The organism is Symbiopectobacterium sp. (genome assembly GCF_047692315.1).
Classification (GTDB): domain Bacteria; phylum Pseudomonadota; class Gammaproteobacteria; order Enterobacterales; family Enterobacteriaceae; genus Symbiopectobacterium.
Genome location: NZ_JBLLJS010000023.1, coordinates 115,344 through 346,029, shown reverse-complemented (window position 1 = coordinate 346,029; position 230,686 = coordinate 115,344). Strand labels below are relative to the sequence as shown.

Sequence of the window (230,686 nt, the reverse complement as noted above, 5' to 3'; positions counted from 1 at the left end):
CTGATGCTGTGTCATATTTCGTTCTCAACGGGCAGAACCAACGTATTAAATGGCAGCGCACATTTAGCACTGTTTGCTGCCTATTTGATGACAATCATGCTGTGATCCTACGGGAAAGCCCTAATTTTGCTTCAGGGCTGCCCCCATTTTGATGTAAGTCTTAACACTTCCCACTTAACAGGCGTATCCTACACTTCACTTATCGACGACGGGCTCCCAGCCCGCCATTTTTTTGTCCTTTTTTGGTCTGACATAAGATGAAAACGCATGGAGTTAGCGGGGTTACGCCCTTTAGTGCGCTGATCGCCGCCTGTTGGCGCGAAAAATATACCTCACAACGTTTGGTTCACGACATTATCGCGGGCATCACCGTAGGGATTATCGCCATTCCATTGGCAATGGCGTTGGCGATTGCTAGTGGTGTTCCGCCACAGTACGGGCTTTACACCTCCGCCATTGCCGGGATTGTCATCGCCGTAACCGGCGGGTCGCGCTATAGCGTCTCCGGCCCAACGGCGGCCTTCGTGGTTATTCTTTATCCGGTTTCGCAACAATTTGGCCTCTCTGGTTTATTGGTGGCTACGCTGCTCTCCGGTGTGTTCCTGGTCTTGATGGGCGTCTGTCGCTTCGGTCGCCTGATCGAATATATTCCGCTTTCGGTCACCCTTGGCTTTACCTCCGGTATCGGCATCACCATTGCCACCATGCAGATTAAAGATCTGTTCGGTCTGCACCTGACCACCGTACCGGAACACTATATCGAGAAGGTAATAGCGCTGGCACAAGCGTTGCCAACGGTGACGCTGGCAGACACGCTGATCGGCCTGACTACGCTGGCAGCGCTGATTCTGTGGCCCAAATTGGGTATCCGTCTGCCAGGGCATTTGCCCGCATTGCTGGCGGGCGTTGCTGTTATGGGCATTATGTCTCTGATGGGGCACGATGTCGCCACCATCGGTTCTCGCTTTAGCTATATGTTAGCTGATGGCACGCAGGGACAGGGCATTCCGCCCATTCTGCCGCAGTGGGTGCTGCCCTGGAATGTCTCAGCTCCCGGTGAACCTAGCATGACGCTCAACTGGGCAAGCATTTCCGCCCTGCTCCCTGCAGCGTTTTCCATGGCAATGCTCGGTGCTATCGAATCACTGCTGTGCGCCGTAGTGTTAGATGGCATGACCGGCAAAAAGCACAACTCCAACGCAGAATTGATGGGACAAGGTTTTGGCAATCTGGTGGCCCCGTTCTTCGGCGGCATCACGGCGACTGCGGCAATCGCGCGCTCCGCAGCCAACGTGCGCGCCGGAGCAACCTCGCCTGTCTCGGCTGTAGTGCATGCGCTTTTAGTGCTACTGGCGCTTTTGGTACTGGCTCCCTGGCTCTCTTATCTGCCGCTGGCAGCCATGGCGGCCTTGTTGCTGATCGTTGCCTGGAACATGAGTGAAGCCCATAAAGTGGTGGATTTGCTGCGTCATGGCCCCAAAGACGACATCATTGTCATGATGCTTTGCATGTCGCTGACGGTACTGTTCGATATGGTAATTGCGATTACGGTGGGGATTGTTTTGGCATCACTGCTGTTTATGCGCCGCATTGCCCAAATGACCCGGCTGAGCGAATTGCCTGAAACCTCATCGCCTGAACGGTTGGTACTGCGGGTTAACGGTCCGCTGTTTTTCGCGGCGGCGGAGCGCATCTTCAACGATATCTTGCAGCGTAGTGAGAACTACCAGGCCATCATTTTGCAATGGGATGCGGTGCCGATTCTGGATGCAGGCGGTCTGAATGCCTTCTTGCGCTTCAGCGATGCGCTACCTGCTGACAAGCAGCTATTGGTCACCGATATCCCGTTCCAGCCGCTGAAAACGCTGGCGCGAGCCAATGTACATCCCATCGCGGGACGTCGCACGTTTTATCCAACCCTGGCTCAGGCACTGGAAGCAACACATTCTATTAATTAATCTGCCCGGTCACAGGGCCGCTCTGCGGCCTAGACCGGTGTAATCTGGACGCTCAGGCACTCATTGCGCTGCGTCACCGTCGCCGAAGCCGCGCAGGCTTCCCGGATTGTCACCAACTGTGGCGGGGTCAGTGGATACGGCAGCACAATATTTAGCGCCGTCAGTTTTTGCTGCTGCGCCAACGCGATAAGCCGCGTCAGGTTGGTTTCATCGTTGACCTGCGTGGAAAGTACCTGCATTGCCAGCATTTTCATTTGCTCTTGCGGTGCGACCTGACGCGCCGAGGCAGATTTTGTCACCATGCCTATAATAGGCAACACGCCATACATGGCATCAATAAAACGCCAGCGTTTATTACACAGCGCTGCCAAATACTCAGCGTAATCAATACTCAACGTCTCATCGGAACGTTATTGCCCATGTCCTTCTCTCCTGTTCGCCAGTAGGTTCATCGCGTTACTTGTACGTCAATCACCTTTCATCAAGCGTCGATAATACATCTGCCCTGTTTTACCAGGCTCACGGATTACCTTTCTATATTGTCACGAGCGTGCGTTTTTTGACAGCGCGAGCACGTTATCAAGTTCACGATATTGCAATGAAATCCGCTATCTGCGCGTTATACCCTTTTACGCTTCATTGCTGGCGCCGTCATTGTGTGGGCGCTATGCTAACGCAAGACGAAAAACGGTTTGCCACAGGGCAGACTGACGACATTGCAACAATAACTACGGTGACTATGCACAAGATTGGCCTTTGTGGAAGATGACCCTGAAGTGGGCAAATTGATTGCGGCTTATCTGGGAAAACATGACATTGATGTTCATCTGGAGCCGCGCGGCGATAAAGCGCTCGACTTTATCGCGCAGCAAAACCCCGATCTGGTATTGTTGGATGTGATGCTGCCCGGCAAGGATGGCATGACCATCTGTCGCGAGTTGCGCCTCTTGTACAGCGGCCCGATTGTTCTGTTAACCTCTCTTTTGATAGTGACATGAACCACATCCTGGCGCTGGAGATGGGTGCCGATGATTACATCCTGAAAACCACGCCACCGGCAGTGCTGCTTGCCCGTTTGCGGCTGCATTTGCGCCAATATTCAGCGCAACCTGCCGCACAGACAGCGACCGAAGCGCCGACGGTGCAGACACAGGTTCAGGTACATAAAACGCTGCATTTCGGGTTACTGTGTATCGATCCGGTTAACCGCGAAGTGACGCTGGCGGAAGAGAACATTGTACTGTCCACTGCCGATTTCGATTTGCTGTGGCAGTTGGCCACCCATGCCGGGCACACCATGGATCGCGATCTGCTGCTAAAGAATCTATGACGGCATGGATCGCAGCATTGACGTGGCCATTTCCCGTCTGCGTAAAAAGCTGCATGACAATGCGCTGGAACCCTTCCGCATCAAGACGGTTCGCAACAAAGGTTATCTTTTCGCCCCGAACGCCTGGGAGAGCACAACGCCATGAGAAAGCTGTTTGTGCAGTTTTTTCTCTTGCTATTTGCCAGCTTCGTGGTGATGACGCTGCTGGTTGGGTGGGTGTACAAGATGACCGCGGAGCGCGCTGGCAGGCAATCGATGAACGATCTGATGAAGAGTTCGCTCTATCTGATCCGCAACGAATTGCGTACCATCCCACCGCGCGAGTGGCATAAAACCATCAACGAGATGGATTTGCATCTGTCATTCAAACTGAACATTGAGCCACTGAGCAAATACCGCTTGTCGCCTAAGGCGCAGCAGCGATTGAATCAGGGCGAAATTGTCGCAATAGAAGATCAATACACCTTTATCCAACGCATTCCCCGCTCTCACTATGTGCTTTCGGTCGGACCAATCCCTTATCTGTTTTTCTTGCATGAAATGCGGCTGTGGGATTTGTTGTTTGTGATGTTGATTGGCCTTTCTCTGGCACTGCCGGTGTTCTTGTGGATGCGACCGCACTGGTAGGCAATGCTGAAGCTGGAAAATGCCGCACAGCGACTGGGTGAAGGACACCTTGAAGAACGCCTGCGCTACGATAACACCTCAAGCATGGTACGACTCGGCATCTCATTTAACCAAATGGCCGATAATCTGAACCAGCTTATCGTCAGTAAAAAAAGGCTGATTGACAACATCGCCCATGAATTGCGCACGCCGCTGGTGCGCCTGCGTTATCGCCTGGCCATGAGTGATAACCTAAGCGAAGATGAACAGACGGCGCTCAACCGAGATATAGGGCAACTGGAAGCCCTCATCGACGAGTTGCTGACTTATGCGCGTCTCGATCGCCCTCAGGTGTCGCTTCATCTTACGCACATTGATTTTGCTGCCTGGCTGCAAAACAAGGTTGAGGAGTGGAGCATGTTGCACGCGGACAAGGCGTTTGGATTATCGATTCCCCCCGGCACGGATATCGGCTATCTCGATATGCGTCTGATGGAACGGGTGCTGGATAATCTGGTCAATAACGCGCTGCGCTTTTGCCGCGAACGCATCACCGTCAGCGTTTCCCGTGAGGGGGCAATGGCCTGCCTTCAGGTCGATGACGATGGCCCCGGTATCGCCCCGGAAGACAGGGAAAATGTCTTTGAACCCTTTATCCGCCTGGAAGCAGGATTGGAAAATAGCAGCGGTGGCTGCGGGCTGGGCCTCGCGATTGTTTATGCGATTGTGCAAGCGTATGACGGCACCATCGTGGTAGAAAGCAATGAATGGGGTGGCGCGCGTTTTCGCTTCTGCTGGCCGATTAAAACTGAAATACCTACCCGTCCTGCACTCACACCCTGATGGGTGTACATTGCGTTACACACCGATACCAATGACTCACAGACCCCCAATGGGCTTTTTCTTATGCTTCTTTCACCGGGCCACTTCAAGGTCCAACATGTGAACGGAATAATGAGGAATTGATGATGAAAAAAGTATTAGTGTTGATCGCAGGTGCGGCTCTGGGTCTCTCCTCTGTCGCGTTTGCAGCGAACACCACCGCAGCACCGGTAACCACACCTGCTGCACACGCTCAGGAACATGCCAAAAAGACTGTGAAAAAAGCCGCTAAAAAGCCGGCTCCGACCGCAGCGTAAGGCCAGCGCAGCACAGTTCCTTGTCTCAAGTACCCTGTTCCGGCGGGGACTTGTTAGCCAACAAAACGTAAACAGTTCCCGTCTTTAAAAGGGATTGGCTCCTCGCAGGGATCTCGAGTCTGACACCCGGTTCGCTGGGTGTTTTTTATGGCAGGCATTCCAACTGCTGCCCTTCGAGAAGCCGCCGTATGCCCAAATGCGCACGGCATGTAATGGGGTGCCCGATGATGTTTCATCGCTACTCATTTGAAATCGCATTTTCCCTGGTACTAGTGTGCGGGTTTATCACGCTGTTGTTCTTTTTATGACGGACACATTATCGATTCATGGTAGCGCCGCTACCGGCATAGCGGGCAAACCTGCCTATAGTTAGTGGGCAATGTAAAAGAGATATTTTTTCCGCAAGGTAATTATATTAATGCGTAGACTGGCTTGGTTGTTCTGTTTATTGTCGTTACCGGTTGCCTGTTCCTGGGCTGAGAAATTGCCCTCCCAGGCAGAACGCCAGCAAACGCTGTTTTTCAATCATGACGATCGCGATCCGGTCCCCACGCCCAGCGCATGGCTCTGGCAGGTGATAGGTCAATTGGAAACCGCCAGCGGCAATTTGTGTACCGCAACGCTGATTTCGCCGCATCTGGCATTAACCGCAGGCCACTGCGTGCTCATCCCGCCGTCAGGAAAACCCGATAAACCGGTTGCGCTGCGTTTTATTGCGGTAAACGGTGAATGGCAATATGAGACGTATGCCATTGAGGCAGTAACCAATAACACGCTGCGCAATAAATTACAGCCCGATGGCGAGGGTTGGATCGTGCCGGCGGCGCCGCCGCTGGATTACGCCCTGATTCGGCTGCGTGATACGCCACCAGGCATCACGCCGTTAACCACATGGAGTGGCACACAGGCGGAACTGAATGCCGCGCTGGCGCAGCAACAAGCCAAGGTCACGCAGGCAGGCTATCCTGAAGACCATCAGGAAGCGCTCTATCGCCATCAGGATTGCGTCATTACCGGTTGGGCTGCGTCCGCCATATTGTCTCACCAGTGCGACACCTTACCCGGAGATAGCGGCTCCCCGTTGATGCTTAAAACGCTTCAGGGTTGGCAGTTGATTGGCATTCAGAGCTCTGCGCCGGATGCCAGCGATCGCGATCGCGCGGATAATCGTGCCGTTGCCATAACCGCAATTCAGCGGCAACTAAAGGCACTGGCACGGTATGCGATGAAAAACGCTGCTGATTCAGAGTAATTTATCGCCAAACGCGGCGTAAACCCAAACGCCGCGCATACAAGCGCTAGCCAGGCGATCGGTTTCATGTAAAATCGCTTTACTACGCCCTTCTCCTTTTCATCAGATAAAGCCAACTCGGTACTTCTCCGGTTTTTTATCCTGTGAAATATCATGAATAGCGGTGCCTAATGACAGGTTTGTCCCCTATTGAATAGTCTAAGATGAGGTGTTCTTATAGCGCAAAAATGGAGTCATCAATGCTAAGACAGTTGAATCATGATGAGGAGCAGCGGATGCATGCGCTGGATAGGTTATTGTTTCACCTGGACACCTCTCAAGATAATGTGCTTAGCCAAATCACTACGCTGACCAGCAAGATATTGAATATGCCCAGCGCGTTAATCACCGTCAGTGATACCCATTCATTGCACATCAAAGCCAAACATAATTTCGTTCTCAACGAGATGCGCAAAGTCGGCGCACTCGATCAGTACACCATGCAAACCAACGAACTGTTAGTGTGTAATGATGCCTCGCAGGATGAGCGCTTTAAGAGTAGCCCTTATGTCAGCGGAGAGCCTCATATTCGGTTTTATGCGGGTATCCCATTGATCACCAAAACCGGTTATGCCATTGGTACCCTGAACGTTGTCGACTATGTTGCGCGTTCGTTTTTTTACCGAGACAGCGTGCGCAAAAAAATGCGGACGTACCGTTTCCGTTCCGCCCGCTTTTGCTTTATCACAATGTGTAGAAGATGCTTACAACACAATTTGCTCCATAGCTTGCAACACCCGTTTATCCGAAATGGGATAAGGTGTACCCAACTGCTGGGCAAAATAACTGACGCGTAGTTCTTCAATCATCCAGCGGATGTTTTTCACATTCTCATCATCGCGCTGCGCTTCAGGCACCTTGTGCCACCACTGCTGCCAGGCTTGTTGCACCTGTTCTACCTTCAGCATCTGTGCCCTGTCTCGGTGAACATCCTGCGCCAATTTTTCCAGCCGACGTTCAATCGCCTGCAAATAACGCAGCACATCCGGCAAGCGCTGCCAGCCGACCTCCGTGACGAAGCCGCGATACACCAGACCACTCAGTTGCGCCTTGATATCGCTTAACGCCAACACCATCGCCATATCGACCCGACCTTTAAGGCGTTTGTTGATAGCAAAAACCGCAGTCAGGATCTGCTCCACCTGTTTCGCGATATCCACGACAGTTTCATTGAGATCGGCGCGCACCTTTTCGTGCAACTGCTGGAACGCGGCTTCGTCCCATACCACCCCGCCCGCCTGTGCCACTAACTTATCAACGCCGCAGGCGATGCAGTCATCGATGAGATCCAACACTTTGCTATATGGGTTAAAGTAGAGTCCCAACTTTGCTTTATTCGACAACTTTTCACGCAGATACTTGATGGGCGACAGGATATTGAGCAATAGCAGACGGCGCAAGCCGTGGCGCATCGCATGCAGTTGCTGCTCAGGGGTATCAAAGACCCGGATCGCTACGCTCTCCTTTTCATCCACCAGCGACGGATAGGCTTTCACCGAGTAACCACCGCGTTTCTGCTCATAGCGTTCCGGCAGTGTGCCGAAGCTCCAGATATGCAGCCCTTGCTGTTCTAGCCCGTCATCCGCTACGGCGGAGAGCGTCTGCTGCACTTTCTCCTTAAGCTGCGTTTTCAGCGCTGCCAGGTCTTTACCTTCGCGTAAAGTATGATTTTTCTCATCCACCACGCGAAATGTCATTTTCAGATGATCGGACACCTGTTCCCATTGCCACTCTTCGCGCGGCACAGTCACACCGGTCATCAAGCACAATTCACGCTCCAGCGATTCCAGCAGTCCGCGTTCCAGCGGCGTAGCACGTCCGAGAAAAGCTTGTGCGTAGTTAGGCGCTGGCACGAAATTACGTCGCAGCGGTTTGGGAAACGATTTGATCAACGCAATAATCAAATCCTCACGCAGACCTGGAATCTGCCATTCAAACCCCTCTTCACGCACCTGGTTGAGGATCGGCAGTGGAATATGTATCGTTACTCCATCCGCATCAGCACCGGGTTCGAACTGGTAGGATAAACGTAGTTTGATGGCACCCTGATGCCAAAAATTGGGGTAATCCAGCGCACTGACTTTCTCCGCCCCATCCTTGATCAACATGCTCTTTTCGAAGTTGAGCAAGTCGGCATCCTCGCGGCTGGCAGTCTTCCACCACTTATCGAAATGACGGGCAGAAATCACCTCGTGCGGGAGGCGCTGATCGTAAAAGGCAAACAGTGTTTCATCATCCACCAGAATGTCGCGCCGCCGTGATTTGTTCTCAAGATCTTCCACCTCCGCCAGAAGTTTCAAGTTACTGCGGAAGAAGGCATGCCGCGTCTGCCAATCGCCTTCTACCAGCGCATGGTGGATAAACAGTTCACGCGCCAGCACCGGATCGATCTGGCTGTAGTTGACCTTACGTGCCGCCACAATCGGCAAGCCGAACAGCGTGACTTTTTCCTGCGCCATCACCACACCCTGCGCTTTTTCCCAGTGCGGTTCGCTATAACTGCGTTTGATCAGGTGCTGTGCGACGGGCTCAATCCATTCCGGCTCAATGCGAGCCGCCATGCGCCCCCACAAGCGGCTGGTTTCTACCAATTCGGCTACCATCACCCATTTGGGCGGCTTTTTGAACAGTGCTGAACCGGGGAACAGCGCAAAACGCGCATTACGCGCGCCGGTAAACTCTTGCTTCTCTACGTCTTTCTGGCCGATATGGGAAAGCATACCGGTCAACAAGGCGCTGTGTACGCTGAGATAGTCTGCCGGTTCACTGTTGACCGGTATGCCCAACGTTTTCACCACCTGGCGCAGTTGGGTGTAAATATCCTGCCACTCACGCACGCGCAGGTAGCTTAAGTAGTCGCTGCGGCACTGTTTGCGGAACTGACTGGAAGAAAGCGCCTGTTGCTGTTCACGCAGGTAGTCCCACAGGTTCACCAGCGTGAGGAAATCAGAGGACGTATCGGCAAAGCGGCGGTGCTTTTCATCGGATGCCTGCTTTTTGTCTAACGGGCGCTCCCGTGGATCCTGAATCGACAGTGCCGCAGTAATCACCATCACTTCACGCACGCAGCGCGTCTTGCTGGCTTCCAACACCATGTGCGCCAGACGCGGATCAATGGGCAACTGCGCCAGTTGTCGTCCTGAGAGCGTCAACCGATAGTGACCATTCTCCGTCGTATGTATCGCGCCCAACTCTTCCAACAGGCGTACGCCATCCTGAATGTTGCGGTTATCCGGCGCTTCGACAAACGGAAACGCTGCAATATCGCCGAGCCCAAGCGACGTCATTTGCAAAATGACCGAGGCAAGGTTGGTGCGCAAGATTTCCGGATCGGTAAATTCCGGGCGCGACAAAAAGTCAGCTTCCGAATAGAGCCGAATACAGACCCCGGCCGCCACGCGTCCACAGCGCCCTTTACGCTGATTGGCCGATGCCTGTGAAATGGCTTCGATGGGCAAGCGCTGAACCTTGGTGCGATAGCTGTAGCGACTGATACGCGCCGTTCCCGGGTCAATCACATAGCGAATACCTGGCACGGTGAGTGAGGTTTCCGCCACGTTTGTCGCCAGCACAATGCGCCGCCCGGCGTGGGACTGGAAAACGCGGTTCTGTTCCTGATTGGATAAGCGTGCGTAGAGCGGCACCACTTCCGTATGAGGCAAGTCCAGTTTGTTGAGCGCATCGGCAGTGTCACGAATTTCCCGTTCGCCGCTCATAAACACCAGAATATCCCCCGGCCCTTCACGACTGAGCTCATCAACAGCATCGAAAATCGCCTGTAGCTGATCGCGGTCGCTGTCATCCGCCTCTTCGACCACGGAACGATAACGCACCTCCACCGGATAAGTGCGTCCAGATACTTCCACAATGAGGGCATTACCGAAGTGACGCGAAAAACGCTCGGGATCAATGGTTGCAGAGGTGATGATCACCTTGAGATCGGGACGTTTCGGCAACAGCTGGCGTAGATAGCCGAGAATGAAATCGATATTCAGGCTACGTTCATGCGCCTCATCGATAATGATGGTGTCATATTGCATCAACAACCGATCTTGCTGAATCTCAGCCAGCAAGATGCCGTCAGTCATCAGCTTCACCAGTGAGGTTTCCCCCACCTGATCGTTAAAGCGCACTTTATAGCCGACACAGCCGCCCAACAGCGTGTCCAATTCGGCGGCGATACGATTGGCCACTGCGCGCGCGGCCAGACGGCGCGGCTGCGTGTGACCAATCATCCCCTTGATACCTCTGCCCAGTTCCAGACAGATTTTCGGCAACTGGGTAGTTTTACCGGAGCCGGTTTCACCGGCAACGATCACCACCTGATGATCGCGCACCGCGCGCAAAATCTCGTCTCGTTTCTGGCTGACTGGCAGCGCTTGCGGATAGCTGATGGCCGGGCAACTGGCCCGGCGTAGCGCAACGCGCGCTTGTGCCGCAGCGATGTCCACGCCGAGCTCCTGAGCAATAGCCGCTTGTGCCTGTGGGTTACGCACTTTCGCCGCCCCCTGTAAACGGCGCTGCAAGCGCAACTTATCGCGCAACATGAGTTCATCTAACTGAGATGACAATGCTGTAAGGGGTGATGTCACAATCCTGTTCCTCAAACGTATTGCGTCTGCACGGCAGTACAAACGCTACGCAGGCTGTCTCTGCGCCTGCGTCTTATCATCCGGCGGGCATGTTATCACATGCCAGCGCCTCTGTTATCACCACGCCCTTTTTCTCTTGTTCAATAAAATCGAACAATGCCCTCGAAATATTGCACTTTCAACCTGTTGGTACACTGCATAAGATGCTAGTCATCCGGGGGAAACAACTAAATGCACCTCATCCAAGACGAGAAAAGGAATGACACAATGAGCAACGTATTAGTTCTGAAATCCAGCATTCTGGCGGGGTATTCCCAGTCAAACCAACTGTCGGATCACTTCGTCGCCGAGTGGAAAGCAGCGCACCCTAACGATACCCTGATCGTGCGTGATCTCGCTGCCAACCCCGTTCCGGTGCTGGATGGTGAACTGGTTGGTGCACTGCGTCCTTCCGATGAGCCGCTGACACCGCGTCAGCAAGAAGCGCTGGCACTGTCTGACACACTGATTGCCGAATTGCAGGCGCATGACGTGGTGGTACTGGCTGCACCGATGTACAACTTTAATATCCCAACCCAGTTGAAGAACTACTTTGACCTGGTTGCCCGTGCCGGTGTGACTTTCCGCTACACCGAACAGGGCCCGGAAGGTCTGGTGAAAGGCAAACGCGCTATCGTACTGAGCAGCCGTGGCGGCATTCATAAAGGCACGCCATCTGACCTGCTGAAACCATACCTGCGTCTGTTCCTGGGCTTTATCGGTATTACCAACGTGGAATTTGTGTTCGCGGAAGGGTACGGCTACGGCCCGGATGTTGCCCAGAAAGCCACCGAAACGGCAAAAGCACAGCTCACTTCGCTGGCTGCGGCATAACACCCGTTGCACGTCCCTGATGGCGCAAGCGCCATCAGGTCACAGATTCATCATTACTACCCTGTCTCAATATTGTGTGTTTTGGCTAGCCACTGCGCGTCTTTCGACGCGCTTTTTTTGTTATCAGCGCCCTTGTGCCGCCGCTGCCGCTGGACTGAAGACCGTTTCCGAGCACGCCTGCTCACGGGTTGTGGTTTCAACCCGGCTTTCACTCACCGCATCTGCTGCGGCATTATTGCCTGACTCCAGCAATTGCGTCACCTCTTTATCGGCACGAATTGTGATGTCGTGTTCCACCCTGACGTTCAATGTTGATGGTGATCGGTGCCGTCGGCGCAGCCACCTCGATACGTGGCACACAACCTGCCAGCAACAACGTCAGCAGGCTCGCTGCCGCGTAATTCACGGTGACAGAACGACGTAGCACGCACGCCCTGGGTATAAACATGGATTTATTATCGTTCATTGGCTCGTTGCTCTAGTGTGTCCTGCACAGTGCCGCCAAAGCGCAGGCTTTGCCAAAGCTGGCTCAGATCCTGCCAGTGGCGGTAGTTAAGTATGACCGGTTTCTGCAGTTCTTGCCTTCAATATGCGCCAGCAGCGCCATTTCACCTTGCGGCGTCATGTCCACGGAAGCATAGGCACGGCTGATTTCCAGATAACGCAGCCAGTTTCACCACGGCGCCTTGCGCCATGTTACTTTGCGCCAGTTCATCGGCCAGTTGTTGGTCAAGACGCAGTGTGAGCGACTTGTCATTGCGAAGCTGCCCGCGCGTAATCATTTTCTGCGGATCAGTGAAATCCAGCGGCAAGGTGCCACTCATTTTCCCAGACAGGGCAAACTGCTTTATTTTGAGCGCGGTCACCAGTTCACTGAGGTCAACCCCGGCAACGGTAAACAATACCGGATCGCACAGTGGCCAACGCAGCGCAGAGAGGCTCACTTTGTCGCCCAATACGCCCATCTCCACCTGCGACAAGATCAGTGGACTGGTATTGTCAAAAATCGTCGCAAAAACGGTGAATATTACTGGATCAAATCGAGCACCACGCCGTTGAAAAAAGGCGATCAGCTTACGGGTTACATGTCTGTGCGTATTGCCGCCACGCCAGCGGAAATCGCTCAGGCAGAAGCGCTGTATGACAAAGTCAATCGCGACAAACTGACACGCCAAACCTTTTTTCAAGGCCTGTTGGTCTATCGCGGCTTCTGGGGATGGTTAAACCTGACAAAAACCTTGCCGCTGCGCTGGCGTATTCGCATCTGCTTTCTGGTGTGCGGTCTGTTGCCGCTGTCGCTAACTGGCGTGGCTCTGCAGGCAACGCCCCTTTGTGGTTGGGGCTGCTGGCGGCATGCTCCATCGCCGGCTGCGAGTTGCTGGTTCGTCAGGTGGCTGCCCCGCTCGCGCGTATTTTGCAACAGGCGATGCGTGCCGCCGCAGGCCAGGCGGACTCCATGGAACAACTGGACCGCGTCGACGAGATAGGCATGCTGATGCGCGCGGTAAACCAATCCAGTATGAACTTTCGCACCTTCTTCGACGACGTCAACAGTAATCTGCAACAGCTCAATGCCGTCTGCCGCGATATCGCGCAGGGGAATCATACGCTGTCACAGTGTTGTGAAGATACCGGGGACAACCTGCAACAAACGGCCGCGTCCGTTGAACAACTCACGGCCACCATTAAAAGCAATGCGGATGCCTCATTGCAAGCGTCTCATTTCACACAGGATGTCAATCTGGCGGTAAACAGCGGCGAGGTTGCCGTTGGTCAGGTTTCTGCGACAATGGCGGCGATCACGCAATCCAGTGAGCGTATTACCGATATTATTCGCGTGCTCGATGACCTCGCTTTTCAGACCAATATTCTGGCACTGAACGCCGCCGTTGAAGCCGCACATGCAGGAGAACAGGGGCGAAGTTTTGCCGTGGTGGCCGGTGAAGTGCGCTCTCTGGCACAAAAGAGCGCCGCTTCTGCGCGCGATATCGCCACCATTATTGATGAAACGCTCGCCACGATCCGTTCAGGTGAACATCAGGTCACGCATACGCAGAAATCCATGGGTAACATCTTGCAGCAGGTGCAGCGCGTCACCAATTTGATGCAAGAGATAAGCCTGGCTACGCAGGAGCAATCGCAAGGACTCAATCAGATCAACAACGCCGTGACAAAGATCGATGAACTGACTCATCAAAACACGGTATTAGCCAGCCAGTCGCACAGCGCAACCGACCAGCCCGAACGACAAATCGCGGATATGGCCTGTGCCGTTTCCGTGTTCAATGCACCGCGTTAACCTTTATCATCAGGGCCGGTTCGGAACACTGTCCGACCTTTTTCTATCATGAAAATCTTTGCCTTCCCCCCTTCAAAATTCCAGACGTCACCTATAATAATTAGGGGCGTTTTTTGCTATTAGCAACGCGCTACCGTTATCACAAAAAAATTAATTAGCCACCTCACTATTTTCGGCTTTTGTCGTTAATACGTCTGAGGGGGCTATTTGCATTGTCGTTATCATTCGAACCTTTATCGCTGTAGTATTGGCATTAACGAAAAGGACTGGAAAATGCGAAAGAACTTTCCTGTAAGCGACATTCAGTATTCATTAGATGAAAAAGCCAAATTAATGTCGGTCACTACACCGACCGGGCATATTACCTACGCCAATACCGACTTTATTAATGCCAGCGGTTATACATTCGAGGAAATTCTCCATCAACCACACAATATTGTGCGGCATCCCGATATGCCACCACTGGCATTCGCCGATATGTAGCGCACACTGAAGGCGGGAAAACTCTGGACGGCGGTGGTTAAAAACCGGCGTAAAAACGGGGATTATTATTGGGTCAAAGCCAGCTCTACGCCGCTGATGAAAGACGGCGAACTGGCAGGATTCATGTCTGTTCGCACGCCAGTCGGGCAGCAGGATATTCAACAGGCTACCGCGCTTTATCATGAAATGAACGAGGGAAAACTTAAATATCGAAGCCTTTACCAAGGCGTGTTGATATTTACCGGGCCGCTCAAATTCCTGAGCATCGGTAAAATAATCCCTTTACGCTGGCGTATTCATAGCTACCTTTTGATGTTGTTTCTTTTTACACTGGCGGCGTTATCTGCCGCAACGCCCATTACGCCGCCGCTCGCGTTCTTCATGCTGTCATTCTTTTTCGCCACGTTGGTTGCCAGTGAAATGTTAGTGCGGCACATTGCTGCTCCGTTAGAGAAGATCCTCTGTCAGGCGATCAACTCCGCATCGGGTCAGGCGGACAACCATTTTCAATTGAATCGTGTCGATGAGATTGGCATGTTGCTGCGTGCCGTAAACCAGTCAGGCATGAATTTTCGCACCTTTGTGGATGACGTAAACGGACAACTGACAGAAGTCCGCAGCGCCTGCGGTGCCATCGCGCATGACAACCTGACGTTAAGCCAGCGCTGTGAAGATACGGCGCAAAGCCTGCAAAATACGGCCGCGTCCATGGAGCAGTTGACCGCCACAGTCAAAAATAACGCCACGGCGTCACATATGGCATCGCAGTGTGCCATGGATGCTAACAGCGCAGGGAAAAGCGGTTCAGCAGGTGGCCACCACCATGGACACCATGACGCAGTCCAGTCAGGCGATTAATGAGATCATCAATGTATTGGACAACCTTGCATTTCAGACCAATATTCTGGCGCTGAACGCTGCCGTGGAAGCCGCACATGCGGGCGATCAAGGAAGAAGTTTCGCCGTCGTTGCTGGGGAAGTGCGCACGCTGGCGCAGCGCAGTGCCACCGCCGAAGGACATCGCGGGCATCATTGACACCACCATCGACAACATCAGTCGCAGCGATAAGCTGGTGCATCACACCAGTGATTCCATGGACAACATTCTCACTCAGGTACAGCAGGTCACGCAGTTGGTGGGGCAAATAAGCCTGGCCACACAGGAGCAATCTATCGGACTCAATCAGATTACTGATGCGGTCAATAATATCGACGAGTTAACGCGCCAAAACACGCTGTTGGCCACCCACTCCAGCTCCGCCATTGATTGCCTGGAAAAACAGATCTCCACCATGGCAGATGCGGTTTCCGTGTTCAGCATCGCTCGCAGATAATAACCTGATTTTTCTGTGCTTTCTTTTTCAACAAACCACCGCGATGCGTGCGTTGGTGGTTTGTCTCGTCCTGATTTTCTTGCTAACGTAGCGGAAGTATTTTTGCGGAGAGACGCGTGATGAAAATCGCTATTTACAGCACCAAGCAGTACGACCGTAAATTTTTAGAAAAAGCGAACCAGCAGTTTGGTTACGAACTCGAATTTTTTGATTTTATGTTGAGCGCGCAAACAGCAAAAACGGCGGTAGGTAGCCAGGCAGTTTGTATTTTTGTTAACGATGACGGCGGCCGCGAGGTGCTTACCGAGCTGGCACAGTTGGGCGTACAAACGCTCGCACTGCGCTGCGCCGGGTTCAATAACGTGGATTTGGATGCTGCCAAAGAGCTAGGCATCAACGTTGTACGTGTACCCGCCTATTCACCGGAAGCCGTTGCCGAACACGCTGTCGGGCTGATGCTTTGCCTAAACCGCCGTATTCATCGCGCCTACCAACGCACCCGTGATGCCAACTTCTCTCTGGAAGGGCTGATTGGATTCAATATGCATCAACGTACCACCGGAATTATTGGCACTGGGAAAATAGGCATTGCGACGATGCGCATCCTGAAAGGGTTCGGCATGAAACTGTTGGCTTTCGATCCCTACCCTAATCCTCAAGCGTTGGAACTGGGCGCGCAGTACGTTGACCTGCACACGCTGTATGCACAGGCGGATGTCATTTCGCCGCACTGCCCACTGACACCGGAAAATCATCATCTGCTCAACGCCGATGCATTTTCACAGATGAAAGATGGTGTGATGATCGTCAATACCAGCCGTGGCGCTTTGATCGATTCACAAGCCGCGATTGACGCCTTAAAACAGCAAAAGATCGGCGCGCTCGGGATGGATGTGTATGAAAACGAACGCGACCTGTTCTTTGTGGATAAATCCAACGACGTGATTTTGGATGACGTTTTCCGCCGTTTATCCGCCTGCCACAATGTGTTGTTTACGGGTCATCAGGCCTTTTTGACCGAAGAAGCATTGCTCAGTATTTCTCAAACCACCCTGAGCAACATCAAGCAGCTTGCGCAAGGTGAGCCTTGCCCGAACCAGTTGGGCGTATAGCATTAACCGGCGGGCGATGTAGACTCACCCCGCCGGACACATGCCATTAAGCAAGGATGATTCATCGCAACGTTTACCGTTTACCAACTGGCAAGTGCCAATATTGCTGCCGTTCAATTGCCGCGACATCGCCATGGTGCCTCCGGCTAGCGTGCAATTGACCTCAGCCGGCGAGCTGCTTTTCAGCAATAGCGCGGTCTCATCCCGACTTATCGCATTGGCCCCGCTTTCCACTACCGAATTACGGTTACTGCTGCATGCGGTCATCAGCATGGCGCCGATACCGACCAATAGCCATTGATACCCTTTCATTCATTGGCTCCATTACTCATTTTATTCTCATTACGTTATGGTCTCCGTGTTGATACCGCCTGTATTGCTCGGTACATTACGCCACTCGCACTATTGTTTTTCTGCTCCACGGGCGGAATGTTGATGTGATTATTTTGCGATACTCGTCACAAAAAAACTTGCATTATGTGACGGAAGTCATATTATAGTCAGCAACAAGGCAAGAACAGATATCGCCAACGTCACACGGAGTCAAAAATGAAAATTCGCGCTTTCTTTAAAGACATCCTCGATTCCTATATCAAATTATTCGAAAATGCCCCGAAAGGCGGTTTTTTCTAAGCTTTAACTCTTTGTGAAAAAAGCTGCCTCGGCAGCTTTTTTTGTGCCTTAATGCCTTCTCTCGGCAAACAATCCCCTAGCATTTATGCTACACCGTGTCCCCGCAATATTGTTTCATCACGCCCGCGCAGACGACAGACAAGCACGAGAGTCAGTGCGCTGATTTTGGTTCCACTCTCTTTTTGAGACTTTCGGATTTTTGATCTTGGCCCAACGCAGCAAGACCAAATACTTCAGTTTAGTCTGGCACGGTTTTCCAAAAGAAGATCAGGTTTGCCAGAATACTTACCCCCCATTTAACCCTTTAATTGACTGGTGTGAGAATTTCACTACAATCAAACTTCTTTAATTATATTTTTAACCACTTCACCTACTGAAAATAGTTCAGAATACTGAGAAACGCATTTAACGATATCTTCCTTTTTTAATTTTTCAGGCGGCATTTCACACCAAAAATCCCTGGCCTTGACAGCAATGAATGCAACCAGAAATCTATCCATAGTGATATTCTCATCATAGGCACAATTAAATGACATAAAGATATTATTTAGCATCTTATCATCTACCTCAGCATTGCGAATATTTAAAGCTATACTCCAATGCAGCACTGGGTGGGATTTACGTCTGTAACCGAGGGAACTTGCATAAACTTCCCATGAATTGAAGATGTGATTTATTTTTTCACGCGGTGAACTCAAAGAAACATTTTCCCAATCAGAATCCGTTAATTTTTTATCCAGAAAAAATTTTGTAGGGAATGTAGTTATATTTCTTGCATTTTCACATTGAAAAACATGTGAGTTTTTTAAACTTTGCATTAATTATTTTACGACACCTTTCTCAAATTTTTTTCTTACCGTATTACAAATGATCATCTTTCGGCAATTCCTTTCAATTTCACCGCAGCATCCTCTCCCCAGAAGATTATTGATATCCTCAAAACATGGCAAGTGCACACTCATTATTTTAAAAGTTAGCCTGAAAGCTCCATAACTCTTTGAATCAAGGTAAAATGCGACTTTTTGTTTTATTTCCACAGGGAGGTTGCATATGTTTTTTATGCCATGATAAATGCGATTATCATTTTCTGAGATGCGTTGGAAATTGTTATCGGTTTCATTAGGTGTATTTCTATCAAGGGTCAACAAGTTTTTTATCATTTAAGGTCTCCTGTTTAATAACACTGACGAAAAAACCGTTTTACTCACACACTCGAATGACTTCAAAGAGATTAAATTCGACAACACATTAATCACGCACGTTAACATCAATCCTATAAACAATCATTTATATCATTATCCTTTTGGTAATAATATTGGCCTGTGCGTAAAATTATACGGACATCCAGATTATCACTGTTGATACTGTTAGCACTCATCTATTTACTGAGATAATAAATGTGTTCAATAATATTGCCTTAACTGTTAAGTTTACAACAGGTAAAATTTAAGAATTGTACTGAAACTGTTTGCTATACGCAGTGCTGCTGTCCTCTTTCTCATATCGAAACACCTTAGCAGAGCCAATAGCCCTCAAAGAGTTTTATCCGTTATCGCACGATGGGTTACGCGAGTTATTATTTAAAATAAAATCATTACCAACTTGTCAGGCAGTCAATGTACAGAAGTGCTCAACATGAAAAAAATTAAAATGAAAAAGAAAGTCAAAACGCCGTTCCATTGAAACATTATTGTTATTTGTAAGTATTTTAGTGCTATTTCAACTAAGTTAACACCCGATTATTAAAAGTAATCAATGTGATTCAACATTATAACTTTCTCTCTGTGATGATATACATAAGATATCTATAATCAGATGATTAATTAATATTAAAATGGAGTTTCAATGCAGGTTAATTCAATAATAAATGTCCCGATAGGGAATGTAGATATATGCAACACTAAGCAAGACACTAAATCCAATGAGACTTTAGAACAGATCTCTACTTTCTCTAATACCCAGGAAAATTACACTGTCAAACAATCACCTTCTGGCTCATCTGATTCGCAGCGTTCATCGCTTACTGCTATACGTGAATTCTTTTTCCGGCCATCATCAACGTCGCAGCAAAAAGTCACGCAGGATGAGTTAACTGTCATGGAGGAAGGAAAATCATTGATGCTAGAAAGCAATAAGTTAATGCAACAAACTCAGCGCGGCAGTAATCATGCATTTGCAGCGACATCCTCGTGTGGATGGAAAACGATATTTGGGTTAGGGTTGCTTGCCGGAACCAGTCTAACTGGTGGGATTTGGTTGTGGTCACGACAACAAAACAGTGTAATTTCAGGTGATGCTTGTCCAATAAACGATCTTTCGCCTTTCAGTACGTTTTCAACACCATTAGCGCATATGACACCCTCGACAACCGAAAGTATGCTGCTTACACCTGAGACAACACTACCTTCGCCTAAAATTGAACAACCCAAAAGGAAGTCAGCAAGGGGAGACTTTTTTAAACAAACAAAAGTGTGTGACAGTTCAGAAACACGTTATAAAGATTGCCATTTTAGAAATTATGCTGAAAATAATTATTATCGAAGTTGCTTTCTTTACTCAGAAGAAAAACCTTGCGAAAGACCAGAGGATTTTAATAAATCCGTTACGCGAGTGGTCTAGCCCCAAAAAAATATAAACACCAAAGCGCTTAAAACCAGGCAGGATGTGAAAAATGCACAACAAGATAGTTGTATACAAAATAACGTTCTATGCATACCCTATCCTTTAGAAGAGAACCCGGATACTTACATTCAAAAATGTTATCATTATAAAATCAGAACTGGGTGTTTGATAACATTAAACGACCATGAAACAGAATAATACCTCAAGATATTTTTTAATATCTTGCCGTTATTTAGGCTATCTACGTCGCCACCATTAATGCTTGTTGTCACATAGCCATTCGAACGGGGTTTATCATCATGATCTCCGTTCGACCAGGCGCGATCATATCTAGTCCCATCACTCCCTATTCCAGCTTACCGACAAGCAGGGCGTTACGTTACTGTCCCCATACTCCTACACAAAAATGGGTTACTCTCTTCCATCAACGGAACAATTATGGAACTCGACAGTAAAACGATCTGGCATTTGTCGTCGTAATCCGTACCATACGCGCCATACTTATGCATACTGGTTGCTTTCTGCAGGAACGAGCCCCTCGTTTATCGCTAACCAAACGGGGCATGAAAACATACAAATGGTGTATAAACTCTACGGCAAACGGATAGAAGGCCTGAATGCGGATCAGGTCGGAATGCTGAATAAACAGCTTTCCCTGTGAATCAATTTGCCCTTGTGGTGCCCATTAGGGTATGGCAATGAATTTAAATACAATAAAATCATTAAGTTAACCAAAAACAGCAGTACAACCTCAATAAATTGCAAAAACGTTTACGTCGCAACGTGGGTGAAGCGATCGCCGATTTCAATATGATTGAAGAGGGTGATCGGATTATGGTCTGTCTCTCCGGTGGTAAAGACAGTTACACGCTGTTGGAGATACTGCGTAATCTGCAACAGAGCGCGCCCGTGAATTTTTCGCTGGTGGCGGTAAACCTCGATCAGAAACAACCGGGGTTCCCGGAGCATATCTTGCCACAGTACCTCGATGGTCTGGGGATCGAATACAAGATTGTCGAAGAGAATACCTACGGCATTGTTAAGGAAAAAATCCCTGAGGGGAAAACCACCCGTTCTCTGTGTTCGCGCCTGCGGCGCGGCATTCTCTATCGCACCGCCACCGAGTTGGGAGCAACCAAAATCGCGCTAGGTCACCACCGCGATGATATTCTGCAAACGTTGTTTCTGAACATGTTTTACGGCGGCAAGCTAAAAGGGATGCCACCGAAGCTGATGAGCGACGATGGTAAACACGTGGTGATTCGCCCACTGGCTTACTGCCTAAAAAAGATATCGAACGCTTTGCCGAGGCGCGTGCCTTCCCCATTATCCCTTGCAATTTATGCGGCTCGCAGCCTAACCTGCAACGTCAGGTCATCGAAGACATGCTGCGCGATTGGGATAAACGTTACCCCGGGCTCATTGAGACCATGTTCAGCGCTATGCAAAACGTTGTTCCTTCTCATCTGGCAGATCATCAGCTTTTTGATTTCAAGGGAATACACCATGGTAGTGAGGTGATTGACGGTGGGGATTTGGCTTTTGATCGCGAAACGTTGCCGCTGCAACCCGTAGGCTGGCAGCAAGAAGACGATACCATTACCGAACCAGAGCGCCTCAACGTTATCGAAATCAAGTAATTCAAGGGCACTGCGGTGCCCGCCTGAAGCTCAGGCAAAAAAATGCCGACATAAACGTCGGCATGGTGTGAATCAATTGTGCTATGCAGTAATTCAAAAAAGGAAGTAAGACAATATGGAGCGCAACGCCCATCACTTGACGTTGCATTCACCTGCGAGAGTGATAGTGCCGCACCTGCACGGGTGAAATGTTGATATTTCTCAATATATTCAATTTTTTTTGAAGACTCACAACATTATGTGATAGTGAACGCAGTAAGGCGTTCAAAAATATCATAGCCATTTACTGCGTTTTAACCACAGGGCAACCCCCCCCCCCCACCAAGGCGAGCAACATAAAGCAGAAGCTGATAAAACCCGTGGATGAAATGCCGCCTGGGATCCCGCCCAAATTGACGCCAAACAGTCCGGTTAAAAACGTCGTGGGCAAAAAAATCATGGCCAATACCGAAATGGTGTAGGTGCGGCGGTTCAGCGCCTCCGTCATCTGTGACGTAATTTCATCGGCCAGCACCGTGGTGCGTGTGATGCTGGCATCCAGGTCGTCCAATCCGCGCCCAAGACGCTCAGCAATTTCCTGCATCCGCCGGCGATCGTCATCCCCTATCCAGGCCAGTCGTTCGCCAGAAAGTCGGGAAAAGACATCGCGCTGGGGTGTCATGTAGCGCCGTAACACAATCAGTTGCTTACGAATCAAAGCCAACGCACCGCGCGCGGGAATTTTCTGCTCAAGCAGATCGTCTTCAAGATCGATGATTTTTTCATGCAGATCATCGATAAACTCGCTGGTTTGATCCGTCAGCGCTTCCGCTACGAAAACCTGCCAGCTACCGCTGTCGGTTGGGCCATTACCTTCCCGCAAATCTGTTAGCACATCATTGATGGCAGCAATTTTACGGCGACGCGTTGATATAATCAGCGTATCTGTGATAAACACCCGCACGGCCACCAGTTGATCGGGGCGCGAATCGGCATTCAGATTGATACTGCGCAGGGTGATGAGTGTCCCCTCTCCCAGGCGGGTTACGCGCGGACGGGCACTGTCTCCAGCAAGCAAATTGCGAATGCCATCCGGCAACAGTGGTGTGGTATTCAGCCAGCGTGCACTGCCGGGCAAGCTGTAATCAAGGTGCAGCCAGCAAGGGGTTGTACTATCCACTATCCCGTCAGCCGAGATAGGTTTAATTCCCCCCTTACCGTCCAACTGACAGGCATGAACCGCCTCTGAATCCTGCAAGACTTTTCCTTTAAACGGCTTCACGTTTTTCTCTCCTACGGCCATTCCGTTATGCCAGCACGATAACGGTGACAACATAACGGTTTTATAACAGCTAAAGCCTAGTGATAATTAGATTTTTCGCAAATTCAATCAGTAACAAAATCGATTCCAACGCTGAGCTTTCCCTCATCTATTCGAATAGCACATTTTTGACACTCATCACTACCTGTTTGCCAAAACCCGCTACAGTGTAAATGAGCTCTTGTTTCCACATCAGATGATGAACAGGAGGTGATATGTATAAGACCGTGCTCGTTCCCATCGATATATCTGAAAACGAATTAACGCAACGCGTTGTTGCGCACGTAGAAGCGTTGGCGAAGCTGCATGACACCTACTGCACTTTCTCACAGTGATCCCTTCATTCCCTTATTACACCACTCTGGGTGTTACCTATCCTGCCGGGCTGCCCGATATAGAGGAGATGAAACGCAACACCAGCGCGGCGTTTACCGAGGTCATCAAACGTTTTAACCTGCCAGACGACAGGGTTGTGCCACACACCATGACCGGCACGCCCAAGGAGCAGATCCTGAAGCTTGCCAATTCGATTGATGCTGACCTCATCATCATAGGCTCCCACCGTCCCAGTGCCACAACCTTTTTACTGGGCTCTAACGCGGCCCGCCGTGGTGCGACACGCCACTTGCTCGGTGCTGAAGGTCTGAACAACGTTGTGGTGCTCTCTTTGCTGCGCGGTGCTGAATTCAAAGACAACTACGGCGTTGCCATTGCTGCTGGTCCGCTGCAGGGCCTGACTGCCGCGCCGTGGTGGTTCTGGACGAACAAGACAATGTGCTGCACAGCGAGCTGGTGAATGAAATCACCACCGAGCCCGATTATGATGCTGCGCTGGCTGTTCTGAAATAAGCCTCTGCGGATAAGTAAAAACGGCTGCCTCGGCAGCCGTTTTTACTGGGTTATTCATCCGCATCATCTGCGGACTTTTGCTGACTCAGGCCATATTCACGCAATTTATTGGCAATGGCGGTATGAGAGACACCCAGACGTTTTGCCAGTTTGCGCGTGCTCGGGTAAGCCTGATAAAGACGCGTGAGCACCGAGCGTTCAAAACGCTTACTGATGTCATCCAGCGAACCTCCGAGCAAATCATCGTTCTGCACGGCGTCGAGAGTAAACGAGGGAAGATCGATATCCTGCATGCGCAGTTCGCGCCCTTCCAACTGCGTTAACGCACGATAGATGGTGTTTTTCAACTGACGCACATTGCCCGGCCAGCCATACTGCGGAAGCAGATGATAAAGTTCAGGCGCGATGCGCGGTCTGGCTATACCCTGCTCACCAGCAAAACGCGCCACGAATAACTCGGTGAGCGCCATGATATCTGCCGGACGTTCGCGCAGCGGCGGCAGAGTGAGCATCAACACGTTAAGGCGGTAATAGAGATCTTCACGAAACTCTCCGCGCTGCACCAGATCCAGCAGGTTTTTCTGCGTCGCGCAAATCACCCGCACATCCACATGCACCTCGTACTCTTCCCCTACGCGGCGGAATGTGCCGTCATTAAGGAAGCGCAGCAATTTGGTTTGCATTTGCGGCGACATTTCGCCCACCTGATCCAGCAGCACTAAGCCGCCGTTAGCCTGCTCAAAGAAGCCTTTTTTGCCTTCCAGCGCATTCGGGTAAGCCCCCGGCGCATGGCCATACAGTTCGCTTTCCATCACATCGTCAGGGAGGGAAGCACAATTGAGCGCCAGGAAAGGCTTTTTGCCACGTGAACTCCGCAGATGACAGGCATGGGCCAGCATATCTTTACCGGTGCCGGTATCACCGACAATCAGCAACGGTGCATCCAGCATCGCCAACTTTTTGCCTTGTTCAACCACCTGACGCATTTTGGGACTGATCGCGACGATGTGGTTAAATTCATTTTCATCGTTGACCACCAGGTCTTGTAGCTGACGCCCCATGTGCACGGCCGATTTCAGCATTACCAGCGCGCCGGCGATAACGCTTTCACCCGCCTCACTCTCCAGATGCATCGGCGTGATTTCCAACAAGAAATCTTGCCCGCGGATCACCACGCGCTCCGCCTCCAGCTTGCGTTCATCGCGTTCCAGCCAACGAGTGAAGTTGTAATTAGGTATCAACTGGCCGATGGTGACATCACCGATGCTGTCAGCCGTTTGCTCAAACAAGGCCAACATCGCCGGATTGAACAGTTCAATATTACCTTTTAGATCGAGCGAGAAAACCGGCTCTGGCATCGACTCCAGGACAGCGTTCATCGCGCGGTGCTCTCGCTCTGAAGGCATGAACGCCACAGTGTGCACATCGCGCACACTTTCGATACGCCGAATCTCCGCCATCAGCACACGAAAATCATCAAATCCCAGCGTGGCAAAATTCAGGTAAATCCGTCCGGCGGGGTCAATTTCAATGCCCCGCAAATCAATAGCTCGCGAGGCCAGCAAATCCAACAGCTCGCGCGTTAGGCCAATTCGATCTTCACAAAAGACTTCCAGACGCATTAACAGCTACCTTCTTCCAGGAGAATGGATACCACGGGCATCATACCGCGTCCCACCCCACGGATGAAGACACCTGTCAGCAAAAGTTGACAGGTGGCAACATCTTTTTTTCCAGTGGGTGGCATTTCAGGCCAAAAGGCGGTTTACTGCTGCGTCGGCGGGGATTTTTTTGTACTAGCGTCTTGATCTGTCCGACTAACTCACGCCTGAAATCCCCGAGCTTCGGTTTATCGTCCAGCCAGGGCAAGGGCCAGCAGAGTTCCATGGCTTTAATGCCGAGCCGCGCGGTCAGCAAACCGGCACCAATCCCCTGTGCTGCACGGGCTGAGAGCCGCACAGCGAGATCCTGCGACATCCAGTCCATACCGATTTCACGCACCATTTCTGACGCAACGGCGAAAGCGATATTCAACAGCACCAACTTGAACAAGCGAATGCGACTAAAATAGCCCAGTTCAATGCCGTAAAGCGCGGCAATCCGATCGATGAGACGCAAATTACGCCAGGCGATAAAGGCCATATCCACCAAAGCCAGCGGGCTCACCGCAATCATCAGCGTCGATTCGGCAGCCGATCGGCTGATCTCCCGACGCACTCGGTTATCCAGCACCGGTTGTACCAGACTGGCATAGAGTGCCAGCACCTCTTTGTCATTGTGAGTTTCATGCAGCGAGGCCCGCCAGCGCTGGAGGACGGGATGTCCGTCATCCAATCCCGCCTGCTGAGCCAATTTTTCACAAAAATCGCGCCCCTGCCCGACGCCATGGCTGCCATGCAGCTCACGGGCTTTATCGCGCTCTTGCGCGCGGGCACGCAAACGGTACAAGCGTCGCCATTCCGCAATCAGGGAGCCCGCATCAGCCACCACAATCATGCCACCCGCTGCTAATCCCCCCAGTGTGATCCACTGTTGCTCCAGCCAGGCCGTATGAACAGATTGGATACCCTGCGCAATCGCGCTGGCGCCGAATAAAGCGATCCCAGCAATCACCAGCTTGCGCCACAGGCTGCGGCGCGGCCGTAATGCCGCCTCCGCCTCGCCCTCACTGCTCAGAGCCTCTTCCTGCACCGTCGGAGAAAAGTGGCGCGATGCTTCATCATCAAACGCAACCGTGCTGCGTAATGTGGGTGGCGTTGCTGAGGGTGCGTCATCATCAAAAGTGATACGCGGCTTTAGCGGTTCACTCATCGCAATTTGTCCCCCAATAAAAACTCCATGACACTGTCCAGGCGAATATGCGGCAGTGGTGTATCTACGTTCATCGCTTGCGGTCGAAAGGCTCCAAAATGGAAACCCTGCTGCTGCCAGAAAGCCGCTCCGGGCAAAAGCGCGGGCACTTCGCCGGGATAAAGTGTCAGCGCCGCCCTCGCCAGATCGTCTTTATCTTTGCGTAACGCCAGTTCGGCTTTTTCCTGCCATTGCGCTTGTTGCGCCTCAGCCTGCTCAACGCGGCGCGCTATCTGCTTTTTCTCCGCCAGCGCACGCGCCGACGTGGAACGCACTTCTACCAGTGTGTCCTCCATTTCCTGGATCATCAAGCGCACCAGTTTCTGTGGGTCTTCCGCTTTGTCCAGTAACGAATTGATGTTCGCATTCACGATATCGGCAAAACGAGAAAAAATACCCATTTTAGTGTCCTCTTGGTCATATCACAGCGCACATGCACTGGTTGGTAGTGTTGCTTCGTCCTGGTCAACGCAACGAACCTTATCGTTCATTATTGCTATTACAAGATACATGCCAACTTTGCCAATATTATATCTATCTGTAATTACTTAATATTATTTTTTTTGACAAAACGCACTCATCAGCTAAATTAGCAAAATACACCAACAGTTAGCGAAATTAACCGCAACAAAGAGCGATGGATAATGGATAGATAAAGGCCAAGAGAATTTGCTGGGTGAAGCCAACAGTTTCGTCGAAATGCTCGAGCAGGTGTCACAATTGGCGCAGTTGACCAAGCCGGTACTGGTGTTAGGCGAACGCGGTACCGGTAAGGAGTTGATTGCCAGCCGCTTGCACTATCTTTCACCACGTTGGCAAGGCCCGTTTATCTCCCTTAACTGCGCAGCACTCAATGAAAATCTGCTCGATTCCGAGCTGTTTGGTCATGAAGCCAGGGCCTTTACCGGCGCGCAGCGCCGCCATCTTGGGACGTTTTGAACGCGCTGACGGTGGCACACTGTTTCTCGATGAACTGGCAACGGCACCGATGCTGGCGCAGGAAAAACTGCTGCTCGTGATCGAATATGGCGTTTTGGAGCGTGCGGGAGGAAGTCAACCGCTCCAGGTAGATGTACGTCTAGTGTGTGCGACCTAATGAAGATCTTCCCGCACTCGCTGCCGCCGGCAAGTTTCGCGCCGATCTGCTGGACAGGCTGGCTTTCGATGTGGTGCAACTTCCGCCGTTGCGCCAGCGCCAGCAAGACATCATGTTGCTGGCAGAACACTTCGCGATCCAGATGTGCCGGGAATTGCAGTTACCACTGTTCACTGGGTTTTCTCCGTGTGCGCGTGACACGCTGTTAAATTATGCCTGGCCAGGCAACGTGCGTAAGCTGAAAAACGTGGTTGAACGCTCGGTCTATCGGCACGGTGCGACAGCCGAACCACTGGATGCCATCATTATTAATCCGTTTCAACGAACGGTTGAAATGTCAGTCTCCGCAACGACCGAGGACTCTGCACTACCGCATCTGCCGTTGGCGTTGCGTGAGTGGCAACAGACACAAGAAAAAGCGCTTATCGAGCAGGCATTGTCTCAAGCGTGTTTTAACCAGCGTAAAGCGGCAACGCTACTGGGGGTTAACCTACCATCAGTTGCGGGGACTGTTAAAAAAACACGATATCACCAGCGGCGAGGCTTAAACCGCAGGCAAAAAAAAGCCAGCAAACGCTGGCTAAAATAATACTGGAAGCAATGTGAGCAATGTCGTGCTCCCCTTCCGCGCTTACGAGAAGCCGTCTGGAATGCGAAATAAATGATAATAGTTATCAGTATCAGTTGTAAAGTACTTTGTTGATAATTTTCTCATTTCCGTAATAACGGTAGGGTTCTTCTCTATTTCTGATACTTTTCGACAAACTGCTGCCAGCTTGATATCAGCGCATCAAACTGTTTGTCCTGCTGCGTGTCACTGAAGGTGAGTTGCGAATACCACTGGGTCAGTTTATCCACCACAACATTCGGATCTTCAGTACTTGCACTTATCGCCATAACCTGCTCGGTTTCCACCTGCGCGCGGTAGTTACCTTGTTTATACGACTCAACATTCGCCAGCGCCTCTTCAATGCGAGGGGCATCTTTCAACGATCTGGCGAGCGTCAATTTTATATTCAGCGTACGTTTGATGCTGTTATCCCGAGCCGTAAGCTGGCGTTCCATATAGTTATCAATATCGGCGCGAACCTGCGCCTGATGCTCTTCAGGGATGTAGTGACTGTTGATGAAATCAAGCTTCTCACGCATCAGTGCAATACCCGCTGCCTGAGTGCTGTCGGTCGAACTCTCAAGTGGGATGGTAACTGCATCATAAAGTGCATCTGCTAATGCTCGAGTCGATTCACGGGTAGCGTTCGGCGCCAGAGCAAAAAAATTACGAAAATCCGTCAATGAAACGTCAGAGCCTATTGTGCTGTACAGCGGATGCGTCACACCGGGTGCCCTGCGCTCTAATTCATCAAGATAAGTATTCCTCATCTCCAACATCTGTTTTTTAGCCGCTTCCTGCTCTTCAGGACTCGGCGGCGTCGCATTGGCAAAATCTTCCTTGAGGCGGGCCAATGCTTCAGGCGAAATGGTCAAATCTACCGAGGCTAACGCTTCCAGGGCTTTTTCCCGCCCCACCAAGGCAGCGGCAGGTTCATAAGTCTTAGGCGTAGTATCATATGTCGCCGTTGATGGTAAGGCAGTCAGTCTGATAGGATGAAATTACACTCACACGCTTTTCTCCCTGTATTTTTGCGTTTTTATGGCATATTCAGAGGTATCCTTTTGTATAACGGCAGCGAGCGCTCATTCCTTAGGGGAAAAGTAACATTGGTTATCATTTTGTAAGGTAATGCTCTTTCTCGCAACAGCAAGGACGCCTGATTTGGCATTCAGAGATGCATTTCTTCGAATTTGGCGGAAAATACAGCAGGTAAGCATCTACGGATTGGGGAGCTTTAGCAGAGTGCGGTACACTCTTATAATGACAACTCTGATTTTCAGCCAACTAAAGCGCATCGAATGTCTGGATACACCTCCTGCCTGATAAAAATAGGCGCGCTGTTTTCCGCCTGCCTGATAGGGTCTGCTTTCGCGGCAGTCCCCAATAATGCGCAACGGGAAGATATCCGCCACAGCGGTTTCGTGTACTGCGTCAACGGCGTAGTGAATACCTTCAACCCGCAAATGGCGCGCAGCGGCGTGATCATCGATACGCTGGCGGCACAGCTCTACGATCGACTGCTGGATGTGGATCCCTACACCTATCGATTAATGCCCGAACTGGCGCAGCGCTGGGAAGTCCTGGATAACGGCGCCACCTACCGTTTCTATCTGCGTCATGATGTGCCGTTTCAAACGACCGACTGGTTTACGCCCACCCGCATGTTAAATGCCGATGATGTGGTATTCAGCCTGCAACGTATGCTGGATAAGTCCCATCCGTATCATGATGTAAACGGCGGCGAATATCCCTATTTTGCCAGTTTGCAATTTGTCGATGTGGTGCAAAGCATCCGCAAGCTCAGCAACTATTCTCTGGAAATTCGTCTCAACAGCCCGGATGCCTCTTTTTTGTGGCATTTGGCGACCCACTACGCGCCAGTGCTTTCCGCCGAGTACGCCCAGCAGTTGATCAAACAGGACCAGAAAGAACGGTTAAACCGAGAACCGGTCGGTACTGGGCCTTATCGCCTGGAAGAGTATCGCAGCGGGCAATTCCTGCGTCTGATGCGCAATGATCGCTACTGGCGTGGAAAACCGCGTATGCAGCAGGTGGTGGTGGATTTGGGCGCAGGCGGCACCGGGCGTCTTTCCAAATTGCTGACCGGAGAGTGTGACGTACTGGTGTACCCTGCCGCCAATCAGTTACCCATTTTGCGCAATGATCCACGTCTACGGCTCTCGCTGCGTCCCGGCATGAATATCGCCTATCTGGCATTCAACGTGCGCAAGCCGCCGCTGGATGACATGCGCATTCGCCGGGCCATCGCGCTTGCAATCAATAACGATCGTTTGATGCAGTCCATTTATTACGGTACGGCTGAAACTGCGGCGTCCCTGCTACCCCGCGCTTCATGGGCCTATGACAACGAATCGCGCATCACCGAATATAATCCGGAGGAAGCACGTCGCTTGCTGTCAGACCTGGGGGCAACAGACCTTAATCTGAAATTGTGGGTGCCTGTGGCATCGCAATCCTACAACCCCAGTCCGTTAAAGACCGCTGAGCTGATTCAGGCCGATTTGGCGCAAGTGGGCGTTAAAGTGACGATCGTTCCCGTCGAAGGACGTTTTCAGGAAGCGCGCCTGATGGAAATGAGCCATGACCTGACACTCTCCGGCTGGACCACCGACAGTAACGACCCCGACAGTTTTTTCCGCCCACTGCTCAGCTGTGCCGCGATTCGCTCACAAACCAATTACACGCATTGGTGCGATCCTACGTTTGACAGTGTGTTACAAAGCGCGCTCACTTCACAACAGTTGGCAAAACGTATTGAATACTATCATCAGGCCCAGCAGATATTGGCACAACAGTTACCGGTACTGCCGCTGGCCTCTTCCCTGCGGATGCTGGCTTACCGCTATGATATGAAAGGGCTGATATTAAGCCCATTCGGCAATGCCTCTTTCGCCGGGGTGTATCGCGAATTTGGTGAAACACCTGCGCCTGAAGGGCCGCCGCTGGTGGGTAAAGAAGGAGAGCCGCAATGATCATTTTTACCCTGCGCCGTCTGTTGCTGTTGTTGATAACCCTGCTGCTGCTAACGCTGGTTGGATTTAGCCTCTGTTATTACACTCCCAACGCCCCGTTGGGAGGCGCTACGCTGTTAGACGCCTATGGCTTTTTTATGCGCAGCCTGATGCGTGGGGATCTGGGTATTTCATCCATTAACGGCGAGTCGATCAGTGGGCAGCTGAAAGACGTGCTTCCAGCCACCATCGAGTTGTGCGTGCTGGCCTTCACGCTCTCTTTGCTGATCGGCATTCCCCTCGGCGTCACAGCAGGGGTGATGCGCCATAAAACCCCCGATATCATCATCAGCGCCATCGCCTTGGTGGGCTTCTCTCTTCCGGTATTTTGGCTGGCACTGCTGCTGACGCTGCTGTTCTCCCTTCAACTCGGCTGGTTGCCGGTTTCCGGGCGTTTCGATCTGCTCTACCAGGTTGAACCTGTAACCGGCTTTGCGCTGATTGACGCCTGGCTGTCAGACTCCCCCTACCGGGATGAAATGCTGATAAGCGCCGCACGCCATCTGATTTTGCCCATTATTGTTCTCGCGGTCGGCCCCACCATGGAGGTCATTCGCTTGATGCGCATCAGCACCACCGATGTGTTCAGTAAGAATTACGTTAAAGCAGCAGCCACGCGCGGTCTGTCACGTCTGACCATCATCCACCGCCATGTGTTACGCAATGCGCTTCCTCCTATCGCACCGCAGCTGGGGCTTCAGTTTTCCACTATGTTGACGCTGGCTATCATTACTGAAGTGGTGTTCAGTTGGCCTGGTTTGGGGCGCTGGCTGGTGGATGCCATTCGTCAACAGGACTACACCGCTATCTCAGCCGGTGTCATGGTGGTAGGCGCAATGGTCATTGCCGTCAATGTGCTGTCCGACATCTGGGGCGCAATGGCGAATTCACTGAAACATAAGGAATGGTATTCCCTTCGGTAAATGACCCTATAAAATAAAATGATTATAAATCAATAAACTAAATACACTGATGGCGACTTCGATCTAAGAATCGAAGTCGCCATCAGCAAAGAGCAGCAACGACCATCGGCGCAATACCTTTTAGTCACATAATATGGGTACAACGCATTACCGCTGTCGGCATCTATTTTCACTTAATATGCGAATGACAAATTCCCGCACTCTAGATCACTTTATATTTTATCTTCTTTCCTTTCAGTATCAGCAGACTACAACGATAACGCCTTTTATTTGATATTAGTTTTTTTCCTTCATAGGTGAAGATAGTGACGTGAGTTCACCTGAAGAGAAAAAATCATGTTGCCCATCAATTGCAGTAATCACTCGCATTCAGTGTTGCAGGCAGACTCGACGCCTAAAGTGTGTCGTGCACATTCAGATAGTGCTTCTCAAGCTGCGACGGCACCACTAGATAACAACCAGTATTATGCTATCTGGTCAGCATGGGAAAATGCGGTTCCTCAAGGCGGAAACGAGCAAAGGGACATTGCGGTAGCAAAAATGCAAGATTGTTTGGCAAGGAATGCCTATTATCTTGACTTATCAAACCTGAATCTCAGTTCGTTACCCAATATTCTCCCTGAACAGGTTACGGAGCTCAATCTGTGCAAAAACCAGCTTAGTGTCTTACTCTTGCAGCTTCCAGAAAATCTTCAGCGACTACATGCACTCAACAATAATTTAACATCATTACCAGAGACGCTTCCCACCAATCTTTTATTGCTATCACTTTATAATAATAAACTGGAGTCACTGCCAGAAAATTTACCAACCAACTTGTGCAAACTTTATCTCAGCAAAAATTTCTTGAAGAAATTCCCCGAACACTTGCCCGAATCCATTACCATGCTTGATATCAGCGATAATCAGATGGAGGGGGATATTGGTAATCTACCCGATTCCCTTGACCATCTGAAATTAAACAATAACAAATTAGCAAATTTTCCTGACAGTCTGCCAAATTCTATTCATTGGTGTGACTTAAGCTATAATCAGCTACAAACACTTCCCGAACATGTTTTTAGCATAACCAAGAATACAGAAATTAGTGTGATTGGTAACCCACTGTCAGAATCTACTTTCCTGAAATTACGTAACATTAACAAAGACCCAAATTACCAAGGGCCAAAATTTATCTATTCCGAAGCATCATATAAAGATATCTGAGCGATTTCCCTTAATCTGAAGCCTCGTTCTCCCCGTAATAAACCACGGGGAGTTATCCTTTAAACGTCAACCACAGAAAATTTTTATATAAGAGGCAGAAAAATATAGCTGACAGAAACCGATTGCTCATTTAAGAGCAGGAAAGATAAAGACACGCCGCCACGAGCCAAAAAAGCAATGACTTTAATGTGGCAGATCCCAGGTTTGGGCCGGCACCCCCGAGCAGTTTTCAAGCTTTAGCAGATTATCAATGTCCGCTGCCGCCAAACACCTTTTGTTTTGAGATTCTTAACGTATGTAGGTCCCCCTGCTAGCGCATCCCATCGCTGGCTCGGGTCTGTAATATCACAGGGCTTCAGAGAGGGTTTATTACCCTCGTCGGCAAGACATCTGTCTTTACTGAGTTCAATAAATTTAAAATCCAGGCGGACGGGCTCCACCCCAGGAGCGCCGGGACAGGTCAGCAAGGCCGACATCCCATTGGCATTTTCCGCCACACAATTACGGCCTCTGGCAATACTGACAAAGCCGTTCACCGTGTTACTGTTTACCGCAATGACATGCGCCTCTGAAATATCCTGTTCGCTAATTGCTCCCGGCTCAGCCGCGACCAATGAAGTAGAACTGGTCATCATGGACAGAAGGATGACCAACAGGCTGCAATTCTTTGCATTTTTCATGTTTGTCCTTAGTATTGTTACGGTGAATGGCAATTTCCTTACGTCGGATGGAAATACGACAAGTATAAAAACCTCACTAAAGAGAGTCTTTTGATACCCGTGCTGGATGAAATCGCGTCCAGTGGTGCATCAAAACGTTGTACGACACCTCGCTCTTCAAGCTTATATAATCACAGACAGTTCATGAACCCAACAATCCCCTCGTGTTTAAGCGCCGTGGCTCGTCTCCTTCGCAAATCCACGGATGAAATTGCTGATGGCGCTCCCTTGCTTGCGACAACGATATAGAAGGATAATCACCTATGCTTAGCTGTGCAGGTTTATTCTCCCAGCGGTAGCAGTAAAAGAAAGTAACACCACCGGAGACGGAAAGCTTGACATCAAGCCCGTGTGAATCAGAGAGAACCTCCACGTCATTTCGACGTTTTCTGAGTGATGTTCTGAGTTTGGTATCCGAAAGCAATGTGTACATAAAAGGCATAAATGAGAGACATACTCACCAAACTACCACACAGCATTTTGAAGCACTTTTTAAACCTAAGGTAATGATATGATTGCTTTAAACACATCAAAGCAAGTCGTCTTGAAGAAAGCCCAAGCGGAAAAATATGCCTTTCGATAACGTTTACAGTGAAAAACGCCTGCCCAGCCGCGTGCGTGACATCTGGCAATTTTTCCATCGCGATACGCTGGCGATGATTGGGCTGTACGACTTTTTGATACTGCTGTTTCTGTGCCTGTTCGGCTCAGCCATCGCCCCTTATGCCGTCGATCAGCAATTTTTGGGCTATCAGCTGTTACCCCCATCATGGTCACACTACGGTGAAGTCTCTTTCTTTTTGGGCACTGACGATTTGGGGCGCGATCTGTTGAGCCGATTGTTAACCGGCACCGCGACCACCGTCGGCTCCGCGCTAATCGTCACCTACGCGGCCGCCTTTTGCGGCATCGTACTGGGTACGCTGGCCGGGGTGACCCACGGCCTACGCTCCGCATTTCTGAACCATGTTCTCGATACCTTACTGTCAATACCCTCCTTGCTGCTGGCTATTGTCGTTATCGCCTTTATCGGCCCGGATTTGGTGCATGCCATGCTGGCCGTGTGGCTGGCGCTGTTACCACGCATGGTGCGTACCCTCTACACCGCCGTACACGATGAAATGGATAAGGAATATGTGATCGCCGCCCGGTTAGACGGCGCATCAACCCGCTATATCATTTGGTACGTGGTGCTGCCCAACATCGGCCCCGTGCTGGTGTCCGAGTTTACCCGCGCGCTCTCCATTGCCATTCTGGATATCTCCGCACTGGGCTTTCTTGATCTGGGGGCACAAATGCCGACGCCCGAATGGGGCGCGATGTTGGGGAATTCTCTGGAGCTGGTTTATACCGCCCCCTGGACGGTGATGTTGCCGGGTGCAGCCATTACCCTCAGCGTACTGATTGTGAATCTGTTAGGCGATGGCATCCGCCGTTCCCTGCTGTCACAAATGGATTAATGGCGGAGACGAACCATGGCACTACTTGATATTCGTAATCTGACCATTGAATTCCTCACGTCTGACGGCCCGGTCAAAGCCGTCGATCGCGTCAGCATTACCCTGACTGAAGGGGAGATTCGCGGTCTGGTCGGCGAATCGGGCTCGGGTAAAAGTTTGATAGCCAAAGCCATCTGCGGTGTGACCAAGGATAACTGGCGCGTTACTGCCGATCGTTTTCGCTTTGACGATATCGATCTGCTGCAACTCTCGCCCCGCGCCCGACGTAAGTTGGTGGGCCACAACGTTTCCATGATTTTTCAGGAGCCGCAATCCTGTCTCGATCCGTCAGAGCGCATTGGCAAACAATTGATGCTGGCTATTCCAGGCTGGACGTACAACAAAGGCCGCTGGTGGCAACGTTTCCAGTGGCGAAAACGCCGCGCTATTGAGTTGTTGCACCGGGTGGGTATCAAAGATCACAAAGATATTATGGGCAGTTACCCTTACGAATTGACGGAGGGTGAGTGCCAGAAGGTCATGATTGCTATCGCATTGGCGAACCAACCGCGGCTGTTGATCGCCGATGAACCCACGAATGCCATGGAATCTACCACGCAGGCACAGATCTTCCGGCTGCTATCACGGCTGAATCAGAACAACAACACCACCATTTTGTTGATCAGCCATGACCTGCAAACCATGAGCAAATGGGCCGATCGCATCAACGTGCTCTACTGTGGACAAACAGTGGAAAGCGCACCGAGCGACGATTTGATTACCGCACCGCATCATCCTTACACGCAAGCGTTGATCCGCGCCATGCCGGATTTCGGGCGTTCATTACCGCATAAGAGCCGGCTGAACACGCTACCGGGTGCTATTCCTTCTCTTGAATATCTGCCGGTTGGATGCCGTTTAGGTCCACGCTGTCCCTATTCGCAGAAAAAATGTATGCAGACACCGCTGCTGGTTTCGACTAAAAACCATTGGTTTGCCTGCCATTTCCCGCTCAATACGGAGGAGCAATGATGGATGACATCCTGCTCGAAGCGCGCAACCTGACCAAAACGTTCCGCTACCGTACCGGGTTGTTTCACCGCCAGCATGTCGAAGCGGTGAAATCCGTGAGTTTCACGCTGCGCGAACGGCAGACGCTGGCAATCATCGGTGAGAATGGCTCGGGCAAATCAACGTTGGCGAAAATGCTGGCGGGTGTGATACCGCCGACATCGGGCGAACTGTTGATTGGCGGGCATCCCTTAAACTACGGTGATTATTGCTACCGTTGCCAGCAGATCCGCATGATTTTTCAGGATGCGGGCAATGCACTTAACCCACGCCAACGCATCGGCCAGTTGCTCGATATGCCGCTGCGATTGAATACTGTACTCAATGGGCATGAGCGGGAAAAGATGATCAACCAGACGCTACAGCAAGTGGGCCTGCGTCCCGATCACGCCTACTACTATCCCCAGGCGCTGGCCCCCGGCCAAAAACAGCGTGTAGGGCTGGCTCGCGCTCTGATTCTGCAACCTAAGGTGATCGTGGCAGATGAAGCGCTGGCGTCATTGGATATGTCGATGCTCTCGCAAATCATCAATTTGATGCTGGAACTTCAGGAGGAACAGGGGATCTCCTATATTTATGTCACCCAACATTTGGGCATGATGAAACACATCAGCGATCAGATATTGGTGATGCATGAAGGTGAGGTGGTAGAGCGCGGCAGCACCGCCGACGTGCTGGCAGCGCCGCTGCACGATTTAACCAAACGCCTGATTGCCAGTCACTTTGGCGAAGCGCTCAGTGCCGATGCCTGGCGCCGTGACGGCGTGCAGTTTTAGCCGGATTTGCCAACGCGATATCGCGGAAAACATGCGGGCGATACTGCTCGAAGTACCCCACTGGGGGCAGCCATGCTAGAATCGCCCGGTTTACTCACTCCGAACGTCACGATTGACGCATTCTGTGCGGGCGTTCGCAGCAACTATAATCACAAGGATTACTGCTATGGGTTTTCTAACCGGTAAGCGCATTTTGGTAACGGGTGTTGCCAGTAACCGCTCAATTGCATTCGGTATCGCACAGGAGATGCAACGTGAAGGCGCTGAACTGGCGTTTACGTACCAGAACGACAAGCTGAAATCGCGTGTTGAAGACTTCGCTAAAGAACTGGGTTCCAGCATCGTACTGCCGTGTGATGTTGCCGAAGATGCCAGCATTGAAGCCCTGTTTGCCGAACTGGCTAACGTATGGCCGACCTTTGACGGTTTTGTCCACTCCATCGCTTTCGCCCCTGGCGATCAGCTGGATGGCGACTACGTTAACGCCGTAACCCGCGACGGATTCCGCGTTGCTCACGATATCAGTTCGTACAGCTTCGTTGCCATGGCGAAAGCCTGCCGCGCTATGCTGAATCCGAACTCTGCGCTGGTAACACTTTCCTATCTGGGTGCCGAGCGCGCGATCCCGAACTACAACGTGATGGGTCTGGCCAAAGCCTCTCTGGAAGCCAATGTTCGTTACATGGCTAACGCCATGGGCGCTCAGGGCGTGCGTGTTAACGCCATTTCCGCGGGCCCCATCCGCACGCTGGCTGCGTCGGGTATCAAAAACTTCAAGAAAATGCTCTCTCACTGCGAAGCCGTTACACCTATCCGCCGTGTAGTGACCATTGAAGATGTGGGCAACACCGCTGCATTCCTGTGCTCCAATCTGGCAGCCGGTATCTCCGGTGAAGTGCTGCACGTGGACGGTGGCTTCAACATTGCCGCCATGAACGAGCTGGAACTGGATTAATCTCCAACCTGCAGAGCAAAAACCACCGACATCCGGTGGTTTTTTTTCGCCTCGATCAGTCAGCGTTTTCCGCCAGCCACGTCTGGGCGCAAACAAAGAAATTTTGCGCCAGTGCGGTGACCCTGCCAAGCGGAGCCACCACCAACGCGGCCTAGCGCTGCATCGGTGGCAATGCGATGGGACGAAAGAGAAGCGCTGGCGTCATTTCTGGCAGCAGGCTCCCCTGCGGCACGATAGCGCATCCCAACCCCATAAATACGCTTTGCAGCAACTGCATCACCGAGGCACTTTCCACTTTTACCCAGGGTGTTACGCCCGATTCACGAAAGTGACCATCGATATAACGCCGGAAATAGCGGCTGGGTTCCGCCAGACACAGCGGCACATCGACCAAGTCCGTCAATGCCAGCGGCGTGTCCCCCACGACCTGAGGGAATGCTTGCGGGTGGTAAACCAGCGAGACATCGCTACGTGGCAAAGGGGCAGCCTGAAAAGCCAGCTCTTTGAGCGTGGCAAGCTCAAAAAAACCGAGACCGATATCGACCGTATGGGCATTCAGCGCTTCCAGAAGTTGAGCGGCGCTGAACAACGAGACCTGATAGTCGAGCTGAGGATAAATATCATTGATCGCGGCCAGGCCAGCACGCGCTCCCCCTCAGCAGTAAATCCTTCGAAGTTATTGCCACGGTTGATCAGCGCCAGATCGAGTTCACGTTCCAGGTTTTTAAGTCGCATCGAGAGCGTCGGCTGACTGACAAAGCTGGCCTCCGCCGCCGCGCGCCCAAAAATGACGTTATTTTTCAAGATTACACAGGTATATCAGCTGTTTAACGTCGATAATATCATTTCCTGTCTGCCGTAGCCTCTCGGGGCGTTCTTCCCTCACTGAATTGACAGTGAAACCAATTTATCCGCGCGCTGCAAGTCATATGCATGCAAGTATTTATAAAATGTGAAATATACCAAAGAGATACAAAGCAATAGACTTTTGCAATCGCTCCATAGCCACAGTCGATTAGACGTCGATCGCCATCACACCTAGACTGGCCGCACATCGCAAATATTTAATATAAAATTTACATAGAATAAACATTCAACACCTGCGGACGCCATTATGAAATTTAAACCCGCCATCAAGCCCTACCAGAGTGCAGCAGGCGGTTGGGGCTCTTTAGAAGCCACAACCCGTTTTGTGCTCGACAGCAAACAAGCGCTGAAAAATATCCGAAACTTGCTCCGCGTCAATAAATCGAAAGGATTTGACTGTCCCGGTTGCGCCTGGGGCGACGATAACAGCAGCACATTCAGTTTTTGCGAAAACGGGGCCAAGGCAGTGAGTTGGGAAGCCACGCGTAAAGCCATCGATCCGGCTTTCTTTGCCGCCCACAGCGTGAGTCGTCTGCGTCAGCAGAGCGACTATTTTCTCGAGTATCAAGGGCGGTTAACCCATCCAATGCGCTATGACCGCGCCAGCGATCGCTATGTACCGATTGACTGGCAGGATGTCTTTGCACTCATCGCTCGGCATCTCCATGCGCTGGAAAATCCCAATCAGCTAGAGCTATACACGTCAGGACGCGCCAGCAACGAAGCCTCTTACCTGTATCAGCTTTTTGGCCGCCTGTTTGGGACCAATAATTTTCCCGACTGCTCCAATATGTGTCACGAAGCCAGCGGTACCTGCTTGAAGCAAAGCATCGGGGTGGGCAAAGGCACCATTCGCCTTGACGATTTTGAACACGCCGATGCGATTTTCGTGTTTGGGCAAAATCCCGGCACCAATCATCCCCGAATGCTCCACAGCTTGCGCCACGCCGCCGATCGCGGTGCGCACATCGTGTCATTCAATACGCTGCGTGAGCACGGCCTGGAGCGTTTTTCCAACCCGCAAAACCCGCTGGAACTCCTCACGCCCTTGTCGGGCACCATTAGCGAAACTTACCTGCAACCGCACCTAGGGGGGGATATGGCGGCGGTACGCGGTATGGTCAAAGCCTTACTGGAGACGCATCGCCAGCGCCTGGCACAAGAGCAATCGGGCCTGTTCAACAGCGAGTTTATCGCTAGCCACACCGCCAATGTTGAGGCGTACCTGGCGGTGGTGGATGCCACCACATGGACAGAGATCGAACAGCAATCCGGTTTAAGCGAAGCGCAATTACGTGCCGTGGCAGATATCTATCAGCGCTCACCGCGCGTGATTTGCACCTGGGCCATGGGGGTAACACAGCACAAACACTCCGTTGCCACGGTGCGGGAGATAGTTAATCTGTAACTGCTGTTCGGCCAGTTAGGCAAGCCGGGCGCGGGGTTGTGCCCGGTGCGCGGCCACAGCAATGTGCAGGGTAACCGCACCATGGGGATCTATGAGAAACCGAGCAAGGCGTTTCTCGACAACCTCGGGGCGCACTTTGGTTTCACTCCACCGCGCGAGCCCGGTCATAATACCGTGGAAGCGCTGGAAGCCATGCTACACGATGAGGTTCGCGTATTGATCGCATTAGGCGGCAACCTTGCAGCGGCGGCGCCCGACTCTCCTCGCACCGAAGCGGCGTTGCAGCGCTGTCAGCTTACTGTGCACATCAGCACCAAGCTTAACCGCAGCCACCTGATCACCGGTGAACAAGACGCGCTGATCCTGCCGACGTTGGGATGCACCGAGCGTGATATCCAAACCAGCGGCCCTCAGTTTGTCACTGTGGAAGACTCCTTTAGCATGCTGAGGGCGTGGGCTATCCGCTTTCTGAGCAACAGCGCTCTGAGACCGCTATCGTCGCCGGCATTGCTGATGCGACGCTGGGTAGCCAGCGTGTGGATTGGCTCGCGCTCGCTGGCGATTATTCGATTATCCGCGATCACATCGCCGCCATCCTGCCCGGCTTTAACGATTTCAACGCGCGTTGCAACAGCCAGGCGGGTTCTATCTGGGCAATGCGGCGGCTGAATTACGCTTCAATACCCCGAATCAGAAAGCGAACTTCAGTGCTGCCAGACTGCCGGAAACCCTGTTCCCGCAACTCGGCGCACAGCAGGCACCGTTTACCCTGCAAACCCTGCGCTCTCACGATCAATACAACACCACCATTTATGGCCTGGATGACCGCTATCGCGGCGTCTACGGGCAACGCGAGGTGCTGTTTATCAATCCGCAGGATATCGCCGCTCTCGGGTTTTCCGAAGGAGACAATGTGGATATCGAGACGCTGTGGCACGATGGTATCACCCGCAAAGTGAGCGGGTTTCGCCTGGTAAGCTACAATATTCCTCGTGGCAATCTCGCCGCCTATTACCCGGAAACCAATCCGCTGGTGCCGCTCTCAAGCTTTGGCGATGAAACCCACACACCGACGTCGAAATCAGTCCCCGTGGCCATTACTCGCAGCCCACTCGATACGCAAGCGCCACGGCGTATCGCGTAGCTCACTGGCGTCTCGGAACAAACCGGGACGCCAGCTAAATGATACCGTTACGCTACCTATTGGCGGTTATTCCCAAAACGCGAAAGATTGCCCGCTTTGATATACATCACTCTTGCCGCCAGCGCGGGTTTCGCGTAAAACTATCTGCCATTCATTAGCGCCGTCAATAACCGCATCTGGACATCTCTTTTACTCATTATGTTTCAAGATAATCCGCTGCTTGCCCAGCTAAAACAGCAACTTCACTCTCAAACTCCTCGTGCAGAAGGCGTGGTGAAAGGCACAGATAAAGGGTTCGGCTTTTTGGAAGTCGACGCACAAAAAAGCTACTTTATTCCGCCGCCGCACATGAAGAAAGTGATGCATGGCGATCGCATTGTGGCGACCTTGTATACCGATAAAGACCGCGAAATCGCAGAGCCAGAATCACTGATTGAACCTTTTTTAACACGCTTCGTTGGCCGCGTGCAGAAAAAAGACGATCGCTTTGCCATCCTGCTAGACCACCCCTTGTTGAAAGAGGCGATCCCCTGCCGAACCGGGCGTGAGGTGAATCATTCGTTTCAGGATGGCGATTGGGCCGTAGCGGAAATGCGTCGCCATCCTCTCAAGGGCGATCGCAGCTTTCATGCAGAATTAACGCAGTATATTACAACCGGTGACGATCCGTTGGTGCCGTGGTGGGTGACGTTGTCACGTCACAACCTTGAGCGTACCGCACCAGAAATGGACAGTGAACTCACGCTCAAGGACGGCAGCCTGACGCGCGAAGATTTGACCGACCTGACGTTTGTCACTATCGACAGTGCCAGCACCGAAGACATGGACGATGCGCTGTATGCTAAAGATAACGGCGACGGCACGTTGGAACTCGCGATCGCGATTGCCGATCCGACCGCCTATGTGGAAGCAGACAGCACTCTGGATAACGTAGCGCGTCAACGTGCGTTTACCAACTACCTGCCCGGCTTTAATATCCCAATGTTGCCGCGTGTGCTTTCCGATGACATTTGCTCCCTGCGCGCACAGGAGCGTCGTCCGGCATTGGTATGCCGCGTCACGGTCGCTGCCGACGGTACGTTGGGCGATGATGTGCAGTTTTTCGCCGCTTGGGTAGAATCCAAAGCGAAGCTGGTCTACGACAACGTTTCTGACTGGCTGGAGCAGCAGGGAGACTGGCAGCCGGAAAGCGAAGCCATTGCTGAGCAGCTCCGTTTGCTGCACCGCATCGGTCAGGCCCGCAGTGCCTGGCGTGCAACCCACGCGCTGGTGTTTAAAGATCGTCCCGATTATCGTTTCCTGTTTGGCGACAAAGGTGATGTGTTGGATATCGTGGTAGAACAACGCCGCATCGCCAATCGCATTGTTGAAGAAACGATGATTACCGCCAATATCTGCGCCGCGCGCATTCTTAAAGAGAAGCTGGGCTTCGGCATTTACAACGTGCATAACGGTTTCGAGCCAGCACAAGTGGAACAGGCGGTCAACGTGCTGAGTAACAACGGCATTGAAGCTGATGCCGCCGCTCTGCTGACGCTGGACGGTTTCTGCAAACTGCGCCGTGAGTTGGATGCCCAACCTACGTCATTTTTGGACAGTCGCATTCGCCGTTTCCAAACCTTTGCTGAAGTCTCGACCACGCCCGGGCCACATTTCGGTTTAGGATTGGAGGCGTATGCCACCTGGACATCGCCCATCCGTAAGTTCGGTGACATGATCAACCATCGCCTGTTGAAAGCGGTTATTTGCCAACAAGCCGCCGAGAAACCACAGGATGACATCGCGCAGCAAATGGCGGAGCGCCGTCGTTTGAACCGAATGGCAGAACGTGACGTCGGCGACTGGTTGTATGCGCGTTTCCTCAAACCAAAAGCCGGGACCGACACGCGCTTCCATGCTGAGATCATCGATGTGACGCGTGGTGGTCTGCGCGTGCGTTTGTTTGATAACGGCGCGGTTGCCTTTATTCCGGCCTCCTTTATTCACGCCGTGCGCGATGAACTCGTGGGCAGTCAGGAAACGAGCACGGTTACTGTTAAAGGTGAAGTGGTATACCGTCAAAGCGATACGCTGGACGTGGTGTTAACCGAGGTTCGCATGGAAACTCGCAGCATTATTGCCAAACCCGCCGCATAACATGCCTTTGTCGCCAGCCTCCCGGCTGGCGACGTTGTTTTCCCCGCTGACGTTCCGCTTTTCTCCCTCTGCATTCGTCAAAACTGAATTTAATTTACAAAAATTCAGTTTTGCTCACATTTTCTCATCAGTACCTGCCGCGCATCACGCTGAAATACACTATGTTTTTAAGGGTGACGCCATTTGCCATGGCGTCACCCCATGAAAGCCAGCAAAACTCTCACCCCCTTTAGTTGGGTAACGAAGGAGCCGTTGTCATGAATAATGTCAAGAGCATAGTGATCTGGCTGTTGGTCGGCCATCGCCTTCGCTATGCTGACCCTGAGCCGTGGAGAACACGTTAATGCCGTGTGGTTGGTCATTGCTGCCGTATCCTGCTATAGCATTGCCTATCGCTTTTACAGTCTGTTTATTGCCAAAAAAGTGTTTGAACTGGATGATCGCCGCGTAACGCCACAATGACGGGTTGGACTATGTCCTCACCAACAAGTGGGTGCTGTTTGGTCACCATTTTGCCGCTATCGCAGGCGCTGGTCCGTTAGTTGGTCCGATTCTGGCCGCGCAGATGGGGTTCCTGCCGGGCACCATCTGGATTCTGGTCGGGGTGATGTTCGCCGGTTCGGTACAGGATTTTCTGGTACTGTTTATCTCGACGCACCGTGATGGCCGTTCGCTGGGGGAAATGGCAAAGCAAGAGCTAGGCACCTTTGCCGGTGTGATGATCATCATCCCCTCCGCTCCGCGTTGGCGCTGGTGGTGGTCAAGGCATTGGCACACAGCCCCTGGGGCGTCTTTACCATCGCAGCAACCATTCCTATTGCGTTGTTCATGGGCGTCTACATGCGATTCTTGCACCCCGGAAAGATTGCAGAAGTGTCAATCATTGGTTTTGTGCTGATGATGATGGCTATCGTGTACGGCGGTGACATTTCCGTCCACCCTTACTGGGGGCCTTTCTTTACCCTGCAAGGCACGACGCTAACCTGGGCACTGGTTATCTACGGTTTTATTGCTTCGGTGCTGCCGGTGTGGCTGCTGCTGGCCCCGCGTGATCATCTCTCCACCTTTCTGAAAATCGGTGTGATCGTCGGTTTGGCAGTGGGTATTGTGTTTGCCATGCCGGAACTGAAAATGCCGTCGGTATCGCGCTTTATTGACGGCAGCGGCCCGGTATTCTCCAGCAGCCTGTTCCCCTTCCTGTTTATCACCATTGCTTGTGGTGCCATCTCCGGTTTCCATGCTTTGGTATCCAGCGGAACCACACCGAAACTGGTTGAGCGCGAAAGTCACATTCGCATGATTGGTTATGGTGCGATGCTGATGGAATCCTTTGTGGCTATCATGGCGCTGATTTGTGCATCGGTCATCAATCCATCGCGCGGGCCGGGGCCAAAACCGGCACCGATATACATCCCTGTTGCCAATCCGTTGGTGACGACACCGTCGATCAGCAGAGCCGTGCGTGCGCCCAGATGCTCTATTTCCGGCAGCAAATCCAAGCCAACGTTGGTTGCCAACCCAATCACGATAACGTTGCTTATCGTCCCAAGCCCCGGTCGCTGGCGCAGAGGTATCCACAGCAGCAGAACTAATGCCCCCATCAGGATAATGATGGTGCCAACGCTCAGGGGCAAATGTTGTGCCAAACCAAGGTGAAACACATCCCACGGGTCCACCCCTAAATTGCCACGAATCATCATGGCGATTGCCACACCGTACAGCACTAACCCCACATACAGTAACCCAAGCCGATACGCCATAATGTACTCCACCCCACCACAAGTCCTTCGTCACCAACAGGGTGACGTCATCAAGGAAGTTATGCTACCTTGACGCAAAATGGACTTTATTTTAAGGTCCAGTTTATCGAAAGTGGCTTTTTCAATCCTTCAGGAGTCCAGGATGGCTGCACGACGAATCGGCTCTGCCTCATTACAGCGGCTGCTAGGCAACTGGCAGCATCCCGCATCGCGTATTCCTGCCTATCCGCACCCGTACACCGATGGTCGTTGACGAAACGATGTCGGAACTGTGGTACGACGAGCCACCACCACCGCTGGCCGCCTTTGATGACAGAGGACAAGTGATCATCCTCGGTGCAGGGCCGCGCTTTGGTATCGAAGGGGCTTTTGAACGCTTTCTGCGCGTCCCTTTTACCCTGCCCGCACATCAAATTGAAGACGCATTATTACGCATCAGGCCGGTATGGGACCGCATTGCAGCCCACCGCGTCAGTTATCCGCGCGGCGGGTTGATTTAGCGCTATTGGCCGTAATAGGCGTTCTTGCCATGCTTGCGCAGGTAGTGCTTATCCAGCAGTTCCTGCTGCATGGGACCGACATCCGGCGTCAACTGGCAGGTAAAGATGCCCATGTAGGCGATCTCTTCCAGCACAACCGCGTTGTGCACGGCGGTATCTGCGTCTTTTCCCCAGGCAAAAGGCCCGTGCGCATTGACCAGCACGGCAGGGATATCCAATGGAGAAAGCTGGCGCTCATGAAAGGTTTCTACAATCACATTCCCCGTTTCCCACTCATAGCGGCCATTGATCTCCGCTTCCGTCATCAGGCGGGTACAAGGAATTGCGCCATAAAAGTAATCGGAATGGGTGGTTCCCCAGGCTGGTAAGTCTTTGCCCGCCTGCGCCCAAATCGTGGCATGGCGTGAGTGAGTGTGAACGATGCCACCTACCTGTTCAAATGCGAGATACAGTACGCGATGTGTATCTGAATCCGATGATGGCTTCTTGTTACCTTCAACCACACGTCCCGTTTCCAGCTCAACCACCACCATATCCTCAGCGGTCATCACCGGATAAGCCACACCGGGGGGTTTAATCACCATCAGACCCTGTTGACGATCGATTGCACTGACATTTCCCCAGGTAAAGGTCACCAGGTGGTGCGTTGGCAGCGCCGAATTCGCCTCCAGCACCTGCTGTTTGAGTTCTTCTAACATCATTCGCCCCCTTTCATCCGATAGGATATTGTCGGGGAGGCGGGGGATGGCACCTATGGGCTAACTTGCTAAAGACCCAGCAGTGTTCTGCTACGCATCGTCATTTATGACAGCATTGTCATTTACGCGACCGCGAAGGTAACGGCGGACATAACCCATGCTGAGCAATTAGGATTTTTCCACCTGTCGAGAGCACTCCCGAAGATTATACTGAGAGACAGAGAGATGACCGATAAGGTCAGATTAAATAGTGCAAATATCGTGTAATGCGATATTTTCCTGCCATGGCGGGCGAAAACATCAGGAGATCAGCATGGTTATGACAAAAGGTTTCGTCGTTACTGCCGTCGCCGTCGCGTTGGTAATGGCACTCAGTGGCTGTTCCAACATGTCCAAGCGCGATCGTAATACCGCCATTGGCGCTGGGTGCAGGCGCAGTTGGTGGGGCAATTCTAACCGGAGGCGGCACGCTGGGCGGCGCAGCAATCGGCGGTATTATCGGGTACCAGGTCGATTAATATTTCGAGATAGCAGGGGTTTCCCTGCTGTCTTATCTCACGCGTTAACCGCCAGCCAGCTTAACTTTTAATCCCTTCGCTTCCAGCAGCTGTTTTAACTGGTCCCGTTTATCGCCCTGAATCTCAATAGTGCCCTCTTTCACAGCACCACCGCAGCCGCATTTTTTTTCAGCTCTGCGGCGAGCCCGGCATCATCCAGATCGAGGCCAGTGATAATGCACACGCCTTTTCCTTTACGCCCACTGGTTTGCCGCTGAATGCGCACCACACTGTCGCCTTTCGGACGCTGTACGGGAGCCGCCTCCTCCTTGATCCGTCCGGCGTAACCGGCTGTTACCCTCACTCATGCGTGCCCCCTGCCCGCAAGGAATGTCGAATTTCCGCCAGCGTTTGCGCCGGATCGGCAGATTGGGTGATCGGACGCCCAATCACCATATAATCAACGCCGGCCGCCTGAGCTTGTTGCGGCGTCATGATGCGACGCTGATCGCCAGACGCGCTGCCCGCCGGGCGAATCCCCGGTGTTACCAGCTTAAACGCCGTGCCACACACTTGTTTCAGGCGTTGTGCTTCCTGCGCAGAACAGACCACGCCATCCAACCCACAATCACGCGTAAGCACCGCAAGGCGTTCGGCCTGCTGTGCCGGAGTCGCCGTGATGCCTAAAGCCAACAGATCGTCGGCTTCCATGCTGGTCAATACGGTAACGGCAATCAGCAGCGGCGCATCGGCACCGAAAGGCTCGAGTGCGGCTTTCGCGGCCTCCATCATACGTCGACCACCGCTGGCATGGACGTTGACCATCCAAACCCCTAATTCTGCGGCGGCGGCTACCGCATGCGCGGCCGTGTTGGGAATATCATGAAACTTGAGATCCAGAAAAACATCAAAACCGCGCTGGTGCAATGCGTTGACAAATTGCGGACCAAACAGGGTAAACATCTCTTTGCCCACTTTCAGGCGACAATCCTGAGGGTTAATGCGATCGACAAATGCCAGTGCGAGGTTCTGGTCAGAGTAATCCAACGCGACAACGATTGGCAAAGTAACGGCATGCGGTTGGGTAATGTGTTCGCTCATGTGGCCCTCTGTTTTGCTCTGCGATGGAATCCGTGTTGCGAGATTGGTCAGCGTATGAAAATTTTCCCGCCGCATTTTACCCTCCTCACCCGCGAAAGCCCAGCAGCCTGTTGGACATTGCTGTATTTAACGCGGAGTCTCTGTCGGGTCTGTAATCAAAAATATATATGTTGTAACTAAATAGCATGCCATAAAAATATGCATCAGATTATTGTCCATCCAGACCACGGATCGGTTTAATGCTGGCCCAGGAACGGCATGACGGGCAGTGCCAGTAAAGGGATTGCGAGGTGAACCCACACTTCTGGCAACTGTAGCGCGGTTTAGTGCGTATCTGTTCTCCCACCATATCGCGCAACACCAGCAGGCTCTCTTTCGCCCGACCATCTTCTGCCTCGCTCAAGTGGAAGTCCATCAGCCGATGAAATACGCGCATCGTCGGGTGACGCTGTAACTGGCGGTTGATATAAACTTGCGCCACCTCAGCCCCTTCTTTGCGCTCAAGGATATCCGCCAGCATCAGATCGGCGCTGGCGCCGGTATTCTCTTCAACACAGCGTTTGAGAAAATCTTCCCACGCATCCGAGGCAGGCAAGTGCTGGTAACAGGTTTCCAGCATCGGCAACGTTTCACTGACAAAAGCTTTATCTTGCTCAAGCACCTGCTGGAGCACCTCCACCGCTGGTGCATAACGCTCCCGAGCAATATGAATGCGCCCCATCATAATCGACGCCCGCGCGCACGCTTTATCCATCGCCGCCCCTTTTTTGAGCAACGTCAGAGCCTTATCCAGATCGTCGCTGCTCATTGCTCGCAGCGCCAACTCACAATAGAAATGGGCAATTTCAGTATTCAACTGCGGTTGACCAAGCTTGACCAGTTTTTCCGCGATATCGATAGCCTTTTGCCATTCGCTCGTCGCTTGGTAGATCTGCAACAGTTGTTGCAGCGCGCTGCGGCGAAAATCTTCTTCATCCACCAATTGAGTAAATATCTCTTCCGCACGGTCATACAGCCCCGCAGCCATATAGTCACGACCCAGTTGCTGCACCACCAATAGTCGCTGTTCAAACGACAGCGAGGCGCTTTCCGTCAGTGCCTGATGAATGCGAATGGCGCGATCGACCTCGCCGCGAGAGCGAAACAGGTTACCGAGCGTCAGGTGTGCTTCGAAGGTATTACTCTCGTCCTTAATCATGTCAAGGAACAGCTCAACCGCCTTATCATGCTGATTATAAAGAAAAAAGTTTACGCCAGTGACATACTCGCGTGACAAGCGGTTGGCTTCCTGATCCTTGTCCTGCTGCGCGCTTCTGCGACCCATGTACCACCCGTATGCGGCGGCCACCGGCAACAACAGAAACAGCAGTTCTAACATAGGAGCGGATCCTTAGTGGGAAACAGAGGGCACAGAGGGGGTGGTCTCGCTCTCTGTCACGGATTGTTGCTGCTCCAGGCGTTTGATTTTACGCTGCGCACGGCCCAGCATGATGCGCAATCGCAGGTAAAATAAACCGCAAATCACCCACCCCAGAACAAACCCCACCGCAAACAGCGTCGCGAGTAGCATGGAAACGCGATATTCTCCCTGCGCCAGCAGATAGTTGAAGGTGACAACCTGCTCGTTATGCGTCCCCAACGTAATCGAAATGATAAATATCGCCAGTACCAATAAGAAGATCAGCAAGTATTTCACGTTCTCGTTCCTGTGATATCGCCTTAACCTAATGATTATGCCAAATGTTGGCGCTAAACCCCATAAAATTATCCATTATAGCCCGATAAAGGAAGCAGCTAACTGACGTGGCATCAGGCGAAAGTAACTGCGCACGATTATTTTGCAGAGTCAGACAGCAAAAAGCGGTGATCGATGAAATGAGATTCAGGCAGCAGCAATTTAAGGTATGGCAACAGCGCATGGCGGGTTTCAGCAGGGGGCATAAAATGACCACTGGCATTGCTCCAAAACGCCAACCGCTGTTGAACGAGTTTTAGCACGCCGGCCAAATGCACTTTGGTCGCATTCGCAAAAGAGGAGTGCCCCTTAAGAGGTCCCGTGCTTATCGGTGCTTCCGCACAGGCCAGCGCTGCGCACTGGATTTTATACGGCGCATTGAAAGGGATAATGAAAATATACTAGCCGTCAATGCGGGAGACGACACCCTCAATCGCACTCACCATCCTGTATTCTTCCACCCCACTTTTCCAGCGTGAGAATTTCTATTGGATCGTATTGTAATTGAAGCGTTTTGCCTTTAACAATCTCGTGCTGAGATGCAAGAGTTACTTTTAGCCTCAGGTGCAAACTTTCCAGCGCTTCTTGTGATGTTGTTCCATCATGGGCAATCACCTGATGTGGCATTACCCGCACGCCTATCTTCAAACGCCGTTTGGACAACCGCAGCGTATGCGCGACCTCTGATTTACCGTGATATTGAAAAACGCATCATGGGAGTGGTCCTTTGTGCTCATCAGCTTTGTCATCACCATCACCTTGCGTTTCCTGAGGTAACAGCGTCAATGGGCCGCACCAGCGCTGCGCCAGCGTACAGGCCAACACCACCAACACCCAGCTTATCAGGGTCGCGGCGATCAAATCCTGCGGCCAGTGCATGCCTAACACCAGACGGCTACCCATCACTCCTGATGCCCACACCATCAACACGACGACGGTTTTATAGTGCCGACGCGCCCACAGTAGCCCTACCGCCAACAGCGCCCCGGTTGCAGCAAACAAGGTATGCCCTGACGGGAAGGCAAATCCCGTTTCAAATTGCCAATGGGCGCGCAGCCATTCAGGAATTTGTTGTTGCGCGTTCAACTGCTCAGCAACCAGACGTGCGCGTTCGGGACGGGGCAGAGAATAAAAATAGCGCTCATCAACCTGATACTCTTTTTCCAGCCAGACCACAAAGGGGCGAGACTCTTGGAGCCGCTCTTTGATGAATGACTTCATGCCCTGACCAATAAGCACGGTAAGTGCCATGATCGCCAGCACGCCCAAGGCTGGTTTAAAACGAAAGCGCAAGCACCACAGAAACCAGATAGCCAACAGAGCGCTGGTCAATATCCCCCAGGGACGCGTCACCGTTTCTGTTACCCAAAACAACCCGCGCAGCCAAACCCCCTGTATTTCGGGATGCCATTGCCAACCACTCAGCCATACGACAATCGGCAATAACAACAGAATTCCTGCACCGAGTGCGGTACGTTTGGCAATGTCGTACATAGCTTCCCCTGTTTCCACTTTTCCTCAACAAATACAGATACGCGCCGCTGACGATGTTGGTATAATTCACAAATTTTTCATAAACTTATCATGAAATCCCCACCACTTTGTCAATGGAACGTAAACTAGTCCATCGTTATGTCAGTATCTGTACTGGTGTACACGTCTCAGTCAGCGCTTCGCGGTACAAAACCATCAGGAAACCACTGAATGCCATCTTCGACTTATGCTAGGTTTTGCTCAATGGTGGTGTTTTTACTGGTTAATTGCGTTATCCGGCAGTAGGATATGCGCAATCTTTTTGTGTTGGAGATGTAAAATGCAGCTTAAACGGGTGGCCGAAGCAAAATTACCCACCCCCTGGGGCGATTTCCTCATGGTAGGATTTGAAGAGTTAGCCACAGGACACGATCACCTCGCGCTGGTTTTCGGTGATATCTCCGGTCCAGCACCAGTTTTAGCTCGTGTCCATTCCGAATGTTTAACCGGTGATGCACTGTTCAGCTTACGCTGCGATTGCGGTTTCCAACTGGAAGCGGCATTGGGCCATATTGCGGAAGAAGGCCGTGGTGTGCTGCTCTATCACCGACAGGAAGGGCGTAACATTGGCTTGCTGAACAAAATTCGCGCCTATGCGTTGCAAGACCTGGGTGCAGATACCGTGGAAGCGAATCATCAGCTTGGGTTTACGGCGGATGAGCGCGACTTTACCCTATGTGCGGATATGTTCAAACTGTTGGGTGTGAACGAGGTGCGTTTACTGACCAACAACCCGCAAAAGGTGAAAATCCTCAACGACACGGGCATCAACATCGTTGAACGTGTGCCGTTGGTCGTGGGTCGCAATCCTAAAAATGAGCGCTATCTGGCCACAAAAGCCGCCAAAATGGGGCATATGCTGGATCTCCCCCCACGTTAATCTTTGTGTATAGCAACGCGCTATACCAACAGATAGACCATGTTGCTATCGGGGCCAGCAGGCCCCGATATTTTTCGTGTCTCCGCTCAGTATCAGCCTTGCCAGCTGGTCCTTACAGCATGTTGCGAATCACATAATGCAAGATGCCACCGTGCTGGTAGTAGGTTAACTCATTGCGGTATCGTAAATCGCCATGACGTTTTGCGAGGGAATATGCCGGGTGTAGCCCCCCTTCTGTTCCCGGTACCATCTCATTACGGATCTGCACATTGCAAAGGTGCCACGCATCATCACCTCATGATTACCCCGCCGAGAACCGTAGGAGTTAAAATCCTCCAGGTTCACCCCGTGATCGAGCAGATAACGACCCGCCGGACTCTCTTTTTTGATGCTACCCGCGGGAGAGATGTCGTCGGTGGTTACCGAATCCCCCAACAACGCAAGAATACGTGCCCCTTGAATATCCTGTATCGGGTCAGGCTCTTTCCCCATGGTGGTGAAAAAAGGAGTCTCACGAATGTAGGTTGAATCCTGCGGCCACACATAGGTCGGATTATCCCCCACGGCTATCGCCTGCCACTCAGGGGTACCTTCAAAAACCTCAGCATACTCTTTATGGAACATCTCAACGCTGACGTGCTGCACCGCATCAGCAACCTCTTTCGCGGATGGCCAGATATCTTTCAAAAAGACCGGTTCACCCTCGTGTCCTACACCAAGTGGGTCACGGGTCAAATCTAGCGTCATGTTACCCGCCAGCGCATAGGCCACCACCAGCGGATGGATGCGTCCCTCAAAATTTCGGTTACCTGAGAGTACCGCCCCGACGGTCAAATCTCCGGCTTTAATGGCCTGTTCAATCGCTTCCGGCAACGGCCCTGAGTTGCCAATACAGGTGGTACATCCATAGCCCACCAGTTGAAAGCCCAGCGTATCGAGATAAGGCGTTAACCCTGCTTTGGCGAAGTAATCGGGTACAACTTTGGAACCGGGCGCCAGCGAGGTTTTGACCCAAGGTTTATGCCGCAGGCCACGTTCGACAGCATTTTTTGCCAACAATCCGGCTGCCATCAACACGCTAGGGTTGGAAGTATTGGTACACGAGGTGATAGCAGCAATCACTACCGCCCCCTGACGTAACGAGAAGGTTTCATCCGCGATTGTCACGTCAATAGCTTCCGCTCGATCCTTGCCACTGCTCACGTCCAGTTCGCGACTGGCATTGAATGCATCGGGCACCTGAGCCAATGCAACACGATCCTGAGGGCGTTTTGGCCCAGCCAGACTGGTTTCCACTGTTCCCATATCCAGCGCCAACTGACTGGTAAAACGTGGTTCATCCCCCGGATAGCGCCACAACCCTTGTTCCTTACAGTAAGCTTCTACCAGCGCTATCTGTTCTTCGCTGCGGTTGGTCAGCCGTAAATAAGCCAGAGTGACATCGTCGATAGGGAAAAAGCCGCAGGTGGCACCATATTCCGGTGCCATATTGGCGATAGTCGCTCTGTCAGCCAATGCCAGATTGTCCAGGCCGTCGCCGTAAAACTCAACAAACTTCCCAACAATGCAGTGCTTGCGCAGCATTTGCGTTACGGTAAGCACCAGGTCAGTCGCGGTGATCCCCTCCCCCCAGTTTTCCGCTGAGCTTGAAGCCCACTACATCCGGCAGCAGCATCGATACTGGCTGGCCGAGCATGGCGGCTTCCGCTTCAATACCGCCGACACCCCAGCCAAGCACCCCGAGTCCGTTGATCATGGTGGTGTGAGAATCGGTGCCGACCAGCGTATCAGGATAGGCAATAGTTTTACCGTCTTCGGTTTCACACCACACAGCGTTAGCCAGATACTCCAGATTGACCTGATGACAGATACCCGTACCGGGCGGCACTACGCGAAAGTGGCGAAATGCTTTTGCCACCAGCGCAAAAACTGGTAGCGCTCATGGTTACGCGTCATTTCCAGCCGCGTGTTATCCACCAGCGCCTGCGAATGACCAAAATGGTCAACCGTCACTGAGTGGTCTATCACCAGATCAACCGGTAAGAGCGGATTGACCCGCTTTACCTCGCCGCCCAGACGGTGTACCGCATTGCGCATCGCCGCCAAATCCACTACCGCAGGTACGCCGGTAAAATCCTGCATCAGCACCCGTGCGGGACGGTATGCAATTTCACGATCCGAATGGCCGTGTTCTAACCAGGCGGACACCGCCTCAAGATCCGCCTGCTGCACCGTCTCACCATCGAGATGGCGCAACAGGTTTTCGAGTAGCATGGCCAGAGATTTCGGTAATTTTTTTAACGAGCCTAATGATTTTTCAGCCAGCGACAGGCTGTAGTAGTGATAAGTCTGTTGCCGGATATTGAGCCTATCCAGATATGCATTGTGTAGCGCCTGTGACATGCTGCCTCCAAATGGCTTGACAGGTTATCGGTGTTATCGCGCCGTCATGACACCGGGGAAAGAAATATCCCGCTGCTTCATGCGGTCTTGTTTAAAGATAACACAAACAAAAAATAACGTTTTAATAACAAAGCCATTATTCGGCTATCAATGCCATCACCGTAATAAATCGGACGTCTCGGACACATTTGGGGTGAAAGTGGGTACAAAAGTGTAAAAACAGCGTTTAGTTATTGTCAGGAATATGAATTTTTTATATCAGGATCTAATTGCGAGTTATCGCACACCTTGTTGAATTGATTTCGTGCACGATAGGGGGTGGTTAGGGCGTTTGAAACACACCACGGCCTAGCGCATTAATTTGTGGAAAGGGTCTTCCGCTCTCCATGTCCTAATCTAATGATACGAAGGAGCTGTTCATGAAGTTGTACTATACAGCAGGAAGTTGTTCACTTTTTCCCCATATTGTTTTACGCGAGGCCGGGCAAGATTTCACGTTGGAGAGTGTTGACCTTAAAAAGAAAAAAACGGCCAGCGGTAAAGATTTTATGGCAATCAATCCGAAAGGAATGGTGCCGGTACTCCAGTTGGATGATGGTACAGTGCTCATGGAAGGCGTCGCCATCGCGCAGTATATTGCGGATAAAGTGCCTGAATCCAACCTGATTGCACCGATAGGCACCATGGCGCGTTATCACTGCGTCGAGGTGGCTCAACTATATTTCAGCCGAACTGCACAAAACGTTTACCCCCATCTTCCGCCCCGGAACCCCGGAAACCTATAAGGAATTGCTGCAGGAATACCTTCAGGTGCGTTTTCGCTATATCAACATCGTTCTGAGTGAACAAAACTATCTGGTGGGTAATCGTTTTTCTGTCGCTGATGCTTATCTGTTTACCGTGATGCGTTGGGCGCAGTCGTTAAAGCTCGATATGTTCCGCTATCCGGCACTGGCGGCTTCTTATCTCGACCACATTGCAGAGCGCCCCGACGTATTGACGGCGTTAAAGGTTGAACGATTGAAAGGGTAATTCGACATTGCGGCACCTCAAGGTGCCGCATAACACCTGATCAGCCGAGACGCTCGGCCTGAAAATGATGGCGCGGATTGGCAATGCCATCCTGTGCAGCAACCAATTGCAGTTCGTATTCATCCATCTCTTTAGTCACCAGCATCACTTCATACACCGCCGCTGTGGTGTGCTCCAGCGCTTTATCTAATGCAACGCCCTTGAGCAGATTCACCAGTAACAGACTGCTGGTCAAATCACCCACGCCAACAGGCTGACGCTCAAACTCCACCAGAGGACGGCTGATATGCCAGGCATCAGTAGGCGTGACCAGCAACATTTCAAAACTGTCGGCACGGCGTGCTGCACGGCTGAGATGCTTGACCAATACAATCTTCGGTCCGCGTTCACAGAGCTGACGCGCCGCTGCAACGGCTTCATCCACATTGTATACCGTCAGTCCAGCCAACAATTCCAGTTCCGGCAAATTAGGTGCAATCACGTCAGCAGCCAGCAGCGACTGGTTGCAGTGGAAACCCGAAACACCAGGTGCAACAAAACAACCTTTCTCCGGTGTGCCCATCACCGGATCGCAAAAATAGATCGCCTGCGGATTTGCAGCCTTGACCTGACGGACAATGTCCAGAATGCTGGCACCCTGCTCAGGGGAACCGATATAGCCGCTCAGCACCGCATCGCAGCGCGCAAGTCTGTCAATGTTTGCGATGCCCTTCACGATGTCCGTCAGGTGACTGGCGTCCATCACACTGCCGGTCCACTGACCATATTGGGTATGGTTGGAGAATTGCACCGTATTGAGCGGCCAAACGTTTGCGCCCATCCGCCGCATCGGAAACTCTGCGGCGCTGTTCCCTGCATGTCCAAAAACCACATGGGACTGAATAGAAAGAATGTTTTTCATTTACCTACAACCTGACCTTGCTTGTCACTTGCCTGAGAGTACCACCAAGAATAAAGGGAGAATTCGCTCCCTTGTCCATGCTGTTTTCTTATGCTGCCCAACAAATCAGGCAGTAGTGTTTCTTGCCACGACGCAACAATGAGTAACGACCAAACAGACGATCGCTATCCGCGAAGAGATACTCAGGGTTGGATTGTTTTTCGCCGTTAATGGTCACTGCGTTCGACGCAATCATAGTACGTGCCTGGCCGCGCGAAGGGACCAGTTCCGCCGTTACCAACGCCTGCTGCAAGTCAGCCTCGCGGTCGAGCTCAATTACCGGCATGCCATCCTGTGCCAATTGGGCAAAGTCGTTTTCTGTCAGGTCATTCAGCACACCAGAGAACAGGCTCTGGGTAATGCGCTGTGCCGCTTGCAGACCTTCTTCGCCGTGGACCATACGCGTGACTTCTTCTGCCAGCACGTATTGCGCACGCGGGGCTTTTCCGCTGTTTTTGTCCTCTTCTTCCAGGGCATTAATCTCTTCAATGCTGAGGAAAGTAAAGAACTTCAGGAAGCGGTAGACATCAGCATCAGCAGTGTTGATCCAGAACTGGTAGAACTTGTATGGGCTGGTTTTCTTGGCATCCAACCAGACTGCGCCGCCTTCGGTTTTACCAAATTTGGTGCCATCTGATTTGGTGATCAACGGAACGGTCAAACCAAACACGGTATTCTGATGCAGACGACGTGTCAGATCGATACCGGAGGTAATATTGCCCCATTGGTCGGAGCCGCCGATCTGCAACGCAACGCCATACTGCTTGTTCAACGCTGTAAAGTCATAGCCTTGCAACAGGTTGTAAGAAAACTCAGTAAAAGAAATGCCCACATCATCGCGATTCAAGCGCTGTTTTACCGCTTCACGGTTAATCATCTGGTTAACAGAAAAGTGCTTACCAATATCGCGCAGGAAGGTCAGCACGTTCATGCCGCCGAACCAGTCATAGTTATTCGCCATGACAGCGCTGTTGTCCCCGCTGTTGAAATCCAGGAACGGCGACACCTGATTGCGGATCTTCTCAACCCATTCACCGACGGTTTCGCTGGTATTAAGTTTGCGTTCTGTCGCCTTAAAGCTAGGGTCACCAATCAGGCCGGTTGCACCACCGACCAGCGCGACGGGCTTATGCCCCACGAGTTGGAAGCGGCGCAGGCACAGCAGCGGCACCAGATGCCCCAAGTGCAAGCTGTCAGCGGTCGGGTCGAAGCCGCAATACAGTGCAATTGGCCCTTGCGCCAGCCGCTCTGCCAACGCGCTCTCGTCCGTTACCTGAGCAATCAGGCCCCGCTCTTGCAATTGTTGAATCAGATTACCACTCGCCATCAATAGCTCCATTTTCTTAAAATAAACGGTGTTGAAAGACAGTATTCCGAGGGAAATAACGCAACGCCATAGAATAAAGCGCTCCCGACGGGAGCGCCAGCATTTAAAGGGGATATTTGCTACAATTCTCCGCACTTAAGGTGCCAGACGATCAATTTGCCAGCCATCGTCGTTACGCTGATAAATAAAGCGGTCATGTAATCGATGTGCTCCCCCCTGCCAAAACTCAATGGCATCGATAGTCACACGATATCCGCCCCAGAAACTCGGTAACGGCACTTCGCCCTTCAGGAACTTTTGCTTTAGTTCTAAAAAGTTGCTTTCCAGCACGCCACGGGCAGAAATTCGACTCGATTGCTGCGAAACCCAGGCACCAATCTGACTCTCTTTCGGGCGGCTGTAAAAATATTTCAGCACCTCAAGCGTCGGTAAGCGCTCGGCATGCCCCGTCACAATCGCCTGGCGATCCAGACTGTGCCAGGGAAACAGTAAACTGATTCGCGCATTGAGCGCCAGATGCTGCGCCTTGCGACTACCGAGATTGGTGTAAAACACCATGCCTTTGTCATCAACATGCTTTAGCAACACAATGCGCTGATAAGGTTGCCCCTGCTCATCGACGGTGGCAACGCACATGGCTGTAGGATCGGACATACGCGCTTCACAAGCCTGTTTTAACCACTTATCAAACAGATCGAGAGGATTGGCCGTTAACTCATTACGGCGCAAACCGCCGCGAGTATATTCACGTCTGACGTCCGCAATTTCATCTTCGGTGGGAAATGCGGCGGAGGGAGAAGAAGTGTTGTCCTGTGTCATAACATCCTGCTGTGGTGTGTCGGGACGAAAATCATCATTCCATTCTGCGCCCACAGCGGGAAAATCTCAATGTAACACGGCGTGTTAAGGCTGATTCTGCAGAAGACAATCGTCCGCAATGATGTGCCCACTGCGCTCGATAAATGCGCGGTCTCCCTTGCTCCAGAACGTATAGCGGCTGTTACTGTATTTCGCGCCTGATGCAGAAACAACCTGCGGAAGCTGCAGACGCTCTCCATCCAGCAAGAAATGAACTTCCTCGGGTTGGATATCCTGCTTAAGCGTTACGGTGAGCGGCAGGGTGCCACACTGATAATGCAACGTTTTTACCGGAGTTTGTCGGTTGAAACCGCTGCAACTAGACAGCACCATAAATCCCAGCAGCATAGCGGCGCGACCAGATAGCGTTATTTTCATTTTCCCGTTGTTACCTGTGTAAAAATTATCGCCACATGACCGCGACTACGCACGTCGAGTAGCCCATAATGACAGTGTAACAACGGGTTTAACAACGACATCTCAGCAAAATCCGATTAGTCGTTCAGAACAGGAAAAATCGCCCCCAATATCGTCGTCTTGCTGGCGCCCGTCACCAACGGCAGGTTGCCGGGCAGGCCAGACAGCGTGCGCGCCGCGAGCCAGGCGAAAGCAAGCGCCTCCATGTCATCGCCACTCACACCACACTCATCGGTGGTGTTGACTTCAATTCCGGGCATCAGTGCGGAAAGACGTGCCATAAGCAACGGGTTTCGCACCCCACCGCCGCACACCAGCACGCGTTCACAACCTCCGGTCAGCAGCACCTGATCGGCAATGCTGACAGCGGTTAACTCTGCCAGTGTGGCCTGCACATCCTGAGGGGCAATCGCGCCATATCCGGCAAGATGTTTTTCCAACCAGCTAAAATTGAAGTACTCGCGTCCGGTACTTTTAGGCGCGTGTAAAGAGAAATAGGGATCGGCCAGCATGCGGCGCAGCAAGGAGACATTAACCTGTCCGGTTGCTGCCCACTGTGCATCTTTATCGTAAGGTTGCCCCTGACACACATCCAGAATCGCTTGCTTTAATGCCAAGGGCATTGGGTGACAATAGCTCGCCTGCTGCGCTACGGTATTGTCATCAATCACCGCTAAGACCATATCGACACCATCCAGACTGGTGCCTGACATCACTCCGATATATCTGCCTGATTTCATAACGATATACTTCCCTACACTGCACTGGACACGCACACAAAAAAGGCGCATATACGTAGCTGCACTTGTTTACAAAATAACATGGCACGAGGGCAAACCACTCAGGTATTCTTCATTTTGTGGCAGATTCGATGTTTCATTCTCGGAATGCATTTTTATTTTAAGGAAAAAACGGCCGTTTTTTCCTATAAAATGAACATATGCGTCAATAGGGTCAGAGAAAAGAGAAAATAGTGGCAACAGGGAACTTTGGCCATTATTTATTATCAATATGTACCCTATTCTATCATCGGGAGCCGCGTAGAACAGCTAATCTGGCGTTTTCTCGCACCAGTTTGATAAGCATGACCACGTCGGCCTACAGTAACGGAAGTTCGACACATTGTTATTACAGGAGTCTTATATATGATGAAGCGTTTTCTTGTGATTACTTTAGCCGGTATTACCTTGGCGGGCTGTGCCAATACCAGTTCGCTTTCCGGTGACGTTTATCGCGCCTCTGAAGCCAAACAGGTTCGCACTGTAACTTATGGCACCATCGTTTCATTACGCCCCGTCCAGATTCAGGCTGGCGATGAGAATGGCACCATGGGCGCTATTGGCGGTGCAGTTTTGGGTGGATTCTTGGGTAACACCATCGGGGGCGGCACAGGTCGTTCACTGGCAACCGCTGCCGGTGCGGTAGCGGGTGGCGTAGCCGGTCAGAGTGCACAAGGTGCGATGAACCGTGTTCAGGGCGTTGAGTTGGAAATCCGTCGTGATGATGGCACCACCATCATGGTTGTACAGCGTCAGGGCAATACCCGTTTCAGCGTGGGCCAGCGTGTAGCGATGTCCAGCAACGGCCAAAATGTGACAGTGGCACCGCGATAAGTATTTCCTCAAATTTTCTGTTATCACCACCGGCTCGGTGGTGATAACCCGCATTGTTGCTTTGGTCAAAACGTTACTTTGATCAACCTTTCATTCGATCACAAAGCTGTTTTGATAACAGATACATTTCGCACAAAAAATAACATTGCGAAAACCACGTTCAGGACAACAAGTCACTTTTACGAAAAATAGCGCATTGATCAAAAAAAACGCAAAAAGTATATCACCCGCTCAGGCCAAAGTCACATCAACCTTTCTCAGTAAAAATGCGATCTTCACGACATCAACACTTTCCCAGAGAATATCTCTCAGGTAGAAAATCACGTTATGGTGTCATGTTCGAATGCAGACCGTTATTCAATATGGCTTGATGAACATTTATTCTATCCAAATATTATTCATGTCTGCTGACGCATCAATGATGGTGTTCATGGTTTTCATGTAATGCGAGAATGTTTTTTTCCAGACGCGCAATAAGCCCCGTGAGCGCATTGACTTCCTGCGCCGAAATACCGAGTAGTATCTCGCCACGCGTCTGGCTAATCACATCATCCACTGCCTGGATGATCGGCTCTGCGGCATCGGTCAACGCAATGCGTTTCGCACGACGATCGTGTGCGCAGATGCTCCGCGTAATCAGGCCCTTCTCTTCCAACTGATCTAACGTTCGTACCAGGGACGGCTGCTCGATGCCAATTGGCTTTGGCCAATTGAATCTGCGACTGCCCCAGTGGCAGCTGGTATATTATGCAATGTAACCCAATGGGTTTGGGTTAATTCCAGCGGTTTCAGGCGAAAATCAATTAATGACCGCCACACACGAACCAATCTGGCTAAATCAGATCCTAACGGCAATTCCATAACATCTCCTTATTATTAGCGTACTAAGTTATATCCCTGGATTGCAATCAACTCTGATTTTAAAAAAAATGAAAAGGCACCTTGTATATTAATTTTTTCCATAAATGGCGGCTGCCGTAATGCTGTTATACCAAAACAATTCACTTTGAGGAAATTTCCCCCAAGGCGTTAGCAGGCAGGAGAGTTGTTCTCTCTGCTTATGCAACATAGGTTATTAGTGCCATAGGCGCACTAATCATCGTCAAATAATGAGGGCTGATCCCACTCGCTATTGAGTGTAGCTTTTTCCGTACGTAACATCCGTTTTTCGCGTTGCCGGCATAGTCTCAGCACATCCTGTTTTTGTGCATCACTCATCTGCCCCCCCAGGAGAAACGCTCGCTGCGGCTGCGAAAACACCCCCCGACAGTAGCCGCGCGCATCTGCTTCGCATACGCCACGACAAGGGTTTGGAACAGTAAAAAGCTCAAGTTGCTCAGGCACTGCGCCTCCTCTTCCCATCACATTTATTGAAGCGTCATCTGATAGCAATGGCAAGCTTTAGGTGCAGAGCAGTACTCGGCGTAGGCTGATACTGAGTATTATATATTGTAGCGCCGAAGATTTCTCTAGCGACACTATTTATTTGGCCTGTCATTAATATACCGCAATGTAATGGCGTAAATGTGATTTTAAGCAACAGAGTTCACCCGCAGTGTACCTTTCACATCAAGGGTTTGAACTCGATCGGCTTACGACGGTATACTTTGTAACGAGCCATTAAGCTGCCGCCCGTGATGGCGGTCAACCACTGTAGTCAATCGAGGATATTATGCGCTTACTTCATACCATGCTGCGTGTTGGTGATTTACAACGCTCAATCGATTTTTATACCAAGGTACTGGGGATGCGTTTGTTGCGGACCAGTGAGAATACTGAATATAAATACACGCTCGCTTTCGTTGGTTATACCGAAGAGAGCGAGGGGGGCCGTCATTGAACTGACGTACAACTGGAGTGTTGATAAATACGATCTGGATAATGCCTATGGGCATATCGCTCTGGCGGTTGAGGACGTTGCCGCAACCTGCGAGCGTATTCGTCAGGCGGGCGAAAAAGTGACGCGTGAGGCGGGGCCGGTGAAAGGTGGCACGACAGTGATTGCCTTTATCGAAGATCCTGATGGTTACAAGATTGAGCTGATTGAAAAAGCGCAATCCGGTAACGGACTCGGCAACTGATTGCCCTATCCCCTCTGCGGCGGCATCTCTCCGCCGCCTTTTGTTCCCCTTGTGTGAATTGCATTCGTTTTTATCCCCTCCCGATAGCAGAAGGCGTCAGGCTTACTGCATTGATGTCGGGAATTTGCCATAATGCGCTCTGCATTTGGTAAATGATTAAAGAGAACATGGCTGATAAAAATAACCTGAACGCGCTGAGTGGCCGTTTCCGTGGGTTTTACCCGGTTGTTATTGACGTTGAAACCGCAGGATTCAACGCAAAAACTGACGCGCTGCTGGAAATTGCCGCCATAACAATGAAAATGGATGATGGCGGTTGGTTGCAGCCAGATGAGACCTTGCATTTCCACGTTGCCCCTTTTGAAGGTGCGCTGCTTGATCCGGCTGCGCTGGCGTTTACCGGCATTGATCCCCACAACCCGCTACGCGGCGCCGTGTCCGAATACGAGGCATTGCACGAAATTTTTAAAATGGTGCGCAAAGGGATTAAAGACAAAGGGTGCAATCGCGGGATTATCGTCGCCCACAACGCCAATTTTGATCACGGCTTTCTGATGGCAGCGGCGGAACGTTGCGGACTCAAGCGTAACCCGTTCCACCCATTTGCCACCTTCGACACTGCCGCACTGAGCGGATTGGTACTGGGGCAAACCGTTTTAGCGAAGGCTTGCATGACGGCCGGAATCGCCTTTGATTCTGCTCAGGCGCACTCAGCGCTCTATGATACCCAGCAAACAACAGCGCTGTTCTGCGAGCTGGTTAATCGTTGGAAACGATTGGGTGGTTGGCCATTGCCGATGGAAGATCAAACGGCCTGAGTTTTCCTGCCTGGCGCAGAAACGCGCTTTCGCCCCAAAAAAAGAGGGGGATCCGTGTGTCAGCTCCCCCACCTTCACTTCCAGATAAAGGCGGTAGCAAGCCGCTAGCACGTACAACTTACTGTGCGCTTTCTCCATCCTGCTGTTCACGGTATTTATCAGCGGTCTCTTTAATCAACTGCTGCAACTCGCCACGTTGATACATTTCAATGACGATATCGCACCCACCGATCAGCTCGCCGTCAACCCACAGTTGAGGGAAGGTCGGCCAGTTGGCATATTTTGGTAGTTCGGCACGAATATCCGGGTTTTGTAAAATGTCTACATAGGCAAAGCGTTCACCGCACGCCGACAGCGCTTGTACAGCCTGAGCAGAGAAGCCGCAGCTTGGCAGCTTCGGAGAACCTTTCATATACAGCAGAATCGGGTTTTCAGTAATCTGGCGCTGAATTTTTTCAATCGTTGTTGTCGTCATGCTTTTGCTTCCTCAAACGGTGTTTCTGTGAGCCATCGCTACCCATGTCGGGGGGACTGCACGGCATCATAATGTAACGGTGTACCATCGCGCGATGGTCGCGTATGTGCTTTGCGATTCAATAGATTCCAGAACGCATGTACCGTTGCTTCATTGTAACGAGACGAGCCGTGACAAAAAAACGCTATTTTTTGTAGGGTTTCTTGGCTATCTCCGTTCACCCTAAGCACTCGGTGAAATATGCCGCAATAAATGATGAGATTTACAGCGGAAAAACAATTATTAACGTTTTCTCATGATTCTGTTAAGAGAAAAGATGATTTCCTACTTTTTTATCATGCCGTTTTCGTGAATACTGTGTGAATTTAGCGAGTTAAGGATTGTATTCGGTCTCTTTTATCATGCGCGTATTTATTACTCTGATCTTTGTTTTCTTCAGCCATCTTTTTCTTAATGTTGCCCAGGCGGCCCCGCACACCAATGCGGAGAAAAAAGCCAACGCTAGCAGCACAGATGACAAACACCTGAAAAAAACGCAGACTGCCAAAACCGCTAAAAAGCCACAAACGCCCCCTGAACCACCGAAGAAAAAGACCGCGCCAGTAAAAGAGAAAGCCAAAGAGCAGCCAGAAAAAAAGGCCGTAGAAAAGCGGGCCATCGACAAGAAAACCAAAATAGCGCCAAACACCAAGCCCACCAAAATCTCAGGGCATAAAAAAGTCGCTGACGAGGAAGAACCGAAGGCCGTCTCATCGAAAACCGCATCATCCCGCACCCACAGCGCAACACCCGCAAAATTGGTGAAGGGACTGAAAAAAGGGGCTGATGCCCATTCGCAAAAAACCGCCGCATTAAAGCCCGGTGCGAAGAAATCAGGCAAAGAACTTATGCTAAGTGAAGCGAATAAGCGGCGTTACCAGCATGCGAAAATGGCGGCAATGAACAAGTTGATGAGCCAGATAGGCAAGCCTTATCAGTGGGGAGGTACCTCTCCCTACACCGGGTTTGATTGCAGCGGTCTGGTCTATTATGCCTATAAAGACGTCGTGAAGATCCCTATCCCGCGTACGGCAAATGAAATGTATCATCTACGCGTACGCGATGCTGCGCCGATCAATAAAGGAGAACTGGAGATTGGCGATTTGGTATTCTTTCGTATCAATGGGCGCGGCACGGCTGACCATGTCGGGGTCTATCTGGGCAATGGTAAATTCATTCAGTCACCGCGCACCGGTGCAAATATCAAGATCAGTAAGTTGAGCGAAGACTACTGGCAGGAACACTATATCGGAGCGCGCCGTGTGGTGACGCCACAAACGATTCGCTAACTCTGATCTCAATACGTTGAGACATTTAACACGGTGAGAATAAAGACCAGTGCAACGATTACGTAGCCTGGTCTTTATTTTTTAATTGCGATCAGTTCAAAACGGCAACAAAACTAAATACCATGATCATGACTAACGCCCCAGCGGTGGTCAGTAATGACATTTTCAAATCAGTATTCATTCTATCTCCTTGAAACACAGAAACGCGTAAAAATCGCTGCCGCACTGGATGCCAAATGCTGCTTTGCACGCCAATAACCACAGCACAATGACGCAAGGAAAGTATTGTTACACATTTTGTAGGGAAAATCTCCGATCCCCGCTGCACTAATTATATCAATTATCCCTTTCACTTTCGCGCCAAATCAGCCAAAATTCGCAGTTTACCGTGCGCTGCGTCGGTGTCCGAACACGTCATCTTCTATGGGATCAGTGCGTCCCCTGTAAGTACAAAGTAAGTCGGCAGTCTCCTTCTGATATCCCGTTTATGCCATCAGAATCAGAAAGAGAACATTACGCAAAAGCAAACGATTAACAAACTATTTACTGCCGTAACAAGTAGGTTCAGGAGTCATTTTTAGATGGCAACGATCAAAGATGTGGCAAAGCGTGCTGGCGTTTCAACAACAACCGTCTCTCACGTCATCAATAAAACACGTTTCGTCGCCGAAGAGACCAAAACTGCCGTACGGGAAGCCATCAAGGAATTGCACTACTCCCCGAGCGCAATGGCACGGAGCCTAAAGGTCAATCACACCAAATCCATCGGGCTGCTCGCCACCTCCAGCGAAGCGCCCTACTTCGCTGAAATAATTGAAGCGGTTGAAAACAGTTGTTACGCCAAAGGCTATACCCTGATTCTGTGCAACTCGCATAATAATCTGGAAAAACAACGTGCCTATCTTTCCATGCTGGTGCAAAAACGGGTCGACGGCTTGCTGGTGATGTGTGCGGAGTATCCGCCTGCACTATTGAGTATGCTGGAGGATTATCGCAGCATTCCCATGGTGGTTATGGATTGGGGGCAGGCGCATAGCGATTTCACCGATACCGTTATTGATAACGCCTTTGAAGGGGGGGTATCTGGCTGGGCGTTACCTGATTGAGCGTGGTCATCGTGATATTGGTGCGATCCCCGGTATTCAGGAGCGCAACACGGGTAGTGGCCGTTATCTCGGTTTTCTCAAAGCCTTGCAGGAAGCTGATATTACAGCTCGTGATGAGTGGATTGTACAGGGCGATTTCGAGCCGGAGTCCGGTTATAAAGCCATGCATCAGATTTTGGCGCAAAAGCAGCGACCGACCGCCGTTTTCTGCGGCGGTGACATCATGGCCATGGGCGCCATCTGCGCCGCCGATGAGTTAGGGTTACGTGTACTGCAGGATATTTCCGTGATTGGCTATGACAATGTACGCCACGCACGGTATTTCACACCGGCCTTAACCACCATCCATCAGCCCAAAGAGCGTTTAGGCCACCATGCTGCTCGACCGCATCACCAGCAAACGTGAAGACGCGCAGATGATTGAGGTTCATCCGACGCTTAGTGCGATCGTTTAGACTGCTTTTTTCGGCGCATCTTACGCGCAGGGTTGGAGAAAAAGACCCCTCATCACCTCAAAGATATCCTGCATATTATCGCCACGCGCTTGATTAACCTGCAATCCCGCAAGCGGGCCTGGATTGTCGGCGAAGAACATTACGATCTGGGCAACGATCTCTTTAGCCTGATGCTCGATACATATATTGCAATACATATATTGCAATATTCCTGTGGCTACTGGAAAGAAGCCACTATGCTTGAGCAGGCGCAACAGGCCAAATTGCGCATGATATGCGAAAAGCTTCAGCTCCAGCCGGGTATGACGCTGTTGGATATTGGTTGCAGCCGGGGCGGGCTGGCCGCCTATGCGGCACGCCATTATGGTATATCCGTGTACGGTGTTACGATTTCGCGCGAACAGCCGAAACTGGCTCAGGAACGTTGTCGCGATCTCAACGTTACCATCCAATTGCAGGATTATCGCGACCTGAATCGGCATTTCGATCGAATTGTCTCTGTCGGCATGTTTGAGCACGTCGGGCCGAAAAATTATGATACGTACTTTCGCGTGGTGAGCCAGAACATTAAACTCGGCGGGCTGTTTCTGCTGCATACCATTGGGGCGAATAAAACCGATTCGCAGGTTGACCCCTGGATTAACAAATATATCTTCCCCAACGGCTGTTTGCCCTCCGCACGCCATATTGCTACGCGCAGTGAACCCTATTTAGTGATGGAGGATTGGCGCTGATTACGACAAGACATTGATGGCCTGGCACGATCGCTTTGTTGCCAATTGGCCACAACTCGCGGGCCGCTATCCGCCGCGTTTTAATCGTATGTTCCGTTACTACCTGAATGCCTGCGCCGGAGCGTTTCGCGCGCGTAACATTCAATTGTGGCAGGTGCTGTTTAGCCCTCAGGGCATTGAAGGCGGCGTGCGTGTAGCGCGCTGATAACGTTCTATCCTGTTAACGCCGTACACATAATAGTGTGCGGCGTTGTTCTTATCGCGTAATCAGACCCGGTTTCAGGCGCTCTGAGCAGCGTTTGCTGCTACGGTTTCCTGTGCCTGACGCTGCGCCAGCACACGCTCAACAGTGTCAATCACCGCCTGTGTTTGCGGATCGATCTCAATATTGACCCGGTGCCCTAACCGCTTTTGCCCAAGCGTGGTACGTTGCAACGTTTCAGGGATCAAATGCACACAGAAACGACTGCGCGTCACTTCACCCACCGTAAGACTGATACCGTCAATACCAATAAACCCTTTGTGCAGCACATATTTCATCTGCGATTCGTCGGCCAGACGAAACCAGATTTGATGATTATTTTCTGACGTAAGGATTTTAACGACTCCTGCCGTACACATAATGTGCCCAGACATAACGTGCCCGCCGATCTCATCGCCGTATTTCGCGGCACGCTCAATATTCACCAGACCGCCCGGGGTAATGTCGCTGAGATTGGTTAGACGCAGTGTTTCTTTCGTCAAATCAAAACTGACTCGATCGCCATCAATAGCCGTCACTGTCAGGCAACAACCGTTATTGGCGATCGAGGCACCGGTCATCAGACCGGTCAGTAATTCGGGAGGAAGTTTTACCACATGCGTGCGGAAGTTCGTTTTTTCATCGATGGACACCACCGGCGCGGTGCCTTGAACAATACCGGTAAACATACGCCTGCCTCTTAATAAACCAGTGAAATAACTGAATTCTACTGTGTCAGTCACTTCCCCGACGTTACCGTGGCAAGCCGCCAGAGAATGAAGACCAACAAATCATTTTGCAGTTTGCCTCATAACTACAGGAAAACCAAACCGTATTCCCACCTTTTGGCCCATGCCAGACAAGATAAGGCAATGTAAGCTCTCCATTGACATAATATCTTACGAAGAAGTTGGTTTACTTATGGCAAGCCGCTACACTAGACACAACGCTGTCATCGATTGATTTTCTGTCACAGGTGGATGGTTAATATAGCCATTCATGCTCATTATCTCGCTTGCGGTTGTTTAATTTCATCCACCCCAATCCCCTGCTGGAAATGCAATGCGCCGCCTGGTGGCGGTGCTGTATGACAGATAGCGGGGTGGTATCTCCATCAGTTTTCCGTTTTAACAATTCAAGGAAGGTGTTTGCGTGCAGAAGTATTTGTCAGAGGCGCGGAGTCTGTTAACGCTCGCGGTTCCTGTCATTATTGCGCAGGTTTCCCAAACGTCCATGGGTGTCGTGGATACCGTGATTGCGGGTGTCTATAGCGCAACCGATATGGCAGCCGTTGCAGTCGGTACGTCTGTGTGGCTACCGGTCATCCTGTTCGGACACGGTCTATTAATGGCGCTTACGCCGGTGGTGGCTCAGCTCAACGGCTCCGGTCGACGCCCGCGTATCGCCCATCAGGTTCAGCAAGCGTTTATTTTGGCGGCGATCGTTGCCGTAATAACCATGGTGGTGCTGTACAACGGCAAGCATGTCATTGCCATGATGCACACCGATTCACCCGAGTTGGCAAATGTCGCTATCGGTTATTTGCACGTAATGTTGCTGGGAGTGCCAGGCTATCTTTTCTATCAGGTGCTGCGCTGCCAATGTGAAGGGTTATCCAAAACCAAGCCAGGTATGGTGATTGGTTTCATTGGTGTGGTGATCAATATTCCGCTGAACTACATCTTTATCTACGGCAAATTTGGCATGCCCGAACTGGGCGGCGTGGGCTGCGGCGTCGCGACGGCCTCGACCTACTGGATCATGATGCTGATGATGGCATGTTACAGTATGCGTGCACGCTGGTTGCGGGATATCAAGTGGCAGCGTTGGCAGATTGATTTCCCGGCGATGCGCCGTCTGTTTTCTCTCGGGTTGCCCATTGCGCTCGCCCTGCTGTTTGAAGTATCACTGTTCGCCATCGTCGCTCTGCTGATCCTGCCGCTCGGCGTGATTGACGTTGCCGGGCACCAGATAGCACTGAATTTCAGTTCATTGATGTTTGTGCTGCCGTTGTCTATCGGCATTGCCTCGACGATCCGCGTTGGCCATCGTCTGGGGGAAGGTTCTGTGGAAGATGCGCGTATTGCGGCGTATACCGGCATCACGACCGGCGTCATGCTGGCCTGTTGTACCGCGATTTTCACTGCATTGCTGCGTGAACAAATCGCCCTGCTGTATAACAAAAACCCGGAAGTGGTCGCCATGGCAGCGCAGTTGATGCTGCTGGCAGCGGTTTATCAGATTTCAGACGCGGTGCAGGCTATCGGGAACGGCGTGTTGCGTGGCTATAAGGACACGCGTTCCATTTTTTACATTACCTTCGTCTCCTACTGGATGCTCGGCTTGCCAAGCGGTTATCTGTTGGCCATGACTGATTATCTGGTACCGAGGATGGGGCCAGCCGGTTTCTGGTACGGTTTTATCATCGGACTCACTGCTGCTGCGATCATGATGGTACTGCGTATCCGTTATTTACAACGCCAGCCGCCAGGCGATATCCTGGCTCGCGCCGCGCGCTAACCATGCTTTCACCCAGCGCAGGTGGTCAATACGCCACCCGTGCTTGGGTGAAAAAAACACAAAGTGAATACAAGCTCAGTAGTCGTGCGGTTCAACACCATAAATTTTGCATTTGCGACTTGCCAGCATCAGGCTCGCTCGCTACTATGCGCCCCGCACGGCAGCACAGGATTCCCTCGCGGCTTTGCGATAAATTTCTCACAATGCGTTCTTAGCTCAGTTGGTTAGAGCACCACCTTGACATGGTGGGGGTCGATGGTTCGAGTCCATTAGAACGCACCATTTCTTTTTCTATAGTCCACAACTCGCTGAAATCTCTGTAAATCGCTGTATATTCTTTCCCGCAACCCCAACTGATCCCTGCTTAAATTCGCTACATTTACGTTTATTCTCCATTCCACTCAGGGCTGACAATTAGGGCCGACTGGTTGCCAATTTCAGTGTAAAAGCATACTGCCAGATCGCATTACCCAGATGTAGCCATGCCTGCGTCTCGCTGATTGCTGCTGTTACCACCTTGTGGTAATGCTTGTGTTGAAGGTTCATGGATAGAGGTAAGCGAAAGATGACAACACAGGGCAGCAGCTTCGATACCATCATTAACAGGGCAAATTCTCCCTCAATCAAATGGGGGCGGTATCAAAGGGCAGACATAATTTCATTCGGTACAGCGGACATGGATTTTCAGTCCCCTCCATGCGTTCGGGATGCACTAATACAAAAAGCGGAAACAGGTCTCTACGCGTACGAGTACAAGACGGATGATTACTATCAGGCGATTACCGACTGGTTCAGTAATCACTACAATTGGCCGGTAAAAAAGGAATGGCTAACCAACTGTCCAGGTATGTGGGCAATGCTCGCGCTATGCCTCCGGGCATATACTGAGCCTGGCGACAGCATCCTGATACATGCTCCGCATTTCCACCCCGTCATCAGCGTCATTGAAGGTGCCGATCGAAAAGTTGTTACGCACGTGCTGTCATACGATGGGGTCAAATACAACTTTGACCCGCATGGCTTCGAAGACATCATCGTCAGGGAAAACATTAAACTCTTTTTTCTGGTTAATCCTCATAACCCTACGGGCCTGATGTTTACCCGCTCGGAACTGTCCGTTATCGCAGACATCTGTGAGCGGTACGGTATCATCGTAGTCTCAGATGAAATTAACAGTTATCTCACTTACGATGGCGCATTATTTGTCCCCTATGGCAGTGTGTCCCCCGCGAGTAGCCGTCATTCTGTCACCCTCACCTCTCCCTCAAAAGCCTTCAACCTACAGGGTCTGACTTACGCCATCGGCATCATCCCCGACAAGATAAAGTGGGCGCAATTGGAGAAAGTGCGCATCGGCATGGATTTAGATTTCGCGACGAATATCTTTAGTATTTCGGCAACTGAAGCCGCTTATCGGCATGGAAAAAAATGGCTTACGCACCTCAACAGCTATCTTCAGGGAAATCTGGATTTCATGGAGGACTATTTAAAGGCTAACTTGCCGCAGATACAACTCATCAGACCGGGCGGCGGTTACATAGCATGGCTGGATTTTAGGGCTTTTCATCTCACGCCAGAAGCACTCAGGGACGTTATCCTCGAAAAGGCCAAAATAGGCATGACATGGGGGAAACATTTGGTCCGGAGGGTGAAGGGTTTGAGCGCCTCAATTTTGCCTGCCCACGAGAAACATTGCAAAAAGGGCTTGAGCGTATGAAGATTGCATTTCATGACGTATAAGGATATTAACTCGTTCGCAAGGAATCCCCGTTTATGCGCTATCTCTCACTCTCTTATGGTTTTCATTTTGACCGGATGTCAGGCATTTAACACCTTTAACAAATATGCCAACCTGCGTCTTTATGAGGTCTATAGAATTGATGGCGTCTCTGCCTGTGATTACAAACCCAAGTTCAACGAATGCACGGATGACAAACGAACATTCAATCTAAAAATTTCGGACGATAAAAGCAAAGTCGCGTTAGTCACGCAAAATAAATATGCTTACTTCGGCTTCACGCGTGACGATTATCAAAGGCAAACACAGCCGCTGCGCGATTTCTTGCTATGGTATGGGCACAACAGCTAGACGCTAAAGACCAAAAAATAACGATGCTACGTAAGCAGGGAAATGTTGTTGGCACACTGTTTGAAAATACAGAAGTTGAATACCAATTTGATTACCTGCGCTCCCGTTCCGAGGTCCAGTTGCTGGTGATTAAACCTCATGAAAAAGCCAGCGCATACGCCATGACAGTCGAAGAGGTCAGGAATCTGTTATCGGTGCTGGATGCGTGGTATGCAGGCACATTTACCGGACAACAGTTGACTCATTAGAACAATATTGCCGGATAATGCATGCATTATCCGGCAATAACATCAGAATTGTTGGAATCGTGAATCGAAGGCCTTGCAGTTCTTTATCGCAAGATCGGTGACAGGTCTACGATCATAGAATCCTTTATCTGTCTTGAAAATCTCATAGACCGCCAGGTGGCGAGGCGAATAGGGGCTGACTAAAACACCGGTGACATAATAGTAATTCCCGATAACCGGCTTAAAGGTAATGGTATGCGCAGAGCCATTCGCCGCGATCATTCTCACCGCGATGTTCCCTTTGGCACTGACCCAAAATTCGTGCTTCATCGGAGATGACTCCGGGATTTCAGGAAAACCCAGCTCTTTATTGTTCAGCTTGGTCTGAAAACCTATAGCGTTATTGGTGTAGCCATTGTCAGGTGCATCCAGATTAATGCACTCATTAGTGTTCGGATAAACGCGAATATAATCAAGATTGCGGTTATCAAAAGTCATTCCGACACGATCGCTTCCCTGATAATCCTCCAACTTATGGCGATAAGTCGCAACAGAACATCCGCTCAGCACCCCACAGAACATCCCTATCCACATCAATCTAATAAGCATCGTTTTCCCTATATGTGAGACGAAAAAAACACAACATATTGATAAGATACATGAATATTATTCTGGAATACAATCATCTCGTTCCAACTCGGCGGCACGATACTCATTGTTGACGGACGTGTCCATTGGCAAAGACAAGTAAACACCTAAGCGACAGAGACTGATGAAGTAAACCAGAACGTCCCCGCCTCAATCATAACCATATTGTCTTAAATTCGATGAATATTGTCCTCACCCCATAATTTACGCCATCTTAATTGGCGGATAATTCCCGTGAGGTGGATCGTTCAGCCAATTTGGCGCCGTACCTTCCCCATCGCTCTTAACTTCTATCAGTGGTAAAATTTCATTCGTATGACTATCAACAGTTTCTGGCATCAGGCTCGGGCATTTTTCCTGATTTATGCCTGCCTGTATCTCGGGAGCGGCATCGCTGCTTTACTTCCCATCAGCATTCCGGGAAGTATCATTGGCATGCTGATTCTGTTCCTGCTGCTCTCCACGCAACTCATTCCAGCGCAGTGGGTTAAACCAGGATGTCATCTCCTGATTCGCTACATGGCTCTGCTTTTTGTGCCGATTGGCGTCGGCGTTATGCAATATACCGAACTGTTACGCACGCAATTCGCGCCGGTAGTGATCTCCTGCACAGTCAGTACATTGATCGTGTTGGTGACGGTAAGCGGGTGTTAGCATCTTGTTCATGGGCGAGTCTCATCCCGGCAGTCCACCAAAACGGAGAAAGGAGCAGATCATGTGGCATGATATCTGGTGGTCGTTGCCCTTGACGTTACTGGTGTATTTTATGGTGCGCCGAGTGGCGCAACGGCTGAATACGCCGCTGTTTAACCCGCTGCTGATCTCCATGCTGGTGCTTATTGCTTTCCTGCTGGTCAGTCATATCTCTTACGCGCATTACTTTAACGGCTGTCAGGCGCTAAACAGCCTGCTGCAACCCGCCGTGGTGGCGCTGGCGAATGCCGGACTTGGCGTTATTCACGGTCTGGCAGGCCCCTTGGGTGGATTGTGCGATGCCCCGCACGGTGCGCTCTGTGGCAGCCTGCTCCCGTTTGGGTTGACGCTGAATACCGATCCGGCGTTGCTGGCACGTTTTGATGAATTACGCGGTTGGTTTGCCAGTGCGCTCGGCGTTTCTCCGGCACAGGCTTTTGATGCACTTCGCGACTGGGGCCATCAGGCGGGATTAGGCTCGCTATGCGTGCTCGGGGTGCCACAAGATGCATTGGAATCAGCGGCCTTGGCTGCCAGCAGCTCATCATCCATGAAAGCCAATCCGGTGCGATTAACCTACGATCAATTATTTAGGATGTTGCAGCAAGCGTGGAAAGAGCCCGATCGCAGCAACGCAGACTAAACACGATAGCTGGATTTTACCTTGGCAAGCGCTATTTTGCTTGCCTCTGGTCTTGAAACGGAGAATGGTACTTTTTAAAGTGAAACACGTTTATTGAGGAATTACATACAGTTTACAGTGCATCGTAGCTATAACATATTCTTTGGACTGGATAAAATCAAAATAAACGTTTTTTTAATTATAGAAAACTCTCGTCATCCCTGCCATGTAATGATATGTATATCACGCAATAAGTTTATTTTAGGATTATAACTACAACCAATGCTTTTTACTTTAAATACATTAACCTATTCATATTTCCCATTCACAAACCCCTGCAAAACCGCAGTATAAAACACCATAAAAATACAAAGCACCACGAACAAAAAACCACAAAATAAAAAATATGCAGCATATAGATAACTCATTTACGTTAAAAAAGGATAGGTTACGCAAATATAAACGATATTGGTATTAAAAAACATTTTTGACAATGTCATAATTATATAAAATCGCGGCAACTGATGCTTCTATCACTTTTTATATTTTCATATCGATACGGAATGACGCATCAGTCAGACAATAACGCCTCATCCAAAACCGAGTTGAGGAAAAACGAATCGAATAAGCAGCCAGTTCTATTTATAGAGAGGCAAAATATTAATCGATGATGAATCGTTAGCGTCACATTGTAAAACCTGGAAGTATTGTCGTTATATGTATAAGCATACATTCTTTTGTAAATACTGCGCGTGCTGATCATTATAACGACATGAATATCAGCACTGTTGTATTTATTCCCCTTTTCACCAGGTCTTAGGGAAAGATGAATGCATTTCCAATATATTTGTTTAATTGTTAGGATTTTAAAATGAAAAAGTCATTGTTCGCATTAGCACCGGTGGGTCTTTTGCTTCTGGTACTCATCACCATTACTGGCAGCGTGGTAGCGACCTCTTGCGATATCAATCTGAGCACCACGTCACTCGATCTCGGAAACGTCGCACAAACAGCATTTACTACAGCGCTTGAGCCTGTTACTGCCAGCAAGCGCGAATTTGCGCTTACGTTGAGCAACTGTGGTACGCCAGAAGCAAGCCAGGTTGCGCAGGTACAAGTTAGCGGTAGGGCAGAACAATATCTTCAACAACGATTCAGCACGTAACACCAGTGTGATGCTTAATGAATCCGGCAGTCAGACAAGTTATATCGCCAACAATCAGTTGCTGACTATCGCCACTGCTGATGGCACCTCCCCAGATCCGAGCGACTTTAACGGCCAACGATTGAATTTACAAGCTGGACTGGCGTCAACGACCACCGATGCTAATGTTGATCTTGGAGGCGTAACTGCACCGATCCTTTTCAGCTTTATCACCAATTAATTTCGGTTGGGCGGCGCTGCCGCCCCACTTTTTTAGACAAGGACAAGCACATGCAACTCATATCATTTGTTATGGCTCTGCTGCTCTCTTTGTTTATATTGCCCACCACATCGCAGGCTGACGGGTTTGGCATTAATGCATCGCGCCTTATTTACCCGCAGGGTGCTGAAAGTATCAGCGTTTCAGTTCGTAATACGACAACATCATAGCCTTTTCTGGTTCAAGCCAGAGTCAGCCGTGCTCAGGCCAGCTATCAAGCAGCACCGTTCATCGTCAGGCCTCCTATATTTCGTCTCGAGCCAGAAAGCGTTAATCAATTACGTATCTCTGCCCAAAACATTAACGCGCCGACAGATCGCGAATCTCTCTTTTACCTTCATGCCAGTTCCGTACCGGCATCAAGTACGCCATCTGAACAAAATGCAGTAGGCAAAGTACATGGAGCGACTCAATTTGGCGTCGGCTCCATTATTAAGCTGTTTTATCACCCAAGCGGATTGCCGTCTACATCCGCTGCGGCACAAGAAAATCTTCAATTTTCCCGTGCGGATGGAGGCATAAAAGCGGAAAACGCCTCGCCGTATTTTATCAGCTTTGCCAGCCTTCAGGTTGGTGGACAAAATATTCGCCTGGACACGCCTGATAAACTGACAATCGCACCTTTTTCTCATCACGTATTTAAAACCAGTACGACCCGAGGGGATGTTCGTTGGCAAACAATCAACGATGAAGGGGCGGTCAATGCGTTCACCCAAACATTGCCTTAGCGCATTTATCACTGGCGGCGTAGTCAGCACACTGTGTCTTATCACTGTGCCAGCACAGGCTGTCACTATCAACTTCTCTGCCACGCTGATTGAAAGCACCTGAGCGCTCAGCCTGGAAAAAACCACGCTGGATCTGGGAACACTCCAACAAGTGCAATTGCCCCCTCATCACTGCTGGCAGCACAACCATTCGTTCTGAGCGTGCGGGATTGCAATGCAGGCGGTAACAGCCAGCTTCCCGTGGTGAATATCACCGGAACAGGAGTAACACAGGACGGGAAATGGCTGTTTCGCAGCCCTGTGTCGACGGCCAGCAATGTGGGCGTCATGTTGGTCAAAACCAATGTCCCCCCTCCTACAGTGATACTGAGGTTAAAAATGGTGATGACATTCCCCTGGCAAATCGTGGGGAAACGCCTGTCGATCAAGATATTACGTTCTATGCCGGATTAACCTGCGGTGTAACAGAGTGCGGAAATGTTACCCCCTGCACATTAACGGCTCCAATCCTGTTCCAACTTGCCTATCGCTGAGGGAAACATGGCACGATCTACGCTGAGGTTATTACTTTTCTGGGTCACAGGTAGTTTATTGTCGGGAATGCTCCCAGCTTACGCGGTGATACCAACAGAAGGCGGCATCCGTTTGAATCAAACACGCGTAAATCTGGAAACACAACCCTCCATGCTGGCGCCAATGAGCACGCTCACCTTTACTGTTTCAGGATCGCCATTGAGCGCGGAATGGCAAACCATTACCGATTACGGTAGATTATCCACACAGTGCAAACAACAGATCGCGCAAGGGGAGTCATGATCTCCGTATCCGCTTTGCGCGGCGCTAACCCTGCTGGTAGGGCTATTGCCGCGCACGCCGATAATCAAGAACCGCAGGGCATTACCTTCTATAGTGCTGCGTGTGATTTACATGGCAAGCGACAAGCAAGGTGTAGCACTCACGGCCTACAATAAAACACCGCGTCCTTACCTGATGCAATCTCGCCCGGTGATGTGGATAACGCCTCGACAGGCAACACTATCGTGCCGTTTATCGTTACGCCGCCCTTATCCCGCCTTGAATCTAACGGCAACCTGACACTGCGCATTCGCCGCAACGGTCACCCCCTGCCGGACGATCGCGAGTCGGTGTTTTTTATTTCGATGAAAGCCATTCCATCACAGCCAGCGGCAACGCCGCAGGACAACACGGCAAAGGTGATCCTTACGATCACCAACAACTTAAAGGTGTTCTATCGCCCTGAAGGATTGAAAAAACAAGCTGTCGCCGAGATGGCACCCAAACTGCGTTTTCAGCGAGAGGGAAACCGGCTGATTGCCGACAACCCTACGCCCTATTGGCTGACTTTTTCCCGACTAAAGGTAGGCTCCCATGCGCTCAGCAAAGCCCAACTACGGCTGATGGTTCCGCCTTTCGGTAAGCAATCTTATACCTTGCCGGCCAACGTCACGGGAAAAAATGTGGTCTGGCAGTTAATTGACGAAGACGGGTGGAATACGGAGGCCGAACAACGCGCCTTGTAGTGCATACGCCCATACGCTGCTGAAAGGTAGCTAACCCTTTGTTACTTAAGAGTCGTCAACAATGCAAAAACAATATATTGACGCCGTACCCGTTGCTCCTCTGGTTAGGGTGTGTTTATTGGCGACAGGCAACGTGTGGGCACAGGATTACTTCGATCCAGGCCCGCTCTCACTGGGCGGCGCGCAGTTAACCACCACCGATCTTAGCGTGTTCGAAAAGGCCGGCAATATTCCTCCCGGTACCTATATGGTTAACGTCTTCGTCAACCAGTTGGATCAAGGGCAACATACACTTGTCTTCAGCGCGAATGCGCAGGGTAAAGTAGAACCTGAACTCACGCCCGCTTATTGCATGAGCTAGGCATCAATACGCAAGCCTTGCCCGCCTTCGCGCGTTTGCCCGTTGAAAAGCCGGTGGAGAACCTTGCAGCCCTGATTCCAGAATCATACGTTCGCTTTTATTTTAATCAGTTACGCTTAGATCTCAGCATCCCACAGATTGCTCTGCGCCCAAACATCCGCGGCGCAGTCGATCCTGCACTGTGGGACCACGGCATTCCGGCTTTTTTACTGAATTACACCGTTAACGGCGGACGCAACTGGCAAGATGCGCAGTACGGTATGGAAAAACAGACGCAGACCAATCTGTTCGCCAACCTGCGTGCAGGTATCAATCTCGACGCCTGGCGGCTACGCAGCACCATGACATATATACGTAACAGCATCAGCCAAAATGGAGACGAGAGACAAAACAACCAAGATACGCAGTTCACTAATACTTACCTACAAAGGGATATTGCGCCCTGGCGTGCTGAAATATTGTTGGGTGAAAGCACCACCGGTAATGACGTGCTCAATAGTGTGCCCTTCAGAGGCGTCAAACTTAACTCCAGCGATGATATGTTGCCTATCAGCCAGCGCGGTTTTGCGCCGGTTATCAGCGGCATTGCGCAAACCAACGCCCGTGTCACCGTGAGCCAGAACGGCAACGTGGTCTACCAAACCTTCGTGCCACCGGGACCGTTTCGCATCAGCGACCTGTTCCAAACCGGTCAAGCGGGCGATCTCACCGTTACCATCGCAGAAGCAGATGGCATGGTTCGAACTCAAACGGTGACAGCGACCTCCCTTCCGGTGATGCGTCGTCCGGGCAGCCTGAAATATGAAGTGACCGCGGGGCGCTACAACGGCGGCATCACCGTCAACTCTCAGGAGGCGACGTTTGTTTCTGGCACGGCGATTTACGGTCTACCGCAGGATATCACGCTGTACGGCGGCGGCCTGTTTGCCAATGACTACCTATCGATGGTGGCAGGTTCGGGCATCTCGTTAGGCGCATGGGGAGCGTTTTCTGCTGATGTCACCACATCAAGCACCAAATTGCCACATCAGGATGACCGCAAGCATGGCGCTTCATATCGGGTTCGCTATGCGAAAAGCGTACAGGAAACCGGCACGACGCTCGATCTGGCGGCTTACCGTTACTCTACCGAGCACTATTACAACTTTACCGATTTCAACAGTCTGGGACACCGGCTCAGCTATGGTCAGGTTCCCTGGGCGCTGACACGTCAACGCTCCAGTTTTGAGATCCGTGTCAGCCAGCAGGTTGGAAGCAATGGCTCATTTTACCTCTCCGGTGTACGCACCGACTACTGGGGCAATGAGAATGTGATGAATACGCTCTCTGCCGGTTATAACGGCAACTATCGCGGTGTCAGCTATGGCCTGGCCTACAGCATCGACAGGATTAAAAGCAACAATAGCTGGCCGGAAAACCGTCAGTTTTCACTAAATGTGCAAGTACCGATGAGTTTGTTCAGTTCGTCCGCCTCGTTGAATCGTCTCTGTGCCTGCTACCAAATGACGCACGACAACCATGGTCGCGTACAACAGCAGGAGGGTCTCAGCGGCAGCATTCTGGACGATCGTCTGAGCTACAGCGTCATGCAAGGGTGGCAAACGATCAAAACAGCAGCACCAGCACGTTAAACACCAGTTATCAAGGCAGCAGAGGCAATGCCACCCTGGGTTATAGCTACAGTCGTAACAACCAATCCCTCAATCTGGGGGGGCAGTAGTTCAGTGGTTGCCCATCCCGAGGGCGTGACGCTGGGCCAGATGATAGGTAGCTCTGCGGCACTGGTCAGTGCCCCCGGCGCAGGCGGCGTCAGCATTATGCAAGGCAACGTGCAAACCGACAGCCGAGGCTACGCACTGGTGCCCTATCTGTCGAACTACCAACGCAACAGTATCGATCTTAATCCGGCAACATTGCCGGACGATGCCTATATCACCCAATCCAGCCTGAATGTTTACCCCACCAAAGGGGCCGTGGTGTTAGCAAACTTCGCCATCCGTATCGGTTATCAGGCGTTGATCACGTTGCAGTTGCCCACTGGCAGCGTGCCCTTCGGCGCACTCACCGCGGTAGAAGGCGCGCAACACGATGAAATCAATACCGGCATTGTCGGCGATGACGGACAGGTTTATATGAGCGGTTTGCCGGAACGCGGCACGCTCAACGTCAACTGGGGACGAGAGAAACAGCAACAGTGCCGGGCAAGCTTTGATCTGAGCAAACTTCCCAAACCCACGGCTAACAACCCGATACGGTCGTTAGCCGTACGCTACGAATGAGGTGATGCATGCACCAATTTATGAAGAGTAAGCAAACGGCCAGAATAGCTGCGTGGTTGGTTTTGTTAAGTGCTCAGACCTTGCACGCCAATACGCTGACTATTGGGAAAGGTGCGGGCGTGGTATGACAAGGGGCACATTTTGCTACATCAGGAACACTGTTAATTAGCGCACCAACAAATATACCAACAACAGGTGGGGCGGTATCCGTAACCAACTTAACAACAGAGTGTATAAGAAGTACAGATCTCACCACCATTAATGGGATAGATGTGCTGCCTATTGCGCCAGGTATCGGGTTAGTCCCAAATGCAAATTTTATTGTAAGCACATATAAAGGCACCGGTCTCATTTACCACTCGATGAGTGGGACAAGGCACTCAAGGGACGATAACGTCAGGCACGGGCGGATATGGTGTTATTCCTGCAGGCCGCGCATGGTGCTTAAACTTTGTCAATATTAATCCTAATCTTCATCAGTCACTAGCAATGAATGGGACCTGGGCAATAGTGACTGACGGCACCCAACAGACCGGTAATTATACAATCCCGCAGATGTATGCAGCTTCCTTCGTGAGTAATGATGGTCTTACACGGGATATATTCTTTTATACCTCTCTGCGTGTTACCGCCATCGCCTGCTCAATTGCCACCACCACCAATGTCAATTTCGGTACAGCAGCGCGCAGTGTTACACAGCTTGCTGAGTTGGCTAATTTCACAGCTCCGCTTACTGTTCTCTGGTTGACGGCCTCCCTCATTTGCCGCAAATCCAGCGGCTGAATGTGAAAGCGTTCTTCAGGAATAGCATGGTTTAACATCAGTTCCAACGTCTGCCACTGTTGCCGGGTGTTGGCCTCACTGCGCATGGCTAAAACCCCCACCGTCCACTCTCCCGCCTGCGCCATTGCGCATAACAGCAGGCTCAACACTGCTACCACAACCTGTTTCACCCAGCCTCCGGAGCAATACCCATGTCGTTATTATTGTTTTAGATCAACAACGCTTCGGGTATGTGGTTAACCACAATAGAGCCACACCCGCCGCCATTTTTACACTGTAAATCATCGACATTGTTAATTCATCGCTCACAGGTTGACAGCGTGACGCAGGTTACGGCGTTACGACGTGATGGGAGAACACCATGGACAGCAGTAAACGACAATTTCTGCAACGTTTAGGCATGATTACCGCAGGTGCATCGCTGGTTCCACTGGCGCAGGCCGGCATAACACTGGCACCAACCCGCAAAGAGGGTTCTCATGAACATCGCTATGCGATGTTGATCGACCTGCGCCGCTGTATTGGTTGCCAGTCCTGCACCGTCAGTTGTGCTATTGAAAATCATACGCCGCATGACGCCTTGCGCACCCATGTTAACCAGTATCAGGTGGTGTTAAGCGACACACACTCGGTCACCAATGTGCTGTTGCCGCGCTTATGCAACCACTGCGATCAACCGCCCCGCGTGCCCGTATGCCCGGTGCAAGCCACCTTTCAACGCGAAGACGGCATTGTGGTGGTGGATAACACGCGCTGTGTCGGCTGCGCCTACTGCGTACAAGCCTGCCCTTACGACGCACGTTTTATTAATCATGAAACCCAAACCGCAGATAAATGCACATTTTGCGTTCATCGCCTTGAGGCTGGGTTGCTGCCCGCCTGCGGCCTGCGCTGGCGTGGAGATGCCCAAAGCGCACGTCTCGAAAATATCACACTCATCATCACCCTGACCTGTGTCATTACTGCCCCACTGGCGCTAACCACCGATCTGCACCAGCCCGCGCGGGTATAGCATTTTTATGCCTATCCAACGCCCTGGTCATGGATGCCCTGGGGGGCGGTGTTTTTGCCCCTGTTCACGCTGTTTCTCGGGCTATGGTTTATGGCAGTACAGTATAAAACGCACACTGGAAAATCGTTTGCCGCCACGCGTTGGCTGGCGCTCTTCAGCGCGCTGGCGGCTGTCGGCCTGCTGATCTATACCGGCAGAGAAGCCTCAATTCTTAGAGTGTGGCCAATATGGTTTAACTATGCCTTTCCCATCACGATGTTCCTGAGCGCACTGCAAACGCTGTTGGCCTTACTGATTTTCTCCATGCGACGCGACGATGCGTGGCGACGTCGATTAGCGCGCGCACAGCTTTTGTCACTCCTCGCATTGGCTGGCACCGTTATTCTTTGGGTAACCGGCGATACGGTATCTGGCAACGCAATTCGCCTGTGGCTGATAAACAGTGACTCCGCACGCCTGTATGCCAGCGCATGGGAGGCGCTGTGGTTCTGCACAACATTGCTCGCCATCGCAATAAGCCTTCGGGTACAGGTGACGATCACCCTGCTGCGCCATGGCCCTGACCTGGCTGATTCGTTGGACACTGCTGATTCAGGTCCAAACCGTTCCTAAATACAACGCGCAACTCACCCCTTATACGCTGCCGAGCGGTACCGATGGCCTGCAAGCCCTTATCGGTACCTTCGGGCTCTGGATAGCACTTCTGATTATGGTTCGAGAAGCCCTCGGCTGGCTCGCAAGGAGAAAACAACATGGCTAAATTTACACGACGCCAGTGGCTGAAAGTGGGCCTAGTGATCGGCGGACTTTCCGCTTTTGGTCTAAGTTATCGCGATGTGGCAAAGCGTGCCGTTGACGGTCTGGTTAATGGATGATGACCCGCGATCGTATCGCCGGTAATGCGTTAGCGCCGGAAGGGCTCGCCCTGAATGGGTGGCAAGCCAATCCACAACAAACCGTATCGATGACACAATGCTTCGGTTGCTGGACGCAATGCGGAGTGCGCGTCAGGGTCGATCGGGTATCGGGAAAAGTACTGCGCATCGCGGGCAATCCTTATCATCCGCTATCGCACGAGCGCCACATCGACTCGGCGATCCCGATGGCCCAGGCACTGGCCAATTTATCAGGCGAAAGTGGCCTTGATGGGCGCGATACCTTTCTGCGTCGTTTTGCCCAAAACGGCTTTGGCAGCAAGAATTTCGGCGCACACGGTGCTTACTGCGGCCTCGCCTACCGCGCCGGTTCAGGCGCGCTGTTGGGCAATCTTGACAAAAATCCGCATGTGAAACCGGACTGGGATAACGTCGAATTTGCGCTTTTTATGGGGACTTCTCCGGCACAATCGGGGAACCCGTTTAAACGTCAGGCCAGGCAGTTAGCCAATGCGCGACTGCGCTCGGCGTTTCGTTATGTGGTGGTTGCCGCTAACCACGGTGTTGGCAGACGATCACGGTCATTGGCTGCCGGTCAATCCCGGCAGCAATGCCGCCTTAGCCATGGGGATGATCCGCTGGCAGGTCAGCATCTCACCACTGCACATCTAAGCGGCAGCGGCACAGAGGCTGCGATGCCCGTAGTGGTTGATGCCGCTGCTAACACGTACACTTCGCGCCGACGAAGTCGACCGAGTGGCGTTTATCTATGCGCACGGCGGCCGCTTCGCCCCCGATGCCAGCGGACGCGTTGATGATAGCGTTGGCAATCGTTTGGACACACCGTTGCAAATCTGGAACGCACAAGTCGCATCTCATCGACATGCCATTACTGGTGAACGTTTTAGCGGCTGCCCAACCTGGTATCCCGCGCGGTTATCCGATGGTCGCGCAATTGAACAGATCTACCCTGCCACACAATGGCCATTAAAGCTGATATCGTTCAAATCAAATACCATGGCGAGCGCGTCTGCGGTAATCCCGCAGCTACATCAGGTGAAACCGACCAATCTGGTGGCGCTTAATCCGGCGGATGGACAGCGTTATGGCCTGCAACACGGCGATCGGGCGCGCATCACTACGCCGGGCGGCAGCGTCATCGCCCAGATAAGTCTGTTGAGTGGCGTAATGCCCGGCGTTATCGCTATTGAGCACGGCTATGGACATAAGGAAATGGGCGCTGCGCAGCACTATCTGGATGGTGTCGCGCTGCCAGCCAACCCGTAGGTGGGCGCGGGGATCAATCTCAATGATTTAGGTTTTACCGATCCCACTCGCCAGAAACCCAATCAAGCCAGGTATTGGGTTTCTGGCGCATCGGTGCGACAAGGTTTACCCACCACTATCGCACGCCTGTAACGCTGAAAACACGCAGGCCGTTAATCGCGTCCGCGTGTTTTCAGCGTCAATGCATAAGAAATAAAAATACCTGATAGCTGACAACCTCAGAGGGATATGCAACACTCAATCGTAAAAATGTACGATTCGCGAAAACTGATTATTGGTGGTGAATATTTATTGCCGGTCAATAATCACACTCACTGATATGCGTGCCGTGCGGCCAGATAATGCGAGTAAGGTTGGTTGTTATGTCTTCATCCGTTTTGCGTCAAAAAGTGGCATTATTCGCCCTGATGTTTTTGCCCGGTTTTGCCTGGAGCTCCCGGATCACGCGAACGCCGTTGATTCGCGATACGCTTAATGCCTCGACGGAGGTTTTCGGGTTAATTCTGTTCGGTTTTTCATGCGGCTCCATGGCGGGAATAATCTGGTCAGGCAAACTGATTAACAAATATGGAATTCGTCGCGTTACGCTGGGCAGTTTTGCACTGCTCGCCGTCGGCTTCCTGTTACTGGCCGGTTCGTTGTTGCTGACAAATCAACCCGTCGCTTTCTGCGCTCTGGCATTGTTTGGCATGGGGTTGGGCATGATTGATATCGCCTTGAATATCGAAGGGGCCGCGTTTGAGCAGCATATCAATCAGGTCATCATGACCACGCTGCACGGCTTTTTCAGTTTGGGCACGCTGGTCGGCGCGCTGATCGGGATGGGGATGACCGCGTTGGGCATCAGTATCAACCTTCATTTTGGGATCATCATTGGCTTGACTGCATTAACGCTGGCGTTGCACTTTCCACGCATGCCTTGGGCAAGCGCACTGCTCTCAGAACAGCATAACGATAACCGCAGCTACAAAACCCAGGTGATGCACGAACTAAGAGACTCGCGTCTGGCGCTTCTGGGTGTGGTAATTTTGGCCATGGCGCTGGCAGAAGGCTCTGCCAACGATTGGTTGCCGCTGTTAATGATAGATGCCCACGGTTTCAGTCATACGCAGGCTCTTTGTTCTTTGTCGGGTTCGCCGCAGGCATGACTGCCGGGCGTTTTGCCGGTAGTTACATCGTCAACCAGTTTGGCCGCACCGCCATTCTCAAATTCAGCGCAATTTCAGCTGCTTTGGGGCTGGGACTGATTATTTTGACTCACACGCAATGGCTCGCTGCCCTCGCGGTCGTGCTGTGGGGGATTGGCGCATCGCTGGGCTTCCCGCTTACCATCTCTGCCGCTGGCGCTACGGGGGAAAACCGCGCGGTGCGCGTTACCATTGCCGCCATCCTCGGCTATATCGCTTTCCTCGTCGGGCCACCGGCGCTGGGTTTTATCGGCGAACATGCCGGGCTGCCCGTGTTGTGCATGGTTATCCTGGCCTTTTTCTGCACATCAGCCGCCAGCGAGAAAAAAACTCCGTTGAAAAATCCAGCCTGATGCTTTATGCGTTTTGCTCTCACCGTTGGTGCCTGCTAATCGGGCACCAACGGAAAATCGCGATGAATTTTATTTCAGTGATCGTTTCCACGCCTGACGATTGACCATGCCGATCCCGGCACAAACCAGCACCAGCGCGATGGCATATCGCCATTCCAGCATGTTTTAGCCCAAAAACAGCGCAGAGAGCAGCACACCGGCAACCGGGATCAGGAAATTGAATGGCGCTACAACCCCCCACTTTGTTGTATTTCAGCAGTTGACTCCACACGGCAAAGCTGACGGAGGAAATCAGCACCAGATAAAGCAACACCATGCAGGCCGTGCCATTTTCGACACGAATATTACCGCCCAAGAGGTAGCCCGCCACAATCATCACCACGCCGCCAATCGTCAGTTGGTAACCCGTCATTATTGTCGCATCCATAGCGGCAGAAATACGCTTACCGTAAATGGTTGCCGCTGAGATGAGAAACGCCGAAATAACGACGAACCCGTCGCCCATCAGCGTAAACGTGAAATCACCCAGCCCTTAATGTTCACGATGGCAACGCCAATAAAACCCACCAGACAACCGACACTTTTATTGATACTTAACTTGTCGTTATTGTATAAATAATGTGCCAGCAGCCAGCAGCACGCTGAAAAAGGTCTGGGTGGCATTCATTATCGAGCCGTTAACGCCAGTGGTATGCGCCAGCCCAATATAAAACAGCGTATATTGCACCACCGTTTGGCTTAAACCGAGGATCACCAATTGTTTCGGCTGATCCGGTTTTAACTGCGTCAGTGAGTTCCCTCGTACTTTTGCCAGCAACAACAACACCATGCCTGCAATGGCAAAGCGGTAACCCGCAAATAACAGTTTCCCCGGAATATCGCCGTCAGCAATATGAAAAAGCGCATAGCCATTTTTTATCGCCGGATAAGAACTTCCCCACAGTAGGCAACAGAGTGTCGCCAGCAAAAACACAACTTTCTTATTGGTATAAAATGCAACCACATTATTCAAAACCGTCTCCTTCCCCGAGTCCCAGCGTAAATATCTCCAATACCAAGTATTCTCAAATCTTGGTTTTCGAGATCGGATTACCGGTTCAGAATAAAGGTTCATTCAATGACTCAATAGCAAGATTGATGAATAAAATCTCATAATCTGTTATTTTGAAAAAATAATCACCTCAATGCAATGATTATTAATCATTTTAAATTAATGAAAAAATTTTCATTCTCAAGTTTGATGAATATCACAGACTGCAATATCGAATAAAATAACTACTTTTTCCCTCATGATCCAGCATAAAAAACCAGACACTAACTAACGACATCGTTTATCGCCTCGTGATGCCAAATCGCTTAGAATGCAGCAACATCAAACGTTGCTGCGCCAGCGCATCAGCAATGGGGAATCAGGAGCAGGATATGGCCGCCTCGTGCGATCGGGCAGACAATGGGACCAGAATCGCGCAAGCCGCGTTAAGCGTGATCCTTGAACATGGCGTGCGCGAGGCAACCTGTCGCTGGGTGGCGGCACAGGAGCAACTCTCACCGGGAACGTTGACATACCGCTATAAAAGTATTGATGCACTACTGATCGATGCATTTACCTTCATGATTGACGAAATTTCTCACGCCTTTCATCAGCGTCTGGTACAAGCAGAAGACATTGACGGTGCCTGTGAGGCCATTGCCGATTTGATTTGCGGAAATATCTGGGCAACGCCGAACCACCTGACGTTAAGCTTTGAGCTCTATGCGCTGGCATCGCGCCAGGAAGCCTATCGCGCGCTGTTGCAGGAGTGGATGTCCCGCAGCAGAGCGGCCCTGCATCGCCATTTTAGTACGGAAATTTCATGGACGCTGGATGTCTTGATCGAGGGATACACCATTCACAATTTCTTCAATAGCCATCCCATGAGTCGGGAAAAAATTCTGCTGGCGATTACCCGGTTGGTGCGGGAATAGCGTCTTGGACAATGCACCTTATCCCCGTCGATGTGGCCAGCAAATAGAAGGCACGCCATTGAGCAAAAGAAAGCCCTGAAAACGCCGAATGCCCGCAGCCTCCAGCCAGCACCACTCTTCCACCGTTTCCACCCCTTCCGCAACGATACTGATTTCCAGTTCTGCGCAACATTTAACGATGGCCTGGACGATGGCCTGCTTGGGACCATGTGCGTGAATATCCGTCACGATGCTGCGATCAATCTTGACCTTTCCGGGCTGAAATTTCGCCAGCAGTGATAGCCCGGCAAACCCGGCACCAAAGTCATCAATAGCCAGACCGATCCCCGCCGATCGCAACTGCCTGATAGCCGATGAGAAGGCCTCGAAACTGGAAATCACCTCATCCTCAGTCACTTCCACGATAACCTGCTCGGGTACCAAATCGTTGCGGGCGATCTGCTCAAGCAAAATATCTACCGCATTCGGCACCTTGACCAGCGACATCGGCAGCAGGTTAATGGAAATTTTATGGCTGCCAATATCGATATTTTTCACCAACGAGAGTGCCCACGCTTTGGAAGAAAGATCGGTTTCATGCAATTTTTCGGGCGGGATCGACGCAAAATAGGCCTGAGGTGATTCGCCGTTTGGGCCGCGGATCAGGGCCTCAAATGAACTGATCTGTCCGCGCAACGGCTCAACAATGGGTTGCAGCGCAAACTGGCAAGGTTGACCAACAAACGACTGTTCTGGAGGAGAAATAAAAGGCGGTGCCTCTGATAAAAATCCCCACGACTCGGGCTCACTGCTGTAGGCCAGCTGTTTCTTCCAGCGTCCTTCAACAAAGGTACGAATAAATTTATAAACCCGGTCATCACTCGCCAGATTATAACGCAGCGCGCCAGTTTTTATTACCGCGCGCAGCACGGCTCCGGGTTTCTCACGGCGCAAATCGAACAGCGCCATTCCCATATTAATAAAACGGCGCTTCGCCGCATAATCACGCATCAACTCAACAACGCTACCATGGCGATCATCAAGACAGATAGCCTCGTACAATTGATTCACGATTTCAGGCTCACCTTTCAAAACCTGAAGAAAATGGCTGCCATCAAAGATCAGAATACCGGTCAGTTGCAGCGTCATGTTACGCGCCTGAGACTGCGCTACTAATGCATCGAGCAGCGATAGCTCGAATGTTCGACTGGCACGACTTCGGTAAATCAATGTAGACAGCATAAGACTCAGACTATTAGAAGAAAAATACGTGTTTCAATATACCCACCATCAGGGAAAGGCATCGAACAAATAAGATACCAGACAAAGCACTCTCCGCGTATCAGCGTTTTTCCTAAACACGCTACGCGGAAGAATCTTGCCCAGGCGACAATTGCTGCAAGTAAAGTGTCCATTAAAAGATACGTTCATGGACAAAGATTAGCAGCAACAAAATTCATCCTCCAGTTTCCGCTCCTTTGTTTTGCACCAATAACCCATTGACATCAACGACAACACCTATTGAGCGTCACCGAGATAAACGGCAGAAAAGCGTTTCCTGCTAGTGTTTCAGGTACGGCCAACCGACAACGGCATCGTCAGGATAAACCGGTTGGCTTGCAGTGCTTGCATCCAAATCACTTATCTTATCAGGTCGTTGTTGGAAACTATCAGAAAACCGCTTGATTGATATGCATGGCCATTATACTGTATTTATATACATAGATAGAGAAACTCACCGTGCCGTTATCCACACTCACACCGCTTCCACTCCTCAGTGTCAATGCAGCTTCACTGCCCTTTTTTATCGAACACGTTCCCTGCGGCTTTCCTAGCCCGGCACAGGACTATGTGGAAGATCGGCTTGATATCAATCAATTGGTGATCAATCACCCCAATGCCACTTACTTTATCCGCGTCAGCGGTGACTCCATGATTGATGCAGGCATTGGCAACGGCGATCTGCTAGTGGTTGACCGCGCATTGGATGCACAGCACGGTGATATCGTCGTCGCTGCGGTGGATGGTGAATTTACCGTTAAGGAACTGCGTACCCATCCTTTTCTGCAATTGGTGCCACATAATCCCCGCTACTCACCGATACGGTTCCAGCCGGAAGAAGCGCTTGAGATTTTTGGCGTTGTCACCTTTACGGTAAAAGCGATGCGATAGCGGAATGAGCAATCTGATTTTGTGTATCATAACAACGCATTCCTCATGCATGACACGCGATCAAATCAGCCCTTCTTCTTTGCAGATCAACCACAAGCGCATATCAAACTCGTACTGATGATAGTCTGGCTCCATGTGGCAACAGAGCTGATAAAAAGCTTTGTTATGGTCTTTCTCACGCAGGTGCGCCAGTTCATGCACCGCGATCATACGTAAAAAGGCTTCAGGCGCGTTCCGGAACAGACTCGAGATTTTGATTTTATTTTTGGCTTTTAACTTTCCACCATGATTTTTCGAAATAAAGGTATTAGTGCCCAACGTACCTTTGACAGGATTTAGAGTACCGTCATAAATAATTTTTGCCAGCGCACTTTCCTTCTTCAGATAGCGATTTTTAATGCCATTCACATAATCGTAGAGCTGCTTGTCATTAGTTACCGTATGTGTCGATGGATATTTTTGTTTAATGACCGCAGCAAGCCGACCAGACTGCAACAAGCTATCGACATTCGCAATCAGTTCGGCAGGGTAATGTTTTATGTAATCCAGTTTGCTCACCGTGGCATTGAACGCGTCAGCATCAGCGGATGCAAAGGGTGAAAAATTCACGGTAATGCTAATCGATTTTATCCATGGCGGCTATCGACGATAACCGACAGCGTTTGATATCGATAACACAACCCTTTTGTGACACTTTGACAACAGCTTGGGTTTTAGAGAGAGCACATCAACCTATCCCATGGAGCGGTCACTGAACAGTCTGTTGGTCCTACAGAGGAAAATTAATCGATACTCTTGTCGTGCAGCAAGACCTTTCATGTAACGATATTAGAAATTCTTGCATACTAATTTTTCATCAGCATTAATACATTATACGCTTTCACTTAATTATATTTTAATAAAAAACAAAACCACCTTCTAACGTAGTAATTATCAAAAAAACATAATTTCATATTTAGGAATAAACTCACAACACAACTAACATTTTTTGTAATTTAGCTTTATCCTTAGACAATTAAACGAACCCTATCTTCCCAGAGTCCATTTATCTAACACAAGAAAGGCCTTTTTATAACTATACGCAAGCTGTAACACTTAGTATTAATAATATGGAAGATCATCATTTACACATTAACCTAGTTATGGCGAGGTAATTATGATTTCATTCAAATCAGTAGCAAAATTATTATTTGCAGCATTATTTTTATTCAGCGCGTATACGCATGCAGAGTACCTCTATGAAATTGAAGTCGATGATAAGTCAGTTGACACCCTGAAGGTTCTACTGGCAGAACCCACCACTCAGGAATTGATTGTTGGTAAATTGAATATCGATCGATTGAGCGGAAAAATAAAAGAGATTGAAATACCGTTAAAAACTAACATGGTAGTTCATTCAAAACTGGTGAGCTTCAAAAAAACAGCGAATCATGCATCTATTTGGAAAGGTAACATTGCACGAGTTAAAACCGGTGGCAATGTAGATAGTGCTTTTGAAAACAACCCGATGAATTATGTCACACTGGTGGAAGCTAATAACCGAATTACCGGCATGGTATCTATTAGAGGACAAGTATATTCTATTAAGCCATTGAATAAACGTCAGGTGGCGATTATCACGCGGGATAGCAGCAAGTTCCCTGAAGACGGACAGCCTTTGATTCCCACTGACGGAAATAATGTGCCAGTGTCGCCTCCTACCCAACCAACGGAACCGCCTGTTAACCAGGCTGACGTCAGCAGAATTAGCGTCCTGATGATCACAACACCAGAAGCCTATCAGCAGATTGGTGCCGCTAACTACTCAGGATCTGTCGCGCTGGCATCCGGTTCACTGCAAGACAGCGTGACTAACAGTGGTTTGGCTATTGAGTATAATGTAATAGACATCATCACAAATATCAGTGAAGATGGCCGGAATATGAGTACGTTATTGACTGACCTACAAAACCCTAATACACCGTTGGGCCAATTTGCAGCACAACAACGCGATATTGCAAGGGCGGACTTGGTTAATTTAATGGTAGTCGCTAATGAATACTGCGGACTCGCAAATTTACTAAATGGAACAATAGAGTCCTTTAAAGCTTATGGTTTTAGTGTAGTATGGTATGACTGTGCCGGTTGGAATGATACCCTAGGCCATGAAATTGGGCATAACCTTGGTGCTCAACACGATCCGGAAAATACCCAAGGTAATCCATATTTTCCTTATGGATATGGATACCAATATACCGGAACGCCAGCATGGAGAACGACCATGGCGTATGAATGCTCATCGATCGCCTGCCCGAGAATAAATATCTTCTCCAGTCCAACGCTATTTCACAATGGGTTACCCATGGGAACGGCAACACAGGATAATAAACGCGTATTGGAACAAACGCGCCATAATGCTTCTATGGTCTATCCTTAATGCTCTGTCGAATGATTATGTGCTCCCTGAATTTTTCGCATCATTCACGGCAGGTGCCAAATTCAACTCAGCATAGACCAAGCTTTGTTTCCGCCTGGCAACAAGCGCAAAGAGAACGATAAATGATGACAAGGGGGTTGCTTATCACCGCCCCCTTTACCCCTATCATTTGTATGCCAATACAGACCATGTTCACCTTGTAGGGTGGCTGCAACTTGCGAACAGTTAAAATACATATCCTTAATTATCAAATTATTAATTGAAATACATCTCCTATATTTTGATCCTCACACATGACAACGATACTGTATATAAATACAGATAAAAGAGATTCCCACCATGTTCGCCCTTATCGACGTCAATAACTTCTACACGTCCTGTGAAACCCTTTTTCGCCCGGATCTGCGCGGCAAGCCGGTGGTGGTGTTGGCTGCGTAATATCGCATTCGGCGGAAGCCAAAGCGCTGGGGATAAAAATGGCGGCGCCCTATTTCATGATGAAAAAAGCGTTTCCTAATACGCAGATAGCCGTGTTCAGCTCCAACTACACCCTCTATGCCGACATGAGTAACCGCGTGATGGCCACGCTGTTTGAATTAGCCCCAGCGCTGGAAATCTATTCGATCGATGAGGCTTTTATGGATCTGTCCGGCGTCAGCAATGCAACGCCTCTTGCGCTTTTAGGCCGACAGATACAGCAAAAAGTGTTTAAAGAGGTAAGTCTGTCCGTCGGTGTCGGTATCGCACAAACCAAAACGTTGGCTAAGCTGGCGAATTATGCCGCTAAGGTCTGGCGCAAAACAGGCGGCGTAGTAGATTTGTCAAACACCGATCGGCAACGCAAGCTGCTGTCGCTGGTACCGGTCAACGAGGTCTGGGGCGTGGGTCGACGCATCAGCAAAAAACTCAATGTAATGGGCATAGAAACTGCGCTGCGCCTGGCTGAAAGCCCAACCTGGCTCATTCGCAAACATTTTAACGTGGTGCTGGAGCGCACCGTGCGTGAATTGCGCGGCGAGCCCTGCCTCAGACTGGAAGAGTTTGCACCAACAAAACAGCAGATTGTCTGTAGCCGTTCGTTCGGCTATCGCATCACTGACTATAACGATATGCATGAGGCTATCTGCGCCTACGCTGAGCGTGCAGCCGAAAAGCTGCGTCAGGAACGGCAATATTGCTGTCAGGTCAGTGTGTTTTTGCGTACCAGCCCGCATGCTGATGATGAAGTCTTTTATGGCAATCAGGCTTCCGGCAGAGTGAGTATTCCCACCAATGACACGCGAGATATTATCCGCATGGCAATCCAAGCGCTCGATAGCATCTGGAGCACCGGACATCGCTATATGAAAGCAGGCGTAATGCTGAGTGATTTTTACAGCCAGGGCACAGCCCAGCTCAATTTATTCGATACCAACCAACCCCAAGCCAATAGCGCCGCGCTTATGCAGATCATTGACCACTTAAATACCTCAGGAAAAGGGGCGGTATGGTTTGCCGGACAAGGTATTCAGCAACCCTGGGCGATGAAGCGAGAAATGTTGTCACCCGCTTATACCACCCGTTTTACCGACTTACCGATTGCAAAATAGACGACAGTTCTAACCCACCATATCCATCACCGGTGTAAGCAATTTATTTTTCCGGTTGCGACGTAAAAAGCTCAGGCATATCGATTTGTTAATTTCCTGCTTTAGCGGAATGGTCACTACACGCTCACGTTTATATAAATTAACGATTGAGAAGGAGCCTGCGCTGATGTGGTTTAGTCGTAATAATAGCGTCAGCGCGCTCTATGTACTTATCCCCCTGCTCGGGATCACTGCCTTCGCTTACAGTCCGGTGTGAATACCTTTATCGGTGAACGGGTCCCGGTAGAAAAAACCGGTGCGGCAGTGGGTTTTCTTAATACCATTTGGCAATTGGGATCGCTATCCGCACCGATTGGCATGGGGATGATTCTGGATACCTTTGGTAACAGCCATTATTACGCCTTCTCTGCTCTGGCTGCGTGTGCATTTATTTCTGGGGTAATTGTACTCTTTATTTCTTTGCCCCACACTGAGAAATAATTATATACATAGAAAGTAATCTGTTTTTCCTTTGTTATAATGGCAAGCGTTATTACCGCACGATTGTTGCAGAACACGCATTATTTTCAACCCGGTGAGCACCATCAAAACAGATGCCAGAATATAATGCTCTGTCATCAAAACCACTTTAATACATAGTGTTGACTGATCTTCTCAAAAAAATACGCCACGATAATCACAATGCAATCCTCCTATAACGTGAACCACATCACGTTTGATAAAAATATCATTATGTTTGCATGACGCAGTCATCGTTAAATGGAAAAAATGAATTTACCTTCTACACTCCTAAGATAAGAGGATAAGCCGTATTACTGCCCTGTCGGTAAAACCCTTTCATATAAAAACATATCAACGCTCATCATTTTATCCCCAACGCCAGAAATGAAAACAACATAAATAACCAGATCATAGAGTTATAAAGTAATGGATGACATTCTTTCTGCACAAAGAAAGTCTCGCCATCATTGCTACATTTGCGTACTGAACAAAATAGACAGTAATTTCACACAGTTAAAACACTAATGTCGAGGTATTTATGATTGGATACAAATCATTAGCAAGATTATTTTTTATAGTTTTGCTTTCATTGAGCACATATGTTTATGCAGATCCTCTTTATCAAATTGAAACTGATGGCAAGTCTGCTGTCACGATAAAAAGATTATTGGCAGAGCCAACGACAAAAGAGTTAATCGTTGGCAAACTAACCATTAACAAGCTGAGCAAAAATATTAAGCAGATTGAAATCCCTTTAAAGCGCAACCTGGTGGTGCGCTCGAAAATGGTTTCTTTCGATGAAAATAAAAAAGACTCTGTGGTTTGGACTGGCAATATTTTATCGGTTAAAAGTGATGAAAAGACAGAGGGCCAATTTGAAAATAGCCCTTTGAATTATGTCACTTTAGTTGAAGCAAACCATCGTTTGACAGGAATAGTGTCAATTAAGGGGGATATTTATTCCATCGTTCCCTTAAACGAAAAGCAAATGGCTGTTATTACAATCGATAGCAGAAAATTTCCTGTAGAGGCTGAACCCATTACTCCCGATGATGCAGACAGCACGTCTATACCAACAGACACTCAAACAGAAACAAAACCCCCGCCCGCAAATCTGGCCACACCCAGTTTAATTCAAATCGCGTTCATATTCACTCCTGAGGCAAGGCAAGCTATTGGAACTGAAAATTTACTTGCATACACAAGGTTAGCAGAAACCCTTCTGAGGGATAACGTAAGAAACAGCGGATTAGCGATTGACTTTCGTCTATTCCCCGCACACTCTTCTGTATCAGAAGGCAACTCTAATTTTCGCCAACAACTGGCTGAACTCCAAAACCCTAACACCCCTCGGGGTCAAGAAGCGGCTAATATACGTCAACGCTATAGCTCACAGTTAGTCAGTTTAGTCACAACGCGTAATGAATACTGCGGGATTGGCTATCGATTGAATGGTTCAATACACCACTTCAGGTATTTCGGCTTTAGCGGGGTCAACTATGGCTGTGCCAGTTGGGGTTATACATTGCCGCATGAGATTGGACATAACATGGGTGCGCAACATAACCCAGAAAACGGGACAAACCGCTATTTTCCCTTTGGTTATAGCTTCCGATTTACAGGACAACCGGCCTGGAGAACCGTTATGGCCCTTGAATGTCCATCCGTCAACTGTGTCCGAATAAACAGTTTCTCCAGCCCAAACCGGTTGCATAACGGTATCCCAATGGGTTCGCCCACGCAGGATAATACTCGCGTACTTGATCAAACGCGTCATAATGCCGCGATTGCGTTTCCCTAGTTCGCGTGTTTTATATACTGCACGGCAAAGGATAATACCCCTTGCTTACGATTGAGGCGAAACACAATAAAAAAGATGCCCGAATAGATCGTTCGGGCATCCGAAGATTATCAAACTCAAAGTTCTAACGACGAATCCAATATAAATACAGCGTGATGGTCACAACGGAAACCAGCGTAGAAAACAGCACGCTACGCGAGGTGATAAGTCCTTCACGCTGATAAAACTCAGCCAGCATAAAAGGGCCAGTCCCAGTAGGCAGCGCGGCCAGCAATACGGCGGTGTGCACCAGCACCGGTGGCAATGTGAATACCCATACGGCCATCACCCACACGATAAGCGGATGCAGAACCAGTTTTAACGTCACCAATAGGCCGATAATCACATTAGGTTGATACAACGCTTTACTCGGTTTATTCGCCAGAAACAGCCCCAGCGCGATCAGTGCACAGGGAGACGCGGCACCGCCGAGGAGTTTCAAAAACACCGTTACCGGTGGCGGCACGCTTAGCCCGGTCAACGGAAAGAACATCGCCACAACTGGCGCCACCAGCAACGGATTACGCGCCAGCGAGCCGGTCACTTTCATCACCAGACGCACGCCGCGCTGTTCGCTTTGTATACCCACTTCGATAATCACGATGGCGATAGCAAACAGCACGCAGACGGTAATGATAGTGGCAATCAGCGTCGGGGCCAGCGCCGCCTGTCCCAGAAAGGTCAATGCCAGAGGAAATCCCATGAAACCGGTATTGGCATAGCTGGCATTCAGCGCATCAAGCGCGGCATCCGCCAGATGGCGTGAACACCACATTTGCAGTACCAGCGTAATGATAAACACCAGTAGCGTTCCAAGGGTAAATACCAGGATGAACCCCGGTTGCCACACGTCGGCGGGACGCGCGTGGGCAATGATATCAAACAGCAGCGCAGGCAGCGCCAGATAGACGACAAAACGGTTGAGTTCACGGGTCGCGTTTGGGCCAAGAATACCGATGGTGCGAGTGAACCATCCGGCAAAAATCAGGGCGAAGATGGGTAGAACAATACTCAGGGTGGATAACATGAAAACAGCTCATTTCAATGGGGCACGGAAAGCCGAGTGATGGCAGCGTGCCAGCGGTTCACCACGCTTACCCCCTTACGGTGACAAGCGTGGGCCTGCGGTACTGCTTAATTGCTGAGATCGGCACCGTTAGAGGCAATGACCTTTTTGTACCAATGGAAACTTTTCTTGCGCGAGCGCTTCTTGCTGCCATTACCCATATCATCCTGATCGACATGGATAAAGCCATAGCGTTTTGACATCTGCGAGGTACTGGCGCTGACCATATCGATAGGCCCCCACCAGGTATAACCAAACAGTTGTACACTGTCGGCAATCGCCTCTCGCATCTGCTCGATATGCAACCGCAAATAGTCAATACGGTAATCATCTTCAATGATACCGTTCGGCCCCACCTCATCGACGGCACCCAAACCATTTTCAGCGATAAATACCGGCTTCTGATAGCGGTCATACAGCTGGTTCAGTGCCAGACGCAGCCCTTTTGGATCGATCTGCCAGCCCCAGTCGCTTTCCGGCAAGTGCGGATTACGAATACCGCCCGTGATCAGGTTGCCCTTGACCCCCTCCAGTTTTTCCGGATGCGCGCTAACGGTGCTCGACATGTAGTAGCTGAACGACACGAAGTCCACCGGATACTGACGCAGGATTTCATCGTCGCCCATTTCCTTTTTCAGCACCACGTTCTTCTCAGAGAACATGCGCTCTGTCCAGGCAGGGTAGTAACCGCTCGCCTGCACATCGCTGAAGAACAGAGAAACGCGCTGCACCTCTTCACACGCCTGAAGATCGTCTGGATGGCAGGTATGCGGGTAGAGGATTTGATAACTGATCATGCAGCCAACGCGGGAGTCGGGAATAATCTGATGACACGCCTTGGTTGCCAGCGCACTGGCAACAAACTGGTGATGCGCCCCCTGGTATTTCGCTTGCTCCAGATGCGGGTGATTCTCTTCCACCACGCCAATACTGACGTAGGGGTGATGCTTCACACAGTTGATTTCGTTGAAAGTCATCCAATATTTGACCTTGGTGCGATAGCGCTGGAACACCGTTTGCGCAAACCGGAGATAGAAATCGATGATCGTGCGATTCGGCCAACCGCCGTATTCCGTCACCAGCGTCAGCGGCATTTCATAGTGAGAAAGGGAGACGATCGGCTCAATGTTGTGTTTGCGCAGCGTATCGAACACCTTATCGTAAAAGCGCAGCCCGGCTTCGTTGGGTTCAGCCTCATCACCGCGAGGGAAAATACGCGTCCAGGCGATGGACATATGGAAACATTTAAAACCCATTTCAGCAAACAGCGCGATATCTTCTTCATAATGATGGTAAAAATCATTGCCGTTGCGCTTCGGATAGTATTTCTTGCTGTTGGGATCCTGCGCTTCCGCGACCTGAGCATGGGTCATCCCCGCCCATTGATCCAACCAGCGTTCTTTCGGCGCGTTAGCATCGAAAATAAATACATCAGAAGCAGACAGCCCCTTGCCATCAATGTGGCATGCCCCCTCCAACTGGTTAGCCGCCGTTGCGCCACCCCATAAAAAATCGTCAGGGAAATCCTTGGTAAAGGTCATCATCTCTCCTTACGCCGCGGTAGCGGACAGTTGCAAAAAGGGTTCACGTTCATTGATATTTCCCTGTTTCACCAGGCTAATATCACTGTAGTTTTCCGTATTGGTCACAATAACGATCACGCTGGGGTCAATGTTTTCCGCCAACAGCGCATTGAGATCGAAGCTGATAAGTGGGTCGCCCACCGTCACGCGCTGCCCGTCTTCAACGTGACGCGTAAAATGGCGCCCATTGAGCTTAACCGTGTCGATACCGATATGAATCAGTACCTCAGCTCCGGTATCGCTTTGCAGCGTAATGGCATGATTGGTGGCAAACACCGAGCCCACCACCCCGGCAATACCTGCCAAAGCGCCCATGTTGGTCAGCAGCCAGAGAATGCCGCCCGACAAGGCGTTACCGAGGAAAATACCGGCAGGGCCGATGATAATCAGCATGACGGGAGCCACAATCAGCAGGCTGAACAAGGGAACAAAGATGGTGCGCAGCGCCGCATGCATGATGGCATTCAGCAGACACTCTACCCAGCTCAGTAGCCAGACAGACAGGATGATCGGAATCACCGATGAGGCATAGGAGACCGGCGAAACGCTGAGTCCTAAAAAGTGGACCGGCGCGCCGGATTTGAGCAGCGTGACCAGCGTCGGGTGAAACAGCGCCGCAGCCAGCGCCACGCTGACAAACGGGTTAGCGCCAAATTTCTGTCCGGCACTGAATGCCAGCACGATCGGCATAAAATAGAACACACCATCGCTGATCGCGGAAAGGATCTGATAGGTCTGATTGGTGTTTTCTACCCAGCCAAAGGAGATGAACAGCGACAGTAGCCCCTTCATCACCCCTGCCCCGACAATGGCCGGAATAATCGGTGAAAAAATTCCCGAGATCACTTCAAACAGAGCCGAAACAGGATTGCGTTTTTTCGTCGCTTGGTTTTGGCTTTCACCTTCTGCCGCCTGGCGTTCAAGATGTGGCAATTGTGCATAAATAGCCTGGCACACCTGCGCCACTTTTCCACCGATAATCACCTGAAATTGATCGCCCGAAAGATTGACGCCCATCACGCCATCCAAATCTTCCAGAACCTGACGATTAACCTTGTCGGTATCTTTTAAATTAAAGCGTAAACGCGTGATGCAATGAAACAGGGAGATAATATTTTGCTCGCCACCCAGATGTTCAATTATCCGGGTGGAGCTCTGTTTAATATCCATCGCCGAGACTCTCCAGAAAGAAACGTGTTATTTCACTCAATACCTACCGATAGCAAGGCTATCGGAACCTGGCTTCCTCTGGGGTTTGCCTGATTGAACAGTAACAATCCTAAATGGAATTTTTTTGCCGCTGCATCATGTTTTCAATGTGCACCGTTAAATACAATTTTTCCGCATCGGTCATCTGATACTGGTAATTCTTTTTAATGAAACCGCCGATCGCATTGACACAATTAACCGTTTTTTCATGTTTTTTCTTTACCAGGTTAAATAAGTCATCGACATCATCATTCAGTTCAGTTTTTCGTAATACCCGCTGGGCAAAAAATTTAATATGTGTGATAAAACGCTGGTAGCTGATGTTTTGCTCATCAATGGCCATACTGTACCAGTATTTTACAATATTCTGAATCTGGTAGATAAGCTTGGTGATTTCTCTCACCTGACCATCTGGGCTTTTCATGCCAGCGTTCGCCATATGCAGCGCGATACTGCACGCTTCGGCGTTGGGCAAAAGTACGCCAGTGCGTGAAGCAATGACCGCGAGTGCCTGTAACGCAATGGTATATTCATCTTGATAAAAGTGGCGAACTTCCCACTCCAGAGGATTGTGTATTTCCTGCCCCTGCTTTTGCCGTTCAATGGCATAATGTAAATGGTCAGAAAGGGAAACATACAGCCCTTCGCTCAATTTGTAATCCAGCGCGTGTTGCGCCAGTCAGACAATATCATCGGTGAGCTGAATAATTTCCACCGGAAGCTCATTGAGCAACACCATAAAGCGGGAAGTGGTTTTGTCATCACGCAGGTGGAAAGTTTTTTCGACTTTATTTTCCGGCACAATATCGCCGACGCGCGCTTCAAAACCCAAACCTCTACCGGTCAAAATACGTTCATTGCCTGCAGCATCAATGGCACTGACAACATTATTATTTAATATTTGTTTGATAGTCTGTGTCACAGCTATCCCCTAAAACAAAACGGGCAAAACATAAATGCAACCGGAAAAGAAAAATTCTTTTTCGCGCCTGCAATTAGGTTTAGCCCGCCGAACGGTAACAAGCTCTAAAAGCTGTTTGGAATCTACCACTGCGGCGAAAGCGGGTCAAGACAGCGTCACACCCCGATCGCCCAGTATGTTAAAATTGTGATCGCGATAACATGGCAGAAGACGCCTACAGTTCACTCATCACCGTCATCCGCAGTAGCATCGAGCGTATCGCCAATGGCATAGTAGCGCCCACCAGCGATATAGTGCAGGCTGCGCCAGGCGGGATCGGCGTCATCAAAATGCCAGCGCCCGGCACGAAATACCCGCGTATCGGCCCATGCTCCCGTAATACACGCAATAAAGAGATCGTGATTCTGCTGATTGTGCGGCTCCGGCAGCAGTTGACATGCGAGCCAGGCCGCGCAGCCGCTGACAAAAGGCAAATCAAAGCCCGGCTGAGTGAACAATTCAACCTCTGCCTGTGCCAGCTTATCCGGCTGGTTAGCCAGACTGCGCGTACCCATATGGTGAGTCAGCATCAGCTGCGCCACAGTGGGCACCTGAATCGCAAACCGTCCGCTCTTTTCCACCAGTTCGCGCGTTTTCGCACCTTTATCCAATACTACCGTCAATTTCGCCGGGGAAAAATCAATGCACACGCCCAGGAGGCTGCCATCACATTATCAACGCCTTGATGCCGAGCCGACACCAGCACGGTGGGTCCATGGTTGATAAGACGATACACTTTTTCCAACGCGACAGGGGCAAGGGTATCCATGCTAATTCCTCTTTGTTCTCAATAGGCGGGTTGCCAATGCCGCTATCCTAATCAACGCTTGACGGATACGCCAGTGAGAAGAAAAGGGAATACATCGGATAGAAATTAATGAATTACACTCATTAGTGCATGCGTATTTTGCTATCTGGTGCCAGGTTACACGATGCGATACGCTCGGTGTAATACCGTTTCGCACCACCATAACACCGCGATGTGCGCTGATGACAGGCCGCATCACCGCTTTTATTTCGACGCAAACCGTCAATAACGCAAACAGGGAGCTTACCATGAAGACCATCGGTTACGCCGCACTCAGCCCCAGCACGCCGCTCGCCCCGTTCACTTTTGAACGCCGCGCCCTGCGCGCCAATGATGTTGCTATGGAAATTTTATACTGCGGCGTGTGTCACTCGGATTTGCATACGGCACGCAATGACTAGGGTTGGACGCTTTACCCCGCCGTACCGGGATACGAAATTGTTGGACGGGTGACGGAAGTCGGCCCGGACGTTACTCGTTTTCGCGTCGGCGATGCGGTGGCGGTCGGCTGTCTGGTCGACAGTTGTCAGGAGTGCGACCATTGCCACCACGGCGAGGAGCAGTTTTGCACCAATGGCAGGACGGATACTTATAACGCGCCCGATCGCATTACCGGAGAAAACACCTATGGTGGCTACGCCAAGCACCTGGTGGTACGTGAAGAGTTTGTCCTGCGCGTGCCGGATAACCTGACGCTGGCGCATGTTGCGCCGCTGCTGTGCGCAGGCATTACTACCTATTCGCCACTGCGCACCTGGAATGTCGGCCCCGGCAGCCGCGTTGGCGTCATTGGGTTGGGCGGATTGGGCCATATGGCGGTCAAGCTGGCGGCGGGTCTCGGCGCCGATGTTACCGTGATGAGTTGCACTAACAGCAAAGAAGCCGACGCGCTATCTCTGGGGGCCGATCGGCTGCTGGTGTCCAGCGACAGCGATGCCATAGCGGCCGCACAATCCCGTTTCGATCTGATTATTGATACCGTTCCGGTCAAGCACGACGTTAACCCTTATATGCTGCTGCTGAAAGTCGACGGTACGCTGGTGTTAGTTGGACAAGTTAGCCCGCTGGCGGAATCGACCACGGTGCCGCTGATCCTCGGACGCCGTCGTATCGCCGGATCGCTAATCGGAGGTATCCGTGAAACGCAGGAGATGCTCAATTTCTGTGCGAAAAAGCAGATCCTGCCCGATTGTGAAATGATACGTATGGATCAGATCAACGAGGCTTTCGATCGTATGGAACGCGCCGATGTGCGTTACCGTTTTGTTATTGATATGGCCTCACTCCCTGCGCCCAGCGCACAGTAATTAGCGGATAAACGCGCCGCTGCACAGCCCGGGCGGCGCTAATCGGAAGACGACATGCTGAAAGAAAATTTCAACGACCTGATGTCATTTTTGGCGGTTGCCAGAGAGCGCAGCTTTACTAAAGCTGCCGCCCACCTCAGCGTATCGCAATCCGCTCTTGGCCATTCAGTACGCAGTCTGGAAGAGCGTCTGGAACTGCGGTTACTCACCCGAACAACGCGCAGCGTGGCCCCGACAGACGTCGGTGAACAACTCGCCAATCGCATTGGACCCCGACTGGCCGATATCGAAAATGAACTTATCGCCCTGCGTGATATGCGTGCGCGCCCGGCGGGAAATATCCGCATCACGGCCGGTGAACATGCCGCCGATTACGTGCTGTGGCCCGTACTGAAATCGTTTCTCGCCACCTACCCAGACATCAACATTGAAATTACGGTGGATAACGCGCTCACCGACATTGTCAGTGAACGTTTCGATGCAGGCATTCGTCTGGGAGAACAAGTGGCAAAAGATATGGTGGCAGTGCGTATCGGCCCCGAAATGCGCATGGCTGTGGTGGGTTCTCCCGATTATCTTGCGCGTAACGGCGTACCTTCTTCGCCCCAGGCATTGCAGCAGCACCGTTGCATTAACATTCGCCTGCCGACACTGGGCGGGTTATATGCCTGGAAGTTTGAACAAGATGGCCGCGAAATGCGGGTACGCGTCGATGGGCAACTGACATTCAACAGCTTGCGCCAGCGTATTGATGCTGCGCGCAACGGTTTCGGTCTGGCTTACGTACCGGAGAATACGGTTTCTCAGGAACTTGAATCAGGAACACTGAAGCGGGTACTGGAGGCGTGGTGCGCCCCCTTTCCCGGGTACTACCTTTATTCCCCTACGCGCAAGCAGCATCCCACTGCGTTTGCTCTGTTTATTGAAGCCATGCGCTATCAGGGATAATCACCCATTGTTGCGTCACAGCACAAACATTCAGCACTCAGTAAAAAAGCAGTAATAAAGCACTTGCCATCATGCGATGACGACGCCATAATAGCGCCCACTCCACAAGCTGGAGTGTAAAAAATGTATCTAATCAAATAATTGATTGATACTACATACAGTACGACCGTAGCTCAGTTGGTTAGAGCACCACCTTGACATGGTGGGGGTCGGTGGTTCGAATCCACTCGGTCGTACCAATTCTTTTAACAGATATCCGTTATCTGACTTGCTTTAAACGCCCTCTGTTTTAAATATTTTCAATCTGTTCACAATCAATTGTTGTCTCGCCTTCTTAAGCTTTCCTCAACCGCCATATTGCTCACTTTTAACCGTGCCACTTCATCACCTGGCGTTGCACCAAAATAGCGTTTAAATTCCCGGCTGAATTGCGACACGCACCGCTGCCGTACCAGCCCGTACACCGTCGTTAAGCATCATCAGGCGTGCTTTGTGCAACCGATAAGACTTCAGGTATTGCATCGGCGAGGTGTTGGTCACTGCCTTGAAGTTATGATGAAAGGCAGACATGCTCATATTCACCTCCGTCCCCAGCACTCTGGCGTCACGCGGGGTTTGCATCGCATCAAACAAGCGTCCAACCGTGCACAGCATCTCTTCGGTGAAAGGCACGCTGTTGACGCCGCAGGATCCCGAGCACGGGCGAATAACGCTGTCATCATCGCCAATATCCAGCAGCAATTCCTGAAGCACCTGTGGATCGATACGTATCGAAATGCCCACCAGCGGCTGTTCTGCGCTGGCAACCGTCTCACATTCAAACGGCAATGGCACCGTCATCAACAAGTAGTTTTCTGCGCCATACTGAAAAACGTTATCGCCCACATAGCCAATCTTCCTGCCCTGAAACAGGATGACAATCGTCGGGTCATACATCACCGGCACGCGTGGGTGAGGCTTATCCGTATAGAGAATTTTCACCTGCGCTATCGGCGAGGGCGTCACCCAGTTTTGCGTTGTATAGCCGAGCGCCTGCTTGATTATCCTGGCAAACACTGGGGCATGTTGGGTACGCATCATCAATAAGGCCTCGTTCAGGGTGATATCAGTATTCTGTAATAGGAAAACAACATGACACAAATCACAAGCTTTATCACCCAATTCTCTTGGTAATTGTAGAAATAGGCAATAACCGAACAGGAATGTGCATTGAATGCCTGTGGTCAGATGCTGATAATAGTCCCCATCAATCATACTGAATGTTCAGTATCCACCTCCCGTAAGCTTTAGCCGGGATCCCCTATCAAGGCGTTGAACTGGATAAATACCCTATGCAAAATTTCACACTTCATACTCCGACCAAAATTCTGTTTGGTGAAGGCAAGATTGCCGAGATAGGCAAAGAAATTCCTGCTGATGCGTGCATCCTTATCACTTACGGCGGCGGAAGCATCAAACGCAATGGCGTTCTGGATCAGGTTTATCAAGCGCTGGAAGGCCGTAATGTGCGCGAATTCGCAGGCATTGAACCGAACCCATCGTACGAAACGCTAATGAAAGCTGTCGAACTGGTACGTACCGAAAACATTGATTTTCTGCTCGCCGTTGGCGGTGGCTCCGTGGCGGATGGCATCAAGTTTATCGCAGCTGCCACACACTATGAAGCCGTGTAGGATCCCTGGCATATTCTGGAAACCACCGGTGCACATGTCACGAACGCCGTGAAAATGGCCTGTGTGCTGACCCTGCCAGCGACCGGTTCTGAATCTAACAATGGTGCCGTTATCAGCCGCAAAACTACCGGTGATAAACTGCCCTTCTTTTCCCCCTACACCTTCCCACTTTTTGCCGTGCTCGATCCGGTCGTCACCTACAGTTTGCCGCCACGTCAGGTTGCCAACGGGGTTGTCGATGCGTTTGTGCATACGGTTGAACAGTATCTGACCTATCCGGTTGATGCCAAAGTGCAGGATCGCTTTTCCGAAGGCTTGCTGTTAACGCTGATTGAAGAAGGCCCGCGCGCGCTGACTGAACCAGAAAACTACAAGGTTCGGGCCAACGTGATGTGGAGTGCCACCATGGCACTGAATGGCCTGATTGGTGCCGGCGTGCCACAGGATTGGGCTACCCACATGCTGGGTCATGAACTGACAGCATTGCATGGCCTTGACCATGCTCAAACGCTGGCCATTGTGCTGCCTTCCATGCTGCAAGCCAAAAAAGCGCAAAAGCGCGCCAAACTGCTGCAATATGCAGAGCGCGTGTGGAATTTGCGTGAAGGTAGCGAAGAGCAACGGATTGATGGCGCTATCGCCGCCACGCGTGCGTTCTTCGAGAAAATGGGCGTGCCGACCCACATGGCGGATTATCAGTTAGATGGCAGCACCATTCCAAAGCTGGTTGCCAAACTGAAAGAGCACGGTATGACAGCGCTCGGCGAACACGGTGATATTACGCCGGAAGTAAGCCGGAAGATCTACGAAGCGGCTCGCTAAGCGCCGCCCCTCATTGCTGTGTCTGCAAAGGGAGCCATTGGCTCCCTTTGTCAATCACCCGTATCAGGCCAGCACAGCCAAATCTGCCGCATTAAACCCGCGCAACGCTTCCGTCTGACCGGAATGCACTTTCGCAGCCCAGTCAGCATCAGAGAGCAGAACACGTCCTACCGCAATCAGATCGAACTCATCCCGCTCCATGCGCGAGTAAAGATTATCCAGCGCCGCAGTACCGGAACCTTCACCGCCGAAGGCAGCAAAGAAATCAGAGGTTAACCCCACCGATCCGACGCTGATAGTGGCCGCACCGGTCAGTTTCTTCGCCCAACCCGCAAAATTCAGCCCTTGCTCACCATCAATTTCCGGGAACTCCGGCTCCCAGAAACGGCGTTGAGAACAGTGCAGAATATCGACACCAGCCTCTACCAACGGTGCCAGCCACTCCGTCATTTCTTGCGGTGATGTGGCGAGACGCGCTTTATAGTCCTGCTGTTTCCACTGACTGACACGCAGGATAAGCAGGATAGGCGGGAAATCAGGACCAACGGCAGCGCGAACGGCACGCACAATGTCAGCCGCAAAGCGAGAGCGCTCATGGATAGTCGCCCCACCGAAAGCATCGGTGCGCTTATTGGTTCCCGGCCAGAAGAACTGGTCAATCAGATAACCGTGCGCGCCGTGCAACTCGAGCGTGTCAAAACCGAGCCGTTTGGCATCCGCCGCCGCTTGCGCAAACGCCGCTACCGTGTCAGCGATATCCTCTTCTGTCATCGCCACGCCGCGGGGATCATCGGGCCCAACCAACCCTGACGGGCTTTCCACTGGCGCATCCGGCGCCCATTCACCTGCCCGCATCGAGCCGGTATGCCAAATCTGTGGGCCAATCTTGCCACCCGCCGCATGGACAGCCTCAGCCACCCCCTTACACCCAGCCAGTGCTGCCTCACCGTGAAAGAAAGGAATACCCGCCATATTGCGCGAGTCAGGACGGTTCACCACTGTGCCTTCCGTCAGGATCAACCCTACGTTGCCCTGCACACGACGACGATAATATTCCGCATTGGCCGAGCCAGGGATACCCTCTTTCGCCATACCGAGCGTCATCGGCGCCATCACAATTCGATTGGGCAATTGCAACCCTTTCAGCGCAAAGGGAGTGAACAAAATATTGTCGGACATGGACCTTTCCTTTTTAACGATTAACGTTCACGAAGTCATTCAAACACAGTCAGTCGACAAAACAGGTCGTATCAAACACATCGGTGCGGCGGCTCGCTGGCACTTACGCCATCCTCATCGAGGCAATCAATGCACTCTTCAAGCAACTGATGCAACGTAGCCACTCGTTCAGCACCGAGTTGTGTCACGATCGCCACCTGAGCCTCCTGCCACACGCGCTGCGCTTCTGCCTGTTTCTCTCGCCCAGCGGCTGTAACTTCAACGCGGCGACTGCGCGCGTCATTTCCTGCACAAATTTTCAGCCATCCCTGCGCAACCAGCGGCTGCATATTGCGCGTTAGCGTAGAGGCATCCATTTGCATGTGTCGGGCCAGATCGACTGGCCTAACCGGCTCCAGGCTCACGGCTTACGACAACAACGCGTACTGGGTATTTTTCAACCCACATGTCGCCACGTAGTGGTCGTAATGTCGCGTCACCATCCGCGTAAGCTGGCGCAACTTGAGGTTGGTACAGCCCTGTGTCTTGTCTGTGTTTTTCATGTCGTTAATTGTATATGCAATGTTTTTTTGTGAGAAACGATCGCAATGCGGGTACGTTATCTCATCCATGCTACACGCGTTTGGCGATCATTTTTGGTTTCAATGTCGCCAGATTAGCGATAAACAAATGTTTTTTATATATATTATTAGTTAGCGTGAACCGACTGTTATCAACTTTATTGCTGGCAACGCTCGCCGCTTACGCGCACGCAGCGCCTGCCGCCACGGATGTCACCATGACAACACAATCCCCGCAAGACACGGATGCCGGGTTGGCGAACAAGCATCCCAGCGAACTCCATCTGCATGCCAAACGCCTGTTTGAAACCGGCCATAAAGATGACGCGGTAACCTGGTTTTATATCGGCCAGTTGCGCTGGCGCTATCACTTGCTGGTGCATCCAGAGCTGCCGCCAGACGGTGAACCTGCGGCGATGGATGCACTGAATGCGACGCTGGGACAAGCAATTAATGAGTGGGCGGGCGGCTCTCCCGAAGCCTGGCATGCTGCCATCGGCAAAGCGCTGGCATGAGATGCTGCACACCCGAACCCTACCACCCCGAAAGAGAAATATGCCGCCCAATGGCAACAGGTACGTGCCGGGCTAATGCAACTTGACGGTTATATCCGCGATCATGAAAGCCAGATCCGAACGGAACGCCAAGCGCGCGGTTTGGAAAACCGCTAAACAGACCTCTTCGGGTTCAACGCACAGAAAACCACACAAAACGTACTCAGGCCGTGTTTTCCAGACAGAAACACGGCCTTTTTTCACCCGCATATCAACGTATCGCTCATAATCGCATCAGTCGATTACCGAAGGCCATCAGGGTTCTTCAGTTAGAGCGGCTACAGGGCGCAGCGTTAAATCACGACTGTGCAGTTGCGCAATAAAAGAAAGAAAATGAGGGAAAATGACAAAATCGTTAGTTTTTTTGCGCAACCACAAGAAAACGGGGTATCTTAGCAGCGTAATTATCTTGTTTCCCCATGCGTTATAACTATAATACGAAACGTTGTTTCATTGAATGGTTTCAGCAAATCGACGTGCCGAAAATACTACGATTAGACACTGTTACTGCAAACATAACTGCCAGAAACGCGCTGAGCATCAAGAGGCACGTTTTACAGGTGGCAAGCGACACGGTTGCAGCACATCCCCGCACTCGGCTTACCTCCGGTGGTAATAGGCCACGTCCATCATCTTTCATTCATCGTTACCCGCTACACTTACTATTCGCTCTGGACTTGCAAACACATTCGCTTCGTCGGCCCGCTACCCGCTACCCGCGAACTCATGATTTTTTTATCCATCACAACTTGTAGAAAACACTCGTATGAAAAAGACAAAAATCGTTTGTACTATCGGTCCGAAAACCGAATCAGAGGAAATGCTGACCAACATGCTGAACGCGGGCATGAATGTGATGCGTCTTAACTTCTCACACGGGGATTATGTTGAGCACGGGCAGCGCATCAAAAACATGCGAGCGGTCATCGAGAAGACAGGTAAACAAGCTGCCATTCTGCTGGATACCAAAGGGCCAGAAATCCGTACCATGAAACTGGAAAACGGTGCGGACGTGAGCCTGGTTGCAGGCCAGACCTTTACCTTTACCACTGACCAAACGGTTATCGGCAACAAAGATCGCGTTGCGGTCACCTACGAAGGTTTTGCAACTGACCTGGCCGTCGGCAACACCGTATTGGTGGATGATGGTCTGATCGGCATGGAAGTGACTGCCATCAACAACGGCGAAGTGGTTTGTAAAGTACTGAATAACGGCGACCTGGGCGAGAAAAAAGGTGTGAACCCGCTGGGCGTGTCCATTCAGTTGCCTGCACTGGCTGAAAAAGACAAAAGCGACCTGATCTTTGGTTTCGAGCAAGGCGTTGACTTCGTTGCTGCCTCTTTCATCCGTAAGCGTTCTGACGTTGAAGAGATCCGCGCCCACCTGAAAGCGCACGGTGGCGAAAATATCCAGATCATCTCTAAAATCGAAAACCAGGAAGGTCTGAACAACTTTGATGACATTCTGGAAGCCTCTGACGGCATCATGGTTGCCCGTGGCGATCTCGGTGTGGAAATTCCGGTTGAAGAAGTGATCTTCGCGCAGAAGATGATGATCAAGAAATGCAACAAAGCGCGTAAAGTGGTTATCACTGCCACCCAGATGCTGGATTCCATGATCAAGAACCCGCGCCCGACCCGCGCAGAAGCTGGCGACGTTGCCAACGCCATCATCGATGGCACCGATGCGGTAATGCTGTCTGGCGAAAGTGCTAAAGGGAAATACCCGTTGGAAGCGGTGACCATCATGGCCACCATCTGCCAACGTACTGACGTGGTAATGAACGCGCGTCTGGATGCACAGCAAGACTCGACCAAAATGCGTATCACTGAAGCGGTATGCCGCGGCGCAGTAGAAACCGCAGAAAAACTGGATGCACCGCTGATCGTGGTTGCGACCAGCGGCGGTAAGTCTGCGAAATCCATCCGTAAATACTTCCCGCACGCGCGCATTCTGGCGCTGACCACCAATGCCATCACTGCCCGCCAATTACTGCTGAGCAAAGGCGTTGACACGCTGCTGGTGAACGAAATCGCCTCTACCGATGATTTCTACCGTATCGGTAAAGAAGCCGCACTGAAAAGCGGCTATGCGCAACCGGGAGACGTGGTTGTGATGGTTTCTGGCGCACTGGTTTCCAGTGGCACCACTAACACGGCATCTGTACACCGTCTGTGATCGTTGCCGTTGGCCGTCAGTCGTTAAATGATCGGCCGCGGATAAATGTTCGATAGTAAAAAAGCGCCGTAAATGGCGCTTTTTTATATTTTTATGTTATCAATCGACTACACTCAAAAAATAAGTCCTATTTCATACCACCTATTTCCGCAGAATATATCCCCGATTGGCATCAGAAAATAACGCTGTTTTCACTCCTTTTTTAACTACTATGTAAAACTCGCTGCTTCTTTGAGCGAACGATCAAAATTAAGCATGTTCTCACCAAAAATTTATTCTCATTAGAAAAAGCTTTGTGTAATACTTATAATGCTACATGGAGATTAACTCAATCTAGAGGGTATTAAGAATGAATCGTACTAAACTGGTACTGGGCGCGGTAATCCTGGGTTCTACTCTGCTGGCAGGCTGCTCCAGCAACGCTAAAATTGACCAACTGTCTTCTGATGTTCAGACTCTGAATGCTAAAGTTGCTCAACTGAGCAACGACGTGAACGCAATCCGCGCTGATGTACAGGCTGCTAAAGATGACGCAGCTCGTGCTAACCAGCGTCTGGACAACCAAGTTCGTACTTACAAAAAGTAAGAATTGGTTAAGTAGTGAAAATGGCGCACAATGTGCGCCATTTTTTTGCCTGTCGTTTTTTTCAACGCCTTCCGTTGGTACATCCCAGCCTTGCTGACTGATGCTGAGAACAGCATTGCAATAAGCTGCCACTGCACGAAAAAACCCCGGCATACACCGGGGAGGGTCATTCGTTCGCGCTCAATGGCTCCAGAACACGTCTAACCGTCAAATCACTGTGATAGCTGATTGAGGAGATAGGCGCAGCCTGATGCGTCTCAGGCGCCGTTATCACAGGTTCCTGAAAGTGCTCGACACTTTGCCCTGCGCTGACCAGAATCGGCATTCCGGAGCGACGCACAATCGCATCAGCCACCATTTGGCTGTCAGTTTCCGCAGCGTGAATAAAGCTCTGGATCTGTTTGTTGAGTGGGAGCGCCATGGTCTGCGGATCATCCTTCGGCGATTTAGACAGCGGTTGGTGCACTTCGATGTAGCGTTTGCCGTCTGGTTCCAAGGAAGTTTTCACCGCATCATTAATAATTTGCACCCGGGTGCCGACCGGTACGTTATTAAACAGCCATTCAATGTCATCGGCACGCAGGCGGATGCAGCCGGAGCTGACGCGCATGCCAATACCGAAGTTGGCGTTAGTACCGTGCAGCAGATAGACACCGCCATGAGCCGCCAGACGCAAGGCATGCAGCCCCATCGGATTATCCGGCCCAGCGGGCACAACGGCCGGCAGCTTGATGCCCTCTTCTTCCAGATAACGTTTACGGATGTTGGCCGTCGGTGTCCAGGTCGGGTTTGCACGCTTTTCGCTGACCGATGTCACCATCGACGGCGTATTGCGCCCCTGCTGACCGATGCCAATCGGGAAAACGAACACGGTGTTCTTGCCGTTCGGGAAATAGTAGAGGCGCAGCTCAGCCAGGTTTACTACGATGCCCTCACGCGGAGTATCCGGCAACAGCATCTGCGTCGGGACGGTCAGCGTTGAGCCCGGCGTTGGCAAATACGGATCGGTGCCGGGATTGGCTTCCAGCATATTCAATAAGCCGATTTTAAAATCAGATGCAATGGCCTCCAGCGGCCGCCCATCATGCGGCACGGGATAGGCAATGTTCTCACCAATCAGTCGGCTGCCCGCCGGTGGCAGAGGATACTCTGTGGCAGTCGCTGCCGTGCTTCCCGCCAGGTAGGTCGCCAGTACCATACCTAAAAATGTAAACATACGCTTCATACGAAAATCTCTACAGGTTGACGTTATTATTCGTTTGTCATTGATATCAGCCGGGGCCGTGATACGGCCACTTCCGTCGGATTCTGCAAGTGTAGCATGTCCAAAATACCTACAGGTTTTATTTGCTAATCAATGCATTAATATGCAGTTCTTGACAAAGCACCACGACAGAATAAAAGGGGCTAGAGGTAATAACCAGTGGGGTAATCTGAAAAACCAGGCAGTTGGCGTGTAAATGCCGCGCTTCGGTGTGCCAGCCCATAGCAAACGGGCTGGCTTTTAGCATCAGACCAGCGCAGACGCTTTGGCGCGAATAGCGCGCAGCATCGCTTCCAGCCCCTGCGAGCGAGAGGGTGTCAAATGTTGACTCAGCGCCAGTTCTTCAAAGAAAGGCCGCACATCAAAGCGCCAATACTTGCTGTGCCGTCAACGATTGATACAAGCTGAAAACCACGGCAACCAGTCCCTTGACGATGGCAGCATCGCTGTCCCCGCTAAAAACCAGACGCCCCTGCTGGTCGCGCGTCATTACGATCCACACCTGGCTCTGGCAGCCGGCAATCAGGTTTTCGGGCTGACGCCATGCCTCTGGCAGCGGCGCCAAACGGCCACCAAGTTCAATGATATACAGATACTTCTCTTCCCAATTGTTGCACCGGGAAAAATTCCGCAACAATTTTTCTGGCTCTGGCAAACTTGCCATCAATTCCTCCCAACAGGCTGATACGCACGCCTGCACCATTGCCGCATGGCGAAAACGCCAGGACAAAAAAGCAATGGGAAATGCAGGCGCGCATGGAGGCTTATCAGCCTCTCAGCAAACGATGAATACGCTGTAGCCCGGCAAACAGCCGGTCTATTTCTTCACGGGTAGTATAAACCGCTAACGAGGCGCGGCACATACTGGGTACGCCGTAATGCGCCATCAACGGCATGGCACAGTGATGGCCGGTGCGAATGGCAATGCCGTACTGGTCAAGAAAACTGCCGACATCATAGGCATGATGCTTACCGAGGTTAAAGGCAATCACCCCTTTTCGCTCAGCCGGGCCATAGAAGATAATATCCAGTACCGAACTCAATGCATCCAGTGCGTAGTGCATCAACGCCGTTTCGTAATCATGGATAGCATCCAGCCCGATGGCGCTCACATAATCCAGAGCGGCACCCAGCCCCATGATTCCCCCCGTGTTGGGCGATCCCGCTTCAAAGCGCCAGGGTACATCCGCATAGAGAGTGCCTTGCGTCAGGCTGACATCACGGATCATCGCACTCGCCCCCTCTTCCCACGGCGGCATAGCGTTGAGCAACGCATGCTTGGCGTACAGTACGCCAATACCTGAAGGGCCATAAATCTTGTGGCCGGAGAAAGCGTAAAAATCACAATCCAGCGCGCGCACGTCCACACGCTAATGCATCACGGCCTGCGCACCGTCGACCAGCACCGCGCAGCCCACCGCGCGCGCAACTCAACGCCCTGCCGTTCCGCCAGCATTTGCCAGGGAACGATATTGGCATGGTGCTCCATTTCGGTGATCAGAATATTGTCACCGGCTTCAATAAAAGCGCTGCCGTAGCTGTTGGCAACCAGATTGATCGCCTCTGTGGTGCCGCGCACGAAGACGATCTCTTCTGCCGAGGTCGCATTGATATAGCGAGCAACTTGCTCACGTACCGATTCCATAGCGCTGGTGGCGTTGGCACTCAGCGTATGAATACCGCGGTGCACTGTGGCATATTCATGGCTGTAAAACGCCATTTCACGGTCAATCACCGCACGTGGTTTCTGCGCACTGGGCGCATCTGCCGCGCATGAGGCGTCAAACAACTCCTGCCACTGCCGTAGCGTTTTGGCCTGTTTTTCAGCCAGCGTGTTACTGTTGGTCGGTAAGCCAGCCATAGCCTTGCTCCTCCAACTGTTTCACCAGTGAAAAATCGCCAGATTTTACAATGCGACCTTGATAGAGCACATGCACATAATCGGGTTGGATATAATCCAGAATACGCTGGTAGTGAGTGACGATAATAAAGGCGCGCTGTTGGTTACGCAGGGCATTGACCCCGTTGGCAACAATCTTCAACGCATCGATATCCAGCCCGGAGTCAGTTTCATCCAGAATACAGAGTTCCGGCTCCAGCGCCGCCATTTGCAGAATGTCGTTACGTTTTTTCTCGTCGCCGGAAAAACCCACGTTGACCGAACGGGTCAACAAATCTTCCGGCATTTTCAGCAGCTTGATTTTATCTTCGATAAAATCGGCGAAATCAAACCGGTCCAGCGGCTCCTGCTCACGATATTTGCGCACAGCGTTGACGGCCGTTTGCAAAAAAAACTGGTTACTGACGCCGGGGATCTCTACCGGATACTGGAAGGCCATGAAGATACCCTCACCGGCGCGATCTTCCGGATCCAGCTCCAGCAAGTCTTTCCCTTTAAACGCCACCGTGCCGTCGTTCACTTCATAATCTTCACAGCCAGCAAGCGTCGCGGAAAGCGTACTCTTACCAGAACCGTTTGGCCCCATGATGGCGTGAACCTCACCGGGTTTCACCTCAAGATTCAGCCCGTTCAGGATCGCCTCACCTTCAACGCTTACGTGTAACTTCTTAATGCTTAACATAGTTTATCCTTGCGGCGTCGTGCTTAGCGCGCCTGATAACATCAATTCGCGTAGGGTGCAGTCAGATTGACACTCGGCACCCCGCTGCATATTTACTCTGCGGTTGCCCTTAACCGACGCTGTGTTCCAGACTGATAGCCATGAGCTTTTGCGCTTCTACAGCGAATTCCAGCGGCAGCTCGGAGAACACGTCCTTGCAGAATCCGTTCACGATCATCGAAATGGCATCGTCTTCGCTGATACCGCGTTGCAGGCAATAGAACAGTTGATCTTCACCGATGCGCGAGGTTGTCGCCTCATGCTCCAACTGCACGCTGTTGTTGCGCACTTCCACATAGGGAAAGGTATGCGCGCCGCAGTCACTGCCAATCAGCATTGAATCGCACTGAGTGAAATTGCGCGCATTGGTCTCGCTCGGCATAATTTTCACCAGGCCGCGATAGGTGTTTTCGCTGTGTCCGGCTGATATCCCTTTGAAGATAATGGTAGAGCGGGTGTTCTTGCCGATATGGATCATCTTGGTACCGGTATCCGCCTGCTGATGGCCACTGGTCAGCGCGACAGAGAAGAATTCACCTACCGAATTATCACCACGCATCACGCTCGGGTATTTCCAAGTGATGGCAGAGCCGGTTTCAGACTGTGTCCAGGACATCTTTGAATGCTCTCCGGCATAAAGCGCGCGCTTGGTGACGAAGTTGAGAATACCGCCCTTGGCATCCTGACCGGAGAACCAGTTCTGCACCGTGGAGTATTTGACCTCTGCGTTCTTGTTGACGATCACTTCCACCACTGCGGCGTGGAGCTGGTAGCTGTCGCGTACTGGCGCCGAGCACCCTTCGATATAGCTGACATAACTATCGTCATCGGCAATCAGGATGGTGCGCTCGAACTGCCCGGTTTTCGCCGCATTGATACGAAAATAGGTGGAGAGCTCCATTGGGCAACGCACGCCTTTCGGCACGTAGACAAAGGTGCCGTCAGAGGCAACCGCTGCATTGAGCGCGGCAAAAAAGTTATCGTTAGCTAGCACTACCGTACCGAGATATTGGCGTACCAGTTCAGGATGCTCCTGAATCGCCTCACTGAACGAGCAGAAAATAATCCCCTGCTGCGCCAGCTCTTCGCGGTAGGTGGTCGCAACCGACACGGAGTCAAAAATCGCATCCACGGCCACGGCTTGCCCTTCACGCACCGGCACACCCAGTTGATTAAAGGCGTTCTCGACCTCTGCGGTCAGGTAGCTGTTCACAACAGCAATGCCGGACTGCTGCCTAGCGCCAGGTTCAGAGCCGCAGGTGTCATCACAATGACCGCAAGACGGCGCCGAGTAATAGCTGTAATCCTGATAGTCCAGCTTGTCGTAATGGGCTTTTAACCAATGCGGCTCCTCCATCTCCAGCCAGGCGCGGTAGGCGTTAAGACGGAATTCCAACATCCATTCAGGTTCATTGCGTTTGGCTGAGATTGCCCGCACCACATCTTCGTTGATGCCTCGTCCCAGTTGGTCAGTGGCCAGCTCGGTGAAAAAGCCCTCTTTATAACGGCCCTCGCCCATCCAGATTTGCACATCTTCAGGTATATCTACATTGCTACGCGCCATATCATTCATCACTCAATGCCAAAGCTCTCGCCACACCCACAGGCATGCTGCGCTTTGGGATTATTAAATTTGAAAATCTGGTTCAAGCCTTCACGCACATAATCCAGTTCGGTGCCGTCGATAAAAGGCATTACCTTTAACGGTACGTACAGGTGTGCGCCATCGCGCTCGAACACCAGGTCGCCAGCATCCGGTGCGTTGACCAGGTCCAGCACATAGATAGCCAAACCCTGCGCATCCTGATTGCTTGACGCTCAAACGTAACCCTTTCACCGTTTCATCAGACTGGACAAGACGGTGAATCTGTTGAGCGGCGCTGGCCGTCAGCGTCAACCCTTGCCAGGTGTTTTCATCCAGTGAAAATGTTTCTACCTTTCCCGTTTGCATCCGCCATACCTCGTTTCAGAAAAGCTTTGTCTGAGCCTAATGTTAGTGATAATGATTATTGCTTCAACCTATTGTTTCGCAGGGGTATTTGTAACATTTCACCGTCGCGCTAAAAAACTCGGTTTTTTTCTGCCTGACAGCGCAGGTAACGGTGGCTGATAAAAAAATAACTTCTTGATCTGAAATAAATAATTTACCATGACGTGACAGGCATATGAATTAATACAAACATGTTGTTATCATAATTATAACATTCATAGACGATACCTATTTTTAAAACAGGAAAAATCGTGACCGATTTTATTGTTTGATAGCGCAATTATTGACCAGAAAAAGCCCTATCGAGGTGCGCGATTTTTTTTTCACAAGGAAACGGCAGTGAGTTGATCCCGACGAACATTACAAATATGATAATGATTATCATTAATATCCATGGTGATCCCTATGCAATCCGTGAATGCCTGGCTACAGCATCAGATTGACGAGTACAAATTCTTAATCCGGGATGTCACTGTGGATTTCTACATGGCAGAAGCGCGGTTAAATCGGCAGGAAAGCCATATCGACCATCTGTGCCGCTACCATAATGCCTGCATGGAAATGATCGATCTGTGCCGTAAAAATGGCGATGACGAGAGCTATTTACACGCGCTAGTCAAATTGCATAACCGATTGATTAAATAGATTAATAATGAAGGGCGTTGTCACCTTTTTCGTGTGCAGAGCTACTACTTCGCCCGCAACACGCTAAAGCTGATTTGCCACCAGCTCAGCCTTGAAGGCAATTGGGATAAAGCCACCACCTTTCAGACTGATTTTGTGCGGCGCGTTCCCTTTTACCTTGATTGACGGGATAATGAAAATGCGCGCTAAGCGACGCGCATTTTACAGTTACAGCGAGATTAGGGTGTCACCACTGCCGTGGTGAGACGAGAAGTGCAACACAAACGGTTGTTTTCGTCGTAGATGTCGATTTGCCATACTTGATTGCGGCGCCCCACATGCAATGCGCGGCATACACCACGCACTTCGCCTGACGTCACCGCCCGCAAATGGTTAGCGTTAATCTCCATCCCCACCACGCGTTGTTCCCCTTCGGCACACAGGTATCTTCCGCAAAGGGAATCAGCTTGGCTTGCCCTTTACTGTTGCCGAGCAACCCTACCGTTTTTTTGCGCATGGCGTAAATGCGTTCGACGCCAGCAAGGTCATGGCAAATCTGATAGCCGATCACCCCTGCTTCATGGGCAGCCAGCAGGCCATCGATGCGTTCGCATAAGGCACGCACTTGCCCATCGATCAGTGCTTCATCATCCCCGGCAAATTCAACGATGTTCAGCCCTAGAATGTCCTGACCGGGCACATCCTGAATCAGCTCGCTCACGGAATGCCAGACGATATCTTCTCGCGCCAGATTCAACACGCGAGAATCGACGGTTTCCACCGAGAGCGCGTTGGCTTCCACCATAAAAGGCGCGCTGCGCAGCGCTGAATCGAAGGAGTCAAACTTGACGTTGACCAGACGTCTAACCTTCGGCAAGCGCGTGATATCCAGTTTGGCCTCGGTGATAAAGGCCAGCGTGCCCTCAGCGCCGGTCAGGATGCGCGTCAGGTCAAACGTTTGCATATCGTCGCTGAACACATGGCGCAGATCGTATCCCGTCAGGAAACGGTTCAGTTTAGGGAACTTGTCGAGGATCAACGCTCGCTGGTCGCGGCAACGTTCAAAAACGGTACGGTATACGCGGCCAATCGGCGACGATTCCTGCACCAACTGCTGCGCCAATGCCACAGGCATCGCCTGGGTATCCAGCATTTCCCCGCCCAGCAGCACAGCGCGCACACCGAGAACGTGGTCTGAAGTTTTACCGTATACCAGTGAGCCCTGCCCTGAGGCATCGGTGTTGATCATACCGCCAAGGGTGGCGCGGTTACTGGTAGACAGTTCCGGCGCAAAGAAATAGCCGTAATGATTAAGGTATTGGTTAAGCTGATCTTTAATTACACCGGCTTCAATGCGAGCCCACCCTTCCTCGGGATTGATTTCCAAAATCCGGTTCATGTAGCGGGACATATCCACCACAATGCCCTGGTTCAGCGCTTGCCCGTTGGTGCCCGTGCCGCGGCCGCGCGGGGTAAAGGTCAGCTCGCGGTAGGGCTCCTGCGCTGACAACTGGGCCAGCAGAACGCCACATCCGCCGTCGAGTGGGGAAATACCACCGCATCAGGCAACAGCTGGTAGATGCTGTTGTCGGTCGACATCGTTAAACGATCGGCATAACTGGTGGCGGTATCGCCGGTAAAGCCACGTTGCTTCAAAGCATCCAAAAAATTAAGCACCGGCTGAGCCAGCCCGGGTGCATGAGAGATCTTTGGGATCATTATGTGTTGACCCTGTCTGTCGACTAAAAAATGATTAGCGTGTTGTGAGTGTTGTTTGTTGTAAAAATCATTGTGCGAATTCACAGTTTTACATTTTATCACATTTCGGGGCTCTGTGCGCCGCCAGACCAAGAAAAACTTTCTGCATATCGTCGCTGCATGATTTGTGGAGCCCTGTCCGTGAATGCGTTAACAAAATACCTCTTACGCTATCAAAAACGTGAGAAATACCCCATGATAAGTTATCCTCGCCGGATGACCCGAGCGATCGCAGGTAATTTGTTCAACGTTGGGTCTATATACAGAGGTATTGTCCATTGACGAAGTCATCATCGCCCAAACCGCTGGCCGCGCACTCTCCACTGTCGACAACGATGCCGAAGAGCGCACGCCAGCAGCGTTTTGATTTGCCCCGAATCCTCTTTAGTCTGATGTTTATCACTATCATGATCATCGCCTGTTTCTGGGTGGTGCAACCTTTTATCCTGGGCTTCGCCTGGGCCAGCATGGTCGTGATTGCCACCTGGCCCTTGATGCTGAAAATGCAGAAATTGCTGTGGGGCAAACGTTCATTGGCTGTGACTGGCATGACGTTGCTGCTTTGCCTGCTGTTTGTGATGCCGATTTCTATTCTGGTCAGCACGGTGATGGATAACACCTCCGCCATTGTCAGTTGGGCTTCTGGGCAGGAAAAGCTGACGCCACCGCGCATGGAGTGGCTGACATCCCTTCCCTTTGTCGGCAACAGGCTGTTTTCCAGTTGGCACAGTTTGCTGCAAAGTGGCGGCAGCGGCGTTTTCGCCAAAGTGCAACCTTACATTGGGCAAACGGCGACCTGGCTATTATCGCAAGCGGCTCACATCGGGCGATTCCTGATGCACTGCGGACTGATGCTAATCTTCAGCGCCCTGCTCTACTATAAAGGTGAAGCGGTCGCTCAAGGCGTGCGCCACTTTGCGCTTCGTCTGGGGCGTGAGCGCGGCGATGCGGCGGTGATCCTGGCTGCGCAGTCTATTCGTGCGGTAGCGCTGGGCGTGGTGGTGACGGCTATCGTGCAATCGGTGCTCGGCGGTATCGGCCTTGCCGTCTCCGGCATCCCATACCCGACGCTGCTCACTGTCGTGATGTTTCTGTTCTGTCTGGCGCAGTTGGGGCCACTTTTGGTACTGATCCCCGCGATAATCTGGCTCTATTGGAGCGGTGATACCACCTGGGGCACTAGTCTACTGGTGTGGAGCTGTGTCGTCGGGACGCTGGATAATGTGATCCGTCCCATGTTGATTCGCATGGGGGCCGATTTGCCCATGCTGCTGATCCTGTGTGGAGTCATTGGAGGCCTGCTGGCATTTGGCATGATTGGCCTGTTTATCGGCCCGGTCGTGCTTGCTGTCTCTTATCGCTTGCTCTCCGCCTGGATGAAGGAAACGCCACTGCCGGAAATCGTTGCGGGTACATCACCACCACCGACCGACAGCACGACAAATGCACAATAAATAGGTTGCCGCAGCGCGAGACAGACTGCGTTGCGGCAAATTTATCAAGCATTGATTAATAATATTAATGATTGTCTCATAGAGGACACGGATTATTCTGATAATCTCATGATCACCCCCGCATTACATCAAATAGTTTGACACTTCGTATCTCTTCGTAACACGTACATTAAAAAAACGTTAACCATTAGGATGATTCTTAATGACTTAATGCCTCACAGCTTCTAGCATTATTCATGACACATGACACATGACATATGACATATGACACGATTGTCAACCGTTGTCTTGCTGAACGAACGCTTTTTGTGATGACAACGCGAGTTTGCCAATGAGGTTTCCTCCTCGTCAGAGCTAGTAACGAATTGCTGTGTGTAGTCTTTGCCCATCCCCTAAGATGGGCATTTTTTTTGCCGTTTATCCTGTGCTTTCCCGCTGCTTTTGCTGAGAAATTGCGCCTCATCCTGTTTTTATCAATCTCTGCTTTGCAAGTGCGCATTAATGGATTATCTCTAACGTCTCTTTTTCATCAGGAGTCATTTTCTATGTCACATTCCCCACTGGCACGCAGGGTGTGCCTGATTCTGGTCAGTCTGGCGGTCTACAACACGGCCATTGCCGATACCCGCCCGTTGACCAGCCTGGAAGGCAAAACCATGGGGACCTTTTACAGCGTGAAGATCAGAGGTGAACTGCCTGAAAATAAAGCGCAGCTGCAACAGGAGATCGATGCTTTGCTTGAGCAAGCCAACGATGATATTTCCACTTACCGTGAAGACTCTACGCTGTCACGCTTTAACCGTTATCAAGGCAGCGATCCACAACGAATTCCCGGCGGCATGGCAGACATTATTCTGGCAGCCCAGCGCATTGGTCGGGCAACAGACAACGCGATGGATATCACTGTGGGCCCGTTGGTGAATCTGTGGGGATTCGGGCCACAAAAGCAGCCTGTTACTATTCCCACCCAAGCGCAAATCGATAACGCTCGTCAGAGCGTTGGCTTGCAACACCTCACCCTGATCAGCAACAGCCAGGGAGAGTGGTTGCAAAAAGACCTGCCCTCGCTGTATGTGGATCTCTCAACGTTAGGCGAAGGTTATGGTGCCGACCTGCTAGCACAGTTGTTGATGACACGCAAAGGCATCACCAATTATCTGGTCTCTGTCGGCGGCGCCATTTCAAGTCGCGGCGTTAACGGGCAAGGGGTGCCATGGCGGGTGGCGATACAGAAACCCACCGACCGGGAGAACGCCGTGCAAGCCGCGGTCGATCTGCAAGGCTATTCCATCAGTACGTCAGGCAGCCATCGCAATTACTTCGAGCAGGATGGCAAGCGTTACTCCCACGTGATCGATCCCAGCACGGGGCGGCCTATCAACCACACACTGGTTTCTGCCACCGTGATTGCCAAAACCGCACTTGAGGCAGACGGTTGGGATACCGGATTAATGGTATTGGGAACGGAAAAAGCGCTGAAAGTAGCCGAGCAACACGGGTTGGCCGTTTATCTGATTACCAAAACCGACAACGGATTTGAAGCGGTGATGACGCCACAGTTTAAAGCGTTCTTGCAGCAAGAGACGAAACCGTAGCATCAGGTGCTTTTCCTCAACAACACTCCCCGATGTTGCCGGGGAGTATAAGTATCAGGGAATGATTACTTTTCGGCCAGCGTCAACCAGGTTTGCACCACGGTATCCGGATTGAGCGACAGGCTGTCGATGCCTTGCTCCATCAACCAGATGGCAAAGTCTTCGTGATCGGAGGGACCCTGACCACAAATCCCCACGTATTTCCCTTGCGCCTTGGCCACTTTGATCGCCATCGAAAGTAGCGCTTTCACCGCCTCGTTACGCTCATCAAACAGTTCAGACACCACGCCAGAATCGCGATCCAGGCCCAATGCCAGCTGTGTCATATCGTTGGAGCCAATAGAGAAGCCATCGAAATGCGCCAGAAACTGATCCGCCAGCAGGGCGTTAGAAGGGATCTCACACATCATGATCACCTTGAGGCCATTCTCGCCACGCTTGAGCCCTTGCTGCGCCAACTCCGCCACCACGGCCTCCGCCTGCGCCACAGTGCGCACAAACGGGATCATCACTTCCACGTTGGTCAGCCCCATGTCATTACGCACACGTTTCACTGCCGCGCATTCCAACGCAAAGCACGCTTTGAAATCCGGTGAGACATAGCGTCCGGCACCGCGGAAGCCCAGCATCGGGTTTTCCTCATCCGGCTCATAGCGTTCGCCACCCACCAGATTGGCATATTCGTTGGATTTAAAGTCGGACAGACGCACAATAACGCGCTTCGGCCAGAACGCCGCCGCCAGTGTGGCAATCCCTTCCGTCAGACGCGCAACGTAAAACTCGACCGGATCGTCATAGCCTTGCATCAACCCCTTGATCTCTTTTTGCAGTTCTGGCGTTTGGCTGTCGAACTCCAGCAGCGCGCGCGGGTGCACGCCGATCATACGGTTAATGATAAACTCCAGCCGCGCCAAACCTACGCCATCGTTTGGCAGGCAGGCGAAATCAAATGCCCGATCGGGATTCCCCACGTTCATCATGATTTTCAACGGCAGAGACGGCATTTCGTTGACTTGTGAACTCTTGACCTGAAACTCCAGCAGATCGGCATAGACGTATCCGGTGTCCCCTTCCGCACAAGATACCGTCGCTTTTTCGCCATCATGCAGACGTTCGGTGGCATCACCGCAGCCTACTACCGCAGGAATGCTCAGCTCACGGGCGATAATCGCCGCATGACAGGTGCGACCGCCGCGATTGGTCACGATAGCCGCAGCTTTCTTCATGATCGGCTCCCAATCCGGGTCGGTCAGGTCGGTCACCAGCACATCACCCGCCTGCACCAGATGCATTTCGCTGATATCCTGAATCACTTTCACCGGCCCGGCACCAATGCGATGGCCAATGGCACGGCCTTCCGCCAGCACCTTGTCGCGTTTGATCAATTGATAACGCTCCATCACCTGACCGTTGGAACGCACCGTTTCAGGCCGCGCCTGTACAATATAGAGCTTGCCGGTATGCCCGTCTTTCGCCCATTCGATATCCATCGGGCGACCGTAGTGTTTTTCAATCAGCAACGCCTGATGTGCCAAAGCTTCCACTTCGGTATCCGCCAGGCTGAAACGTACACTCAGTTCTGCGGGCACATCCTCAATACACACCTGTTTGCCGTGATCCTGACTGTCGGCATACACCATGCGGATTTTTTTCGACCCCATGGTACGGCGCACAATGGCCGGTTTACGGTTTTGCAACGTCGGCTTGTGTACGTAGAACTCATCCGGGTTCACCGCCCCTTGCACCACCATTTCCCCGAGGCCGTAGGCGGCAGTGATAAATACCACCTGAGCGAACCCTGATTCCGTATCCAGCGTAAACATCACCCCCGATGCCGCCAGATCCGAACGCACCATACGCTGTACCCCAGTGGAAAGCGCCACGCCGCGATGATCGTAGCCCTGATGCACACGGTAAGAGATGGCGCGATCGTTAAACAGTGAGGCAAACACATGCTTCACCGCCACCATCACCGCATCAATCCCCTGCACATTGAGGAAAGTTTCCTGCTGCCCGACAAAGGAGGCATCCGGCATATCCTCTACCGTCTCGGAAGAGCGCACGGCAAAAGAGGCGTCCTTCTCCCCTTCTGACAGTTGATCGTAAGCCGCACAAATCGCCTGCTCCAGCTCAGGTTGGAACGGCGTGTCGATAATCCACTGGCGAATTTGCGCCCCCGCTTTGGCGAGCTGGTTCACGTCATCGACATCGGTCTGATCCAGCAGTTCATAGATCCGCTGGTTGATACCGCTTTGCGTGAGGAAATCGTTAAACGCCTGCGCCGTTGTCGCAAAACCATTGGGGAACCGATACGCCAAGTTCTGACAAATGGGTGATCATTTCACCCAAAGAGGCATTCTTGCCGCCCACCCGCTCAACGTCATGCATACCGAGCTGGTTATACCAAAGGACATTACGCAAATCAGGGCCGTTATTGAACATCGAAAATAATCCTTTCCGCATACGATTTCGGCCTGCATACCAAAGGGTATGGAGACCATTGGGGATGTGTAAAAGTTTGGTTGGGCAATTGCCTCAACGCCCTGAATGTAGCATAGCGTTTAACAAACCTGGGAAAGGCGAATCGTTCAACCTATGAAATAAAAACGATTTCACTGCCGAATCTTGTTTAACGCTGAAAAAATACAATACTGTAAAATTTTAACTTTTTTATCATGAATATAATGAAATATCGCTTCATTAAAAATATCGTTCAACGCCAATTTTTGAACGAGTTTAGTTACTCTTTTTCGCAGGCAAAAATGCAGGGGTTGATGTGGAAAGAAGCGTCTTTTATATCTCTGATGGCACTGCCATCACTGCCGAAGTGTTAGGCCATGCCGTACTTTCTCAGTTTCCTGTCAACACGGTCAGCTATACGCTGCCGTTTGTGGAAAGTGAAGAACGCGCCAACGCAGTGCGCGATCGTATCAATACGCTCTACCAACAGACGGGAGTGCGTCCTCTGGTGTTTTATTCCATCATCAGTCAGACCGTGCGGGATATTATTAACAGCAGCGACGGTTTTTGTCAGGATATCGTGCAGGCACTGGTTGCGCCACTACAGCAAGAACTCAATATCCCTCCCGCGCCAGAGGCGAACCGCACTCACGGCCTGACGGCCAAAATCTGGGCAAATACGATGCACGCATCGCCGCCATTGACTACACCCTGGCCCATGACGATGGCATTTCGTTACGTAACCTCGATCAGGCGCAGGTCATTTTGCTCGGCGTTTCCCGCTGCAGCAAGACCCCCACCAGCCTGTATCTCGCCATGCAGTTTGGCATTCGCGCTGCCAACTACCCTTTTATCGCTGATGATATGGGCAATCTGCGGCTGCCAGAAGCGCTAAAAACGTTTCAACACAAGCTGTTCGGCCTCACCATTGATGCCGAACGCCTGGCGGCGATTCGTGAAGAGCGGCGCGGCAACAGTCGCTATGCGTCGTTGCGTCAGTGTCGGATGGAACTGAGCGAAGTGGAAGCGCTGTTTCGTCGTCACCAGATTCCTTATCTCAACACGACAAACTACTCTCCGTGGAGGAGATTTCCGCCAAGATCATCGACATATTAGGCATGAGTCGTCTTATGTACTAGTATATTATCATTTTTTAGTAAAAGCGGGTTGAATTGCCCTCTGATTCGGTTATCGTGGGTGTCATGACTTCCCGACACGTCGTCGTAGAGAAGCAACCCATTTGGCAGGAGAAGGGAAAAAACTGACACTCGCTTAGCGCTCTATCATCCCGCCGCCGTCTGACGCGACGCGCAAGCCATTTACCCATGATGCTTTTATCCTCAATGCGATAAAGCGAGTTTGGGCGATGACTTATTCCGATGCGCGTTACCCATTTGTTCAGTGGCGTTTCTTTGCGAGACGAACCGCCATGCGACGCACTTCCCTGACCGGCCCGTAAGCAGAGACATTTCATGTTAAAAACTGATGAGTTACGCAGCCAGCGGCTCGATCGTCTGATCGCGCCGCATGCGCTGCTGGAACAATTGCCCGTGGTTCCGTCCGTTGCCGAAAACGTGACACTGTCATGTAGGAAAATCGAAGACATTCTTGCCGGAAAAGATCCCCGTTTGTTAGTGATCATTGGTCCTTGCTCGATTCACGATGTTGAGGCGGCGCTCGACTATGCACAGCGGCTGTCTGCACTGCGCACCCGCTACCAGGATCGGCTGGAAATCGTGATGCGCGCCTATTTTGAGAAGCCGCGCACCGTGGTAGGTTGGAAAGGATTGATTTCCGATCCTGCCCTTGATGGCAGCTATCAGGTCAATCACGGTCTGACTTTGGCACGCCGTCTGTTACTTGACATCAACGCGCTCGGTTTGCCGACGGCAACGGAATTCCTGGACATGGTTACCGGACAGTACATCGCTGACATCATCAGTTGGGGAGCGATTGGCGCACGGACCACGGAAAGCCAGATCCACCGCGAAATGGCCTCCGCCCTCTCCTGTCCGGTGGGTTTCAAAAACGGTACCGATGGCAATCTGCGTATTGCCATCGATGCCATTCGCGCTGCGCGCGCGTCACATCTGTTTCTCTCTCCAGATAAACAGGGGCAGATGACCATCTACCAGACGCACGGCAACCCTTATGGGCACATCATTCTGCGTGGCGGTAAAAATCCCAATTACCACGCGGCCGATATTCAGGCAGCCTGCGAACTGCTACGCGAATTCGCCTTGCCACCACAGTTGGTGGTGGATTTTAGCCACGGCAACAGCTACAAGCAGTACCATCGACAAATGGATGTGTGCGCCGATGTGTGTCAACAAATACGTTCGGGATCGCGCGCCATTGCAGGTGTCATGGTGGAAAGCTTTCTGGTTGAAGGTCAGCAACCGTTGGCTGCGCCGCAAACGCTGGTTTACGGCAAATCGATAACCGATGGCTGCCTGGGCTGGCAGGAGAGTGAAACCCTGCTTTCACAGTTAGCCGAGGCGGTAGACAGCCGCTTCTAGCTCCCCACCTCTGTTCACACCGTGCACGGCCGTTCCGGGCCGTGCACTGACTCTTCGTCTCCCCCGCTGGCTCGTCTGTTCCCAACATAATTAAGAAATCTCCACTTGATGTCACCTTTTCGCAACATGAAAATGATTCTCATTTATTAAGTTAATTATTTCTAATACGATAACTCCCATCGCAGAACGACCACAGGAACAGACAATGCCGAACGCGATTTATGCTCAATACCTGCAAGCCAAAAACAACAATCCACGCCAGTACGCCCGTGATATCGCCACGGCGTTCGGCATCAGTGAAGCAGTATTGATGCACGCGCGCGTCGGTCATGATGCGCAACGTTTGCAAGGCGATGCCAAGCGCTGGCTGCTGCCCGGTTCTGCGCTGGCGGGCGCCGGGCTGCTTATCGCAGCTGATACGCTGGCACGAACCCTGCCGGCCCCTGCGGAAATGCCCGTGGGTTTACCTCACCAGTCTGATCGGTGGCCCCTACTTCCTTTGGCTCATTGTCACGCATAAGGGGCGAACCCATGACTGACCGTCTGACAGCCCAGCATCTGCACTATCAGGTTGCCGGACGCGCATTGATTGATGATGTCTCGTTGGAAATCAACAGTGGTGAGATCGTCGCAATTATTGGCCCGAACGGCGCAGGGAAATCCACACTGCTGCGTTTGTTAACGGGCTATCTGGCACCGGATAGCAGTGAATGCCTGCTGGCCGGAAAAGCGCTCGATAGCTGGCAGCCTGATGCATTGGCCAAAACCCGCGCCGTGATGCGCCAGCACGGCGCGCTGAATTTTCCCTTTAGCGTACGCGACGTAGTCGCCATGGGACGAGCACCTTATCGCCATGACCGCGCAGGCGACAGCGTGGTCGAGCACGTCATGGCACTAACCGAGTGTACCGCCCTGGCCCAGCAGGATTATCGCCACCTTTCCGGCGGGGAGCAGCAGCGCGTGCAACGGGCAAGGGTGCTGGCGCAGCTATGGCACCCGACACCTATGCCCTGCTGGCTGTTTCTGGATGAACCCACATCAGCACTGGATCTCTATCATTAGCAACATCTGCTGCGCCTGCTCAAACAGCTGACGCAACAGCAGCCACTTGCCGTGTGCTGCATTTTGCACGACCTGAATCTGGCCGCGCTTTATGCCGATCGTATTGCGCTGTTGCATCAGGGAAAGCCGGTGGCACAGGGCACGCCGCAGACAGTATTGCAGAGTGAAACGCTCACGCACTGGTATCAGGCTGATGTTTTGGTACACCCGCACCCGGATGATACCACGCCGCAGGTTTTTCTGCGCCGTTAACCTAGCTTGAACAAGACACTTCCAGCGCTTTGCCCCACGCTGGTGGCGCTGCTGCCAGCGATTCATATTCAGGCTGTTCATCATAAGGATGACACAGCACCTGATGCAATTGCGCCAACGGGCCCATATCATCTTTCTCTGCCGCTTCAATGGCCTGCTGCGCTAGATAGTTACGCAGGATATATTTAGGGTTGATAGCCTTCATACTGCGCTGGCGTTGTTCATCACTCTGTGTTTCCTGCGCCAACCGAGCTCGATAGTCGCGAAACCAGGCATCAAATGCTGTCCGGTCAATAAACATGTCGCGCAGCGGCGAGTCAGCACTTTGCACTTCGGTGTCACTCAGCAAACGGAATGTCCGCGTGTAGTCACTCCGCTCACGCGCCATCAAGTTCAGCAAGCCAACCAGCAGATCGTTATCGCTGGGATCTGCATCAAAAAATCCCAATTTAGCGCGCATCAGTTGGCCAAAGTGTCCCATCAGCGCCGGTTCATAACAACCGAGTGCAGTTTCAAGATCTTCAACCGACAGCGGCCCCGAAAGCGCCTGCGCTAATCGATGCAAATTCCACAACGCCACCGCAGGCTGGTTATCAAAGGCATAGCGACCGTGGTAATCGGAGTGGTTACAGATAAAGTCAGGTTGGTAGTCATCCATAAAACCATAGGGGCCATAATCGAACGTCAGGCCAAGGAGCGACATGTTATCGGTATTCATCACGCCATGGGCAAACCCTACGGCCTGCCAATGGGCCACCATACGCGCTGTGCGTTCGACAATATCTGTAAACCAACGCGAGTATCGCTGCTCATCATGCTGCCACTGCGGCCAGTGGTGTGCGATGGCAAAATCGGCCAGACGCTTTACCTGTTCCGGCTGACGCGCATAGTAAAAATGCTCGAAATGCCCGAAACGCAGATGGCTTTCGGCAACACGCATCAGCATGGCACCGCGCTCTTCCTGTTCACGCTGAACGGGTTCATCGCTGGTGACGATAGCCAGCGTACGCATAGTGGGAATACCCAGATGATACAGTGCTTCCGAAGCGAGAAATTCGCGTATCACCGATCGCAACACGGCGCGACCGTCTCCCATGCGCGAATAGGGCGTCAACCCTGCGCCCTTTAAATGCCACTCCATGCTGGAGCCATCCACCAGCCGCCGCTCACCCAGCAGAATACCTCGTCCATCGCCGAGCTGCCCGGCCCATACGCCGAACTGGTGGCCGCTGTAAACCTGCGCGAGCGGTAGCATACCGGGCAGCAACGTCTTGCCTTGCCAGATATCGATGTGTTCGGGTTGAAACCAACTGGCGGGCAGCCCTAAATGTTTTGCCAGTTCCGCGCTATGGTAAAGCAGGCGAGCACCCTGCAACGGTGTGGGCGAAAGCGCCGTGTAGCAACCGGGCAAGGCATCATAATAGTGGTGGGTAAATCTCAGTCCCTGTGTCATCGTCGTTCTGTCACTCTACTGCGTCTGTCAAACTTGAGTGTAGAACGTCAATAGGAAAATAAACACGGAGAGAATGCAGGGGTACTCGTTTAGGCTGCCGGCGTTAGCTAGCGCTCCAACGCATGCAACGGAATAGCGGGCCACAGTTTACCTTGTACCGCGTCCACATTGAGTTGATGCACTTTTTGCAGATGATCGGGCGTATCGATCCCTTTAGCGATCACGCCGAGACCCCGCTGATGGCTTTTCATCACATTAAGCAACGGATCCATGATCAGGTCGGGTGCGGGTCGCGAAAGGATATCCCACACTAGTTTAGGATCGATTTTCACATAGCTCAGCAATCCATCATGGAATGCCTTCAAGTTTACCTTGCCTGAGCCGAAGTTATCCAGCCACAGGGGAAACATGTTGCTGAGTTCGGTGATGTCGTTATTTCCTTTCCCTTCTGCCAGGCAAGGAAACGCCTCGTTGATTTCCAGATGCACAAACGGTAGCGCACGAATCGCGTTGCGGCGTGGGATCGGTGCTATCAGGATTTCGGCGCAATGTTTCTCAATGCGCCATACCAGCAAAAAATAGTGTAACTTGAGCCATTCCGCCTTGCCTTGGATGATATCGATTTGTTCATCCAGCAACGCCAGTTTCTGCGCGGTGCTCAGCATGCTCATCAGGATATCGCCGGGCACACTGAGCTTGCCATCCCCACTATTGAAGCACCCCGTCATTTCCAAGGCCAATAACCGCTCATCCCGGCTATAGATAGGCCAGAACAGGTATTCACTTTCGTAGTCAACGTCTAACGTGATTTTCATGATCAATGTCTGCGGAAATAAGCGTGCGATTTCACTCTAGCGCTAACGCTGAGCGCTCAACAATCCCTCTTTCATTATCCTGATACTCTCCTTACAGTGATGTCACGCTGTTAACGATTATCCCGGTTTAACGGATATTCCCCGCCAGCCACGCATTCACTTGTTGCAGCTCAGAGTGATATTCAGGAAATTGGTCAAACAGCGCTTCACCCGCGGCGATAATAGCGGGAACACGATATGCACGTCCCTGGAAGCGCCAGCGCTTCCAGCGGCGCAGGGCTCAGGCTGTCCGTAAACAGCAGACTACGCACAATGACACCGCGATCGACATCCATATGCAGCTCAATGCCGCCCCAGGGGAAACGGGTATCCAGCATGTGCGTAAAATCGGGTGCCTGACCAAAATTCCATTCCCAACTGCTTTGCTTGGCAAATTGCTCGCGAAAACTGGGAAGATCCGGCATCTGCGCCGGTGAAATGTGTTCCGCCGTGCAACTGTCACCGTAATACGCCGAAGAAAGCATCGCACACCTGAGTGTGGTAGGCAGAACCCGAAATCTTGCGTTCGCCCTCTGCCGTCGCCACGACCAGATCGTTACGCTCGGAGGCGAAAGCCGCCACACCCAGCGCCGTCAGTGCATTAAGAATAATGTCCGTGGAAACGCTTTTATCATAACCCGGCTTTCCTGCCATAAAGGTAAAGCAGGTGTTGCCCAGATCGTGAAAAACCGCGCCGCCACCGCTGCTGCGGCGCGCAAGTTTGATGCCGTCCGCTTCCATCTTGCGCGTATTGCACTCTTTCCACGGATTTTGCGCCCGACCGATCACCACGGTTTCCGCATTGCGCCAGAGGAACAGCACATGCTGCGTTGGCGACATTTGACGAAAGATGCACTCTTCGACGGCCAGATTAAACCAGGGATCGTAGGAGTCAGACAGTAATAAGCGGAGTGATGACATTGAGGCTCCATGCGCAAACGGCCTGCCAGTATCGGCAGCCGTTATTTCAGAGTGGAACTAGATTCGGCGCGCCTGCCAGTAGGCATGCTTCCAGTAGACGTTATCCAATGACGATCGCATTACACCCTGGCTGGTAGAAGCGTGGATAAACTGATCGTCTTTATCATAAATACCCACATGCAATCCGCTGCTACCGCTGCCGGTTTTGAAAAACACCAAATCGCCGGGCAACAGGTCATCCCAGTCAATACGCGTACCCAATTCCGTTTGCGCTTCCGTCGTGCGCGGCAGTTGCATACCAAAACGATCGCGAAAGGTTAAATAGACAAAGCCAGAGCAATCAATGCCGCGGTGATCCAATCCACCATAGCGATACGGCGTACCGCGCCACTGCGTGAGCTGCTCGTTAAGTTGGCTTATCACCATGATGGAGTCGCCCAGACGGGCATTGGGCGGCGGAGCGCGATGGCTGCTGCACCCAACCAAAAACAAACTTGCGATCAGCAACCCCTGAATCAAGCGCATCTGCGGTATCCTGCGAGCATCGGTCCGTGCTCTTGTTCACCGCTTCCTGTGATGAATGTCACGCTATCAGAATGATATTGCAGTCTAATTTAGCGTTGAATTCACTGCCTTGGCAAGTCTGGCGCGCTAAATGACAGGCTACTCGGACACCAGCACCAGCCAGTCGCTCTCGCCGACACGGTGGCGTTGGAAGTCGATGCCAAAGACCGGAGCCAGCCGTTCGGGCTGCATCACGTCTATCGCATTGCCAGAATCAATCAATTTACCCTCTGAAATCAGATAGATATCATCATCCTGCTGTAAGCTGTGGTTTAAATCATGGGCGCTGGCCAGCACAATCAATCCTGCCTGGCACAACACTTTCAGCATGGCGTCGAATGCTACACGCTGCGCTACATCCAGGCCGGTAGCAGGTTCATCCAGCACCAGCAGTCGGGCATAAGGGTTGAGCGAGGGCCATACCTGGCGGCAAGGCGCACTCGCTGCCACTCGCCGCCGGAGAGTTCCGTCAACGGGCGCGTCAGTTTATCGGTTAACATCAGGCGGGTGGCAAGCTGGGCAACCACTTCATCTACCGCGATGACGCTCACCTGCCCTGGCTGATGCAGCGCCAGATATTGGAACATAGGCATCAATGCACTCGGGCTTTGCTGCTGCGACAAATAGGCGCGACGCAGCGCCAGATCCCGTGCAGACAAATCGGTGATAGTCATGCCATCGAGCTCCACGCGCCCTTCGCCCTCCAATAGCCCGGAAACGCGCGCCAGCAAAGTGCTTTTCCCTGAACCGCTGGGTCCGACGACGTGAATCAAGCGACCAGCGTAGGCGCTAACGCTGACCGGCTACAAACGGCGTCCGCAGACCACATTGGTTAGGCGCAGCGCGCAGGGAACGTGATGTTTCAGCTCTTGCGTTAACAATTACTCGGCCACCGCAACATCAATGGCGTTGATAATCATTTTGTCATCTGGCGCGATATCGGGAGAGAAACGCTGGATCACGTTACCATCGCGCCCGATCAGGAATTTTTCAAAGTTCCACAAAATATCTTCTGGATGCTTGGGTGCTCGACCTTTGTTGAGTAAGCGCTCATAGAAACCGCTGAGCAGATTTCCCTTGGCTTTAGGCTGTTCGGCAATCAGGTGGCGGTACAGTGGGTGGCGGTGCTCACCGTTCACTTCAATCTTGATGAACATAGGGAACTGTACGCCAAAGGTGGCACGGCAGAATTCCTGAATCTCTGCGTCGCTGCCCGGCTCTTGCCCGGCGAACTCATTGCAAGGAAAGCCTAGTACGACAAAGCCGCGATCGCGATAGGTTTCATACAGTTTTTTCAACGCATCGTATTGCTTGGTTAACCCGCACTTGGAAGCCACATTAACAATCAACGCCACTTGCCCCTGATAAGCGCCAAAGGTGGTCGCCTCGCCGTTGATGGTGGTTAACGGGATTGCATAGATGTCGTTACTCATAGCCACCCTCCTGTTGTATGTCATTAGGTTACATTTACCGGATTACGACGGCGCAGCAACAGCCAAATAAACAACGGCGCGCCGAAGGTTGCGGTGATCACACCGATAGGCAGCTAGGCCGACGGGAGTATCACGCGCGCCATGGTATCAGAGAGCGAGAGCGTCATGGCACCCGCCAGCCCGCAGCCCGTCAGCAAGTAACGCTGATCCCCACCAGAATGCCGACCACCAGTACCAAAAGGTTACGCCAGCGGTAAACGGAGATCCCCAACTGCCGCGCCTGAACCTCGCCCAGAGAGAGGCGGTTGAGCGTCTGCCCCTGACGGCTTAACCACGCCAGACAGGGCAACAATGTAACCATCAGCCACCCATAGCGCCAGTCTACGCCGCTGAATCCGCCCAACATCCAATACATCAGTTGGCGTAAATCCAGGCTGGTGCTGAAATAGACCGCCCAGGTCATCACTGCACTGCACACAATCCCCAGCGCCACGCCAATCAGCAACAGACGCGCATTGGAGATATGACACCGCGCAAAGTGTAATAACGGGAACGTGGTGGCGAGCGCACCGACGATAGCGCCTACACTCAGCACCCAAACGGGCTGCAACCCCTGCCCCAGCAGTACGCCCAGGACCAGCGCTACCCCCACACCATTGGCAACCCCCAACAAACCTGGCTCCGCCAGCGGGTTATCGAAAATGGCCTGCATCACGGCACCCGACATCGCCAGATTCGCCCCCACCAACATCACCGCCAACGTCCTCGGCAGACGTAATTGCCAGATGAACACGCGCTGGACATCATCCCACCATGCCCAGGGCACCACCCAACGATCGCCGGCGCATAACCCGATGATCAAGGTCACCGCCGCCAGTAGCGCCAATACCACGATGCGTTGACGGTCATGATAACGCTGCCGCGAACGCAACAGCGAGTATCCTTTGTTCAATGACTGCATGCCATCGCCTCGTCGTTCCCCCCCTGCCAGAGGAGACCGTTATCATGTGGAACTGGCTAAAAGAGACAACGACGCAGTACCCGGCCAACGCGCCATCCGTTTCGACACAGCCTCGCCTGACGCAGTGCAACGACTGCGAATACAGTTTTTTTAATCATGACGCCATGCTGCCGTTCGATCATCTGAATGAGTGCCAGTGTAACGAACATAGTGTCAATGCACGCCATATCTCTAACAGCAGCATTCAGGACACCGAGTAGCGATTAAAACGTCACTTTTCGTCGCCCTGTCAGCCAGGCACCGACAAACTCAGGCACCACCGTGGTGGCCGAGCCGTAGATTTTCTCATCAAACTGGCTCTCCACCTGGCTCGGTTCCAGATTCAACTCTATGGTGTAGGCGCCATGGGTGTGCGCTTCATGGACGAACCCCGCCGCCGGATAGACATGGCCGGAAGTCCCAATGGCGATGAAATAGTCCGCTTGCGCCAGCGCCTGGTAAATGCGCTCCATGCCAAGGGGCATCTCACCAAACCACACGACATGCGGACGCAACGGTGCAGGAAACTGACAACAGTGGCAACGTTCATCGGCAGCGATATCGCCCGTCCATTCGATAACCTGTCCACTATGGCAACAGCGCACCTTGAGCAATTCACCGTGCATATGAACCACCCGCTGGCTGCCCGCTCGTTCGTGCAGATTATCGATATTCTGCGTCACCAACAGGAAGTTATCCACAAGCGTCGCCTCAAGATTGGCTAACGCCAGGTGCGCCGCGTTCGGCACCACCTCCGGCTGCTGCAATTGCCGACGGCGCGCGTTGTAAAACGCCTGCACCAACTGTGGATCGCGTTGAAACCCTTCCGGCGTGGCCACATCTTCCACCCGGTGCTCTTCCCACAGACCATCCGCCGCACGAAAGGTACGAATGCCGGATTCTGCTGAAATCCCCGCGCCGGTCAGAACTACCACGCGCGGACTTTTTGATTCATTCACCGCCAGATAATCCTTATGGAAAATTCGTGAACGCAGACGCTGCTGACGCAGCCGCTTTCCTTGATGAAACCGAATCATCCGTTGACGCGTGTGCATGTCTGCTCCCGTGATAACTGGGTAGCGTGTTGTTAGCGTTGCGTACTTTTTATTACTAAGAAAATTATTACTAAGAAAAGTGCAACAGGGCTGCGCCCCGCATGCCACCGGCATCGCCGTAGCGCGCCTTCTCGATGCGAGGTAAGCGGGCTATCGGTAACAAATAATCGGGCAGCCGCGCCGGAAGAAACTGGTAGATCTCATCAAAATTAGACAAGCCGGCGCCCAGCACCAACAAGTGCGGGTCAAACATCGTCAACAGATTCCCCACGCAGGCAGCAAGCACACTCATATAACGATCGACGTGTGCCAGCGCATTAGCCTCACCCGCCCGATAGTGACGAATAATGGTGACCGCATTAAGACTTTCACCATAGATATGTGCATAAAGCCACTCAAAACCCCGGCCAGAAATATAGTTTTCGATACAACCCGATTGGCCGCAGTCGCATTTCACCCGCGGAATATCCTCACCCATGATATCCAGCGCATCCACCGGTAACCGGAAATGGCCGAACTCACCGGTAATACCGTTACGCCCGCCGATCGCCTCACAGTTAATCACCAGACCGCCACCGACGCCAGTGCCAAGGATCAGCCCCAATACACAGGATACTGCCGAAACTCTCCATCCCAGGCTTCCGAGAGCGCAAAGCAATTGGCATCGTTGGTCATGCGCACGTCGCGCTGCAACAGGCGTTGTAAATCGGCCTGTAACGGTTTTCCCATGGTCGCAGGCAGATTCGCCGTAAACAGCGCACCCTCATCGCCGCCGGGCATGCCGGGAATACCCACACCGACACTTCCCGTTTTGCCCGTCAAGGCATCGGCTTCCTGCGTGAGCGCAACAAAGGCCGCCAGTAAGGCATCGTAGTCATTACACGGCGTAGGCACCCGTTTTTGCCACACGGAATTCATATCCGCATCGAAGACGCCGACTTCAATCTTACTGCCGCCCAGATCAAAACCATAATACATGGCTCACTCCTCTGTGGCTGAACAGGTCGCCGTGATTGCATGCGTGATTATTCCCAACATTACAATAATCGCTCTGCGTTGCTATCCCTCGCCCCGCTACTGCCCGCTTAACACCCGAGCAGGTTCAATGCGGCTGGCGCGGCGCGCCGGGTACCAACTGGCCAACAAGCTCAGCGCCACGGCGGTGAGCAGTACCAAAACCACATCGGTCATATGCAATTCCGACGGCAGGAAATCAATAAAATAGATATCTCCCGACAAAAAATGGTGCCCGGTCAGTGATTCCAGCCCGCGAATAATCGCGCTCAGTTGTAGCGTGGCCACCGCGCCAATCACCGCGCCGATCACGCACCCGAGCAAGCCCGCCAGCAGGCCGTACCAGATAAAAATAGCCCGGATCAGCCCATCACTCGCCCCCAGCGTACGTAATACCGCAATATCGCTGCTCTTGTCTTTTACCGCCATCACCAGCGTGGAAACGATGTTAAAACAGGCAACGCCGATCACCAGTACCATCGCTAAATACATGATAGTCCGAATCATCTGGATGTCGCGATACATGTAGCCGTAGGTGCCAATCCAGTCACGAATATAGATATAGGTGTCAGTCACTTTTCCTGCGTCACGCACCAGCTTGCTGGCGGCAAACACGTCATCGACCTTGATGGCGATACCACTGACATCATCACCCATGTCAAGATACTGCTGCGCGTCAGCCAACGGGATCAGGGTCAGACTGTGATCGAGCTGGCCGCTTAATTGCAGAATACCGCTGACGTGCAGGCGAATGCGTTTCGGTTGCAGCAACTTCATCTGCGGATCGCTGTTCGGGACCATCACCGTGACCCAATCCCCGGTTTTCACCTCAAGCGCCTGCGCCACCCCTTTACCCAGAATGACCTGCTGCCCACCCGCTTTAAAATTGGCCCACGCTTCTCCGGTCACAAACGTTGGCAAGGTGCTGAGATGCTGTTCCTGTTGTGGATCAACACCTTTCATCTGTATCGCACGAAGTCTGGCACCTCTCTCCAACAGCCCGGTAAAGTGCACATAAGGTGCTGCGGCAACGATACCTGGCACCTGTTCAATTTTCGGCAACATTCCCTGCCAGCCAGTGAACGGCGGATTGACCGGCTCCATTTCACTATGGGGCACCACCGCCAGAATACGATTTTTCAATTCACGTTCGAAGCCGTTCATGGCGCTGAGGCCGACGATCAGCACCGCGACCCCGAGCGCAATACCGATGGTAGAAATCACCGAAATCAGGGAAACCATGCCACCACGCCGACGGCCCCGGCTAAAACGCAGCCCAATCAGCAGGGAAAGCGGGGGAAAGCTCATTGCGCTGCTCCCATCAGGGTTAACTCTTGCCGAAGTTGCCCGTCACGCATTTCCAACTGGCGACGCAAGCGCGCTGCCAGCGACAAATCGTGTGTCACCACCAGAAACGCGGTGCCCTGACGCACGTTTAATTCACCCAGCAGTTCAAAAATGGTATCAGCCGTGCGCTGGTCAAGGTTACCGGTGGGCTCATCCGCCAACACCAGCGAAGGGTTATTCACCAGTGCACGGGCGATCGCTACACGCTGGCGCTCTCCTCCCGATAATTCACTGGAGCGGTGTTCACGCCGGCCATCCAGCCCTACTGCCGCCAGCATGGCGCGCGCCTGTTCCTGCGCCTGAGCCGGCGGGGTGTTACCAATCAGCAACGGCATCGCGACGTTTTCCAGCGCAGTAAAATCGGGTAACAGATGGTGGAACTGGTAGATAAAACCCAATTCGCGATTGCGCAACGCTGATTTTGCGGCGGCAGAAAGCCCACTCAGCGCCTGACCTTTGAATATCACATCCCCTGTCGTGGGCGCATCCAGCCCGCCTAACAAGTGCAGCAAGGTACTTTTACCCGAACCGGAGCTGCCGACAATCGCCATCATTTCACCGGTCTGCATACTGAACGTCACATGACGCAGCACCTCGGTGGACAACTTACCTTCCTGATAGGTTTTGCACAGGTCATTACATTGCAACAACAGGGAATCATTCATAGCGTAAAGCCTCTGCGGGATGAACGGCGGCGGCGCGCCAGCAAGGATAAAGGGTAGAAAGCAGTGCAACGATCATCGCCACCATCGCGATAGTCACCACCTGCACGGCATCAATGTGAACCGGCAGCGCGGCGCCATCCAACAACAACCCCAATGCGGGGATCAGCGTATTAAGCTGGCTGGCCAGCAATGTGCCAAGCAGCGCACCTAACAATGCGCCAATCACCCCGGCGCTCCCGCCCTGCACCATAAACACCGCCATGATCTGGCGTTGAGTCAGCCCCTGCGTTTGCAAAATGGCTACCTCGCCCTGTTTTTCCATCACCAACAGCCCCAACGACGTAATGATATTGAACGCCGCCACCGCGACGATCAGACTCAGTAACAGCCCCATCATGTTTTTTTCCATGCGAACCGCCTGGAAAAGTTCCCCCTTGCGCTCACGCCAATCTTTCATAACCAGCCCTTGCGGCATGGATTGCGCACTGAAGGCAACGATGTCTAACGGATTTTCCAGCCATAAGCGCCAGCCAGTGATATGCCCAGCGGGATAACGCATCAGGCGCGATGCATCCTGCTGATTCACCAGCATCTGGTAACCATCCACTTCGCTGCCCGCAGCAAAGGTGCCGGCCACGGTAAACAGGCGCTGACTGGGAATGCGCCCCATCGGAGTAAGCTGGCTGGCGCCGGTAACCATAATTCGCAGTTGTTCACCGCGTTTAACACCAAGCTGAGAGGCCAGTTGCTCACCGAGGATCACCTGGTACTCGCCGGGTTGAAGCTGCGTTAACGCGGTATTTTTCAAAAAACGCGATAAAGGTTCGGGTTCATCGGGATTAACACCCAGCATCACCCCCACCGCGACGCTGCGCGCGCCTTGCAGCACCACTTCTCCGGTCGTAATAGGTGCGATGCGCGTCACGCCCTTCAGAGTACTCAGCGAAGACGCAGGCAGTGCTTGCGGGTCGAGTGAACCGTTCGCCGTGGTCACCACCGCTTGCGGCATCAGCCCCAGGATGCTCTCCTCAAGCTCCTGTTCAAATCCGTTCATCACCGACAATACCGTCACCAGCGCCATCACACCTAACGTGATGCCGATGGCCGATAACCAAGAGACAAATCGTCCGAAACGATCCGACGCTCGCCCACGCATATAACGCAGGCCAATAAACAATGCGACAGGTTGATACATGAAATCCGTCTGGATAAGGTTGCTAAAGCAAAGTGATCAAGGATAATAAAGGGTCATATCACTTTATGGAACCCTACCCCGCTTTCTACACTGCTTTTTCTTCTGCTGGAACGGGGCAACACCAGATATTCGGAATATGCCTGAACAAAATCGCTATGCCCTGCCCGTAAAAGCGGGTGAACAACGCCTGTTGGGTCAGCTCACCGGCGCCGCGTGCGCCGGTGAGTGTGCCGACATCATTGAACGCCACGCCGGGCCGGTGGTGCTTATCGCGCCCGATATGCAAAACGCGCTGCGGCTTCGCGATGAACTTCAGCAGTTTACCGCACATCCTGTCACCACGTTGTCAGACTGGGAGACGCTGCCTTACGACAGCTTTTCTCCGCATCAGGAGATTATCTCGGCGCGCCTTTCCACGCTGTATCACTTGCCGGAGATGACGCGTGGCGTGCTGGTGTTGCCGGTCAATACTCTGATGCAGCGCGTTTGCCCACATACCTTCTTGCACGGTCATGCATTGATGGTGAAAAAAGGGCAGCGCCTGTCGCGCGATAAACTGCGCGCGCAGTTGGAGCAAGCGAGCTATCGCAGTGTCGATCAGGTGATGGAGCACGGTGAGTTCGCGACACGCGGTGCGCTGTTGGACCTGTTTCCCATGGGCAGTGAGGAACCCTATCGTATCGATTTTTTCGACGACGACGTAGACAGCCTGCGCGCATTTGATGTCGATAGTCAGCGCACACTGCACGAAGTGGCTCAGATTAGCCTGCTGCCCGCGCACGAATTCCCTACCGACAAAAATGCCATTGAACGCTTTCGCAGTCAGTGGCGCGAAACCTTTAAGGTACGTCGCGACGCCGAGCACGTTTATCAGCAGGTCAGCAAGGGCACCTGGCCGGCGGGTATCGAATATTGGCAACCGCTGTTTTTTGAACAGCCGCTCAGCACCCTGTTCAGCTATCTTCCCCACAATACGCTGCTGGTGAACACCGGCGATCTCGAATCGATCGCCACGCGTTTCTGGTCCGATATTCAACAACGTTTCGAAAGCCGCCGCGTAAACCCGATGCGCCCGTTGTTGCCGCCCGAATCCTTATGGCTGCGTGTCGATGCGCTGTTCAGCGAACTGAAAGCCTGGCCGCGCGTTCAACTCAGCAAAGAGATACTGGCGGAAAAAGCAGCGAACCGTAACCTTGGTTACCAGACGCTGCCGGATATTGCCGTTGCGCACCAGAACAAAGCACCGCTGGATGAACTGCGCCGCTTTTTGGAGGGGTTTATCGGGCAAGTTATCTTTTCGGTCGAAAGCGAGGGGCGTCGAGAAACGCTTCAGGAATTACTGGCACGCATCAAACTGGCACCGACACCCATCACCCGACTGGATCAGGCAGATAAGCCCGGCGCTTACCTGATCATCGGAGCCAGCGAGCACGGCTTCATCGATACGCTGCGTCAGCGAGCATTGATTTGTGAGAGCGATCTGCTCGGCGAGCGCGTTGCGCGTCGACGTCAAGACAGTCGCCGCACCATTAACACCGACACGCTGATCCGCAATCTGGCAGAACTGCACCCGGGTCAGCCAGTGGTGCATCTGGAACATGGCGTCGGGCGTTATGTCGGCCTCACTACGCTGGAAGCGGGCGGCATCACAGAGGAATACACGATCCTGACCTATGCCGGTGAAGATAAGCTCTACGTGCCGGTTTCATCGCTGCACCTTATCAGCCGTTATTCCGGCGGGGCGGATGAAAACGCTCCGTTGCACAAACTGGGCGGCGATGCCTGGTCACGCGCGCGGCAAAAAGCGGCGGAGAAAGTACGCGATGTCGCTGCCGAGCTGCTGGATATTTACGCACAGCGCGCAGCGAAAAGCGGGTTTGCCTTTAAGCACGATCGTGAGCAATACCAGCTATTCTGCGAAGGCTTCCCCTTCGAAACCACGCCGGATCAGGCGCAGGCCATCAATGCGGTGCTGAGTGACATGTGCCAGCCGCTGGCAATGGACCGGCTGGTGTGTGGTGATGTGGGCTTTGGCAAAACCGAAGTCGCGATGCGCGCCGCATTTCTCGCCGTGGAAAACCACAAACAAGTGGCCGTGCTGGTGCCAACCACCCTGCTGGCACAGCAGCACTACGATAACTTCCGCGATCGTTTTGCCAACTGGCCTATCCGCATCGAAATGCTCTCCCGCTTTCGCAGCGCCAAAGAACAGACACAGGTGCTGGAACAAACGCAGGAAGGCAAGGTGGATATCTTGATTGGCACGCACAAGCTGCTGCAAAGTGATGTGCACTGGCGCGATCTTGGTCTGCTGATTGTGGATGAAGAGCACCGTTTTGGCGTGCGCCATAAAGAACGTATCAAAGCGATGCGCGCCGACGTGGATATCCTGACGCTCACCGCCACCCCGATCCCACGCACGCTGAACATGGCGATGAGCGGCATGCGCGATCTTTCGATTATTGCCACACCGCCCGCCCGTCGCCTGACCGTAAAAACCTTTGTGCGCGAGTATGACGGCCTGTTGGTGCGCGAAGCGATGATGCGTGAAATTTTGCGTGGCGGTCAGGTTTATTACCTCTACAACGACGTAGAGAATATCGAAAAAGCCGCGCAGCGGCTGGCAGAACTGGTGCCAGAAGCGCGCATCGCGATCGGTCACGGTCAAATGCGTGAACGGGACCTGGAACGCGTGATGAGCGATTTCCACCACCAGCGCTTTAATGTGCTGGTGTGTACCACCATCATTGAAACCGGTATCGATATTCCCAGTGCCAATACCATCATCATTGAGCGAGCCGACCATTTCGGGCTGGCTCAGTTGCACCAGTTGCGTGGCCGCGTCGGGCGTTCGCATCATCAGGCTTATGCTTATCTGTTGACGCCGAACCCGAAAGCCATGAGTACCGATGCGCATAAACGGTTGGAGGCCATCGCTTCACTGGAAGATTTGGGCGCAGGTTTTGCACTGGCGACCCACGACCTGGAAATTCGCGGCGCTGGTGAACTGCTCGGAGAAGATCAAATCGGACAAATGACCACCGTTGGTTTCTCGCTCTATATGGAGTTACTGGAAAGCGCGGTCGATGCGCTCAAAGCCGGACGAGAGCCCTCTTTAGAAGATCTTATCAGCGGCCAGACCGAGGTGGAATTACGTATGCCAGCCCTGCTGCCGGAAGCGTTTATTCCTGACGTCAACACCCGTTTGTCGTTCTACAAGCGTATCGCCAGCGCCAGAAACGATAACGAGTTGGAAGAGCTAAAAGTGGAACTGATCGATCGCTTTGGCACGCTGCCGGATGCCACACGCCAGCTGTTGCACATTGCTGCTCTGCGCCAGCGCGCGCAAACGCTGGGCATCAAGCGCATTGAAGGCAACGAAAAAGGTGGTTTCATCGAGTTCAGCGCACAAAATCTCGTTAACCCTACGCACCTAATCGGCCTGTTGCAACGCGATCCTCGCGTCTACCGTTTGGACAGCCCTACACGTTTGAAATTTATCAAAGACCTCAGCGAACGGGCACAGCGGCTGGATTTTATCGCCGCACTGCTGGCGGATATGGCGCAACACACGCTGGCCGCCTGACCCTTCGACGGCGCTGTTAGCGCAGCGCCGTCGTCATTTCCCTATACAAGCCTCTGCGCGCGCAGTAAAATCGCCGCCTTTTTCTTGCTACCGGGGAGATAACATGTTTATCGATTTCGACTACGGCACGGCCAACTGTTCCGTTGCACTGATGCAAAATGGCACGCCACGCCTGTTACCACTGGAAAACGGCTCTCCCTATCTCTCGTCCATGCTCTGTGCGCCGACGCGTGAAGCCGTCAGCGAGTGGTTGTGGCGTCATCATCAGGTTGATGCCCAAGGCGAAAATGCACAGTTGCTGCGGCGAGCCATCAGCTATAACCGCGATGAAGATATTGCCGTTGAGTCTCACAGCGTACGCTTCGGGCAAGCAGCGCTGGCGCGCTATATGGACGACCCTGAGGAAGTTTGGTTCGTTTCGTTTTTAGGCGCGGTGGGGCTGAAAGCGCAGCAGATCGCCTTTTTTGAAGATCTGGTGTGCGCCATGATGCTGCATATTCGCTAGCAGGCGGAGCAACAAGCTGGAGAAGCCATCACACAGGCGGTGATAGGCCGACCTATCATTTCCAAAGCATTGGTGGCGACGCCGCCGACAAGCAGGCACAGGACATTCTGCAACGGGCAGCTACCCGCGCCGGGTTTCGAGATATTGCGTTTCAGTTTGAACCCGTTGCCGCCGGGCTGGATTTCGAGGCAACCTTGCGTCAGGAAACGCGAGTGCTGGTGGTGGATATCGGCGGGGGAACGACCGACTGCTCGATGCTGCTGATGGGGCCAGAGTGGCACCGCAAGCAGGAGCGCCACGATAGCCTGCTAGGACACAGCGGATGCCGTACTGGCGGCAACGACCTCGATATTCAGCTCGCCTTCAAACAGTTTATGCCGCTGCTCGGTATGAATGGTATGACGGAAAAAGGCATTGCACTGCCGACATTGCCCTGGTGGAATGCAGTCGCCATCAACGATGTACCCGCACAGAGTGCATTTTATCACAATACAACCCGTATGCTTATCAACGATATGGTACGCGATGCGCGAGAACCCACGCAGGTCAAACGCCTGTTAACCTTCTGGCAGCAGCGTCTGAGCTATCGTTTAGTGCAGCAAGCGGAAGCGTGCAAAATTGCCTTGTCAGATGCGCCCATGACCGATGCAGAGTTGGCATTTATCGAAACCGCGCTGGCAACGCATATCTCAGCCGAAGAGATGATTCAGGCCATCGCTCAGCCTGTATCACAGATTCAGACACGCCAGGCGTTGGATGACAGCGGTACCCGCCCGGATGTCGTCTACCTGACCGGCGGCAGCGCCCGCTCACCGCAACTACGTCTGGCAGTACAACAAACACTACCCGATGTCACCATCGCCAGCGGCGATGATTTCGGTTCGGTGACCGCCGGGTTGGCACGCTGGGCTGAATTGCTGTTTCAGCGCTAAAGAATGAAAAACACGCCCTGTCGGGCGTGTTTTGATTGCCAGTTATGCCTTTTGGTTCAGCACCAGTTGGCCATTTCTATCCAATGGAATCTGGGTACCGGGATCGCGGTCCATACGGATCTTGCCTTGCTGCGTACCAATTTTATAGGTGACGTCATACCCCAGCACTTTCTGCGATTTATCATACACCGTCTGGCAACGCTGCTGCGTGGTGGTGTAGGTATCATTGTTCTGCATATGACCCTGCACCTGATTACCCGCATATCCGCCCGCCAGTGCTCCTGCTACCGCAGCAATATCCTTTCCTCGACCACCGCCAACCTGATGGCCCAGGACACCACCGGCTACAGCACCAAGTACTGAACCTGCCAGGCGATTCTCATCCTGCACCGGACGACAATGCGTCACAGTCACATCACGGCACTCCTGACGTGGCGTTTTCACCGTTTCCTTAATTGGCGTTGCCGAGATAACCTGGGCAAACTGAGGCTCGGGTGAAAAAACCTCCATGCTGGCTACCGCCTCTACGCCTAAGGCAGCAGCCACACCGATACCCACCCCCGCTAACATGGATTTGTTCACAGAAACCTCCTGAATGACTTCTCACACGTTCCTTATCGACTTGCGTCAGAGGGGGATGCCCTTAACGCGTGTTACAGCCAATACGGCGTGCGTTGCTTCGTTGATTACCTGCGAAAGTGTGCATTCCGGATGAAAAGGTGACAATCAGATTAGTTAACCAAAAGCGCAGAGATGTTAATAAAATGCGGTTATTTGGGATTTTTCCTAACGGGTATTGGTGTTAAGGCGAGATTTTGTCCTGAGGGAGAAAAGGCTCGGGGTTGAGGCTTGTCGGGACGCGATAACGTGTCGCCCCGACAGGCGACACGTCGTAGGAGACCGCCTGTTAGTGCAGTTTCAGACGCGGACGAATCACGCGGTTAATGCCGCCCACCAGCAGCATCAACCCGGTTTTGGTATAACCGTGCAAGGCAATCTGGTGCATACGGTACAGTGAAATATACACCACGCGCGCAATGCGCCCTTCCACCATCACCGACCCCCGCATCAGGTTACCCATCAGGCTGCCTACGGTGCTGAATTTGGACAGCGAGACCAGCGATCCGTGATCCTTGTAAACGTAAGGTTTCAGCGTCTGGCCGTTAAGCTGGGCAAGGATATTGTGATAGCAGCGGGTCGCCATTTGGTGCGCCGCCTGAGCGCGCGGCGGGACAACGCTGCCGCTCGGTTGCAGGCACGAAGCGCAGTCACCGATGGCATAGATGTTCGGATCGCGCGTGGTTTGTAACGTCGGTTCCACCACCAGTTGGTTGATGCGGTTGGTTTCCAGACCGGCGATCTCTTTCATGGCATCCGGTGCTTTAATCCCTGCGGCCCACACCATCAGATCGGCTTCGATAAACTCCCCCTCTTTGGTATGTAACCCGCCGGGTTTCGCTTCCGTGACCATGGTTTTCGTCAGTACACGCACGCCAATATTGGTCAATTCCTGATGGGCTGCGGCAGAAATACGCGGCGGCAGCGCAGGGAGAATACGCTCGCCTGCTTCCACCAGCGTCACATTCAGCGCCTGATTATCGAGCCCGTCAAATCCGTAGCTGTGCAGCTGTTTCACCGCATTATGCAATTCTGCAGAGAGCTCCACCCCTGTCGCACCGCCGCCCACGATGGCAATGTTGACTTTTTCCTTGTCGTCGTTGGCGTTTGAGGTGAACTTCAGGAACAGGTTGAGCATTTCATTGTGGAAGCGGCGCGCCTGTTTCGGGCTGTCGAGGAAAATGCAGTTGTCCTTGACGCCTGCGGTGCCGAAATCGTTGGAGATACTGCCCAATGCAATCACCAGAATGTCGTAGGACAGCGAGCGTTCGGCAACCAGCATTTCGCCCTGCTCGTTATCGATTTCTGCCAGTCGAATGCACTGGTTTTCACGATCGATGTCAATCAGGGGGCCTAGCTGAAAATGGAAGCCATGATTGCGCGCATGCGCCAGATAGCTCAGCGCATCAATATCATCATCCATCGACCCTGTTGCCACTTCGTGCAGCAGCGGTTTCCACAGATGACTTTGATTACGATCGACCAAGGTGATCTCAGCTTTGCTTTTGCGCCCTAACTTGTGGCCCAGGCTGGTGGCTAACTCCAAACCGCCGGCTCCACCGCCGACAATAACAATTTTTTTTTGTGTTGATGTCAAAACGACCCCCCTGATTGTGAACCAATAGTTAATAAGGCGTAAAAAACAATATCCTTATATTACATAGGGTTCTCATAAGTTAAATTCAAAATCTGAGGGAAGAATATCACGTCAGGTCATTTGGTCATACCAAAATTGATATATATCAATTTATTTTTTAGGCACTTGATTCGCTTCTTAAAATTTTCTTTTGAATTCATCAAATTATTTTTCATGCCGGTTTGTCAGTACAGGACACACAGCGTTCGGCGATAAACGCCAAACGCCGCCGGTTGAAAAAAGGGGAAGTTGCTTATGGATTAACCTAGTATTTTGAACGCCTTAATGCGCTGGAGGTGCGGAGAAATACTCTTGAATTTGTGCGTCTGAATGTCGTCCCAGATCACCTCATAGAACGATCCCAGCAGCGCGGCACTGCGTTGGTTATCCAGCATTTCATCGTTGCGCGACAGCACAGCCAGACAACGATCGCGGTTCTTCTCACGGAAATTGGCCACGCATTTAGTGGCGATATCCGCGTACTCTTCCGGCCTGTCGATCTTCCCCGCCATGTTCTCTTGCAGAAACAGGTTTGGATTAAAGATCACCTGACGAATATCGCACAGGAATCCGATGCGCTCGGCCCAAAAACCCCCCAGCCCCACGCCGCAAATAAGTGGGCGATCGTCCTGTGCTCGCTGAACCAGCTTGTCGACCTGCTTTAGAAAATATTGCATATCATGCCGAGGATGAAGCGTACTGTAGCTCAGCAGCTCAACATCCTGGTCAATAAATTGTAACTGCAGCACTTTTTCATGGTTGCCGGGGCTAGTAGTCGAATCAAAACCATGCAAGTAGAGATAATCATCTCAACCTCATCCTCTGGTTACGGCCAACGCGAGAAGTCCACCCCTTCACGCCAGACAGACTCTTTTTGATAGTACACCTGATGAAAGGTGTCTGCATTGACCGGTGACAGGTTATCTGCCACACGAGGGGAAAACATTTCCCTGCCTGATTTGGCCTATTCTTTTAGTCCGAGATGACGACGCGACGCCGTGCCTGCCGCTAAAAATGCCGCTTGCCCGGTCTGATGCCAGCATACTTCACACCACATCAGGATAAGATAATCGGCCCAGGGCAGCCACTGCTCAACCGATAAGTGCAACGCCTGCAAGCTAAAACCGGGACGCAGCTGTTGGTAGGCCAGCAGAAAGCGCCGTTGAGACTCACCTTCAAGCCCATTACTGCGTACCAGCAGCGCCAGCTCCAGCCCAATATCACCATCGGACGCGTATTCCCAATCAATGAGCAACAGCGATCCCTGCGGTGTGACCAGTACATTCTCGCAATGTACGTCGAGATGCAAAGGCGCCCATGCCAGCGTATCGGGCTGTGCAATACGTTGAAAATGGTGATGCCAGCGCAGCAGAGCAGGCGAACGCCGACGCGGATCCATATGTTGCCAATGGAGGGCAAACTGCGTCGGCAAATTCAAGCGATAACCGCTGCATGGCTGGCGGTGAAGCTGGCAGAGCAACTGTGCCAGTGCCCCCTGTTCCACGAACCGAGAATAGTCTTGCCCGGACGCGGTACAGCCATCGGCCCACTCGACAATCAACCAGCCTTCACGGTAAATAACGGGTTTTAGGTGCCAGATGGTGTGCGGAGAATTGGCGTAACAGACGGTATTCACGCTGTCTTAGCACCCCCAACTGTGCCGCTTCAGCGGTTTGGGGCCGGGCCAGCAACACACGATCGCCTGTGTGAACGCGCCAGCAGCCGCTGCCAGAACCATTCACGGCGTCGAAATGAAAACCGGCGGTATCAACCGCCGGAAATTGTTGCGCAAGCAAACGTTCAAGTGCCAATTGACTATTGGACGGCGCCATTTCCCGACCACACGATTTCGCCGGTTTGCACCAGCATCAATTGCATATCCAACTGCGGCGTTTTTACATCGCCGCTGACATCGCTGTAAAGCACATACTGTGCACTCACATAGCGCGCCAGGCCAATTGCCTTGCTGCGCGATCCCAGACTGTCATCCGCCGACAATCCCAACGTCTGTTTGGCTACTGCCACTTGTTCGCGCGGCACCATCGTGAACGTTTCACCACTGGTCAGCGAATCGTAAATCGCCGCTGTTGCCTTGGCGACCGGCAGCGATCCGTTAGTGTTGTTCTTCACGCTGTCAACCAGCAGAATACTGCCGGGAGCCACACCACTTGCCTGTAGCATTTGCGCCACCAGCGGTGCCACACTGCCTTCCCAGTTCAAGGTTTGAATTTTCGGGGGGGTTGGCACCTGCTGCCCCGGCGGCGGCGCTACCACTTCCGGTTGCTGTGGTTGTACCGGCTCAATCTGCGCCGGCGGCTGTTGCTCTGGCGGACGCGTCATACAGCCCGTCAACACCATCGCCCCTAACATCAGCACAAGATACTTTTTCATGCTTTCCTCTCTAAACGCCCTTACAGAAACAGGTGAAGGCGTACTTGCTGAACATCCTGACCCGCGTGCGCACCTGAAATGCGCACTGCGCTCTGCGGCAGTACCAGAACGCTGCGTACCTCGTCATAAGGCAACACATCCAAACCTTTTTCGTCATACCAGTAAAAACGGTACTGCACCGTCACCGTCTGCGTCTGCGTCTGCGTCTGCGATGAAGTGTTGCGCGGCAATGCCGACGCCCTTCCCCCCTCACTGCGTGTTATCAGGTCGGGTTTTGATGCCGTAATCCCGGCGGATAGCGGGGAGGCATCAAGCACTAACGCTTGCCGTTCGTTGATGGTCAGCACCGGCGGCGGGCTGGAGCACGCCACAACGCCCCATACCATCACAGCAGATAACAGGGTACGCGCAATCTGGACGTTCATGAATTTAATCCGACAATAACGGCCCCAGAGGACGACCACCCAACAGGTGCATATGAATATGATAGACCTCCTGGCCGCCATGACGATTACAATTGACGATCAGCCGATAACCGTCTTCGTCGATGCCTTCGTTGCGCGCAATCTTGCTTGCCACGGTAAACAGTCTCCCCAACGCCAGCTCATGCTCAGACAAGACATCGTTCACGGTGGGAATCAATACGTTAGGCACGATCAAAATGTGTGTTGGCGTGCGGGGTGCGATATTACAAAAGGCAGTCACCAGATCATCCTGGTAGACGATGTCGGAAGGAATTTCCCGGCGGATAATTTTACTGAAAATGGTTTCTTCAGCCATGTTTGAGTTCCTTGTAAACGCGTAACGCCGAATGGTTACGGCAGTATGAGTGACTCTTTCGGTTGCTTTCAACCTTCTTTCCTGTTTTTTCTTGCTCAGATGGTTGAATTTCTGCTGTTTCACCGTCGATAACCGCTCAATAAAAAAGGGAGCCCAGGCTCCCTTTATCACTCCCCGAACCACGAATCGGTGATTGCGGATGTAGTCATCCATATCGGTTTTCAGGTTGTCTGACTTGGTACCAAAAATCGCCTGAACGCCAGAGCCCGCCACCACGACGCCTGCCGCGCCCAGTTTTTTCAGGCCAGCCTGATCCACTTTAGCCACATCACTTACACTCACACGCAAGCGAGTAATGCACGCGTCCAGATTGGTGATGTTCTCTTTACCACCGAATGCGGTGACCAGTGCAGCCGCCATTTCACTGTTGTTTTGCGCAGACTGTTCGGAAGCACTCTCTTCACGGCCCGGTGTTTTCAGATTCAGCTTGTCAATCAGCACGCGGAAAATGGTGTAGTAAACCAGCGCGTAGCACAGACCAACGATCGGGAACAGCCACAGATTGCTGCCGTTACCGCTCAGGACCACAAAGTCGATCAAACCGTGGGAGAAGCTGGTGCCATCACGCTAGAGACGATGGCCGGCAGCCAGCTAAAGTTGGCCGATCCGACGCCCAGCAGAATACCTGCGATAGGCAGTACGGAAACAGGCAGCATCAGCGACTTACCTACTTTTTGCAGGTTGGCAAATGCATTCTTGAACATAATTGAGTGTGCTCCTGAGTAATAGTGCTTTTACGGCGTTATAGCAACAAAAGGCGGGGAGGATACCCTTTGTTATTTTATGGATTTATCCCTCTTTTAATTTTTACGCAGAGTAAAATAAATACCCCGTTTAACGTTTAACTGTTATCACGTTCCATGGCGCAGACAGGTCGACTGGCGCACAAAATCGCTATTCTTGTCTGCTATCGGGACAAATCTCCCCCATCGCTGGCGATGAAAGACCCTGCCAGCGAAGAAATAGGGGAGAATTAATTACACACCACGAAAAAACTCGGCTATTTTCAGACACTAGGCCGCGGCGGTCAACCGATGAGAATCGATGTGGAACAGGCGGGAGAAATTTTCTGTGGTGGCAGCAGCCATCTGGGCAATATCAACACCTTTCAGCACGGCCAGATACTCGGCAACATCGCGCACATAAGCGGGTTGGTTCTCTTTACCACGAAACGGCACTGGCGCCAGCCAGGGAGAATCTGTTTCCACCAGCAAGCGATCCAGTGGTACAAACCGTGCGACGTCGCGGAGTTCATCCGCATTGTGAAACGTCACAATGCCAGAAAACGAGATATAAAACCCCATATCCAGCAGCGTGCGCACCGTTGCAATATCTTCGGTAAAGCAGTGCAACACACCGCCGCAACGTTCGACCCCCTCTTGTTTCAGGATATCAAGGGTGTCCTGACGTGCCGCACGCGTATGAACGATAACCGGTTTGTTTAACTCACATCCGATGCGAATGTGCTCACGAAAGGAATCGCGCTGTTGTACCTGTGTTTCCTGCTGGTAGTAGTAATCCAGGCCGGTTTCTCCCATTGCCACCACTTGCGAATCTGCGGCCAGTTGGCGCAGCTCGGCATAATCATACGGCGCGTCCTGATTAAGGGGATGCACACCGCACGAATAAGCCACTTCGGGCCGATCGCCTATCAGTTCACGCATAGTGCGAAAACCGGGCAGTGTGGTTGCCACCGCCAGCACAAAGCCGACATCGCGTGCCCGAGCTTTGGCCAACACATCAGACACATCTTTATGCAGAGATTGATAATCCAGACCATCAAGATGGCAATGCGAATCCACTAATAACATGCTATTTACTCAACGCTTATCAAACAGAGAAAGGTGGGAGGGTATTCAGGCTTTCCGTTTGGAACAATTGTTCCCATTCCAGCAGCACATCGGCCAGCAGGAGTTCACGGTTTACGCCTGTCACCGTCAGAAGCTGATGGCGGCAGCATAGCCAGCGAGACAGTACCGCATCCAATTCAGCCGCGGTTAATCGGTTGGCCAGCAAAGTCACAAGCTCGTCTTGATCGAGATTCACGCGCGCGTTCGCCGCGCCGCGCTGTATTTTCAATGCATCCAGCAGCAACGAGGACAACCAGTGAATACGCTCCGGCGAGTCTTCATGGTTGAGTAGTGGCAATAGTGTGTAAAATGCACGCGGCGCCACTGCATTTGCCAGCGCCTGACATAATGCAGTGCGCTGGCGCGCGGTCTCTTCTTGCAGAAAATGCTCTGCCGCCAGCGGTGCACCGGCTTGCAAACGTAGTGCGGTTTGCAACACCTGAGTAGACGCGGGATGACGCTTATTAAGCCAGACCACGCTCTGCGCTTCATCAGGCGTAGGCAGGTAAAGATACAGGCAACGGCTACGCAATGTTGCCAACAAACGCGTGGGCTCATAGCAACCCAGCAGGAAGTAGGTCGCCTCCGGCGGTTCTTCCAGCGTTTTTAACAGCGCATTGGCCGCCGCTTCCGTCAGTTGCTCGCTATTTTCGATCCACACCAGTTTAGCACCGCCCTGCCGTGAACGCTGGTAGAGGTTTTCCAGCACGCTGCGGATGGCATCAACCCCTAACGTCTGTTTACCTTTTTCCGGGCTGAGTGCATACCAGTCAGGGTGCGTTCCCGCCATCATCAATTTACAGGAATGGCACTCGCCGCAGCTTTTCATGCCCTCTGGTGTCTGGCACAACAGGCGTCGTGACAAGGAATAGACCAGTGACTCACGCCCCATGCCCGGCAACGCATGCAGCAATACCGCATGGTGTGCCCGCCCCTCCTGACATCCCTCAATCAGTTGCCGATAGGGCCCGTTCAGCCAGGGATACCATTCCATGCTCAGCGCTCCTGTACCGGCTGTGGCACATCATCTTGTGTTGGTTGCTGGTGTAGCCACTGTGTCAGAGCCGCTTCGATATCCGCACTCACCCTCTCCAACGGCTGCGCTGCATCAACGGTAACAATGGTGGGATCCGCTGCGGCCAGCGCCTGATAGCCCGCACGCGTGCGGGCAAAGAAATCCAGTGACTCCTGCTCAATGCGGTCGAGTGCACCGCGCTGACGGGCGCGCGCCAATCCCTGCTCCGGTGGAATATCGAGATACAATGTGAAATCGGGGCGAAATGCACCCAGCACGGTGTCACGCAACGACTGCATTAACTGTTGATCCATACCGCGCCCACCGCCTTGATATGCCAGCGAAGAGAGATCGTGACGATCGCCAATCACCCAACTGCCGCGTGCCAAGGCCGGCTTGATGACATTTTCCACCAACTGCACGCGCGCGGCATAAAGCATCAACAACTCCGCTTTATCTGTGATCTTTTCATCATCGGCACCCTGCTTTATCAGGTCACGCAGTCGCTCGGCCAGCGGTGTACCACCCGGTTCGCGGGTAAAAACCACCTCCTGCACCCCGTGCGCTCGCAAGGTTTTCAGTACGGTATTCTGCGCACTGGTTTTACCTGCGCCTTCCAATCCTTCAATCACGATAAATTTACTGTTCATCCCGGTCCTTCAGCGTAGAGCGGTAAGCGCGCACTGCACGGTTATGATCGGCAAGGTTGGTGGTAAAATGATGCCCGCCCTTCCCGTCCGCCACAAAATAAAGATAATTTGTTTTTGCCGGATGCGCTGCCGCTTCAAGCGAGGCGCGGCTCGGCATGGCGATTGGCGTCGGCGGCAACCCGTCGATCACGTAGGTATTATACGGCGTGGCGGTGTCCAGTGCGCTACGCGTAATCACTCCTCGATAATCATCCCCCATGCCATAAATCACGGTCGGATCGGTTTGCAGACGCATTCCGGCGCGCAGGCGGTTAACAAACACCGAGGCCACCTGAGGGCGTTCCTCTTTCACTGCCGTCTCTTTTTCAACGATGGAGGCCATGGTCAGCAGTGCCTCTGGTGAATCATAAGGCAAGCCCGCCTCGCGGTTTTTCCACACCTCGTCCACGGCATTACGCATCCGATGATGGGCACGCAACAGTAGATCGCGATCGCGGGTTCCGGCGGTATAGAGATAAGTATCAGGATAAAGCCAGCCTTCCGGGTTATCCGCCTGTTTGATATCCAACAGCATGGCAATTTCTTGCGGCGTCTTATCCTGCACGCTGTGCGTCAGGTACGGTGCTGTTTTAAGCGTTTCCCGCCAATCACGCAAGCGTGTCCCTTCAACAAAACGGATTGAGAACTGTGCCTCTTTGCCGCTCGCCAGCAGTGCCAACATCTCCCGCACCGTCATGCCGGGTATAAAGCGGTAGGTCCCCGCTTTGAATTTTGCCAATTCGGGCTCGGTACGCAGAAGCCACTGAAATAGCATCGTCGGCGAGATCACCTGCTTTTCAGTGAGCGAAGTTTCCAGCCCTTCTCTGCCGGTTCCCACCGGGAGGGTGAAAATCGTCTCCTGCTCAATCAGCAGCAGTGAGCGGGCAAATTGTTGGAGGTTATGCCATGCGATGCCGAGCGCAGAGGACAGCACAATCACCAACAGCAGGAAAAATATCGTTTTCTTTCTTTTCATCATTCAACCATCGACTAACCGTTAGGGCTCAGTAGTTGGTACAACGCTCTGGAGCGATAACACCAGGTATCAATTTGATTTACCGGAAGCACCGGCATCAGGGCATTACAAATAAACACTTCATCGGCATCGGCGAGCGTCGGCGCGGGCTCACGCACCACCTGCAACCGGTAATCAGGATATTGGGCCAGGCGAGCAATCAGATGCTGGCGCGCCACGCCGTTCACCCCCGCGAAGGATAGCTCTGGGGTAAATACCTGATTTCCCTTGCGCCAAAATAAATTAGCCGCACAGCATTCCACCAGGTAGCCCTCACTGTACGTCATCCACACCTTGTGTTTCCATCTCTTGACGTATCAGGATCTGCTCAAGGCGATTCAAGTGCTTGATGCCCGCCAGCCGCGCATTGCATCCTAAGGTAACAGGGCTGATGCCAAGAGTAATGCCCTTCTCACGCCATTCAATGTAATGTGCAGGTGTGCAGGATAGGCTGCTTGCATGACAATACGTGTCGGTTCGCTGCAAGACAGGGGGCTATAGCCACGTCCACCACTGCCACGGGTCAGAATGGTTTTTACCACGCCTTGCTCACAGCCTTGTGCCGCCTGCTCCATTTCAGCTTGCAGTGTATCCCATGCAGCAAACGAGATAAGCAAACGCTCAGCATCCTGGCGTAAACGCGCCATGTGCCGTTCTAGCCAGACTATCTTTCCCAACAGTAGCGCGCAGTCGTGAAGCAACCGTCGCCAAACTGAAGGCCGCGATCGGCAACGGCTATCTGCGCTTGCGCCAGACCATTTATCCAAAACATGTGATGTCCTCACCCAACACAGTCATTCACGCCTATGCCATCAATGCAGAGAATATTGGCAATGGCGTGGCGTTCAGAGTGCCAGTAACCCGTGATTGCAACAAGCGGTACGTTCTGAATTCGTCCCTATGCACGCAACGCTGGACGACAGGTAAAAAAACCCGGTTTCCCGGGTTTTTAAGCGGTATCGCAACATGATTACACGCGGCGGAACACCAGCGATCCGTTGGTGCCACCAAAACCGAAGGAATTACACAGCGAGTATTCCATATCGGAAACCTGGCGTGCTTCATGCGATACAAAATCCAGGTCACAACCTTCATCCGGATTATCCAGATTAATGGTCGGTGGAACAGCCTGATCGCGCAGCGCCAGTACAGTGAAGATAGACTCCACAGCACCCGCAGCACCTAACAAGTGTCCGGTCATGGATTTGGTTGAACTCACCAGTACGCGGCTTGCTTCTGCACCAAACACGGATTTCACGGCATGCGTTTCCGCAAGGTCACCTGCTGGCGTCGACGTACCGTGCGCGTTGATATAGCCAACCTGTGCCGGAGTAATACCTGCATCAAGCAGAGCGTTTTTCATCGCCAACGCGGCACCTGCGCCATTTTCCGGCGGTGACGTCATGTGGTAAGCATCACTGCTCATACCGAAGCCAACGATTTCGGCGTAAATTTTCGCGCCGCGTTTCTTCGCATGTTCGTACTCTTCCAGCACCATGATCCCTGCGCCGTCACCCAGCACAAAACCGTCACGGTCTTTATCCCACGGACGGCTTGCCGCCTGCGGATTGTCGTTACGCGTGGAGAGTGCACGGGCTGCGCCGAATCCACCAACACCCAGAGGGGTACTGGCTTTTTCCGCACCTCCAGCCAGCATGATATCTGCATCGTTGTATGCAATGATGCGCGCCGCATGGCCGATATTATGCACGCCAGAAGTACAGGCGGTGGCAATAGAAATACTCGGACCGCGCAGTCCGAACATGATGCTCAGGTGCCCTGCAACCATGTTTACAATGGTAGAAGGAACAAAGAACGGACTGATTTTACACGGACCGCCGTTCACCAGTGAGCTGTGGTTCTCTTCAATAAGACCCAGGCCACCAATGCCGGAACCGATCGCCGCACCGAAGCGCGCCGCGTTTTCTTCCGTTACTTCAATACCGGAATCGCGCATGGCGTTAATGCCGGCGGCGATACCGTATTGGATAAAGGCATCCATCTTGCGCGCTTCTTTGCGCGAGATTAAATCCTCGCTATTGAAATCCTTTACTAAGCCAACAAAACGGGTTGCATAGGCAGTAGTATCGAAATGGTCGATCAGGCTGATGCCACTCTGACCGGCAAGAAGAGCACTCCAGGTGGACTCAACTGTATTGCCGACAGGAGTTAACATGCCCAGTCCGGTCACAACTACACGACGCTTAGACACGCTTGTCCTCCAGGGAGGGAAAATATGACACTGCGGGACAAAGAAAACTTAGGCGGTCGAATGACCGCCTAGATATGTTCGCTTACTGCTGGTTAGCCTGAATAAAATCAATGGCTGCCTGAACAGTTGTGATTTTTTCTGCTTCTTCGTCTGGAATTTCAGTATCAAATTCTTCTTCCAGCGCCATTACCAGTTCAACGGTGTCAAGAGAATCAGCGCCGAGGTCATCAACGAAGGAAGCGTTGTTAACCACTTCTTCCGGTTTAACACCAAGCTGTTCAACGATGATTTTCTTAACGCGTTCTTCGATAGTGCTCATACTCTTAAATTTCCTATCAAAACTCGCTTTCGCGATGGTTTTCGTAGTGTATAAGATGTTGAAAAAGATGCAACAAAATCCCGGCTGGTCTAACCACGATTTTGTGCTATTTTGCGGTTTTCACCGCAAATAACGCAAATAAATTCCGAGCTCATTAGATCAATTACATGCCGCCGTTGACATGCAACGTCTCACCCGTAATATAACCAGCCTCATCAGAGGCTAAAAAAGCAACAGCACTGGCGATCTCTTTCGCGTCCCCAAGACGGTTCGCGGGAACCTGGCTCAAAATGCCTGCACGTTGTTCTTCTGTCAATGCCTGCGTCATGTCGGTTTCGATAAAACCTGGCGCAACCACGTTGACAGTGATGCCGCGTGAGGCCACTTCGCGCGCCAGCGACTTGCTAAAACCAATCAGGCCCGCTTTCGCTGCCGCATAGTTCGCCTGTCCGCCGTTCCCCATCGTCCCGACGACGGAACCGATGGTTACGATACGGCCAAAGCGTTTTTTCATCATGGCACGCAACACCGCTTTTGACAGACGGAATACCGACGTCAGGTTGGTGTCGATAATATCTTGCCACTCGTCGTCTTTCATTCGCATCAACAGGTTATCACGCGTGATGCCGGCGTTATTGACTAAAATGTCGATTTCACCGAAATCCGCACGAATGGCTGTTAATACCGACTCAACGGAAGCCTGATCGGCGACGTTGAGCAGATAACCCTTACCGTTGGCACCCAGCCACTCACTGATGGCTTGCGCGCCATTTTCGCTGGTAGCGGTTCCGATCACGGTAGCACCGCGAGCGACCAACGTTTCAGCGATCGCACGGCCAATACCGCGGCTTGCCCCCGTCACCAGGGCAATTTTTCCTTCAAAGCTCATGGTATTCTCCGTTTTATTGTTCCAGCGCGGTAGATAATGACGCAGGGTCGTTTACCGCTGCGGCGCTCAGGGTATCAACGATACGTTTTGTAAGCCCGGTCAACACATTACCCGGCCCTACTTCCAACAAGGTGTCAACACCTTGAGCGGCAACGAAGGCGACACACTCTGTCCAGCGTACCGGGCTGTAAAGCTGTTTTACCAACGCAGCACGAATCGCATCGGGATCGGTTTCGACACGCGCATCGACGTTGTTCACCACCGGAATGGCTGGCGTAGTAACTGTAATCGCTTTTAACGCCACTGCCAGTTTTTCTGCTACTGGTTTCATCAACGCGCAGTGGGAAGGCACGCTTACCGGCAACGGCAGTGCACGTTTGGCACCCGCAGCCTTACAAGCGGCACCGGCGCGTTCTACGGCCTCTTTATTGCCTGCAATCACCACCTGGCCCGGTGAGTTGAAATTCACCGGAGAAACCACCTGGCCCTGCGCGGAAGCGTCGCACGCAGCCGCAATGGCATCGTTGTCCAGGCCGATGATGGCATACATGGCCCCCGTCCCTTCCGGCATGGCTTCCCGCATCAGTTTTCCGCGCAGTTCAACCAGACGCACCGCTTCCTGAAAATCTAACGCACCGGCACACACCAGCGCAGAGTATTCACCCAGACTGTGCCCTGCCATCAACGCGGGCGATTTGCCGCCCTGCTGCTGCCACACACGCCAAATTGCCACCGAGGCGGTCAGCAATGCGGGCTGGGTTTGCCAGGTTTTATTCAGTTCTTCTGCCGGGCCTTGTGCGGTGAGTTGCCACAAATCGTAACTCAATACGGCAGAAGCCTGAGCGAAGGTCTCTTGTACGACCGGGTACTGTGCGGCCAGTTCAGCCAGCATGCCGACCGTCTGGGAACCTTGCCCCGGAAATACCATTGCAAATTGCGTCATATTAAACGTCCCGTTTCATCAAAAGCGAATCAGCGCTGAACCCCAGGTGAACCCGCCGCCGAATGCTTCCAGCAGGATCAACTGTCCGGGTTTTATCCGCCCGTCACGCACCGCTTCATCGAGCGCGCTGGGCACAGAAGCCGCAGAAGTGTTACCGTGACGATCGAGCGTCACCACAACTTTGTCCATGCCCATACCCAATTTCTTCGCCGTGGCACTGATGATGCGCAGATTAGCCTGGTGCGGCACCAGCCAGTCCAGTTCGCTCTTATCGAGCTGTGCGGCACTCAGTGTTTCTTCAACGATATGCGCCAGTTCCGTCACGGCCACTTTAAACACTTCATTACCGGCCATGGTGAGATAAGCGGGTTGATCCTGATGCGCACGATCCTGATGCGGCAGCGTAAGCAGTTGGCCATAGCGGCCATCGGCGTGCAGATGTGTAGAAAGGATGCCGGGCTGTTCCGACTTGCCCAAGACGACCGCGCCCGCTGCGTCACCAAACAGGATGATCGTGCCGCGATCGGCACGATCCAGCGTGCGTACCAGCGTATCGGAACCAATCACCAACGCATAATCCACCGCGCCGTTTTTAATATATTGATCCGCAATGCTGAGCGCATAGGTAAAACCCGCGCAGGCGGCGGCGACATCAAACGCGATGGTGTCACGAATTTCCAGCATCTGCTGAATCTGGCAGGCCGAACTTGGGAAAGCGTGTGTCGAGGAGGTGGTCGCGACAATCAATAGGCCAATCTTGTCCTTATCTACGCCCGCCATCTCCAACGCGTTTAACGCGGCCCGATGTCCCATGGTCGCCACGTTTTCATCCGGCGCGGCAATGCGGCGCTCACGGATACCGGTGCGCGTCACAATCCACTCATCGGAAGTGTCGACCAATTGTTCTAAATCAGCGTTCGTCCTGATTTGTTCAGGCAAATAACTGCCCGTTCCGATTATTTTAGTATACATGTACGCTCAGTCACTCTTGGGTAATACAGTTTTCAGGCGCGCCGCAATCCGATCCGGAAGTTGCCGCTGCACCGCCTGCATTGCCTGTTCGATGGCTACGGCAAACGCCCGTTGGTTTGCCGCGCCATGGCTTTTTATTACGGTGCCCCGCAGCCCTAACAGACATGCGCCATTATATTGATCAGGATTGAGATGACCGAACCGTTTTGCCAGTCGTTTCTGGATAAACCGGCCGATCAACGTGAGCCACCACGCTTGCTTTTGTTTACGCCCCACACCTGTCGACGAGGATTTCAGCAGCGACAGGAACATCCTTACCACGCCTTCCATCGTCTTCAATGTGACATTACCCACAAAGCCATCACAGACCATCACGTCTGTCTTGCCTGTCAGTAACTCATTGCCTTCAAGGTAACCAATATAGTTAATCGAAGGCGTATTCTTTAACTGTGCAGCCGCATCACGAATCGCCGCCAGCCCTTTGGTCTCTTCTTCGCCGATGTTCAGCAGAGCAACCCGTGGGTTTTGCAGGGCCAGTACTTCTTCAGCCATCACAGAACCCATCACGGCAAACTGCACCAGTTGGGCGCTGTCGCACTCAACGTTAGCCCCCAAATCCAGCACCACGGTTTTGCCATGCTGTTGATGCGGCAGAACCGTGACCAATGCCGGGCGATCGATACCTTCCAACGGTTTGAGCAGCAGTTTTGCCAACCCCATCAAGGCACCGGTATTTCCCGCGCTCACGCACGCTTGTGCCCTACCCGTTTTAATCAGTTCCAACGCAATACGCATCGACGTGCCACGGCTGGCACGGATCGCCTGCGACGGACGCGCATCACTCGCAATAACCGATTCTACCGGCACAATTTCTAACCGGGACAGTAAAGCGGAATTGACTTTGGCGAGTAATGGATGAAGCGCAGCGGGATCGCCGACCAATAACAAGTGAAGACCCGGATTAGAAGCCAGTGCCTGCAACGCCGCAGGCACCGTTACGCAGGGACCGACGTCCCCGCCCATTGCATCTAACGCCAGTGTGAGGCGTGTCAAGGTATTGCCTTGCTAATAATTCGCGAGAATTATTTGGCAATAACCTTGCGACCGCGGTAGTATCCATCCGCAGTGATGTGGTGACGCAGATGAGTTTCGCCAGAAACTTTATCTACGGATACAGAAGAGGTGGTAAGCGCATCGTGAGCACGACGCATACCACGTTTGGAACGGCTAGGTTTGTTCTGTTGTACGGCCACGGACCTTACTCCTTGATTACTTACGCTTTAAACTGGCTAATACGGCAAATGGGTTTGGTTTTTCCGCCTCTTCAGGCAGTTTACCAAACACCATGTCCGCTTCGGACACTTCACAGTGTTCAGAATCATGTACCGGTGCGATGGGCAACACGAGAATAATCTCATCTTCAACCATCGCCAGCAAATCGACCTCGCCAAATTCATCGACATCGATTGGCTCATAAGCTTCCGGCAGAGCCTCTGCCTGCTCGTCGTTGACGACAGGACTGAAACAAAATGTGGTGTGAATCTGATGCTCGAACGGTTTACCGCAGCGCTGGCACATCAGCGTAACTGCCACATCTGCACTGCCGATAATCACCGCCAGGCGCTGATTATCGATGTTAAACGATAAAGAGACCTGCACATCACTATCCACACTGACTACAGACTCGACAACGCGTGCAACTTGTTCAACCGTGTAGACACCAACATAGTCTAAACGTTTTTGAGCCGTGCGAAACGCATCCAGGGTCAGGGGTAATTTTACCTTTTGCATAGGGCGCGCATATTAACGTCGTAACGACATAGAGTCAAAGGAAAAGGCTGCGTTGTCTCACTATTTTATCAAGATTCGCATTCGCCCAGATTCGCTTTTTCAGCGGCGCACAGTGTAAAATGCCTTTTTTGATTGCGCTACGGTTTATCGTAAAATTATGTCTCAGATTGTACTCGCCTCCACCTCCCCTTATCGCAAAAGCCTGCTATCCAAGCTGGGGCTGCTTTTTCTGTGTGCCAATCCCGACATCGATGAAACACCGCGTCCGCAGGAAAACGCGCTCGCATTGGTTGAGCGGTTGGCGCGGGAAAAGGCACAAGCTCTGGCTGACACCTACCCTTCGCACCTGATTATCGGCGGCGATCAAGTGTGCGTGCTCAATGGCGTCATTACCGGAAAACCCCTGACGCCGGAGAACGCCGCGCAGCAGTTGCGTCAGGCGAGTGGCACCTGCGTCTCCTTTTACACCTGCTCAATAGTGCCAGCGGCGCGTTGCAATCGCTGGTCGAACCCCTTTGAGGTGCATTTTCGCGCGTTGAGTGAAGAAGAGATTGCCGCCTATCTGGCGCGAGAGCAGCCTTGGCACTGTGCGGGCAGTTTCAAAAGTGAAGGATTAGGCATCAGCCTGTTTGATAAATTGTCAGGGCGTGACCCCAATACGCTGGTTGGCCTGCCGTTAATCGCACTGTGCGAGATGCTGCGTTACGAAGGCGTAAACCCGTTAACGCTGTCTGGATTAGGGTAATACGCAGCAACAGTAAAAACGCCCGCGCGAAGCTGGCGTTTTTACTGTGAAAGACCGTTAACGCTATTTTTGCTGCCGCAACACCTGCAAGCAGTGGCGCAGTGCAGCATCAAGCGGCGCTTCAATGCGCATGGTTTCACCCGTGCAAGGGTGTTCGAAGGTCAACGACTGCGCATGCAAGAACAAACGCGACAGTCCGGTGGAAGCCAACTGTCGATCAAATTCCCGGTCACCATAGCGGTCGTCAAACGCAATGGGATGACCCGCATGCAGCGTATGCACACGAATCTGGTGCGTGCGTCCAGTTACCGGACTGGCGCGTACCAGCGTTGCCTGTTCAAACCGCTCTTCGACTTTGAAACGGGTTTCTGAGGGTTTGCCTTCGCTGCTGACGCGCACCACGCGCTCACCGCTTTGCAAAATATTCTTCAACAGCGGTGCCTGCACTACCTTGCAATGGGATTGCCACTGACCGCGCACCAGCGCCAGATAATTTTTCTGCATTCCCTTGAGGCGCAGTTGCTCATGCAGGGCACGCAGCGCTGAGCGCTTTTTCGCGATCAGCAATACGCCGGACGTGTCGCGGTCAAGCCGATGCACCAGCTCCAGAAAGCGCGCTTCAGGCCGTAGGGCGCGCAACCCTTCAATAACCCCGAAGCTTAACCCGCTGCCGCCGTGTACCGCTGTGCCAGAGGGCTTATTGAGTACGATCAGACTGTCATCTTCATACAGGATGCAATCGGCCAATGCCGCAACCTTACCGAGACTGGCTGACACGGCAGGTTCGTCACGCTCCGCCACGCGCACGGGAGGAATTCGCACTTCATCACCGTCCAGCAGCTTATATTCCGGCTTGATACGTTTTTTGTTCACGCGCACCTCGCCTTTACGCAAGATGCGGTAAATCATACTTTTCGGCACGCCTTTGAGACGTGCGAGCAAAAAGTTGTCGATACGCTGTCCTGCTTCATCGGCAGAAACTGCGATAAATTGTACTGATGGATTCTCTGTTTTCATGATGCGCGATTCTAAATAGCCCGTGCAGATAGCGCCACTTCTCTTTAATGTGCTTAACTGTCTGCCAGGTGCTTAATAGGTTGATGCAAAAGGATTGGGCCAACTGACCGCTATCACGCTGACGGATCCCGGTAATACATCCGGCGGTTTGATGAAAATCAGGACAACAATCTTGTTGCACACGCGTAAAGTCACCTTGCTATACACGCGTAAAGTCACCTTGCTATAACAGTACCAGCAATGGAATAATGCTGTAGTTTTGCCAGCCTATCTTCCTGAAACAGTGGAAAGGGCGAAATTGTTAAATTTGCCTGATGATGCATAAACGCGGCAATGGCGTAAGACGTAATGTGGAATCAAGCAGTTAGCGGGCTGCGGATGGCAGCTTGACCGGTAAATGGAATCAGATCTGGCGACCCTTCTTCAGAAGCTGTTCCCTCAGTAAATGTGCTGTTTTCCATCAGGAAATACAGGCTACCGAAATATGCGCCTCTATGCAGGCGACAACCGGGAGGTTGACGTCCCTGCGATAAAGCCACGAGGCCATCGGTGTACCCGATCACTCAGCATCTTTGTCCGTAGCTCTACCAATGACGCAAGTAAAAATAACGAGTAAGTTAAGATGAAAAGAATGTTAATTAACGCGACTCAGCAAGAAGAGTTGCGTGTTGCTTTGGTTGATGGTCAACGGCTCTACGATCTGGATATTGAAAGCCCTGGCCATGAGCAAAAGAAAGCCAATATTTATAAAGGAAAAATCACCCGCATCGAACCCAGTCTTGAAGCTGCTTTTGTCGATTACGGCGCAGAAAGACACGGTTTCCTCTCCTTAAAAGAGATCGCTCGCGAATATTTCCCCAGCAACTATGCCTCCCACGGTCGTCCCAACATTAAAGATGTGTTGCGCGAAGGTCAGGAAGTTATCGTTCAGGTGGACAAAGAAGAGCGTGGCAACAAAGGCGCGGCGCTGACCACCTTTATCAGTCTGGCGGGCAGTTATCTGGTGTTGATGCCGAACAACCCGCGCGCGAGTGGCATTTCTCGCCGTATTGAAGGCGACGATCGTACCGAATTGAAAGAAGCACTGAGCTCGCTCGAACTGCCTGACGGCATGGGGCTTATCGTGCGTACCGCGGGTGTCGGCAAATCTGCCGATGCACTCCAGTGGGATCTGGCGTTCCGTCTGAAACACTGGGAGGCAATCAAAAAAGCGGCAAAAGGTCGTCCTGCCCCCTTCCTGATTCATCAGGAAAGCAACGTTATCGTACGCGCATTCCGCGACTATCTGCGTCCGGATATCGGTGAAATCCTTATCGACAACCCAAAAATCCTCGATCTGGCTAAAGAACACATCGCGGCGTTGGGTCGTCCGGATTTCAGCAGCAAAATCAAATTGTACAGCGGTGAAATTCCGTTGTTCAGCCACTATCAGATCGAATCTCAGATTGAATCCGCCTTCCAGCGCGAAGTGCGTTTGCCTTCTGGCGGCTCCATTGTTATCGATACCACTGAAGCATTGACGGCGATTGACATCAACTCCGCCCGTGCAACGCGCGGCGGTGATATTGAAGAAACAGCATTCAACACCAATCTTGAAGCAGCGGATGAAATCGCACGTCAGTTGCGTTTGCGCGATCTTGGTGGCTTGATTGTCATCGACTTTATCGACATGACGCCAGTACGCCACCAGCGCGAAGTGGAAAACCGCCTGCGCGACGCTGTTCGTCAGGATCGCGCCCGTATTCAGATCGGCCGCATCTCCCGTTTCGGCCTGTTAGAAATGTCCCGCCAACGGTTGAGCCCGTCGCTGGGTGAATCCAGCCACCACGTTTGTCCGCGTTGTAGCGGGACGGGAACGATTCGCGATAACGAATCCTTGTCACTCTCTATTCTGCGCCTGATCGAAGAAGAAGCGCTGAAAGAGAATACCCGGGAAGTCCACGCTATCGTGCCGGTGCCTATCGCGTCTTATCTGCTTAACGAAAAACGCGAAGCCGTGAATGCGATTGAAAAACGTCAGGGTGGCGTACGCGCCGTTATCGTGCCGCATGACGGCATGCAAACGCCGCACTACAACGTCCTGCGTATCCGTAAAGGCGAAGAGAAAACCACGCTCAGCTATCTGTTGCCACAGAGTCTTGAAGCCGAAGCGCAGCAGGTTCAGGAAGAGCAGACGCTGGAGCGCAAGGCGCCTGAGCAACCAGCATTGGCCACGTTCACCATGCCTGACCTGCCTGAAACGCCGGTAATCACACCAAAAGCTGCGCCGAAAGCTGCTCCGGAGCAAGCCTCTGTGACTGCAACGCCAGGGCTGTTTGGTCGTTTGTTTGGCGCGTTAAAGAGCATGTTTGCTAGCGCTGAAAGCCAGCCGGAAAGCACCAGCACGCCAGATACAACCGCTACGGAGCAACGTCAGGAACGTCGTTCTGGTCGTCGTCAGGGTTCAAACAACCGTCGCGATCGCAATCAGCGTGATGGCGGGCGTGATAACCGCGACGGCAACCGGGAAAGCCGCGAGTCGCGTGACGATAACCGTCGCAACAAACGTCAGAACACTCCTGCGGTCGCTGAGGCCGTCGCTCCGGTTGAAGAAACGGCAGAAAAAACACCGCGTGACGATCAGCAGCGTCGTGAACAACGTGCCGAACGTCAACGTCGTCGTCAGGAAGAAAAGCGTCAAGCCCAGCAAGACGTCAAAGCCCTGAACCGCGATGAAGAAGAAACGCAGGAAGAGGTTGAGCAAGAGAAACCGACGCCGGTTATGCCGCGTCGTCAGCGCCGTCAGTTAGCGCAGAAAGTGCGTATCATTGACGGTGACGCTGCTCAAACCGACAGCCAGGCTGATGACGCAGTGGCTCCAGCACCCGTTGCAGAACACGCGCTGCCGTTGCTGACGGATGCCACGGCGAACACCTCTGTTGACGCAGAAGCCAACGGCGAGCAGGCGGAAGCGGGCCGTAACGATGCGAATATGCCGCGCCGTTCACGCCGTTCACCGCGTCATTTGCGCGTCAGCGGTCAACGTCGTCGTCGCTACCGTGATGAGCGTTATCCGACACAATCACCGATGCCGCTGGCCCAGGCATCAGCTTCACCGGAAATGGCGTCAGGTAAAGTCTGGATCCGCTATCCGGTAGCGGCATTGGCGCAAAGCGAAGAACACGTCGCTGAGCAATTGCCTGTATCCGAAGCGCCGCTGGCAGCCCTGCCAGTGATTGCGGCACCTGACGCTGAGACGCAACCTGCCGCTATGCCCGTTACAGACGCCGTAGTTGCTGAGACGCATGTTGCTGAAATCGCAGCGGAGACCGTCAGCGCAGAACAAACCATCACGAAAGTGGTTGCAGAGCACGCGGTGGAAGAATCCGTTAGCGCAGAAGATGCCGTGGCCCCCGAAGCTGACGTGACGGAAGAAAACGTTGACGTCACTGACGCTGTCGTGGCTGAGAATGCCGTAGCTGAAACCGCCGCCGCCCCCACCCCTGTTGTCGAAGAAGAGCCGGTTGTAGCTTCAGCGACGCTAACAGCAAGTGCAGTGCAGGCAGCAGTTGAGTCAGCAGAGGAGCAATCGGCCGCCGCGGATGTTTATCAGGCAACGGAAGAAACCGTGCATGCGGCCGTAGAGGCATCAACCAAGGTTGAAGAATCTGCTACGTCGGAAGACGTCGTCGAGACAGCAGCGCAGGTTGCAACGATGGTACGTGCAGTGCAACCGCTACGCACCGCCTCTAAACAGCAGCATGCTTCGCACCGATGACCAAAGCCCCAGCACCGGCTTACGTTGCAGAACCGCCGCGTCATAGCGACTGGGTGCGTCCGACAACGTCGTTCTCAGGCAAAGGCGGCGCAGGCGGTCAATCACGCGACCGCCGCTGCGGCAAAACCCGCAACCTTTGAGTAATCAGGCCGTTCAGGCACTAAAAACCCCTCTTCGGAGGGGTTTTTTATATCGGCGTGAGAAATACCGTAGCTTAGAGCAGTGCACGCAGTGGGGTAATCACCATTCCCAACGTTTTCCCTTCCAGATCGGCCACCAGTTGTTGAAAATGCGGGGTCGCTTCGTGCTCCGTCAATACAATACTTCACGGCTTGCCCAGCGTTCAAAAAACACAAACGTACCAGGCGCGTCCAATGACTCGTACAGATCGTATTGCAGGTTTCCCGCTTCGGCACGGCTGGGGGCCACGACCTTTTTTACCGCTTGTTCTACTGCATCGACATGTTCGGGTTTAGCCTGAATACTGGCGACAATGCGCAATTCCATATGTTGCTCCTGTTAATGTATCCCCATCTGCCTCAAAGGGCGCGACAGAGAAAGTATTGATGGGGTTTACCATACGCTACTCTTTTGCTTGCGGGTACCCTATCAGCGTTTCGTTAGCACATAACGTCACTCGTCGAGAACCATCACCGCAAACAACAAACGGGTGCATTTCCAGCGCTTTGCGCTTATGCTTGTGACCCGCCGTATCTGCCGTGACATTTAGCATTTAGCCCGCTGGAGCGCTTTTCATGACGACATTGTCCACCGTTTTAAAAATTCGCCGTCCTAACGACTGGCACCTTCACTTGCGTGACGATAACGTACTCGCCACCGTTCTGCCGTTTACCAGCCGTCATTTTGGCCGCGCCATTGTAATGCCCAACCTGACTCCCCCTATTACCAGCATTGCCAGTGCGCTGGCCTATCGCGAGCGTATCCTTGCCGCAATCCCGGCAGGTGATGACTTTCAGCCGCTGATGACCTGTTATCTGACTGACTCATTGGATGCAAAAGAGGTGGTGACCGGTTTCGAGCAAGGGGTCTTTACCGCAGCTAAGCTCTATCCTGCCAACGCGACCACCAATTCCAGTTTTGGCGTCACCGATGTTACCAATATCTATCCCATCCTCGAAAAGATGGCTGATATCGGTATGCCACTACTTATCCACGGCGAAGTGACCGATCCAGCGATTGATATTTTCGACCGTGAGGCCCGTTTTATTGAATCGGTGATGGAGCCGTTACGCAAACGTTTCCCTACGCTGAAAATTGTGTTTGAACACATTACCACCCGCGAAGCTGCGCAGTATGTGCTGGCCGGAGATCGTTACCTGGGCGCTACCGTGACTCCTCAGCACCTGATGTTTAACCGCAACCATATGCTGGTAGGCGGTGTGCGGCCTCACCTGTACTGCTTGCCGATTTTGAAACGTAATATTCATCAGCAGGCACTGCGCGATGCGGTTGCCAGTGGTTCAGACCGTTTCTTCCTCGGTACCGATTCCGCTCCCCATGCGCGACACAAGAAAGAGGCAAGCTGCGGTTGTGCTGGGGTGTTTAATGTGCAGGCCGCACTGTGTGCTTATGCTACCGTGTTTGAGGAGATTGGCGCGCTGGATAAGTTAGAGGCGTTCTGTTCACTTAATGGACCAGCCTTTTATGGCTTGCCGGTCAATGACGGCTGGATTGAGCTGCATAAGGCTCCCACCACCTTCCCCGAAACCATCGCGCTGGGTGATGACGCATTGGTGCCCTTCCTCGCTGGCCAAACCCTGAGCTGGCAAGTGCGCTAATCAGATCGCAGGTGCACTGACACTAGCGGGGCACCTGCTTTCGCATACCACCGCAATTTATCGCGCAAATATTTGTATTCATCGTATTGCTCTCCTTTAATTAACGGTATAAATAAACAGCTAATTAAAGGAGAGCATCATGCGCGTAGAACTCACATTAGCCACCCGCTGGCGCCATTGAAGCCTTGACGTACGAACTGACGCAGCGCGTACACCGTCATTACCCCGATACCGCCACCCAGATTCGCTATGCCGCAGCGAACAACCTGAGCGTATTGGGTGGCAGCAAGGATGATAAAGAGCTGATATCAGAAATCCTGCAAGAGACCTGGGAGAGCGCTGACGATTGGTTTAGTACGGAATAATCACTGGCATTAATAATCGAGACCTTCTATTTTATCCTTGTAGTCTTCACAATAGCCGGTAAGCACGCTTAGCATGGTCGATGACGGAGGGATATGACAATGACAGTAGAGAAACCAGAACAAGCCATGACGTTCGGCGAATTATTGGCGCTGATTGGTGACCAGCAGCACAAGATTGATGCGCTGGAGCTGGCGTTTTCCTCCCTGGCATTTGCATTGGATGAAAGAACGGCTCAGCTGCTGCTGCATAATTTGAAACTGGAATCACACAACGAAAATCGCGCTGAACAGACCAAAAAACATCTGGCATTACTCATTGCCGTGTTTGAAAAGAATGTTGGTATTAGCGCCGAATAGCCTGCCTGAGTTCCTGTTTGACTGATATCCCCTTGTATTTATGGGATATCATATTCAGAAATTTTTCTTTGCAAAAATAGTCAAAATAACTCACCTGCTGTACAAAAGTCACAGTATACTTAAATTGCTCTTGTTAATAAGGAGCCACCCAAGCCTCGTTAGTCACTCATGTTAGTAACTAGTCAATAAGGGGTATGCATGGACAGAAAAAATGAAGTTATTCAGACACATCCTCTTGTAGGATGGGATATCAGCACCGTTGACAGTTATGACGCCATGATGATCCGTTTGCATTATTTATCAACCCCCGACCAGGCTCCCGCAGAAGCAAACGTAGGCCGAACATTATGGCTTACCACTGATGTAGCAAGGCAACTTATTTATATTCTTGAAGCTGGTATCGCTAAAATTGAGTCAACGGATTGCCCGCCACAGGATTTGCTCAAGCATTAGACTACCGATGTCGCAGTAACCTGTTATCTCTTAATGACACCGCCCAATGGCGGTGTCATTACATTCAGCACGCTTATGTTTCCATGATCGGCATGGGAACCCGCTTACTACACTTTGCTGTCGTTTTTGTCAGGCATCGGAATACGCAGTGCCCCCATCAGCCGACCACGAGATTTATTAAATATCTTCATGCTGGTTTCCCGCCCACGACGCCGCGCACGTTGCTCTTCAAGCGGCAGCGCCAGCTCATCCTTACAGGCAACGCTGCAACAGCCCTGGTATTCCTCCTGACAGCGCGGACACTGGATGAACAATAAGTGACAACCTGCATTGCGGCAGTTGGTGTGCGTATCGCACGGTTCACCACATTGATGGCAGTGGGCGATCACATCGTCAGTGATGCGCTCTCCCATACGTTCGTCAAACACAAAATTTTTACCGATAAATTTCACCGGTAGTCCTTGTGCCTTGGCCTGACGAGTATATTCAATGATACCGCCTTCCACATGATAGACATTCTTGAAGCCCTGATGACGCATATAGGCACTGGCCTTTTCGCAGCGAATGCCGCCCGTGCAATACATCACAATATTTTTATCATGCGCATCAGCCAGCATTTCTGCTGCCATTGGCAATTGCTCGCGGAAAGTATCAGAAGGCACTTCAAGTGCATTCTCAAAATGGCCAACTTCATATTCGTAATGGTTACGCATATCAACAAATAGCGTGTCCGGATCGTCAGCCATAGCATTAACCGCATCGGCTTGCAGATAGGTGCCAACATCGCTGGGGTTAAAGGTCGGGTCGTCGATACCGTCTGCCACGATACGATCGCGCACTTTCATACGCAGCACCCAGAAGGATTTACCATCATCATCCAGCGCTACATTGAACCGAATATGTTCCAGTGCGGGATGTGCGCCATACAGCGCCGCTTTGAAATCGTCAAAGCGGTTGGAGGGCACGCTTATCTGCGCGTTGATACCTTCAGTCGCCACATAGACGCGACCAAATACATTGCATTGTTGAAATTGAATATAGAGGTTATCGCGAAACGCTTGTGCGTCATCAATAATAAAATACTTGTAGAAAGAAACTGTCGTGCGTGGCTCGGTTTCCGCGAGCATGCACGCTTTCAGTTCCTCATTGGAAACACGGTTGTGTAACACTGGCATGGTGTACGTTCCTGTCTTCAGCGAGGCTTAACCAGATTATAACGTTACGGCGACATGTACGTAACGCGCGGCATTATAGCCGATGGCCATTATTACGCCAGAGGAGGAATTCGTGCTACGCGGAAAAAATCGCCGCCACCGGAAAAATATCTCGGCGTATGATGGTTAACCCGTTTTCCGTTGGATAAGGATACCACCATGAGTCGGTTGTTTACCCCACTCTCCCTGGGCCCTGTCACGCTGCCCAACCGCATTATCATTGCTCCCATGTGTCAATATGCGGCACAGAATGGTTTGGCTACCCCCTAGCATACCATGCATTTAGGTAACCTGTCCCACTCTGGGGCCGGATTGCTGATTATTGAAGCGACCGCGGTTCTGCCTGAAGGCCGTATTTCTCCTCAGGATCTGGGGCTATGGAATGATGAGACAGAGCAGGCGCTAGCCACTACCGTCAATGCTGTTAAGAAGTACTCATCCATGCCACTGGGCATTCAGTTGGGCCACGCCGGACGCAAGGCCTCTACCGCCGTGCCGTGGCAGGGGCGGGCTCGAGTGAGCGAACAGCAAGGGGGTTGGCACCCCGTCTCTCCTTCGGCACTGCCCTATGACGAAAATGATACGCCGCCCATTGCGCTGACCACTCAGCAAATTGCTGATGTGGTTACCGCCTTTGTTAACGCAGCACAGAGGGCCGATCGCATTGGGTTTGATGTGTTTGAAATCCATGCAGCCCATGGCTACCTGCTGCACCAATTTCTGTCACCGCTGTCAAATCAGCGCGATAACCGCTATGGTGGCAATCTGGACAACCGTATGCGTTTGGTGCTTGAGGTTTTCCGCGCTGTACGTGAAGTACTCCCCCGCACACAAGGCCGTTGGTGTGCGCATTTCTGCGACCGATGGCGTGGAAGGCGGATGGGATCTCGAGCAATGCGTTGCCCTCAGCCTGGCACTGCATGCCGCTGGCTGCGATTTTATGCATGTATCCAGTGGCGGGCTCTCCCCGGCACAGCATATTCAGCCGGGGCCGAATTATCAGGTTCCATATGCTGAACGCATAAAACGTGAAGTGGGGATCACCACCCTAGCGGTTGGACTTATTACGGAAGCAGAGCAGGCTGAAGCGATTGTCGCAACAGGACAGGCTGATGCCATCAGCATCGCGCGTGCCATACTCTATAATCCGCGCTGGCCTTGGCACGTTGCCGCACGCCTGGGCGCGCAAGTATCAGCATCGCCACAATTCTGGCGCAGCGAGCCTCATCACATCAAAAATCTGTTCCAACACTGAGTATTACCACTCCCCGCGTTACGCGGGGAGTGGTCCGTCCAGAACATACATCCCACCAAAGGTTAAACATCATTATTCGTCAATGCTATGATAAAAGGCTGATATTGGTTTCTGGAGCACCTCACATTGCCTTATGCAAGGCCTTCCTGTGCCGGAAAGCTTTCCTGTGTCATTAATAGAATAGATGACGCATTGCACTTCATCGGACACTATCACCTCATGGTGTGACTGATTTCTTTTAACGGCAAGTGCGTATTAACCGCACCTGCATTTTTTTGATACTGGAACTCATGACACAACCCCCATCATTCACTCGTTCATTATTACACCCTCGTTACTGGCTGACCTGGCTTGGGATCGGCGCACTCTATCTCATTGTTCTATTGCCTTATCCGGTTATCTATCGTCTCGGGACGGCACTGGGCCGCGTCGCAATGCGTGTAATGAAGCATCGTGTACACATTGCAGAGCTCAATCTGGCTCTCTGTTTTCCCGAAATGACAGAGCAAGCACGCGCAGCGTTGGTGCGAAAAAACTTTGAATCTGTTGGCATGGGATTATTGGAAACCGGCATGGCCTGGTTTTGGCCAGACTGGCGTATCGCCCGCTGGTTTACTGTTACCGGTCTGGAACACATACAACCGTTGCGTGCAGAAAAGCGCGGAGTGTTGCTGATTGGGTTACATTTTCTCACGCTTGAACTGGGCGCGCGCATTTTTGGCATGGATAATCCCGGTATTGGGGTTTATCGACCGAATGACAATAAACTGATCGACTGGCTGCAAACCTGGGGCCGTATGCGTTCCAATAAATCCATGCTCGATCGTAAAGATCTCAAGGGAATGATCCGGGCGCTTAAACAGGGGGAGATCATTTGGTATGCCCCTGACCATGACTATGGGCCTCGCAGCAGCGTATTTGTCCCCTTCTTTGCCATGGATCGCATCGCAACCACCATCGGTAGTTATTTACTGGTGAAAGCGGCGAAACCCGCCATTGTGCCGTTTGTTCCGCGTCGTCGGGCTGACGGTAAGGGTTATGAGTTGCTGATCCAACCTGCCGAATTGGATGCGCCATTAGAAAACGAAACGGTCACCGCCACCTGGATGAACACCCTTGTTGAACAGAATGTTTTGCTGGCACTGGACCAATACATGTGGCTACACCGCCGCTTTAAAACTCGGCCTGAGGGTGAACCGTCGTTGTATTGACTGCTACACCCGAGGCAATGTAGCACACATTAAAAACAGCGGCCTAAGCCGCTGTTTTTAATCGTGAAGCAAGTCAGGCGTCACAGTGAAAGCATCACGCTTCCAATGTCCTGTAGCGCTGATGCCAAGAGGCAAATTGCTCCGGGTTTTGCCATACGGCACAGTGCAAGCGGGAAATAGTCACCGGATCGCTCAACAGCACCAGACGCTGGTTATCATTCAACGCATCCAGATCCTGTTTTAGCGCATCAGCCACACGCTGCGCACGCCCCTGTTCAACCGCACGGCTAAAACCGTGACGAGCCGTTGCCATTGCACTTGCCAACGCGTTAAGCGAAGGATCGAAGACCGCCTGTACAAAACCGTTTTCCAACTTACGGGCACGATTCTCACGGAAATACGTGTCTGTTACCACCAACTCACGCGGCGGATCGTACTCTTCCGGAATCAGCAGCAAGTTAGCACGTTTGCATGCCAGGCCAATCGAGGCGCGGCTTGACATAACAGACACAAACGGCGAGAGGATCAGCGAGAAGACTATCGGTGCCAGCCACCACAGGAAGCGCAGATCCAGCCAGGCCATACCTACGGCCCACACCAAACCCAATACCAACTGGGAGCCATGGCGAACAAAGGCCTCACCCCATGGCGTGGCATCATCATCGCGCTGGGGCGATTTCCACTGTACTGACCATCCCAGGAAGGCGCTGACCACAAAAACGGTATGGAACAGCATGCGCACCGGAGCCAATAGCACCGAAAAGAGCATTTCCATCAGCAATGACAGGAAAACGCGCGCGGCGCCACCGTAAGGTTTCGCGCCTTTCGCCCATACCAGAATCACACTCAGCAATTTCGGCAGGAACAACAGCACCAACGTGGTTGAGAACAGAGCAATCGCCAGTTCAGGACGCCACTGCGGCCACACCGGAAAGAGCTGACGCGGCTGGAGGAAGTATTGCGGCTCCATGAGCGTGTGCACCACCTGAAGCGCGGTCGACAGCGCCAGGAACATAAACCACAGCGGCGCGGAGAGATAAGACATCACCCCGGTCAGGAACACTGCACGGTGTACCGGGTGCATCCCTTTCACCAGGAATAACCGGAAGTTCATCAGGTTACCATGACACCAGCGACGATCGCGCTTGAGCTCATCAAGCAAGTTGGGCGGCAATTCTTCATAGGAACCGGGCAGATAGTAGGCAATCCACACGCCCCAGCCGGCACGACGCATCAGCGCAGCTTCGACAAAGTCATGAGACAGAATCGCCCCCGCAAATGAACCTTCACCAGGCAGCGGTGCCAGAGCACAGTGCTCGATAAACGGCTTCACGCGGATAATGGCATTATGGCCCCAATAGTGCGACTCGCCCAGTTGCCAGAAATGCAGACCCGCGGTAAACAGCGGCCCGTAGACGCGTGTCGCAAACTGCTGGCAGCGCGCATACAAGGTATCCATCCCAGAGGCTTTAGGTGAAGACTGGATGATACCGGCATTCGGGTTGGCTTCCATCAAACGCACCAACTGCGTCAGACATTCCCCGCTCATCACGCTGTCGGCATCCAATATCACCATGTAGCTGTATTGGCTACCCCAGCGACGACAGAAATCATCAATGTTACCACTCTTGCGTTTCACGCGACGGCGGCGGCGGCGGTAGAAGATACGGCCAAATCCGTCTACTTCGCGGCACAGATCCATCCAGGCTTTCTGTTCTGCAACGCATTTGTCAGGATCGTTGCTGTCACTCAACACATACAGGTCGAAGTGATCGAGCTGACCGGTTGCCGCCACTGACTCATAGGTTGCCCGTAATCCGGCAAAAACCCGCTCAACGTCTTCGTTACAGATCGGCATAATCAACGCTGTTCTGTGTTCTGGGTTGAGAGGTTCATCCCCCACTGTCGTCGACGAGATGCTGTATTTGTCCTTGCCGATCAGAAGTTGCAAAAAGCCCATCAGCGCCGTCCAGAAGCCCGCGGATACCCAGCAGAACAGCACGGCAAACAGCACCAAAATGCCACTTTGCAAAATATAAGGCAGCACCTGCATAAAGGAGCGCAGGAAAGGCTGATTCACCATGGCAAACGGGTCGATCAACGCCCATCCTTGATACGGCAGAATGGTCTTCATGTACCAGGTGGCGATTGCCGTTTGGAACAAGGTCAAGATAAGCAGGATATAGCGGCGAATGGTTCCCACCGTTCTCCAGCGGTTCTCGGCAATCTTCTCTTCGGGGCTGGCATGAGGACGGTTCGGTGCCGGGGAGCGTCCCAGCATACTCTCCCACCAGCGAACCAGTGGGTTGGTACGCCACATGTCAGGAAACATCGACGCACGCTTGATCACGGGTATGGCTTGTAATGCAGCGCGCCCTTCTTTGTCAGCGGCAATCGGTTTGACCGCCGTAGCCGTATCTGGCCAGGCAGCATCCAGGCGCGCCTTCACTGATTGCAGCGGCGAATCATCTTCCGTCAGCATCGTCACAGCGGTTTCCCCCTGCGCAAGAGCCCGATGGATAGCAGAAAAATTCTCGCTCTCAGTGTGAGGCAACGCATGCTGCAACGCCTCCGCCGCATCAGCGGACAGAGGCAATTTCCCAATATAATCAGGGCTCGAGATTAACTTATTCATTGGCAGGTAGCTGATAGCTCCAGGTTTCCGATAACAGCGTTTCGCCGTTCACCAACGCAGCACGTAACTCGGTTGATTGTTTAGGATCTTTCACACGCAGGCGCAGCGTTAAACGCCAACCGTGTGTGACTGGATTATAGCGAACATTGTTCTCAACGATTTCACCATTATCGCCAATGCTGACTTGAGAGGTTACCGGCGTCGCCTCTTCCATCTCTTTCATCATCGGCCCAACGAAATCGACCAGGAAAGCAACGGTGCCATCCGGTTGGCGAATCAGGTTAGACTGTTTCACATCCCCGGTAGAGCGCATAGTGCGCTGAACGTAGGCCAGTTCGGGTGAATGCAGTTGCTCTTCATCACGCGTAAAGTGCAAGCGGTAGCCAATTTCCAGCGGCTTGCCAATTTCAGGCAATGCTTCCGGCGTCCAGAACGCAACGATGTTATCGTTGGTTTCATCGGCTGTCGGGATCTCTACCAGCTCAACTTTTCCTTTGCCCCACTCGCCCTTGGTTTCCACCCAGCCGCTGGAACGCAGATCGTAGCGGTCATCCAGATCTTCATAGCTGGAGAAATCACGCCCGCGTTGCAGCAAGCCGAAGCCTTTCGGGTTTTCAATAGAATAGGTGCTGACCGACAGGTGTTTCGGGTTATTCAGCGGACGCCAAATCCATTCACCGTTGCCCGCATGAATAGACAGGCCGTTAGAATCATGGAGCGCCGGACGATAGTTTAACGTCGGTGAAGGCTGGTTCGGCCCAAACAGGTACATACTGGTCAGCGGCGCCAGCCCCAGTTTGCCCACGCGAGCGCTCAGGAACACCTTGGCCTGAACATCAACAACACTGTCACGTCCCGGATAAATGACGAAACGGTATGCGCCAGTGGCACGAGGAGAGTCGAGCAGTGCATACACCAGCAGGTGTTTGTCGTTAGGTTTTGGACGTTCGATCCAAAACTCACGGAAACGCGGGAACTCTTCGCCAGAAGGCAATGCCGTATCAATGGCCAGACCACGCGCAGAGAGGCCATAAACCTGCCCCTTGCCAATCACTCGGAAATAGCTGGCACCCAGCATGCTGACAATCTCGTCATCTTTGCCGAGTTTATTGATGGGATAAAGGATCTTGAAGCCTGCAAAACCGAGACTCTTCACGGTTTCCGCATCATGATTCACGGTACCGAAATTGAAATAATCCGGTGAATAGGAGATCTCATTGACTTCAGTCGCCGTCACTTCGTTAATTCTCACCGGCGTGTCGAAGTACATGCCCTGATGATAGAACTGGATACGAAATGGCGTTTGCAGGTTATTCCAGTATGACTTCTCCTGGTTAAAACGAATCTGCTGATAATCAGCAAATTTCATATCGCGGAACTGGGAGGGAAGATTGCTCTTCGGCGCTTCGTAGCCTTTAGCCGCCAATTTTTCAGCTTGCGCCACCACATCATCCAGCGAGAATGCCCAGGCAGGCAACGCAGTGAAAGACAACACAATTGCTGCTGACAACCAGCGCAGATTCGCTACTCGACGTTCAACCCCAAAATTATTAACCAGCACATCTCCCCCCTGTTCGTGTGCTTAAATCAACTAAAATCCATATTAATGGATAAGTTAACCATCCGACAACTTGATAAAAGCCCGGTTCATCATGATAGGTCAGCGTTTAAACAACGCAAACTGCAACCCCGATAAATTTCTGTAAAAAATCGAAAATTAGAGAGGATACTCCGTTACCGGCCAGCCTTTGACAACCCCTTGGGGTTATTTATTCCATCGGCGTGATGCTCCCCCGCGATTCTACCTGCGCGCCGTTAGCAAAACACCTTGTTCATGCCGTGGCAACAGAGAAAATATGCCTCTTTTGTTAACACGGTTGCGATGAAATTTCTCAACACACAATTTTTCAAGAATAATCTGAGTACGCTCGCGCATGCGCACTGAAAAACATCGGTTGCTACAATTATTACACCTGCTGATAACAAAGAGACGTTAAATCAGGTAAACAGTAAGGCGATACGCCAGTACTTATGCACCCACGCTCACCGACGTTAACCTGACTTTGACATGAACCCATTGCGCCACGCTAAAATCGCCTCCACGCTAAGCCTCTTCGCGTTGCTGATGATTTTCGTTGCGCCCATCGTTTCACAAGCGTTAATGCGGCATGATTATACTCCTGCCACGCACACTCAGCACCATCATTCTCATGGGAAACCAGAGGTTCAGACACCGATATCACCGGGCATGACGATAAGCCATGATGCCCGTGGCTACTGTGCGCTTTTATCCCATCATCCCGTACTCTCTCCCGAAGATTCACATCCCCTTGCCCCGCGTTTTGTCACCAAAGAAAAAGCGGATGCCCCCCTCATGGCGCAGGATTATCACAGCGCATTATCGACCGCAATCGCCTCGTGCGTCGCCCGACAGTCATATAACACAACACTAAAGACAAAAATTTGATATCGGATAACGTCCTGTCACAAGACAGCGTGTCCTTTTCCTTTATTTTCTTCTTGTTACGATGACAAGGGCGCTTATGCTATGGATACCGTAAACGCAAAAAAAACTCCCCCTCTCTGCGGCGGTAATGGCACTGATCTTACGCTTGCATTTTTACATTGGACTGTTTGTCGGCCCGTTTATCTTTATTGCTGCACTGACAGGCACGCTTTATGTGCTGACACCACAAATTGAAGAACTCCTGTATGCACATCAGCTTTATGTCGATGCTTCCGGCACACCGCAGCCACTCGCGGCGCAGATAGCCGCCGCGCAGGCCGAACTGGCAGAACAGCCCTCCGCGCAATTGCTGTCGGTGCGCCCTGCGCCAACATCACGCGATACCAGTCGTGTGTTGTTTCGTCTCCCTGAGTCAGGCCCTTCTGAATACCTCTCCGTGTTTGTCAATCCGGCCTCGCTCGCCATACAGGGACAACTCAAGGTCTATGGCACATCAGGAATACTGCCGTTGAGAACCTGGCTCGACCACTTGCATCAGAGGCTTTTTCTGGGGGCAGTCGGCAGAATCTATAGTGAACTGGCGGCGTCCTGGCTTTGGGTCGCCGCACTCGGCGGCGTATATCTTTGGTGGAGAACACGTATGCCTTCACGTGTCGCCACACGACGTAAACGACCGCCCGCAACCCGCCTGAGATACTGGCACAGTACGCTGGGGCTGACATTACTTCTCGGAATGCTGTTTTTCTCCGCCACCGGGTTAACCTGGTCACAATGGGCAGGCGGTAACATCAGCGTGTGGCGTAACGCATTGGGTTGGCAAACGCCGTCACTTAATACCGCGCTTATCACTCACAACACCGAGACACAGCACGACGCCTATGCAGAACACCACGGCGATGCGATGGCCCATCATCCTGCCTCATCACCTTTGGCGTTGGATAACTTCGATAGCGTACTGGCGGCAGCAAGACAAGCAGGTATCAGCGCAAACAAGCTGGAGATCCGCCCGGCAAAAACGGCATCTAACGCCCGGACAGTAACTGAACTTGAGCGACGTTGGCCTACGCAGGCCGATATGGTTTCCATCAACCCTGACAGCGGCGCTATCGTCGATTACGTCAAATTTGCCGATTATCCTCTCACAGCAAAGCTGACACTCTGGGGCATCGATGCCCACATGGGCGTATTATTCGGATTGCCAAACCAACTGATTTTGGCGGCATTCGGGCTGGGGCTGTGTGCTTTAATCGTGTGGGGATACCGGATGTGGTGGCTACGCCGACAGCGCCCAGGTGGCCAGCCACACCCGGCAAACACACTTTATGCCGCCTTCACCGCTCTGCCCACCGCTCTGCCGCTCGCGTACTGACGGGGGGCATTGCGCTGTTGCTGGGCGGGTGTTTACCCGTTATGGGCATCAGCCTGCTGATTTTCTTACTGATCGATATCGTGCGATGGCGACGCCATGAAGGAATACAACACCTTGACGCGCTAGAACAAACACAGCAGTGATGCTTTGCCGTGTAACCCGGCTCTGACGATGGCGCAGAGCCGGGATATTCTTATGCGCCAGGCAACAAGCGCGGGGCGCCTTGATGAGCGGCAGGGCCTTCGTGATGAAAATGCTGACTGTACCGGTCAGGGCCTGGGCTTGTTCTTGCAATGACAATGCCGCAGCGGCAGATTCTTCTACCAGCGCCGCATTTTGCTGTGTCGTGGTGTCAATCTGCCCGACTGCCAGATTGATTTGGTTAACACCGTCGCTCTGCTCCCGGCTTGCCTGGGCGATTTCCGTTACGATGCCGTTGACTCCCTCAACATTCGTCACCAGCGTTTGCATGGAGACGGCGGTTTTTTCTACCAGGTCCATCCCTTGACGCACCTTTTCCACGGACCCATCAATCAATTCTTTAATTTCTTTCGCTGCCGTGGCGCTGCGCTGCGCCAGTGCGCGGACCTCGCTCGCCACCACAGCAAAACCACGCCCCTGCTCACCGGCACGCGCTGCTTCCACAGCTGCGTTCAACGACAGAATATTAGTTTGAAAAGTGATGCTGTCTATCACGCCGATGATTTCCGCCATCCGCTGTGATGATTCCCAAATCCCGCGCATTTCATTGGCGACTTCATTCATCAATTCACCGCTCTGGCGCACAGTTTGTGAGCCCTGCGCGGCAAGCTGTGTCGCTCCAGTCGTATTATCCGCCGTATTTTTGATGGTTGCCGTTAGTTGCTCCATAGAGGATGCCGTTTGCTCCAGCGAACTGGCCTGCTCTTCTGTGCGAGCAGATAAATCCTGATTGCCGGCTGCAATCTGGGCGGCAGCACTGGAGATACTTTCCGCCCCATCCCATACCTGGCTCACAATATGACGCAGGCTGTCATTCATATTCCGTAGCGCTTGCAGCAATAAACCGGTTTCATCCTTACGCGTGACAAGAATATCTGAAGAGAGATCCCCGGTTGCTACGCGTTCGGCAATGGATAATGCCTCATTCAGCGGATGCGTGACGCTACGTGTGATAGCAGCAGCCACGATCACGCTCGCCAAAATAACGGCGATGATCATTCCCACCAGCAAGAGACGGGTATTGGTATAACTCCGCGCCACCTGCTGCTGTGAAACAGACATCTGGTCATCACGATGGTCAATAAAAGCGCTAATGGCCGCTTTGTAGGCTTGAATGCTTCTCTACTGTTGCGGTCATAAACTCATTGAATGCGGCAGCAGTATCACCCACACTGATATATCCAGAGAACTTAGTACTTGATGTATGAAAATCCGCACGCGCCCGATTGATATCCTGTAATATCTCCTGTGAACGGGCATCATTCGCTGATTATTGGTTACCCTTTACTGTAAGCGGATAGTCACTCGATACGATCTTGTCTATCTGAGTGTTAAAATCAGCCAGTCGGCCCAATGACATCACGCCGACCACCAACAGCATTAATACCAGGAGTGAAAACCCTATCCCTAATCGATATCCAATACGCCAATTTGACAGATTCATATAAATTCCTTTATTCATCTTTAATATAAACATCACGGCAGCGTTACAGGCCGTTTCGTTCAACAGAAGTCTATTCACTGAATAGCGGCACGCGCTATTTATCCCTGTAGGTTTGACATCGGCGTATTGCATCAACTGAACAATGGCAACACGCACGTGGGGTAACCGAATATGTTAGCTGCGCGAGTGCGACATTAAATCTTGCATGAGACCCGTTCATTAGAACAATCCTTGTTATTCTTTGATACATCACGTCCTTTTAACCACACAAAGCAATAAAAATCATAATGTTAAATACAAAACACAGTTCTGATTATTACAAAAAAACCACACCCCCACACCGGGTATGGTTGTATTCACGCAAATCCAGAGACTTATGCTCAACGGCATATTATACGATTTCTTTACTGATTGAATGAAATTTATATGTCTATTTTTATTTACAAAACCTATATATCACCATAATCGATCATTATGTAAGTATTTATCTGTATTCAAGGTAAATAATGATTGTAGACAGTAGGTATTAAACTTTAACAAACTTCTCGTTCAATAGCCTCAAGTGTGCACGCACAGCAAAAATGCCAGTGATAAAAACGTCGACGTTAATACATGCGTTAATCCCTTACCAGTAAGTAAGGAATTAACGTTATTGATTTAGGGGTAACAAATAGTGTCAGTTAAGATCAAAACCACCACATCATTGCAGAATAACAGTTTTGTGCATTTCATTAAAATGTAATTCGCACTCGACTCTGGCATTAGGGAGATAATTTGACTTCAACATCACAAAGGGAATTATCATTTCCCAACTTGGTGTTTTTTTATTTTGATTAGTGCTGTTATCGGAGAAATAAACAATAGAAAAATAACCGCCCCAGTGTTCATTTTTAAAAATCTCATAGCGGTAAAATCGGCTATCATCCTGATGCTGAAAAATAAGTGTTTCTTTTAATATTCCCAGTAACATCTTTTTCCCTCCCAATGCCTAAACTTTTTTCATCGGCCTGATCGGAAAAAACCTTAAAGCAAGGCACCAAAAACACGACATCGATCGCTATTGATAAAAAACCTCACCGGGATGAAAAACACGGTGAGGTTTCATCGGGCAAAATCACTTTTTCTTTGATGTGCCTTTGCCTTTTATTAGCTGTCTAATTTTTTTCAATTCTTTTTGACTTAACGGCTGTTCAACAACTTCTTCGGTGTGTTGATTGTCCACATCTGGCTGCTCAGCATTGATGCTACCCTTCGCGTCGATGTCAAAGCTTTTCGCCAAACGCGCGGCCACTTCTGCACTAATGGAAACCTGATTTTCCAAGGCAGCTGCTTTGATTTGCTCTTTCAACTCTTGAGGAATCTTCAGGGATAAACTGGATATCTCACTCATTTTCTTACCTTTTTTTAGAGATAAAAGGACACGTTATGTTAGTCGTATGGTAAAGTCTAGCATGACACAAAAATTTAATATTTCTGTCATGAGGAAGACATCAGTATATGCGACATCCCTCACCCGCCAGCGCCTGGCACCGCTACGCAATTTCACGACATGCGGAGCAAGTATGGCAGAATCAAAGACGCGAAAATGAATTATGGTGGACGTTGATGACAAGAATAATTATTGGCAAGCAAATTATTTTACTTACAAATAGCGGGAGATAAATGAGTTGCGATCGTTGCCACAACATCAGGCTTAACGCGTTGATCATAATATGTTAACACATTAAGATAGCGCGCCGTCACAAAAAGGAACCCGCAGTGTCACACCACACCATCTGGGAATTTATCAAACATGCTTACCTGTTCGGTGCCATCATCGCGATGGTAATAACCTTTTTACTGAGCCGAGATAAATCCCTGTTGATGCGTTTTCTGGCCTCGATACTGATCGGGTTAACCTGGCCGCTCAGTTTCCCGTTGGTGTTACTGTTTTCACTGCTTTAGCGACGCTTCCTGACTGACAGCACCGCACAATAACAACAGCGACACGCTATCTCACGACCAAAACCGTCGTTGCTGCATGACGAACAATGGCCGCAGCGTTAGAACCTAGCAGATAAGTTTTTACATTAGGCCTGCGCGAGCCGACCACGATCAAATCCGCACTAATTTCTTCAGATAATTGCAATGTCTCATCACGTGGGGGAGCCGAAGCTCACGCTATAGTGCAAGCGCTCGACAGGAAGATCTATCTTTGCAACCAGCGCTTTAAGCTTCTCGTTTGCTTTGACTACCGCTTGATTTTCAAACTCTTTGATACCGAATGAATAAGCAGACATGAAGGCGGAGGCATCGGGCAAGGCATGAAACAAGTGAAGTGAGGCTCCAGAAGCCTTTGCCAAAGACACGGCATGTTGCAATGCGTTTTAGGTTAATTCATCTTCTTCCAGATCGATGGGGAGCAGTATTGTCGTATACATAGCAGCTCCTTATTGCAGGCTTCCGCTAAAGAAAAGCATATCCCACTCCCCAATGATGTAAAATAATGCGTTACAAATCTGTGAGGTAGGTATTCTATGGACAATCTTTTCGCGCGGCTGTCTCGCTCTAGGTTTCGGCAACGATTTACTCTCGGACAGAAAGAATTGAATTACCTGAATGAAAAGGGGTTTAGCGTCATCAAGCAGCATACAGCCGACTTTATTGCACAGCGATTGGCTCCAGCCGAACCTCGCAATGATGGCAAACAAACCCCAATGCGAGGTCATCCCGTTTTTATTGCCCAGCATGCCACTGCTACTTACTGTCGAGGATGTTTAGAAAAATGGCATGGGATTGCTGCGCACCACCCACTAAGCCAGCAAGAACAGAGCTACATCGTGACAGTTGTGATGACATGGCTAGACAGGGAAATAACAAAGCGAGAGCCGACAGCACAAGGATAAAAGATGTGTGCCGCAGGCTCTTCATGCAGAGTAATATGTGTGGCAACGTTTTTAAACGGTAGGGTGCACCATTAACACTGGCTATAACATACCCTTTATGCCATCGGGGAATACGGTCAGTGCATCGCTCAGCACCGCAGTTTGTTCAATCCAGCGCATCACGATAGGCATGCCATTGAACTCAACGCCGTGCACCACTTCTTGCTGATAAAACGCCTCATCGGCAAAACGTCCTTCATAGACAAAGACAATTTCGTGCCCCGGTTTTCCGTTGTATTCGAAAATATTCTCGGATACGCCCAACAATGTCAGATCAACTGCATCCGCGCTGATCTCCTCTTCAACTTCACGCTTTGCGGCGGCGGCAGAGGTCTCACCAAAATCAACGCCACCGCCGATAGGCAATAAATAGTGCGTCCCTTTTACCGGGTCGTGCCCTTCTGCTAACAAAATACGCCCATCATGACGGAAAAGGCAGACGGCTTTGACTCTTATCTTACTCATTATTAATGCTTCCTTGACGAAAAGGGAGGAGCAGATTACCTGATGATGATGATGTAGACACGTATTGCGATCGCGGTCAAAGAATGGAATAGCACCATTATTTTATATTTCGCGAATTTCCCGCCACATTGCCCAAAGTAGCGATTATTTAAACTCCGTTTAGGGTATATATCTTAGAATTAGCGTTGATATTTAGTCAGGCCGTTTTCACTACAGAGGATTATCTATCGATTTACATTATTTTAAGGAGTTTTACTATGTTAGCAAACGAAAATGTATTTATCAGCGTGCTCGCTGTTATTGTAGCGGTAGGTTTTATTATCGTTTTCTTTAGCCCTAAATGGGATGACTGATGAACACTAATCCCCCCACCCGATGACTCCTCTCATGCCATAACGGCGGAGAGGAGGCATTCTTTCAATTAGCCACCCAAGCATACCGGCTGCTTGTTACATGGCATCTCAAACTTCTCAACATTTATCTCAATCTGTCAAAATAGCGCGGCTATCGAGTGAGTTAGCCATAATTATCGCGTTTACCCCTTTGAATGGATTCCCTGAAAAAGTCGCATTATCTCATTTCCCTACTTTGTTCAGGAAAATACGAATGTCCATTATTGAAACATTGGCTACGCGTACCTCTATGACATCATCCGCATCACGCCTGGTTGGGTTGCATCACAAGGAAACGCTTTCGATGTTGAGTTAAAAAAAGCAGTCGCTAAAGAACATCCGATTCGGCAAGAAAATGCCATCAGCATTCAACCACAGCAATCCTCTCAACAATCTGCTGCAGCGCAGGAGTTGAAGGAATGGCTTGAAATGTCTCCCGAAGAGCGACTCTTTTTCACCGTTCTTGCTTCAATGGGGATCTCCAAAGAGGAGTATGAAGCAATGCCACCAGAAGAGCAGAGTCGGATCACTCGTAAGGTTCAGGAAAACATCAAAGAGAGGGCAAAGAAAGGCATTCAAACGCAGATAGCCTGAGAGTGTTGGTACAATGAGCATTGCCACCTGATAAGAGGCATTCTTCTTACCTCATTACAACACAGGTGGCACAATGCGCAGATCTTTCAGCGCTGATATCTATTTATCAGTCTACAAGCACTCAATTTTCCGAATGATTTTATCGGCAGAGCCCCTTAGAAAAAACGGGGCTTCCGCGCCCAGTGACGCACCGCTGGCTGATGTCTTTACTGTCTATTTTCCAGATATCATCCATCCTGGATAATTGATAGGTGTAACGCATTGCAGCCACGGAATCATCGGTTGGAACATCTTCCTCGATCGTCACTGTTACACGTTCAGGGGATTCAACAGAGTCACCGGATACGACCTGCTTAATGACTAACGTAGAAGGAATCTCCTGAAAGCCCTCCCCTCTGTGTCTTAAACAACGATTAACGGTACTGAACTATCAGGCTGCCTACTATCCTTGCCATTGTTACCATTTTCCAGCTGTTGTGAATCGCACCCAGATAATAAACCAATCACCAACATCGGTGTAATTTTAAATAACTGCATAGCACCACCTAATATTTTTTTCGCACATCATGGTTAATTGAAAATCGAGCTGGATCATCTCACAGATATTATTTTTCGCTTTAAGAATATGATGAGATTCTGTCAAAAAACTGAAGCTGTTATGTAATCATTTAGTTTTTGATACTGCCGCTAAGTAATATCCGCCGGGAGTGAGTTCCACGCTAAACCATAGCTTGTCCCGACAACGCCCCGCAAATCGCGCACAGTCAAAAAAATCAGCTTGCCCTGAAAACTGTTTTTTTATACAGTAAAATCACCATAAATGTTAAGGATATCGTGATGATTTTAAGAACTGCGTCCCACACCAAGGATGATACTTGCCCGGCTTACGTGGTGGCTGGTGGCTTTATTTTCTTAGCGCATCATAGTGGCGGCCATGAAAAAGCTTGATGCGGTGTTTCAGGCAAGAGCATCCCTTAGAGCCCTGAGTAAAACCTTACAATCGGTCAATGCGAGCCTGGATGATATGGTTCAGTTGACGCTTTATCTCAAGCACCGACACGATTTCCCTGCTGTCCGAGATACTTTTCGCGAATTTTTCACTGATGGGCATTATCCGGCGCGGATGACGGTATTTACCGATTTTATCAACGAAAGCTGTCTCTGCATGGTAGATGGGACTGAGGTGGTAACATCGGGCCATTAAGATGGCGATATCGTCAGGCAAACAGAATACCCGGCTTGCTTTTATCACGGAGTGTGGTGCCCACCATGATTAAGTGGGCACCGCGTTGTCGGGATGTTCAGACAGTAAAAGACAGCGTTAATCGAATACTTGCTATTGAACCACATCAAAAAGCTCGAGCGTTCTCAACGCCTGTCAGTATCTAATGAAGAATGTCAAAAATATGAGTGTGAAGGGATAAATAGATAATCAGGGGAAGTAAGATTAAAAGGATAAGCTATAAACAAAAAAGTCCTCTATAAGAGGACTTTTTTGCTGCGTATTACGCATAACAAAACCGAATACATGGATAACTATCGATTCCGCTGAATGAGTGTGGCGGAGGAGGTGAGATTCGAACTCACGGAGCTGTTACACTCGGCGGTTTTCAAGACCGCTGCCTTAAACCACTCGGCCACCCCTCCACAACGAAGCGAACTATAAACACAGCCCGGCAGGTTGTAAAGCCTGACAACGCTCAACTGCGCTAAAAATAACCTATTTAGCGTCAACTGGACGTAATATCATAATAATGCTTATAAAAATAGCATCTCTCAGCGTAAAGAAGGGTAAAACGGCTTTAATAACCCTGTGCAACTATCTATGCTGACATCCTGAGTTATTATAATCATTTAACAGAGAGAGTCGCTGCCATGGATCGTATTGTTGTCTCTTCCAGACAGGAAAGCTCACTGCTCAGCGCGCATAAAGTGCTGCGTAACACGTATTTCCTTTTATCTCTTACTCTGGGTTTTTCCGCACTTACCGCAACCGTTAGCACCGTGCTAAATCTCCCTGCGCCAGGGCTGTTGTTAATGCTGATAGGGTCTTATGGACTGATGTTCTTGACCCACAAACTCGCAAACAGTCCTGCTGGCATTCTGGCTGCGTTCGCGCTCACCGGATTTATGGGTTATACGTTGGGCCCGATTTTGAGTTCGCTGATTGCCGCCGGCGCCTCAGATATCATTATGCTCGCACTGGGTGGCACCGCATTGGTCTTTTTCTGCTGTTCTGCTTATGCACTGACAACACGAAAAGATATGTCATTCCTGTCTGGGATGATGATGGCAGGATTCGTTGTGTTGCTCGGCGGCGTGGTTGCCAACCTGTTCCTGCAACTTCCTGCACTGCACCTTGCGTTGAGCGGTTTGTTCATTCTGTTCTCTGCCGGTGCCATTCTGTGGGAAACCAGCAACATTATTCATGGCGGTGAAACGAATTATATTCGTGCCACGGTCAGCCTGTATGTTTCCATTTACAACCTGTTTGTTAGTTTGTTGAGTATTTTAGGCATTATGCGCAACGACTAATCGAATTGCTGGCTTATGCCATTGCAATGTCGCCGATGTTACAGGCCTGAGTTTGGCACTTCTGCTCCTCAGGCCTTTTTATTGATCTTCCCCCCATTCTTACGACTGCATTTGTTTGCTACACTTCGCTTAAAACAGTGGTTACGAGGCACTATGTTGGAGTTTGAAGGTCGTTTTATAGAAACGGATGCACAAGGGTATTTGCTCAACAGCACTGACTGGAGTGAACCTCTTGCTCCGATGCTAGCAGCGCAGGAAGGCATTTCATTAACGGATGCGCATTGGGAAGTTGTACGTTTTGTTCGTCACTTCTATCTGGAATTCAACACCTCTCCGGCGATTCGTATGCTGGTAAAAGCGATGGCACAAAAATACGGTGAAGAAAAAGGTAATAGCCGCTATTTGTATCGACTATTCCCGAAAGGCCCAGCCAAGCAGGCAACCAAAATTGCAGGGTTACCCAAGCCGGTTAAATGTATTTGATGCGCGGCTAATAGCGGATTGAAAAGTCACCGTAATCCATCATCGCGCGGGGTTCAATAAGCACACGATCAACATGAGCACTGCGCGGTCCTCCCGCTTTCAGCCAAGAGATAAGCCGTTCAACCTGCTCCGGTTCACCACACGCAACCACTTCCACACTGCCATCATCGCAATTTCTGGCATAGCCTTTTACACCAAATTGCCGAGCCTGATGCTGTGTGTAATAACGAAAACCGACGCCCTGCCCCCACCACACCATAGACATAGGCCGTCACACATTGTTCTGACATCTAAACGTCTCCTCAATCATGAACGCACGACCGCCTTTATTTCCTGCACAGCGACACAATATGCATCATACTATTAACAGTACAGTAACGTTATCCGGTAGCAAATACGCGGCATCCGCTTTCTACCCGCTACTTGAAAAGTGGGAGATCACTCCCATATACACTCCCATATATAAGTTAAGTTACAGAGTCAGATTATCTCAGGAGGCACTATGATTATCTGTAAATTTGGTATTGGAGAACAGATCCGTCATAAGCTGCTGGGATACCCTGGTGTCGTGATTGATATCGATCCCGAATACTCGCTGGTAAGCCCCGCGTGGGAAGAACTTGATGCTCACGATGCGCTTCGTTCTTCGCCCTGGTATCATGTGGTGATGGAAGATGAGCAGGGACAACCCATTCATACTTATCTGGCTGAAGCGCAGCTGGCCCAAGAAATGCCAGACGATGACGGACACCCTTCCCTGGATGAGCTTGCCAAAGAGATTAAACAGCGAGCACCGCGCTTACATCACTGATGCCCATTTGCCGACCAATACGGTCGGCATTGAATTCAAAGGCACACCCACTAGTTAGCGATGCCCAGGCGAGGAGTCTCAATTTTTGGGCAGCGATCCATCACTACCTGCAGCCCGGCATTTTTTGCTAACACGGCAGCCTGCTCGTTAATGACGCCAATCTGCAACCACAATACTTTTGCGCCAATGGCAATGGCCTCTTTAGCCACCTCATAAGCCGCTTCTGACTGGCGAAATACATCTACCATGTCCATCTTGCGAGGAATATCTGCAAGTGACGCGTACACCCGTTGACCATGGAGCTCTTGCCCCGCTAATTTAGGGCTGACGGGGATTACCTCATACCCCTGTTCCAATAAATAAGCCATCACACCATAGCTGGGACGAGAGACTTTTTCACTGGCACCTACCAACGCAATCGTTTTTACCGTCTCCAACACCGATTTAATCCCTGCATCCTTCATTGTTGTTACCTCGTATCGCATGGACTCTTTTACAGTGTACACCACAGCACCTCCTTCTTTTTACCTTACATACGTCACTAAGCAGGTTTCCGGTACGGAATAGAAAGTATATAGGCCGCATAAACAGGAAATTGAAAGCACGATGGGCGACAAACGTCAGAAGCCCGTATAGAAAAAATATGTTAAAAAATGAAAACTTTGACACATTTAGCCAAATACTCAACAATAACGCGTTCAACAATGCCTGGGGAAAGCTGATGAAATTATGTCGTCTTATAGCGCTGCTTTTCTTCGCTGTCAGCACCATTTCCGCCGCGGCAACAACCTTAAGATTGCATCAGGATATTGAACTGCTGGCCGTTGATGGACAAAAGGTATCCAGTTCGCTGTTAAAAGGCGCTGATAGCCTGGAGCTGGATAACGGTCAGCACCAGTTGCTGTTTCGTGTAGTAAAAGTTGTTTCCCTCTCAGGCAGTGAAAAACACACCTATTCATCACCTTTACTGCTGGCGGCGTTCAATATGCGAAATCAGGATGTCATCACCATCTTGCTGCCTGCGCTAGATACGCCCAAAGCTCGGGAGCGCTTCGATCTCGAAACTCAATATCAGTTAGTGGATAACCGTAACGCCCCCATCAGTGCACGCATGGATAGGCTTGATCTGAGCAGTGATGACCTCACCCACCGATTGGAACCCATCCTGGCGCAGTATAATGCCGCCAATAAATCGGCATCTGTGGCTGCATTTACGTCTCCCAAGCAAAACGCCAAAACCTGGCCTGAAAATAATGCAGCCAATGCCCAAGACGGTATTGATCCTTTTCTTATTCTCAAATACTGGTTTTGACAAGCCGATAAGGACACTCAGGATCGTTTTTTGAAATGGGCAAAGGAAAAAGACAAGCAATAAAATTGCACCGCTGTTTTGATTATTTTAACCGCAGTTGCATCAACGCGTTGGTTGTTAGTCGCATTTTTTTCATCTACATTTTTTCAGCGAAAAAGCGTTCTCGTACTCTGTGTTTATTATTCTGACTAAAGGACGTAAACATGGAACTCACCACCCGTACTATTCCTGAACATAAGCACATTGCTTTAGTGGCGCATGACCACTGCAAGCAGGCACTGCTAGATTGGGTGAGTACGCACAAGAATACGCTGTCCGAGCACCATCTCTATGCGACGGGCACCACGGGCAACCTGATTCAGCGCACCACTGGGCTTCCCGTCAAAAGCATGCTGAGCGGCCCAATGGGCGGTGATCAGCAGGTTGGAGCCTTGATTTCAGAAGGGAAAATTGATCTGATGATCTTCTTTTGGGATCTGCTGAATGCCGTTCCTCACGATCCCGACGTCAAAGCTCTGCTTCGTTTAGCCACAGTCTGGAATATTCCTGTCGCCACCAACCGCTCCACCGCCGATTTTTTGGTTAACTCTGCACTGTTTAAACAACCCGTTGAGATCGCTATTCCCGATTACCAGCGCTATTTAAACGAACAACTGAAGTAACACCGCAGGTCCAGCGCTACCATGCTCATGGCAGCGCTGTTGCTAGGGTTTTCTCTGTACCGGCACACCAATACGGTGCAATTGTTCCACAAATATTGATGGTGCATCGCGATCATAGAGTAGCCAGACCCGGTGTTTCGCACGGGTCAGCGCCACATACAGCAAGCGACGTTCTTCCGCATCGGCAAAAGGTTCCGGCTGTGGCAGTAAGACTTGTTCCAGCAGGCTTTCGCGAGCCTGCGCCGGAAAACCTTCGTTGCTATCTTGTAATCCCACAATCACCACATAGTCAGCCTGTTGACCTTTGCTGGCATGAATGGTCATAAAATCAATAGACAGGTTTGGCCACCTCACACTGGCCTTCTCCAGCATGGTTGGTCGTAAATGGTGATAGCGCGCCAACACAAGAATGCGTTCATCAGGCGTAACGTAACTGCTGAGCTTATCAAACAGCGCTTCCAATTGTGTATCTGGCAACGACGTGACCGCTTTTTTGTCGCCAGCACGCAGGCTGTTGAGCGGCTTTTTTAATTGATAAGGATTTTGCTGCACAAAAGTATTGGCAATCTCACTGATGCGATCGTTAAAGCGATATGTCGTATCCAACGCACAGCGTTCACCACGACCAAAGTAATGCTCAAACGCGGTGGTCAACGTCAGTTCTGCGCCACTGAAACGGTAAATAGCCTGCCAGTCATCCCCTACGGCAAAAAGACTGGTACACTGATTCTGTCTGCACAGCGCCACCAGCAGTTGGGCGCGCTGAGGCGAAATATCCTGAAATTCATCAACCAGAATATGTTTCCAAGGGCTGATAAAGCGCCCCTTATCCAACAGATTCACTGCCTGGTGTATCAGGCCGGAGAAATCCACCGCGCCTTCCTCTTTTAATGCACTTTTCCATGCTTTAAGCAGCGGAGCCATCAGGCGTAAGCCACGTTGCAAACGCGGACGCTGCTCATCATCTGCCAGAGCCAGCATTTCATTTTGGCTACCACCCTGCATACGCATCAGCCCGAGCCATCGCTCCAATCGACCGCTCAAGCGTGCAGCCAGACGCGTATCCTGCCAGAATTCGCCGTCTGGTACGTCCCATTCCAATTCATCGCCTAGCCACTCACGCCAGCCTTTTGCCTGTGCTTTTTTTTCCGCACACTGTTGCTGCCAGGTTTGAACCAGCAGCTTACGCCGCTGCATCCCGTCGCTTTCCAAGCGACTGATAACAGGGGCCTTGCGCGTTGCCTGTTGAATAATATGCAGCGTCAGAGCATGAAACGTTTTCGCCTGTACAGAGTCGGTGTGCAGGCGATCCTGGATACGTTCGTTCATCTCTTGCGCGGCTTTACGACCGAATGCCAGCAAGAGGATTTGCTCCGGCATCGCTTCGCCTCGGTGTAACAGCCAGGCAGCACGCGCCACCAGCACCGATGTCTTGCCACTGCCCGCCCCCGCCAGCACCAATACAGAATCTTCACCGTTGACCACTGCGCGACACTGCGAAACGTTAAGGGGGGTTGTTTCTACGGACTCGAAAAATGCCTGCTCGGAGGAAAGCGTCTGTTCCATCCAGGCCTGATTGCAGGCAGCTCTGTGCGTTTCTCCCTCAGTAAGCCACTGCTGGCAAAGAGTATAATTATCGCGGCAGATGACAAATTCTGACAGTCTCGCCGCAGGCAGCGGCAAAGATTCGAGCGTTGCGCGAATCTCCGTTTGCAACTCAGCCAACATCAGGCGTGAAACCCATCCTTGCTGGTTCGTCCGTTGCTCAATATCAGTGACCTGACGTTGCAGTTCTTTCGCACACACCTCGCTCATGTCGTCGCTCCATTGACGCCACATTTTCATCAGATAGCGATAGAACTGCTGAGTCTCCTGCCACTCGGTGCCGTGCAAACGTACAGCCTGGTTTTCCGGCAGCACAAACTCCAACTCCCCCCATACCAGGCCACGCTTACACTGAATATCCAGCAATTGGTTAAAGGGAATAACATATTCGTGTTTCTCACCGCTCACCTGAACGCCAGCATTGAGCAGCTTCACCCGGTTATAGGGGTGTTGCGCCAGATGTTTGCCTAAAGGGGTTGCTTTCAGTTCCATTTTCGTTACGCCATGAAAAAAACGGCTTTTCGGTAGTTTACCTGCGACACAGGCCCCTTCTCCAGTGTTAAAACACGTTAAGATATCCCCGCGCTTGATGTAATATCTCTGATGGCGACATCCTATGCAATGCGCGTGGAAACAGCGTTATAAGCCTGTCTGTAATTTGTAATGATAAATACGTTATTTACAATAACTGCGCTATGCCTGACCTCATGGAGAAACAATGCGAGCCGTATTGAATATTCTTAATTTCGTGCTGGGCGGATTTTTCACCACGCTGGCATGGTTTATTGCAACGTTGGTGAGTATCGTTCTGATCTTCACCTTGCCCTTGACCCGTTCATGCTGGGAAATCACCAAGCTGTCGCTGTTCCCTTATGGAAACGAGGCTATGCACATCGACGAGGTGGAGCCAGAGCGTAAAAATGCCGTATTGAGTGCGGGTGGAACCCTCCTCAATATCTTCTGGTTTATTCTTTTCGGCTGGTGGCTGTGTTTGTCACACATTACCAGCGGGATTGCGCAATGCCTCACTATTATCGGTATTCCTGTCGGAATCGCCAACTTCAAGCTGGCAGTCATCGCGCTTTGGCCCGTAGGTCGGCGTGTGGTTTCTATTGAAGAAGCGCAGGCAATACGTGAAAGAAATGCGCGCCGTCGCTATCTCTAATCGTCGGTAAGGAAACAGGCGTTGTTGACTTTCATTTCAGGATTCCGGCGTTACCTTTACAATAGCGGTTGGCTATACAACGCGCGTATTTTTATTGCATTAGCCGGCGCTGCGTTGTTGCCCTGGTGGATGGACCAACCGACCACGACCATTCCGCTCACGCTTGGCGTGGTAGCCGCTGCCCTGACCGATCTCGACGATCGGCTAACAGGCAGACTGCGCAATCTGTTTATCACGTTGCTCTGTTTCTTTATCGCATCGGTCTCCATCGAGTTACTGTTCCCGTATCCGTGGTTATTCGGCATCGGGCTTGCCTTTTCAACGGCGGGTTTTATTTTGCTTGGTGCATTGGGTCAGCGCTATGCGACCATTGCTTTTGGCGCATTGCTGATTGCCATTTACACCATGCTTGGCGTATCTCTGTATGACAACTGGTATCAACAACCGCTTTTGCTGCTTGCGGGAGCCTTATGGTACAACCTGCTGACACTGATGGGACATGTGCTATTTCCCATTCGTCCTTTGCAGGACAGTCTGGCAAGGTGCTTTGAACAGCTTTCGCATTATCTGGATGCCAAAGCAGCACTGTTTGATCCCGATATTGATGATACGACAGATAACCCGTTGATTGATGTCGCTCTGGTCAACAGTGATGTGGTGGCGACGCTTAATCAAGCTAAAGCCTCTTTGTTAACCCGGTTGCGCGGGGATCGCGGTCAGCGTGGCACCCGTCGAACACTGCACTATTATTTCGCAGCACAAGATATTCACGAGCGCGCCAGTTCTTCCCACGTCCAGTATGCGCAGTTACGCGAAACCTTTCACCACAGCGATATTCTTTTTCGTTTTCAACGTTTACTGACCATGCAGGCACGTGCCTGTCGCCAGTTGGCGCAATCAATTCTGTTACAGCAAAAATATCAACACGATGGACGTATCGAACGTGCTTTTGTCTATTTGGAGGCAGCCCTTCATGCTTTTTTTGCCCAAGAGGGCGTGAATACGGCCCACGGGAAAGCATTACGTCATCTGTTAAATAACCTACGAGCCATTGATGCCCAGTTAATGAATATTGAATCGGAACAATGGCTGGAATCGCAGCAACAAATGGAAGAAAGTCTTGCTGATGATGGTCTGACGGGATGGGGCGATATTCGTCTGCGCATCAGCCGTCATCTCACGCCACGTTCAGCATTATTTCGCCATGCGATCCGTATGTCTGTCCTGCTCTGCGGGGGTTATGCCCTGATTCAATTGACACATATGCAACATGGCTATTTGATTCTGCTCACCAGCCTGTTTGTCTGTCAGCCAAACTACAATGCGACGCGGCGACGTTTGGCACTGCGCATCATCGGGACACTAGCAGGAATACTGATAGGAATACCGGTACTCTATTTTGTCCCTTCTCTTGAAGGACAACTGACGTTGATTGTTATCAGCGGCGTGCTGTTTTTTGCCTTTCGCAACGTACAATACGCCCATGCCACCTTGTTTATTACCCTGCTGGTATTACTCTGCTTTAATTTGCTGGGTGAGGGTTTCGAAGTGGCTGGCCCACGCATTCTGGATACGCTAATTGGATGTGCTATCGCGTGGGCGGCGGTCAGTTTTATCTGGCCAGACTGGCGTTTTCGCGGTTTACCTGCGGTAATCGATAAAACCATCAACGCCAACTGCCGTTATCTGGATGCCATTCTTGAACAGTATCATCAAGGGAAAAGCAACAGCTTGCGTTACCGTATCGCGCGCCACGATGCTCACAACTGTGATGCCGGGCTGGCTTCTGTCGTCGCCAATATGTCTTCAGAGCCCCATGCCATCAGAAACAAGCTTGATGATGCGTTTCGCTTTATGTGCCTGAACCATACGCTGCTGAGCTACATTTCAACGCTCGGTGCCCACCGAGAAAAAATGATTATACCGCAAACCTTGCAACTGCTGGATGATGCCGTTTGCTATATTGATGCTGCACTGCATCATCCTGAAATTAATGTACAAACGCAGCGTGAGGGTTTATTGGCACGTCAACAGCACGCGCAGCAACTTGCCCCCGATCCCGACAGCAAGGAACAACTTGTCTTGCAACAAATCGGCCTAATCGTCGATGTTTTACCGGAATTGACGCAGTTGAAGGGAGCGATTCGTTAAAGTATGCGGTTTGTGCAATGCAGCGCGGCATTACTGTGTTAAAGATGCCGCGTAAGTTTATGCATTAGGCTTTAGGCAGGGGAGCCGAATGGTGTTCATACCATTCAATCAGCTCATTTCTAACCCCTTTAGGTAAAGCGGCCTGATGCGTTCTACAGATCGCGCCCGCTAACGCCAGTAAGATATTCACACTGGCATGTTTACTGACAGCTTTTAACTTTAAGTAGCTCTCCTTAGCACCGTGTTGTTGCAGCTCATCGGCATTTCTGATGCCCGCCTTCCATAACATCCGCTCAAGATCGTGATTCAGATTGGGCAAATCTTTTAGCCGTGTGCAATGCTCACGTTCTGATTTGTCCCGCTCTGCCCCCTCAAGCGACATTCTGGCCAGTTGCAGCAGTTGTGCCGGATCCTCCCATAAAACATCACCCACCAGATAATAACTCAAGCAGTAAAGTTATACCTTGTTTAGTATAAACCAGATGCGGCATATTTGCAAGAAAATGTGGCTCACACCGCTTGTCTGCGCGTAAATAAAGCTCACCGTTGGAGATCAGACCAAAGATCGTTTTATTTGCCGCGATGCTATAGCCGCCAAATTGGGACCAGGTGGTAATTTCTCCCAAGGAGGAGAAATAAGCTTTTGATTGCAAAATCCTTTTTTTGCATAACTGATTCATACAACACCCTTTAGTATTGAAAATCAATCCTCTGTCTGTATGTGTGTTCTTAACGTGTTAAAGTAATTAATCACAAGGCAGGTGAGGCTTCAAACACAAAATGTGATCTCACGCCGCCGCCATGCGAATTATGCGAAGCGCTTCCAAAAAAAAGCGGGATGAAACTCATCATGCGTGCGCACCCTATTCTTTCAGAACGTCATCAGCCAGCCTCACTGCGCAGTGCCTCGCTGCCACGGCAAACTGTCGCAGGATACGGTAGCGGTATCATCAGCGAAATCGACTACAGCGCTGAGCATCCGATGACAACACTGCCGTTACTTCCGCTTTTACAACAATTAGCAGCGCAATCGCGCTGGCTGTTATGGCTAGCGCCACAACAGAAAATCAGCCGTCACTGGTTACAGTAATCAGGCTTACCCCTAGATAAAGTAATCCAGCCATATCATATCAACCCAAATGAAACCGTAGATGCAATGGAAAAAGCGCTGTTGACAGGAAATTACAGCGTCGTTCTATGCTGGCTTGTGCACGATTTGACTGAAGAAGAGAGTCTACGTTTGAGGCAAGCCGCTCAAAAAGGAAACGCTTACGGATTTATCATGAGACCACAATGCATAAGCGGAGAAGAGGATGGGCTATTTTCTCGCCTAAAAATTCACTCAACGCTGCACCATTAAGTAAATTAAGAGTTTTCTCATCAGCATATGGTTATCTTAGTTTGTTTAAGTAAAAAACCGCGGATAAGCAGGTGCAATGTATGCCAGCCGTTACGGATAAACGTTGCGATTCGCCAAAATAAACTATTATTTGTTAGGAAGTATGTATGAAACGCTGTTTTTTCAACAAGGCAGATCATATCGTACTTGTAACTTTCGTATCACGTTGTAGACTTTAACGCGCTGGAGTTGCTCTTTCTATAATGCCAGTTGGCTGGCAGCAAGTTATAAATTAAGAGCAGTGGCTTCAGTCAAGGATTTAACCAAAGGCCTATTAGCGTTTATGCTAATTGCCGGTTTGAATGATAATGAGGCGTAAAATGAAAAAAACAGCAATTGCAGTGGCACTGGCTGGCTTCGCTACAGTAGCACAAGCCGCGCCAAAAGAAGAAACCTGGTACGTTGGCGGCAAACTGGGTGTTTCCCAGTTCCACGACACCGGTTTCTACGGTAATGGTTTTGAAGGTCTTAACAATAACCCGATCAAAAGCAAACTGGGCACAGGCGCATTCGTCGGCTATCAGGCAAACCAATATCTGGGCTTTGAATTAGGTTATGACTGGCTGGGCCGCATGAAGTATGCAGGTTCTGCGACCAATGCAACTGACAGTGCCGCTTTCAAAGCTCAGGGCGTTCAGTTGGCCGCAAAATTAAGCTACCCGGTGATGCAAGATCTGGACGTGTACACCCGTCTGGGCGGCATGGTATGGCGTGTTGATGCTAACGGCCAGAACAACGGTACCCAGTTGAGCGACAGCGACACCGGCGTTTCTCCGCTGGCTGCTGTTGGTATTGAGTATGCCTTCGATCGTGACTGGGCTGCCCGCGTTGACTACCAGTGGACCAACAACATTGGCGATGCTGGCACCGTTGGTGCACGTCCTGACAACTTGCTGATGAGCGTTGGCGTTTCCTACCGTTTCGGTCAGGGTGATGCTCCGGCACCTGTTGCAGCGCCAGCACCGGTTGTAGAAACCAAACGTTTCACACTGCGTTCTGACGTTCTGTTCAACTTCGGCAAAGATACGCTAAAACCGGAAGGTCGCCAGTCACTGGACCAACTGTACAGCCAACTGAGCAACCTGGATCCTAAAGACGGTTCCGTTGTTGTTCTGGGCTTCACTGACCGCATTGGTTCTGTAGAAGCTAACCAGGCTCTGTCAGAAAGACGTGCTCAGAACGTCGTGTCTTACCTGGTATCTAAGGGTATCCCGGCTAACAAGATCTCCGCTCGTGGCATGGGTAAATCCAACCCGGTTACCGGTTCAACCTGCGATAACGTGAAGCCGCGTGCAGCACTGATTGACTGCCTGGCACCGGACCGTCGCGTCGAGATCGAAGTGAAAGGCATCAAAGACGTTGTCTCTCAACCTCAGGCTTAAGTTATTCGCTCGCGAATAATCTTGTACTGATGAAAAAAACCTCGCAATTGCGAGGTTTTTTATTTCCTATTTTTTGTGTCGTTGCCATCTTCATCTTGAGCGAGAATTGCTTTCAGATCCTGCTTGAGCAATGACATCTGATTCGCATAACGCTCCTTGGATTCCGCATCTTCTATCAATTGCACGACGGTTTCAGACAGTGTTGCATTACGACGTGTCGCCAATGCCGCGAGCCGCTGCCAAACCAGGTACTCGAGATCGATAGATTTCTTGTGAGTAAGCTGGTTCTCAGCATTAAAGTGACGCTTGCGACGGGCACGTATCGTTTGTTTGAGCCGATTTTCCAACCCGGGATTCATGCACTGTTTAATCCAGGCAAGCACCTGCACCGGCTGGTTCTCCATTTTTAGCAACGCGGCTACCGCATCATCGGCCGCACTTTGTTCGATAAAGCGCGTTATGGCTTCACCTTCCCGGTGTTTTTTCACCAGATATTTCCATTTCCAACCGCACTCAAGATTCTCTAGTTGTTGATATTTCATGATAAAATCTTCAGTGACCGTGTAACACTATCCTTAGCATAACAGTTTTTACCCAACTTTCCTCTCGGTGCTCTCGTTTTTAATATAAATGGCAAAACGGTGCACCACAGCACATCAATTATCTATTTCCCTACCGTTCCAACACTTCGTCCGTGCAGCAGGTATTATTCTTGTATAATCACGCTTTTCATTCAAACAACTACCTTTGATACTTTGACCAATAACCAACTTGCATGGCAGCATCTGCTGCCCGACCATACGCCTTACCAGTCTCTGTTCGATCGGGCAGATAAGCTTGAATCGTTGGATTTTTCTGCGCTTCAACCCCGGCTGGTGGATAGCCTGAAGGTATTTTGCCACCCACACTCACCTTCACCCTTTATGCTAGTGAAAGCAGAAGAGACTAACGATTATCTTGCGCTCATCGCGGGTGCCGTGAGAAATCTATGCCAACAGGTCACTACCCCCTACGGTAGCCGTTATATCATCGAGCACGATCGGGTTGATATTCAACCGGCGCAACAACTTGATGATAATTTTGCAGCCCAGCAGACTTGTGAATTCCAGGCATGGATCGAAGCAGAACAGTTATTTGGCTGTGTGCGTTATTTTCAGGAACGTATTAGCCTGCAACCGGGGTTATTACACCATATCAATGGCGGTACCCTGATCCTAACCGCGCGTACCCTGTTGACTCAACCGCTGCTTTGGTTACGCTTGAAGCAAATTATCGCAGAAGGTCAATACCATTGGCTCTCACCCGATGAAAGACGTCCTCTCCCCCTCGCCATTCCACCGATGCCGATCAACATTCGTCTGATCGTGGTTGGCGATCGAGAAAGTCTTGGCGATCTGCATGATATTGAGCCCAACCTGCGCGACCTGGCTGTTTACGGTGAATTTGAAGCCGAATTGCCGCTGATAGATGAAGAAGACATGGCGCGCTGGTGCGCATACATTAATGCGTTATGCAGCACCAATCGTCTTCCCTTGCTCGCGGCAGATGCCTGGCCTTCTCTGCTGCAATTAGCCGTACGCTACAGCGGCGATCAGGGCAGTCTGCCACTTTGTCCGCAATGGCTTACACATCAGCTAAAGCACATTGCCATTTATGCCCAGGAAGAGAGTATCACCGCACAGACCGTCACTGATGCGATCGCAGCCCAACGCTGGCGTGAAGGCTATCTGGCCGAACGTATGCATGATGAAATTGAACTGGGGCAGATAGTGATCGAAACCGAAGGCGAAGTCATCGGGCAGGTCAACGGACTTTCTGTACTGGAATACCCGGGCCATCCGGTCGCTTTTGGTGAACCGACGCGCATTAGCTGCGTGGTTCATCCCGGCGATGGTGAGTTTACCGATGTCGATCGCAAAGCAGAACTTGCCGGTAATTTGCATGCCAAGGGCATGATGATTATGCAGGCATTTCTGATTTCCGAGCTGGAACTTGAGCAACAACTTCCCTTCTCAGCCTCGCTGGTCTTCGAGCAGTCTTACAGTGAAGTGGATGGCGACAGTGCGTCGTTGGCGGAACTATGCGCATTAATCAGTGCGTTGTCGCAACAACCCATTAATCAGCAAATAGCGATTACCGGTTCGGTCGATCAATTTGGGCGCGTTCAGCCTATTGGCGGCGTCAATGAGAAGATCGAAGGCTTCTTTGAAATTTGTCAGCGACGCGAACTCACGGGCAACCAAGGTGTCATTATTCCAGCGGCCAATCTTCACCATCTGAGTCTGAATCTTGATGTGGTGGATGCCGTGCGTGCCGGGCAGTTCCATATTATCCCGGTGGAAACGGTGCCGGAAGCCATCACGCTACTGACCAATATGGCTTATGACGATGAGCAGCAACCAAACCTCTTGGGTTTGATTAAAGAACGCATTGCTCAATTTTCACCGCCAGAGCGACGCCGCTTCCCGTGGTTCTTTCGGTGAAAAACTGGTTTAACCAGATGTTTCTGGGTTGCTCAGCTTACATGTGTAAGCTAACCTGCGTGCTTCACTAGAATAAGGCTTACTGAGAATATGGTAGATAAACGCGAATCTTATACGAAAGAAGACCTTCTTGCCTCCAGCCGCGGCGAACTGTTCGATCCTCAAGGCCCTCAGTTGCCTGCCCCGAATATGTTGATGATGGACCGTGTCGTTAAAATGATGGAAGACGGCGGTAATCATGGCAAAGGCTACGTTGAAGCCGAATTGGATATTACGCCAGACTTGTGGTTCTTTGGTTGCCACTTTATCGGTGACCCGGTTATGCCAGGGTGCCTGGGACTAGACGCCATGTGGCAGTTGGTCGGGTTCTATCTCGGCTGGTTGGGCGGTGAAGGTAAAGGCCGTGCTCTGGGTGTAGGTGAAGTGAAATTTACTGGCCAGGTGCTGCCAACAGCTAAAAAAGTCACCTATCGCATCCACTTCAAACGCGTTATCAATCGCCGTTTGGTGATGGGGATTGCCGATGGTGAAGTGTTGGTTGATGGAAAGCAGATCTATACGGCTGACGAATTAAAAGTGGGTCTGTTCAAAGACACTACGTCATTCTAATCGCAAAATGTGGACGGTTTTTTCCACCGTCCACATCCTACCTACATAGCACCGTTATAATGCAGCTCGCTTCGCTTGCACTCCGTTACCAATAGATTCACAGACATCAGCCGGAATTTTGAGCTCCTGAGCTAACGCATTGAGGTAGTTTTTTTCCATAAAATGGTCGATATCAATCACCGCACAGCTCAAGAAGTAGACCTCCAGCACTTCATCCTCGTTCTTGACACCGCGAGCTAACAGCACATCTAGCGGTTGATCGATCGCCTCTTGTATCCAGGTTTCTGCTTCTGCGCCCAGTTGAAGTTCCTGAACGTTCTCTTTAATTCGTTGCTGCTCTGCCGCATCGATATGGCCATTGCTCTTGGCCGCAAAAACCAACGCCATGATCAAACGCCGGGCACGTACGTTGTCGCTGGATGACTGAACGCCGAAATCGGCATCGGCGGCATGGGTATCACGCACGCGTTTTTTATACTGATTCCACAGCACGACGCCCGCTGCCGCACTTCCGCCAATAATCAATGCATTTTTTCCCAACGACCCCAGCAGCTTTCTCGTCGATTTGTTTGCCAGCAACACGCCTGCCAGCCCACCAAACGCCGCAGGTTTCAACATATCCCCCAGATTGCCATTTTTGGCGTTATTCGCCGCCGAACCTGCCTTTGCACCCGCCGCCCCAAGGAGCGTTTGTATCTGCTGCATCCACTGGCTCATGATCCTCTCCCCGTTATCGATGCTATTATCATTATGCCCTTCAGGCGAGCACAACTTGCATCTATGCATAGTAGAGCCTCTTACGCCCGTTGTTTGTCAGGTAATGTATAACAATAAAAATGTGGCACAGGCCCGGTTTTACTACAGCAATGGCAATTCTGCGCTGGGATGATTTGCGCTTTATTTTTGACAGGGTATACTGAACCCATAGAAATAAAATAGTGTTTTATTATTTGTAGTTGTCCGTCACAATAAAGGAACGAACATGAAAATTGCACTGATTAACGAGAACAGCCAGGCTGCCAAGAACGCTATCATTGCCGAAGCGCTGACTAAAGCCGTTGCACCGCAAGGTCACACCGTATACAACTACGGTCAGTACGCCGTTGATGACGCAGCACAACTGACCTACATCCAGAACGGTATTCTGGCAGCTATCCTGCTGAACTCTGGTGCGGCTGATTTCGTGGTAACCGGCTGCGGCACTGGCCAGGGCGCGATGCTGGCATGTAACTCTTTCCCGGGCGTAATCTGTGGTCTGGTCGTTGACCCGTCTGATGCGTACCTGTTCTCCCAGATCAACAACGGTAACGCGGTTTCTCTGCCGTATGCCAAAGGCTTTGGCTGGGGTGCTGAGCTGAACCTGGAAAACCTGTTCACTCAACTGTTCAAAGAAGAAGGTGGCTGTGGCTACCCGAGCGATCGTGTTGTTCCGCAACAGCGTAACAAGAAGATCCTGGACGCAGTGAAAGAAGTTACCTACAACGATCTGATCTCCATTCTGAAAGGTCTGGATCAGGATCTGGTTAAAGGTGCTATTTCTGGTCCTAAATTCCAGGAATACTTCTTTGCCAACAGCAAAGATGCAGAACTGACCAGCTTCATCAAATCTCTGCTGGCGTAATTCTCGTACCGAGAACGTTGCTGTATCGATAAAACCGTGGGTGAAAACACCCACGGTTTTTTTGCGCTTTACCACACCCTATTTCGCCTACGTATCTCGTTGTTCCACCCTCTAATCCAGCCTGTTTTACCTTAGCCGTTCACTGTGTAAGCAGATACGAGAAAACAGTGAAATACTGCTTGACCGAACGCAGTCGACTCCCTATAGTAGCGCCCCGTTGCCCCTGAATGGCAACCCCCGGTGAGGTGTCCGAGTGGCTGAAGGAGCACGCCTGGAAAGTGTGTATACGTGAAAACGTATCGAGGGTTCGAATCCCTCCCTCACCGCCATATACCAAACAAAACGCCCCTGAGTCATCAGGGGCGTTTTGTTTTTATAGCGTGAAATGAGAAATAGAAAATCTCATTCCCCCTGCTGATAGCGCTGATATAAACTGATCCCCAACAACATGGTGGCCAGGCTTACCACCATCGCCACAGTCGCCATCGCCATCCCCTGCCCGACAGATCCTTGCTCAAACTGCCGCCAGATAAAGATCGCCGTGGTTTGCACTCCCGCCGGAGCCAAAAGCAATGAGGTCACCAGTTCACGAACGGCTACGGCAAACACCAATAGCATGGCGGCCATCAAGCTGGGGAAGACAAGCGGCGCAATGCCCTCAGCGTAGAAGCACCGTGAACACGCGCGGCGGCTTCCAGATTCGGTCCAAGTTGACGCAATGCGGCACTCACATAGCGAATGGGGTAAGGCAATAACAAGCAGCTATAGGCCAGCAACAGAATAGCCCAGGTGTTGTAAGGCGTAACCGGCCGAGTGACAATTATCCTTTCAACCTCTTTATGAATCAGCGCTTCAGCCGCCTTCGCCGCACTGAGAAACGTTTTGCCACACCCTGCCTCACCGGTGGCAAAGATTAACTGTTTATTTTCTATTGCAGACAAGTAATGCTCCTGGGCGATGGTACGCGCAGGTATCGCGATTTTCTCGCGCCATACCGATGGCTTCAATCCCCCCCATCTGGACCAGAGAAGTGACCGATTCCTCCTCACGCTGACGATGACTGCGTGAATCACGACGAAAACGCGTTTAGCTTCACGACGCGCTTTGATCACTGCTTTTTGTCTTCCCATAGTGGCACCTTACAGTTTGTTTCACTTACCGCACATAACTGCTGTGCGTGACGTTTCACTCACAAACGAGGTTGGCTTCCTTATTAAGCCGATACTGGAGACATGAGTTGCGCACCGCCAATAACGGCAGCGGACGAGAATATCATCCCTAAACGTGGGCGCAAGGGTTAAAAAACGATGAAGCGACAGACAGGAATAACGATAAGAAGCAATGAGGGAGAAATTCACACGGGGAGTTAGCCCCTCACCTCCCTTTATCAACCATCGCGTTTGATGACGGCAACAGCAGAGGTGATATTGAAAACGACATGTCAGAAGTTGCTGATTGGGTCCCCAAAAGGACATTACCATGTGCGTTCCTCACTGTGGCAACAACTATTCCGCGGAATAATGATTGACCGTATTAGAACTCCCGATCATCACCCGGAAAAAATAACGCGGGTTGATGTTAGTAATATGACATTGCAATAAAATGCCCTCTGTTGGCAAGCGTTTTTACAGTTCCATAACATTTATCTATGATAAAAAATATAACCCTTTGCCAATGCTGACTTTTGCTACTTCATTTTTTACAAACAGGTAGGCTCAGCCCGCAGACGGGGACACCGCCCCGCCCGCCTGACTCACCAGTGATGCCGAGCTGTCATCGCTCGGCATGAAGAAAAAATATCAATAGAGGCGTTGCCAAGAGAGGTATTGGTCATATTTACGCAACGCGCTGCGATAAAGCGTATGCTCTTTTTCGGGTAAATATTCACCTAGCCGTTGCTGCACCCCTTCGGGTGAAAACGTCTCCGCTGGATGATTTTTCGCCACCAGAATGTCATCCAAGCGCCGCAGCCGGATAACATATTCACGCATGGTGCTATGTCGTACATCCGTTTGGTCAATCAGGTATTGGGTAAAATCTTTGATCTTGAAATAACTGGTGTGCGTATTACAAAAAACTTCGCTACAGAAGCGACAAACAGGAATAAGCTCATCCTGGAGTGACAGCCATACATCCTCACATCCTCATCGATCAAGCGATCAAAATCACCCAAACTTTTTTATTGATAAGCTGGTTGCGAAACACCAGCGATACGCGATCGAGAGGTTTATTGCAATTTGAGCAATGGGTTTGCTTATGTTTGAAGTCTTTCAGATATCGGCTAAGAAGCTGCTTTTTTCGCGGTGAAGATAGCATGAATCCATTCCATGAGAGTGGATATTATTTTTTATGCAGACGAATACTTATAGGCGACATTATATGTCAATGACGCTATTAGCCACGCTTCAGCATAAAGGCTGGTATCCTTTGATAACACTATTCCTGCGCACAGTGGTTACTGTTCCTGCATAAGCTTCGCGCGCAGTCGCTTTATCGCCTGGCTATGCAACTGGCTGACACGAGATTCACCGACATCCAGAACCGCACCAATTTCTTTCAGGTTGAGTTCTTCCTGATAATAGAGTGTAAGCACCAATTTCTCACGCTCTGGTAGATTCTCGATAGCCTCCACCACGCGATGGCGTAAATTACCTTCCATCAACTGATGTAGCGGATTCGCTTCCTCATTGCCTTCCAGAAGCGCTTCAGCGCTGTCGCCGTGTTCTTCACGCCATTCATCGTAAGAAAAAAGCTGGCTGTTATTGGTATCCAGCAATATCTGACGATAATCTTCCAGCGTGATGTTCAACGACTGAGCCACTTCCTGCTCCGTCGGCGCACGACCAAGTTGCTGTTCCGCCTGTTGCATCGCTTGTGCCACTTCCCGCGCATTACGCCGCACACTACGCGGCACCCAGTCCCGGCTGCGCAATTCATCCAACATCGCGCCTCGGATGCGTTGCACGGCATAGGTAGTAAATGCGGTTCCCTGCAATGAGTCAAAACGTTCCACCGCACTCAGCAGGCCAATGCCTCCGGCTTGCAGCAGATCGTCAAGCTCAACGCTCGCGGGAAGGCGAACCTGTAAACGCAAGGCTTCATGGCGCACTAACGGAACATAGCGCTGCCAGAGGGAATTCTTATCCATGGTGCCTTCGGCGGTATACATATCGCTCACAGTGACAAATACCTACGATGATAATGTTATCGACACTATTATGCGTTTGCGTAGAGTGTCCAATGCTGCGAATAGGGGCGTAAAAGAGGGGCTATTTGGGGTATGTGGTGGCGACGACATTCTATCGTCGCCACCGTTCCTATCGAGACTGTAACAGTGTGAGCACCGTTTCAGGCAGTTGGTTCGCTTGCGCCAGCAGTGAGGTTGAAGCCTGCTGGACTATCTGGGCACGCGTCATTTGGGAGATTTCCACCGCATAATCAGCATCCAAAATACGCGAACGGGATGCAGTCAGTGACAAACTGGTCGAGGTATTTCCCTGAATAACTGACTCTAGCCGATTTTCCAGAGCACCTAATTGACCGCGCTTGGCATCGACGCGCGAAATCGTCTGATCGATCGCCGATAGCGGATTAGGCGGAGTACGTAAACGTTGCGAATCCTCAGCCTCATACACGGTAACAACGGTTCGATTATTCTCAACGTTAGTTGAAACAGAAGAGGTCATAGGGTAATACAACACGATGTCCCCCATACCATTGACAGTTTGCAACAAATAACTTCCGTTATCACCGCGTACTACTTTGGCTGTTTTATTTGCACCTTCCCCATTGATAAATTCTTCAACGTTGAAAACGTATCCTCCGTCACCATCATCACGCATCACGTCGGTGTGGGTTCCGCCAGCTCTGTCGACATAGTTGACCTGAACGTTATTATTTTCAGGATCAAGGTGTGCGGTGCTGGTTCCTGAAACATAAGGCTGATCGCTTACTGTTATTGCCTGATTACGATCAGAGACGACACGGATGGTATTCTGCGCACCGCCCGTTTTGATTGTCACATCAGCACGATAGTACGCATACTGATCGGGGCTAACCTGCTCTTCCACATAGTAATAGCCACCGAGATGCACTAAAGACAGATTACCGTTGGTGGTTTCATCTGCCCCATCCAGCGAAAGCTGGTAATCTGCGCTGGCTATGGCAACGGCAGGTGCAGACAACACCCGCTGCATTGTGCCTCCCAGCATGGCTTGCGTGACACGAGTATCATTCTTGGCCTGCGCCGTAATACGGTGCTGATCGCCCTCTATGGTGAGCTCGGCCTCATAGTAATAGGCATTATTTTGAGAGCCTTGCTGAATCCAATATTTACCATTAGCCTGCACGAGCTGGGTGTTCGTGGCTGACATTGTATTTCCATTACTGTCTTGAAAGCGCCAGCTTGAAATGGACTCTCGTGCAGTGCTGGTAACCACCGCGCTGGCAACGCCAATACGGACACTACTCTCCCGCGTGTCAGTATCATGGGAAGCACTAATGGAGGCTTCCATCAATCGACCACCGTCTCCACCAACCTGCATCATATCGCGACTGCTGCTACGACTCGGTCGCACAAGATTGGGGCTATTTGTCCGGAGGAACATAGTTCACTGAGGTATACGTTGCATCGTCCAGATTGATTCGGCTGGAGAACCCCGTTAACGTGGAAACCGGTGTAACCGTGGCAGGTGTCCCCTGAACATTCATCCCCCACAAACCCAGTTCTTTTACGCTAAAGCCAGGAGGACCAAGATCCACACCACGGTTTCGTTATCATTGGCCCCCACTTGCAACGATGTAACGCCGCCCTGACCATCCAGCAGCGATATACCATTATAAAAGACGCCCAGGTATCCAAGCGGTCAATCTCTTTGAGGTTGATATTGATTTCAGCCTGAATGCTGTCGCCGGTATCGCCGCTAGTAAGAGCCATTCACCCCTTGTACGGTTAATTCACGAATGCGCTGCAATCGTGAATTAATTTCATCCAACGCCCCGAGCGTCGTTTGAGAGAGAGAAATACCGTCATTGGCATTACGCGAAGCCTGAGTGAGTCCACGGATATTAGCTGTGAAACGGTTGGAGATCGCCTGCCCGGCAGCATCGTCTTTTGCGCCATTAATTCGTGAACTGGTAGAAAGTCGCTCAATGGCTTGACCCAATGCAGAAAGCGACCGTTTCTTTTGATTTTGAATACCCAGAGAAAGTGAATTTATTTTTATTGATGTCATACAACACTCTTTAGAAGCCTGTTCCTGCTTTTGAATAAAAAATGTTCACCGTGCGGTTAGGCAATCGCCTACGTTTGCGCACAGTGTAAAAACCAACATCATTGCTGACAAGTCAATACTTTACATTTCAGATTTTGCTAGCTCAAGCGATTTAATGGAGAGAGGAAAGAAGCGCACGAATGGCTAAAGTGTTTCTCACTACGTTATAAAAGAAGCGGTGATATGTTAATCACCGCTTCTTTTTCTAAAATACTATTTATTCACATCATAAATTTCACCGATGGCGAAACTCTCTGGTTTTTCTCCAAGGCAATAGCGCCGCCAGCATTCATGGAACATATCAGCAACATATTTGGAAATTAACTCTTTTTGATTATTTTCGATTGTCATGCGCCCGCGTAAACCAAGGCGAATCTCATTTAATTCTTCGGCCTTCTCCGCCCAAGAAACAGCATGATCAATATATTCTTTTTTACTGTATGCAACGAATTCAGGCAGTCCAAGGGAATACATAATTGATGCACCTTGCCGTGATACCAATGTTTCCCCTGCCAATGAAATGGTGGGGACCCCCATCCAAGCAGCATGGCTTGTCACAGTACCACCAGTGAACGGGAAGGTATCCAACAATAAGTCAACATCATGATGTGCTTGTAGATACTTTTGTAGCCCCGCCGACTCACGTAATGTAATTCGCCCCTCATCAATGCCTCTGTCACGTAATTTTTGGTACATGTCAGCCCACAGAACTCTGGCCATATTGCCAATAATCATTCGCGAGGTAGGAACACGCTTCAGCACATTAGCCCAAATATCTAAAACATCATTATTGACTTTATTAGGTCGGTTAAAGCTGCCGAAAGTAAAGTAACCATTCTCCAGCGCAGGGAGGGGATTAATGGTTTGATTTTCTTCTTTACTGCCAAAATTGCGGGGCAAAGAGAGGTAAATCAATTTTTCAGTAAATTGGGCTTCAATTGCTGGGTCTTTTGGCACAGGGAAGATAGTGGCATAATAATCCATCGCGGGTAACCCTGTCGTGGAGTGGTAACCAACCCAAGAAATTTGTACGGGTGCCGGTTTCAGTGCAAAAGTCGGCAATCGGTTGTGCCCTGTGTGTCCAGCAAGATCGACGAGAATATCTATCTTATCCTCTTTAATCATTTCCGCAAACTCTAGCACGCTCGCATATTGAATTTCTCGCCATTTATCTGCCGTTTTTTCAAAACGGTCTGTACCTGCATTACGTGAATAAGGCGGAGCGCTGTTATAACCATATAGCTCAAACTGGCTGCGATCCAGAGCATCCCAAATAGGCGAAAAATAAAAGCTTACTGGGTGGTTGTCGTGAAAATCGCCTGAAACAAAACCAATACGCAATTTGCGAGTAACCGATTTGTCCGTAGGCTCATAACCTTTGAACGTTTGCTGTTCTACCCACGCCATCAATCCTTTGGCATAAGCGAGGTGACAATCAAATATTTCTGCGGCGCTTGCCTTCCCGCTATGAGTGAGAATAAAAGCCAAACTACCGTAGTAGCCATAATCAACCAATGGGTTTTTAATCGCCCGGCGAAGAAATGCTATGCCTTCATCAGTCTTGGCTTGCTCACATAAACAGCTACCTAATAGATTAACGATTTGCTTACTTTCTGGTGCTAGCTCATAAGCCTGACGTGCACAATATTCTGCTCGTTCATAGGTTTTACTCTCTTTATGCAATGTACTAAGCAGATACCAATCCGGTGAGCTTTTTCTATCACACCTTAGCAGTGCCCGAACCAAGCGTCCAGCCTGCCAAGACATACGATAGTCGTATAATGCCATAGCAAGTTCGGAATAAATAAACGTGCTGGTGGAATGAAAAGATAACATACGTGTCAACATTCTGATTACGGAAGCATGATCCGCCATACGTTTGTAAAAGCGCGCGAGATAATAGCAGCCATTTACGGTTTTCAGCAGGCGTTCTTGTTCTACCAGTTCAATGGCGCTCTTGTTATTTCCTTTAATTATAAATTTATTGATCTCTAAAACCAGTTCGCCATCGACAGAATCATCCAATTCTTCCTGCGCTTCACGGCGAGCTTTCTTCGCAAGGCGTTCAAAATCGCGATTATAGAATCCGCCCGCAGAAGCATCACTGGAGAATAACAATAGCGAACACGCTAAACGTCCTATATCACGCAATTCTACATCTCGCGCAACTTGCTGAAAATAGTTTTTCCAGCCTAAAATAGATGCCGTTAGCAACCCTTTGCGATGTAATGAATCAAGCAAAGCCTGATTATCGGCCGTTACTTCTTGTTCTTCTTGCAATAGTTGCTCGCGCTCAGCTTCAGTAATATCAACGGACTCATGCCACTGGTTGACAACGGAAAGTCCATCAACATTCACGAGAAGCTGTGTTTGTATGCCTTCGGGAACAATTACCTGATGCGTATCACTCGCCGAATAAGTATCTTCATCCAACTGAAAATGCAGGCTGGCAATCCCTTTTTTAAACAGCGCCGTGAGGGCTGCCAGCACCTTTTTCTCATGGTTGAACTCAATTGCTGATTCTGGATCATTATCAGGAAGACGTGTATGAAAAACCAGCTGTTCGAAGCTCACGCTATATGGCCATGCTTCACCCAACACATCCAAAACGCCCATTGTCACCATATCTTGCGTCGCTACAGGGATCCCATCGTGTCCTGCCACACAATCGGGTGTATGACGAATATGCGAGCTTGTGCGGCGAAAACTACCGGCCCAACGCATCTGTTTTAGGCGCTGATAGTCCACACGCTCCAGAATCTCAGCTTTACGCGCATGGGACGTCAAAAGACTAAAACGACGATTACGGTTAACCGCTATGTCAAGGTATTGTTGGCCAAGTATTTTACCCCCATCAGCCGTAATGCCTTCCCATAAAGGTTTTGTATCTTCATCATAATAATCGGCGTGTTCGGTTGCAGGTTGCGCATCCCCTATATAAGCGAGACCAGCGTTCTCGATACGTGCATTAAATTCCACCAAATAATTGGCTTCATTTTTTGCTTCGAGAAAATAATGGCCCAATAAAGTGTCTGAAATAGATTCGTATTGCTTAAGTATATGTTTGAGGAACGGTTTAATTGGATTGTGATTATGTGTGACATCCGTGAGCCACGCCAACATCGCTCGCCCTTGTTCCAGCTGCCCTTCATAGCTGATGGCACGGCTGCTATGCAGTTGAATCGCATCACGCACCATGTCTAATGCTTTTGCACCCGGTTGGCATGGCCAGTCAATCGCAGTAATCCCCTGACTCGTCAACTTCTGCTGACAAAAGGTTAGCAAAGCGTCGATTATGGTATTGGATAGCAGAGAAAAACTGTTTTGGATAATAATATAATCGAAGTTCTGCCATTCACTTGCCAACACATCGGGAATAGAGAGACTATGAAGTTGTAAATTGCAAGGGGCAAGCTCACTTACACGCTGATGGCGGTGCGTAGAATGGGATTCAGTATCCAACTCGACACCAACCACATTGGCAAAAGGATGAGTAGTCACAAACGGCAGAAGATCGGCTCCGTCACCACAGCCTAAAATAAGTACCCGGGCATATCGAGCCTTCACAGTTTCCAAACCGTATAGCCATGCGACAGAACGCAAGTGTTCTACCGCACCGTATACCCGCCGTGCACCCGAGGGAACCGCTACCGTATCCGTCGCCTGCTTCTCTTCACTCACTTTTTTGCTCTCTAGCGCCACCATATTGTTAACCTCTGAGTCAATTTATTGCCTATACTACTAAAACACTCTTAGCACCAATGCAATAATGACCTTTGCCATATGGTCTCTTATCCAAACGTAAAAAAGGTCAGCCGAGGGCTGGCCTTTTTTCAACACTGCTATGTCATTAACGCAGCAGAGACAGAACGGTCTGCGGAACCTGGTTTGCCTGTACCAATACAGCGGTACCAGCCTGTTGCAGAATCTGGTTTTTGCTCATGTTAGACACTTCAGTGGCCACATTAGCATCTTCGATACGGCTACGCGCAAAAGTCAGGTTGCTTACCGTGATGTTCAGGTTAGTGATGGTAGATTCAAAACGGTTTTGAATCGCACCCAAATCAGAACGTTGGTTATCAACGGCTTTAAGAGCAGCATCAACAGTTTTCAGAACATCTGCCGCCATAACGTCGATACCACCAGAGTAGGTATTAACAGAACGGGCATCTGTACCCACCATTCCAGACAGAGTATTAGTTACTGTCGCATAGGTTGTGGTAGCAGCAACTGAAGGTACTGTTTCGTTCCCATCAGTATCTGATTGAGCCGCCTGAGAAGCTACTGTAGCAGAAGCACCCAATGCTGTAGCTGTAGCTGTATCAGTAAATGCAGCAGTGGCTTCAGCACCCACTGCAGAGCAGCCCAGTTTGTTCCAGCCAGAGTTAGCATTCAGGCTGATGGTAATGGTTTCATTATCGTTGGCACCAACCTGGATTTTAATATCGGTGCTACCGGTGTTGTCAGCAAGAACTTTGTTACCGTTGAATTGAGTTTGCTGCGCAACGCGGTTGATTTCCTGCAGACGCAGGTTCACTTCAGACTGGATGGAGTCGATGTCAGAAGCAGAGTTGGAACCGTTTTTCGCCTGAACGGCCAGTTCACGGATACGTTGCAGGTTGTTGTTGATTTCGTTCAGAGAACCTTCAGCAGTCTGCGCGATAGAGATACCATCGTTAGCGTTACGAGCAGCCTGAGTCAGGCCCTTGATGTTCGCGGTGAAACGATTAGCAATCGCCTGGCCAGCAGCGTCATCTTTAGCGCTGTTGATGCGATAACCTGAAGACAGACGTTCGATAGCTGTCCCCAGTGCGGACTGAGATTTGTTCAGGTTATTTTGTGCTACCAGCGACAGGCTGTTAGTGTTGATCACTGCCATATGTTGTATTCCTTTTTCAATTCAAGTCAGTTAGGGGGACAGCGTCTGCCGCCCACGGTTTTCTTCACCGTCCTACCCGATATCGGCACCTGTTTCAGAAGCTTTAATGATTTTTTGAAATTTCCTTTCAAGATTTTTCCCCGCTAGAATGCACGCTATAGATCACGTTATAGATTAAAGCAGCAACCGTATAGCCATGATCGGAAGATTATCGCTAAACTTTATTATTCATTTGCCGATAAGCGATCGTAGGCATCAAACTATCGATTAAGGAATCACCATGGCAAGCATCAGCTTTACAGGTTCCACCAGCGGATTGAGCAGCATACTCACGCGGTTGACTGATAACGAAAACACGCGCTTAATCCCGATCAAAAACCAACAAACTCTCTATACAAATCGGGATAAAGCGTTTGACACGCTGAAGGCTGCTTTAGAAAAACTGAATACAGCCAGCGAAGCGCTTGCTAAAGCAGAAAGCGTCAATAAAACCACTGTCAGTAGTACTAACACTGCGTTTACTGCCACAACCGACAGTAAAGCCTCTACGGGTTCTTATAGCCTGGAAGTGAAAACACTCGCTACCGCACATTCATTGCTCTCTGGCGAATTTTCCAGCAGTAAAGAAAAGTTGGGAAGCACCACTGATGGTGGAACGCGCACGCTAACGATCACCCAGCCAGGACAGAAAAAACCGTTAAAGATTACATTAACTGACGGACAAACCACGTTGGAAGGCATTCGTGACGCCATTAACAGGGCAAACGGCAGTGTGGGTGCCAGCATCATTAAGGTAGATGACGATACTGACTACCTCGCCATCACTGCAAAAGACACAGGCAACAAAGCCAAAATGTCTATCATCGTCACCGGTGACGATGTACTTAATAGCAAACTGAATTACACTGCGGGTGCAACGGACGAGGACGTTGGCAGTGGCGCAATGAAACAGCAAACTGCTGGCGCAAATGCCGTTATCACCCTGAATGACATCACTATCACGCGTCAAAGCAATACCATCAGTGATGCTATTGATGGTGTAACCCTGACGCTAAAAGCCGCTACGGAAGCTGACAAACCAGAAACGCTCTCCGTAACCAAAGATATCGCACCGATGCAAAAGGCCGTACAAAGTTTTGTCGATGCCTACAACGCACTGCAGACGACGATTGGCAACCTGGCAAAATACACTGCCGTAGAGCAAGGTTCGGATGCACAGGATACAAGCAACGGCGTATTGTTAGGTAACGGCACAGTGCGCGGTATCCAAACCGAGCTAAAGACACAACTCTCCACGGCACAAAGCGGCATGGATATCAGTACGCTGAATGAAATGGGGATCAAGCAAAACCCTACAACTGGAGCGCTTGAAATCGACAGCGAGAAGCTGAAAACCGCATTAACTGACAAATCATCTGAAGTCACTGAATTTTTTGTTGGCGATGGTAAGAAAACTGGTCTTGCCACTCAGTTCAATACCTACTTAGATAGCGTATTGGATTCCAAGAAAGGGGCTATTCAGACGGCCAAAGACAGTATCGCGGCTACACAGAAAACGCTTAAGAAAACCTACGAGCGTACGCAGCAAAGTATTGAAGACAATATTGCCCGCTATAAGGCTCAATTTACACAGTTAGATAAACTGGTCTCTCAAATGAACAGCACCAGTGATTATCTGACGGCACAACTTGCAGCGCTTAACAAAAGCAGTTATAACAAAAGCAGGTAATGGAGAAGGCAACTGATGTATAGCAGAAATGGCAGCCAGGTCTATGCACAAGTCGGCCTGGAAAGCAGCATAATGAGCGCCAGTCCACATCAGCTTATTGTTCTGTTGTTTGACGGTGCACGCAGTGCGCTGGTACGGGCACGAATCTTATTGCAACAAAATGATATTACTGGCAAAGGTAATGCGTTATCCAAAGCTATCGATATCATTACCAATGGTCTCAAAGCGGGTCTGGATGTAGAAAAAGGCGGCAAATTGGCAGAAAACCTGGCCGCCCTTTACAACTACATGGTTCAACGTCTGATGATTGCTAACCTGCATAACGATGCAAAAGCGATTGAAGAAGTTGAAACATTGCTCAATAGCATCTCAGAGGCCTGGCGCCAGATCGGCCCAGCACCGCAAACTGTACAGAGCGGAGCGGCATAATGACAACGCCTTCGCAACTGCTCAAAGATTATCAGCAGCTTCAGCAACTGAGTCGGCAGATTTTGGCTCTGGCTAACAACGGCGCATGGGATGAAGTGGTCGAACAAGAGATTATCTACATCCAGTCGGTGGAGAACCTGAGCAAGACGCCAATTCCTGATAATCTGGACTGTGTGATGCAGTTGCAATTTCGCAAGATTCTGCGAGAAATTGTGGAAAGTGAAGCGCAGATAAAAGAATTGCTGCAAAAACGGATGGATGAGCTGAGTTCATTAATGCAGACATCTGTCAGGCAGCATAATGTGAATGCCTCTTACGGTGAATTTTCTCCGCAAGGGGTCATTCCCGGTAACGTAAATCGTGGAGAGTAGTCCGCTCCCGACGGCTAAAAGCGTACAATAAAAAACCGTTCTGACATCATCAGAATGGTTTTTTTTCAGCCTATATCTGCAAATTCGGTTTATCTGCTCTTTGATTCAGACCGAGAGACTCATCATTTCCTGGTAAGCAGCAACCAGCTTGTTACGCACCTGGATACCCATTTGCATATTGATTGAGGATTTCTGCAAATCCACCATGACATCATTCAACGCTACGCCCGGTGTACCTAAAGTGAACTTCTGAGCTTGCTCACGAGCAGCTTGCTGAGTACTGCTAATGTTATCCAATGCTGATTTTAGCTCGCTAGCAAAACCAGGCTCGATAGTCGGTTTCACGACAGGATTGTTCCCCGCTTGTAACGCGGTAGCTTGCAATTGCTGCACGACGCTCTCAATACCTTGAACTGACATTATCGCTCACCTTTTTCCGACGGCATCGCTTCGCGAGAGCGAGAGATCCCGCACATGATTAGGCAACAGAAAGTCTGACATTCATCATCCCTATCGCACAAAAATCACCCGATTAACACAGTGCACTAAACTACCATATCAGTCTTATCCTAAAAGGCATAAAAGACGGAGAAAATGCCACCTTATCGGGGCATCGTTTTTACCGTTACGGAAAATAATACTATACTGACAAAAGTAGGTGCATGTCTTAACGATTGCGCAATCAGGGAGTGCTGTTTTGTTACGTACCAACGTTAATTTTATCGTTCAACAACCAAGCAGAGAACGAGTATGAACGCCGCAACCGGTTTTGCGTCCGGTGGGAAAGGGTTTGGCGAGATACTCAACCGCTTGTGCGCCAATCCTAAAATTCCCCTGCTCATTGCTGCGGCAACTGCTGTTGCGATCGTCGTTGCCATGGTTTTATGGGCCAAAGGCCCGGATTACCGTGTGCTCTACAATAACGTCAACGATCGTGACGGTGGAGCGATTGTCAGTGAACTGACAAAAATGAATATCCCCTACAAATTTGCCGAAGGTGGCAGTGCGATACTGATCCCCGCGACAAATGTGTATGAAACCCGTTTACGTTTGGCACAGTTGGGGCTTCCCAAAGGTGGTGCAGTGGGTTTCGAATTGCTGGATCAAGAAAAATTTGGTATCAGCCAGTTCAGTGAGCAAATCAACTATCAGCGCGCGCTGGAAGGTGAATTGTCACGCACCATTGAAACCCTCGGGCCGGTGCAAACGGCACGCGTACACCTTGCCATTCCGAAGCCATCATTGTTCGTTCGGGAGCAAAAAGCGCCTTCTGCGTCAGTAACATTGAATTTGCAACCGGGCCGCGCTCTGGATGAAGGGCAAATCAACTCCATCGTCTACATGATCTCCAGCAGCGTATCAGGTTTACCGCCGGATAACGTCACGGTGGTAGATCAAATGGGTCGCTTGCTCACTTCCGCCGGAGCCGCAGGGCGTGATGTCAATGCCACACAGTTGAAATACGTGACTGAAATTGAGTCCATGTATCAGCGACGCATTGAAGCCATCATCGCCCCTATCGTTGGCGGCGGTAACGTGCATGCGCAAGTCACGGCACAAATCGATTTTTCAGCGCGTGAACAGACAGACGAGCAGTATCAACCTAACTCCGCACCGAATCAGGCCGCTATTCGTTCTCAGCAAACCAGCCAGAGCGAACAACGCGGCGGTCCGAATGTCGGTGGCGTACCGGGAGCACTCTCTAACCAGCCGGCGCCAGCACCGACGGCACCGATTGCTACACCGGCAAATAACGCTGCGAATGCCAATAACGCCAACCAGAACCAAAACAATAACCAGAATCCCCAGCAAGCTAATCAGCAAAATCAAAATGCTGCCACTGGCACACAGGGAAATGCGGTTATACAAACGTCAAATTCTCGTAATGATGCAACCACAAACTACGAAGTTGACAAGACGATTCTGCATACTAAACACAGCACCGGCGGCATCAAACGTCTTTCCGTTGCCGTGATCGTCAACTATCTGCCACCCGGTGAAGATGGTAAACCTATCGCGTTATCGGAAGAGCAGATTAAGCAAATTGACACCGTTGCACGGGAAGCCATGGGCTTTTCAACGGAGCGTGACGATTCATTAAATGTGGTTAACACACCGTTTATGTCTACCAGCGATCCGACCAGCGAGCTCCCCTTCTGGCAGAAACAAGCCTTCTTTGAGCTGATGGTGGAATTGGGTCGTTGGCTGTTGGTTCTGCTGGTTGCCTGGATCCTGTGGCGTAAGTTGGTCAGACCGCAACTCAAGAAACGTGAAGAACAACAGGCTACGGCGAATGCAGCTGCGCAAATGCGTGACAGTGCCAACGATGTCATTGTCAAGCTGAGCAAAGACGAAGAAGAACTGCAACGCCGCTCACAACAGCGTATTAATACTGAGTTGCAGAGCCAGCGTGTACGCGATCTGGCTGAGAACGATCCGCGTGTTGTCGCCCTGGTTATTCGCCAATGGATGAGTACTGAACTATGAGTATGACAGGTACAGAAAAGAGCGCCATTTTGTTGATGACGGTGGGTGAAGATCGCGCCGCCAAGGTGTTTACTCACCTCTCTATGCGCGAAGTGCAGCATTTGAGTGCTGCGATGGCAAACTTGCGCCAGGTCTCGCCGCAACAATTGGCTGAAGTCCTCAAAGAGTTCGAAATTGAAGCGGAACAATATGCAGCACTGAGCGTGAATGCTAGTGATTATCTGCGCTCGGTGTTGGTGAAAGCGCTGGGCGAAGAGCGCGCATCCAGCTTACTGGAGGATATTCTCGAGAGCCGCGAAACCACGGGCGGTATCGAGACCCTCAACTTTATGGAGCCACAAACGGCTGCCGATATTATCCGCGACGAGCACCCACAGATTATCGCCACAATTCTGGTGCATTTAAAACGTGCACAGGCTGCCGATATTCTGGCACTGTTCGATGAGCGTCTGCGTAACGATGTCATGCTACGTATCGCTACGTTCGGGGGTGTTCAGCCTTCTGCACTGGCGGAACTGACCGAAGTATTGAATGGCTTGCTGGATGGTCAGAACGTGAAACGCAGCAAAATGGGTGGCGTTCGTACTGCGGCTGAGATTATCAACCTGATGAAGAGCCAGCAGGAAGAAGCGGTTATCGATGCGGTACGCGAATTCGATGGCGAACTGGCACAGAAAATCATCGACGAAATGTTCCTGTTCGAAAACCTTATCGATGTGGACGATCGCAGTATCCAGCGCCTGTTGCAGGAAGTGGAATCGGAGTCGCTGCTGTTGGCACTGAAAGGCTCCGACGAGCCGTTGCGCGAGAAATTCCTACACAACATGTCGCAGCGTGCGGCAGAAATTCTGCGCGACGACCTCTCGACGCGCGGTCCTGTCCGTATGTCTCAAGTGGAAAACGAACAGAAAGCCATTCTGCTTATTGTGCGTCGTCTGGCCGACAGCGGCGAGATGATCATTGGCGGCGGCGAGGATGCTTATGTCTAATCCCGCTGACAACATAGCCTGGAAGCCCTGGAAGCTGAAAGATTTGGCGTCACCCTTTGATGCTGAACCTGAGCCGGAAATCGACGCGGTGGTACTGGAGCAGGTGGAGCCGGAGCCAGTGGATCAGTTTCGTTCCTTTGAGGCGGAGCTGGAACGCATGCGTGAGCAAACCATGCGACAGGCGCGTGAAGCGGGTTTTGCTGAAGGGCAGCAACAAGGGTATGACGCAGGGTATCAGGAAGGGCTAAAAGCGGGTACCGAGCAGGGGGCACAAGACGCATTGCAACAACAGCCGCTGATCGATCACATGCAGCAAATGGTGAGCGCTTTCCAGCAGACATTGGATGCGATGGACAGCGCCATTCCGGCGCGCTTGACGCAGCTAGCATTGACCGTTGCAAAACAGATTATTGGTCAGGCACCGTTGTGCGATGGCACGGCCCTTCAGCACCAGATTCAACAGTTGATCCAGCAAGAGCCACTGTTTAGTGGGAAAACACAGTTACGAGTACATCCTAGCGATCTCGAGCGCGTAGAGGCCGCACTGGGCCCAACGTTGGAGCAACACGGCTGGCGTTTATTAGCCGACGGTCAACAGCATCCCGGAGGATGCAAAGTCAGCGCAGAGGAAGGCGATCTCGATGCCAGCCTTGCTACGCGTTGGCATGAATTATGCCGACTGGCTGCGCCGGGAGAATTATGATGACCCATCATCTCGCACGTTGGTTTGCCGAATTGGACGCCTTTGAAACGCGTATCAAGGAGACTCCTGCTGTTCGCCATTGTGGGCGTTTAAAGCGTGCGACAGGGTTAGTGTTGGAAGCAACCGGACTGCAAATGCCGTTGGGTGCAACCTGTCTGATTGAACGTCAAATGGGCAGCAAAACGGATGAAGTCGAGTGCGAGGTGGTTGGCTTTAATGGTCAAAGCCTGTTTCTGATGCCGCTGGAAGAGATGGAAGGCATCGTCCCTGGCGCGCGTGTCTATGCCCGTGCGGCAGCCCAGGGTGTTGTTCAGGGTAAGCAGTTATCCCTAGGTCCAGAATTGCTTGGCCGGGTTTTGGACGGTAGTGCCAAACCCCTAGATGGATTACCCGCACCGGAAACAGGTTATCGTGCACCGCTGATCACTGTGCCGTTTAACCCGCTACAACGAACGCCGATTGAAGATGTGCTGGATGTAGGTGTACGCGCCATCAACGCATTATTAACGGTGGGCCGCGGTCAGCGTATGGGTCTGTTTGCCGGTTCCGGCGTTGGTAAAAGTGTGCTGCTCGGCATGATGGCGCGCTATACCAAAGCGGATGTGATCGTCGTTGGGCTGATCGGTGAACGTGGTCGTGAGGTAAAAGATTTTATTGAAAACATTTTAGGTGACGAAGGTCGTGCGCGTTCGGTAGTGATCGCCGCACCTGCTGACGTCTCTCCCCTGTTGCGTATGCAGGGTGCCGCTTATGCGACGCGCATTGCCGAAGATTTTCGCGATCGCGGCCAGCACGTGTTACTGATTATGGATTCCCTGACGCGTTATGCCATGGCGCAGCGTGAAATTGCGTTGGCCATTGGTGAGCCACCGGCAACCAAAGGCTACCCGCCTTCCGTGTTTGCCAAGCTCCCGGCGTTGGTTGAGCGCGCAGGCAATGGCATTCACGGTGGTGGTTCGATCACGGCGTTTTATACTGTGCTGACAGAAGGCGATGACCAGCAGGATCCTATTGCGGATTCTGCGCGTGCTATTCTGGATGGACATATTGTTCTGTCGCGGCAACTGGCTGAATCTGGCCATTACCCGGCTATTGATATTGAAGCCTCAATCAGCCGTGCCATGACGGCACTGATTGATGAAAAGCATTACGCGAGCGTAAGGCTGTTCAAACAGCTACTCTCCAGTTATCAACGCAACCGCGATTTGATAAACGTGGGTGCCTATGCGGCAGGCAGCGATCCGACGCTGGATCATGCTATTCGCCTTTACCCGAAGCTTCAGGATTTCTTGCAGCAGGGCATATTTGAACGCAGTGGTTATGAGGCTTCTTGCCAGGCCTTAAACGTCATTTTTCCCCGTAACGAGTAGGAGGACAGATGAAAACGCAGTCACCGCTGGTTACATTACGCGAGTTGGCCCAAAAAGAGGTCGAAAAAGCAGCGACCCAATTGGGGCAAGTGCGTAAAGCTTATCAACAAGCTGAACAACAACTGAAGATGCTGTTAAACTATCAGGAAGATTATCGTGATAGGTTACAAGCGACGATGTCAGCAGGCATGGCCAACACCAGTTGGCAAAATTTCCAGCAATTTATTCAAACGCTGGATGTCGCTATTACTCAGCATCAGAAACAATTGCAACACTGGAATTCTCGTCTGGATCTGGCGATGAAAACCTGGCAGGAAAAACAAATTCGCCTGAATGCCTTTGAAACGCTACAAGAGCGCGAAGATGTCAGGCAACTCGCGCGTGAGAATCGTCTTGATCAAAAACGGATGGATGAATTTGCCCAACGGGCTTCTCTGAGGAAAACAGATTTATGATACTGCCAATCGTTACTACAACAGCAAATACCGGCGTCAGTGAAGCCGCAGGGTCAGCTTCTGGGTTGCTCACCTCCGAGCAGCTTCCTCAGGATTTTGTCCAACTGTTATCCCTGCATCTGCCCAAGAAAACCGCCACAGCCGCGATCCCGGCGGATAATAGCTCTGCACTGAGCGGCAAAGACAGTAAACAAAAGTTGCTGGATGCATTGACGGCACAAGATATTGACTTAAACCAGCAAGACCTGAATACGCTGCTGACGGTCATTAACGCCCAAGGTACACCGGATGACAAATCATTGTCAGAGCTGGTGACGTCATTGCGCAAGTCGTTTGCTCAAGGGCACGATGATAGCCTTGAGAAAAGCGCTGACGACGCCAAGTCCACAGATACTCAGGCAGTACAGGCATTGATGGCAATGTTAACACCCGCAGCACCACAAAACATGGAAATGTCATCCTTGCTTCAGGGAACACAGTCACTTTCTTTACCGGGGCTGAATAGTACCGCAGCGCAGAGCAAAGATGATAGTGCGACAGCATCCTTATTCACCACCCTCTCTTCGCGTGATGCAGTGACCAGTAAAAGTGATACGCTGGCAACAGCAATGTCCACAGTGAAGACAAATCGTTCTGTTGCAAATGACCAGGCTCAGGTTCAAGCTCAGGCAGATGATAGCGCCCAAATGCAGGATAAAACCGCCGCACTGGCCCAAACGTTCACAGAGGTAACAAGACAGGATAGCAGCGTCAGCCAAACGCCGTTAACAGGACATACTGCTGCCGTAACGCTGGCGCCCAATGCTCAAACGTCAATGACGAACAACATCGCACAACCCGGTGCCAGCGCGCAGCTAAATGCCCAACTGGGCACAACGCAATGGCAGGATTCTCTCAGTCAGCAAATTATTATGCTGAGCCGCAGTGGACTACAGAGTGCACAATTGTGCTTGCATCCAGAAGAGTTAGGTACACTGCATATTTCATTGCGACTGGATGATAATCAGGCACAGATTCATCTGGCTTCAGCGAACAGTCAGGTACGCAGCGCTCTTGAAGCCGCGCTGCCTCATCTGCGAACCGCAATGGCGGAAAGCGGTATCAACTTAGGTCAAAGCAGTGTTGGTGGCGAAAACAGCGGTTGGCAGCAGGCGCAGCAACAGATGGCAAGCGGCATGAATAGCGGCTCGGGTGACGAGAGTACCTCTTATCGTCAACAATTTGCTGCGAATGCGCACTATGACAACGAGCCCACTGATATTGATATGTCAAGCACGGTGGTTGCGCGGCCAGTGAGCGGTGTCGATATTTTTGCATAAACCTTAGGCAAACGAACAAGTTAGCGCGGTTTTTCTGGTTTATTCTTTGTATTGAACTGACGAATAGACAGGATAATCATTAACATCATATATTCATTTAGTGCTACAAAATGATGGCATTAGATATTGATTAATAATAGGAATTCTCTTTGGCTATGGCAGACATGCAAGCTGGTTCACGGCGTAAGCGCTCTATCTGGGTAATATTGCTTATTATCATTGCGCTGGCGGCGACAGGAGCTGCGGGTGTGTCTTGGTGGATGTTGTACCACAAAACTCCCTCTGCTGAGCAGGAGGTTCCGCCTCCCCCTGCACTGCCTGTCTTCATGCCGTTGGACACGTTTACTGTCAATCTGGTCAACGCCGACAACAATCCCGATCGTGTCCTTTACGTTGGTTTCACGTTGCGTTTGGCTGATGAAGAAACCAGAACACGTTTGACAAATTATCTTCCCGAAGTGCGTAGCCGCTTGTTATTGCTGCTGTCACATCAGGATGCCATCTCCTTGGCAAACGAGCAGGGTAAGCAAAAGTTGATTGAGCAAATCAAGCAGGTGCTGAGCCCCCCACTGGTCCCTGGACAGCCAAATCAGGTGGTTACTGATGTGTTGTTCACTGCCTTTATTTTACGGTAATCCTTATGGGCGATAGCATTCTCTCTCAAGCAGAAATTGACGCATTGCTCAACGGCGGCAGTAGTGATGACGCCAGCAATGCCAACGCCGCTGCGAAATCTGACGGCGATGTCAAACCCTATGATCCCAATACACAGCGACGTGTTATTCGTGAACGCCTGCAAGCGTTGGAGATCATTAATGAACGTTTTGCGCGCCAATTCCGTATGGGATTGTTCAACCTGTTGCGTCGTAGCCCGGATATCACGGTAGGCGGTATAAAAATACAGCCTTATCATGACTTTGCTCGTAACTTGCCGGCGCCTTCCAACCTCAACCTGATTCACCTGAAACCCTTGCGCGGTACGGCACTGTTTGTGTTTTCACCGAGCCTGGTGTTTATCGCGGTGGATAACCTGTTCGGTGGTGATGGACGTTTTCCGACAAAAGTAGAAGGCCGCGAATTCACGCATACCGAACAACGTATTGTGAAACGCATGCTGCGTCTGGCTCTGGACGCCTATGGCGAAGCTTGGAACGCGATTTATAAACTCGATATCGAGTACGTGCGTTCTGAAATGCAGGTGAAATTTACCAACATCACCACATCGCCGAACGATATCGTGGTGACAACACCGTTCCATGTTGAAATCGGTACATTGTTGGGTGAATTTAGTATTTGCATTCCTTTCTCAATGATTGAACCGTTGAGGGAAGTGCTGACCAATCTACCGTTGGAAAACTCGCGCCAGGAAGACCAAAATTGGCGAGAAACCTTAGCTAAACAGGTACAACACTCAGAGTTGGAACTGGTGGCAAATTTTGTCGATATTCCATTGCGTCTCTCCAAAGTATTAAAACTACAGCCGGGGGACGTACTGCCTATCGACAAGCCCGAACGCGTCATTGCACACGTTGATGGCGTTCCGGTGTTAACCAGCCAATACGGCACACTGAATGGGCAATATGCCTTGCGCGTCGAACATTTGATTAACCCTATTTTGAATTCTCTAAATAATGAGGAACAGCCCAATGAGTGACACCAAGAAACCGTCCGATGATAAGGAACCTGTGGACGATCTGTGGGCTGATGCGTTTAACGAGCAACAAGCCGCAGAAAAGCCCAGCGCGACAGATAACATCTTCAAGAGTCTGGATCCTTCCGATGCACTCGGTAGCTTGCAGGATATTGACCTAATCCTCGATATCCCCGTCAAACTGACGGTTGAACTCGGCCGCACCAAAATGACCATCAAAGAGCTGCTGCGCTTAACGCAAGGTTCAGTGGTGGCGCTGGACGGCTTGGCGGGTGAACCGCTGGATATTCTGATCAACGGCTATCTGATTGCACAGGGTGAAGTGGTGGTGGTATCGGATAAATACGGGGTGCGTATTACCGATATTATTACTCCCTCCGAGCGGATGCGTCGTTTGAGTCGCTAATGGCCGATACTCACCCCCTTTCCCCTGCGCCGTCGGCACCGGTAACACATGCCACGACGCAGGTTGCCACAGCTCCCTTCCCCGCCAGTTCACTGCTTACGCAAGTAGGCTCTGTACTGGTGGGCGTTTTAATGCTGATCCTCGCGATTGCCTGGGTGGTGCGTAAACTCGGTTTAACCCTCCCCATTAAGCAAAATAAGCTGGTCAAGGTGGTTTCAAGCTGTCAGGTTGGGCAACGAGAACACGTTGTTGTGGTGGAGATTGAGGATACCTGGTTAGTTCTGGGCGTAACGGCGCAACAAATCACGCCGTTACATATCCTGCCCGCCAAAGAGATGGACGACACTCCAGCTGGAGAGATGGCCATACCGGTCGATTTTCGGCAGTTACTCAATAAAGTCATCAAACGTCCGGAAAAATCGGAATGAAAGCGCGCCTTCCTGTTTCACCGCTATCAGTGCTAAAGCGCGGACTGCCAATATTGGCCGCCGTTTTGGTGTTATTTACCCCTTCAGTCTGGGCGCAATTGCCGGGTATTATCAGCCACCCTTTGGCAAACGGCGGTCAAAGTTGGACATTGCCGGTTCAAACGCTGGTTTTCCTGACGTCTCTGACGTTTATCCCGGCAGCCATGCTGATGATGACCTGTTTTACACGCATCATCATTGTTCTGGGCTTATTGCGTAACGCATTAGGTACCCCCACTGCGCCGCCTAATCAGGTGTTGCTGGGTTTAACGCTATTTCTGACTTTTTTCATCATGTCCCCCGTACTGAACCGTGTTTATGATGAAGCCTATGTGCCGTTCAGTCAGGATCAGATCAGCATGCAAAAGGCGATTGAACGCGGTGCGCAACCTTTACGCGAATTCATGCTGCGCCAGACGCGTCAATCCGACCTTGCGCTATTTACACGTCTGGCACAGATGGGCGAGATTCAGGGGCCAGAAGCCGTGCCAATGCGCGTCCTGGTCCCGGCGTTTGTCACCAGTGAACTGAAAACCGCCTTCCAGATTGGTTTTACCATTTTCATTCCGTTTTTGATTATCGATCTGGTGGTGGCCAGCGTACTGATGGCGCTTGGTAT

At 51.2% G+C, this 230,686-nt stretch carries 175 protein-coding genes, 4 tRNA genes, 1 other RNA gene and 65 pseudogenes (2 of these 245 only partly in view); 124 read left to right on the top strand and 121 right to left on the bottom strand.

Annotation, left to right across the window (positions count from 1 at the left end; translation table 11 throughout):
• Together chaA and dauA are read left to right on the top strand one after the other, a co-directional pair.
• Positions 1-105: pseudogene (chaA, locus tag ACMZI0_RS14105) on the top strand (sodium-potassium/proton antiporter ChaA) (it extends 949 nt beyond the left edge of the window).
• Positions 106-257: 152 nt separating this feature from the next.
• Positions 258-1,958, top strand: a complete 1,701-nt coding sequence (gene dauA, locus ACMZI0_RS14100) for a C4-dicarboxylic acid transporter DauA (RefSeq protein WP_415673399.1) — start codon at positions 258-260, stop codon at positions 1,956-1,958.
• Between the two features lie 29 nt (positions 1,959-1,987).
• Here dauA and ACMZI0_RS14095 read toward each other — a convergent pair whose 3' ends face one another.
• The gene (locus ACMZI0_RS14095; protein ID WP_415673398.1) at positions 1,988-2,353 is read right to left on the bottom strand and encodes a hypothetical protein; all 366 of its coding nucleotides are present in this window, start codon (positions 2,351-2,353) and stop codon (positions 1,988-1,990) included.
• 354 nt (positions 2,354-2,707) lie between these two features.
• Here ACMZI0_RS14095 and rstA point away from each other — a divergent pair.
• The 5 genes and pseudogenes from rstA to ACMZI0_RS14070 all read left to right on the top strand — a co-directional run bounded on the left by rstA (position 2,708) and on the right by ACMZI0_RS14070 (position 7,121).
• A pseudogene (gene rstA, locus ACMZI0_RS14090) lies at positions 2,708-3,433 on the top strand (two-component system response regulator RstA).
• A pseudogene (rstB, locus tag ACMZI0_RS14085) lies at positions 3,430-4,737 on the top strand (two-component system sensor histidine kinase RstB). The pseudogenes rstA and rstB overlap by 4 nt, the downstream one beginning before the upstream one ends.
• Positions 4,738-4,859: 122 nt before the next feature.
• Positions 4,860-5,033, top strand: coding sequence for an acid shock protein (locus ACMZI0_RS14080; protein WP_415673397.1), 174 nt, complete (start codon positions 4,860-4,862; stop codon positions 5,031-5,033).
• A gap of 418 nt (positions 5,034-5,451) precedes the next feature.
• Positions 5,452-6,285, top strand: a complete 834-nt coding sequence (locus ACMZI0_RS14075) for a trypsin-like serine peptidase (RefSeq protein ID WP_415673396.1) — start codon at positions 5,452-5,454, stop codon at positions 6,283-6,285.
• Between the two features lie 239 nt (positions 6,286-6,524).
• Entirely contained in the window at positions 6,525-7,121 is a 597-nt protein-coding gene (locus tag ACMZI0_RS14070) for a GAF domain-containing protein (protein WP_415673395.1), read from the top strand.
• Here ACMZI0_RS14070 and hrpA read toward each other — a convergent pair.
• On the bottom strand, positions 7,029-10,916 hold the full coding sequence (gene hrpA / locus ACMZI0_RS14065) for an ATP-dependent RNA helicase HrpA (RefSeq protein WP_415673394.1): 3,888 nt from the start codon (positions 10,914-10,916) through the stop codon (positions 7,029-7,031). The genes ACMZI0_RS14070 and hrpA overlap by 93 nt on opposite strands.
• Before the next feature lie 267 nt (positions 10,917-11,183).
• Here hrpA and ACMZI0_RS14060 point away from each other — a divergent pair, with 267 nt between their 5' ends.
• On the top strand, positions 11,184-11,789 hold the full coding sequence (locus ACMZI0_RS14060) for an FMN-dependent NADH-azoreductase (RefSeq protein ID WP_415673393.1): 606 nt from the start codon (positions 11,184-11,186) through the stop codon (positions 11,787-11,789).
• Between the two features lie 240 nt (positions 11,790-12,029).
• Here ACMZI0_RS14060 and ACMZI0_RS14055 read toward each other — a convergent pair.
• Together ACMZI0_RS14055 and ACMZI0_RS14050 are read right to left on the bottom strand one after the other, a co-directional pair.
• Positions 12,030-12,237: pseudogene (locus tag ACMZI0_RS14055) on the bottom strand (YnbE family lipoprotein); the annotation flags it as partial.
• 7 nt (positions 12,238-12,244) lie between these two features.
• Positions 12,245-12,760: pseudogene (locus ACMZI0_RS14050) on the bottom strand (YdbH domain-containing protein).
• A gap of 245 nt (positions 12,761-13,005) precedes the next feature.
• Between ACMZI0_RS14050 and ACMZI0_RS14045 the strand changes: the two are divergent.
• The 3 genes and pseudogenes from ACMZI0_RS14045 (at position 13,006) to ACMZI0_RS14035 (ending at position 17,017) form a co-directional block, all read left to right on the top strand.
• Positions 13,006-14,088, top strand: a complete 1,083-nt coding sequence (locus ACMZI0_RS14045) for a methyl-accepting chemotaxis protein (RefSeq protein WP_415673392.1) — start codon at positions 13,006-13,008, stop codon at positions 14,086-14,088.
• Between the two features lie 273 nt (positions 14,089-14,361).
• Positions 14,362-15,905: pseudogene (locus tag ACMZI0_RS14040) on the top strand (methyl-accepting chemotaxis protein).
• 119 nt (positions 15,906-16,024) lie between these two features.
• Positions 16,025-17,017 (top strand): 2-hydroxyacid dehydrogenase, encoded by a 993-nt coding sequence (locus tag ACMZI0_RS14035; protein WP_415673391.1) that lies wholly within the window; start codon positions 16,025-16,027, stop codon positions 17,015-17,017.
• A gap of 24 nt (positions 17,018-17,041) precedes the next feature.
• Here ACMZI0_RS14035 and ACMZI0_RS14030 read toward each other — a convergent pair whose 3' ends face one another.
• From ACMZI0_RS14030 to ACMZI0_RS14020, 3 genes are all read right to left on the bottom strand, one after another.
• The gene (locus tag ACMZI0_RS14030; RefSeq protein WP_415673390.1) at positions 17,042-17,329 is read right to left on the bottom strand and encodes a DUF333 domain-containing protein; all 288 of its coding nucleotides are present in this window, start codon (positions 17,327-17,329) and stop codon (positions 17,042-17,044) included.
• A gap of 656 nt (positions 17,330-17,985) precedes the next feature.
• The gene (locus ACMZI0_RS14025; protein WP_415673389.1) at positions 17,986-18,468 is read right to left on the bottom strand and encodes a hypothetical protein; all 483 of its coding nucleotides are present in this window, start codon (positions 18,466-18,468) and stop codon (positions 17,986-17,988) included.
• A 3-nt stretch (positions 18,469-18,471) separates the two neighbouring features.
• Positions 18,472-18,810, bottom strand: coding sequence for a hypothetical protein (locus tag ACMZI0_RS14020; protein WP_415673388.1), 339 nt, complete (start codon positions 18,808-18,810; stop codon positions 18,472-18,474).
• 685 nt (positions 18,811-19,495) lie between these two features.
• On the opposite strand from ACMZI0_RS14020, the gene ACMZI0_RS14015 reads away from it, so the two are divergent.
• From ACMZI0_RS14015 to ttcA, 3 genes and pseudogenes are all read left to right on the top strand, one after another.
• On the top strand, positions 19,496-20,269 hold the full coding sequence (locus ACMZI0_RS14015; RefSeq protein ID WP_415673387.1) for a hypothetical protein: 774 nt from the start codon (positions 19,496-19,498) through the stop codon (positions 20,267-20,269).
• Between the two features lie 409 nt (positions 20,270-20,678).
• Positions 20,679-20,933, top strand: coding sequence for a tyrosine-type recombinase/integrase (locus tag ACMZI0_RS14010; RefSeq protein ID WP_415673386.1), 255 nt, complete (start codon positions 20,679-20,681; stop codon positions 20,931-20,933).
• Between the two features lie 98 nt (positions 20,934-21,031).
• A pseudogene (gene ttcA / locus ACMZI0_RS14005) lies at positions 21,032-21,912 on the top strand (tRNA 2-thiocytidine(32) synthetase TtcA).
• 273 nt (positions 21,913-22,185) lie between these two features.
• Here the strand turns inward: ttcA and zntB are convergent.
• A pseudogene (gene zntB / locus ACMZI0_RS14000) lies at positions 22,186-23,194 on the bottom strand (zinc transporter ZntB).
• A gap of 233 nt (positions 23,195-23,427) precedes the next feature.
• Here zntB and uspF point away from each other — a divergent pair.
• Together uspF and ACMZI0_RS13990 are read left to right on the top strand one after the other, a co-directional pair.
• Positions 23,428-23,859, top strand: a pseudogene (gene uspF, locus ACMZI0_RS13995) (universal stress protein UspF).
• Positions 23,841-24,061: pseudogene (locus tag ACMZI0_RS13990) on the top strand (redoxin family protein); the annotation flags it as partial. The pseudogenes uspF and ACMZI0_RS13990, both read left to right, overlap by 19 nt.
• Positions 24,062-24,111: 50 nt before the next feature.
• Here the strand turns inward: ACMZI0_RS13990 and tyrR are convergent.
• From tyrR to ACMZI0_RS13975, 3 genes and pseudogenes are all read right to left on the bottom strand, one after another.
• Positions 24,112-25,683, bottom strand: coding sequence for a transcriptional regulator TyrR (gene tyrR / locus ACMZI0_RS13985; RefSeq protein WP_415673385.1), 1,572 nt, complete (start codon positions 25,681-25,683; stop codon positions 24,112-24,114).
• Positions 25,684-25,849: 166 nt separating this feature from the next.
• A pseudogene (locus ACMZI0_RS13980) lies at positions 25,850-26,872 on the bottom strand (YcjF family protein); the annotation flags it as partial.
• Entirely contained in the window at positions 26,869-27,312 is a 444-nt protein-coding gene (locus ACMZI0_RS13975; protein ID WP_415673384.1) for a YcjX family protein, read from the bottom strand. The gene ACMZI0_RS13975 and the pseudogene ACMZI0_RS13980, both read right to left, overlap by 4 nt.
• Positions 27,313-27,610: 298 nt before the next feature.
• Between ACMZI0_RS13975 and pspF the strand changes: the two are divergent.
• Positions 27,611-28,555: pseudogene (gene pspF / locus ACMZI0_RS13970) on the top strand (phage shock protein operon transcriptional activator).
• A 193-nt stretch (positions 28,556-28,748) separates the two neighbouring features.
• Here the strand turns inward: pspF and ACMZI0_RS13965 are convergent.
• Positions 28,749-29,534: a hypothetical protein gene (locus ACMZI0_RS13965; RefSeq protein ID WP_415673383.1), complete on the bottom strand. Its 786-nt coding sequence runs from the start codon at positions 29,532-29,534 to the stop codon at positions 28,749-28,751.
• Between the two features lie 384 nt (positions 29,535-29,918).
• Here ACMZI0_RS13965 and sapA point away from each other — a divergent pair, with 384 nt between their 5' ends.
• The 3 genes from sapA (at position 29,919) to ACMZI0_RS13950 (ending at position 33,781) form a co-directional block, all read left to right on the top strand.
• Positions 29,919-31,613 carry an ABC transporter substrate-binding protein SapA gene (sapA, locus tag ACMZI0_RS13960; protein WP_415673382.1) on the top strand — a complete coding sequence of 565 codons (1,695 nt, stop codon included), beginning with the start codon at positions 29,919-29,921 and terminating at the stop codon, positions 31,611-31,613.
• Positions 31,610-32,575, top strand: coding sequence for a putrescine export ABC transporter permease SapB (gene sapB / locus ACMZI0_RS13955; RefSeq protein ID WP_415673381.1), 966 nt, complete (start codon positions 31,610-31,612; stop codon positions 32,573-32,575). Before sapA ends, sapB begins: the two co-directional genes overlap by 4 nt.
• Positions 32,576-32,911: 336 nt before the next feature.
• Positions 32,912-33,781 (top strand): leucine-rich repeat domain-containing protein, encoded by an 870-nt coding sequence (locus ACMZI0_RS13950; protein WP_415673380.1) that lies wholly within the window; start codon positions 32,912-32,914, stop codon positions 33,779-33,781.
• A 236-nt stretch (positions 33,782-34,017) separates the two neighbouring features.
• Here the strand turns inward: ACMZI0_RS13950 and ACMZI0_RS13945 are convergent, their stop codons facing one another.
• Together ACMZI0_RS13945 and ACMZI0_RS13940 are read right to left on the bottom strand one after the other, a co-directional pair.
• Entirely contained in the window at positions 34,018-34,461 is a 444-nt protein-coding gene (locus ACMZI0_RS13945; RefSeq protein WP_415673379.1) for a hypothetical protein, read from the bottom strand.
• Between the two features lie 211 nt (positions 34,462-34,672).
• Positions 34,673-34,942, bottom strand: a pseudogene (locus tag ACMZI0_RS13940) (Arm DNA-binding domain-containing protein); the annotation flags it as partial.
• Between the two features lie 127 nt (positions 34,943-35,069).
• On the opposite strand from ACMZI0_RS13940, the gene sapC reads away from it, so the two are divergent.
• From sapC to fabI, 4 genes are all read left to right on the top strand, one after another.
• A complete protein-coding gene (gene sapC, locus ACMZI0_RS13935; RefSeq protein WP_415673378.1) occupies positions 35,070-35,960 on the top strand; it encodes a putrescine export ABC transporter permease SapC in 891 nt (296 codons plus the stop codon).
• A 15-nt stretch (positions 35,961-35,975) separates the two neighbouring features.
• Complete coding sequence (sapD, locus tag ACMZI0_RS13930) at positions 35,976-36,971, top strand: putrescine export ABC transporter ATP-binding protein SapD (protein WP_415673377.1); 996 nt, start codon at positions 35,976-35,978, stop codon at positions 36,969-36,971.
• On the top strand, positions 36,971-37,786 hold the full coding sequence (gene sapF / locus ACMZI0_RS13925) for a putrescine export ABC transporter ATP-binding protein SapF (RefSeq protein WP_415673449.1): 816 nt from the start codon (positions 36,971-36,973) through the stop codon (positions 37,784-37,786). The genes sapD and sapF overlap by 1 nt, the downstream gene beginning before the upstream one ends.
• A gap of 166 nt (positions 37,787-37,952) precedes the next feature.
• Positions 37,953-38,741, top strand: coding sequence for an enoyl-ACP reductase FabI (gene fabI / locus ACMZI0_RS13920; RefSeq protein ID WP_415673376.1), 789 nt, complete (start codon positions 37,953-37,955; stop codon positions 38,739-38,741).
• A 55-nt stretch (positions 38,742-38,796) separates the two neighbouring features.
• Here fabI and ACMZI0_RS13915 read toward each other — a convergent pair.
• A pseudogene (locus ACMZI0_RS13915) lies at positions 38,797-39,579 on the bottom strand (LysR substrate-binding domain-containing protein).
• 276 nt (positions 39,580-39,855) lie between these two features.
• Here ACMZI0_RS13915 and ACMZI0_RS13910 point away from each other — a divergent pair.
• The 3 genes and pseudogenes from ACMZI0_RS13910 to ACMZI0_RS13900 all read left to right on the top strand — a co-directional run.
• Positions 39,856-42,160: pseudogene (locus ACMZI0_RS13910) on the top strand (FdhF/YdeP family oxidoreductase).
• Between the two features lie 198 nt (positions 42,161-42,358).
• Positions 42,359-44,296, top strand: a complete 1,938-nt coding sequence (locus ACMZI0_RS13905) for an exoribonuclease II (RefSeq protein WP_415673375.1) — start codon at positions 42,359-42,361, stop codon at positions 44,294-44,296.
• A gap of 257 nt (positions 44,297-44,553) precedes the next feature.
• Positions 44,554-45,670: pseudogene (locus tag ACMZI0_RS13900) on the top strand (carbon starvation CstA family protein); the annotation flags it as partial.
• On the opposite strand, the pseudogene ACMZI0_RS13895 reads toward ACMZI0_RS13900, so the two are convergent.
• Positions 45,658-46,056: pseudogene (locus ACMZI0_RS13895) on the bottom strand (YczE/YyaS/YitT family protein); the annotation flags it as partial. The pseudogenes ACMZI0_RS13900 and ACMZI0_RS13895 sit on opposite strands and share 13 nt — an antisense overlap.
• Positions 46,057-46,283: 227 nt before the next feature.
• On the opposite strand from ACMZI0_RS13895, the pseudogene ACMZI0_RS13890 reads away from it, so the two are divergent.
• Positions 46,284-46,556: pseudogene (locus ACMZI0_RS13890) on the top strand (hypothetical protein); the annotation flags it as partial.
• 2 nt (positions 46,557-46,558) lie between these two features.
• On the opposite strand, the gene araD reads toward ACMZI0_RS13890, so the two are convergent.
• Positions 46,559-47,254 (bottom strand): L-ribulose-5-phosphate 4-epimerase, encoded by a 696-nt coding sequence (gene araD, locus ACMZI0_RS13885; RefSeq protein WP_415673448.1) that lies wholly within the window; start codon positions 47,252-47,254, stop codon positions 46,559-46,561.
• Between the two features lie 319 nt (positions 47,255-47,573).
• On the opposite strand from araD, the pseudogene ACMZI0_RS13880 reads away from it, so the two are divergent.
• A pseudogene (locus tag ACMZI0_RS13880) lies at positions 47,574-47,772 on the top strand (hypothetical protein).
• A 44-nt stretch (positions 47,773-47,816) separates the two neighbouring features.
• On the opposite strand, the pseudogene yciH reads toward ACMZI0_RS13880, so the two are convergent.
• From yciH to pgpB, 7 genes and pseudogenes are all read right to left on the bottom strand, one after another.
• A pseudogene (yciH, locus tag ACMZI0_RS13875) lies at positions 47,817-48,115 on the bottom strand (stress response translation initiation inhibitor YciH).
• Positions 48,112-48,852 carry an orotidine-5'-phosphate decarboxylase gene (pyrF, locus tag ACMZI0_RS13870; RefSeq protein WP_415673374.1) on the bottom strand — a complete coding sequence of 247 codons (741 nt, stop codon included), beginning with the start codon at positions 48,850-48,852 and terminating at the stop codon, positions 48,112-48,114. The pseudogene yciH and the gene pyrF overlap by 4 nt, the downstream one beginning before the upstream one ends.
• 208 nt (positions 48,853-49,060) lie before the next feature.
• Positions 49,061-50,230 (bottom strand): lipopolysaccharide assembly protein LapB, encoded by a 1,170-nt coding sequence (gene lapB, locus ACMZI0_RS13865; RefSeq protein WP_415673373.1) that lies wholly within the window; start codon positions 50,228-50,230, stop codon positions 49,061-49,063.
• A 12-nt stretch (positions 50,231-50,242) separates the two neighbouring features.
• A complete protein-coding gene (locus ACMZI0_RS13860) occupies positions 50,243-50,548 on the bottom strand; it encodes a LapA family protein (RefSeq protein ID WP_415673372.1) in 306 nt (101 codons plus the stop codon).
• Positions 50,549-50,685: 137 nt separating this feature from the next.
• A complete protein-coding gene (locus ACMZI0_RS13855) occupies positions 50,686-50,850 on the bottom strand; it encodes a hypothetical protein (protein WP_415673371.1) in 165 nt (54 codons plus the stop codon).
• A 166-nt stretch (positions 50,851-51,016) separates the two neighbouring features.
• Positions 51,017-51,214 carry a hypothetical protein gene (locus tag ACMZI0_RS13850; protein WP_415673370.1) on the bottom strand — a complete coding sequence of 66 codons (198 nt, stop codon included), beginning with the start codon at positions 51,212-51,214 and terminating at the stop codon, positions 51,017-51,019.
• A gap of 84 nt (positions 51,215-51,298) precedes the next feature.
• Positions 51,299-52,081 (bottom strand): phosphatidylglycerophosphatase B, encoded by a 783-nt coding sequence (pgpB, locus tag ACMZI0_RS13845; RefSeq protein WP_415673447.1) that lies wholly within the window; start codon positions 52,079-52,081, stop codon positions 51,299-51,301.
• Positions 52,082-52,400: 319 nt separating this feature from the next.
• Here pgpB and ribA point away from each other — a divergent pair, with 319 nt between their 5' ends.
• Entirely contained in the window at positions 52,401-53,000 is a 600-nt protein-coding gene (ribA, locus tag ACMZI0_RS13840; protein ID WP_415673369.1) for a GTP cyclohydrolase II, read from the top strand.
• A 165-nt stretch (positions 53,001-53,165) separates the two neighbouring features.
• On the opposite strand, the pseudogene acnA reads toward ribA, so the two are convergent.
• Positions 53,166-55,403, bottom strand: a pseudogene (gene acnA / locus ACMZI0_RS13835) (aconitate hydratase AcnA).
• Positions 55,404-55,822: 419 nt separating this feature from the next.
• Here acnA and gstA point away from each other — a divergent pair.
• Positions 55,823-56,435: pseudogene (gstA, locus tag ACMZI0_RS13830) on the top strand (glutathione transferase GstA).
• Positions 56,436-56,475: 40 nt separating this feature from the next.
• Here the strand turns inward: gstA and pdxY are convergent.
• The 5 genes from pdxY to ACMZI0_RS13805 form a co-directional block, all read right to left on the bottom strand.
• On the bottom strand, positions 56,476-57,336 hold the full coding sequence (pdxY, locus tag ACMZI0_RS13825) for a pyridoxal kinase PdxY (RefSeq protein WP_415673368.1): 861 nt from the start codon (positions 57,334-57,336) through the stop codon (positions 56,476-56,478).
• A gap of 88 nt (positions 57,337-57,424) precedes the next feature.
• Positions 57,425-58,702 carry a tyrosine--tRNA ligase gene (tyrS, locus tag ACMZI0_RS13820; RefSeq protein ID WP_415673367.1) on the bottom strand — a complete coding sequence of 426 codons (1,278 nt, stop codon included), beginning with the start codon at positions 58,700-58,702 and terminating at the stop codon, positions 57,425-57,427.
• 135 nt (positions 58,703-58,837) lie between these two features.
• Positions 58,838-59,521 (bottom strand): pyridoxamine 5'-phosphate oxidase, encoded by a 684-nt coding sequence (pdxH, locus tag ACMZI0_RS13815; RefSeq protein ID WP_415673366.1) that lies wholly within the window; start codon positions 59,519-59,521, stop codon positions 58,838-58,840.
• A gap of 84 nt (positions 59,522-59,605) precedes the next feature.
• A complete protein-coding gene (locus ACMZI0_RS13810; protein ID WP_415673365.1) occupies positions 59,606-59,938 on the bottom strand; it encodes an MliC family protein in 333 nt (110 codons plus the stop codon).
• 116 nt (positions 59,939-60,054) lie between these two features.
• On the bottom strand, positions 60,055-60,717 hold the full coding sequence (locus tag ACMZI0_RS13805) for an anhydro-N-acetylmuramic acid kinase (protein ID WP_415673364.1): 663 nt from the start codon (positions 60,715-60,717) through the stop codon (positions 60,055-60,057).
• A gap of 405 nt (positions 60,718-61,122) precedes the next feature.
• Here ACMZI0_RS13805 and ACMZI0_RS13800 point away from each other — a divergent pair, with 405 nt between their 5' ends.
• A complete protein-coding gene (locus ACMZI0_RS13800; protein WP_415673363.1) occupies positions 61,123-61,590 on the top strand; it encodes a glycine zipper 2TM domain-containing protein in 468 nt (155 codons plus the stop codon).
• A 415-nt stretch (positions 61,591-62,005) separates the two neighbouring features.
• Here the strand turns inward: ACMZI0_RS13800 and slyA are convergent.
• Together slyA and ACMZI0_RS13790 are read right to left on the bottom strand one after the other, a co-directional pair.
• Positions 62,006-62,451: pseudogene (gene slyA, locus ACMZI0_RS13795) on the bottom strand (transcriptional regulator SlyA).
• 231 nt (positions 62,452-62,682) lie between these two features.
• A pseudogene (locus ACMZI0_RS13790) lies at positions 62,683-62,934 on the bottom strand (DUF1289 domain-containing protein).
• 328 nt (positions 62,935-63,262) lie between these two features.
• Here ACMZI0_RS13790 and gloA point away from each other — a divergent pair.
• Both gloA and rnt read left to right on the top strand, forming a co-directional pair.
• Positions 63,263-63,671, top strand: a pseudogene (gene gloA / locus ACMZI0_RS13785) (lactoylglutathione lyase).
• Between the two features lie 167 nt (positions 63,672-63,838).
• Positions 63,839-64,489, top strand: coding sequence for a ribonuclease T (gene rnt, locus ACMZI0_RS13780; RefSeq protein WP_415673362.1), 651 nt, complete (start codon positions 63,839-63,841; stop codon positions 64,487-64,489).
• A 118-nt stretch (positions 64,490-64,607) separates the two neighbouring features.
• On the opposite strand, the gene ACMZI0_RS13775 is transcribed toward rnt, so the two are convergent.
• Positions 64,608-64,964, bottom strand: a complete 357-nt coding sequence (locus ACMZI0_RS13775; RefSeq protein ID WP_415673361.1) for a Grx4 family monothiol glutaredoxin — start codon at positions 64,962-64,964, stop codon at positions 64,608-64,610.
• A 401-nt stretch (positions 64,965-65,365) separates the two neighbouring features.
• Here ACMZI0_RS13775 and ACMZI0_RS13770 point away from each other — a divergent pair, with 401 nt between their 5' ends.
• Positions 65,366-66,292 carry an NlpC/P60 family protein gene (locus ACMZI0_RS13770; protein WP_415673360.1) on the top strand — a complete coding sequence of 309 codons (927 nt, stop codon included), beginning with the start codon at positions 65,366-65,368 and terminating at the stop codon, positions 66,290-66,292.
• A gap of 91 nt (positions 66,293-66,383) precedes the next feature.
• On the opposite strand, the gene ACMZI0_RS13765 is transcribed toward ACMZI0_RS13770, so the two are convergent.
• Positions 66,384-66,473, bottom strand: coding sequence for a YnhF family membrane protein (locus tag ACMZI0_RS13765; RefSeq protein WP_195312297.1), 90 nt, complete (start codon positions 66,471-66,473; stop codon positions 66,384-66,386).
• A gap of 400 nt (positions 66,474-66,873) precedes the next feature.
• On the opposite strand from ACMZI0_RS13765, the pseudogene purR reads away from it, so the two are divergent.
• Positions 66,874-67,853 (top strand): annotated as a pseudogene (purR, locus tag ACMZI0_RS13760) (HTH-type transcriptional repressor PurR).
• Positions 67,841-68,792, top strand: a pseudogene (gene cfa / locus ACMZI0_RS13755) (cyclopropane fatty acyl phospholipid synthase); the annotation flags it as partial. The pseudogenes purR and cfa, both read left to right, overlap by 13 nt.
• A gap of 74 nt (positions 68,793-68,866) precedes the next feature.
• Here the strand turns inward: cfa and ACMZI0_RS13750 are convergent.
• Complete coding sequence (locus tag ACMZI0_RS13750; RefSeq protein WP_415673359.1) at positions 68,867-69,517, bottom strand: riboflavin synthase subunit alpha; 651 nt, start codon at positions 69,515-69,517, stop codon at positions 68,867-68,869.
• Between the two features lie 463 nt (positions 69,518-69,980).
• On the opposite strand from ACMZI0_RS13750, the gene ACMZI0_RS13745 reads away from it, so the two are divergent.
• The 4 genes from ACMZI0_RS13745 to ACMZI0_RS13730 all read left to right on the top strand — a co-directional run bounded on the left by ACMZI0_RS13745 (position 69,981) and on the right by ACMZI0_RS13730 (position 73,685).
• Positions 69,981-71,348: an MATE family efflux transporter gene (locus tag ACMZI0_RS13745; protein WP_415673358.1), complete on the top strand. Its 1,368-nt coding sequence runs from the start codon at positions 69,981-69,983 to the stop codon at positions 71,346-71,348.
• A gap of 205 nt (positions 71,349-71,553) precedes the next feature.
• A tRNA-Val gene (locus tag ACMZI0_RS13740) sits at positions 71,554-71,630 on the top strand.
• Between the two features lie 283 nt (positions 71,631-71,913).
• A complete protein-coding gene (locus tag ACMZI0_RS13735; protein ID WP_415673357.1) occupies positions 71,914-73,065 on the top strand; it encodes a MalY/PatB family protein in 1,152 nt (383 codons plus the stop codon).
• Positions 73,066-73,415: 350 nt separating this feature from the next.
• Positions 73,416-73,685, top strand: coding sequence for a hypothetical protein (locus tag ACMZI0_RS13730; RefSeq protein WP_415673356.1), 270 nt, complete (start codon positions 73,416-73,418; stop codon positions 73,683-73,685).
• A gap of 42 nt (positions 73,686-73,727) precedes the next feature.
• Here the strand turns inward: ACMZI0_RS13730 and ACMZI0_RS13725 are convergent, their stop codons facing one another.
• On the bottom strand, positions 73,728-74,273 hold the full coding sequence (locus ACMZI0_RS13725) for a hypothetical protein (protein WP_415673355.1): 546 nt from the start codon (positions 74,271-74,273) through the stop codon (positions 73,728-73,730).
• Positions 74,274-74,627: 354 nt separating this feature from the next.
• Between ACMZI0_RS13725 and ACMZI0_RS13720 the strand changes: the two are divergent.
• The 11 genes and pseudogenes from ACMZI0_RS13720 to ACMZI0_RS13670 form a co-directional block, all read left to right on the top strand.
• Positions 74,628-74,963 (top strand): annotated as a pseudogene (locus tag ACMZI0_RS13720) (CidA/LrgA family protein); the annotation flags it as partial.
• A gap of 13 nt (positions 74,964-74,976) precedes the next feature.
• Positions 74,977-75,648, top strand: coding sequence for an iron-containing alcohol dehydrogenase (locus ACMZI0_RS13715; RefSeq protein ID WP_415673354.1), 672 nt, complete (start codon positions 74,977-74,979; stop codon positions 75,646-75,648).
• Positions 75,649-76,498: 850 nt separating this feature from the next.
• Entirely contained in the window at positions 76,499-76,792 is a 294-nt protein-coding gene (locus ACMZI0_RS13710) for a fimbrial protein (RefSeq protein WP_415673353.1), read from the top strand.
• Positions 76,793-76,802: 10 nt separating this feature from the next.
• Positions 76,803-77,012, top strand: a complete 210-nt coding sequence (locus ACMZI0_RS13705; RefSeq protein ID WP_415673352.1) for a hypothetical protein — start codon at positions 76,803-76,805, stop codon at positions 77,010-77,012.
• Between the two features lie 215 nt (positions 77,013-77,227).
• Positions 77,228-77,779 carry a molecular chaperone gene (locus tag ACMZI0_RS13700; protein ID WP_415673446.1) on the top strand — a complete coding sequence of 184 codons (552 nt, stop codon included), beginning with the start codon at positions 77,228-77,230 and terminating at the stop codon, positions 77,777-77,779.
• Entirely contained in the window at positions 77,754-77,882 is a 129-nt protein-coding gene (locus ACMZI0_RS13695) for a hypothetical protein (RefSeq protein WP_415673351.1), read from the top strand. The genes ACMZI0_RS13700 and ACMZI0_RS13695 overlap by 26 nt, the downstream gene beginning before the upstream one ends.
• Positions 77,883-77,980: 98 nt before the next feature.
• A complete protein-coding gene (locus ACMZI0_RS13690) occupies positions 77,981-78,232 on the top strand; it encodes a hypothetical protein (protein WP_415673350.1) in 252 nt (83 codons plus the stop codon).
• Positions 78,233-78,424: 192 nt separating this feature from the next.
• Positions 78,425-78,595 (top strand): hypothetical protein, encoded by a 171-nt coding sequence (locus ACMZI0_RS13685; protein ID WP_415673349.1) that lies wholly within the window; start codon positions 78,425-78,427, stop codon positions 78,593-78,595.
• A 194-nt stretch (positions 78,596-78,789) separates the two neighbouring features.
• A complete protein-coding gene (locus ACMZI0_RS13680) occupies positions 78,790-79,320 on the top strand; it encodes a molecular chaperone (protein ID WP_415673348.1) in 531 nt (176 codons plus the stop codon).
• 61 nt (positions 79,321-79,381) lie between these two features.
• Positions 79,382-81,612 (top strand): annotated as a pseudogene (locus ACMZI0_RS13675) (fimbria/pilus outer membrane usher protein); the annotation flags it as partial.
• Positions 81,613-81,654: 42 nt separating this feature from the next.
• Complete coding sequence (locus tag ACMZI0_RS13670; RefSeq protein ID WP_415673445.1) at positions 81,655-81,960, top strand: FimD/PapC C-terminal domain-containing protein; 306 nt, start codon at positions 81,655-81,657, stop codon at positions 81,958-81,960.
• Positions 81,961-82,568: 608 nt separating this feature from the next.
• Here the strand turns inward: ACMZI0_RS13670 and ACMZI0_RS13665 are convergent.
• A complete protein-coding gene (locus ACMZI0_RS13665; protein WP_415673347.1) occupies positions 82,569-82,913 on the bottom strand; it encodes a hypothetical protein in 345 nt (114 codons plus the stop codon).
• 191 nt (positions 82,914-83,104) lie between these two features.
• Here ACMZI0_RS13665 and ACMZI0_RS13660 point away from each other — a divergent pair.
• From ACMZI0_RS13660 to ACMZI0_RS13640, 5 genes and pseudogenes are all read left to right on the top strand, one after another.
• Positions 83,105-83,683, top strand: a pseudogene (locus ACMZI0_RS13660) (4Fe-4S dicluster domain-containing protein); the annotation flags it as partial.
• Positions 83,684-83,809: 126 nt separating this feature from the next.
• A complete protein-coding gene (nrfD, locus tag ACMZI0_RS13655) occupies positions 83,810-84,367 on the top strand; it encodes an NrfD/PsrC family molybdoenzyme membrane anchor subunit (protein ID WP_415673346.1) in 558 nt (185 codons plus the stop codon).
• A gap of 203 nt (positions 84,368-84,570) precedes the next feature.
• Positions 84,571-86,049, top strand: a pseudogene (locus ACMZI0_RS13650) (molybdopterin dinucleotide binding domain-containing protein); the annotation flags it as partial.
• A 230-nt stretch (positions 86,050-86,279) separates the two neighbouring features.
• Positions 86,280-87,065: an MFS transporter gene (locus ACMZI0_RS13645; RefSeq protein WP_415673345.1), complete on the top strand. Its 786-nt coding sequence runs from the start codon at positions 86,280-86,282 to the stop codon at positions 87,063-87,065.
• Entirely contained in the window at positions 87,062-87,457 is a 396-nt protein-coding gene (locus ACMZI0_RS13640) for a hypothetical protein (RefSeq protein ID WP_415673344.1), read from the top strand. Before ACMZI0_RS13645 ends, ACMZI0_RS13640 begins: the two co-directional genes overlap by 4 nt.
• 69 nt (positions 87,458-87,526) lie before the next feature.
• Here ACMZI0_RS13640 and ACMZI0_RS13635 read toward each other — a convergent pair.
• Positions 87,527-88,469: pseudogene (locus ACMZI0_RS13635) on the bottom strand (DMT family transporter).
• Positions 88,470-88,801: 332 nt separating this feature from the next.
• Here ACMZI0_RS13635 and ACMZI0_RS13630 point away from each other — a divergent pair.
• A complete protein-coding gene (locus ACMZI0_RS13630) occupies positions 88,802-89,422 on the top strand; it encodes a TetR/AcrR family transcriptional regulator (protein WP_415673343.1) in 621 nt (206 codons plus the stop codon).
• A gap of 18 nt (positions 89,423-89,440) precedes the next feature.
• On the opposite strand, the gene ACMZI0_RS13625 is transcribed toward ACMZI0_RS13630, so the two are convergent.
• Positions 89,441-90,643, bottom strand: coding sequence for a diguanylate phosphodiesterase (locus ACMZI0_RS13625; RefSeq protein ID WP_415673342.1), 1,203 nt, complete (start codon positions 90,641-90,643; stop codon positions 89,441-89,443).
• A 498-nt stretch (positions 90,644-91,141) separates the two neighbouring features.
• Between ACMZI0_RS13625 and umuD the strand changes: the two genes are divergently transcribed.
• Positions 91,142-91,573, top strand: a complete 432-nt coding sequence (gene umuD, locus ACMZI0_RS13620) for a translesion error-prone DNA polymerase V autoproteolytic subunit (RefSeq protein WP_415673341.1) — start codon at positions 91,142-91,144, stop codon at positions 91,571-91,573.
• Positions 91,574-91,633: 60 nt separating this feature from the next.
• Here the strand turns inward: umuD and ACMZI0_RS13615 are convergent, their stop codons facing one another.
• Positions 91,634-92,131, bottom strand: a complete 498-nt coding sequence (locus ACMZI0_RS13615) for a YgjP-like metallopeptidase domain-containing protein (RefSeq protein ID WP_415673444.1) — start codon at positions 92,129-92,131, stop codon at positions 91,634-91,636.
• 598 nt (positions 92,132-92,729) lie between these two features.
• Here ACMZI0_RS13615 and ACMZI0_RS13610 point away from each other — a divergent pair.
• The 4 genes and pseudogenes from ACMZI0_RS13610 to ACMZI0_RS13595 all read left to right on the top strand — a co-directional run bounded on the left by ACMZI0_RS13610 (position 92,730) and on the right by ACMZI0_RS13595 (position 97,880).
• Positions 92,730-93,989, top strand: coding sequence for a M12 family metallo-peptidase (locus ACMZI0_RS13610; RefSeq protein ID WP_415673340.1), 1,260 nt, complete (start codon positions 92,730-92,732; stop codon positions 93,987-93,989).
• Positions 93,990-94,328: 339 nt separating this feature from the next.
• Positions 94,329-95,578: pseudogene (umuC, locus tag ACMZI0_RS13605) on the top strand (translesion error-prone DNA polymerase V subunit UmuC).
• A 252-nt stretch (positions 95,579-95,830) separates the two neighbouring features.
• A complete protein-coding gene (locus ACMZI0_RS13600; protein ID WP_415673339.1) occupies positions 95,831-96,058 on the top strand; it encodes a hypothetical protein in 228 nt (75 codons plus the stop codon).
• A gap of 559 nt (positions 96,059-96,617) precedes the next feature.
• The gene (locus ACMZI0_RS13595; protein WP_415673338.1) at positions 96,618-97,880 is read left to right on the top strand and encodes a zinc-dependent metalloprotease family protein; all 1,263 of its coding nucleotides are present in this window, start codon (positions 96,618-96,620) and stop codon (positions 97,878-97,880) included.
• Between the two features lie 124 nt (positions 97,881-98,004).
• On the opposite strand, the gene ACMZI0_RS13590 is transcribed toward ACMZI0_RS13595, so the two are convergent.
• From ACMZI0_RS13590 to ACMZI0_RS13570, 5 genes and pseudogenes are all read right to left on the bottom strand, one after another.
• A complete protein-coding gene (locus ACMZI0_RS13590) occupies positions 98,005-98,946 on the bottom strand; it encodes an AEC family transporter (protein ID WP_415673337.1) in 942 nt (313 codons plus the stop codon).
• 107 nt (positions 98,947-99,053) lie between these two features.
• The gene (locus ACMZI0_RS13585; protein ID WP_415673443.1) at positions 99,054-100,526 is read right to left on the bottom strand and encodes a glycoside hydrolase family 1 protein; all 1,473 of its coding nucleotides are present in this window, start codon (positions 100,524-100,526) and stop codon (positions 99,054-99,056) included.
• Between the two features lie 9 nt (positions 100,527-100,535).
• Positions 100,536-101,738: a PTS glucose transporter subunit IIA gene (locus tag ACMZI0_RS13580; protein ID WP_415673336.1), complete on the bottom strand. Its 1,203-nt coding sequence runs from the start codon at positions 101,736-101,738 to the stop codon at positions 100,536-100,538.
• A gap of 109 nt (positions 101,739-101,847) precedes the next feature.
• A pseudogene (gene licT, locus ACMZI0_RS13575) lies at positions 101,848-102,687 on the bottom strand (BglG family transcription antiterminator LicT).
• A gap of 233 nt (positions 102,688-102,920) precedes the next feature.
• A pseudogene (locus ACMZI0_RS13570) lies at positions 102,921-103,507 on the bottom strand (flavin reductase family protein).
• Positions 103,508-103,794: 287 nt separating this feature from the next.
• On the opposite strand from ACMZI0_RS13570, the pseudogene ACMZI0_RS13565 reads away from it, so the two are divergent.
• The 3 genes and pseudogenes from ACMZI0_RS13565 (at position 103,795) to ACMZI0_RS13555 (ending at position 106,040) form a co-directional block, all read left to right on the top strand.
• Positions 103,795-104,853: pseudogene (locus ACMZI0_RS13565) on the top strand (NAD(P)-dependent alcohol dehydrogenase).
• Positions 104,854-104,907: 54 nt separating this feature from the next.
• Positions 104,908-105,801, top strand: coding sequence for a LysR family transcriptional regulator (locus ACMZI0_RS13560; RefSeq protein ID WP_415673335.1), 894 nt, complete (start codon positions 104,908-104,910; stop codon positions 105,799-105,801).
• Between the two features lie 162 nt (positions 105,802-105,963).
• Positions 105,964-106,040: transfer RNA gene (locus ACMZI0_RS13555), tRNA-Val, on the top strand.
• A 75-nt stretch (positions 106,041-106,115) separates the two neighbouring features.
• On the opposite strand, the pseudogene ACMZI0_RS13550 reads toward ACMZI0_RS13555, so the two are convergent.
• Positions 106,116-106,878: pseudogene (locus ACMZI0_RS13550) on the bottom strand (AraC family transcriptional regulator).
• Positions 106,879-107,132: 254 nt separating this feature from the next.
• Here ACMZI0_RS13550 and yqhD point away from each other — a divergent pair.
• Positions 107,133-108,296: pseudogene (gene yqhD, locus ACMZI0_RS13545) on the top strand (alcohol dehydrogenase).
• Positions 108,297-108,359: 63 nt separating this feature from the next.
• Here yqhD and ACMZI0_RS13540 read toward each other — a convergent pair.
• Together ACMZI0_RS13540 and ACMZI0_RS13535 are read right to left on the bottom strand one after the other, a co-directional pair.
• A complete protein-coding gene (locus tag ACMZI0_RS13540; RefSeq protein WP_415673334.1) occupies positions 108,360-109,475 on the bottom strand; it encodes an NADH:flavin oxidoreductase in 1,116 nt (371 codons plus the stop codon).
• A gap of 71 nt (positions 109,476-109,546) precedes the next feature.
• Positions 109,547-109,879, bottom strand: a complete 333-nt coding sequence (locus tag ACMZI0_RS13535; RefSeq protein WP_415673333.1) for a MarR family winged helix-turn-helix transcriptional regulator — start codon at positions 109,877-109,879, stop codon at positions 109,547-109,549.
• A gap of 374 nt (positions 109,880-110,253) precedes the next feature.
• Between ACMZI0_RS13535 and ACMZI0_RS13530 the strand changes: the two genes are divergently transcribed.
• The 3 genes from ACMZI0_RS13530 (at position 110,254) to ACMZI0_RS13520 (ending at position 113,354) form a co-directional block, all read left to right on the top strand.
• On the top strand, positions 110,254-110,550 hold the full coding sequence (locus ACMZI0_RS13530) for a hypothetical protein (protein ID WP_415673332.1): 297 nt from the start codon (positions 110,254-110,256) through the stop codon (positions 110,548-110,550).
• An 805-nt stretch (positions 110,551-111,355) separates the two neighbouring features.
• The gene (gene pykF / locus ACMZI0_RS13525; protein ID WP_415673331.1) at positions 111,356-112,768 is read left to right on the top strand and encodes a pyruvate kinase PykF; all 1,413 of its coding nucleotides are present in this window, start codon (positions 111,356-111,358) and stop codon (positions 112,766-112,768) included.
• Between the two features lie 349 nt (positions 112,769-113,117).
• Entirely contained in the window at positions 113,118-113,354 is a 237-nt protein-coding gene (locus tag ACMZI0_RS13520; protein ID WP_415673330.1) for a major outer membrane lipoprotein, read from the top strand.
• Between the two features lie 166 nt (positions 113,355-113,520).
• Here ACMZI0_RS13520 and ACMZI0_RS13515 read toward each other — a convergent pair whose 3' ends face one another.
• From ACMZI0_RS13515 to sufA, 6 genes and pseudogenes are all read right to left on the bottom strand, one after another.
• Positions 113,521-114,579, bottom strand: a complete 1,059-nt coding sequence (locus ACMZI0_RS13515) for a L,D-transpeptidase family protein (RefSeq protein ID WP_415673329.1) — start codon at positions 114,577-114,579, stop codon at positions 113,521-113,523.
• 285 nt (positions 114,580-114,864) lie between these two features.
• A pseudogene (gene sufE, locus ACMZI0_RS13510) lies at positions 114,865-115,282 on the bottom strand (cysteine desulfuration protein SufE).
• A 103-nt stretch (positions 115,283-115,385) separates the two neighbouring features.
• Positions 115,386-116,338: pseudogene (locus tag ACMZI0_RS13505) on the bottom strand (aminotransferase class V-fold PLP-dependent enzyme).
• A 115-nt stretch (positions 116,339-116,453) separates the two neighbouring features.
• Entirely contained in the window at positions 116,454-117,200 is a 747-nt protein-coding gene (gene sufC / locus ACMZI0_RS13500; RefSeq protein ID WP_415673328.1) for a Fe-S cluster assembly ATPase SufC, read from the bottom strand.
• Between the two features lie 109 nt (positions 117,201-117,309).
• On the bottom strand, positions 117,310-118,803 hold the full coding sequence (sufB, locus tag ACMZI0_RS13495; RefSeq protein WP_415673327.1) for a Fe-S cluster assembly protein SufB: 1,494 nt from the start codon (positions 118,801-118,803) through the stop codon (positions 117,310-117,312).
• Positions 118,804-118,811: 8 nt separating this feature from the next.
• Positions 118,812-119,190, bottom strand: a pseudogene (gene sufA, locus ACMZI0_RS13490) (Fe-S cluster assembly scaffold SufA).
• 444 nt (positions 119,191-119,634) lie between these two features.
• Between sufA and ACMZI0_RS13485 the strand changes: the two are divergent.
• Positions 119,635-120,039 (top strand): annotated as a pseudogene (locus tag ACMZI0_RS13485) (hypothetical protein).
• Positions 120,040-120,092: 53 nt separating this feature from the next.
• Here the strand turns inward: ACMZI0_RS13485 and ACMZI0_RS13480 are convergent.
• Both ACMZI0_RS13480 and ACMZI0_RS13475 read right to left on the bottom strand, forming a co-directional pair.
• Positions 120,093-120,299: pseudogene (locus tag ACMZI0_RS13480) on the bottom strand (hotdog fold thioesterase); the annotation flags it as partial.
• Positions 120,287-121,572, bottom strand: a pseudogene (locus ACMZI0_RS13475) (FAD-binding oxidoreductase); the annotation flags it as partial. The pseudogenes ACMZI0_RS13475 and ACMZI0_RS13480, both read right to left, overlap by 13 nt.
• A gap of 374 nt (positions 121,573-121,946) precedes the next feature.
• Here ACMZI0_RS13475 and ydiK point away from each other — a divergent pair.
• From ydiK to apbE, 3 genes are all read left to right on the top strand, one after another.
• The gene (gene ydiK / locus ACMZI0_RS13470; protein ID WP_415673442.1) at positions 121,947-123,065 is read left to right on the top strand and encodes an AI-2E family transporter YdiK; all 1,119 of its coding nucleotides are present in this window, start codon (positions 121,947-121,949) and stop codon (positions 123,063-123,065) included.
• A gap of 299 nt (positions 123,066-123,364) precedes the next feature.
• Positions 123,365-123,478, top strand: an RNA gene (rprA, locus tag ACMZI0_RS13465) — antisense sRNA RprA.
• Between the two features lie 132 nt (positions 123,479-123,610).
• Positions 123,611-124,660 (top strand): FAD:protein FMN transferase ApbE, encoded by a 1,050-nt coding sequence (gene apbE / locus ACMZI0_RS13460; RefSeq protein WP_415673326.1) that lies wholly within the window; start codon positions 123,611-123,613, stop codon positions 124,658-124,660.
• Positions 124,661-124,725: 65 nt separating this feature from the next.
• Here the strand turns inward: apbE and ppsA are convergent.
• Positions 124,726-127,102 (bottom strand): annotated as a pseudogene (ppsA, locus tag ACMZI0_RS13455) (phosphoenolpyruvate synthase).
• Between the two features lie 334 nt (positions 127,103-127,436).
• On the opposite strand from ppsA, the pseudogene ACMZI0_RS13450 reads away from it, so the two are divergent.
• The 4 genes and pseudogenes from ACMZI0_RS13450 (at position 127,437) to ACMZI0_RS13435 (ending at position 130,953) form a co-directional block, all read left to right on the top strand.
• Positions 127,437-128,259, top strand: a pseudogene (locus ACMZI0_RS13450) (pyruvate, water dikinase regulatory protein).
• Positions 128,260-128,592: 333 nt separating this feature from the next.
• On the top strand, positions 128,593-129,639 hold the full coding sequence (locus ACMZI0_RS13445; protein ID WP_415673325.1) for a 3-deoxy-7-phosphoheptulonate synthase: 1,047 nt from the start codon (positions 128,593-128,595) through the stop codon (positions 129,637-129,639).
• Between the two features lie 349 nt (positions 129,640-129,988).
• Positions 129,989-130,178 (top strand): annotated as a pseudogene (locus ACMZI0_RS13440) (iron chelate uptake ABC transporter family permease subunit); the annotation flags it as partial.
• Positions 130,171-130,953: pseudogene (locus ACMZI0_RS13435) on the top strand (heme ABC transporter ATP-binding protein). The pseudogenes ACMZI0_RS13440 and ACMZI0_RS13435, both read left to right, overlap by 8 nt.
• Before the next feature lies 1 nt (position 130,954).
• On the opposite strand, the gene ACMZI0_RS13430 reads toward ACMZI0_RS13435, so the two are convergent.
• The 8 genes and pseudogenes from ACMZI0_RS13430 to btuC all read right to left on the bottom strand — a co-directional run bounded on the left by ACMZI0_RS13430 (position 130,955) and on the right by btuC (position 137,139).
• The gene (locus ACMZI0_RS13430) at positions 130,955-132,406 is read right to left on the bottom strand and encodes a protein adenylyltransferase SelO (RefSeq protein ID WP_415673324.1); all 1,452 of its coding nucleotides are present in this window, start codon (positions 132,404-132,406) and stop codon (positions 130,955-130,957) included.
• A gap of 107 nt (positions 132,407-132,513) precedes the next feature.
• Positions 132,514-133,221, bottom strand: coding sequence for an EAL domain-containing protein (locus tag ACMZI0_RS13425; RefSeq protein WP_415673323.1), 708 nt, complete (start codon positions 133,219-133,221; stop codon positions 132,514-132,516).
• Positions 133,222-133,348: 127 nt separating this feature from the next.
• Positions 133,349-134,181: pseudogene (locus tag ACMZI0_RS13420) on the bottom strand (lipoyl protein ligase domain-containing protein).
• A 57-nt stretch (positions 134,182-134,238) separates the two neighbouring features.
• Positions 134,239-134,706: an NlpC/P60 family protein gene (locus ACMZI0_RS13415; RefSeq protein WP_415673322.1), complete on the bottom strand. Its 468-nt coding sequence runs from the start codon at positions 134,704-134,706 to the stop codon at positions 134,239-134,241.
• A 138-nt stretch (positions 134,707-134,844) separates the two neighbouring features.
• Entirely contained in the window at positions 134,845-135,132 is a 288-nt protein-coding gene (locus ACMZI0_RS13410; protein ID WP_415673321.1) for a hypothetical protein, read from the bottom strand.
• Entirely contained in the window at positions 135,099-135,518 is a 420-nt protein-coding gene (locus ACMZI0_RS13405; protein WP_415673320.1) for an ATP-binding cassette domain-containing protein, read from the bottom strand. The genes ACMZI0_RS13410 and ACMZI0_RS13405 overlap by 34 nt, the downstream gene beginning before the upstream one ends.
• Before the next feature lie 108 nt (positions 135,519-135,626).
• Complete coding sequence (locus ACMZI0_RS13400; protein WP_415673319.1) at positions 135,627-136,178, bottom strand: glutathione peroxidase; 552 nt, start codon at positions 136,176-136,178, stop codon at positions 135,627-135,629.
• A gap of 23 nt (positions 136,179-136,201) precedes the next feature.
• Positions 136,202-137,139: pseudogene (btuC, locus tag ACMZI0_RS13395) on the bottom strand (vitamin B12 ABC transporter permease BtuC).
• Between the two features lie 44 nt (positions 137,140-137,183).
• On the opposite strand from btuC, the gene ACMZI0_RS13390 reads away from it, so the two are divergent.
• On the top strand, positions 137,184-137,399 hold the full coding sequence (locus ACMZI0_RS13390) for a hypothetical protein (protein WP_415673318.1): 216 nt from the start codon (positions 137,184-137,186) through the stop codon (positions 137,397-137,399).
• A gap of 3 nt (positions 137,400-137,402) precedes the next feature.
• Here the strand turns inward: ACMZI0_RS13390 and cobB are convergent, their stop codons facing one another.
• From cobB to lolC, 5 genes and pseudogenes are all read right to left on the bottom strand, one after another.
• Entirely contained in the window at positions 137,403-138,233 is an 831-nt protein-coding gene (cobB, locus tag ACMZI0_RS13385; protein ID WP_415673317.1) for a Sir2 family NAD+-dependent deacetylase, read from the bottom strand.
• A gap of 70 nt (positions 138,234-138,303) precedes the next feature.
• Positions 138,304-139,211, bottom strand: a pseudogene (gene nagK / locus ACMZI0_RS13380) (N-acetylglucosamine kinase).
• A 96-nt stretch (positions 139,212-139,307) separates the two neighbouring features.
• A complete protein-coding gene (lolE, locus tag ACMZI0_RS13375; RefSeq protein ID WP_415673316.1) occupies positions 139,308-140,555 on the bottom strand; it encodes a lipoprotein-releasing ABC transporter permease subunit LolE in 1,248 nt (415 codons plus the stop codon).
• On the bottom strand, positions 140,552-141,259 hold the full coding sequence (gene lolD, locus ACMZI0_RS13370) for a lipoprotein-releasing ABC transporter ATP-binding protein LolD (RefSeq protein WP_415673315.1): 708 nt from the start codon (positions 141,257-141,259) through the stop codon (positions 140,552-140,554). The genes lolE and lolD overlap by 4 nt, the downstream gene beginning before the upstream one ends.
• Positions 141,252-142,454 (bottom strand): lipoprotein-releasing ABC transporter permease subunit LolC, encoded by a 1,203-nt coding sequence (gene lolC / locus ACMZI0_RS13365; protein ID WP_415673314.1) that lies wholly within the window; start codon positions 142,452-142,454, stop codon positions 141,252-141,254. The genes lolD and lolC overlap by 8 nt, the downstream gene beginning before the upstream one ends.
• 136 nt (positions 142,455-142,590) lie before the next feature.
• On the opposite strand from lolC, the gene mfd reads away from it, so the two are divergent.
• A complete protein-coding gene (gene mfd, locus ACMZI0_RS13360) occupies positions 142,591-146,040 on the top strand; it encodes a transcription-repair coupling factor (protein ID WP_415673313.1) in 3,450 nt (1,149 codons plus the stop codon).
• A gap of 103 nt (positions 146,041-146,143) precedes the next feature.
• Positions 146,144-147,477, top strand: a pseudogene (yegD, locus tag ACMZI0_RS13355) (molecular chaperone).
• A 42-nt stretch (positions 147,478-147,519) separates the two neighbouring features.
• On the opposite strand, the gene ACMZI0_RS13350 reads toward yegD, so the two are convergent.
• The 23 genes and pseudogenes from ACMZI0_RS13350 to yceD form a co-directional block, all read right to left on the bottom strand.
• On the bottom strand, positions 147,520-148,059 hold the full coding sequence (locus ACMZI0_RS13350) for a glycine zipper 2TM domain-containing protein (protein ID WP_415673312.1): 540 nt from the start codon (positions 148,057-148,059) through the stop codon (positions 147,520-147,522).
• A 325-nt stretch (positions 148,060-148,384) separates the two neighbouring features.
• Positions 148,385-149,692: an NAD(P)/FAD-dependent oxidoreductase gene (locus tag ACMZI0_RS13345; RefSeq protein ID WP_415673311.1), complete on the bottom strand. Its 1,308-nt coding sequence runs from the start codon at positions 149,690-149,692 to the stop codon at positions 148,385-148,387.
• A 299-nt stretch (positions 149,693-149,991) separates the two neighbouring features.
• Positions 149,992-150,525 carry an alpha/beta hydrolase YcfP gene (ycfP, locus tag ACMZI0_RS13340; RefSeq protein ID WP_415673310.1) on the bottom strand — a complete coding sequence of 178 codons (534 nt, stop codon included), beginning with the start codon at positions 150,523-150,525 and terminating at the stop codon, positions 149,992-149,994.
• Positions 150,526-150,695: 170 nt separating this feature from the next.
• Positions 150,696-151,367, bottom strand: a complete 672-nt coding sequence (locus ACMZI0_RS13335) for a phosphotransferase (RefSeq protein ID WP_415673309.1) — start codon at positions 151,365-151,367, stop codon at positions 150,696-150,698.
• Positions 151,300-151,563: a hypothetical protein gene (locus tag ACMZI0_RS13330; RefSeq protein WP_415673308.1), complete on the bottom strand. Its 264-nt coding sequence runs from the start codon at positions 151,561-151,563 to the stop codon at positions 151,300-151,302. The genes ACMZI0_RS13335 and ACMZI0_RS13330 overlap by 68 nt, the downstream gene beginning before the upstream one ends.
• The gene (lpoB, locus tag ACMZI0_RS13325) at positions 151,547-152,122 is read right to left on the bottom strand and encodes a penicillin-binding protein activator LpoB (protein WP_415673307.1); all 576 of its coding nucleotides are present in this window, start codon (positions 152,120-152,122) and stop codon (positions 151,547-151,549) included. Before lpoB ends, ACMZI0_RS13330 begins: the two co-directional genes overlap by 17 nt.
• Positions 152,123-152,142: 20 nt before the next feature.
• Positions 152,143-152,547 (bottom strand): DUF1425 domain-containing protein, encoded by a 405-nt coding sequence (locus ACMZI0_RS13320; protein WP_415673306.1) that lies wholly within the window; start codon positions 152,545-152,547, stop codon positions 152,143-152,145.
• Positions 152,548-152,551: 4 nt separating this feature from the next.
• Positions 152,552-152,902 (bottom strand): purine nucleoside phosphoramidase, encoded by a 351-nt coding sequence (gene hinT, locus ACMZI0_RS13315; RefSeq protein WP_415673441.1) that lies wholly within the window; start codon positions 152,900-152,902, stop codon positions 152,552-152,554.
• A 189-nt stretch (positions 152,903-153,091) separates the two neighbouring features.
• Positions 153,092-153,529 (bottom strand): annotated as a pseudogene (locus ACMZI0_RS13310) (glucose PTS transporter subunit EIIB); the annotation flags it as partial.
• Positions 153,499-153,666: a hypothetical protein gene (locus ACMZI0_RS13305; RefSeq protein WP_415673305.1), complete on the bottom strand. Its 168-nt coding sequence runs from the start codon at positions 153,664-153,666 to the stop codon at positions 153,499-153,501. The pseudogene ACMZI0_RS13310 and the gene ACMZI0_RS13305, both read right to left, overlap by 31 nt.
• 309 nt (positions 153,667-153,975) lie before the next feature.
• Complete coding sequence (locus ACMZI0_RS13300; RefSeq protein WP_415673304.1) at positions 153,976-154,773, bottom strand: metal-dependent hydrolase; 798 nt, start codon at positions 154,771-154,773, stop codon at positions 153,976-153,978.
• A gap of 19 nt (positions 154,774-154,792) precedes the next feature.
• Positions 154,793-155,806, bottom strand: a complete 1,014-nt coding sequence (holB, locus tag ACMZI0_RS13295; RefSeq protein WP_415673303.1) for a DNA polymerase III subunit delta' — start codon at positions 155,804-155,806, stop codon at positions 154,793-154,795.
• Between the two features lie 2 nt (positions 155,807-155,808).
• Positions 155,809-156,477 (bottom strand): dTMP kinase, encoded by a 669-nt coding sequence (gene tmk / locus ACMZI0_RS13290; RefSeq protein ID WP_415673302.1) that lies wholly within the window; start codon positions 156,475-156,477, stop codon positions 155,809-155,811.
• Positions 156,467-157,492 (bottom strand): endolytic transglycosylase MltG, encoded by a 1,026-nt coding sequence (gene mltG / locus ACMZI0_RS13285; RefSeq protein WP_415673440.1) that lies wholly within the window; start codon positions 157,490-157,492, stop codon positions 156,467-156,469. The genes tmk and mltG overlap by 11 nt, the downstream gene beginning before the upstream one ends.
• Positions 157,493-157,506: 14 nt before the next feature.
• Positions 157,507-158,178: pseudogene (gene pabC, locus ACMZI0_RS13280) on the bottom strand (aminodeoxychorismate lyase).
• 323 nt (positions 158,179-158,501) lie between these two features.
• The gene (gene fabF / locus ACMZI0_RS13275) at positions 158,502-159,743 is read right to left on the bottom strand and encodes a beta-ketoacyl-ACP synthase II (protein WP_415673301.1); all 1,242 of its coding nucleotides are present in this window, start codon (positions 159,741-159,743) and stop codon (positions 158,502-158,504) included.
• A gap of 82 nt (positions 159,744-159,825) precedes the next feature.
• Positions 159,826-160,062, bottom strand: coding sequence for an acyl carrier protein (acpP, locus tag ACMZI0_RS13270; protein WP_012765204.1), 237 nt, complete (start codon positions 160,060-160,062; stop codon positions 159,826-159,828).
• A gap of 163 nt (positions 160,063-160,225) precedes the next feature.
• Positions 160,226-160,951 (bottom strand): 3-oxoacyl-ACP reductase FabG, encoded by a 726-nt coding sequence (gene fabG, locus ACMZI0_RS13265; RefSeq protein ID WP_415673300.1) that lies wholly within the window; start codon positions 160,949-160,951, stop codon positions 160,226-160,228.
• Positions 160,952-160,964: 13 nt separating this feature from the next.
• The gene (fabD, locus tag ACMZI0_RS13260; RefSeq protein WP_415673299.1) at positions 160,965-161,894 is read right to left on the bottom strand and encodes an ACP S-malonyltransferase; all 930 of its coding nucleotides are present in this window, start codon (positions 161,892-161,894) and stop codon (positions 160,965-160,967) included.
• Between the two features lie 18 nt (positions 161,895-161,912).
• Entirely contained in the window at positions 161,913-162,866 is a 954-nt protein-coding gene (locus ACMZI0_RS13255) for a beta-ketoacyl-ACP synthase III (RefSeq protein WP_415673298.1), read from the bottom strand.
• A 6-nt stretch (positions 162,867-162,872) separates the two neighbouring features.
• Positions 162,873-163,919, bottom strand: coding sequence for a phosphate acyltransferase PlsX (plsX, locus tag ACMZI0_RS13250; protein ID WP_415673297.1), 1,047 nt, complete (start codon positions 163,917-163,919; stop codon positions 162,873-162,875).
• 29 nt (positions 163,920-163,948) lie between these two features.
• Positions 163,949-164,119: a 50S ribosomal protein L32 gene (gene rpmF / locus ACMZI0_RS13245; protein WP_009112338.1), complete on the bottom strand. Its 171-nt coding sequence runs from the start codon at positions 164,117-164,119 to the stop codon at positions 163,949-163,951.
• 16 nt (positions 164,120-164,135) lie between these two features.
• Complete coding sequence (gene yceD, locus ACMZI0_RS13240; protein ID WP_415673296.1) at positions 164,136-164,657, bottom strand: 23S rRNA accumulation protein YceD; 522 nt, start codon at positions 164,655-164,657, stop codon at positions 164,136-164,138.
• A gap of 157 nt (positions 164,658-164,814) precedes the next feature.
• Here yceD and ACMZI0_RS13235 point away from each other — a divergent pair, with 157 nt between their 5' ends.
• Positions 164,815-165,402 (top strand): Maf family protein, encoded by a 588-nt coding sequence (locus ACMZI0_RS13235; RefSeq protein ID WP_415673295.1) that lies wholly within the window; start codon positions 164,815-164,817, stop codon positions 165,400-165,402.
• A 63-nt stretch (positions 165,403-165,465) separates the two neighbouring features.
• Here ACMZI0_RS13235 and rluC read toward each other — a convergent pair whose 3' ends face one another.
• A complete protein-coding gene (gene rluC, locus ACMZI0_RS13230) occupies positions 165,466-166,419 on the bottom strand; it encodes a 23S rRNA pseudouridine(955/2504/2580) synthase RluC (RefSeq protein ID WP_415673294.1) in 954 nt (317 codons plus the stop codon).
• A gap of 622 nt (positions 166,420-167,041) precedes the next feature.
• Between rluC and rne the strand changes: the two genes are divergently transcribed.
• Together rne and ACMZI0_RS13220 are read left to right on the top strand one after the other, a co-directional pair.
• Entirely contained in the window at positions 167,042-170,176 is a 3,135-nt protein-coding gene (gene rne / locus ACMZI0_RS13225) for a ribonuclease E (protein ID WP_415673293.1), read from the top strand.
• Positions 170,173-170,316: a hypothetical protein gene (locus tag ACMZI0_RS13220; RefSeq protein ID WP_415673292.1), complete on the top strand. Its 144-nt coding sequence runs from the start codon at positions 170,173-170,175 to the stop codon at positions 170,314-170,316. The genes rne and ACMZI0_RS13220 overlap by 4 nt, the downstream gene beginning before the upstream one ends.
• A gap of 172 nt (positions 170,317-170,488) precedes the next feature.
• Here ACMZI0_RS13220 and ACMZI0_RS13215 read toward each other — a convergent pair whose 3' ends face one another.
• Entirely contained in the window at positions 170,489-170,683 is a 195-nt protein-coding gene (locus ACMZI0_RS13215; protein WP_415673291.1) for a putative quinol monooxygenase, read from the bottom strand.
• 76 nt (positions 170,684-170,759) lie between these two features.
• Positions 170,760-170,909 carry a hypothetical protein gene (locus ACMZI0_RS13210; RefSeq protein ID WP_415673290.1) on the bottom strand — a complete coding sequence of 50 codons (150 nt, stop codon included), beginning with the start codon at positions 170,907-170,909 and terminating at the stop codon, positions 170,760-170,762.
• 22 nt (positions 170,910-170,931) lie between these two features.
• On the opposite strand from ACMZI0_RS13210, the gene pyrC reads away from it, so the two are divergent.
• The 4 genes from pyrC (at position 170,932) to bssS (ending at position 173,150) form a co-directional block, all read left to right on the top strand.
• Positions 170,932-171,975 (top strand): dihydroorotase, encoded by a 1,044-nt coding sequence (gene pyrC, locus ACMZI0_RS13205; protein WP_415673289.1) that lies wholly within the window; start codon positions 170,932-170,934, stop codon positions 171,973-171,975.
• Positions 171,976-172,151: 176 nt separating this feature from the next.
• Positions 172,152-172,340, top strand: coding sequence for a DinI-like family protein (locus ACMZI0_RS13200; RefSeq protein WP_415673439.1), 189 nt, complete (start codon positions 172,152-172,154; stop codon positions 172,338-172,340).
• A 99-nt stretch (positions 172,341-172,439) separates the two neighbouring features.
• Positions 172,440-172,697, top strand: a complete 258-nt coding sequence (locus tag ACMZI0_RS13195) for a hypothetical protein (protein WP_415673288.1) — start codon at positions 172,440-172,442, stop codon at positions 172,695-172,697.
• A gap of 198 nt (positions 172,698-172,895) precedes the next feature.
• Positions 172,896-173,150 (top strand): biofilm formation regulator BssS, encoded by a 255-nt coding sequence (bssS, locus tag ACMZI0_RS13190; protein WP_415673287.1) that lies wholly within the window; start codon positions 172,896-172,898, stop codon positions 173,148-173,150.
• A gap of 107 nt (positions 173,151-173,257) precedes the next feature.
• On the opposite strand, the gene ACMZI0_RS13185 is transcribed toward bssS, so the two are convergent.
• Positions 173,258-174,325 (bottom strand): rhodanese-related sulfurtransferase, encoded by a 1,068-nt coding sequence (locus tag ACMZI0_RS13185; RefSeq protein ID WP_415673286.1) that lies wholly within the window; start codon positions 174,323-174,325, stop codon positions 173,258-173,260.
• 198 nt (positions 174,326-174,523) lie between these two features.
• On the opposite strand from ACMZI0_RS13185, the pseudogene ACMZI0_RS13180 reads away from it, so the two are divergent.
• Both ACMZI0_RS13180 and ACMZI0_RS13175 read left to right on the top strand, forming a co-directional pair.
• Positions 174,524-175,619, top strand: a pseudogene (locus ACMZI0_RS13180) (NADH:flavin oxidoreductase/NADH oxidase).
• A gap of 290 nt (positions 175,620-175,909) precedes the next feature.
• Positions 175,910-176,830, top strand: a complete 921-nt coding sequence (locus ACMZI0_RS13175; RefSeq protein ID WP_415673285.1) for a Kdo(2)-lipid IV(A) acyltransferase — start codon at positions 175,910-175,912, stop codon at positions 176,828-176,830.
• Between the two features lie 94 nt (positions 176,831-176,924).
• Here ACMZI0_RS13175 and mdoH read toward each other — a convergent pair whose 3' ends face one another.
• Both mdoH and ACMZI0_RS13165 read right to left on the bottom strand, forming a co-directional pair.
• Entirely contained in the window at positions 176,925-179,465 is a 2,541-nt protein-coding gene (gene mdoH / locus ACMZI0_RS13170; RefSeq protein ID WP_415673284.1) for a glucans biosynthesis glucosyltransferase MdoH, read from the bottom strand.
• On the bottom strand, positions 179,458-181,026 hold the full coding sequence (locus tag ACMZI0_RS13165; RefSeq protein ID WP_415673283.1) for a glucan biosynthesis protein G: 1,569 nt from the start codon (positions 181,024-181,026) through the stop codon (positions 179,458-179,460). Before ACMZI0_RS13165 ends, mdoH begins: the two co-directional genes overlap by 8 nt.
• Positions 181,027-181,533: 507 nt before the next feature.
• Between ACMZI0_RS13165 and ACMZI0_RS13160 the strand changes: the two genes are divergently transcribed.
• Together ACMZI0_RS13160 and ACMZI0_RS13155 are read left to right on the top strand one after the other, a co-directional pair.
• A complete protein-coding gene (locus tag ACMZI0_RS13160) occupies positions 181,534-181,932 on the top strand; it encodes a DUF2946 domain-containing protein (protein WP_415673282.1) in 399 nt (132 codons plus the stop codon).
• A 127-nt stretch (positions 181,933-182,059) separates the two neighbouring features.
• Positions 182,060-183,444, top strand: a pseudogene (locus ACMZI0_RS13155) (PepSY-associated TM helix domain-containing protein).
• 106 nt (positions 183,445-183,550) lie between these two features.
• Here ACMZI0_RS13155 and ACMZI0_RS13150 read toward each other — a convergent pair.
• The 3 genes and pseudogenes from ACMZI0_RS13150 to ACMZI0_RS13140 all read right to left on the bottom strand — a co-directional run.
• A pseudogene (locus ACMZI0_RS13150) lies at positions 183,551-184,946 on the bottom strand (methyl-accepting chemotaxis protein); the annotation flags it as partial.
• Positions 184,947-185,646: 700 nt separating this feature from the next.
• Complete coding sequence (locus ACMZI0_RS13145) at positions 185,647-185,916, bottom strand: hypothetical protein (protein WP_415673281.1); 270 nt, start codon at positions 185,914-185,916, stop codon at positions 185,647-185,649.
• A 144-nt stretch (positions 185,917-186,060) separates the two neighbouring features.
• The gene (locus ACMZI0_RS13140) at positions 186,061-186,336 is read right to left on the bottom strand and encodes an Arc family DNA-binding protein (protein ID WP_415673280.1); all 276 of its coding nucleotides are present in this window, start codon (positions 186,334-186,336) and stop codon (positions 186,061-186,063) included.
• Between the two features lie 368 nt (positions 186,337-186,704).
• Between ACMZI0_RS13140 and ACMZI0_RS13135 the strand changes: the two genes are divergently transcribed.
• Positions 186,705-186,890 carry a GhoT/OrtT family toxin gene (locus ACMZI0_RS13135; RefSeq protein ID WP_415673279.1) on the top strand — a complete coding sequence of 62 codons (186 nt, stop codon included), beginning with the start codon at positions 186,705-186,707 and terminating at the stop codon, positions 186,888-186,890.
• A 46-nt stretch (positions 186,891-186,936) separates the two neighbouring features.
• Here the strand turns inward: ACMZI0_RS13135 and ACMZI0_RS13130 are convergent.
• Positions 186,937-187,306: pseudogene (locus ACMZI0_RS13130) on the bottom strand (universal stress protein).
• A gap of 156 nt (positions 187,307-187,462) precedes the next feature.
• Here ACMZI0_RS13130 and ACMZI0_RS13125 point away from each other — a divergent pair.
• Positions 187,463-187,831, top strand: a complete 369-nt coding sequence (locus tag ACMZI0_RS13125; protein WP_415673278.1) for a DUF4186 domain-containing protein — start codon at positions 187,463-187,465, stop codon at positions 187,829-187,831.
• Positions 187,832-187,912: 81 nt separating this feature from the next.
• On the opposite strand, the gene ACMZI0_RS13120 is transcribed toward ACMZI0_RS13125, so the two are convergent.
• Positions 187,913-188,335 (bottom strand): NUDIX hydrolase, encoded by a 423-nt coding sequence (locus tag ACMZI0_RS13120; RefSeq protein ID WP_415673277.1) that lies wholly within the window; start codon positions 188,333-188,335, stop codon positions 187,913-187,915.
• Positions 188,336-188,592: 257 nt separating this feature from the next.
• Here ACMZI0_RS13120 and mgtS point away from each other — a divergent pair, with 257 nt between their 5' ends.
• The 3 genes from mgtS to ACMZI0_RS13105 all read left to right on the top strand — a co-directional run bounded on the left by mgtS (position 188,593) and on the right by ACMZI0_RS13105 (position 190,525).
• Positions 188,593-188,688: a protein MgtS gene (gene mgtS / locus ACMZI0_RS13115; RefSeq protein ID WP_415673276.1), complete on the top strand. Its 96-nt coding sequence runs from the start codon at positions 188,593-188,595 to the stop codon at positions 188,686-188,688.
• 450 nt (positions 188,689-189,138) lie between these two features.
• Positions 189,139-189,321 carry a hypothetical protein gene (locus ACMZI0_RS13110; RefSeq protein ID WP_415673275.1) on the top strand — a complete coding sequence of 61 codons (183 nt, stop codon included), beginning with the start codon at positions 189,139-189,141 and terminating at the stop codon, positions 189,319-189,321.
• Positions 189,322-190,255: 934 nt separating this feature from the next.
• The gene (locus ACMZI0_RS13105; protein WP_415673274.1) at positions 190,256-190,525 is read left to right on the top strand and encodes a RidA family protein; all 270 of its coding nucleotides are present in this window, start codon (positions 190,256-190,258) and stop codon (positions 190,523-190,525) included.
• A 355-nt stretch (positions 190,526-190,880) separates the two neighbouring features.
• Here the strand turns inward: ACMZI0_RS13105 and ACMZI0_RS13100 are convergent.
• A tRNA-Ser gene (locus ACMZI0_RS13100) sits at positions 190,881-190,968 on the bottom strand.
• Between the two features lie 228 nt (positions 190,969-191,196).
• Here ACMZI0_RS13100 and yccA point away from each other — a divergent pair.
• Together yccA and tusE are read left to right on the top strand one after the other, a co-directional pair.
• Complete coding sequence (yccA, locus tag ACMZI0_RS13095; protein ID WP_415673273.1) at positions 191,197-191,856, top strand: FtsH protease modulator YccA; 660 nt, start codon at positions 191,197-191,199, stop codon at positions 191,854-191,856.
• Positions 191,857-192,009: 153 nt separating this feature from the next.
• On the top strand, positions 192,010-192,339 hold the full coding sequence (tusE, locus tag ACMZI0_RS13090; protein WP_415673272.1) for a sulfurtransferase TusE: 330 nt from the start codon (positions 192,010-192,012) through the stop codon (positions 192,337-192,339).
• 7 nt (positions 192,340-192,346) lie between these two features.
• On the opposite strand, the pseudogene yccX reads toward tusE, so the two are convergent.
• Positions 192,347-192,629 (bottom strand): annotated as a pseudogene (gene yccX / locus ACMZI0_RS13085) (acylphosphatase).
• Positions 192,630-192,841: 212 nt separating this feature from the next.
• On the opposite strand from yccX, the gene hspQ reads away from it, so the two are divergent.
• Positions 192,842-193,150: a heat shock protein HspQ gene (gene hspQ, locus ACMZI0_RS13080; protein WP_415673271.1), complete on the top strand. Its 309-nt coding sequence runs from the start codon at positions 192,842-192,844 to the stop codon at positions 193,148-193,150.
• Positions 193,151-193,200: 50 nt separating this feature from the next.
• On the opposite strand, the gene ACMZI0_RS13075 is transcribed toward hspQ, so the two are convergent.
• On the bottom strand, positions 193,201-193,614 hold the full coding sequence (locus ACMZI0_RS13075) for a CoA-binding protein (protein ID WP_415673270.1): 414 nt from the start codon (positions 193,612-193,614) through the stop codon (positions 193,201-193,203).
• Positions 193,615-193,871: 257 nt separating this feature from the next.
• On the opposite strand from ACMZI0_RS13075, the gene ACMZI0_RS13070 reads away from it, so the two are divergent.
• Both ACMZI0_RS13070 and ACMZI0_RS13065 read left to right on the top strand, forming a co-directional pair.
• Positions 193,872-194,462 carry a DUF2057 family protein gene (locus ACMZI0_RS13070; RefSeq protein WP_415673269.1) on the top strand — a complete coding sequence of 197 codons (591 nt, stop codon included), beginning with the start codon at positions 193,872-193,874 and terminating at the stop codon, positions 194,460-194,462.
• Positions 194,463-194,665: 203 nt separating this feature from the next.
• Positions 194,666-195,124 carry a methylglyoxal synthase gene (locus tag ACMZI0_RS13065; RefSeq protein ID WP_415673268.1) on the top strand — a complete coding sequence of 153 codons (459 nt, stop codon included), beginning with the start codon at positions 194,666-194,668 and terminating at the stop codon, positions 195,122-195,124.
• A gap of 42 nt (positions 195,125-195,166) precedes the next feature.
• Here the strand turns inward: ACMZI0_RS13065 and helD are convergent, their stop codons facing one another.
• The gene (helD, locus tag ACMZI0_RS13060) at positions 195,167-197,221 is read right to left on the bottom strand and encodes a DNA helicase IV (protein ID WP_415673267.1); all 2,055 of its coding nucleotides are present in this window, start codon (positions 197,219-197,221) and stop codon (positions 195,167-195,169) included.
• Positions 197,222-197,447: 226 nt separating this feature from the next.
• Between helD and ACMZI0_RS13055 the strand changes: the two genes are divergently transcribed.
• Together ACMZI0_RS13055 and yccS are read left to right on the top strand one after the other, a co-directional pair.
• On the top strand, positions 197,448-197,894 hold the full coding sequence (locus tag ACMZI0_RS13055) for a YccF domain-containing protein (RefSeq protein WP_415673266.1): 447 nt from the start codon (positions 197,448-197,450) through the stop codon (positions 197,892-197,894).
• Positions 197,895-197,915: 21 nt separating this feature from the next.
• Positions 197,916-200,045 carry a YccS family putative transporter gene (gene yccS / locus ACMZI0_RS13050; protein ID WP_415673265.1) on the top strand — a complete coding sequence of 710 codons (2,130 nt, stop codon included), beginning with the start codon at positions 197,916-197,918 and terminating at the stop codon, positions 200,043-200,045.
• Between the two features lie 64 nt (positions 200,046-200,109).
• Here yccS and ACMZI0_RS13045 read toward each other — a convergent pair.
• A pseudogene (locus ACMZI0_RS13045) lies at positions 200,110-200,725 on the bottom strand (TfoX/Sxy family DNA transformation protein).
• 170 nt (positions 200,726-200,895) lie between these two features.
• On the opposite strand from ACMZI0_RS13045, the pseudogene sulA reads away from it, so the two are divergent.
• Together sulA and ompA are read left to right on the top strand one after the other, a co-directional pair.
• Positions 200,896-201,405: pseudogene (gene sulA, locus ACMZI0_RS13040) on the top strand (SOS-induced cell division inhibitor SulA).
• Between the two features lie 359 nt (positions 201,406-201,764).
• Positions 201,765-202,826 (top strand): porin OmpA, encoded by a 1,062-nt coding sequence (gene ompA, locus ACMZI0_RS13035; protein WP_415673264.1) that lies wholly within the window; start codon positions 201,765-201,767, stop codon positions 202,824-202,826.
• A 59-nt stretch (positions 202,827-202,885) separates the two neighbouring features.
• Here ompA and matP read toward each other — a convergent pair whose 3' ends face one another.
• Positions 202,886-203,368, bottom strand: coding sequence for a macrodomain Ter protein MatP (matP, locus tag ACMZI0_RS13030; RefSeq protein ID WP_415673263.1), 483 nt, complete (start codon positions 203,366-203,368; stop codon positions 202,886-202,888).
• A gap of 213 nt (positions 203,369-203,581) precedes the next feature.
• Between matP and ACMZI0_RS13025 the strand changes: the two genes are divergently transcribed.
• Together ACMZI0_RS13025 and fabA are read left to right on the top strand one after the other, a co-directional pair.
• Positions 203,582-205,309: an AAA family ATPase gene (locus tag ACMZI0_RS13025; RefSeq protein WP_415673262.1), complete on the top strand. Its 1,728-nt coding sequence runs from the start codon at positions 203,582-203,584 to the stop codon at positions 205,307-205,309.
• A gap of 90 nt (positions 205,310-205,399) precedes the next feature.
• Entirely contained in the window at positions 205,400-205,918 is a 519-nt protein-coding gene (gene fabA, locus ACMZI0_RS13020; RefSeq protein ID WP_415673261.1) for a bifunctional 3-hydroxydecanoyl-ACP dehydratase/trans-2-decenoyl-ACP isomerase, read from the top strand.
• Positions 205,919-205,972: 54 nt separating this feature from the next.
• Here fabA and ACMZI0_RS13015 read toward each other — a convergent pair whose 3' ends face one another.
• Positions 205,973-206,635 carry a tellurite resistance TerB family protein gene (locus ACMZI0_RS13015; RefSeq protein ID WP_415673260.1) on the bottom strand — a complete coding sequence of 221 codons (663 nt, stop codon included), beginning with the start codon at positions 206,633-206,635 and terminating at the stop codon, positions 205,973-205,975.
• Between the two features lie 265 nt (positions 206,636-206,900).
• On the opposite strand from ACMZI0_RS13015, the gene ACMZI0_RS13010 reads away from it, so the two are divergent.
• Together ACMZI0_RS13010 and ACMZI0_RS13005 are read left to right on the top strand one after the other, a co-directional pair.
• Positions 206,901-207,539, top strand: a complete 639-nt coding sequence (locus tag ACMZI0_RS13010; RefSeq protein ID WP_415673259.1) for an RpiB/LacA/LacB family sugar-phosphate isomerase — start codon at positions 206,901-206,903, stop codon at positions 207,537-207,539.
• 239 nt (positions 207,540-207,778) lie between these two features.
• Positions 207,779-207,868, top strand: a tRNA-Ser gene (locus tag ACMZI0_RS13005).
• A gap of 73 nt (positions 207,869-207,941) precedes the next feature.
• On the opposite strand, the pseudogene ACMZI0_RS13000 reads toward ACMZI0_RS13005, so the two are convergent.
• From ACMZI0_RS13000 to ACMZI0_RS12960, 9 genes and pseudogenes are all read right to left on the bottom strand, one after another.
• A pseudogene (locus ACMZI0_RS13000) lies at positions 207,942-208,348 on the bottom strand (ABC transporter permease subunit); the annotation flags it as partial.
• A pseudogene (locus ACMZI0_RS12995) lies at positions 208,343-208,669 on the bottom strand (PhoH family protein); the annotation flags it as partial. The pseudogenes ACMZI0_RS13000 and ACMZI0_RS12995, both read right to left, overlap by 6 nt.
• A gap of 669 nt (positions 208,670-209,338) precedes the next feature.
• A pseudogene (gene fliZ / locus ACMZI0_RS12990) lies at positions 209,339-209,855 on the bottom strand (flagella biosynthesis regulatory protein FliZ).
• Positions 209,856-209,994: 139 nt separating this feature from the next.
• Positions 209,995-210,717, bottom strand: a complete 723-nt coding sequence (locus ACMZI0_RS12985; protein WP_415673258.1) for an RNA polymerase sigma factor FliA — start codon at positions 210,715-210,717, stop codon at positions 209,995-209,997.
• 139 nt (positions 210,718-210,856) lie between these two features.
• Complete coding sequence (locus ACMZI0_RS12980) at positions 210,857-212,086, bottom strand: flagellin (RefSeq protein WP_415673257.1); 1,230 nt, start codon at positions 212,084-212,086, stop codon at positions 210,857-210,859.
• Positions 212,087-212,126: 40 nt separating this feature from the next.
• Entirely contained in the window at positions 212,127-212,300 is a 174-nt protein-coding gene (locus ACMZI0_RS12975; RefSeq protein ID WP_415673452.1) for a hypothetical protein, read from the bottom strand.
• Between the two features lie 2 nt (positions 212,301-212,302).
• Positions 212,303-212,773, bottom strand: a pseudogene (locus tag ACMZI0_RS12970) (flagellin FliC); the annotation flags it as partial.
• Between the two features lie 252 nt (positions 212,774-213,025).
• Positions 213,026-216,517 (bottom strand): methyltransferase regulatory domain-containing protein, encoded by a 3,492-nt coding sequence (locus tag ACMZI0_RS12965; RefSeq protein WP_415673256.1) that lies wholly within the window; start codon positions 216,515-216,517, stop codon positions 213,026-213,028.
• A gap of 145 nt (positions 216,518-216,662) precedes the next feature.
• A complete protein-coding gene (locus ACMZI0_RS12960; RefSeq protein WP_415673255.1) occupies positions 216,663-217,691 on the bottom strand; it encodes a flagellin in 1,029 nt (342 codons plus the stop codon).
• Between the two features lie 280 nt (positions 217,692-217,971).
• On the opposite strand from ACMZI0_RS12960, the gene fliD reads away from it, so the two are divergent.
• The 3 genes from fliD to fliT are packed head-to-tail and all read left to right on the top strand — an operon-like array spanning position 217,972 to position 220,220.
• Positions 217,972-219,420: a flagellar filament capping protein FliD gene (gene fliD, locus ACMZI0_RS12955; RefSeq protein WP_415673254.1), complete on the top strand. Its 1,449-nt coding sequence runs from the start codon at positions 217,972-217,974 to the stop codon at positions 219,418-219,420.
• A 15-nt stretch (positions 219,421-219,435) separates the two neighbouring features.
• Positions 219,436-219,849: a flagellar export chaperone FliS gene (gene fliS / locus ACMZI0_RS12950; RefSeq protein WP_415673253.1), complete on the top strand. Its 414-nt coding sequence runs from the start codon at positions 219,436-219,438 to the stop codon at positions 219,847-219,849.
• Complete coding sequence (gene fliT / locus ACMZI0_RS12945; protein ID WP_415673252.1) at positions 219,849-220,220, top strand: flagella biosynthesis regulatory protein FliT; 372 nt, start codon at positions 219,849-219,851, stop codon at positions 220,218-220,220. The genes fliS and fliT overlap by 1 nt, the downstream gene beginning before the upstream one ends.
• Positions 220,221-220,325: 105 nt before the next feature.
• Here fliT and fliE read toward each other — a convergent pair whose 3' ends face one another.
• Positions 220,326-220,640: a flagellar hook-basal body complex protein FliE gene (gene fliE / locus ACMZI0_RS12940; protein ID WP_415673251.1), complete on the bottom strand. Its 315-nt coding sequence runs from the start codon at positions 220,638-220,640 to the stop codon at positions 220,326-220,328.
• A gap of 330 nt (positions 220,641-220,970) precedes the next feature.
• Between fliE and fliF the strand changes: the two genes are divergently transcribed.
• The 11 genes from fliF to fliP form a co-directional block, all read left to right on the top strand.
• Entirely contained in the window at positions 220,971-222,707 is a 1,737-nt protein-coding gene (fliF, locus tag ACMZI0_RS12935) for a flagellar basal-body MS-ring/collar protein FliF (RefSeq protein WP_415673250.1), read from the top strand.
• Entirely contained in the window at positions 222,704-223,696 is a 993-nt protein-coding gene (gene fliG / locus ACMZI0_RS12930) for a flagellar motor switch protein FliG (RefSeq protein WP_415673249.1), read from the top strand. The genes fliF and fliG overlap by 4 nt, the downstream gene beginning before the upstream one ends.
• On the top strand, positions 223,689-224,399 hold the full coding sequence (fliH, locus tag ACMZI0_RS12925) for a flagellar assembly protein FliH (protein ID WP_415673248.1): 711 nt from the start codon (positions 223,689-223,691) through the stop codon (positions 224,397-224,399). The genes fliG and fliH overlap by 8 nt, the downstream gene beginning before the upstream one ends.
• The gene (fliI, locus tag ACMZI0_RS12920; protein WP_415673438.1) at positions 224,399-225,769 is read left to right on the top strand and encodes a flagellar protein export ATPase FliI; all 1,371 of its coding nucleotides are present in this window, start codon (positions 224,399-224,401) and stop codon (positions 225,767-225,769) included. The genes fliH and fliI overlap by 1 nt, the downstream gene beginning before the upstream one ends.
• 8 nt (positions 225,770-225,777) lie before the next feature.
• A complete protein-coding gene (gene fliJ / locus ACMZI0_RS12915; protein WP_415673247.1) occupies positions 225,778-226,224 on the top strand; it encodes a flagellar export protein FliJ in 447 nt (148 codons plus the stop codon).
• A complete protein-coding gene (locus ACMZI0_RS12910) occupies positions 226,221-227,543 on the top strand; it encodes a flagellar hook-length control protein FliK (RefSeq protein ID WP_415673246.1) in 1,323 nt (440 codons plus the stop codon). The genes fliJ and ACMZI0_RS12910 overlap by 4 nt, the downstream gene beginning before the upstream one ends.
• Before the next feature lie 155 nt (positions 227,544-227,698).
• Positions 227,699-228,178 (top strand): flagellar basal body-associated protein FliL, encoded by a 480-nt coding sequence (gene fliL, locus ACMZI0_RS12905; protein WP_415673437.1) that lies wholly within the window; start codon positions 227,699-227,701, stop codon positions 228,176-228,178.
• Positions 228,179-228,183: 5 nt separating this feature from the next.
• On the top strand, positions 228,184-229,197 hold the full coding sequence (gene fliM, locus ACMZI0_RS12900; protein ID WP_415673245.1) for a flagellar motor switch protein FliM: 1,014 nt from the start codon (positions 228,184-228,186) through the stop codon (positions 229,195-229,197).
• Entirely contained in the window at positions 229,190-229,600 is a 411-nt protein-coding gene (gene fliN, locus ACMZI0_RS12895; protein ID WP_415673244.1) for a flagellar motor switch protein FliN, read from the top strand. The genes fliM and fliN overlap by 8 nt, the downstream gene beginning before the upstream one ends.
• Positions 229,600-230,028 (top strand): flagellar biosynthetic protein FliO, encoded by a 429-nt coding sequence (gene fliO, locus ACMZI0_RS12890; protein WP_415673243.1) that lies wholly within the window; start codon positions 229,600-229,602, stop codon positions 230,026-230,028. The genes fliN and fliO overlap by 1 nt, the downstream gene beginning before the upstream one ends.
• Positions 230,025-230,686: the 5' portion of a flagellar type III secretion system pore protein FliP gene (fliP, locus tag ACMZI0_RS12885; RefSeq protein ID WP_415673242.1), read on the top strand. Its footprint extends 112 nt past the window's final position; only the first 662 of its 774 coding nucleotides appear in the window; the start codon lies at positions 230,025-230,027; its stop codon lies beyond the right edge, outside the window. Before fliO ends, fliP begins: the two co-directional genes overlap by 4 nt.

Coding starts and splice junctions, on each gene's coding strand:
- ACMZI0_RS13590 (WP_415673337.1), bottom strand. CDS start 98,946: ATGTTATCCACCCTGAGTATTGTTCTACCCATCTTCGCCCTGATTTTT.
- fliO (WP_415673243.1), top strand. CDS start 229,600: ATGGCCGATACTCACCCCCTTTCCCCTGCGCCGTCGGCACCGGTAACA.
- tyrR (WP_415673385.1), bottom strand. CDS start 25,683: ATGCGTCTGGAAGTCTTTTGTGAAGATCGAATTGGCCTAACGCGCGAG.
- ACMZI0_RS14035 (WP_415673391.1), top strand. CDS start 16,025: ATGAAAATCGCTATTTACAGCACCAAGCAGTACGACCGTAAATTTTTA.
- mgtS (WP_415673276.1), top strand. CDS start 188,593: ATGTTAGCAAACGAAAATGTATTTATCAGCGTGCTCGCTGTTATTGTA.
- ACMZI0_RS13415 (WP_415673322.1), bottom strand. CDS start 134,706: ATGCGCTTGATTCAGGGGTTGCTGATCGCAAGTTTGTTTTTGGTTGGG.
- pgpB (WP_415673447.1), bottom strand. CDS start 52,081: ATGTACGACATTGCCAAACGTACCGCACTCGGTGCAGGAATTCTGTTG.
- lapB (WP_415673373.1), bottom strand. CDS start 50,230: ATGTTAGAACTGCTGTTTCTGTTGTTGCCGGTGGCCGCCGCATACGGG.
- ACMZI0_RS13140 (WP_415673280.1), bottom strand. CDS start 186,336: ATGAGTGAGATATCCAGTTTATCCCTGAAGATTCCTCAAGAGTTGAAA.
- fabD (WP_415673299.1), bottom strand. CDS start 161,894: ATGACGCAATTTGCAATGGTATTTCCGGGGCAAGGTTCCCAGACGGTC.
- ribA (WP_415673369.1), top strand. CDS start 52,401: ATGCAGCTTAAACGGGTGGCCGAAGCAAAATTACCCACCCCCTGGGGC.
- ACMZI0_RS13725 (WP_415673355.1), bottom strand. CDS start 74,273: ATGCTTATTAGATTGATGTGGATAGGGATGTTCTGTGGGGTGCTGAGC.
- ACMZI0_RS13810 (WP_415673365.1), bottom strand. CDS start 59,938: ATGAAAATAACGCTATCTGGTCGCGCCGCTATGCTGCTGGGATTTATG.
- ACMZI0_RS13320 (WP_415673306.1), bottom strand. CDS start 152,547: ATGAACGTCCAGATTGCGCGTACCCTGTTATCTGCTGTGATGGTATGG.
- ACMZI0_RS13105 (WP_415673274.1), top strand. CDS start 190,256: ATGAAAAAGCTTGATGCGGTGTTTCAGGCAAGAGCATCCCTTAGAGCC.
- yccA (WP_415673273.1), top strand. CDS start 191,197: ATGGATCGTATTGTTGTCTCTTCCAGACAGGAAAGCTCACTGCTCAGC.
- ACMZI0_RS13945 (WP_415673379.1), bottom strand. CDS start 34,461: ATGAAAAATGCAAAGAATTGCAGCCTGTTGGTCATCCTTCTGTCCATG.
- apbE (WP_415673326.1), top strand. CDS start 123,611: ATGTCACATTCCCCACTGGCACGCAGGGTGTGCCTGATTCTGGTCAGT.
- ACMZI0_RS13070 (WP_415673269.1), top strand. CDS start 193,872: ATGAAATTATGTCGTCTTATAGCGCTGCTTTTCTTCGCTGTCAGCACC.
- ACMZI0_RS14080 (WP_415673397.1), top strand. CDS start 4,860: ATGATGAAAAAAGTATTAGTGTTGATCGCAGGTGCGGCTCTGGGTCTC.
- tyrS (WP_415673367.1), bottom strand. CDS start 58,702: ATGGCGAGTGGTAATCTGATTCAACAATTGCAAGAGCGGGGCCTGATT.
- ACMZI0_RS13645 (WP_415673345.1), top strand. CDS start 86,280: ATGTCTTCATCCGTTTTGCGTCAAAAAGTGGCATTATTCGCCCTGATG.
- ACMZI0_RS13765 (WP_195312297.1), bottom strand. CDS start 66,473: ATGAATACTGATTTGAAAATGTCATTACTGACCACCGCTGGGGCGTTA.
- ACMZI0_RS13055 (WP_415673266.1), top strand. CDS start 197,448: ATGCGAGCCGTATTGAATATTCTTAATTTCGTGCTGGGCGGATTTTTC.
- ACMZI0_RS13160 (WP_415673282.1), top strand. CDS start 181,534: ATGAACCCATTGCGCCACGCTAAAATCGCCTCCACGCTAAGCCTCTTC.
- sapF (WP_415673449.1), top strand. CDS start 36,971: ATGGATGACATCCTGCTCGAAGCGCGCAACCTGACCAAAACGTTCCGC.
- rnt (WP_415673362.1), top strand. CDS start 63,839: ATGGCTGATAAAAATAACCTGAACGCGCTGAGTGGCCGTTTCCGTGGG.
- pyrF (WP_415673374.1), bottom strand. CDS start 48,852: ATGAGCGAACACATTACCCAACCGCATGCCGTTACTTTGCCAATCGTT.
- ACMZI0_RS13625 (WP_415673342.1), bottom strand. CDS start 90,643: ATGCTGTCTACATTGATTTACCGAAGTCGTGCCAGTCGAACATTCGAG.
- ACMZI0_RS13010 (WP_415673259.1), top strand. CDS start 206,901: ATGAAAATTGCACTGATTAACGAGAACAGCCAGGCTGCCAAGAACGCT.
- acpP (WP_012765204.1), bottom strand. CDS start 160,062: ATGAGCACTATCGAAGAACGCGTTAAGAAAATCATCGTTGAACAGCTT.
- lolC (WP_415673314.1), bottom strand. CDS start 142,454: ATGTATCAACCTGTCGCATTGTTTATTGGCCTGCGTTATATGCGTGGG.
- ACMZI0_RS13120 (WP_415673277.1), bottom strand. CDS start 188,335: ATGAGTAAGATAAGAGTCAAAGCCGTCTGCCTTTTCCGTCATGATGGG.
- rluC (WP_415673294.1), bottom strand. CDS start 166,419: ATGAAAACAGAGAATCCATCAGTACAATTTATCGCAGTTTCTGCCGAT.
- ACMZI0_RS13305 (WP_415673305.1), bottom strand. CDS start 153,666: ATGTTCAAGAATGCATTTGCCAACCTGCAAAAAGTAGGTAAGTCGCTG.
- ydiK (WP_415673442.1), top strand. CDS start 121,947: ATGCCGAAGAGCGCACGCCAGCAGCGTTTTGATTTGCCCCGAATCCTC.
- fliS (WP_415673253.1), top strand. CDS start 219,436: ATGTATAGCAGAAATGGCAGCCAGGTCTATGCACAAGTCGGCCTGGAA.
- ACMZI0_RS13125 (WP_415673278.1), top strand. CDS start 187,463: ATGGACAATCTTTTCGCGCGGCTGTCTCGCTCTAGGTTTCGGCAACGA.
- fliF (WP_415673250.1), top strand. CDS start 220,971: ATGAACGCCGCAACCGGTTTTGCGTCCGGTGGGAAAGGGTTTGGCGAG.
- ACMZI0_RS13220 (WP_415673292.1), top strand. CDS start 170,173: ATGACCAAAGCCCCAGCACCGGCTTACGTTGCAGAACCGCCGCGTCAT.
- sapA (WP_415673382.1), top strand. CDS start 29,919: ATGTCTGGATACACCTCCTGCCTGATAAAAATAGGCGCGCTGTTTTCC.
- ompA (WP_415673264.1), top strand. CDS start 201,765: ATGAAAAAAACAGCAATTGCAGTGGCACTGGCTGGCTTCGCTACAGTA.
- ACMZI0_RS13235 (WP_415673295.1), top strand. CDS start 164,815: ATGTCTCAGATTGTACTCGCCTCCACCTCCCCTTATCGCAAAAGCCTG.
- fabA (WP_415673261.1), top strand. CDS start 205,400: ATGGTAGATAAACGCGAATCTTATACGAAAGAAGACCTTCTTGCCTCC.
- ACMZI0_RS13015 (WP_415673260.1), bottom strand. CDS start 206,635: ATGAGCCAGTGGATGCAGCAGATACAAACGCTCCTTGGGGCGGCGGGT.
- holB (WP_415673303.1), bottom strand. CDS start 155,806: ATGGAATGGTATCCCTGGCTGAACGGGCCCTATCGGCAACTGATTGAG.
- ACMZI0_RS13445 (WP_415673325.1), top strand. CDS start 128,593: ATGTTAAAAACTGATGAGTTACGCAGCCAGCGGCTCGATCGTCTGATC.
- fliM (WP_415673245.1), top strand. CDS start 228,184: ATGGGCGATAGCATTCTCTCTCAAGCAGAAATTGACGCATTGCTCAAC.
- ACMZI0_RS13425 (WP_415673323.1), bottom strand. CDS start 133,221: ATGAAAATCACGTTAGACGTTGACTACGAAAGTGAATACCTGTTCTGG.
- fliN (WP_415673244.1), top strand. CDS start 229,190: ATGAGTGACACCAAGAAACCGTCCGATGATAAGGAACCTGTGGACGAT.
- ACMZI0_RS13610 (WP_415673340.1), top strand. CDS start 92,730: ATGATTTCATTCAAATCAGTAGCAAAATTATTATTTGCAGCATTATTT.
- matP (WP_415673263.1), bottom strand. CDS start 203,368: ATGAAATATCAACAACTAGAGAATCTTGAGTGCGGTTGGAAATGGAAA.
- ACMZI0_RS13975 (WP_415673384.1), bottom strand. CDS start 27,312: ATGGGTATTTTTTCTCGTTTTGCCGATATCGTGAATGCGAACATCAAT.
- sapC (WP_415673378.1), top strand. CDS start 35,070: ATGCCTTTCGATAACGTTTACAGTGAAAAACGCCTGCCCAGCCGCGTG.
- sapB (WP_415673381.1), top strand. CDS start 31,610: ATGATCATTTTTACCCTGCGCCGTCTGTTGCTGTTGTTGATAACCCTG.
- ACMZI0_RS13710 (WP_415673353.1), top strand. CDS start 76,499: ATGAAAAAGTCATTGTTCGCATTAGCACCGGTGGGTCTTTTGCTTCTG.
- lolD (WP_415673315.1), bottom strand. CDS start 141,259: ATGAATGATTCCCTGTTGTTGCAATGTAATGACCTGTGCAAAACCTAT.
- lolE (WP_415673316.1), bottom strand. CDS start 140,555: ATGAGCTTTCCCCCGCTTTCCCTGCTGATTGGGCTGCGTTTTAGCCGG.
- mfd (WP_415673313.1), top strand. CDS start 142,591: ATGCCTGAACAAAATCGCTATGCCCTGCCCGTAAAAGCGGGTGAACAA.
- ACMZI0_RS13585 (WP_415673443.1), bottom strand. CDS start 100,526: ATGACCTTTACCAAGGATTTCCCTGACGATTTTTTATGGGGTGGCGCA.
- ACMZI0_RS13145 (WP_415673281.1), bottom strand. CDS start 185,916: ATGTTACTGGGAATATTAAAAGAAACACTTATTTTTCAGCATCAGGAT.
- ACMZI0_RS13255 (WP_415673298.1), bottom strand. CDS start 162,866: ATGTATACTAAAATAATCGGAACGGGCAGTTATTTGCCTGAACAAATC.
- fliE (WP_415673251.1), bottom strand. CDS start 220,640: ATGTCAGTTCAAGGTATTGAGAGCGTCGTGCAGCAATTGCAAGCTACC.
- ACMZI0_RS13695 (WP_415673351.1), top strand. CDS start 77,754: ATGCGTTCACCCAAACATTGCCTTAGCGCATTTATCACTGGCGGCGTA.
- fliI (WP_415673438.1), top strand. CDS start 224,399: ATGACCCATCATCTCGCACGTTGGTTTGCCGAATTGGACGCCTTTGAA.
- ACMZI0_RS13530 (WP_415673332.1), top strand. CDS start 110,254: ATGACAACACAATCCCCGCAAGACACGGATGCCGGGTTGGCGAACAAG.
- fabI (WP_415673376.1), top strand. CDS start 37,953: ATGGGTTTTCTAACCGGTAAGCGCATTTTGGTAACGGGTGTTGCCAGT.
- ACMZI0_RS13705 (WP_415673352.1), top strand. CDS start 76,803: ATGCTTAATGAATCCGGCAGTCAGACAAGTTATATCGCCAACAATCAG.
- pykF (WP_415673331.1), top strand. CDS start 111,356: ATGAAAAAGACAAAAATCGTTTGTACTATCGGTCCGAAAACCGAATCA.
- ACMZI0_RS13300 (WP_415673304.1), bottom strand. CDS start 154,773: ATGTTATTAGTGGATTCGCATTGCCATCTTGATGGTCTGGATTATCAA.
- helD (WP_415673267.1), bottom strand. CDS start 197,221: ATGGAACTGAAAGCAACCCCTTTAGGCAAACATCTGGCGCAACACCCC.
- ACMZI0_RS13580 (WP_415673336.1), bottom strand. CDS start 101,738: ATGGATATTAAACAGAGCTCCACCCGGATAATTGAACATCTGGGTGGC.
- cobB (WP_415673317.1), bottom strand. CDS start 138,233: ATGCACACGCGTCAACGGATGATTCGGTTTCATCAAGGAAAGCGGCTG.
- ACMZI0_RS13805 (WP_415673364.1), bottom strand. CDS start 60,717: ATGAAATCAGGCAGATATATCGGAGTGATGTCAGGCACCAGTCTGGAT.
- ACMZI0_RS13770 (WP_415673360.1), top strand. CDS start 65,366: ATGCGCGTATTTATTACTCTGATCTTTGTTTTCTTCAGCCATCTTTTT.
- bssS (WP_415673287.1), top strand. CDS start 172,896: ATGGACAGAAAAAATGAAGTTATTCAGACACATCCTCTTGTAGGATGG.
- ACMZI0_RS14010 (WP_415673386.1), top strand. CDS start 20,679: ATGGGTTACTCTCTTCCATCAACGGAACAATTATGGAACTCGACAGTA.
- ACMZI0_RS13630 (WP_415673343.1), top strand. CDS start 88,802: ATGCCAAATCGCTTAGAATGCAGCAACATCAAACGTTGCTGCGCCAGC.
- ACMZI0_RS13640 (WP_415673344.1), top strand. CDS start 87,062: ATGACTGCCGGGCGTTTTGCCGGTAGTTACATCGTCAACCAGTTTGGC.
- ACMZI0_RS13730 (WP_415673356.1), top strand. CDS start 73,416: ATGGTATGGGCACAACAGCTAGACGCTAAAGACCAAAAAATAACGATG.
- ACMZI0_RS14025 (WP_415673389.1), bottom strand. CDS start 18,468: ATGCAAAGTTTAAAAAACTCACATGTTTTTCAATGTGAAAATGCAAGA.
- ACMZI0_RS12960 (WP_415673255.1), bottom strand. CDS start 217,691: ATGGCAGTGATCAACACTAACAGCCTGTCGCTGGTAGCACAAAATAAC.
- ACMZI0_RS14075 (WP_415673396.1), top strand. CDS start 5,452: ATGCGTAGACTGGCTTGGTTGTTCTGTTTATTGTCGTTACCGGTTGCC.
- ACMZI0_RS13735 (WP_415673357.1), top strand. CDS start 71,914: ATGACAACACAGGGCAGCAGCTTCGATACCATCATTAACAGGGCAAAT.
- ACMZI0_RS13400 (WP_415673319.1), bottom strand. CDS start 136,178: ATGAGTAACGACATCTATGCAATCCCGTTAACCACCATCAACGGCGAG.
- fliJ (WP_415673247.1), top strand. CDS start 225,778: ATGAAAACGCAGTCACCGCTGGTTACATTACGCGAGTTGGCCCAAAAA.
- ACMZI0_RS14045 (WP_415673392.1), top strand. CDS start 13,006: ATGGTTAAACCTGACAAAAACCTTGCCGCTGCGCTGGCGTATTCGCAT.
- ACMZI0_RS14070 (WP_415673395.1), top strand. CDS start 6,525: ATGCTAAGACAGTTGAATCATGATGAGGAGCAGCGGATGCATGCGCTG.
- ACMZI0_RS13330 (WP_415673308.1), bottom strand. CDS start 151,563: ATGGCGCCGTCCAATAGTCAATTGGCACTTGAACGTTTGCTTGCGCAA.
- fliH (WP_415673248.1), top strand. CDS start 223,689: ATGTCTAATCCCGCTGACAACATAGCCTGGAAGCCCTGGAAGCTGAAA.
- ACMZI0_RS13595 (WP_415673338.1), top strand. CDS start 96,618: ATGATTGGATACAAATCATTAGCAAGATTATTTTTTATAGTTTTGCTT.
- sufC (WP_415673328.1), bottom strand. CDS start 117,200: ATGTTAAGCATTAAGAAGTTACACGTAAGCGTTGAAGGTGAGGCGATC.
- tmk (WP_415673302.1), bottom strand. CDS start 156,477: ATGAACAGTAAATTTATCGTGATTGAAGGATTGGAAGGCGCAGGTAAA.
- pyrC (WP_415673289.1), top strand. CDS start 170,932: ATGACGACATTGTCCACCGTTTTAAAAATTCGCCGTCCTAACGACTGG.
- ACMZI0_RS14060 (WP_415673393.1), top strand. CDS start 11,184: ATGAGCAACGTATTAGTTCTGAAATCCAGCATTCTGGCGGGGTATTCC.
- ACMZI0_RS13800 (WP_415673363.1), top strand. CDS start 61,123: ATGATGAAGCGTTTTCTTGTGATTACTTTAGCCGGTATTACCTTGGCG.
- ACMZI0_RS13520 (WP_415673330.1), top strand. CDS start 113,118: ATGAATCGTACTAAACTGGTACTGGGCGCGGTAATCCTGGGTTCTACT.
- hinT (WP_415673441.1), bottom strand. CDS start 152,902: ATGGCTGAAGAAACCATTTTCAGTAAAATTATCCGCCGGGAAATTCCT.
- hspQ (WP_415673271.1), top strand. CDS start 192,842: ATGATTATCTGTAAATTTGGTATTGGAGAACAGATCCGTCATAAGCTG.
- ACMZI0_RS13905 (WP_415673375.1), top strand. CDS start 42,359: ATGTTTCAAGATAATCCGCTGCTTGCCCAGCTAAAACAGCAACTTCAC.
- ACMZI0_RS13950 (WP_415673380.1), top strand. CDS start 32,912: ATGTTGCCCATCAATTGCAGTAATCACTCGCATTCAGTGTTGCAGGCA.
- ACMZI0_RS13430 (WP_415673324.1), bottom strand. CDS start 132,406: ATGACACAGGGACTGAGATTTACCCACCACTATTATGATGCCTTGCCC.
- fliT (WP_415673252.1), top strand. CDS start 219,849: ATGACAACGCCTTCGCAACTGCTCAAAGATTATCAGCAGCTTCAGCAA.
- ACMZI0_RS13210 (WP_415673290.1), bottom strand. CDS start 170,909: ATGCTAAATGTCACGGCAGATACGGCGGGTCACAAGCATAAGCGCAAA.
- ACMZI0_RS12965 (WP_415673256.1), bottom strand. CDS start 216,517: ATGGTGGCGCTAGAGAGCAAAAAAGTGAGTGAAGAGAAGCAGGCGACG.
- dauA (WP_415673399.1), top strand. CDS start 258: ATGAAAACGCATGGAGTTAGCGGGGTTACGCCCTTTAGTGCGCTGATC.
- ACMZI0_RS13540 (WP_415673334.1), bottom strand. CDS start 109,475: ATGTCCGACAATATTTTGTTCACTCCCTTTGCGCTGAAAGGGTTGCAA.
- ACMZI0_RS13175 (WP_415673285.1), top strand. CDS start 175,910: ATGACACAACCCCCATCATTCACTCGTTCATTATTACACCCTCGTTAC.
- ACMZI0_RS13560 (WP_415673335.1), top strand. CDS start 104,908: ATGCTGAAAGAAAATTTCAACGACCTGATGTCATTTTTGGCGGTTGCC.
- ACMZI0_RS12910 (WP_415673246.1), top strand. CDS start 226,221: ATGATACTGCCAATCGTTACTACAACAGCAAATACCGGCGTCAGTGAA.
- sufB (WP_415673327.1), bottom strand. CDS start 118,803: ATGGCGCGTAGCAATGTAGATATACCTGAAGATGTGCAAATCTGGATG.
- araD (WP_415673448.1), bottom strand. CDS start 47,254: ATGTTAGAAGAACTCAAACAGCAGGTGCTGGAGGCGAATTCGGCGCTG.
- ACMZI0_RS14015 (WP_415673387.1), top strand. CDS start 19,496: ATGCAGGTTAATTCAATAATAAATGTCCCGATAGGGAATGTAGATATA.
- fliL (WP_415673437.1), top strand. CDS start 227,699: ATGGCAGACATGCAAGCTGGTTCACGGCGTAAGCGCTCTATCTGGGTA.
- ACMZI0_RS13195 (WP_415673288.1), top strand. CDS start 172,440: ATGACAGTAGAGAAACCAGAACAAGCCATGACGTTCGGCGAATTATTG.
- fabG (WP_415673300.1), bottom strand. CDS start 160,951: ATGAGCTTTGAAGGAAAAATTGCCCTGGTGACGGGGGCAAGCCGCGGT.
- ACMZI0_RS13185 (WP_415673286.1), bottom strand. CDS start 174,325: ATGCCAGTGTTACACAACCGTGTTTCCAATGAGGAACTGAAAGCGTGC.
- ACMZI0_RS13850 (WP_415673370.1), bottom strand. CDS start 51,214: ATGCCACATCAGGTGATTGCCCATGATGGAACAACATCACAAGAAGCG.
- ACMZI0_RS12980 (WP_415673257.1), bottom strand. CDS start 212,086: ATGATGCAGGTTGGTGGAGACGGTGGTCGATTGATGGAAGCCTCCATT.
- pdxY (WP_415673368.1), bottom strand. CDS start 57,336: ATGAAAAACATTCTTTCTATTCAGTCCCATGTGGTTTTTGGACATGCA.
- mltG (WP_415673440.1), bottom strand. CDS start 157,492: ATGAAAAGAAAGAAAACGATATTTTTCCTGCTGTTGGTGATTGTGCTG.
- ACMZI0_RS14020 (WP_415673388.1), bottom strand. CDS start 18,810: ATGATAAAAAACTTGTTGACCCTTGATAGAAATACACCTAATGAAACC.
- ACMZI0_RS13390 (WP_415673318.1), top strand. CDS start 137,184: ATGTGGAACTGGCTAAAAGAGACAACGACGCAGTACCCGGCCAACGCG.
- lpoB (WP_415673307.1), bottom strand. CDS start 152,122: ATGAAAAAGTATCTTGTGCTGATGTTAGGGGCGATGGTGTTGACGGGC.
- rne (WP_415673293.1), top strand. CDS start 167,042: ATGAAAAGAATGTTAATTAACGCGACTCAGCAAGAAGAGTTGCGTGTT.
- ACMZI0_RS14030 (WP_415673390.1), bottom strand. CDS start 17,329: ATGAAAGGGTATCAATGGCTATTGGTCGGTATCGGCGCCATGCTGATG.
- ACMZI0_RS13515 (WP_415673329.1), bottom strand. CDS start 114,579: ATGAAGCGTATGTTTACATTTTTAGGTATGGTACTGGCGACCTACCTG.
- mdoH (WP_415673284.1), bottom strand. CDS start 179,465: ATGAATAAGTTAATCTCGAGCCCTGATTATATTGGGAAATTGCCTCTG.
- sapD (WP_415673377.1), top strand. CDS start 35,976: ATGGCACTACTTGATATTCGTAATCTGACCATTGAATTCCTCACGTCT.
- ACMZI0_RS13715 (WP_415673354.1), top strand. CDS start 74,977: ATGGGCGAGTCTCATCCCGGCAGTCCACCAAAACGGAGAAAGGAGCAG.
- ACMZI0_RS13750 (WP_415673359.1), bottom strand. CDS start 69,517: ATGTTTACCGGTATTGTTCAAGGCACCGCGCCGGTGGTGTCCATCGAT.
- pdxH (WP_415673366.1), bottom strand. CDS start 59,521: ATGACACAGGACAACACTTCTTCTCCCTCCGCCGCATTTCCCACCGAA.
- ACMZI0_RS13775 (WP_415673361.1), bottom strand. CDS start 64,964: ATGACGACAACAACGATTGAAAAAATTCAGCGCCAGATTACTGAAAAC.
- tusE (WP_415673272.1), top strand. CDS start 192,010: ATGTTGGAGTTTGAAGGTCGTTTTATAGAAACGGATGCACAAGGGTAT.
- fliD (WP_415673254.1), top strand. CDS start 217,972: ATGGCAAGCATCAGCTTTACAGGTTCCACCAGCGGATTGAGCAGCATA.
- ACMZI0_RS13215 (WP_415673291.1), bottom strand. CDS start 170,683: ATGGAATTGCGCATTGTCGCCAGTATTCAGGCTAAACCCGAACATGTC.
- fliG (WP_415673249.1), top strand. CDS start 222,704: ATGAGTATGACAGGTACAGAAAAGAGCGCCATTTTGTTGATGACGGTG.
- yceD (WP_415673296.1), bottom strand. CDS start 164,657: ATGCAAAAGGTAAAATTACCCCTGACCCTGGATGCGTTTCGCACGGCT.
- ACMZI0_RS13065 (WP_415673268.1), top strand. CDS start 194,666: ATGGAACTCACCACCCGTACTATTCCTGAACATAAGCACATTGCTTTA.
- ACMZI0_RS13075 (WP_415673270.1), bottom strand. CDS start 193,614: ATGAAGGATGCAGGGATTAAATCGGTGTTGGAGACGGTAAAAACGATT.